This window comes from Thiohalobacter thiocyanaticus (assembly GCF_003932505.1).
GTDB lineage: Bacteria > Pseudomonadota > Gammaproteobacteria > Thiohalobacterales > Thiohalobacteraceae > Thiohalobacter > Thiohalobacter thiocyanaticus.
The window spans coordinates 2,765,344-2,996,029 of record NZ_QZMU01000001.1 but is presented as its reverse complement, the minus strand read 5'-3'; the positions used below and the strand labels follow the sequence as shown (position 1 = coordinate 2,996,029).

Below are 230,686 nucleotides of genomic sequence, written 5' to 3'. Positions count from 1 at the left end.
CGCTGTGCAACCGTAGTCATGTTTTCTGACATCTGAGTAAACAGACAGCTGCTTCGGAACCGGCCCGGCGATCACCCACACCGCATACGGTTTCGCCGCAAGGAAAACTCAGTCTCCGGCGCCATTGACCTTGCTACCATTATCCAGCTTGCGCGAAACCTCTGTCCGCATCACCGCACAGAACAACGGCGAGCGGCCAAAGCGTTTCAGCCGATAGACATCCATGTCCGCATCGCTGAGTTCCGCTTCGCGTACCAGCCGGTCACGGTGGTGCTCCGCCAGCCGCGGCCAGACGCTCCCCGACACGGCTGTCCTGGCCAGACGGGCGGGCTGCGGCGGTACAGGCTGTTCCATCGTCTGCATTCCGTCCTCCATCACGGCCTGGCCCGCCATGACATAGATTTCGAGCCGGGCCAGCACCGCGTCGGAGGCATCCAGCTTGATGCAACCGTCACGGTCACTCGTCAACCACAGATGCTGGCTGGAGGTCAGCTCCCGGACATCACAGCCGTCGATTTCACAGATCTCCAGTACGTCGCTGACGAACTGGCGCGGCTGCTCGACCGCTTCCAGGGCAAGCGCAATGCAGGTGTAACGGCCGGGGACCAGATGCAGGCTGTTGTCTTCCTCCAGTTCCCTGCTGGCGGTATCGACCGTCACCCTGCCCCCGGCCTGCTCCTGTGCCCGCAGCAGCAGCCGCCCGGTGATGCGGCGCAGCTGCAGACTGTCGATCGGCGTGGGCCGGCGGCCCTGACGCAGACTGCGGGCATGGCGCGCGCCGCGCGGGAGCCGTATCACCCCTTCGCGGCGCTCCGGCCCGGCCTCCTCGTCTGCCGCCGGGACGGACTGCGCAGGGCTTGCCCCGGGGGCTGACCGGGCGGTATCGAACTGTGTGCTCAAAGCCTGCACCTGGCTGGACAGTTCCTCCAGCCGGGCGGTGAGTTGATGGATCAGCTCCGGCCCGGGATAGACCTCTGCGGACGGCTCGGCGGCCACCGGTGCCGCCACGGTCTGAGCCGTCTCCGCCCCGGTTTCGGCCAGCCGCTCCAGATAGCCCTGCCAGAAGTGTTCGATCCCGTCGCCCGCGGGTGCCGTGGAGGACAGCAGGCGCTCGGCAAGGGCGGCCAGCCGCCGGGCCGCGGGCGCGTCCGGCGCACTCACCAGGAAGGGGCGCTGCTGGCGGATCGCCTCGCCGACCCGGCTGTCGAAGGGCACCACGCCCTGCAACGGCAGGGAACGCTGCAGATAGACCCGGGCCACCTCGCGGAAACGTTCGAAGGTATGCTCGGCCAGGGCATTGGTACGGGCATTGTTGACGATCACGCTCAACTGGCCTTTGAAGCCGTCGCGGTAGAGCAGCTTGACCATGCCGTAGGCATCGGTCAGCGAGGTGGGCTCGGGGGTGATGACCAGACAGACCTCGGGCGAGGCCAGGATGATGGACATCACGCCGCGGCCGATCCCCGAGGAGGTGTCGAACAGTACCAGGTCGTAGTCCTTGAGTACCTCGAACTGGGACTGCAGCGGCTGCAGCCGGTCCGGCGGCAGATTGGCCATGACGTCCACGCCCGAGCTGCCCGGGACCACGTCCACGCCGAATTCGGTGGACAGCAGGATGTCGCGCAGGGCGCAGCGGCCCTCGATGACATCCACCAGGGTGCGTTCGGGCTGGAGCTTGAGCAGGATATCGACGTTGGCCAGGCCCAGGTCGGCATCGAACAGGCAGACCTTCAGACCGCGGCGGGCGGCCTCGACGGCGAGGTTGACGGCGATGAAGGTCTTGCCCACGCCGCCCTTGCCGCTGCTGATTGTGATGACCCGGGTCATGGGCGAATTTTATTCTTGTTGCTGCCTGGTAAAACCCCGTCCCGACAGGACGGAACACATGCCGGGCATGGTATCAGCCCGCCCCGTCCAGGCCAACTGACAAAAAATCTTACACTTTCAGCAATTCGCTATGCTGTTGAATGAATTCGCGGATGAAGTGCTGCGGCCGCGCACTGCTGAACCGGGCCTGTTCCGCGCCGCGCTCGAACAGGATCAGGGTGGGGAAACCGCGCACCCGGTAGTGTCCGGCCAGTTTCATGTTCTCGCCCTCGTCCACCTCCACCTTGGCCAGCCAGACCGCACCACCGAACCCGGCGATCACCCGCTCCAGTACCGGCGCGATCACCAGGCAGGGGCGAACACCATTCGGCCCACAGATCGACCAGGATGGGACGCTCGTGCGAGGGGCCGAGCACCCGCGCCTCGAAGTCCTCGTAGTCGACATTGAAGATGGGCGTATCCCGCCGCTTGTCATGCATCTGTTCCGGCCCCCTATTTGCCGTCGATGTAGAGCCGGTCGTCAAAGGAACAGACCCAGGCCGGGCGCAGTGCGACCAGCATGGTCATGAGCATGCCGCTCATCAGCGCCTCGGAGAAGAAGATCAGCGGGAAGTAGGCCAGGTACTGATGACCCAGCCAGCCGAAGTCGTGCAGACCCAGCCCCCACAGCAGCAGGGTGCCGCTGAGCGCGGCCAGCACGATGGACAGGCCGCCGGCGAGAAAGCCATTGATATAGACATAGATGAAGAAGTTGTGCGGCAGCCGGCGCCGCGCCAGGTCCAGCAGCAGCTGGGTGAACATGATGGGCAGCAGCCCCATGAGCAGGACGTTCAGCGCCAGGGTCTCGAGGCCGGCATTGCCGTTGAGCGTGGTGCCCAGCGCGACCAGCGACACCCCGATGAAGGCATAGGCCCAGCCGACCATCAGGGTCAGCACGGTCACGCCCAGCAGGTGGAAGTTCAGCGCCGGATGGATACCGGCCTTGATGCTCCACAGCAGAAGCATGGCCACGCAGGCGGCGAAATAGACATGGGTGAACTGGTTGTCGCCCAGCCGCTGACGCGGCAGCACATACAGGGCCAGCGCCAGGGCCGGCAGATAGATCAGTGCGCTCAGCCACAGCAGCCAGTCGGGCAGGAGTTGGGCGGGAAAATCCATGGTCGCGGATCGGCACTCTCGACTTCGTCATTGCTGGGCGCGCAGCGCCGCGGCCATCACCAACCGCAGATGCCGCTTCACGAGATTGCCGCGCTGCGCTCGCAATGACGGCAATGAAATACACATGAAAATTATAGCTCAACCAGCCCCAGCGCCGCACGGGCATTGGCGCTGGTGGCGCGGGCGGCTTCTTCCGGGGCGATGCCGCGCACCCCGGCCAGGGCGGCCAGGCAGTCGGGCAGGTATTCCGGGCTGTTGCGTTCGCCCTGATGGGCGGCGACGGTCAGATCCGGTGCATCCGTCTCCAGCACCAGGGATTCCAGTGGCAGGGCCGCGGCCAGCTCGCGCAGTTTGCGTGAACGCTCGAAGGTGAGCATGCCGCCGAAACCGAAACGGAATCCCAGATCCAGGTACTGCTGCGCCTGCTGCAGACTGCCGTTGAAGGCATGGGCGATGCCGCCCCGCACCCGGATGCGCTTCAATGCCTGCAGCACCTGATCGTGGGCCTTGCGCACATGCAGGATCACCGGCAGGTCGGCGTCGCGGGCGATGACGAGCTGGGCCTCGAACAGCCGCTGCTGGCGCTCGCGGTCCAGGTCGCGCAGGTAAAAATCCAGCCCGATCTCGCCCACGGCCACCGGCCGGGTTTCGGCGAGCAGCTGTTCCAGCCGCTCGAGGTCGGCGTCGCTGTGACGTTCCAGATACACCGGATGCAGGCCCAGACCGTAATGCACGCCAGGGCTGCTCTGCGCCAGTTCGATGAGCCGCGGCCATTCATCGGCATGGATGCCGGGATTGACGATGGTGGTCACGCCGGCCGCCTGCGCGCGCCTGAGCACGGCTTCCCGATCGGGATCGAACTCCGGCACATCGAGGTGGCAGTGGGTGTCGATGAGCTCCATGACCTCAGATGCCTGGAAATTCGGCCCTGTCTTTATCAGGCGGCATCTGCAGATAGAAACCCTGACTGCGCAGGTGCTCACGCACCTGATCGGGATCGGCACGCGCCAGGGTGCGCCCGGGATGCAGCTCCAGGGTCATGACCAGCTCCAGGTTACCGAGCAGCTGCAGCAGCGAATCGGGCACGCGCGAGAAGTCGTCCTCGCATTCGACATAGAGATAGGTATCGGTCTTCCGATCACCCTTGTAGATGGCGCATTGCATGAGACTGCAGTTCCGGCTGTGAGGATGACCGGATTATAACCCGGCGCGGCATCCGGGCCGAAACCCGTCCCACCTGAGAAAACGCACCCGCATTTGGTTGCCGGGCGTGTGCATCTGCATGCTGGCCGCCGTCTCCTGTAGTACCTCCGGGCAGGACGGCATGGCCGCGGTCACCCCATCCCACCACTGCATTGCATGATGCCGAAACAGGGCATAGCCCACACTCATCATTTGCGACGCAAGCTGATACCGAATGGATTTGGGGCACAGAAAAACAGGGCCGCATTGCGCGGCCCTTGAACTGTTGCAGGTGATGTATGGCGTCCCCAAGGGGAGTCGAACCCCTGTCGCCGCCGTGAAAGGGGGAAAATTTTGTTTCTGTCCGTTTCGCGGTGTTTTGTTTTTCCCTTTCCTATTCAGCACCTTATTATCTAACAGTTTCTTGTTGTCTCTCTGCGTCTTGTCAGGTATGTTACCCGGAATTACCCGGAAAATGGCTGTCGCCGCCGTGAAAAATGACTCCGACTAGCTTCCGGGTAATTCGGTAACGGGCTGACACCGCCTTGCAGTGGCGCGAAACGATTCCGGGTAACGGGAGACAGACATGGCACGAACGAAGCGAGCACCATCATTGCAAAGCCGCGACGGTCGGCTACGGCTTCCCCCGAGCGACAACATCAACTGGCAAACCATCCATGAAGGGCTCGCCATCGGCTACCGTGCCGGCCGCCGTGGCGGCACCTGGTGGGCACGCCGACGCCACGGTAACCGGTACGTGAAAGCCCGCCTGGGCGTAGCTGACGACATCCAGGACGCCGACGGCATCACCGTCCTGGACTACAAGCAGGCCCACCGCAAGGCCCTGGAGCTCGCCGACGCCGAAACTGACCACGATGAGAAGCCGACCATTGCGAGCAGCTACACCGCTCGGGCAGGCCATGCAGGATTACCTGACCCACCACAAGGCGCACGGAAAGAGCGCCGACCGCAGTGAGCACACCATCAAAGCCCATATTCTGCCCACCTTTGAAAACCGCCCCGTGGAGGCCCTGTCGGCGCGTGAGATCCAGCGTTGGCAAAACAAGCTGATTACCGCCCCGATCCGCCAGCGCGGCAAGAAAGCCGTGCGCAAGGTGGACCCCGACAACCCCGACGCCATCCGCAAGCGCAAGGCTACCGCAAACCGCGTGCTGACCGTGCTCAAGGCCGGATTGAATCATGCCTACCATAACGGCGTGGTGAAGTCTGCGGACGCTTGGCGCCGTGTGAAGCCGTTTCGCGGCGTGGATGTCCCCAAGGTGCGGTATCTGTCCGAGGACGAATGCCGACGGCTGCTGAATGCCTGTGACGCCGATCTGCGGGCACTGGTGCGCGGCGCGCTGCAAACCGGCTGCCGATTCGGCGAGCTGGCCCGGATGCAGGCCAGTGACTTCAACCCCGACGGCGGGACCGTCACCGTCCGCGAGGCCAAAGGCGGGAAGGCCCGGCATGTACCGCTGACCGACGCGGGTATTCAGGCATTCGAGCTGCTGACCGCCGATCTGAAAGGCGATGATCTGATATTCACCCGCACCGATGGCGAGCCGTGGGGGAAAGACTATTACCAGCGCCCCCTGCGGGAAGCCTGCGGCCGTGCCAGCATTGATCCGCCGGCATCCTTCCACGTACTGCGGCACACCTATGGCAGCGCCCTGGCTTTGCGTGGCGTGCCCCTGCAAGTGATCGCCTATGCCCTGGGGCATTCAGACACCCGAATGACAGAACGCCACTATGCCCACCTGCAACCGTCCTATGCGGCCGAGACTATCCGCGCCCACCTGCCGAGCTATGGCGATGATAAGCCGGCCAAGGTCCGCAAACTGAGGAAGCAGGCATGACCGAACTTGAGGAAATCACACTCCTGTCCGCCATTGACCGGGCCAGCAAGGGGGACAAGGAAGCCGCGCAGCGGGCACTGAGGGCATTTGTGGATTCTGTTCGAGCGGGCGATACCCCGCACCCCGCCCTACTCGAATACCTGGCCGGCGGTTTCGTCAAGGGCCTGGCGAGCGGCGACATGGAACAAGCGCTGAATCTGAAATACAAGCAGGAAGGCAACCCTGGAGATTCCAAAAAAGCACAGCTCACCCTGTACATGGTGCGCGCTGTTGAGGCTGCAAAAGCCAGGCATGGAATCAGCTACGCTCCCTATCGAAACAAGTACGAAGTTGCCGCAGCTATGCTTGGCGAAAAGCCCAGCACCGTTAGATCACGCATGCGCGCGGACCGAATGAAATCAAGTGTCACGCATAGGGAGTCCATCGTTCACGACTACCTTGTCACCAACGTCTACTCATTTCTCAGGGGAGAGCACCCGTTGGACTAGGTGTGCAAAACGATTTAATTATGCACACTCATAACCCCTGAAATAATCGCATATCGTGTCTCCACGCTCACATAGACGTGGAGGCACAACATGCAGCAGCCCGATAAAATCCTACGCACCGCCGAGGTCATGCAGATGACCGGGATGTCCCGCTCAACCTTGTGGCGGGCCTATCGTCACGGCGACTTCCCCACGCCCATCCGGATCACCGATAAGTCCGTCGGATGGCGACTGTCCGACGTCCAGCGTTGGATTGCCGACCGGCCGGAAGCAGAGGCACGGCCCTGCATCAAGCGGGCGAGCTGAATCATGCGGTCCCCTTCCCCGGCACAGGTCCGCCAGGCCCTGAAAAACACCGCGCAGCAGCCGCGCAATAAGGCCTCCGAAGTCGAGCGCGCCCGCCGCAACGAACAGCAGCAGCCGACGCCTACCTACCTGCGAGCACTGGAACGGCTGTATCGAGGTCCGGCATGATCGACCTGTCCAACTACCTGCACCGCCAGCCGGGAACCTATCGGACCGCCTGCCCCGTCTGCGACCGAGGCCCCCGCGACACCGCCGCCGCGGTCACCGTGGAACCGAACGGCGGCGCGGTTTGGTACTGCCATCGGTGCGGCTCCACAGGCAGCACACGCGGCCAGGAGAGGCACCAGGCACCGCCACCGGCCCGGACTATCGAACCGCCCCGCGAGGGCCTGGACGAATGGGCCGCCCGGATCTGGAGCGAGACCCAGCCTATTACCGGGAACAGTACCGCCGGCCGGTATCTGCAAGCCCGCTGCTGCGAACTGCCGCCGCTGGATGCGGATCTGCGCTGGCATCCCGATTTGTGGCACCCGGCGGAGAAGAAAGCCGCCCCGGCGCTGGTGGCCCTGGTCACTGACACCCTGACCTGCAAGCCCCTGTCGATACACCGGACATGGATCAATCCTGCCGGCAGTAAGATATTCGACCCACCCCGCCTGCTGGCCCGGGGTCACAAGACGGCCGGCGGCGTCATTCGCCTGTGGCCGGATGAAGCCGTGACACACGGCCTGGCCCTGGCTGAGGGGATCGAGACCGGCCTCAGCGTGGCGAGTGTTCACCGTCCCATCTGGGCCGCCATCGATGCCGGCCACCTGGCCGCCTTCCCCGTGCTGGAGGGCATCGAAGCCCTGACCCTGTATGCCGACCGGGATCCGCACGGCAAAGGCGAACAGGCCGCCCGAGAGTGCGCGAGGCGCTGGGCGGCTGCAGGGCGGCAGGCAGCCGTGGCTCTGCCTCCCAAAGCAGGCGACTGGAATGACATCGCCAGGGAGGCCGCATGAGTAGCCCCCTGGCCGATGCCATGCAGGCCGGCATGGAGTACATCGAACCTGACGCTCGGGATAGCTCAGACGAAGCCCCGAGCTGGCCGCCCGCCCTTGATCTATCCGAGCTGGCAACGCGAGAGCCGGCGCCGCCGTCAATGATCATCCCGGATTGGCTGCCCTGCGGGTATGCCACCCTTCTGGCCGGGCATGGCGGCGTCAGCAAATCCTCAAACGCCCTTCACCTGGCCGCCTGCAGCGCGCTGGGAGAGCCGTTTTTCGGCTTAGAGGTACAACAGCGGCGAGTTCTATACCTGTCCTGCGAAGACCGCGAGAACGTGCTGCACTGGCGGCTGCGGCGGATCTGCACCTATCACGGCTGGGATATGGCCGGGTTATCCGGACAGCTCGATATCCTGGATCTGGTCGGCCATGACACCCTGCTGATGGCGCCGAATCCCTCCGTCGGGCTTTGCACGACTCACGCCTATTCCGTCTTGCGAGAACGCATCCGCACCACTGGCGCAGAGCTGCTTATCGTGGATGGGGTGGCCGATACCTTCGGGGGCAACGAGAACAGCCGGTCCGAGGTCAAGAAATTCGTGAACGCCCTGTTGGCGCTGATCCCCGAGGATACCGGCGCGGTCCTGCTGATCGCCCATGTGAACAAGCTCACGGCACAGGCCGGTGGCAATTCGGAGGGCTATTCAGGATCGACCGGCTGGCACAACTCAGTGCGAGCACGCTGGTATCTCTACCCCGAGACCGAACAGACCGACGAAGGCACAGCAAGCACAGGACGGCTGCGCCTGGACCTCCAGAAATCCAACCTGGGCCGCTCTGATCAATCCATCATCCTGGGCTGGGATGACACTGCCCAGCTGTTCACCGGCCATATCGAAAGCACCAGCGAATTCAGCCGGCGGCAGCAGGAACAGGAAGAGCAACAGGGCATCCTGTCTGCCATCCGAGAAGTGGCCTCAGCGGGCGATTATGTGCCGGCCGCAGTACAGGGCCCACGGACCGCCCATCACGTTCTATCCGCCACCGAAAGCCTGCCCGAAACCCTGCGCGGGAAGGCCGCGAGGCGTCGATTCTGGCGTCATGTCGAGTCCCTGCGTCGAATTGGCGAGATACGCGAGGGCAGTATTCGACGCGCAAACCGCCACACAGTCGCCACCTTGGAGCTGAAATCCGCAAAACACAACGGCTCAGGCGGTGCGCCGGATGCGTCAATTGAATATGACGCGGCCCCGAATAATCCGACGCAAGGCGCTACTGCGCCGAATGCGTCGTATTCGGCAGGGGGTTATAGGGGGTGCGCGCGCACACACGACCCCGAGGATTACCGGAGTACCCGCGATGGCGAGTGAGGCAGCCGAGACCCGAACCTACCGCCTCTCCCACCGGCTCACTGTCGAGATCACAGCCGGCCCGGGCGGGATGGTATGCGAATGGGATCCAGCCCGACCCGAGCGCCTGACGGGCAAGGAGCTCAAGGCATACCGCCGGGCTCGCCAGGAGGTGTTGCAGCGCCTGGCGGAGCGGACCGGGAGCAATGTCCTGGTGTTGGAGATGGAGGGGATGAACAGGAGGCGAGCAAATGGGTAAGCGTTGCGGCTACTGCCAACACCGCCGCGGCAGTCAATGCACACTGGCGGGCGCCTATGTCAGCCCGCGGACCGATGCGGCGATGTGCCGCGATTACGTTCGCCGGCCGACGATTGGCGAGATCCAAGCCCGACTGCGGCGGGAAGGACTGGCCGTGCATGTACTGCGCCTGGAGGAACAACCAGATGGGGCCCGTGTGGTCCAGCTGGCGGCAGGGCTCGAGGCCGAGGCCAGAACGCGAGTCTATGAGCTGGCCGGCATACGACTGGCTCCGGTGCAACCGGTGGCAGTGTCTGACCATGAGCAGGAACAGTCCCAAGCGGCACCGAAGCAACGGGCGGGAGGACAGGCGGCATGAGCAAAGGCCCTGACGACGAACCCCGCTCCCTGGAGCAGGGCCTGCTGACGTACTGCCGGGCTTGTCCGTGCGACGGTTGCGCCGGCTGGTCCGGATGCGCGTCGACCGGCTACGAGTGCCGGCCTTTTCGAGAGTGGGTCAAGACAGGCCCGAAACGACAGGAGACAACAGAAATGAGTGAGCAACCGGAGTTCCAAGCCGTCGACCTGAGCGGCGAAACGCCACCGGGAGTGTGCAGCGAGTGTGCCGCCGCCGGCATCGAACATCCCGTTGCGGGACTGCAAGCTGTTCACTGCCAGCATGAAAACGCGGCCGCCTGGCGTGTTGGTAATGGTCCGTGGCATACGCGAGAAGGCATGACGGCGGAACAATTGCGCGATGCTGTTGCGCGAGCGGTTATCGCGTCCCCGGCGAAACTTGTCCAGGCCATGACAGCGCAGCGGCATTGAGGGTTGACGTTCACATGGGCCATGGCATTATGAAGTCAGCAGCGGATGATGCCCGCTGCAACGGCAAACCGGGAAGCCCGAGTGCAACCCGACCTGCCGTCACCTGCGAGCCCTTATCGGCCGAGCTTCGATATCTGGCACGCGGCTGCATCGACCGAACCCGAACCGGGTCGGATGCCGCGTGCCTGTCACCATCTCCCGCCGCGGCCTCCGATCCAGACAGATTGGAGGTACAAAGTGAACATTAAATCCCTGATTCAGCAGCGCAACGAAGTTGTGGCCCGCGCAACGGCTATCCTGGATACCGCCGACGCAGACGACCGCGAACTGACTACCGACGAACAGCGCGAATACGATGCTGCGGTCTCGAAAACCCAGGAGATCAACCAGCAGATCGAAGCCGAGCGAGCCAAGCCGCAGTCGCCCCGCTTCGAGGATGGCGCCGTTCCCGTACACCTGGTCCAGCAGGACGGCGACCGGCCGATCTTCCAGCGCACTCAGCCCAGCGCCGAACCGCCGGGGGACGCGGGCACCCCCCGCATCGAGGCAGCCATGCCACGTGTCTCGCTCAAGTCCTTCAGCAACAACCTCCAGGGCCGGAATGCAGCTTATGCCGCTGGCCAGTGGCTCAAGGCCACGCTGCTGCAGGACAGCCAGGCCTATACGTGGTGCCAGTCTCATGGCCTGCACCCGGACATCATGGCGGCATCCGGAACCTCTCCCAATACAGCAGGCGGCGCCCTGGTCCCGACCGAGCTCGATAACGCCATCATCGACCTGCGCGAGCAGTATGGGTTGGCGCGCCGTATCATGCGTGTGCTGCCCATGACCTCGAACGCGGTGGATATTCCTCGCTCGACTGGGAAGCTCGCTGCTCATTTCGTCGGCGAGAACAGCTCTGGCACTGAATCTGACGCCAGCTGGGACAATGTGCAGCTGAATGCCAAGAAGCTGATGGTGCTGACCCGGATGAGTTCCGAGATCAGCGAGGATGCCATCATTACGCTGGCTGACTGGTTCGCGAGTGACATCGCTTATGCCTTCGCCCTGAAGGAGGACGAATGCGCGTTCCTGGGTGACGGCACCAGCACCTACGGCGGCATGACCGGCGCGCTGGTCAAGGCGGTCGACGGCAGCCACGGCAAGGCCAAGGTGCAGGCCGCCTCCGGTCACGACACCCTGGGCGAGATCGACTCGGATGATCTGATCAAGCTGATGGCGGTCGTGCCGAAGTACGCCAAGCCCGGCTCTCGCTGGTACTGCTCCCCGACGGCCGAGGAACTGGTGTTCAACGCCATCAAGGTCGGCGCCGGCGGCAACACCCGCAACACCCTGGGTGATTCCGACATGCCGATGTTCCTGGGCTATCCCATCGAGGTCACCGACCTGATGGCCGACGACGCGGCGGCTACTTACAACGATTCCGTGATGGTCGCCTTCGGCAACCTGGAGCAGGCCGCTACGCTCGGTGATCGTCGCGGGATCCGGGTTCAGTCGACGGCGGACAAATACTGGGAAGAAGACCAGATCGGCGTCAAGGGCACCGAGCGTTTCGACATCAATGTCCACGACCTCGGCTCTGACAGCCGGAAGTCGCCCTTTGCGGTTCTGGTCGGCCAGAGCTGAGCATAACCCTACCCGCTCCGGCGGGCGGGCTTTCCGGGGGTTCCTTCGCCCCTGGCGGACAAGTCGTGAGTGTCCGAAAAAACCGCGACCGCCGGCGGCAGCCTCACACTGCGCGGCCGGCATTTATTCAATTGAATCAAGGGGTAAGGGGGGATCAAATCCCCATGACCTGGCCTCTAGGGACCGTGGGTGGTCTCAGCTTTTTACGGCAACAACTGAAAATCCCCGGATTACAGCAGTATAGGAGGCCGATATGGGCCGCAGAACCGCAACGCAAATCCTCGAGATGCGCGGATCATTCAAGGCGAACCCCCAGCGAGCCAGGCCGAAGGAGCCGAAAGCGTCCAGGCCATTCCGCAAGGCCGCTCCCCGGCATTTGACCGAGGCGCAGCGCCGATGCTGGAAAGAGATTGTGCAGCGATGCCCGGCCGGCGTGCTGACGAATGCCGACGAACACCAGGTTGAGCTGGTGGCCGTCCTGCTGGCTGAGTTCCGCGCCGACTCTGAAGCGATGCCGACGACCCGGCTGACGCTGTTGGGTCGCTACCTGGACAAACTGGGTCTATCTCCCAGCGGCAGGGCGTCTCTCACTGTCGGGCAGCCGAAGGGTAACGACTTTGATGATGTTTGACATTGGTTTTCACTCAAGTAGATTAAATCCTAACAGGGGTTAAACGAATGGCTGATCTGGCAGAACTCGCGCTGGTTGTTCGATCCGATCAGGTCGAGCGCGGCAGCCGCCGTCTGGAACAATTCACCCGTGCCGGCAGCCGTGCCGAGCGCGGCACCCGCCGCATCACTTCCGCCACCGAGCGCCTTGAGCGCAACGTCTCCCGCACCCTGGGTCCCCTTCGTGCCATGACCGGCCTGCTGGCCGGCATCGGCGTGAGCGTGGGGCTGGGTAGCATCATCCGCGAGTTCGCCGCCTTCGAGCAGGGCCTGATCGGCATCGGCAAGACCGCCGATCTGACCGGCCGTGACCTGGAGGAAATGGGCAACCGCGTCCAGGAAATCGCCCGCCGCGTCCCCGTGGCCACCACCGAGCTGCTGTCGATCGGCCAGGCCGCCGGCCAGTTGGGCGTGAAGGGCGTGGACAACATCGCCCGGTTCACCGAGACGGTGGGTAAGCTGGGGCTGGCCTCCGATCTCTCCGGCGAGCAGGCCGCGACCTCACTGGCCCGGATCCTGACCGTCACCGGCACTGCGGTGAGCGATGTCGACCGGCTCGGCTCGACCGTGGTCCAGCTCGGCAATAACTTCGCCGCCACCGAATCCGAGATTGCGTCCGCCGCGACCCGTATCGCGCAGTCCACTGCACAGTTCCAGACCACCGCCTCTGAGGTTGCCGGTATCGGGGCGGCCCTGCGCGCGGTGGGTGTTGAGGCCGAAGCCGGCGGCACTGTCATTGGCAGGGCGTTCCAGTCGATCAATGACGCGGTGCGGCAAGGCGGACAGGAGCTGGACCAGTTCCAGAAGATCACGGGCCTGACCTCTGACCAGTTGCAGGACCTGTTCACCGAATCCCCGACGCAGGCGTTCCAGGCGTTCGTCGAGGGGCTGGGGCGTATCCAGGAGTCCGGCGGCGATGTCACCTCCGCCCTGTCCTCTGTGGGCTTGGAGGGCGTGCGCGTGGTCCAGGTGCTGGGCACCCTGGCGACCCGCTCCGATGTGCTCTTTGAAGCACTGCAGAAAGCGAACGAGGAATGGGAACGAAACACGGCACTCAATGAGGAAGCCGAGAAAGCGGCATCTGCGCTCAATGCCCAGCTGGATCTACTCGGAAACGCTGCCAGCGAGGCGGCTACAGCCTTCGGCACAATGATCGAGCCGGATGTCACTGCTTCAGTGAGAGCTGCCACAGAGGCTCTGAATGCCTTAGCCAGAAACATGGATACCTTGGCGACTGTGGCCGGTGTGGTCGGTATCGCCATTGGCAGCCGACTTACCGCCGCCGTGGCCTCATCCACTGCGGGCTTTGTTCGCAACCAGGCCGCCGCCGTGGCCAATGCTCGCGCCCTCGCAGAGCAGAGCGCCTTCAACCTGCAGGCCGCCCGCTCCCAGCTTGTCATGGCGCGCAACATGGAACTCGGCACTGGCAGCATGGTCAGGCAGCAGGCCGCCGTGCGGAATCTGGCCGTGGCCTGGGCCGCTCACCAGACCAACTTGCAGCGCGCCTCTGTCACCGCCCGCGCCGCCGCCGCCTCCATGACCGTGCTCAATCGGGCCATGGCCTTCCTGGGCGGCCCGCTGGGTGTCGCCATTACCGGCGTTGCCACGGCCATGTTCCTGTTCCGGGACAGTGCCGAAGCGGCAGCGGTCGAGACAGAGAGCCTGGCTGAGCGTGTTGACCGGCTGACCGGCAGCATGCGGGACCTGCGCCGTGAACAGCTGGAGTCGCTGGCGTCTGACATCCAGAGCGAAATGGCCGGCATTGCCGAGACGATCCAGCAGCAGCAGGAGCGCCTGGAGCGGATTTCCAAGACCAACACCCAGCCGGTCATCACGGGCGCGATCAATGAAATCAAGGCGCTGGGCAGTGAGTACGGCGGACTGCTTGAGCAGCTGCAGCGTGTTCAGGCTGAACTGGACAAGCTCGACAAGCAGAACAAGAAGGCCGGCGGATCGACTGACGATCTCGGGGACAGCGCGAAGAAGGCGGCCAACGAACTCCAGAGCCTCATGGACCGCCTGTTCCCGCTCCAGGCCCGAGCCCAGCAGTTTGCCGAGGAGCGCAACCAGCTGCTGGCCGCCGGCTTCGGCGAGAGCAGCGAGGCTGTCCAGCGGCTGGAGGAGGAGTTCGCCAACGCCACGGGCGGCAACCGGACCTTGAGCGATTCGGTCAAGAAGACGGCCGAGGAGACCAAGAATCTGGGCAAGGAAGGCGAGCAGGTCGCGCAGATCTTCGAAGACACCGCCAGCGGCATCCAGCGCGCCTTCGCCAGCACCTTCCGCGACATCTTCGACGAGGGGCTGGACGGCTTCGACGATCTCGGCGACCGCATGCTGGACGTGTTCAAGGACATGCTGGCGCAGATGGCGACGCTGGCCATCGCAGAGCCGATCATCGTGCCGGTGGTCCAGCAGATGGGCCGGGGCATGGGGCTGGGCCAGAATCAGATCAGCCAGGTCACGGGGCAGCTCGGGGGTGGTGGGCTCAACATCCCCGGCGCCGGCTTGCTGGGGGACACCTTCGGCACGGCTGCCGGCAACTTCCTGCCGGCGTTCGGTGTCACCAGTCTAGCCGGAAACGCCCTCGGGCTTGGCGACAGCACAACGACCGGCGCGGCGCTCGGTGCTGGGCTCGGTGCGGCCGTCCCAGGGTTTGGTGCCGGCGCCGGCGGCCTGATGAGCCTGTCCGGTCTACTCGGGCCGGCCGGCATCATCGGCCTTGCGGTAGGCGCACTGGCCGGCAGCATCTTCGACGGCGGCAAGACGAAGCTCGGCTTCGAGACCACCGGCGGCCCGCCGACCAAGGGCGCGCGTTCCTTCGAGACCCCGTTCGGCACCATCAACCCGACCCGTGGCCGCAACCTCAACACCAGCGACATCCTCAGTCAGCTGGCATCCGTGGACGAGCAGCTGGCCTCGCTGCTCTCGCCGGAGCAGATCAGTCGCGTCGGCAGCGGGATTCAGGGCACCAGCCAGTTCATCAGCCGCTCCAGCTTCGAGGGCAAGGATGCGTTCAGCATCTTCGAGACCCGCCTGACGCGCATCATCGACAGCCTGAGCGGCAACCGGCAGGCATCGCGCCTGCTGGATTCCGTGCCGCGCGGCGGCGACAACATCGACGACCTGGTGAGCCGTGCCCAGCAGGTCGTGCAGATGATCACCCAGATCCAGGGCCTGGAGGCCGAGCCGCTGAATGAGGCCGAGCAGGCCATCCAGCAGCTGAACCGCCAGTTCGATGAATTGGCTAATGCGGCCGATCAGCTGGGCTTCGGCATGGCCACGGTCGAGCGCCGCCGGCAGGAGGAGCTGCGCCGGCTGACCACGGACTTCAACCGCAGTATCTCGCAGCAGATCCTGGCCATCACCGACCCGCTGGAGCTGGCCCTGCAGCAGCAGGAGGAGGCCGCACAGCGGCGACTGGAGAATGCCCGGACCCTTGGGGCGGATCTGGCCGAAGTCGAGCGCCTCAGCGCCCTGGAGCGGCAGCAGATCATCGAGCGGTTCGGCGACAACACCGCCAGCAAGCTGCAGCAGGACCTGGAGCGGGCGAACACATCCATCGAGCGTTTCCTGACTGACCTGACGAGCGGCAGCCGGTCTCCGCTGTCGCCCACGGCCCGGCTGTCCAATGCCGAATCCGAGTTCGAGCGGCTGCTACAGCAGGCCCGGGGCGGCGACGTTGAGGCCCGCCAAGACATCACCCGCGCGGCAGACAACCTGCTCCAGGCCAGCCGCGATGTGTTCGGCTCGACCGAGCAGTTCTTCCAGCGGTTCGACTTCATCCAGGCCACGCTCAGCAACCTGGTCGGCCAGGGCGGCGACAGCTCGCAGGCCACGCTGGAGAACATCGGCGTGACGATCAGCCAGGGGAATGCAGAAATGGCCTTTCTCACGAAGGAATTGATCAGTGAGGTCAAAGAGCTGAGGAGTGTCGTGGCTGATCAGCAGGAAACCATCACGAGGCTGGCAGCGGCATGACTTCGATGATCACAAATCTCGCCACTAAGCGACTAGAAGACGAGGGCCGGCGGGTTCAGGCCAAGGTTGAACAAATCTATGCCGAGGCCGAGTGTCTGAAGGAATTCATTGATCGGCATGCGGACACTGAAACGGATGCCACCTTGTCTGTTGTCCGCGCTGGTGTGCAGGACCTTCTGGAGTATGCACGGACGCTGCTGAACGAATACCAGGAAATGCGCGATAACGTCATGAACTTGAACCACAGGGACGACTAGCCTCCGTCCAGTTGTTCATCCGAGGCGCAGGCAGAACGGATAGGAAAACGGAAACAGAAACCCTTGACATCGTAATGAGCCTGGGAGTAGCTTTAGCACTACGGGGCTTAGCAACCCCAAGCATAGGCGGACACCGCACCCGACAGTCTCGCGGTTTTTTTGTGCCCGATAGGGCCATTCCTGCCTGTTATGTCGGGCGCCCAGGGAAATACAAGAGCCGAAAGGTAAATACTCTGGGCGGCACCTATGCGCCGTTGCTAAGCGCCCGGCTTCCTTAATTAGCAAAAGCATAGGAGACACACCATGAACGATCAGCAATCCTTCCAGGGCATCGAGCCCAGCAATTACGCCGAACCCTTCCGCGAACTGATCTACGCAGCGGGTAAGCTCAACGGCTTCAAGAGCGGAGATTCGCAGTTGACCCGTGAATCCTTGGCAAACATCAGAAGCATCAAGCAGCGGACAATCGAGGCCATCGATGGTATATCCTGGCTGCAGCAGCAGGCCGAGGACGGCCACGATGCAGTTGCGTGGTCCAAGGCCCCCATGGAACTGCTGACGGACTTGCTCCGTGACATGGATACGCTTGAGCGCCGTATCGTGGACAGCATGATTGTAGGAGGGAGCGCATCATGAGTACCGAAAGAGAAACCAAGACCGTATCCCGTGACCATGCCCTGCTGGCCTTGTGTGAAGCTGTTTCACGCATGAACGCCGCACTGTATCAGGCCGCGCAGGAGCCTGATGACGGAATAGGCGAACAATTCGAAGTCCGCGACATGGTTGTAGAAGCGGGGAACAATGCGGCTGCTGTGGCGCTAGAGATCTTATCGGACTTAAACATCCCCGGTCTTGACCGTGACCCGGATCTAACGCGTAAGGGCTGTTACAAAGACTGGTTGGCATGGCTGAACGACTCCGGGCCTGCCGTTAAGGTTGAGGATCAGGAGGGCACAGCATGAATGAGCAACTACGCGGGCATTGCGTCAAGGTTGATGAAGCCTCTAGTTTCTTCGATCTCACTAACGCCGTAAGCATGGAGCTGGAGCAGGCCAGACAGACGCTGTTGGTCCTGACCGGAAACGACGACTTCGCTTCGATGAGCAAGCAGGCCGTTTCCGCGCTCCTGTGGTCGATCTCGAACAATATCGAGAGAGCTGATGCGCTTGGGGATAGGCTGGCACGTATCGGCACAGACCTGTCTGAAGGCGATTACGGGAAAGGAGACAGCCCCGCTGATGGGGCACAAGCAACCCAGTAATCCCGATCCCTTTCATCCTGCACCTGCCCCGCCCCTGTGGCGGGGCTATAATTTCCCTCCCTGTCCCGCTATGGTTGAGCAGGGCACCGCCAAGGGCAGTCTCATGGCAACAGATAACCCGATTCGAGAACTCGAACAGGTCATGCAACGTTGGGCCACTTGGGCGGCGGCGCGTGACGATGGCGGCCTGGGCTATGCTGCCCGCACCACCCTGGGCCGGGTCATGGATGAAGGCATTACCGGCGCGGCTATCCGGAATCAGTACCACAGCTACAGCCACGATGCCCCGCTTGAGGAAACTATCGAACGCAGCGTCAGCCAGTGTCCTGAGCACCTGCGCGAAGTGGTGGTAAAGCACTACCTTGACCGAGGCACAGTGACACAGAAGGCAAAGGATCTGCGCGTCTCGCTGGGCAAATACTACAGCCTTCTGAATAACGGCCAGTATTGGCTGCATGGGCAGCTGACGGTGGTCGGGATCCTGCCTCTGAATACCTGACAGTCGGCCCGTATCAGCCCTGGGGCCTTGCTGCGGCCAGCCAGATTACAGCCCAAGAAGGATTGAATGCAGGGTCCTGATCTTTTCGGCTACCTCTTCCACCTCCTGATCTGACATCTCCATTAGGGAGTCCGCCACCAGGTCGCGGGATCCTCTATCACTGGCGGTACACGTCATTCGTGAGTGAACGTGGTCGAAGAGTTCCTGGCAGCCCTCCGGGAGTTCCGTACGGTGCACGAGCATGAGGTGGTAGACGAAGGCGTCATGGAGTCTCAATCTGAGCGGTCCATTGCCATCAGCAAGGATCTTACAGGCAGCAGAAAGCCTGTCTTTGGCAGTCGACATTTTGCGGGTTTCCTTCTTTTCTTCTTGGTTCTTGTGAAGGAAATTTTACCCCGATGGCGCACGCCTATCCACTCGGCTTGCACATCACATTGTCGATGAAACACCTACAGATTGAATCGCTTTTGGTGAATCTTCCCGGGTGTAGTAGCCCACCGGGTAGCCTTCCCAACCCTCTGCCGAGACAGGCTGCAGAAGCGCCTGCAGCTGCTCAGGCTTCGCTCCAGGATCCAGCCATGGCCCCCCATCCCTCTGTCGGCAGGACGGAGGGTTCGGCAACCCGACTCAGTAGGTCATCGACAGCAGCTTCTGGTAGGTCTTGCTGTCCGTGGTCGCCAGGAACCGGCGGCCATCCTTGAGCGAGCAGGAGACAGTGACCTGCTTGCCATTACCGCCGATCAGCAGGCCACCGATGGCCCCGACCGGCCCTAGCAGCACAGCGCCCGCGACACCGCCTCCCAGGGTGCCGACGACGCGCTTCTTGTTCTGCTCGGTCACCAGCTCCAGCGACGCGATCTCCTCCTGGAGATTCAGGCTCTCGCCCTTGAACGGATGATCGGGCGTGCTGGGATTGGACAGGATGCCGAAGTGCAGCGCCCATGCGCCCTGCGGCAGGTCACCGGCGATGATTTTCATTTTTGCCATGGCTGAGTCCTCCTGTGGGTCGTTTCGATTCTATCCCGAGGAACAGGAAGCCGACGAGAGACAGGCGGAGGCGGCGGGCAAGTCTGATTTGTGGGCTGACAAGACAACGCCGCCCGGAGGCGGCGCTGTGGCCCTGGCGGCAGGCGCGCATGAGGGCGGCCGTGCGGGGGGGGGCGATGCTGGCGGTGAACATGTTACCCGGAAATTACCCGGAACCTCGTCAATCCTTTGGCTTCCGTAGTAACTCCCTGATTTATATGGCGTCCCCAAGGGGAGTCGAACCCCTGTCGCCGCCGTGAAAGGGCGGTGTCCTAGGCCTCTAGACGATGGGGACGGAACTTGGTGCTAGTTGCCGTCTGCCGGCCGGTGCAGCTGGGTGATGACGATCCCGCTCAGCAGTCCGGCAAAGCCGAGTGGGACCAGAGTCAGCAACCGTACGGCGTTGCTGTCGGCATCCATGAACAGGGCGGTGAAGCCCCCGATCAGTCCGACCATGACCAGGACGGCGCCCAGCCAGGCCAGGAAGCGGCCGAATCGGTGCATGGTTTGCTGAGACCACTCGTGGTGTTTGGTGGAGCTAGGCGGGATCGAACCGCCGACCTCCTGCATGCCATGCAGGCGCTCTCCCAGCTGAGCTATAGCCCCGAAAACGAAGCGCGAACTTTACGCCAGCGCCGGCGGGGTGTCAATACTGGGGCGGTCCGAATGGCGCTTGAATCAGACACTTCATCCCCTCACCCCAACCCCTCTCCCCGGCGGGGAGAGGGGCTTTCCACGGGATCAGCCGTTGTCGGAACCGGAGGGGAGGCTTGGAACCTCGGGCTCGGGTTCGTCCTTGTGCTGGCCGAAGGCCTGGCGGATGGCGACGAACTCGGCCAGGCGTTCCTGGATGGCGCGGTTCACACTGTCCTCGGTGAACAGCCCGCTGTCGTCGGCCGTGCCGGCGGGCAGGCCCGTGAGCAGTTCCAGGGCGGCATCCACATGCGCGACCGGATAGACAGCGAACTCGCCGCGCTTGGCCGCCGCCACCACTTCCGGCTTGAGCATCAGGTGTGCCACGTTGCTGGCCGGGATGATCACGCCCTGGCGGCCGGTCAGGCCGCGGGCCAGGCACAGGTCAAAGAAGCCCTCGATCTTCTCGTTCACCGCGCCGATGGCCTGAACGTTACCGTACTGGTCCACCGAACCGGTCAGGGCCAGGTCCTGGCGCAGACCGAGCCGGGCCAGCGATGACAGCAGCGCGCACAGTTCAGCCAATGATGCGCTGTCGCCCTCGATGCCGCCATAGGACTGCTCGAAGGCCAGGCTGGCAGTAAGCGACAGGGGCTGCTCGGGCAGGAAACGCATGCCCACATAACTGGACAGGATGAATACACCCTTGGAGTGAATCGGGCCGCTGAGTTCGACCTCGCGCTCGATATTCACCACCTCGCCCTCGCCCAGACGGGTCACGGCGGTGATGCGCACCGGCAGGCTGAAGCGGAAGTTGCCCGGTTCCAGCACGGTCAGGCCGTTGACCTGACCGGTCACGCTGCCGTCGGTGTCGATGTGCACCACGCCCTTGCGGATCTCGTCGAGCATGCGGTCGCGCAGCCGGGCCACCCGCTCGATGCGGGCGGTGATGGCCGTACGCACATCTTCGGCACTGACGGTCGCCGCACTGCGCCGGGTGGTCCGGTAGGCGGCCTCCTGCATCAGGTCGGCGATGCTGCGCATGTGCATGGACAGGCGCGTGTGATCGGCGGACTCGCGCGCGCTGTAGTCGATCACCGCCGCCACGGCCTCGCGCTCGAAGGGGGCCAGCTGGTGCTTGCGCGCCAGGGTGGCGATCAGGCGGGCGAACAGCTCGTGATTCTCCGGGCTGCGTTCGATGTCGTCCTCGAAATCGGCCGCCACCTTGAACAGCTCCCCGAAGTCGGGATCGTATTCATACAGCAGGTAGTACAGCAGCCGATCGCCCAGCAGCACGATCTTGAGGTTCATCGGCACCGGCTCGGGCTCCAGCGAGACGGTGCTGATCAGACTCAGCGACTGGCCCAGGGACTCCAGCTTCAGCTCGTGGGATTCCAGCACCCGTTTCAGGTTTTCCCAGGCGAAGGGCTGGAGCAGCAGCCGGCGGGCGTCGATGATGAGATAGCCGCCGTTGGCCCGGTGCAGGTCCCCGGCGCGGATCAGGGTGAAATCCGTCATCAAGGCGCCCATCTGTGAAACGTGCTCGATGCGCCCGAACAGCTGCGCATAGGTGGGATTGTCGGCATAGATCACCGGCGCGCCCTGCCCGTCCTCGTGCTCGACCAGCAGGTTCACGCCGTAGCGCTTGAGCGGGCCGTGCATGAACTCCTCCGGCGTCATGGGCCCGTCCTCCTGGCGCAGGAACAGGCCGACGTTCTCGATCACGTCCTGCTCGACCGCGTCCAGGTGCGCCCGGATGGCGGGAAACGTTTTGTAATCGTTGCGCAGGGAGTCGATGTAGCCGCCCACCGCCTGGCGGGTGAACTCGTAGTTGAGCTGGCGGATGCGCTCGCGCCGCTCGCGGCGCCATTGCGGAATGCTGCTCTGCAGCAGGTCCTGCAGTTCCAGCTCCAGCCCCCGGATCAGCTCTTCGATGCGCTGCTGTTCGTCCCGGGGCAGTTTGGAGAAACCCTCGGCATCAAGGACCTTGCCCTCATGGATGGGGGCGAAGGTGAACTCGCCCGGACGCTGGATCAGCTTGACCTGCTGCGCCTCGCAGCGTTCTGCGAAGTCGCGCATGGCCTGCTGCTCGCGCTGATCGAACTCGTCCTCGATGCGTTTGAGCGCATGCTGGTATTGCTCGCTCTCGAAGGCCGAGGGCAGGGCCCCGCGCAGCTCTTCCAGCAGATGCAGCATCTCGCGGCGGAAGCGCGCGCCCATGCCGGCCGGCAGCCGGATCAGCCGCGGCTGGTAGCTGTCGGTGAAATTGTTGACATAGCAGATATCCGGCGGCGCGGGCGCGGTGGCCGCCGCTTCGTGCAGGAAATTGCGTACCGCGGTCTGCTTGCCCACGCCGGGCGGGCCCAGCACGAACAGGTTGTAACCGTGGTTGTCGATGCCCACGCCGAAGCGGATCGCCTCCAGCGCCCGCGTCTGGCCGACCATCCCGCTCAGCGGCTCCAGCTCATCCGTGGTGCGGAAGTCGAACTGCTGCGGATCACACAGGGCACGCAACTGTGCGGCCGGCAGGGGTGTCGGGTGGGTCATGGCGGATCCGTGGTATTGAATGAACTGTCTATGCTAGCAAATCCCCCTGCCCGCCGCCGAACCCCGTATCGCGCCGGCTTGAGCTGGATCAGACCCGGCCGCATCACTGACCGTGTCCTGGCACAGGGGCCTATACTTGAAATGATGACTGACACCACCCTGAGCCAGGCCCGTGCCCAGCTGCTGCGCGAGATCGAGCGCGAGTTTGCCTATACCGGCGACATGACCGGCTGCCCGCAGCTGGATGCCCGGGTTAAGGCCGCGCTGGAAGCCGTGCCGCGCGAGCACTTCCTGCCCGGCCATCTGCACCACCAGGCCTATGGCAACCATCCGCTGCCCATCGGCGAGGGCCAGACCATCTCCCAGCCCTACATCGTCGCCCTGATGAACCAGTGCCTGGCGCTTACGCCGGCGTCACGGGTGCTGGAGATCGGTACCGGCTCCGGCTACCAGGCCGCCGTGCTGGCGCACCTGGCGGCCGAGGTCTACAGCGTCGAGACGGTGGCCACACTGGGCGCACTGGCGCGCGAGCGGCTCCAGGCGCTGGGACTGGACAATGTGCATCTCCGCATCGGCAACGGCCGCCTGGGCTGGCCGGAAGCCGCCCCCTTCGATGCCATCATGGTCACGGCGGCCAGCGAACGGGTGCCGGCCGCCCTGCTGGAACAACTGGCCCCTCAGGGCCGCCTGATCGCGCCGGTGGGCGGAAGCTTCAGCCAGGAACTGGTGCTCTATCACAAGGATGCCGCGGGCCGGCTGAATTCCCGGACCCTGCTGCCGGTGATGTTCGTGCCCCTGATCGACACGGCGTCTCCGGACCGGGCCGGGCCCGCCGCCGATGACTGAGACAGCCCTGCCCGGCGCCGGCTGGGAACACTTCCAGCACGGTGCTGACATCGGTATCCGCGGCTTCGGCACCACCCCGGCCGAGGCCTTCGCCCGGGCCGCTACGGCCCTGACCGCCGTGATCACCCGGCCGGAGGCCGTCCGGCCGCTGCGCTGGATCGACATCGACTGCCGGGCGCCGGACCTGGATTTCCTGTTCCTGGACTGGATCAACGCCCTGGTCTATGCCATGGCCACCGAGGGGCTGCTGTTCGCCCGCTTCGAGGTCGCCATCGAGGGGCCGATGCTGCGGGCGCGGCTCGGCGGTGAGCCGGTGGACCGGGCCCGGCATCAGCCTGCCGTGGAGGTCAAGGGCGCGACCCTGACCGCGCTGGAGGTGCGACAGCAGGATGACGGGCACTGGCTGGCGCAGTGCGTGGTGGATGTCTAAGGTTATTTCAATGCGATCCCTGGAGGATGATATGGCCACGGAAGCACACGGAAAGACAGATTTACCCCGTCATCCCGGCGAAGGCCGGGATCCAGTGACCGCGGCGGCTTCTGGATCCCGGCCTTCGCCGGGATGACGAGAAAAGCGGATGGCGACAACCAGAATCGTCGCTTTCATTTCCGTGTACTTCCGTGGCCGTCAATGAAATAGTATGGACCCCGACCGCTTCACCCAGCTCGACGACACCACCTGGCAGATCCCGCAGCAGGGCAACATGCGGGTGCCGGGCATCCTGTATGCCGACCGGCAGCTCGTCAGTGACATGGACGACAAGGTCTGGGAGCAGCTGACCAATGTCGCCGCCCTGCCCGGCATCGTCAATGCGGCCTACGCCATGCCGGACGCGCACTGGGGCTACGGCTTTCCCATCGGCGGGGTGGCCGCCTTCGACCCCGATCAGGGCGGCGTGGTCTCGGCCGGCGGGGTGGGCTTCGACATCTCCTGCGGCGTGCGCACCCTGACCACCGGCCTGAGCGTGGACGCGCTGCAGCCGCATCGCGAGACCCTGGCCGACTTCCTGCTCTACCGCATCCCGGCCGGGGTGGGCAGCACCGGCCGCATCCGGCTCGACGATATCCGGATGACCGCCATGCTCGAAGGCGGCGCAGACTGGGCAGTGCGCCAGGGCTACGGCCGGCGCGAGGATCTGGAACGCATCGAAGAGCACGGCCGCATGGCCGGCGCCGTGCCCGAGGCGGTCTCCGACCGCGCCCGCAGGCGTCAGCGCGACGAGATGGGCACCCTGGGCTCGGGCAATCATTATCTGGAAGTGCAGGCGGTGAGCGAGATCTACGATCCCGAGGCCGCCACCGCCTTCGGCCTGCAGCGTGATGCGGTCGTGGTCAGCATCCATTGCGGCTCGCGCGGACTGGGCCACCAGATCGGCACCGAGTTCCTGCGCGAAATGGCACTGAGCGCCCAGCAATACCATATCACCCTGCCCGACCGCGAACTGGCCTGCGCCCCGCTGACCTCGCCGTTGGGGAAACGCTATCTGGGCGCGATGCGTGCCGGCATCAATTGTGCGCTGGCCAACCGCCAGATCCTGACGCACCTGACCCGCGAGGTCTTCGAACATGTCCTGCCCGAGGCCGACCCTGCAGCTGATCTATGACGTCTCGCACAACACCTGCAAGGAGGAGACCCATGCAGTCGACGGCGAAACCCGCCGCCTGTTCGTGCACCGCAAGGGCGCGACCCGGGCGCTGGGACCCGGCCACCCGGAACTGCCGGATACCTTCCAGCATACCGGCCAGCCGGTGCTGATCGGCGGCTCCATGGGCACGGCCTCCTATATATTGGCCGGGATGACGACCAGCGAAGGCAAATCCTTCGCCTCGGCCTGCCACGGCGCCGGCCGTGCCATGAGCCGTCACCAGGCCACCAAACGCTGGCGCGGCGAGGATCTGATCGATGAACTGGCCGGCCGCGGCATCCTGATCCGCAGTCACTCCTACCGCGGCGTGGCCGAGGAGGCCCCCGGGTGCCTACAAGGATGTCAGCGCCGTGGTCGAGGCCGCAGAACATGCCGGCCTGGCGCGCAAGGTGGCGCGGCTGCGGCCGTTGATCTGTATCAAAGGCTAGAAGATCAAGAGCGCCACGGAATACACGGAAAGCACGGAAAAGACATATTGCAATACAACTGCCATTCACCCGTTACCCGTCATTCCCGCGAAGGCGGGAATCCAGATACCGTCATGGTCACTGGATCCCGGCCTGCGCCGGGATGACGATGAAGATTTCATTCATCCACCTAACACAATATATATTGTCCGTGTTTTCCGTGTATTCCGTGGCGCTCTTTATAAATAGGTGAACCATGCCCTCCGACAACGAACAGATCGCGGAAATCTTCGACGAGATCGCCGACCTGCTGGAGATCGAGGGCGACAACCCCTTCCGCATCCGCGCCTACCGCAACGCGGCGCGCAACCTGCGGGCGCTGAACAAGGACGTGCGCCGGATGCGCGATGCCGGAGAGGACCTCACCGACTTCCCCGGCATCGGCAAGGACCTGGCCGCCAAGATCGAGGAAATCCTGGACACCGGTCGCTGCCGCGCCCTGGAGAAGCTGCGCAGGAAGGTGCCGCCCGATCTGGGCGAACTGCTGCGCCTGCCCGGCATCGGCCCGAAGCGGGTGCATGCCCTGTATCACGATCTGGACATCCAGAATCTGGAACAGCTGCAGCGCGCCGCCCGCGACGGTGAGATCCGCGAATTGTCGGGCTTCGGGCCCAAGACCGAGGCGCGTATCCTGGAGGCGGTCGAAAAACACCGCGACAGCGAGCGCCGCTTCAAGCTGGCCGAGGCGGCCCGTTACGCCGAACCGCTGCAGACCTGGCTGGAGGGTGGCAAGGACATCGAACAGGTGGTCATCGCCGGCAGCTACCGGCGGGCGAAGGAGACGGTGGGCGATCTGGACATTCTGGTCATCGCCCGCGACGGCAGGCAGGCGAATTAAAACACTTCACCGGCTACGAGGACATCGACACGGTCGTCTCCAGCGGCAGCACCCGCGCCACCGTGATCCTGACCAACGGCCTGCAGGTGGACCTGCGGGTGGTGCCGAAGGTCAGCTATGGTGCGGCCCTGTACTACTTCACCGGCAGCAAGGCGCACAACATCGCCGTGCGCCGCATCGCCCAGAAGCGCGGCTGGAAGGTCAACGAATACGGCCTGTACGAGGGCGACAAACGCATCGCCGGCGAGACCGAGGTCAGCCTGTTCAAAAAGCTCGGCCTGGCTTACATCGAACCCGAGCTGCGCGAGAACCGCGGCGAGATCGAGGCCGCGCGCGAGGGTAAATTACCGCAGCTGGTCAAACTCAATGATCTGCGTGGCGACCTGCACTGTCACACCAGAGCCAGCGACGGCCAGGGCTCGCTCCGGGCCATGGCCGAGGCCGCGCGCGAGCAGGGTCTGGAATACCTGGCGATCACGGAGCATTCGAAAAACCTGGCCGTCGCGCATGGCCTGGACAGCGACCGGCTGCTCAAGCAGGTGGATGCCATCGCGAAACTGAACGATGAACTCGATGACATCACCCTGCTCAGCGGGATCGAGGCGGATATTCTCAAGGACGGCGGCCTGGATCTGTCCGATGATGTACTCGAACGGCTGGACCTGGTCATCGGCGCCGTGCACAGCAACTTCAACCTCAGCCGGAAGCAGCAGACCGAGCGTATTCTGCGGGCCATGGACAGCCCCCACTTCACCCTGCTGGCCCATCCCAGCGGCCGGCTGATCGACAGCCGCGAGCCCTACGCCGTGGACATGGAACGCATCATCCGCCAGGCCGCGCAACGCGGCTGTTACCTGGAACTGAACGCCAACCCGGACCGGCTGGACCTGCTGGATAGCCACTGCCGGCTGGCGAAGGAGGAAGGGGTGCTGGTGAGCATCAATTCGGACGCCCACAGCCCCGCGGAGTTCGACAATCTCCGCTTCGGCATCGGTCAGGCCCGGCGCGGCTGGCTGGAAAAGGACGACGTGCTGAATACCCGGTCATTGACCGCGTTGCGCAAGCTGCTGAAACAAACCAGGCGGTAGGACGTAGGTCGGGTTAGCGTAGCGTAACCCGACAATAATCAGTCATTGAAGCTGTTACGGTATTCTCGTCATCCCGGCCTTCGCCGGAATGACGATGAAAATTTCTTTCATCCTCCTGACAGAATATATCGTCCGTGTATTCCGTGGCGCTCCTGATCTTCACCCCGCATCCTCGAAATCGATGCTGATGCGATCCCCCGCCACCGGCCGGAAATGGGTGTCGGCATAGGCCTGGTGGTCGGGATGGACCTTGTAGCTCTCGACTACCGAAGGATGGCAGAAACGCACCAACCAGCAGTGGCGGTACTTCGCCTCCTCCTGCAGTGCATTGCCGGTGAATACCCGCCGCACACCGGGGATCCGGCTCAGGGTATCGCGACCGATGGTCATCAGCTCATCGACCTGCTGGACGTCGGCGCCCTCGGTGTTGTAGACGATGACATGCTCGACCTCCTGCCAGGGCGCGGCCTCGGCCAGTATGGACTCCGCCCGGCCGGCGCCGCCCCACAGCCGGATGCAGCGCTCGACCTCGTCCTGGATGGCGGCCGTGGCGCCCCTGACCAGGCCGGTGTAGCCGCAGCCGCTGTCGGCTTCGGCATTGGCACGGATGCAGCGGGCGGCGGCATCGGACAGCGCGGTATAATAGTTGATCTTGGTGACGCCATTCCCGATCAGGGACGTGAACTGGGCGTCGCTGAGCCCGGTGCCGCCGTGGATCACCAGCGGGATACCCAGCGCCTGGTTGATCCGGCCCAGGCGCTCGATATCCAGCTGCGGCTCGCCGCGCATGCGGCCGTGCACGGTACCGATGGACACGGCCAGGAAATCCACGTCGGTACGTTCGACGTACTCGCTGGCCTCCTCCACCGAGGTGTAGATCACCTCGCCCGGATGACGTTCGGCGTCCTCACCCTCGACCCCGGCGACATAGCCCAGCTCGCCTTCCACCGGGACGCCGCAGGCATGCGCCATGTCGACGATCCTGCGGGTATAGCTGACGTTTTCCTCGAACGGCTGGGTGGAGGCATCCACCATGACGCCGTTGCAGCCCAGACGGATACCCGCCACGGCGCTTTCCAGCGAAGCGCCATGATCCAGATGAATGGCCACGGGCACATTGGCACGCCGTGCGGCGGCCTCGACCGCCGGCATGATGATTTCGAAGTCGAAGTATTCGAAGTGGGATTCGGCCAGGCTGAGGATCACCGGCGCCTCGCAGCGCTCGGCACCGTCGAGGATGCCCTGGAGAAAATCCAGGCTGACCAGGTCGAAGGCACCGACGGCATAGCCGTTGCGGTGGGCATGCTCGAGCATGTCTTTCATGTTCACCAGGGCCATTGAGGCAACCTCCAGTAGCGGCTTGACAGAGAATTCAGTCCGCTATTCTGCCCCAGATGAACGATCAGAATAAATAAATATCCGAGATATAGACCATAAGTCTTTACTTATGGTCAAAGCAGCGTCTGGACCTGCTGTCGCACCTCTTCGGTACTGTGCTGGACCAGATCCTTGTGCAGGGTCTCGGCTACGAGACCGGCCACACCCTGCGGGAGCGCGTCCCGCAGCGCACCAAGAAACTTGGGCGGGGCGACCAGCACCAGCCGGTCATAGGCCTTGTCGTTCAGGCCCTGCTCCAGACGTCCGGCGATCTCGCGCGCGAACCTGTGCATCTCCTCGATATGCGCCGGGGTGTGCTCATCCAGCACATGCGGGCCGCTTCCGGCCTCGCCGCTGTCATGGCCGGGCCGGTCACTGACCAGGTCGCGTTCATGCAGGCGGCCTTCCGGATGCACCATATCCTCGCGTTCGACCAGATCCGCTGCCGCGGTCTCAGCCTCGTAGATCTTCGCCCGGCTGCTCTCGGCTACTATTACCCAGGTTCGGCTCATGATCCTGCCCTCCTCTCTGCGCTTCGGGTCATCCCTGACCTTATTTATAGGCCAGGCAGCGACGGGGCGTCATGATCTGGATCAGCAAACTCAACCGGACTGGCGGTCGATGTATTCCAGCGCCTGGTCGATGCGCGCCAGGGTACGCTCGCGGCCGAGCAGGTAGAGGGTAACGTCGATGGGCGGCGAGACCGGCCCGCCGGAGACGGCCACCCGCAGCGGCTGGGCCACCTTGCCCAGTTTCAGGTCCAGCGCCTCGCCCACCTCGCTCACCGTCCGGTGGATTGCCTCCTGCTCCCAGGGCTCCAGCGCCCCCAGCCGCTCGCGCAGCTTCGCCAGTGGCTCACGGGCCTCGGCCTTGAGGTTCTTCTTCGCCGCCTTCTCGTCGTAGCCCTCGATGTCGCGATAGAAGAAGACGCTGTTCTGTGCCATTTCCACCAGAGTCCTGGCCCGTTCCTGCTGGGCCACCACCACCTGGCTCAGCTCAGGCGCCGGTGCCGGGTCCACGTCCAGTTTACTGAAGTGGTAGCTCAGATGCCGCGCCACGTGCTGCGGGTCGCTGCTCTTGATGTAGTGCTGATTCAGCCATAGCAGCTTCTCGGGATTGAAGCTGGACGCGGCCTTGTTGATGTCAGGGATATCGAACAGCTCGATCATCTCCTCGACCGAGAAGATCTCCTGATCACCATGGGACCAGCCCAGACGCACCAGGTAGTTGATCAGGGCCTCGGGCAGGTAGCCCTCCTCCCGGTACTGCATGACGCTCACCGCACCGTGACGCTTGGACAGACGCTTGCCGTCGTGGCCCAGGATCATGGGCACATGGGCATAGACCGGCGGTTCCACCCCGAGCGCCCGCAGTATGTTGATCTGGCGCGGGGTGTTATTCAGGTGATCATCGCCGCGGACGACGTGGGTGATATCCATGTCGGAATCGTCCACCACCACGGTGAGGTTGTAGGTTGGCGAGCCATCGGTGCGGGCGATGATCAGGTCATCCAGCTCGCTGTTGTTGAACACCACCCGGCCGCGGATCAGGTCATCGACCACTACCTGGCCTTCCTGCGGGTTGCGAAAGCGGATCACGTAGGGCGCATCCGGCGACGGCGGTGAGCTCAGATCCCGGCAGTGACCGTCGTAGCGCGGCTTTTCCTTGCGCGCCATCTGGTCCTCGCGCAGTTGCTCCAATCGTTCCTTGCTGCAGTAACATTTATAGGCGTGACCGGATTCGATCAACTGGTCGACGATGACCTTGTAGCGGTCAAAGCGCTCGGTCTGATAGAAGGGGCCCTCGTCGTATTCCAGCCCCAGCCAGGTCATGCCCTCGAGGATGGCGTTGACCGACTCCTTGGTGGAGCGCTCGAGGTCGGTATCCTCGATGCGCAGCACGAAACTGCCGCCGTGCTTGCGGGCATAGAGCCAGGAGAACAGCGCCGTGCGGGCACCGCCGATGTGCAGGAAGCCGGTCGGGCTGGGGGCAAAGCGGGTACGTACGGTCATGGATATCCCACCCAGTGAGGTAAGCAGGCGCGCATTCTAGCAAACCGGGCGGGGAAAAGGCGACGGCCGCGGCCAGGGCCGGACCGCCCGCCTGCGGGGCAGGACGAAAAAGACAGTGGGTGGGCGCCTGGTAGCCGGCGCCCTGGCCTGACTCAGCGCCGGTGTACGGCACCCACCCCGAGCAGCGGAACCAGACCCGAGAGAAACAGCCAGACGGCTGCCGGCAGCGGCACCTCGGATATGGACTCGTCAAACACCAGGTTATCGATCGCCCAGTAGCGGTTGCCCCCTGCGTCGGCATGGGCGGGGTCGAGGCTGTAATCGGCACCGGCAAGGAACCGCAGCTGGTCGATACCGGACCAGCCGGCATTGAAGACCTGCGGCGTCAGGTCGATGAACAGGCTGTCCTGGTACAGAAGATTGCCATTGTTGTAGCCCTGCACCGTCAGCGTCTGCGATCCGTACACACCAGCGACATGGAACTGCGCCAGGCTGAAGGTATCGGCGAGCAACAGATTGGCCAGAGAGTTGCTGCCCCCGTCCAGCCCTCCGTCCCAGTACAGATCGGCAGCGGCCGCCCCCATCGGATTGATGCCCACCCATTCGCTCGCGGTGGCCTGCGTCAGCGCGTCGGCACCGTCAGCGGGCTGATCGAAGGGATTGGGCTGATACGGATCCAGATTGTCGGACACGAATCTTGCGTCGATCTCGCCGTTTTCGAAGGTCAGGGTTGCACCCATGGAAGCGGTTGAGACCAGCATGCCGCCGAACATGACCACCATGAGCAGATTGCGCATATTGTTCTCGATTCGATTTTTCATAACACCCCCGGTTTCCGGTATTGATTATAGGTTCTTCATGAACGGGAGATCCTTTCCTGTATTAATACACCCTCATGGAAGCCGCTTAATATAGGACACAAACATCCTTACATATAGGACGAACGCCTACATTACATTAATTGTACGGCGGGACTGTAGGAACACCGGAAATAAATTCACTCAATTTCATCACATGCCTTGACAGTGCAGGTGATCGGCCTAGACTCAGACTAAGAATTAGTCTAAATATATGCATTGCGACACCGACGATCATGCGGCTTGACGCCAAAGCACCAACACCCACTCACCAGACAGGCCAGCCGACGGCTGCGGGAGGGATAGAATAAAGCGCTTTCCTGAAATACTAACATCAGATCGAAGATCAACAGCAAACGATAATTCGATGATAGGGGAAAGTTACAATGATCAACGTAATCGTGGCAGATGACCACCCGGTGGTCAGATCGGGCATTGTCCGGGTACTCGACGCAGACGCTGAAATACGGACCATAGGCGAGGCTGAATCCGGCACCCGGGCAATCGAACTGGTGAAAGCCCTGGACTGCGATGTCCTCGTACTTGATATCAGCATGCCGGGACGCGGCATTGTCGAAACCATACAACGCACCAAGGCCTGCAAGGCGCATGTCGGCATACTGATTTTCAGCATGCACCCTCCCGAGCAGTACGCACTACGGCTCCTCAGGACTGGCGCTTCCGGCTATCTGGCCAAGGACTCTCCTGTCGAGTCTCTCACCATCGCGGTACACACCATCTTCAGCGGCAAACGCTACATCCCCGAGGAATTCGCCGAATGCATGGCGGAGAACCTGACCTCCCACGGCTGCACGCCCGTGCACCATTCACTCAACGACCGGGAGTTCGAGATATTCCGTCGACTGTCCCGCGGCAAGGACATCAAGGAAATCAGCGACGAGATGTATCTGAGCAGCAAGACCGTCAGTGCATACCGCCGCCGCATCCTGTCGAAGATGGGGATGTCGGGCAACTCGGATCTGATGCAGTACAGCCTGAGCAACAACCTTATTGAATGATTACCCAGTAGTCAGGATATAAGGCCACATCAAGTCACCGTATTTTTCGTCATCCCGGCGAAGGCCGGGATCCAGGCACCGCGCGATCACTGGATTACCGCCTACGCGGGAATGACGGTACTTCAGGGTGCAACCAAGATCTCCGAACCCTGTATAAAAGACGGTAGCAGCGCCAGGATAGCGGGTCCGGACCGCAATGTAGTCCTATTTCCTGCAATCGAATACGCGTTCATCCTAGGCCGGAAAGCAGCGCAGGACGATGGCGCGGGCGGCACGGGAGGCACACAATAATCAGCACCAAATAAAGCTTTATTATAATTATCATCCAGATGGCTTTAATGGAAACGACGCTCATCAATCTCGCGAATCGCGCACGGCGCATCCTGCCGGCCCTGGCGGGCCTGCTCATGCTCCTGCCAGCCACTGCCCCTGTCGCCCACAACGGCATCGACCATGGTGACGATGCAGCCGCTGCCGAGATCCACCGCATCAGTGAACCCCGCTTTGCGGAACGTACGGAACGCACGGAGGTGGTGGGTATCCTGAGCGGCTCCCGGCTGGAGCTCTTCATTGACGCGCCGGGCAGCAACCGGCCGCTGGATTTCGACCAGGTCACGGTCGAGGCCGATGGCAACAGCTTCAGCGCGACCCGGATCGATGCGGGTCACTACCGGATCCCAGCGAACTGGATCAGACCGGGCACCGAACACAGCCTGCTCCTGACGCTCACAAGCCCCGACCGCCATGATCTGGTGGCGACCAGCATCACCACAGCCGGCACACCGGACATGGGCCAGGCCGCCTGGCAGCCGGAGGACGTCGCCATCTGGGCCAGCATCGGCCTGCTGGCAGTCTTTACATTGTGGCTGATCCGCCTGGGGCTGCCCGGGCACCGCTATTCCCATCTCACCTTCGATGTGGTCGTCGCCACTGCCGTCATTGCCGTGGTGGCAGTTGCCTCCGGCATGGTCCCGCTGCACACCAACGCGGAGGCAACCACATCCAGCACGGATACCGGGCATGAAGATCCACGGCTGGAATTCCGGATCCGCCGCCTCCCCGACGGCAGCCTGTACGTCCCCAAACCCGCGCAGCGCAAGCTGGGCATACAAACCCGGCTGCCGCAGACCGCCCAGGGCCACAACAGCATCAGCCTGGTCGGCAAGGTGCAGGCCAGCCCCAGCGGCAGCGCCGACATCGTCGCCGCCCTGAACGGCAGCCTGGTCCCGCCCGAGGGCGGCTTTCCCAGACCCGGACAGAAGGTCGAGAAGGACCAGTTGCTGGCCACGCTCAAGCCCACACTCGATCCCGAGCAACGCGCCGACAAGGAATCCGAGCTGGCATATCTCGAGCGGGACATCTATCTCATCCGCAAACAGATCGATCGCATAAAATCCCAGAAGGTCGTGCGCCAGGACAACAGCGTCCAGCTGGATATCCGCGAAGCGGAACTCAAGGGCTTTCTCGGCAGGAAACGGGCGCTGGAACGGATGTTTCACGCCGAGATCGAGATCAGGTCCCCCATTGCCGGGGTGGTCACCGAGGTCGGCATCACCGCAGGCGAAAACGTGAAGCAGGGCGACAGCCTGTTCCAGGTCATCGACCCGGAAAGCCTGTGGGTGGAGGTCATCAGCTACGACGACGGCGTCATCGGAACCCTCTCGAAAGCCGCGATACAGTCGCCCGGCAGCCGTCGGGCGCTGGAGTTCATCGGTCAGGGCAGTCAGCTCCGCGCCCTCGGCACACCGCTGTACTTCGATATCGAGAATCCGGCCGGGCTCAATGCCGGCGAGCTGGTGAATGTGGATATCTGGTACGGCGCGGAGATCGCCGGCATCCGGATCGGGGAAGAGGCGGTCTCCGTGGATCCCCGGGGCAGTCGGGTGGTCTGGGCGCACGTGGAGCCGGAACGATTCGCGCCCAGGTCGGTGGCCGAAATCAGCCCGGTCGCGCCGGGCACCGCCTTCATCGCCGGTGACTTCGATCCTTCCGTTCCACTGGTCGACACAGGCGCGGCCCTGCTCAATGCAGCGCCCTGAACCGGGGTGATCCCAGCGCATGCTTGAATCGCTGATAAAATTCTCCCTGCGGCAGCGGATCGTCGTCCTGAGCGCGGCCTGTCTGTTGATGGTGGCCGGCATCTTCAGCGCCAGGGAACTCCCCATCGACGTCCTGCCGGACCTGAACCGGCCCACGGTGACAGTGATGACGGAGGCCCCCGGCATGGCACCCGGCGAGGTGGAGCAGCAGATCAGCTTCCCCATCGAACGGGCCCTGGCCGGGCTGCCCGAGGTCACCCACATCCGTTCCGTCTCCGGCCCGGGCCTGTCCACCGTCTACGCCCGCTTTGACTGGAACGCGGACATCTACCGCAGCCGGCAGTTGGTCAGCGAGCGGCTGGACCGCATCGCGGACAGCCTGCCGGACCGGACCCGGCCCCAGCTCGGCCCGATCAGTTCCATCATGGGCGAGGTCATGCTGGTGGCCCTGCACAGCCCCGGCCGGGAACTGGACCGGATGCAGCTGAGGGAGATCGCCGACTGGGAGCTGCGCCCGCGGCTGCTGGCGATACCGGGCGTGTCCCAGGTCACCGTGATCGGCGGCCTGATCCGTCAGTACCAGGTGCGGCCCGACCTGCCCCGGCTGCAGGATGCCGGTATTCCCCTGACCCGGATCGAGCAGGTCATGGCCGATTTCAGCCGTAACGCGAGCGGCGGCTTTGTCACCGGACACGGCAGCGAGTTCAGCCTCCGGGGCCTGGGCCAGAAGCCGACCCTGACGGACCTGAGAAGCCTGCCGGTCGGAAGCCGAGACGGCAGGGTCCTGCAACTGACACAGGTGGCGGACGTCGATTACGGTGCCCGGATCAGGCGCGGCGACGCCGGCTTCAATGCCGATAACGCCATCATACTGTCGGTCCAGAAGCATCCGGGGACCGACACCCTGCAGCTGACGGACCGCATAGAGGCGGTACTCGGCGACGTCAACAGCAGCAATACCCAGGCCTTCAGGCTCGACGTGGTATTCCGCCAGGCGGATTTCATCAAGACCGCCAACGACAATCTGGCCGACGCCCTGCTGCATGCCAGCATCATCGTGATCCTGGTACTGTACCTGTTCCTGCTGGATGCGCGCGCCACCTTCATCAGCCTGATCGCCATCCCGGTGTCCATACTCAGCACGGCGCTGGTGTTCCGCTACCTGGGCCTGTCCATCAACACCATGACGCTGGGCGGACTGGCCATCGCCATCGGCGAACTGGTGGACGATGCGGTGGTGGGCGTGGAGAACGTGATCCGCCGGGTGCGCGAGGCCCGCAACCGCAACCATGAGGACTCCATCGCCCGTACCATCCTCAACGCCACTCTCGAGGTACGCACGGCGATCTACAACGCGACGGTCATCATCGTCATCGTCTTCATCCCCCTGTTCGCGCTCGGCGGCATCGAGGGCCGGCTGTTCAACTCGCTGGGGCTGGCCTACATCATCTCCATCCTGGCCAGTCTGCTGGTCTCCGTCACCATTACGCCGGTACTTTCGTACTACCTGATCGGCAGACAGAAGCATTACCGTCAGAGCGACAGCCCGCTGCTGGCCGTCCTGAAGCGCTGGGACCGGCGCCTGCTCGAACGCACCCTTCCGCATCCCGCGCCGGTCACCGCCGGCCTCGCGCTGTTCGCCGTCGCCGCCGTACTCAGTTTCAGCCAGCTGCCGGCCGCCTTCCTGCCGTCATTCAACGAGGGCTCGCTGACGGTCAACCTGATCTCCCGGCCCGGGACACCGCTGGAGACCAGCAACCGGATCGGCGTCATGGCCGAGCAGGAACTGCTGCAGATCCCCGAAGTGCGTCAGGTCGGACGCAGAACGGGCCGCGCCGAACTCGACGACCATGCCGAGGGGGTCCATTACAGCGAGATCGACGTCATCCTCCATCCGCAGGCGGAAGGCATCGAAGCGGTGGTCCGCAGAATCCGGGACCGGCTGGCCGCCTTCCCTGCGCATCTCAACATCGGCCAGCCCATCTCCCACCGCATCGACCACCTGCTCGCCACGGTGCGCGCCGACATGGCGGTCAAACTCTACGGGGCCGACCTGTCCACGCTGCACGCCCTGGCCACTGAACTGCTCGACCGGCTCAGGGCCATCCCCGGGCTGGAGGATGTGCAGCTGGAACAGGAGATCAGCGTGCCCGAGATCCATGTCCGGCCGCGGCCGGAGGCCATTCAGCAGTACGGGCTGGTCCCCGCCGAGCTCAACAGCACGGTCTCGACCCTGGTCAACGGCAAACAGGTATCCCAGGTGCTTGACCAGGGGCGCAGGTACGACCTGGTGCTCAGGCTCCCGGAGGCACAGCGCCAGCCGCAGGCCATCGGCCAGCTCCTGATCAACGGCCCCGACGGCCAGATCCCGCTGCATCATGTCGCCCAGGTCAGCACGGCCCTGGGGCCCAACCGGATCACGCACGAAAACGGCCAGCGGCGGGCGCTGATATTCGGCAGCATCGGCGACGCCGACCAGGACCGGGTGCTTCGGCAGGTGCGCGAGGCGGTGAGTGGGCTCGAGCTGCCGCCCGGCTACTACGCCGACCTCGAAGGCCGCTTCGTCTCGCAGGAATCCGGCCGGCAGCGTCTGCTGCTGCTGACCTGCATCTCCTTCCTGCTCATCCTGGCGGTGCTCTACAACCGCTACCGCTCCTTCGCCCTCAGCGCGATGGTGATGGTCAATATCCCCTTCTGTCTCACGGGCGGCATCATCGCCCTGTGGGTAAGCGGCAACTCGCTGTCCCTGGCCAGCCTGGTGGGCTTCATCACGCTGGCCGGCATCAGTACCCGCAACGGCATTCTCAAGATCAGCCATTACATCAATCTGCACTTCATCGAAGGCATGGCGTTCGGCCGCGAACTGGTCATCCGGGGCTCACTGGAACGCCTCGCCCCGGTGCTCATGACGGCACTGGTCTCCGCCCTCGCGCTGATACCGCTGCTCATCAGCGGTGATGCCCCGGGCAAGGAAATCCTGCATCCCGTCGCCGTGGTCATCTGCGGCGGGCTGATCAGCTCCACACTGCTGGATACGGTATTCACCCCGATACTCTTCTACCACTGGGGGGAGGCCCCCCTGAACCGGCTCATGCGCCGGCGGCAGGAAGAAGTCTATTAGGACCTGTTGACACTAATCCACACGAGGATATCCCCATGCTGCTCCGCCGCTTTCTGACCTCCCTGCTGTTGATCCTTGTCAGCGCCGTGCATGCGCATGACAACAGCTACTTCGACAACAACCCGTCCCCCCACGGCGGGCAGGTGCGCATGGCCGGGCCCTTTCACCTGGAACTGACCCTGGACCAGGATGCGCTCACCGTTTATGTCATGAATCACGCGAATAAGCCCGAAACGTCACAGGGCCTGGACGCCAGCGCCGTCATTCTCGACAGTCAGGGCAAGACCCGGCTGCAGCTCGTGCCCGGCGAGGGGAATGTTCTCGAAGGGGATCTGGGGGATGGATTCAGGCTGACGCAGGAAACACTGGTGATGCTGATGGTGAAAACACCCGACGGGAAGCAGCACCAGGCCCGCTTCACCCCGGGCAGCTACACCCCCTGCTGTGACGAGGACTAGATTTTCGTCATCCCGGCGCAGGCCGGGATCCAATGGCCGCGGTGGTATCTGGATCTCGGCATTCGCAGGTATGACGGACGCAATTCATGCATTGAGGGACTAGAAAGCGGTGGCGATACCCGCCGTGATCCGGTAGTCCGTATCGGTGTGCCCCCGGCCCGGATCACTGACCACCGGCACGCCGACCGAGACGTGCGCCGACCAGCCACCGCCCGCGGCATAGCGCAGGCCGGGGGAGAGCAGCAACTGGTAACCGCCGCTGTCCCGGTCGGTGGTGCCGTCCACCTTCTTTTTGTCGCTCCACTCGCCGTTCAGCTCCAGCACCAGATCCCATGCCCGATGGACATGTTCGGTGCTGCCGTGGTCGTGGACTTCGCCGCCGATACGATAGGCCAGACCGAGATTGTGCTGGAAACGGTCGCCGAGATCCGTGTTCTGCGTCCCCTCGGTGGCCAGCACATAGAGCACATTGGCATCCAGCGCCAGCGACCCCGTCCGGGTCCCGATGGACAGGCCCAGGAGCCAGTCCCAGGAACCGGAGCCCGGCTGATGTTCGGCCTCGAGCTTGTCGCCTGCATGCGTGGCATCCGTCTGGCCGGTCGGCATCTCCACCCCGAACAGCAGCGAGGCCAGGCCGTCCGTGCCGTTCATGACCCGGTACTTGCCTAGCGCAAGCGCATCGCCCAGGCCGCTGGAATCGCCCAGGTCCACGGCGGTATTGGTGACGACGCCGCTGCTGTCGTGTGCATGGGCGCCGCTGCGCACACTCTCCCGGTAGACGTGCGGCAAGCGCAGACTCAGGGTGAAGCGTTCGCTGACACCGTAGCTGATGCCCAGCGAACTGGTCAGAGTGCTGTCCACGCTGTGCGCATGGACATGATCCGCGGTCAGGTCCACGATCTCGGTATCGCTGAAGCGGTCGGTATTGATGTATTCGACATCCAGCCCCATGGCCAGCGTTCCGGCGGGCATGGTCTCTGCCGGAATCGTGGTGATCGGGCCTGCGCCCTGGGTTCCGAAGCGGATGGAAGGATGGTCCGCCACGGCGAGTGACGGGATCAGACATGCAGGGTACAGCACGTACCGGATACGTGAACGTAACATGGCACAATTCCTTTATTAGGATTGGTATACTGCCCCGCTTTTACAGCGGGCACCGGACCGGAGCGCCTTCCCTGGCCAGGCGCTGCCCGTACAATCTCCTTCCCCACTCCGGAATTGAGTCACTGTCCCCTTGTATCAACAACAATGAGTCAATCACCCTCCCTCACGCTGGTTTTCCTGTTCTGAAATCATCTCCACGATCCGGTAGAAACCCTTGTTCTTCGCTGCCTTCATGGCAGTAAAGCCCTTGTCGTTCTCCACCGTGTGGTCAGCCCCGTGATCGAGCAGGATCCGCACCGTATCGTCCCTGCCCTCGAAGGCGGCGTGGAGCATGGCCGTTTCGTTGTGCGCGTTGCGCTTGTTGACATCGGCCCCGTGCTCGATGAGCAGCATGACGAATTCATCAAAGCCGTTGAAGGAGGCCCACATGAGCGGGAACCAGCCGGCCCGTTTGTCCTCAAGGTTGGGATCGGCCCCCTTCTCGAGCAGCTTTCTGGCGATCTTGAGATGGTTGTTCTGGGCCGCCAGACTGAGCGGTGTGACCCCGTGCGGACTCCGGACATTGGGATCGACCCCCTCCTCCAACAGAGTCACGACCTCCATCAGCCGGCCGTTCCAGGCCGCCTTGAGCATCTTTTCATCATCCTCCGATATCCGGCTCTCCGGTCGGGCCGAACCCTCGGCGGCAGCCACATCCTGACCATTCGCCCCGTCAGATTTTGCCACATGTGTGGAACAGCCCGACGCATGGATCAATATCATCGAAAGCGCTGCTGCCAGCGCCAGACCTGATTTGCTCGATTCCGTGTTCATCACAGCCCCCTCGTCTCTCGACTATTTCTGTAATGCCAGATTGTTTTCATTCTGACCCAGCACCTTCACCCGGGCCCCGTCGACCAGCTCCTTCACGTGCTCATTGACCTTCTGCATAACGGCCTGGTCGCGCATCTTCTGCTTCCATTTCTCGCTCAACTGCTCATAGGTTGGGAACTCGACTTTTCTCGGCCCCTGTTCCACCTTCACCACATGCCAGCCGAACCGGGTCTGTACCGGCTCGCTGCTGTACTCGCCTTCGCTCAGTTCCTCCACCGCCCGCGACAGCCGCTTGTCCACGAACACATCGGGCCGGAACCAGCCGAGATCGCCTTCGTTCAGGGAGGCACCGGGATCGATGGAGTGCTCCTTAGCGAGCTCGGCGAAGTCCTCGCCCTCCTGTATTCTGGATATCATTTCCTTTGCCTGGTCCTCACTTTCCAGAAGTATCTGCCGTACGCGATACTCCTTGGCGTCATATTCCTCGAGGTATTTTTCGTACTGAGACTTCATCTCGCTCTCATCCACTTCGACGCCCCTGGCGTAATCCCGCAGATAGGCCTGGCTCAATACGGCCAGATCATTCAGTTCGCGCTGCGCGCGCACATCCTCGTCCTCATCCAGGCTCTTCCTGCGCGCCTGCTGCGACAGAACGATCCGGGTTATCATTTCGTCCTTCATTTTGTCGCGAAGGCCATCCTTCACGGGTTTGCCGCGTTCCTGTCTCGCCTGAATCATGAGCTCAATGGATTTCTCGCTCACCGGATCTCCATTAACGGTCATGATTACACCGCTGTTCTCTTCAGCCGTCACACCCGAATTCATCGACAGGGCCATCATGCATACTGCGGCAATTGAAATTCTGCTGTTCATCATCTTGTCCCCTATTCATTGATTCGGATTCGTGAATATTATGTTTGGTTATCCGTTACATCGATCTGCATCCGTCTTAAAAAAGGGCCGCCGGCCCCGCATGGGCAAGGCCGGCGGTCAATGGGGGGGATACAGGATTCATAGATGTGTTACCTACTCAGTTACCTGCATCCAGCTTTCAACAACATTTTCACTTAGTGCCAGGGCTCCTCGATCACGGCACCCTTACGCTCAATGGTGAAGGCGTGCGGGCGTGCCTGACCGGAGACACCCCGGTTCGGCCAGTGGAAACCCTGACGCGCGAGGCCGGCGAAGTTGACACCCACCTCACCCGTGAGTTCGTCACGGAAGGTCGTTATCAAGCGTCATGGCACCCGTGGTCGGGTTGAAGTCGGCCATCAGGATCTTGCGATCACCACCGGAACCGGTGCCCTGCAGACCCATGTGATCCAGAACCACGAAGTAGTTGGACCAGGCCACACGGCAGCCGGCCTTGAGGCCACCACCACTTTCACGGCACTCACTCGGAGTGGAACCCTTGCGGGTACCGGCGCCGATGCGGTCGATCAGGGTGTAGTGCGCACCACCGTGGGTGGCATAGTTCAGCGGGGTGTTGTGCACCACCTCACTCACCTTGATCGGGCAGTCAGCTGCACCGTTGTTGTGGATCAGACCTGCCACCTGGTCCTTGCAGCCCGCTCCGGGGCAGTTCGGATCCGGCAGACCCAGGGTACTGTTGCCGGGACGTGAAGGATCGGCATCAGGGAAGTCGCAGTGGATCGGACCTTCGCCCTTGGCGATCAGGGGCTCGATGTCCAGAACGATCTGGCGACGATTGTGTTGCCCTTCATAGTCACGGTTGTACTCGGGATCACCCGGGCTCTGGATGCCGGCCACCGGGAAGATGGCGTACTTGTCGTCATCCGAGATGGTGAACACCGACACACCCGAGCAGGGACCCACATCCCATACCGCGTTCCATTCGACCTGGCCCTCGTTCTCGACCTTGGACAGGATGTTCGGCGTATAGAAGATGGTACCGCCGCACATACTGGCCACGAAGGCGCCCTTGTTGCCCACTTGGTGAGGCATACCGAAGGGCATCAGTCCTTCCGGCTCCTCGTGGAAGTAGACGTCCTCGTTACGCGGGCCGTCCGGCACCTGAGTGACGTCGATCGGCCCTCTGGACAGGTCGTTGGCATCCCACAGCCGCACCGTGGTACCGAACATGCGGATGCTGGTGTCGTTGGCATCCAGGGGCGCGTTCAGGAAGGTGCTGTTGAACAGGTTCTGGATCGGATCCCCACCACCGATGCTGACCGGCATAGCATAGTCCGAGGTGGCGATATACTCACCAGTCGGATCTATCCACATGCCGTGCGGGTAGGCCTCCAGACCGCTGTCGGTATTGCCGGTGACCGGATTCGGCGTATAGCGCTCGGGACCGCCGATGACCGCGGCGGCATGCTCCTTCATGTACTGCTTGGGATCCGGATTGAGCAACGGGATGTACGGCAGCCCACCTGTGCAAGTCGACTTGCGCAGCGGGTGGAACTCCACCAGATTACCCGGTCCGGCATAGCCGGTGCCACCCATGTAGGTGGCGACCATGTTGATCTCGCCCGTCTTGGGGTTGGGCTTCGGCATGGTGAAGATATCGTCCGTCAGCGAGGACCTCAGCAGCTCGGTACCGCAAAGTGCCATCTCCGCCGTCCCGATTGCGCGCGGGTCGGTGATGTCATAGCGGAACATGTTGCCGCTGATCAGACCGCCGGTGAACAGATACTTCTTGCCGGTGTTCGGATCAATATACTGGGTATAGGTGTTGCCGTGGTGAGGCTCGTTGTGGGTATCGGACGTGTGTCCGAGTGCCGTACCCGGGATGTTGGTCCCGATGTGAGAAGGCAGGCCTCCGGTCCAGATCACCTGACCATAGGTCCGCGACATGGGTTCGACGTCGATCACCGCAACGAAGTCGCCGTGATGCACACCGTCGTCCATGGCGTGGTCACCGGTCCAGACGACGATGACCGATCCGTCCTCGATCACCTCGCCAGTAACCTTGTGCACGGCCTCCGGTGCGCGCTGGCCACTGTCGCCGGTGCCCAGGAGCCCGTTCAGCGTGGTTTCCACAGTACCACCCACGTTCGTGCCCAGGATTCCGGTACTGACCGTCTGGCCACCGACCTCCTCCGTCGTACCTATCGTCTCCTGAGTATTCTCGACAGTATCAAACAGATTTCCGCCTCCTAGGCTCAATGCTGCGGCACCACCTGCATAACCCAATGCAACGGTGACGCCCAGAGCCACAGCGGAGCTTTTAAGAGCAGCTGTGAACTGCTTCTTTTCTGGCTCTTTCATGGTCTTCCCTCCGATCATTTATTAAGTGGTCATACCTAATGAATCGTCGGGCGCGGTTATGTCTCTGCTGGCTCCGCTTGCGCCGGTGCGACGTTACGGCTTCCCCCCCGTATTGCTGACGCTGTGCATCAGCCGCCGCACTCTGACCTGCCCTGCGATTCCGGTTGTCCGTGACTTTTTCCACGGACGCCCCAATCATGATCCCTGTGCCACAGGCGGACCTATCCGCCGCTGACTTGGAATCAGGTAGTCTGTCTGGACGTGACGACGTAGGATGCCTGCCGACCCGGGAACGGGGCATGGACATGACGAAAGAATGGCGTCCGCCCTGGACCCGCTGCTATGCACACAACGGCTCCCGGCCCCTGCCGCAGAGGCCAGAGCGATATTGACCAACCCTTTGTATTTGAATCGATTTTATTGAAACACCGGCAACCGCGCCCCGGCAGACGGACAAAATTGATTCGCAGCCCCCGGTCCGGCTAAAATAGCGGTTTCTCCGGGCGGTTAGCTCAGCGGGAGAGCACTGCCTTCACACGGCAGGGGTCACTGGTTCAATCCCAGTACCGCCCACCATAAAATCAAGGGCTTAGCCGTGACCGGCTGGGTCCTTTTCCATTTCTGCGCCGGCTTGCTGCGCATCCCCCTCCACCCTGCCTGTCGCAGATGCGCCGATGCGGATCTTTTCCCACTCCAACCCGATCCGTGCGTTGCACTTCCGGGCGATTCCATGCTGAACTTGGCCGTACCTCCACCCCGGTTGAGTCTGAAGGGACTGACATGGAAGCGGAAGTCAGGGAAATCCGTGATCACCTTGCCCAGTACCCTCCCTTCGACAATCTGAGCGAGGAGCTGCTCGACGAGGTCGCCGCGGCGGTCGAGATTGCCTACTTCAAGGCCGGCACGGCCATACTGGAACGGGACGAGCCGACCCATACACTGTCCTATATCCGCAGCGGGGCGGTGGAGGTGTATCTGCACAACGGCCAGCTCTACAACCGGCTCGACGAGGGCGATATCTTCGGCCAGTTCGACCTGCTGCGAAACCAGCGCGTACGGTTCCCGGTCAAGGCGATCGAGGACACGCTGCTGTACCTGATCCCTGAAACCGTCTTCCAGCACCTGTGTTCCGAGGACAACAACTTCGCCGACTTCGTTGAGCTGTCCGGTTCGCGTCTCAAGAGCACTGTCGAACAGAGCCTGCGCGACAACGACATGTGAGTGTCACGCGGATACGCCGTCTCATTACCCGCATGCCGGTCATGATCGAGGAATCCGCCACTGTGCAGGAGGCCGCGCGGCTCATGACGGATAATGATGTTTCCTCGGTATTGCTCCTGGCACCGGCGGGAGACGAGGATTCCGACCGTGTGTACACCGATACCGAGGGTAACCAGTGGCGCCTGGCCGGGATGGTGACGGACAAGGATCTGCGCGAACGCATCCTGGCACAGGGCGCATCGGCCCAGACCCCGATTCGCGACATCACTCACGGCCGATTGATCACGATCCAGTCCGACGAGTCGGTCAACGAGGCCATGCTGGTGATGCTGCGCAACAACATCCAGCGCCTGCCTGTGCTGCACACCCCGCCGTCCGGTCGGCGTGGTGCATCTGTCGGACATCGTGCGCTACGAGACCAACAACAGCGCCTATCTGGTCAGCAACATCTTCAACCGGACCTCGGTCAATGCCCTGGCACGCCTCACCCCCGAAATCCGTGCCGCCTTCGTCAGGCTGGTGGAGGAAGGCGCATCCTCGCAGATGATCGGCATTGCCATGTCCAGCGTCGGCCGCAGCCTGATGCGCCGTCTCGTCGAACTGGCCGAAGCGGAAATCGGGCCGGCACCGATCCCCTACTGCTTCATGGTTCACGGCTCACTGGCGCGCAATGACCAGTCCATCACCACCGATCAGGACAACGCCATGGTGCTGCATGACTCCTTCGACCCGAGGAAACATGACGCCTATTTCAAGGAACTCGCGCAACGGGTGAGCGACGGACTTGACGCCTGCGGTTACCCCTATTGCAGGGGCGGCATCATGGCGACCAACGAGCAGTGGCGGCAGCCGCTGTCGCAGTGGAAACGCTACTTCGAGGCCTGGATCGCCAGACCCGACCCACAGCGCCTGCTGCACAGCTCGATATTCTTCGATCTGGATGCCGTTCATGGCGAGGAGCATTTCGTCGAGGAATTGCAGGACCTTGTCGCCACACGTGCCCAGGCAAGTCCCCTGTTCCTCGCCGCACTGGCGCGCAACGCGCTCAGCCGCACGCCGCCGCTCGGCCTGTTCCGCACCTTCGTGCTGGAGCAGGACGGCAAGCACAACAATTCGATCAACATCAAGCGTCGCGGGGTGGCACCCATGAACGACGTGATCCGGGTGCATGCCCTGGGCGTGGGCTCACGCAGCCAGAACTGCTTCGAGCGGCTGAACGACATCGAGCAGGCCGGCGCCCTGCCCGCCGGCCAGACCGAGAAACTGCGCTACGCGCTGGAGTTCCTGTCCAGCGTGCGCCTGCGCCACCAGGCCCACGAGATCAAGAACGACCAGCCCCCCGACAACTCCATCGAGCCGGAACACGTCTCGGATGCCGACCGGCACAATCTCAAGGAGGCCTTTCAGGTTCTGAGCAACGCGCAGAAATTCCTGCGTTTCCGTTATCCCAGCCCGGGGCGCTGACCTCCATGCCTGGAGGTTCGCAACACCAGGGCGCCTCCCCCAGCTGGGGCGAATATTTCGCCCTGCAGGCGCAGGCGTGCAGGGCGCCGGCGCTCAGGCGCTTCTACGCGGCGGGCCTGCCGGCGGAGGACACGCCGGTGGCCGATGTCTCCCTGCTCGCCCTGGATTTCGAAACCACCGGTCTGGATCCTGCCAGGCACGGCATCGTCAGCATCGGCATGGTGCCGTTCGATCTGCGCAGGATTCGTCCGGCCGCCGGACGTTACTGGGTCATCAGGCCGCAGCAGCCATTGCGGGAGGAATCCATCGCCTTCCACCGGATCACCCACTCCGAGGTCGAGCATGCACCTCCATTCGATGCCGTGCTCGACGACGTCCTGGCCGGCCTCGCCGGTCATCTCGTTGTGGTACATTACCGCAACATCGAACGCCCCTTCCTCGATGCCGCGGTTATGGCCGCGCGGAGTGAGCACTGCCTGTTTCCGGTCATTGACACCATGGCGCTCGAAGCCCGCCAGGAACGTCTGGACCACTGGCGACGCCTCAAACGCTTCCTGGGTATACGGCCGGCCTCCATCCGGTTGGCTGACAGCCGCGCCCGCTACGGCCTGCCCGCCTACTCCTCCCATCATGCCAAGGTGGACGCCATGGCCACGGCCGAGCTGTTTCCAGCCCAGATCGCCCGCCACTATTCACCCGACACGCCTGTTCGCGAACTCTGGGTTTAATCTTCGCACAGCCTGCAGACAATAAAACAGGCGGCCGCAGCCGCCTGTTTCAATCAGGGCAGGACCCGGTTACGACTTTGCGGGCCTTGGCTCGCTGAGCAGGCCCATGATGATGGCAAAGCAGCCGACCAGCAGTACCAGGGTGAAGGGCAGCCCGGCGGAGACCGCGGCAGCCTGCAGCGCCTCCAGTCCGCCACCGAGCAGCAGGGCGATAGCGATGGCGCCCTCGATCACGCCCCAGAACACGCGCTGCGGCTTGGGCGCATCGATCTTGCCACCCGCTGTAATGGTGTCGATCACCAGCGACCCGGAGTCGGATGAAGTCACGAAGAACACGATCACCAGCACAATACCGATAAAGGAGGTGATGTCAGCCAACGGCAGTTCGCCCAGCATCATGAACAGTTGCAGCTGCAGCTCCGCATTTACCGCGCCCTCGAAACCGTCCTGGAGCTGTTTGATCGCGGTGCTGCCGAAGGCCGTCATCCAGAATACCGACACGATCGAGGGGATCAGCAGCACGGACACCAGAAACTCGCGCACGCTGCGACCCCGGCTCACGCGGGCGATGAACATGCCCACGAACGGCGACCAGCTGATCCACCAGGCCCAGTAGAAGGTCGTCCAGCCCTGGCTGAAGTTGGCATCCTCCCGACCGAAGGGGTTGGCCAGGAATGGCAGTTCCATCAGGTAACTGCCCAGATTGGCGATGAAGCCGGTGGCAATCAACAGGGTCGGGCCGACGAACACCACGAACATCAGCAGCAGAAAGGCCAGGACCATGTTGATCTCGGACAGTCGCTTCACGCCCTTGTCCACGCCGGCCACGATGGAGATGACCGCGATGGCGGTGATGCCCGTGATCAGCAGCACCAGCATGGTATCACCGCTGCCCAGGCCGAACAGATGATCCAGGCCGGAAGCGGCCTGCTTGGCGCCGATACCGAGCGAGGTGGCCAGACCGAACAGGGTGGCGAACACCGCCAGGATATCGATGAGGTGCCCCGGCCAGCCCCAGATCCGCTCGCCCAGCAGCGGATAGAAGATCGAACGCACGGTGAGCGGCAGTCCCTTGTTATAGGCGAATATCGACAGCGACAGCGCCACGATGGCGTAGATCGCCCAGGGATGCAGGCCCCAGTGGAAAATGGTCGCGGCCATGGCCAGTCGGGTGGAGCCTGCCGGGTCATCGGCCGCCGCGCCCAGAGGGGCCCAGTCGGTCCGCACGCCGTCATCACCGATGCTGGTCCCGCCGAACGCGGTGCCGTAGTGACTCAGCGGCTCGGACACACCATAGAACATCAGGCCGATACCCATGCCCGCGGCGAACAGCATGGCGAACCAGGAAGGCCGTGAGAAATCGGGTGTCGCGTTCGCCCCACCGATGCGGACCCGGCCCAGCGGCGAGAGGATCAGGCCCAGGCAGAGCAGCACGAAGATGTTGCCCGCCAGCAGGAAGAACCAGGTCATGTGGCTGTTGATCCAGTTCTTTACCCCGTCGAAAATCGCGCTCGACTGCTCGGGCAGGGCCGGCGTGAGTACGACAAAGGCGAGGATCACCAGAGAGGACACGGCGAACACCGCGCCGTGGATGTCGATATTCACCCCGAGCGGGCTGGCCTGATAGTTGTCCTGGCCGATCTGGTAATCGGTATCGATCAGATTGGCCGCACCCTCCGGGGCGGGCACGCCAACGGATTCAGTCGGATTCTCCGGTGATTGTTCGGGTGTATTCGCCACGGGACTCTCCTGATTATCGGGTTGTTATTCCGCCGCATCCGGACGCACGAGAAACACGGATGCCCCGGTATGGGCCGCGATCTTACTGCCGTTGGCCGGCATGATGGCATCGAGATGCTTGGGAAGATGCGTGGCCATGACCACAAGGTCCGCATCGGCATCCTCGATCGCCTGCACCAGGATATCGTCCAGATCGGTCACCGGGTCGTGGCTGTTGTATACCCGGGCAGTGGGTTCATGCCCGTTGTCGGGGGCATGCTCGTGGGCGAAGGCCCTGAGCTTTTGCTCATATTCCTCGGGGGTGCGCGCCACGGCGCTGGGCTGGGAGGTGGTCACGCCGACATAGCAGAGCGCCGCCTCGTAATGTCGCGCCAGATCGGCCGCGACGGTCAGTGATTTCTCCAACGCATTCAGATGCGCAAGATCCACCGGCACCATGATCCTGTTGAACATGAACGGGGCTCCTCTAGTGGTCCTTCAAGGTGATATCACAAAAGCATCCGGCCGGGCGGCGGCCCTTTGAAACCTGCCGAAATCGGTTCGTTCCAGCGACTGTTAACTGTTATGAAAGACAGTGTAGCAGGGGGACAGGAAACTTGAATACCCTGCCATCCCGGTCAACTGCCCATGCATGGCCAGGGGCGGCATCCGTCTCCACCGCCATGAAACCGCGCCGGGGCAGAAGGGTACGGCGATCATTGATTCAGTCCGTGTCACCCGGGGTTCGTGCCGCCGGATCCTGACGGTAGTAACGGCAGAATTGGCTGTATACCTCCGGATAATCCTCCCGCAGCACCCTCGGCGTCTCGAAGAAATATTCGCTGGTAACGGCAAAGAACTCTGCCGGATCCTGCGCGGCATAGGGATCGATGCGGGTCTCACGTCCCTGCTCAACCCGCTCGATCAGCTGTTCAAAGGCCGTGCTGAAGGCACTCGACCAGGCCTGCACATCCATGTCCCTGTGCAGCCGCGGCAGACCGTTGGCACTGCCGGTCTGCATATCCAGTTTATGGGCGAATTCATGGATGATCACGTTGGTGCCGGGACCGTGGGGCGCTGCGCCGGGGGCAGCGTCCGCCCAGGACACAATCACCGGACCGGCCTCCCAGGACTCACCCGTCAGCTCGTGTCGGCTGCTGTGCACCACACCGGCCTCATCAGTCTCCTCGCGCGGTGCGACGAAGGTGTCGGGATACAGGATGATGGTAGACCAGTCCCGGTACAGATCCAGATCAAGGTTGAGGATCAGCAGGCACGCCTGGGCCGCAATGCAGAGCGCCATCGTGTCACTGACTTCGAGTTCATTGGCACCATAGAAATCCTTCTGATGCAGGAACAGGGTAGCCAGCTCCCGCAGCCGCGCCCGCTCGTCCCGATTCAGCCCCCGCAGTGCAGGTAATTCCGCCATGGTCTGCTGCCAGAGCGGCTCTGCTATCGCGTGCCGCAGCAGCACACGGCGGCGGCGCCAGTTTTTCCATCTGCTCAACACACTCAGGGACCGTTCATCTCCAGGCTATGCGCATGTGTTTCAGCCCTTGTTCCGATACGAAACGAGAACGGCACAATGCGGTTCAATTGTGTCCATTTCATTATTGAATATCAAATGGATAAACAGGCGGCACGGACCTTGCCTGAGGCCCGGGCAGGCATTGCATCCACACATACTAATGAGAACGTAAGTTAGACGACACTCAGGGCTTCAAGCCGCGTCTGCATCAAGGCGCGGTGCGCCGGGAATGGCCCGGCCCTTGCCAAGCGCCGCAACGCCGAGGCGGACGCGGCTTGAAGCCCCTGACAATCTGATTTTGCAAAGGACAGGCCGTTGTGTGCTCACGTAGGCCTGTGTTATCGAAGCTTGCTGTAGGAGTGCTACAGCGGCGCTTCGCTGCCTTGCCCTACGTGAGCACACAACGGCTGAGTGTCGTCTAACTTACGTTCTCATTAGTAACAACAAGGGCCGGCGCCCGAGCCGCCGGCAGGGGAGGAAACATGGGCTGGAACAATCTGCTGTTCTACCGCTGGATCGCATTCAATCTGGTCGGGGCCGCGCTGCTGCTGGTGTTCAGCGCCCAGGGGCTGGTGGCGCCGGTGTTTCAATCCGACAGTTCGCGTCTCACCTATGTGATCGCAGCCCTGTTCATCTACGGCATGGTGCTGTGCGGCTACCGGGTCCTGAAGACCAGCCGCGAGATCAACGCCGTCAAGGAAGGCGGCAGGGGCAAGCTGCGCGATTTCATCGAACTCAGCGCGCACAGCGACCGGGAAAGCGTGAAGGAGGCCTTCGAGATCAAGCTGCTCGCCCGCATCGCCTTCGTCAAGTATATCGCCACCAGCCTGGTGACCCTGGGCCTGCTGGGCACGGTGATCGGTTTCATCCTGGTGCTCACCCAGGTGCCGGCCAACGCCGTCGGCGACAGCTCCCAGGTGGGCAAGCTGGTGGCGGTGCTCACCAACGGCATGGGCGTGGCGCTGTACACCACCCTGGTCGGCGCGGTGACCAATCTGTGGCTGAACGCCAACTACACCATGCTGCGCACCGGCGTGATCAATCTGATCGCCGCCATCCTGGAATCGGCCGAGCCGGAAGCGGCCGCATGAGCAAGCATTTCTCCTTCGCCGCCGAGGCCGAGGACGACTCCGATGTGGTGTTTCGCGATGTCATCACCCTGGCCCTGCTGGGTTTCATTGCCCTGGTGATCATCCTCCTGCCGCACATCAATCCGCCGGAAAAGAAACGCACCGAGCAGGAGGTAGCCGCTCCCGGCAGCGTCATGATCGAGGCCCGCTGGGACGATGATATCGATGCCGACGTCGATCTCTGGGTGCAGGGCCCGCAGGACCGTCCCGTCGGCTACTCGAACCTGGCCGGTGAAGTCTTCAATCTGCTGCGCGACGATATCGGCTTTCGCAACGACGCCTCGCAGCTGAATTACGAAAACGCCTACTCGCGCGGCATCGTGGAGGGCGAATACACGGTCAACCTGCACATGTACTTCAACCGCGCCGATACCTGGCCGGTTCCGGTCACGGTTCTGGTCTCGACAGTGAAGCCATCCGGCACCACCCGCGTCACACGCCAGATCCTGGTCAGCGACGTGGAGCTGCGCCGGCTGGGTGAAGAGCTGACGGTGTTCAACTTCCGGCTGGATGCGGACGGCGAGCTGGTCGAGGGCAGCGTCGACTCCGCTACGCGCAAACTGGTCACCTCCGCCACCGGCGGATACAACTTCGACGCCTACAAATGATTCACTCACATCTGCTCGCCCTGCTCGTCGCCTACCTGCTGCTGTGTCTGGGATATGCCCTGTTCTCGCTCAAGACCACGCGCAGCCCCCTGTTCCGGGGTGTCAGCCTGATCTATCTGGGCGTCTCGGTCGGACTGGCGCTGTATCTCTACAACCAGCTGCTGTCGCAGCCCAGGCCGATAAGCCAGGAGTTCTTCAACAGCGCCGAGGAGGCGGTGGTACTGGCCACCCACCCGCGCAGCGGCGAGGCCATCTATCTCTGGCTGCAGTTGCCGGGCAATCCGCAGCCGGCCTACTACGTCATGCCCTGGTCCGGCCAGGCCGCCGAGGAACTGGAGATTTCACAGCGCGAGGCGCGCGAGCGCGGCGGCAGGGTGGTGATGAACGGCCCCTTCAACCAGGACCGCCGCCACGGCCTCAAGGCCGAGGAGGAAGAACGCATCTTCTTCCCGGCCGTGCCGCCGCGCCCGCCGCTGAAGGAAGGGGAAGTCAGCGGCGCGCCCACTGCACAGCGCTTCGAGCGGCCGGAGTGAACGGCCGCGGACGGTCCGGCTGCGGTCAGCGCCGTCCGTACGCACTATCAGTTCAAACCACACTGGAGGAAAAACAATGAAGGACAAGATCCTGTATACCCCGGGCGAGGCCATGGAGCTGATGAAAACGGACCAGGTCATGCTGATCGATATCCGGGACAGCGATGATTATGCCGAGAGCCACATCCAGGGTGCGGTCAATCTACCGGACATTTTCTATTATCTGGCCGAGACCACGCCGGAGGGACTGGAGAAGATGCACGAGCACTTCCGCCAACAGCTCTCCCGGATCGGACTGACCCCGGACACCACCGCCATCGTCTACGAGGATGCCTACGACAGCCGCTACGGCGGATCCTGCCGCGGCTACTGGCTGCTGCGTTACCTGGGCCATGCCCGGACCGGTATTCTGGACGGCGGTTTCAGTGCCTGGCTGGAGGAAGGCCTGCCGGCGGATGCCGTGGAGGCGCAGACAGATCCGAGCGAGTTCATGGTACGGCCGCAGCCGGAAATGCTGGCGACTCGCGATGAGGTCCTGCAGAGCCTGGAAGACTCTGAGGTCAAGCTGCTGGACATCCGTGACCGGGTCGAGTGGATCGCAAAGAGCTCCTCGCCCTATGGCGTGGATTTCGCCCCCCGCAAGGGCCGCCTGCCGGGTGCCCGCTGGATGGAGTGGTATCAGTTCCTCGAGCGTGACGGCCAGATCCCGTATTTCAAATCCCCCGACAGGATCCGCGCCCTGTGCGCCGAGTACGGACTCTACCCCGAGGACAACATCATCATCTACTGCTTCAAGGGTGCGCGTGCTTCCAATACCTATGTTGCCCTGAAGGAAGCCGGCTTCCGGAAGGTGCGTAACTACTTCGGTTCCTGGAACGAATGGTCACGTGACCCTGGACTGCCCGCCAACGAAGAGGTGTTCAGCTGACCCGCCGGGTACCCTTCCACAACGTCGACGAAGCGGTGGCCCGTGCGGCCGCCGTTGAACGACGGCTCGCCCCGCACCGGGCCGGATGCGCCACAGTCTGAACACCCATCGCGCCGATTCCGCCGGCCATCCCGGACCGCTTCCTTCAGCCTGCTCCCGCGCCCGCCGCAGTCCCTGGCGGAACCGAATGCCCCGGCACATGCTGCGTGTAAGGTTTAATCCTACGTCGCCGCTATATTTTCTACGGCCGGGAGCTGCTATTTTCATAACTATAACCCGCATCTGAATCCCACTTAATGCCTTGAGAATCCAGATTGAATGACTGTCAGAAACACCATCATGGGATTGCGGAGCCGGTTATTGCTGCTGACACTCCTGGCCGTGCTGCCGGCCTTTGTTCTGATCGGCTACAGCGTGCACGTGCAGCGCCATGAAGTGGAAGCCAGGGTCGAGAAACAGGCGCTGCGCATCGTTCAGGCGGCGATACAGGAAGAACGCCAGTTGATCGGCACGACCCGACAGTTGCTGAAGAGCATGGCGCAGCTGCCGGCCGTGCATCCGGACAGCGATCGCAGGCGGGTATGCGGCGAAATCCTGGCCATGCTGAACCGGCCAAACCCGTCCTATTTCAATCTTGGCGCAGCCACGCCGGATGGCAACATATTCTGCAGCGCCCTTCCCTTCGACGAAGCGGTGAACATTTCCGATCGCGGCTATTTCCAGCTCGCCATACACAACCGCGGGCTGGGTATCGGCGAATACCAGATCGGGCGTATCACCGGTGACCCGGCCATCAATCTCGGTTATCCGGTGCTGGACAACAACGGCGAAATCGCCGCAGTGGTGTTCGCTGCCCTGGGCCTGTCCTGGCTGGAGGATCTCATGTCCAGCCCGGACCTGTCGCCGGGATCAAGCCTGATGGTCATGGACAGCGGGGGTACGATACTGGCACGTTCCGCGGATTCTCCCTTCAATGCGGGCGACTCGATCAGCGAGCAGCCTTTGTTCGAGGCCATCCGGCAGCATACGGGCGGAACAGCGGTCACCCTGAAGGATGCACACGGGAAACCGACGCTGTATGCCTTCGAACCGCTGCACGGCGACGCCAACGGACGCATCTACGTCAGCCTGGGCATCCCCGCGCAGGTGGCCTTCGCCGAGGTCAATCGCTATCTCTATCGCACGGGATCCCTGCTGGTGCTCGTTTCCCTGCTGGTGTTCGCCGCCGCCTGGTTCGGAAGCGACATCCTGGTATTGCGACGGATCAACGCCCTCAAATACACGGCACGGGAGCTGGCCGGGGGCAACCTTTCCGGCCGGACCGGCCTGACGCGCGGCAGCGACGAACTGGGTCAGCTGGCCGGCGCCGTCGATGACATGGCCGACGCGCTGCAGCGCAGCAATCGCGCCCTGCGCACCCTGAGCGCATGCAATCACGCGGTTGTACGCGCCACCAGCGAAGTGGAACTGCTGCGCGGGGTTTGCGACAACATCGTCGCCTTCGGCGGCCATCACGCCGCCTGGGTCGCCCTCAGGAATGAGACCGAACCCGAGCGTCTGCAGCTGCAGTCACTCGCGCTGCACGGAACCGACTCGCCTGCGGGCAGCGAGCCCCTGGGACTGCTGGATATGCAGGGAGACAACCATCCACTGCGGGATGTCCTCGAACTGGGCGAGACCTTCGTCTGCCGGGATACATGTTCGGATCCGGCAATGGCGCCATGGGCCGAGGCGGCCCGACAGCAGGCGATTCGTGCCGTGGTCCTGCTGCCGTTACAGCTGAACCACCGCCTTATCGGCGTTCTGGGTATCTATGCCACCGACACGGACGCCTTCGACAACCACGAAATCGCCCTGCTCGGCGAAGCGGCGGAGGACCTGGTGTACGGCATTCGCGCCCTGCGCATATCGGCATCACATGAACGGGCGCACGCCACCATCGCCCACATGGCCTATTATGACCACCTGACTGAGCTGCCCAATCATGTCAGCTTCGATGAAAGCCTGCATGAACGGCTGCAGGCTGCCGCGCCCACCGCCCTGCTGCTGATCGAAGTCGAGCGCTTCCACCCCATCAACGAAGCGCTCGGTTTTCATCACGGAGACAGCCTGCTGCGGGATATCGGCGCCCGCCTCGGCCAGTGCCTGCCCGACGCCGCTACGCTGGCACGCATGCGCGGCAAGGAATTCGGGATACTGCTGCCGGACAACCGGCCCGAGGCTGCACTGGCATGCGCCCGGGATATCATCGCCACGCTGGAAGCCCCCTTTACCGTCGAGGGGCTGATCCTGTATGTGACCGTCACCATCGGCATCAGCCTGGTCCCCGACCATGGCGAGGAGGCCCCGGCACTGATCCGGCGGGCAGGCTCAGCGGTCCGCCAGGCACGCCGCGCCGGCGAGCATTATGCTCTGTATGTCCCGGAAGACGAGACCCGGGCCCAGCGGCGCCTGTCGCTGGCCGGACAGCTGCGCGACGCCATCGACAAGGATGAACTGGTGCTCCATTACCAGCCCAAGATCGATCTGCGCTCGCAGAGCCTGTGGGGCGTGGAGGCCCTGGTGCGCTGGAACCATCCCCGCGATGGCATGATTCCGCCTGGTGAATTCATTTCGCTGGCCGAGGACACCGGCCTGATCAAGCCCCTGACGGACTGGGTATTGAACGCGGCCATGTGTCAGTCCGCCCGCTGGCGCATCCGGAACCGTCCGGTGCCGATCTCGGTCAACCTCTCCGCCAACAACCTGCATGACGGTAAATTACTGGATAAGATCGAACAGATGCTGCACACCTGCGATACCGATGTCGGTCTGATAAAACTGGAACTGACCGAGAGCGCCCTGATGCTGAGCCCTGATAAATCGCTGGACACCCTCAGGCAGCTGCATGCAAAAGGCTTCTCGCTGCTGATCGATGATTTCGGTACCGGCTATTCATCCCTGAGCTATCTGCAGCGGATGCCCGTCAGCGCACTCAAGATCGACAAGAGCTTCGTCCAGGCGATGCTGGACGGCCCCGAGTCCCTGACCATCGTCAGATCCACCATTGCGCTGGCCCATGACCTGGGCCTGAAGGTGGTGGCCGAGGGGGTGGAGACACAGGCAATACTGCAGCAGCTGGACGCGCTGGACTGCGACGTGGCCCAGGGCTATTTCTTCAGCCGACCGCTGCCTACCGACCAATTCGATGCCTGGCTGGAAAACAGCCCCTATCACTATTACAGCCCCGAACCCGGGAACGTCTGAGTAATTTCACCCGCGGCCGCCGTAGCGCTCCTTCCAGCCCGACCGCTCGGTAGCCCCGCCGCCAATCGGAAGCAGTGGTGATAATGGTTTGCATACCAGTCCAGTCTGAGGACAGCTGCGCGCCCGGCGGCCGATCTGTGTGCTAGGATATCCCTGCCACTCAGCAAGCAAAGGGAGTCCTGGCTTGCCGCATCGTCTCGTCCTGCTGTTGTCTCTGTTTCTGCTCGCACCGGCTGTGTCCGCTGACGCTGAGATCGAGCGTATCCGGCTTGGCGATGGCATCGACATGGATCTGCGCCGATTCAGCGCCGAGGGCGACACCCTGCTGCTGGGCTTTCCCTGCGATCTGGGCATGGGCCGCGCCGAGGCGCAGGCCGGCGAGGTGCTCTCGCAACGCGGCATCGAGGTCTGGATGGCCGACCTGCTGGGCGCGCACTTCCTGCCCATCGCCCCCAGCAGCATGCGCAGCCTGGAAGGCCGCGAGGTGGCCCGTCTGATCCGGCACGCTGTGGAAACCACCGACAAACGCATCATCCTGATCGCCAGCGGCTATGGTGCCGTGCCCGCCTTGCGCGGGGCGCGCATCTGGCAGGCTGAACACCCGGACAGCCGCCGCCTCGACGGGGCCATCCTGTTCTATCCCATGCTGAGCGCACACAATCCCGAACCCGGCCAGCCACTGGAATACCTCGAGGTGGTGCATCACACCCGTCTGCCGATGGTGATCATGCAGCCGACCAACACCCCCACCCGCTTCTGGGTCGACAAGCTGAAGCAGACACTGGAGAACGGCGGCAGCCGGGTGCAGGTGGAACTGCTGCCCGGGGTGCGCGGTCATTTCTACGACCGTGAGGATGCCACCGAGGCGGAACGCGCCATGGCCGGGCGCCTGCCCGAGCTGGTGGAACAGGCACTCAAGCAACTCACGCAGATGGAGGCCTCATGATCCGGCGATTACTTGTTTTGGTGTGTCTGCTGGCGGCCGCGCCACTGCAGGCCGGCGAGTTGATGGAATACCGGGGCCAGGCACTGCCCGGCTTCACGCTCCAGGACCTGCAGGGGGATACCCACAGCCTGAAGGCGTATCGCGGCAAGGTGGTGATGGTGAATTTCTGGGCCACTTACTGCCCACCCTGCATCGAGGAGATGCCGTCGATGCAGCGACTCAGGGACAAGCTCGGTGACCGGAACTTTGCCATCCTGGCCGTGAACATGGCGGAGCCGCGAACCGAGGTCGAGGCCTTTCTGCGCAAGCACGGAATCCAGGTCGATTTCCCGGTGCTGCTCGATCCCGAAGGGGAGGTTGTCTCGCAGTGGATGATCACCGCCGTGCCGACCACCTTCATTCTGGATCCGCAGGGCGAGATCCGCTATGGGCTGTTCGGCGGCATCGAGTGGGACAAGCCGGAGATCGTCGACACCCTCACCGCGCTGATGCGGTGATTTCCCTCCCGACAGGCGACAGGGAATAGCCAACCGCGCTGATTCGTCTAGACTGTGACAAAAAATACTGCGGGAACCCCATCCGCATACCCCGCACTCACCAACAAATCTCATAAAACCACCAGCAAAACAAGGAGTTGAACAATGCGCATGACTCGAACCACCTCCGCTTTCGTGCTCGCTGCCGGTCTGACCCTGGGCAGCGCCCTGCCCCTGACCGCCGCCGCCGGCTCGGTCGACCAGGCCCTGGACCAGGCCGCCGCCGCCATTGCCAAGGCCAAGTCCAATGACTGGATCTGGCGTGATACGGAAAAATTCCTCAACGAGGCCCAGGAAGCCGCCAAGAAGGGCAACAAGGACGAAGCCATGAAGCTGGCCACCAAGGCCCGCGAGCAGGCCGAACTGGCGGTCAAGCAGTACCAGATCGAGCAGGAGACGGATCGCAGCCTCTGATCCCGCACCGCGATCAGACAGCACCAGCACGCCCCGGTTTTCGCCGGGGCGTTTTCGTTCCCGGCCGCCGCTTGCGCGGCACACTGATCAATGCGATGGTTGGGCGGTTGCCACCGGTTGAGGCAGGTCGTCGCGAACATCACCCGTGTCCCCATCCTTCATGACCCTTCGCTGGTTACTCACCGGCCGCGTCCAGGGCGTGGGCTTCCGGCCCTTCGTCTATCGCCTGGCCCGCGAGCATGGGATCCATGGCTGGGTCCGCAACCGCTCCGGCCAGGTCGAGATCCTCGGCCAGGGCCGGACCGACCGGCTGGATCGCTTCGAGCGGGCCCTGACCGACGCCGCACCCCCGACCGCTGCCCCGCACATCGCCGAACGCGAAGTGCTCGCCTGGCAGCAGCTGGAGGATTTCCGTATCGAGACCAGTCAGGCCGGTGACCGGCCCTGGATCCAGGTCCCGCCCGATCATTTCGCCTGTCCCGACTGCCTGGCCGAGGTCCGGGACCCGACCGACCGGCGCTATCGCTATCCCTTCAACAACTGCACCCAGTGCGGGCCACGCTATACCCTGATCCGCGCCCTGCCCTACGACCGGCCCAACACCACCCTGAGCGGTTTTGTCATGTGCCCGGCCTGTGCGACCGAGTACCGCGACCCCGGCGACCGCCGCTTTCACGCCGAGCCCATCGCCTGTCCCGACTGCGGTCCCTGGCTGAGCTACCGTCCGGACACAGCCCCTGCCCCGGCGGCGGAAGGCGAGGCGGCAGTGGAGGCCGCCGCCGCCGCCCTGCGCGCGGGTGAAATCCTGGCGGTGAAGGGCATTGGCGGCTATCACCTGATGTGCGCCGCCGACAACACAGATGCAATCGAACGCCTGCGGGCACGCAAGCCGCGGCCGCACAAGCCGCTGGCCGTCCTGTTTCCCGACGAGGTGTCATTGCTGCGACGTGAAGTCAACTGCAGCGAGGCGGAACTGGCCTGCCTGCGCAGTGCGCAGCGGCCGATCCTGCTGCTGCCGCGCACGCCGGCCCCGTCACTGCCGGAGTCTCTGGCGCCCGGACTGGGCGAACTGGGGGTGATGCTGCCCTGCTCGCCCCTGCACGCCCTGCTGCTGCAGGCGGCCGGCGGTCCGCTGGTGGCCACCTCGGGCAATCTCAGCGGTGAACCCGTGCTCACCGACAATGCCGAGGCGGATGCGCGACTGAGCGATGTCGTCGACGGTTTCCTGCATCACAACCGCCCCATCCAGCGCCCGGCGGATGACAGTGTCCTGCGCCCCATCGCCGGCGCCGTGCGTCCGCTGCGGCTGGGTCGCGGCAGCGCGCCGCTGGAGCTGGAACTGGAGACCGGGGTCCCGGAACCGCTGCTCGCCGTGGGCGCGCACATGAAGAACACCCTGGCCCTGGCCTGGGACCGGCGCCTGATCGTCTCGCCCCACATCGGCGACATGGGCAGCCGCCGCAGCCTGGAGGTGTTCCGGCAGCTGGTCGAGGACTTCCAGGCACTCCATGGCGTGCGCGCCACACGGCTGCTGTGCGACGCCCACCCCGACTACACCACTCACCGCTGGGCCCGTGAGTCGGGCCTGCCGGTCACGCCGGTGTTCCATCATCATGCCCACGCCAGCGCCCTGTGCGGCGAGCACGGCATTGACGAACCCTGCCTGATCTTCACCTGGGACGGCACCGGTTACGGCGCCGACGGCGGCCTGTGGGGCGGCGAGGCCCTGTACGGCCGACCGGGACACTGGCGGCACCTGGCCCGACTGCGGCCCTTCCGCCTGCCCGGCGGTGACCGCGCCGGGCGCGAGCCCTGGCGGGCGGCCGCGGCCCTGTGCTGGGAGAACGGCCTCGACTACACCCCACCGGTGACGGAACCGTCCCTGCTGCGCGCTGCCTGGCAACGCGGTCTGAACAGCCCTGCCACCAGCGCGGCCGGGCGCCTGTTCGACGCCGCCGCCAGCCTGATCGGGCTGCTGCAGACGGCCAGCTACGAGGGCCAGGGTCCGATGCTGCTGGAACAGGCCGCCGCGGGCTGCGCGGGCGAGGCACTGGTCCTGCCGCTGCTGACCGAGGCCCCGCCCTGGCAGCTCGACTGGACACCGCTGCTGGCACACCTGCGCGACGGGCGGCTCCCGGTCGCGCAGCGTGCCGCCGACTTCCATGCCAGCCTGGCCGGCGCCATCCGCGACACCGCGCGGCGCACGGCCGCAGACCATGCCTTCACCCGCGTCGGTCTGACCGGCGGGGTGTTCCAGAACCGCCTGCTCACCGAACTGGCGCAAAGCCGGTTGCAGGCAGCGGGCTTCGAGGTCTTGCTATGCAGGCAGCTGCCCTGCAATGATGCCGGCATCAGTGCCGGGCAGGTGTATGAGCACCTCGGTGGTCAACGCGGAGAAGACTGACAAACTCATGACCGAAGACACCCACATCTCGCTCGCCCACGGCAACGGCGGCCGCTTCATGCGCGAACTGATCGAGTCCGTGTTCCAGCGCCACCTCGGCAACCCGGCCCTGGACGTGCAGGCCGATGCCGTGCACCTGGCATTGAACGGGGCGGACTGCCTGTTCACCACCGACGGTTTCACCGTGCAGCCGTTGGAATTCCCCGGCGGTGACATCGGCTCGCTGGCCGTGCACGGCACCACCAACGACCTGGCCGTGGCCGGGGCCGAACCGAAGTATCTCAGCCTCAACGCCTTCATTGAGGAAGGACTGGAACTGGCGCTGCTGGACCGGCTCATCGCCAGCCTGGCCGCGGCGGCCCGGGCCATCGGGGTGCAGGTGGTGGCCGGAGACACCAAGGTGCTGCGCCGCGGCGAGGGCGGGGGCCTGTATCTCGCCACCACCGGCATCGGCCTGGCCCTGCCCGGCCTGCCGCTGGGCCTGGACCGGATCCGGGCCGGGGATACCGTGCTGGTCAGCGGTCCGGTGGGCGATCACGGCATCGCCGTGATGCTGGCGCGGGAACAGTTCGGCCTGCGCGGCGAGCTGTGCTCGGACGCCGCCAGCGTGCTGCCGCTCACCCGCGCGGCACGCGACCTGGACGGGCTGCGATTCATGCGTGATCCCACCCGCGGCGGCCTGGCCAGCGTCTGTCACGAGATCAGCCGCGCCACCGGCCTGGGCGTGCGCCTGCGCGAAACCGATCTGCCGGTACGCGATCCGGTGCGGTCGGTGTGCGAGATGCTGGGCTACGATCCGCTGTATCTGGCCTGCGAGGGGGTGGTGGTGGCGGTGGTCGCACCGGCGCAGGCGGAAGCCCTGCTGGCGCGCTGGCAGGCCCTGCCCGAGGGCCGCGAGGCCTGCCTGATCGGCACGCTCGAGACCGGCGGCGAACGGGTGCTGCTGGAAACCGGCATCGGCGGTGAACGGCTGCTGGAGGAGCTCGAGGACGATCCGCTGCCCCGGATCTGCTGATCTTTCATTGCGCCGCCAAATCCGGCTGGTACCGGGTATGCTGCGCTTATCCCGAGCCGCAACTCAAGGGACGAGGAGCTCCACAATATCGCAGGCTGGGTCAGCCCCCGGGGCGTAACCCAACATTCAGCCCGTATTCGTTGGGTTAAGGCGCTGTCGTGCCTGACCAACCTACAGAGCTTCGTCTGACTGCATATCCTGCAGTCGTGCCGTCACGGCGTGCGTCAGCGCCGGCCCCTGCTGCGCCAACCAGTCGGCCGGTGTCTGACCGGCCTCCGGATCCACCCCCAGCCCGAGGATGAGCAGCCGCGGCCGCATGCCCAGCGCCGCCGCCAGCTCGACCGCCTCGCGGATACCCAGGCCGTGAGAGGAGAGGCCGCCGGCCGCTTCCAGTGCCTGCGGCGTCACCCAGCGCGGGCCGGCATCCGGGCCTGTCACCGGCATGGCATCGAGCAGGATGACCCGGTCCAGGCCGTCCCAGCGCGGCAGCATGTCCGCCGGCGCGCGGCTGATATACCAACGGATGCAGCCGGCAGCCGGATGGTCGCACAGGGCGGTGTGCAGATAGTCCACTGCCGCCCAGCCCAGGGCGTCGATACCCCCGGCCGAACCGATCCCAAACACGCCCAGCGCCTGGTGTAAATGCGACAAGCTTGACTCCGGTCAATGCGGCAACACCACCGCCACGTAGGATGGATACGAAATCACCCTGCTCGCTCCGGACCGGAACCCGGCCGGCAGGCACCGGAACAGACATGGACAACCCCATTCATTCGCGCCCTCTGACGGGCGCCAGGCCGGATCGCTGTATGGGCACCTCGACATCCACACTGGAGACTATCATATCCGCGCTGCAGTCGGCCGAACGCTTTCCGCATCCGGTCGGTGACTTCCGCGTGATCGAAACCCATATCTCCTGGATCCTGCTCACCGGCGGCATCGCCTACAAGTTCAAGAAACCGGTCAATCTCGGCTTTCTCGATTTCAGTACCCTGGAACAGCGCCGCGAGGACTGCGAGATTGAACTGGAACTCAACCGCCGCCTGGCGCCGGAGCTGTATCTCGATGTGGTTGCGGTAACCGGCACCCCGGAGAACCCGCAGCTCGACGGCGCGGGCGCACCCATCGAATACGCCCTCAAGATGAAGCAGTTCGACGACGCGCGGCGCCTGGACCGGCTGGCAGCAGAGGATGAACTGACCACCGCGCACATCGATCAGCTGGCCCTGACCCTGGCGCAATTCCACACCCGTCTGCCGCCGGCCGCGCCGGACAGCGGCTACGGTACTTTCGAGGGCATCGCCGAACGCATCCGGGAAAACTTCAACCAGATCGACGCCCGTATCGATGACCCGGCCCTGCTGGCTGAGCTCAAGCCGTTGCGGGACTGGTCGGAATCCCAGCTCGAGCAGCACCAGGACGACATCGAGCAGCGCCGCCGCGAAGGCTGGATCCGGGAATGCCACGGTGATCTGCATCTGGCCAACATGGTCGACATCGACGGCCGGGTGGAGATCTTCGACTGCCTGGAGTTCTCGCCCGACCTGCGCTGGATCGACACCCTGAGCGAGATCGCCTTCCTGCTGATGGACCTCGACTACCAGGGCCATCACGATCTGGCCTGGCGCTTTCTGAATGAATACCTGGAATACGCCAACGACTACATGGGACTGTCCCTGCTGGATGACTACCGCGTCTATCGCGCCATGGTGAGGGCCAAGGTCGCGGCCATCGAATACCAGCAGCACCGCGATGACGCGCAGCGCGCCGCAGCGGCCCGGCATCAACTCTCCCGCCATCTGAAACTGGCGCGAGCCTACACCCAGGGACACGGTGCCACCCCCATCGTACTCATGCACGGCCTGTCCGGCTCCGGCAAGAGCCGGCTTGCGCAGCAGCTGGCCGAGACCTGCAACTGCATCCGTATCCGCTCCGATGTCGAGCGCAAGCGCCTGCTGGGACTGTCACCACTGGATTCCCACCCGGATGCAGGACGCAGATGCCTACAGCCCGGAGCTGAGCCGCAGAACCTACCAGCGGCTGCAGGCGCTGGCCTATGGCATCGTGGACGCCGGCCTGCCGGTATTCGTCGATGCCACCTTTCTCAAGCAGGAGCAGCGGCGGAATTTCCAGCGTCTTGCCAGTGTGGCCGGCATCCCGCTGGTGATCCTGGACGTGGCCGCCCCCGAGCCGGTGCTGCGTCAGCGCATCCAGGCCCGTGCCCGCAGCGGCGGCGACCCCTCCGAAGCCGACCTGGCTGTACTGGACCAGCAACTGGCACACCAGGACCCGCTGACCGGGGACGAACGCCGCCTCAGCATCTCCGTGGATACCTCAACGGAGGTGGACATCGAAAAGCTGGTCAGCGAGATCCTGCAACGAGCGCGTGGCTGAGGCCTGGGTGGTTTCCTGCTATGCTGGCTGCCGGATACCAGCAACCACCAAGGGGAAATTCCCATGGGCATCGAAGTCGGCGGCCTGTTCGGCCTGATCCTTCTCATCCTGGTCATCTGGGCCATTGTCAGCACCGTACAGAGCACCGCCTCGACCGGCGCCAAGGTGGCCTGGATCCTGGCGCTGCTGATCCTTCCCCTGGTCGGTTTCATCATCTGGCTGTTTGTGGGGCCCAAGTCGGCCAGGTGACGTCCCCGGCATGCTCGGACGCGCGCCTCGCAATGACGAATCAATCACAGATTTCCTGATCCGGAACGGGTGTAGGAACGGCGCCGACACCGACACTGCCTGGAAGCGAATACCATGGATTAAACATGTGAACCCGGCTGGATTCCGATAGAATTTGTCTGTTATGTTAGGGAAGAACAAAGCAAAATTAACATAGCAATCGCAAGGCAAACATAACAACACATGTCGCGTTTCAGCGAAACGACGAAATATACCCTTTATGGCGCACTCTTCGGTCTGTGTTTCCCGCTCGGCGCCGTGGCCTTCCTTTACCTGATCGGGGAAATCGGCGGCCCCGGACGCTCCGGCTCCCTGCTTGCGCAGGCCCACCACAACCCCCTGCTCTACATCATCGACAGCGCCCCTTTCTTTCTGGGGCTGTTTGCCCGCTTTGCCGGCATCCGCCAGGAGCGGCTGCAACAGCTCTCTGATTCCCTGGAGGCCCAGGTCCAGGCCAAGACCGCCTCTCTGGAACGCGCACTGGAGGAAACCCGGCAGGCCAACCAGACGATCGCCCACATGGCCGAGCACGACGCGCTCACCGGCCTGCTCAACCGGCGCCGCTTCCAGCTGGAACTGGAAAAATGGTCGCAGTTCTCTCTGCGCTACAAGCGCAGCGTCGCACTCGTCTTCATCGACCTGGACGAATTCAAGTTCATCAACGACAGCTACGGACACGATGCAGGTGACCGCTACCTGACCGGTGTTGCCGGCCTGCTCTCCAACGTGCTGCGCAATACCGACATCCTGTCCCGCTGGGGCGGCGACGAATTCGCCGTGCTGCTGCCGGAAACCCCGCGGGAGGCCGCCATGGAGGTTGCCGAGAAACTGCTGCGAAGCCTCAACCAGGGCAGCATCGACATCGGCGCCCGGGAGGTGCAACCGAGCGCCAGCATCGGGATGGCGCTGTTCCCGGAGCATGGCAGCGATCTCAACGAGGTACTGGTCTACGCCGACGCGGCCATGTACGAGGCCAAGGCCGCCGGCCGCAACTGCTGGCGGCTGTATTCTTCCTCCTCCCATGAAATGGAACACGTGCAGGAACAGCTGCAATGGGAAGGACGGATCCGGCGCGCCCTGGAGAATGACCAGTTCAGGCTGTTCTACCAACCACTGCTGCGACTGAGCGACAGCAGCACACCCGGCTACGAGGCACTGCTGCGGCTCGAGGACCGCGACGGCGAAATCATAAACCCGGGGGAATTCCTGGGCTCGGCCGAGCGTTTCGGGCTGTCAGTGCCGATCGATCACATGGTCGTCCGCAAGGTGATCCGCAAGATTGCGAGCCTGTCCGAACACGACATCTGGATATCCCTCAATCTGTCGCGCCGGTCGCTGGAGGACCCGAAGCTGGTCGAACACATTGAAACCGTCGCGCGGGAGAATTCGCTCAGACCCGGTCAACTTTACATAGAAATCACCGAGGCCGCGGCGATGGAATATCTCGACCAGGTCCGCGGCCTGACCGAAAAGCTCAAGGCGATCAACTGCCACGTGGCGCTGGACGATTTCGGACGCGGGCCTGCATACCATTACCTGCAGCAGCTGCCCGTGGATATGGTGAAGATCGACGGCGAGCTGATTCACGGGCTGTTGACACAGGACGAAAACCGGCCCCTGGTCAGCAACATCACCACGGCGGCGCATGAACAAGGCATGGAAGTCGTGGCCAAGTGCGTCGAAGACGCCGACCTGCTGCCCATCCTGCACCGTCTCGGGGTGGACTATGCACAGGGCTTCGCCCTCGGCAAGCCGGTGGAGTCCATTGAAAGAATCGAGCTGTTCCTGTCGGAAAGCAACGACAGCAACCATTCGGTCTGAGCATGGATCGCGGTTCGGGTCCGGCCGTCAGCGTCTGACCTTCCGCGCAGAAAGTGGGTGGCGCAGGAGATGCAGGGGTCGTAGTTGCGAATGATCATCTCGCCCTGACTGCGCAGGGCGTCCTCGTCGCGATCGAGCCCGCCGCGGGTCAGGCCCAGGCGCAGGTCCTCCTCGATGCGGGCCTGATTCTGGCTGGTGGGCGGGACTATGTTCACGCTCAGCACCCGGCCCTGATCGTCAAGCCGATAGCGATGCCAGAGGATGCCGCGCGGGGCCTCGGTCACCCAGGCGGCCCCGCCGGGACCGGGCGTGGCATCCACATACGGCCGATCCGGGCGCTGGTAATCTGAAAGCAGCCGCAGGGCTTCATCAATCGCATACAACAACTCCACCGCGCGGGCGATGATGCTGTGATACATGTTGCGGCTGGGCAGTTCGATGCCGGCCGCGGCCAGCCGCTGGGTGAGATCGCCCGGCAACTGGTCGGCGTTGAGGTTCAGCCGCGCCAGCGGTCCGACCAGATAGGGCCGGCCGTCCAGGTGGGCATGCAGGGCGGTGGAATGCGGCGCCTGAAATTCCTGGAAATGCTGCTCGAAATCCTCCGGATCCAGGTCATGCCGGGCGCTGGAGACGATGCGCCCCGCATTCATCGGATATTCCTGCGGATGGCGCATGGCGACGTTGATGAAGTCCTGCTCGTCCGTGGGCAACCCAAGCGTGAGCAGCCAGTCCAGCAGCGCCCCGGCCTCGACCCGTGCCTCGTTCAGTTTCCCGACCATGGCCGCGACCCGCGCCGGTTCGGGGGCATGGTGGAAACCGCCCACCCGCACCCCGATGGGATGCACGGCGCGGCCGCCGAACAGGGCGATCAGTTCGTTGCCCAGTCCCTGCAGACGCAGGCCGCGACGCACCTCGTCGGGATAATCGCGGGCCATGGCGGTGGCGGACTCGAAACCGAGAAAATCCGGCGCGGCCAGCAGGTGAATGTGCAGGGCATGACTCTGAATCCATTCGCCGCAGTAGAGTACCCGGCGCATGTCACGCGCCCAGGGCGCGACCTCCACGCCCCAGGCCTTTTCATAGGCCTGTACCGCGCTCATCTGGTAGGCCACCGGACAGATCCCGCAGATGCGCGCCACCCGGTCGATCACCGCCTGGGACTCGCAGCCCTCCAGGAATTTCTCGAACAGGCGCGGCGGCTCGTAGATCTCCAGCTTCAGCTCGGTGATGGCACCGTTCTCGATGGCCAGATCCAGCGCGCCCTCGCCCTCCACCCGGGCCAGCACCGGGACCTTCACCGCGATTCGTTTCGACCCGCTCATTTGCGGTACCTGTTGCCGGCCGCGGTGAAGGGCTCGGTCTGACTGGTGATGCCGTGGTACTGCTCGCGCAGCTGCTCGGGCAGCAGCCCCAGCCCCTCGAACCAGTGTGACAGCGAATCGGTATTGGGATTCTCGGCCGGGCCGTAGCAGGCATAGCAGCCGCGCTCGAAGCGGGGGCACAGGGCGCCGCAGCCGGTGCGCGTGACCGGTCCCATACAGGGTGTACCCTTTGCCACCATGACGCACACGGCCTGCTGGCGCTTGCACTCCATGCATACCTTGTCCTGCTCCACCGCCGGGGTGACGCCGCTCAGGAGAGCACGCACCGCGCCCGTCACCTGGCGGGTGTTGACCGGGCAGCCCCACAGTTCCAGATCCACGTGCACGGCGGATTTGATCGGACTGGCGGTGGCCAGGCTGTCGAGATACTCGGGCGTGGCATAGACCGCGCTGTGCCAGGCATCGGCGTCGGTGAAATTGCGCAGCGCCTGCAGCCCGCCGGCCGTGGCGCAGGCGCCGATGGTGACCAGAAAGCGGCTGTTTCTGCGTATCGCCTGGATGCGCTTGAGATCATGGCGGGTGTTGAGACTGCCCTCGACGAAGGCGACATCCACCGTGGCATCCGCGTCCAGCATCCCGGCCTCGGCGAAGTGCACGATATCGACCATCGCCGACAGGGTCAGCAGATCCTCGCCCATATCGAGAAAGGCCAGCTGACAGCCGTCGCAGGAGCTGAACTTGTGCACGGCCACTTTTGGTTTGGCGGTTGTCTCATGCATTGCGGTAGTGCCTTATTTGAGGAGCAAAGAGCGCCACGGAATACACGGAAAGCACGGAAAATATGAATGCGAAACCCGAGTTGTCATTGCCGGGCGCAGAGCGCCACGGCAATGACAATATCAAACATTCCGTGTCTTCCGTGGCGCTCTTGATCCCGGTTTTCAAAACCCCTTCACCCCCAGCCGGTCGCGGATGTCGGGGTAGTTGAACACCGGCCCCTGGCGGCAGAGGAAATCCTTCCCGTACTGGCAGTGACCGCACAGGCCGACGGCGCACTGCATGTTGCGCTCCATACTCAGCCAGACCGACTCGGCTTCGACACCCAGTTCCAGCAGCCGGCGGATGGCGGCGATCATCATGGGCTCGGGGCCGCACAGCATGACCAGGGCCTGATCGAGCGGCATGCCGAGCCGGTCGAACAGATCCGTGACCAGGCCCACGTGCCAGTTCCAGCCGCTGCCGGCCACATCGGCGGCGAGTTGCACCTGGGTGTCCGGCTGGCCGGCCCAGGCCTCGTAGCGCTCCCGCCAGATCAGGTCGTCCATGTGCTTCACGCCCTGGACGATGCCCAGCCGGCCGAAGCGCTCGCGGCGCTGCATGGCATAGTTGATCACCGAGACCACCGGGGCGCAGCCCAGCCCACCGGTGACCAGCAGCAGATCACGGCCGACGGCCGCCTCCAGCGGCCAGCCGCGGCCGAAGGGGCCGCGCAGGCCCAGCTGGTCGCCGGGGTGCAGTGCGGCCAGCCCGTGGGTGACCCGGCCGACGGCGCGCACCGTATGCTGGATCTCGTCGTCGTGCTCGGGATCGGAGACCACCGAGATGGGCACCTCGCCCACCCCGTAAAGATAGAGCATGTTGAACTGCCCCGGGGCGAATCGGTAGGGCGCGGGCGCGGCCGGGTCGTCCAGCCTCAGTCCCAGGGTGAAGACACTGGGCGTTTCCTGCACCCGGCTGACCACCTCCGCCTGCCAGGGGACCTGTATCGAGGCATTCATTTACCCGCCTCCGCCAGCAGGGCGCTGACCTCTTCGGTGATGTCGATGCCCACCGGGCACCAGGTGATGCAGCGCCCGCAGCCCACGCAGCCGCTGCGCCCGTACTGGTCATGCCAGCTGCCCAGCTTGTGGGTCAGCCACTGGCGGTAGCGCGAGCGGGTGTCGGGCCGCAGGGTGATGCCGTGGATGTAGCTGTGATTCTGGGTGAAGCAGGAGTCCCATTCCCGGTAGTGGGTGGCGTTGCCACCGTCCAGTGTCGGCACGTCGACCTGCTGGTGACAGAAACAGGTGGGGCACACCGAGGTGCAGTTGCCGCAGCTCAGGCAACGCTCGGCCACCTGCGCCCAGCGCGGATGCTCCCAGGCGTTGAACAGGTGATCGCGCAGATTCCCGGCGGGCATGGTTCGCTGCTGGGCACTGCGGGCCGCCTCGCGCTCGCGCCCGATCTGCGCCTGCTGCGCCTCGGTCAATGCCTGCAGCGGCAGCTGCTGCACGATAGTCTCGCCTTTGCTGCTGGCGGCGCGTACGGCATAGCCTTCATCCAGTTCGTCCAGCGCCAGGTCGCAGTCATCCCCGGCCTGGGGACCGTCGCCGGTGGACACACAGAAGCAGGTCGCCGCGGGATGGGTGCAGTTGACCGCCACCAGGAACAGGCCCTCGCGGCGGTGGGCATAGTAGGGATCCGCATTGCCCGCGCGGAGGAAGTGCTGGTCCTGCAGCGCCAGCGCGGCCAGGTCGCAGGCCCGCACGCCGATGATCGCCAGCGGCCGAGGCCCGGGTTCGACCGGCCGGAAGGTCAGGCGGCCATCGGCATCGCGTTCGGTTTCCCACAGGGCCTCGCGCGGCGTGAACAGGTGCGGCTTGATGGCCTGCGGTCCAACGGCCCAGGCGAAACAGCGCGGCGTGTCGGTGTGCTGCAGGCGGTAGTGGCCGGGCGCCTGCGCCTCCTCCACCCCCTGCGGCAGATCCGAACCGGCGCTCAGCCCGCGGTACAGTATGGCGCCGTCTTCGACCCGTGGGCCGATGCACTCATAGCCGGCCGCTTCGAGCGCCCGCAACAGCGTATCGAATGCCTCCCGCGGCAGGAAGCCGCGCCAACCTGGAGACGCACCGCCGGTAGCCACCCCGATCTAGCGTCTGAATTGCCGGACCAACAGGCCGACCAGTCCGCCCAGCAGGACGGCTGCACCGACCAGAGGCAGGATGTGATCCGGATGCGTCAGCCAGTGCAGCAGGCTGTCGCCCGGCGTGGTCGTCACGGCATGGCCCTCATGGGCGCGGGCGCCGCTGGTCGCCAGCAGCGAAAGGAATCCAGTCAACCATAGCATCATGGAACGTGTCATTTTTTTACCTCGTTGCGTGCGAACTTGTGTACAGGGATAGCGGGCGATTGGCGTGTTTTCAACCCTGTTGCGGGTACCGTATCCTCCATCGTCATCCCGGCGCAGGCCGGGATCCAGTAGCCGCGGCGGTATCTGGATCCCGGCTTCCGCCGGGATGACGGAACAATCTGTCAGGGATGTTTGCTATGCACCTTTTACCCTGAACCCTGATATCACCGTACCTTCACCTTGACCAGCTCCTCGCCCTCCGGATCGGTAACATGCACCGCGCAGGCGATGCAGGGGTCGAAGCTGTGGATGGTGCGCAGGATCTCGATCGGCTGCTTGGGATCGTGCAGCTTGTGCCCGGCCAGCGCAGCTTCGTAGGGGCCGTCCTTGCCCTCGCTGTCCCGCGGGCCGGCGTTCCAGGTACTGGGCACCACGGCCTGATAGTTGGCGATCTTCTTGTCCTCGATCACGATCCAGTGCGCCAGGGCCCCGCGCGGCGCCTCCATGAAGCCCACGCCCTGCGCCTTCTTCGGCCAGGTGGAAGGGTCCCACTTGGCCTCGTTGAAGGTCTTGACGTCGCCGGCCTTGATGTTGGCGACCAGGTTGTCGTACCAGGTGCCCATGGCATCGGCGATGATCTTGGTCTCCAGAGTCCGGGCCGCGGTGCGCCCGAGGGTGGAGTACAGACCCTCAACCGGCAGATCCAGCTTGTTGAGCGTCATGTGCACCAGGTCCTTGGTCTGCTCGTGGCCGCGGGCATACAGCATCAGTACCCGGGCGAGCGGCCCGACCTCCACCGGCTTGCCGCGCCAGCGCGGCGACTTGAGCCAGGAATATTCCTGCTCCACGTTGAGCTGATCGTAAGGCGGCTTGGGCCCGGTGTAATCGAACTCGGTCTCACCCTGGTAGGGGTGCAGTCCGACATCCTTGCCATCCTGGTACTTGTACCAGGAATGGGAGACGAACGAACTCCTGGATCTGGTCCTCGGCATTGAGGTCGACTTCATAGACGCGCGACAGGTCGCGGTCCAGGATCACCCCCGAGGGGATCAGGTAGCTGGAGGGATCGTCCATGCCCTGCTCGGGGAAGTCGCCGTAGGTCATGAAGTTGCCGATGCCTTCGCCCTGGAAGGCCCAGTCCTTGTAGAAGCCGGCGATGGCCAGGGTATCGGGGACATAGACCTGGTCGACGAAATCGCGCATGCGCTCGATGATGGTCTTGACCTTCTGCAGCCCGACCGTGTTGAGCGCCGTGCCCTCGGCCCCGCCGCGGAAACGGCGCTGGCGTCCGGCGCCGTCGCCGCCGGCGCTGATGCTGATGGCCGCGGGGGTGCCGCCGACCAGAAAGTTGGGATGCGGGTTCTTGCCGCCGAAGATGGCATGCAGACGGGCCACGTCACGCTGCCACTCCAGGGCTTCCAGGTAATGCGCCACCGCCATCAGGTTGGCCTCGGGAGGCAGCTTGTAGGCCGGATGCCCCCAGTAGCCGTTGGCGAAGATGCCGAGCTGGCCGGATTCGACGAAGTTCTTCACCCGTTTCTGGACGTCGCTGAAATACCCCGGCGAGGATTTGGCGTAGTTGCTGATTGACTGTGCCAGCGCCGAGGTCGCTTTCGGATCCGCCTTCAGTGCCGACACAACGTCCACCCAGTCCAGGGCGTGCAGATGGTAGAAGTGCATGACATGGTCATGCACATACTGGGCGGCGATCATCAGATTGCGGATCAGCTGGGCGTTGGGGGGGATGGTGTAGTCCAGCGCATCCTCCACCGCCCGCACCGAGGCGATACCGTGCACCAGGGTGCATACACCGCAGATGCGCTGGGCGAAGGCCCAGGCGTCGCGCGGGTCGCGCCCGCGCAGGATGATCTCGATGCCGCGCACCATGGTTCCGGAGCTGTAGGCCCGGGTGATACTGCCGTCATCGCCGGTCTCGGCCTCGATGCGCAGATGACCCTCGATGCGGGTGATGGGGTCGACGACGACGCGTTCTGCTGTCATGTCAGGGTCCTTTTATTTTGTGAATAATGGCCACGGAATACACGGAAAGCACGGAAAACTGAATACAGATTCATGACAAAAGACGTTATCCGTCATCCCGGCGCATGCCGGGACCCAGAAACCGCTGCGGCCACTGGATTCCGGCATCCGCCGGAATGACGGGAAGTTCGTTAAGGACATGTTCAGGCATCAATTCTTTTTTGTCCGTGCTTTCCGTGTATTCCGTGGCTAATGGTTTTCACGTCCTCTCCGGCAGATACTCCGCCAGCAGCTCGGTCAGGCCGACCACCTCGATGTCCTCCATGTGGTTCTCCTCCAGCCCTTCCTCGAGCATGTTGCGGCAATTGGAGCAGGCCGTGACCAGCTTCTCCACCTGCATCCCGTCGAGCTGCTTCTTCTTGCGGCTGAAGACCTGGGCGCGCAGCGGATTGGCGCGCTCGTTGGCACTCACGCCGCCGCCGCCGCCGCAGCACCAGTTCATCACCCCTGCATCGGGCATCTCGACGAAATCATCTGCCACCATGTTGAGCAGGCTGCGCGGCTGCTGCACCACGCCACCGCGGCGCACCAGCTGGCAGGGGTCATGAAAGGTCACTCTCGCCGACTCCCTGCCGCTGGTCTGCAGCCGGCCCTCGGCGCGCAGCTCATCCAGCACTTCCAGGATGTGCTTGACCTCGAAGGGGTAGCTGCGGCCGATCAGGTTGGGCCCTTCCCAACGCAGGGCAGTGTAGGCATGGCCGCACTCAGGGCTGATGACGGTTCTGACCCCGAGCCGTTCGGCGCCGTCGACGATACGCTGCACCAGCTCCGCGGCCAGGTCGGCCGAGCCGATCTGGATACCGCTGTTGGTGGCCTCGAAGGCGGTCGAGGACAGGGTCCAGGACACGCCGGCACGATCGAATATCTCCGTGACCGCGCCAATGATCTCGTTGAACTGGGCGATCTCGGCCGAGGACAGCAGCATCAGGTACTCGGCGCCCTCGACGTCCAGCGGCACCGTCATACCGGTATCCTTCTCGGTGTGCTTGATCTGCGCCTTGAGGGTATCGATGGTCACGCCCATGGGACTGCCGATCTCGATGGCGCGGGTGGTGGCCATTTTCAGGCCTTCCGGTGCATGGCCGGAGGCGGCCATGGCCTCGCGTGACCTGCGGATCATGTAGGTGATGTCGTTGCCGACCGGACACACGGCGGTGCAGCGCCCGCACAGGGTACAGCCCTCGTAGTAGATCAGGGTCCACTCGGCCAGTTCCTGTCGGTGATCTCTCTTCTCCAGCACCCAGCTTCCGACAGCAGCCCGACCCAGAAGGTGTGACGTTCTGATCCAGGCCCGGCGCAGCGGTTCGGTTCTTGGTAGAGGGGGTGTATTTTCGATCGCCGTTTCGGTGTAGAACGGCAGGCTGGGCGCACATGCCGCAATGCACCACAGTCGTTGACATCAGGAGGCAAATCGAGCCCGTCGATTGGTTGATGACGGCGTTGATGACACCGCTTCAGCGAGGGGCTCATATCCGGGAACTCCCTTTGAGACCCCTGCCCGCCGGCACCGTGTCGTAGCGCGACACCGCGAAGGTGAAGGATGCATCAGCTTGGTGACGGGAAAGACCAACATCAGCATCTCCAACGCTCAGTAGTGCAAGTTGCCAAGCATGGTGGGTAGGGCACCAGTCCAGTGCATTGGACATGTAAGCGGTGACCCCACGCAGGGTGGTCACCGCCCCGACGACAATAATCCTGAGAGGTGGACAGAAAGACGGCGCACCGGGGTCTATCCAGACGGTGTTCCGCAGGGCCACATCGCGGCGGGTGAGGATGGACCAGACATCGATCACCGGGGACGGCAGCCCGGGCCCAGACGAAGCCCAGCACGTCCCTGAAGAACTGGATTTGGGGGATTGAAAAAAAACAGCAGCACCAGGCAGAAATCCGATAGAAACACATAGCCGGCGATCATCACCGGGGCGAGTCTCATCGCCCCTCGCCTCGCGCACTGAACGCCCGTCCAGACGGCGCGCCGCCGGCGGCCGCGAGGCACTGGCCGCGGTCTGGACAGGTCCCGCTTGCGCCGATCCAGCCAAATTTCGATGACAACGCCATGAGATCCGACTCATGCGAAATATCACGGGTTGCATTTACAGGCCGGACCCTTTCCCAGTTGAGCAATTCCCCGTAGGTTCCTGACGCTTGTCGATGCGGTTTGCGGTGCCTAGTTCTTGAGATGTCCACCGTCATCTTCTCCCGGCTGGCGGACCCGCCTTGTGCTTCTGATGCGGGCCGTCGCTTACAGCCGGGCCGGCCGCGCCGGCGACGGCGCGGCGGCGCCGATCGCCCCGCCGGCCAGACCGGAAAGGTCGCGGTAGCCGCGCTCAGCGGTTTGTAGAAGCTTTGCCGTCCCGAAAATCCTGGTTCCGAACAGCCGATGCAGCCGTGGCCGGATCATGGGGAGTGGAAGCTGGTTCCCATGTTCACTTGGCGGTGGCGAGGCGTTGTGGGTGGATCGGGCCTTTGCAGCCCAGTTCATACAGGCACCAGCCCTTGCGCGCGCCCTCGTCGTCGAAGGTCTTGGCGAACTTGCCGGCGTCATAGAAGGGCCGGCGATAGCAGCGGTCGTGAATGGAGTCGCCGAAGTAGGCCTTGGGCCGGCCGAGATTGTCCAGCTCGGGTACGGTGCCGAAGGTCAGGTAGTGCGCCAGCACGCCGGTGATCACCACCGGGATGGGTGGACAGCCGGAGACTATGACAACGGTTTCGCTGTGCGGGGGATTGCTGCGTCTCAATCAGCGCGGCGGCCACACTCTTCGCGCCGTGGGGTTGGGTTCGGCCTTGGGCATGCCGCGAGCCCTCGCAGGTGCAACGCAACCACCGCGGCGCGCCGTCCTGCTAGTCGGGGCCATCATGTCCCTGTTGGTCATGCCGCGATGGCTGGATGGAGTCGAACCCGCCGTAGCGACCGGGATTGGGGCCCTCGACCTAGTACCAGTAGGCCCGCCCTCTCCCTCGCTGCTCGCGCGCAAGCTCCTCGGCCTCGCCGGCGGCGGCCTGCAGAGTGTGATGATAGTCCAGCGAGATCAGGTCGAAGATCAGATTCTCCACCGTCGGCGAATGCGAGCGGGTCAGGGACTCGGTACAGCCGGTGCATTCCTGGAACGACAGCCAGATGACCGACGGCCGGGTACGCCTGCCCAGGCCTCGGCGATGGCCGGTGCCATGGTCGGCGGCAGCGCCATCATGGAGGCGGTGGCCGCACAGAACTTGAGAAAGGCGCGGCGGCTGATGCCCTGCCGGGCCAGCTGCTGGGCAAGCGTCGGTCGTGTCATGCGGATTCTCCTGTGGGCAGTGCCTCGCGCAGGCGCTGCAGCCCTTCGTGGATGTCTTCCTGCTGGGAACGGATGATCTCGGGACAGGCGGTGACCTCGACCTGCTGGGTCATGATCTCCCCATCACGGTTGCGATGCACCACCCACCAGATCCCGGGATAGGCCGTCTCATGAATGGAAGTGGGACCGAGGGAGTCGAGTTCGATGCGGACCTCGCCCACCCCCAGCCATTCGCGGAAGCATCTCGTGCTCGGCGACCGGCATGGAGGCTGCGCAGGTTCACACGGCCGTTTCTCGCCTCGAGCTGGGAAGGTCTCCAGGCTACGGCCAGTTCCATCAGCATGGCCGGACCGCAGGCTGGGTCCGCGCCCGGCAGGGCGTCTCCGTCGTGCCCGAACCGGATATCGCTCAGGCCGCCATTGGCGCCCCGGTAGCTCAGTGTCTGCGATGCGAACAGCCGGTCCCGATGGCCGGCTGGACGGGCTCGGTGGGGGTATCGCCCCCAGTCGACATGTTCGGCTGGATACCCACCAGGGCGCGGCGGCGCGGGCAGCGCGAGTCGGTAAGCGCGCGCGCTGGCCAGCAGATCGAGCAGGTGACCTCGTGTACGCTGCGCTTGCGGTTGTGCTATGCATCGTCCTGCCTTCGTTCTCGTAGGGACCTGGAGTACCGGGCGCGGCATTGAGTTCGGCTTGGCATCACCCGATGAGACGATCGGTGGCTTCGATGGACTGGCCAGGGTGAAACTGGGGTCCGCCGTCCATGCCGGTTACGCTGGCATCCAGGGGTGGCACCTGTTGCCAGGCCACCGTCTTGACATGGACCGATCCCTTCGTCACTGAGCAGGGTGTTCCCCAGCCCCAGTACCAGGCAGTTGTTATTCATTGTTCACATTGCCTTGTGGATGATGCTATGGGTTCTATTATTAACCCTGTGCGCCACAGGTCAACAGCCGCGGGATGATGCATATCAGTGCCGGCACCCGGCCATGCAAAAGCCGAATGTTGAACTATCTGTCTCCTTGCCCGTCACGTGACAGCGCACCGCACCCCCCCACGGTGTTATCGGCCCCCCGCCCTGAAGGTAGTCCCCAACAGGGCCTTGTTGCTGCCCGCCAGCGACAACCTGAAACGGTGCCTGCGCGGGGCGGGCGCGTCCAGTTCGGCCTGGAGCCGCGGCCGCTCCATATCAGGCCAAAGACTGATATGGAACGAGGCCGCTGAGTTCTTGCTCATACCAGCACCCTGCCCGTTTCGGTTCGCCCCCCGTGCGGAAGAAGCAGGCACCCCCCCACCTGCGCCCGCCCGCCACAGGATCAGGCTCAGCAGCGACCGGACTCCGCTACGAAATCGCCGCCGTTCGTTGCACCCGCATGCCTTCTCCCCCGATCAAGGTACGGCCGAGTTATGACATCTGCAGACCGGACGCCGCAAGCCGATGCCTTGCATTGCGCGAATCCATCGTAGGGACCATATACCGAGGCAGCCGGCCCGGCTGCGTCCACGCCCTATTATGGAGGCCCGTCTGTGTTTGGGATTACCATTGCAGGTTAGTCAATGTCGACGGTTTCTCGCCCAGTGCGAGGCCACCCACCGCCGGCATCCAGCGCGATTGTCAGCCGGTTCCTGCTCTGCAGGATGAGGCGCTGACCCGGGCGATTTCGGATGGTGCACGTCGGTTATGATCCAGGAAGATGAGGGCAGCAGGAGCGCGCCGCTCGGCCTGGCGAGCTGTCAGCTGTACGACGAAAATGCTGGGGAACAACTCCCAGATGCATGAGACTCTTCGGTCTGCCAGGGCATGCTTGCGCCAGTTCTCCGGCTAGGCCCCGCCGTCACCCGCGCCTAGAAGGTCTCCGCATCGTGGTACGCATCGGACCACTCGGCGGAGTTGAACCGAACTGTTGCGCCAGGGGCATTCCCCATCGCCAGTGCCGGCACCCTGGCCGGCGGCCCGTCACGATCTGGTACTGAGGCGGACCCCCTTTGGTGTGGAGCTGTTCCGAAGCGGCGCCCGAGCGCGGCCAGCCCCAACCGGCTGCTGTGCGGCCGGTTGCGGTGCCTGGCAGACCCGGGCGGGGTGAGCGGCGACGAAAACTTCCTGCTGGCCAAGCTGGAGTTCCTCATGCTCCGAGACCGAATCCGCTATCTGAACTGGAACGCATAACAGGGAATACAACCATGTGTGACACCTTCGGCTGCAACATCACCCCGGCAAACCGTCACTGCTGGCGATCGACGCGCAAAGATCAACCTTGAACCTCCCCGGGGCCATGAAAGAGTGGATGGTGCTGAAGGCCTTGTTGTCGGGAACGACCGGCCAGCCGCCCACAACCGCGAGACTTCGACGCCACGGCCGTACTGGCGCCGACCTGATGTCCTCCCCGGTCGGGCCAAGCGGCGCTGCTGGCGGCGACCATCGATGCGCTGGCGCATGAATGCGCCTCGGCGTCATCGAGGGCGACCTGGACACCAGACCACGGACGCCGCGCGCATCCCGCGCCCGCGGCGTGCCGGCCCTTTCCAGATCGCCACGGGCCCCGCCTGTCACTGTATGCCCACATGGTGCCTATGACGCCCTGCACCAGCTGGACTTGGACGGCTGGACATTCTGTTCATCGAGAAACGTCGGCAACCTGGTCTGCCGGCCAGCTTCGATCTTGGTGGCATCATCGAAAACGTTCACCTGTGTGGTGAACCGAGGGCGACGACAAGCCGGCCAAGTATCCGGTGATGTTTCCGCGCCGCCGACCTGATGCTGCCCTGACATATCCGCGTTCACCCCCCACGCCTGCTGCAGTGCTGGACGATCCCCCCTTCGATCCCGACCGCGCCATCCGCCTTGTTGCGGCGAACCTGGCAATCCCGCACCCGTGTTCAACCTCTCGGCCCGAGGGCCAGGGTCCTGGGACGCCTGGCTGGGACTGGCTGGCTATCGGAGGTCAACGGCCAGCGTGAGCGCCGCCGCGCACCAGCGAGACATGAGTACGGCGATCCAGCCCGACGGCGCGGCCCCTGCACGCCGGCCAGCGTCACATCCCCTTAGTTCATCCGATATGAGCGACTCCGACGCCCGCACCTGGCCTGCAAACGCATCGCGATCTGGATATACGCGAAGCCGGTGCGCATCAGAACGTCTGCGGTAGGCCACGAAACGCTCCATCACCCAGGCCGGCCTGCGCTGGCGGCCTGCCGGAGAAGATCGAGCTGGATTTCCGGGCCCCGGCTGGCCCGTCCTGACTGGCCCGAAGAGGGACTCAGCACGCCATCAACGGGCCCTGATGAAGACAGCAGCCTGGTCGCCTTCGGCGACATGCTGCGGGTACCGGTCAACGCACCCGAAGAAGGTCACCCCCCCTCGCTGGAACGGAGGGCCCGGGCCGCCGGGGCCGCATCCGCCGCCCCATCGCCTCGCCCGCCGGGCGGTTGCCATCGCCCGGTGCCGAACGCGGAGCGGCCGGGTCTTCTTTGCCGCGGCTTCGAGACAACCAACCGCGCCGGGGCCGCCATGCTGGCCGAGGGCGTGCCGGACAACCTGAGCGTGCTGCTCTCGGGCCGGCTGACCTGGCCGGCAGTGGCCATGCTGCTGGAACTCCCGACAGGCCGGCTTCAACTGCCTGGGTCGCACCCTACATGGCACACCGTTATGGGCCCGAGGAAAGGTAGTTCGTCGTGGTCGAACGCCACGGCATCCCTGCCGCCTTGCCGGTTTCACCCGTAATCGCTGCTGGCCGCCCATGTACATCCCCCTGCGTCAGCCCGCGAGGACGCCCGTCCTGACCAACTGTTCCGGAACTGTGCTCCCGGCGGAACAAAACGGGGGGGCCGCCCGTCGGCTGCGGACAGGTCATTGGGTGTGGCGATGCCAACTGGCGCGGTGTCTGTCGTGATCCCGGACTCGGGCTTTCCCTTGCGCAAGGACCTATGCCGCCAGATCGCGCCGACCTGTATCCCGACCAGCAGGACAACTCGCGCAAGCGTCCGGAACAAGATCCTCACCTGCTGCGCACTCTTCGCCCCCCGGGTGGTGCTCGGAATAATCTATCCCCAATCGAGTGGCAATCCTCGATGGCGGCGTCCTGCATCCCGCTCCACCCAATCGGCCCCTGCATGGTCCTCCGACTATGGCGCCTGCCGCAATCTTGGTTGGCCGGCGGCGTGCGTGAGCGGGCGAAGGACACGTGCCTGATTTTTTGTTTGGCACGAAACCCACGAAAAGATAATGATGGCACCATGGTATGGGGGGGGTGGGGTAGGCGAGATAGCGCCGTAACCCAACGAATAACTGTCAGGGATGTTGGGTTACCTCCCTGACGGGGCTAACTCCCAACCTGTGCGAGGCTGTTTCCTGGAATTCCGGCAATGGCGCCGGAATACGAAAAAGAAGCAAGCGGTTAGAAAAGTTTTTTCACCATAATTATGGTCCGTGTTTTCCGTGGCCATTATAAAATTACGAAGCAAACAGCCAGAAATAGCCGATATTGTAGAAGCAGTGCAGCCAGATCGGCCCCACCAGGCTGTCGTGCCGATCGCGGAAATAGCCGAACACCAGCGACGGGGCCAGCACCGCGGCAGCGGCCAGCGGCGGATGGTTGATGAAATGCAGCGCGGTGAACACCAGGCTGGTGATCAGGTTGGCCGGGGTGATGCCGAAGCGGGATGCCCGCAGCCGCGGCCGCTCCCGCAGCCAGCCCTGCAGCAAACCCCGGAACAGGATCTCCTCGACCACCGGATAGGCAAGCCCGAGCAGGGCGAAGGCCTGCACGGCATGCAGCGGCCACAGCGGGTCGACGTCCGGCCGCAGCCAAACCAGTCCGACCAGCCACAGCAGCACCGCTGCCAGATGCGCCAGCCAGAAATGACTGTCCCGCATGGGGCGCCGCAAGCCGGCCGGCGGACTCATTCAGGCAGCAGCTGGAGGAAATCCGTGTCGGTGGCGGTGTTGCGCAGTCGCACCCGCTGTGCCACGAACTCCCGCTCCGGCACCTTCAGACTGCCATCGATCACAAAGTACAGCTGTTTCTCCTGCTCCTTGAGCAGGCGGGCACGATCCACCGGCGCCCGGGCGTGGAAGGTGACATCCTCGATATAAAAGGTGTTCTCGTCCCGCCGCCAGGCGAATTCCTCGCCGCGTTCATAGTAGGTCATGCAGCCGCGCCAGGAATCGGCCCGGAAGGGCTCCACCCGGGTGATGAAATCCTCGTTGAGCACGACCCTGCGGGGCTGGCATTCCTTGTAGACGCTGGCCTTGGCGGTCGGATCGTCCACGTGCCACTTATCGCGGGGCAGCTTGCCCAGGAAGGCCGGGAAGTCGTCCCAGATCAGGGGCTGGTAGTGGATGCGGAATGCATCCGCCTGCGGCAGCTCGAACATAAAACGCTGCTGATCGGCCTGGTAGTCGAGAAAGACCGGAACGCGCAACTGCGCATCCTGGATCAGCCGGTGGCGGTCACAACCCACGCGCAGTCGCTCCAGCCGCAGCCGGTATTCCTCCTGCGTCTCGTACTCGCCGCGCGGCGGGGTGAATTCCTCCCGCGCCTTGCAGCGCTCGTACTGTTCCAGATAGGACGCGAAGGGCCGCGACTGCTCGCCCGAGCGGATGAGCGGATCCGCCGCCCGGGCCGGTCCGGCCAGTACCAGCGCACCGAGCAGCAGCATTATCAGGTGGGTTCGCATGAGTCGTCCTTTGCCGTCGTCGGGAACAGGGATGCTTCGTCTTCTGCGCCCCGCCCTGTTAAGATTGCCAGAGATTAAACCAAAAGATTGAAAACATTGCGATATGGAGGATGATCGAATGCAGTCAGGCGCGATCCTGGTCACCGGCGGCGCCGGGTACATCGGCAGTCACGTGGTGCGTCAGCTGCTCCAACGGGGGGAGCAGGTGGTGGTGCTGGACAACCTGTCCACCGGCTTTGCCGAGGCGGTGCAGGGGGCCGAGCTGGTGGTGGGTGATACCGGCGATGCCGCCCTGGTCGACCGGTTGCTGACCGAGCACGCCATCGAGTCCGTCCTGCATTTCGCCGCCCATACCGTGGTGCCGGAATCGGTTGAAAATCCGCTCAAGTACTACGGCAACAACACCTGCCATACCCGCAGCCTGCTCAGCTGCTGCCAGCATCACGGGGTAAAACATTTCATCTTCTCCTCCACTGCCGCCGTCTACGGCATTCCGGATTCGCCCTACTGCACCGAGGACACCCCGACCGACCCCATCAATGCCTACGGCGCCTCCAAGCTGATGAGCGAGATGATGCTGCGCGATCTCAGCCGCGCCTGCGACCTGCGCCATGTGGCATTGCGCTATTTCAATGTTGCCGGCACCAGCCCGGACGGCGACATCGGCCAGTCCACCCCGCGCGCCACCCTGCTGATCAAGGTGGCCTGTGAGGTGGCCGCGGGCCGGCGCGAACGAATGTACGTCTTCGGCACCGATTATCCCACGCCCGACGGCACCGGGGTGCGTGACTACATTCACGTGGAGGATCTGGCCGACGCCCACCTCAAGGCGCTGGACTATCTGCGCGGCGGCGGCGAGTCGGTCACCCTCAACTGCGGCTACGGCCACGGCTACAGCGTGCGCGAGGTCATCGACGCCGTGGAACGGGTCGCCGGCCATCCCATCACGGTGGAAGCGACCGACCGGCGCCCCGGTGATCCGCCTACGCTCATCGCCCGCTCCGACCGCGCCCGCGAAGTCCTGGGCTGGACCCCGCGCTACGACGATCTGGATTTCATCGTGAAGACCTCGCTGGAATGGGAGAAGAAGCTGGCCGCGGGCAAGGCCTATGGGGTCTGAATACGGCCACGAAATCCACGAAACCCGCTAAAAACTCTGATTGGTCCAATCATTGTACATATAGCGGTTTTCATACCTGTTATCGTCATCCCGGCGAATGCCGGGATCCAGTGACCGCAGCTGTATCTGGATCCCGGCCTGCGCCGGGATGACGGAAATCAAACAGCACGCGGGCTGTGCCCGCCCTACCTCACTCCTCACTCCTCACGGCCTTCCGCAACAGATGCGGCAGCAACAGATGCGGCGGCATGCGCAGGGCATGGCCGCGCACATACAGCAGCCAGCGCGCCGGGGCGGTGAAGGCGTCCTCGCAGCTGGGATGCGGCGGCCGCAGGGCGCGCGCCATCAGGGCATCCATCAGTCCCCGGGTGACACGCCCGGGCAGGGCCCGGTCCGTCCACTGTCGCATCGCTTCCGGCACCGGCGTGCCCAGGATCTCCCGGCAGTAGCGCAGGGCATAGGCCAGCGGGCGTGACAGCTGCAGCTCGTCAGCACGCGCCGGCAGACGCTCCCAGAACCGGGCCTCCGCCCCGGCCGCCTCCCGGATCAGTCCGTCCAGATCGACCAGGTCGCGCAGACCGTGTTCGAATTCGCCGTCATGGAACAGATGGGTGGCACTGTGCAGGATCCGATCTTCGGTGGACAGCACATGCAGATCGGGGGCGTCGATGCACTCGGCCGCCGCGATCAGTTTTTCGGGATCGGGGTGCAGTCGCGCGGTCTCGGGCAGGATGTTGTGATGCACGTCCAGCACCGTTTTACGGCGCACGTGACGCAACGGCGGCAGCTCATGCATCCACTGGCGATAGTAGCGCTGGTCATAGGCATCATGATGCGTGGTCAGCCACCCGGCCCAGTACAGCGACTCCTCCACGGCATCCAGTCGCGCGCGCGGCACCAGGATGTCCACGTCACTGAACACCCGGCCGACCGCCACCGGCGACCCACTCAGAAGATAGGCCGCGCCCTTGAGCAGGATGACCGGCACCTCCAGTGGCGCCAGGGCGCGGCGGATGCGGTTGACCTCCCAGTGCACCACCCGGGCATGGGCGGCGGCGAAGTTGCGGGCCGAATCCAGGTGGCGCTGCACCGGGGGCGGCAACGCCGCCATATCGCAGACGTCGGCCACCCGGTGCGCCAGCCGGCCCAGCAGGTTGGCATGCCGGGCCTGGCGGATAAGCCGGTCCCAGTCGGGCGCCTCCAGCACCGCGGCCGTTGCGGGCGCACGCAGCACCTGGACCAGCAGCGGCAAGCACGACTCAGCCATCGGCCTCCCCGCTCAGGCGGTCGAACCAGGCGATGGCCTCCTCCAGTTCGGCATAGGCCAGATCATGACAGCGACTGGCCTGCACCACGGCGGTCAGGGCATGGAAGGCACGCTCGCCCAGCAGGCTGTAATTGAAGGTGTTCTGCGCAATGCGCAGCAGGGTGCGTCCCGGGGTCTCGGGCGCGGCCTGCGCCGGAACGGCATCGGACCGGTAACGGGGAAAGACAATGGCCCCGGCCCGGGCCGGTTCGTCCATGCGCTCGATGCTGGCACGCGGCACCCGCAGGTGCGCCACCGTACCCTTGAGGGTGTCCAGCGCCGGCGGGCTGATGACCGCTTCGGAGGCGAAGCGCCGGATCACCTCGATGGAGGCATTCTTCAGGCTCACCGGCCGCACCACCGGGATCAGTTCCAGGCTGTCCAGGTCGATCACCGCCATCTCGTCGGACAGCAGCCGCCAGCCGCGCAGCATGAGCGCGGCGCAGAGCGTACTCTTGCCCGCCCCGGGCTCGCCCGGCAGGATCACCCCCAGGCCGTTCCTCTCCACCACCGCCGAGTGGATCAGCAGGTAGTGATGCATATGGCTGGTGATGCACCAGTTCAGACCCCACTCCAGCAGCGGATAGGCCTGCGACAGGGGCAGCGGCTTGAAGGGGATGCGGCCGTCCATGGCGAACTGCACCTGCGGCCGCCACCAGCGGCGCAGGGGATTGGGGGTGTACAGCCGCACCTGGAAGTCAGTGAAGCCATCGGGATCGGCCAGAGGATAATCGGGATACAGCAGCGCCAGGCCGGCGGCCACGGCGGACAGGCGGGACTGGATACGGGAGACGAAGGGGCCGGTTCGGATGCAGATCCCCGAACCGGCCAGCTGCCCCGGCAGCCGGTCCGGTTCAATGGCATTCAAGATTCGATCAGCTCGATAATGTTCAATCGCTTGAGTTCCCCCAGGATGGTCTCGGCCAGCGCCTGCGGCGGCCGCTCCGGTTCCGGGGATACTAACTCACTCAGGAGGGAAACCAAATCCGCGTCGCTGCGGGGCCCTGACTCCAGAGCCCGGAGCAGTTCGGCGGCCAGGGGATCGAGCAGATGGGTGTCACCGCTGCCGCGGTGATAGATCGCAACCTCCCCGCCCCAGTCCACCCAGGCCAGGCCGGCCCGGCCGCAGACCTGCCAGCGGCGATCGGACATCACTGATAGGCGCAGAGGGTACTCTGGATAAAGGCGACGACCTGCTCGACGGTGAGCATCTTGCCGTTGTTGCCCATGTAGTACCCGCCGGCGGCACCGCCGTTGGCATCCACATTGGCGTAGATGGCCTGGACGTCAGCCGGACTCATGCCGTAGCCCGGGATGGCGTAGGCATTGAGCAGGGCGGCGACGATATGGGCACCGAACTGGTGCGGATCCTGGTTGCCCGAGAGCCACAGCACCTGCATCAGGGTCTTGCCGGCATAGTGCGGGTCGCTGCCGCTGAAGGTGCTGGGCCCGAAGAAGGGCGTACCGTCCCCATTGTAGTTGTTGCACTGGCCCTGGCCCTGGTTCTTGCAGGTACCCGGATCGAAGGGCGTGTGGTTCCAGTTGCCATCGCCGACATAGGGCGTCTTCCACGCCCCGGGCGTGAAGCCGCAGGCGCAGTCGTCATGGCCATGATCCGAGACATTGCCGGACATGAAGCCGGAGATGGTGCATTCGGCCCCCAGGACCGGGCGGCTGGTCAGGCTCAGGAGCACCGGCGTGAGGGCCGCGCCCTTGAGAAGGCGGCGCCGGGACTCGATACCGGCCACAACGCCAGAATCAGATTCAACTATCTGATTTTCTTTGTTTTCAATATCTTTCTCGGTGGCCATTAAGCTGCATCCCCGTACATGATCCGGACCGGGCCGGACGGATTTTCTTCCCTGCAGGCAAGCACATGCCATGCCATGAAAAATTTATCACAGACAAATCAATCAACTGAAGCCTGGCCGTGCCTCCCGGGGCCGGGTCGAACCCGGCACTGACGACACATCTGTAAAATTCCTTGACGACAGACCCTGGTCGGCCGTCCCGCCGTGCAGTTGCCCTTCCGTCACTCCGCAACCCGGGATAAGCCTGCGGTTCAACTCAATTATGCCCAGCTTTCACCCGCTCCAGCAGGCGGGTGGCATGTTCGGCCGGGATGGCATAGCTGATGCCACTGGGATCCGTCAGGGCCGATTCCCGGGTTTCCTTTACGAATACTTTGTTAATTATTCCGACAACTTCGCCGGTCTCCGGCCGGTACAGCGGGCTGCCGCTGTTGCCCGGGTAGGCCGTACCATCGAGCTGGTAGACATCATAGGGGGCGCGCAGGCGACGGATGGTGGCCGGATCGAGCCGGCTGGAATGGTCGGCCGGGATCACGATCGGGGTGATGGCGGCGATCATGGCCCGATGGGTCGCGGGATACAGGCCCAGCACCGCGCCGATGGGGAAGCCGGTGAACAGGTAGATGCCGCCTTCCTGCACCCGCGCCTGCGGGGCCAGTTCCAGGGTCGGGACCGGCGCACCCTCGATGCGCAGCACGGCCAGGTCATGCTTCGGATCGGATGCCTGCAGCTGTGCCAGGCGCAGGTCGGGCTTGCTGCCGCTGCCCACCAGCACGGCCAGGGACTCGCGCTGGCCGGTGTTGAGTTCGTCCGGGATTACATGCAGGTTGGTGAGTATGTGACGTCCGTCCAGGACCCCGAAGCCGGTTCCCAGCAGCCTGATCGGTGGCCGCCGGGTCTTCTGGAAGGTACCGACACCAACGATGGCCGGTTTGGTCCGGGCGATGATGTCGACATAGTCCGACCCGGCAACCACAGAAAGACTACCGCATAACAGGGGCAGTACTGCCAGGAGCCTCAGCCAGGTGAACCGCATGGAACCGTTCCTTGTTGTTATCGAGCCTGAGTGAGTTTAGGCGTTACAATACCCAAACGGCCGACAAATACAACGATACCCGATGCCCGCATGCGCTCCGGAAACGACACACGCCTGTTCCTCATACTCGCACTCAGCTACAGCCTGCTGATCGTCTATGGCAGCCTGTATCCGCTGAGCGGCTGGCGGGTGCCGGCAACGGGCTGGCTGCCCGACCGCCTGTTGCCGGGATTCAGCGGCACCGACATGGTCCTCAACCTGCTGGTCTATATGCCGCTGGGTTTCCTCTGGGCCGGCTACCGGCGTCTGCGCGGCGGCGGCGTCCTGCTGCCGGTGCTGCTGCTTGCCGCCGGCGTCAGCCTGCTCCTGGAAGGCCTGCAGCATTTCCTTCCCGGCCGCACGGCGTCGGGCCTGGACAGCCTGCTCAATATCATGGGCGCGGGACTGGGCGCGGCGCTGCAGACCGGCGCACAGGCCGGCCCGCTGGCCTGGCTCCGGTCCCGGCAGGCCCGCTGGCTGCGCGATGACTCTGACACTCCGCTGGCCGCGGCGGGACTGGCCGTCCTGCTGTGGGTGTTCATCGAACTCAGCCCGCTGTTGCCCGACCTCAGCCCTGGCGGCATCAGGCAGAGCCTGCTGCCCCTGTACAACGGGCTGCGCAATCCGGCCCTGCTGGACCTGCACGCCACCTTCATGCGCCTGGGCCTGGTGCTGGCCTTCGCCCTGGTTCTGCTGCAGCTGCTCAGGCCGGAACAGCCGCGCCTGCGGTTACTGGCGCTGCTGCTGCCGGCCCTGCTGGCGGCCCGGGTACTCGTCAGCGGTCGTCAGCTGACTCTTGATGTCCTGCTGGGCACCCTGCTGGCGCTGGGCGTCGTCCTGCTGCTGCGCCGCCGCGAGTCGGTCTGGCCCTGGTTCGGCGCGGCGGCGGCGCTGGCCGGCTACCTCCTCGCCCAGACCCAGGTGGAAGCCAGCGCTGCACGCCTGCATCCGTTCAACTGGCGCCCCTTCTCCCTCCAGATCAGTCACGGCTTCGGGCTGACCGACGTCGCCGCCCAGCTCTGGCCCTTCCTGGTCCTGGGCCTGTGCCTGCGGCTCACGCCGCTGGCCCGCGCCGGCAGTCTGCTGCTGTGGTCGGGGATGCTGGCGATCGCGGCCCTCAGTCTGGGCCTGGAATGGCAGCAGCGCGGCCTGCCCGGACGCCAGGGCGATATCACCGATGTGATCCTGGCCCTGCTCGGCTGGCTGCTGGCCTGGCTGCTGGCCACCCCCGGCACCCGGCCGCGCCCGGTCCGACAGCCGCTGGCCGCCGGCCAGGCCCTGTATGCCTTCAGTCTGCTGCTGGCGGCGAGCCTGGTCGCCACCCTGCTGATCCAGCCTCAGGCCGGCAACGCCGGGCAGGAACTGAAACCCCGGGAGATCCCGGCGCCGGAAAGCCTGCCCGCGGCCGAACTGCCCGGGTTCCGCATGGAGCACCCACGTCTGCCCTATCCGACGCCGCAGCAACTGGAGATCATCCGCGCCGAAAACCCCAACTACCTGGAACAGCTGCAGCGCCGCGCCAGTGATGCCAACCGCCGCCATCACCGCGTCTTCGATGCCGTCATGGCCGAGGTGCTGGTTCCGGGAAGCCAGGACCTCGATCAACTGCACGCGGAGCTGCTCGAGCTGAAGCTGAGCTGGCGCGGCAACCAGCAGACCAAGCCGCTGGCCATGGCCTATGACTGGCTCTATCACAAATGGAGCGAGCCGCAGCGCGCCAGCCTGCTCGAGAAGACCCTGGACGGCTGCGAATACCAGATCCGTTTCATCCGCCGCAACCAGCTCTCGCCCTATAACGTCTATCTGTACAACAGCCCGTTCCAGGCCCTGATGGCCTGCGCCATCGCCGTGCATGGCGAACACCCGCGCGCCGAACCCGTGATGAATTTCACCCACCATTACTGGAAGGAGACCGTGCTGCCGGCATGGCGGCAGGTGATGGGCGAGAACGGCGGCTGGCACGAGGGGGCAGAATATGTCGCCATCGGCATCGGCGATGCCGTGTTCCAGCTGCCCAACATGTGGCGCGCGGCCACCGGCGAGGACCTGTTCGCCAGCGACCCGGGGTTGCGCGGCTTCGCCGATTTCCTGGTTCACCGCAAGCGGCCCGACGGCGAAGACATCCACATCGGCGACGGCGGTCTGTACGAAAACAATGTGCCCGATGCCGCCGCCCTGGGCGTGGAACTGAAGCACCCGGGCGTCTACAGCCTGGGCGGCTGCCCGAATCCGAAACGTCCCAAACCCCTGAGCTGGCCCTGGGGACCGCTGCCCGACGACCGTTTGTGCCAGCCCGAGGCACGCCGCTCGCTGCCCCTGGATCACTATGCCGACGGCATCGGCCTGCTGCTCGCCCGCAGCGACTGGTCCCCCGATGCCACCTTCGTCAGCTTCAAGGCCGGCGACAACTACTGGTCGCACATGCATCTGGACCAGGGCGCCTTCACCCTCTACAAGGGCGGGGCCCTGGCCATCGACAGCGGCATCTATCCACGGCAATACGGCTCCGACCACCACCTGAACTATGCCTACCAGAGCATCGCCCACAACCTGGTCACGGTCACCGATCCGGCCGACACCGAGCCCCGGCACCAGGGCAACAAGGTGCGTCGCATCTACAACGACGGCGGCCAGCGCCGCATCGGCTCCGGCTGGGGCCTGGCCGCCCCGCTCAGCCCGGAGCACTGGCAGGAACAGTACGACATCTACCATACGGCCGTGACCCTGGCCGTGCACCGGGATGCGGGCGCGGCGGTCAAGCTGGCCGACCTCACCCCGGCCTACACCAACCGCCTGTCGGGCAAGGGCACCTTCGCCCACCGCACCCGGCGGGTGGAGTCCTGGCGCCGCGCCTTCGTCTATGACCGGCACCAGGACGCGGTGATCGTCTTCGACCGGGTGGAGGCCACCCGCGCCGACTTCACCAAGCGCTGGCTGCTGCACAGCCAGACCGAACCACGGCTCGAGGGCAGCGACTTCCTGATCGAACTGCCGGCCGAAGCCGACCGCCCGGGCCATGCCGGCGGCCGTCTGACCGGTCGTATCCTGCTGCCCGAACGGCCGCGCGTCGCCCGCATCGGCGGCGAGGGTAAAGAGTTCTGGCTGGGCGACCGAAACTATGACGACGACGGCGCCGTCTACGAACGCATCGCCAGACGCGACGAGCGCGACCGCACCCTGGAGCCGGGCGCCTGGCGCCTGGAGGTCAGCCCATCCGCGCCGGCACGGGTGGATCATTATCTGGTGGTCATGCTGCCCGCCCTGCTCGACGAGACGCGGGTCACCGCCATCCGTCGCCTGCCCGATCGCGCGGACGCCGTCGGCTGCGAGCTCCGCACCGGCGAGCGCCGCAGCCAGTGGTGGTTCGCCCGTGACGGCTCGCAGGTAGAACTCATACGCTACGACAAGGAAGGCGAGATTGAACGCCGTATCATCCGCTGACGCCGGCGCCGGCCCGCAGGCCCGTCCCCGGCCTCCCCGCCGCGCCCGCTGACCCCGCCGACCATGGCCCTGCAGGACTCACTTCGTTCCGGCACCACCTGGCTGATCACCAAGGGCACGGGCAGCTTTGCCGTGCAATTCGTGTTCGGCGTGATCCTGGCCCGTATCCTGCTGCCGGAAGACTTCGGCATGATGGTCACCATCCAGATCTTCACCGGCCTGGCCACGGTGGTGGCGGTGGGCGGCATGTCCAAGGCGCTGGTGCAGGCCCGCGAGGTGGAGCAACGCCACTACAACACCGCCTTCACCCTGCAGCTGCTGATCGGTGCCGGCCTGTTTCTGCTGTTCTATCTCCTCGCCTGGCCCTTCGCCGCCTGGTACGACGATCCGCTCTACCGGCCGCTGCTGCAGACGGCGGCGGTGGGTTTCCTGCTGCGGCCGCTGATGAACACCCAGGCGGCCTGGATGCATCGCGAGATGCGCTTCAAGGCCTTCGCCCTGGTCTCCTTCGGCGGCATGTTCCTGTCGGGGCTGGCCGGCATCGGCATGGCCTGGCACGGCATGGGCGTGTGGAGCCTGGTGCTGAGTGGTCTGCTCGGCACCTTCATTCAGATTCTGCTGAGCAAGCGGGTGGTACGCCTGCCGCTGACCCTGCAGCTGGACCGCCGGGCGGTGAGCGACCTCGGCCGCTACGGGGTGCGTATCCAGGCCAACAATGTCGCTTTCCACATCAACCGCCAGGTGGAGAACTTTCTCATCAGCCGCACCCTGGGGGAGCATTTCCTCGGCCTGTACAACAAGGCCAGCAGCCTGTTCCAGATCCCGGCCGAGATGATCGGCACGCCGGCCTACGCCACCACCTTCCGGGCCCTGTCCAAGATCCAGGACAACCCGGACCAGTCGCGCTGGCTGTACCGGCGCACCCTCAGCCTGGTCACCCTCTACATGCTGCCGATCTACGTGAGCCTGTTCTGGCTGGCGCCGGCCTTCATCGAACTGGTCTACGGGCCCAACTGGAGCCCGGCCGCGCTGCCGCTGCAGATCCTCTCCCTGATCGGCCTCAGCCAGTGCATCATCCGGCCGTCGCGGGCGGTGACCGCGGCGCGCAACTGGCTGGGCCGGGAACTGGCGCTGCAGGCCGAGTCGGCACTGGTCATCGCCGTGGGTTGCCTGATCGGACTGCGTTGGGGCATGGTGGGCGTGGCCTGGGCCATGGTGCCCTGCCAGGCCTGGATCGCGCTGCGCTTCTTCGCCCTGGCCCGGCGCAGCCTGGACGCGCGCTGGTCGGATCTGCCGGCGGCACTGGCCGCCCCGGTGCTGCTCAACCTGCTGTTGTTCGCCTTTCTGGCCGGACTGGACAGCCTCTGGCAGCAGCAACTGGGAAGTACCATGAGCTGGCCCTATCTGCTCGGGATGGCGGCGGCGGCGGTGCTGTTCTATCTGCTGGTGTTTCTCGGCCTGCCGCTGCCGGGCATCCGCGACGAGGCGCAGCGCTGGCGCCGCTGGCTGCTGCGCCGTGCCTGAATACAAGGAAATGAAGTCCTGATGAATCCGGAAAGGCCCCTGTTCATCGTCGGCGCGCCCCGTTCCGGCACCACCCTGCTGCTGTACATGCTGCGCTCGCACCCGCGGCTGTTTCTGCCCGGGGACGAGTCGCACTTCTTCATCCCCCTCTACCGCCGCTACGGCCCGCAGCCGGCGCTGGACAACGTCGAACGGATCCAGAATCTGCTCCAGGCCATGCAGAAACTGCGGCCGGTGTTCTTCCGCGAGTTCGTCGAGGCGGGCGATCCCCAGCTGGCCGGGCTGGCGCAGACCCTGGCCGCGCAACATCCGGCCGACCTGGCCGGGCTCATCGATGCCCTCTACCGGCACCTGGCCCGGCGTGCCGGCAAGGTGCGCTGGGGTGACAAGACCCCCTATTACGTCCAGCACCTGGACACCATCGACGCCCTGTTCCCGGACTGCCAGGTGGTACATCTGATCCGCGACGGCCGCGACGTGGCCCTGTCCATGCTGGCACGGCGCCATGACTTCGATGTCTATAACATCTATCACGCCGCTCGCTACTGGGAGGAATGCGTCGAGGCGGGCCGGCGCAGCGGCCGCCGGCTGGGGTCGGAACGCTACCTGGAGCTGCGCTACGAGGATCTGCTGGCCGCGCCGCAGCCGCAGCTCGAGCGTCTGTGCGGGTTTCTGCACGAACCCTACAGCGAGGAGATCCTCGAATTCGAACGCCCCGAGCAGATGGACAGCAAGCTGCTCAGGACCACCCCGCTGGTCTCCCGGGGCCTGCAGCAGGCCAATGTGGAGAAATGGCGCGAGCGCATGAAGCCGCGCCAGATCGCCACCTTCGAACGGGCGGTCCCGGCGTTGCTGCGCGAGTATCACTATCCGCTGACGACGGCCGCCCCGCCGCTGCCGCTGCCGCTGCGTGCCGGCTACCGGCTGCACAACCGGGTGCGCAAGTGGCTCAACCGCACCTTTCACCAGCGCCCGGTCGCCCGCCTCTGAATCGATCTTGTAAGCCTTTGGCTATTGCCGGCCACACCGGAGCGGCGCTACGATCAGGGTTTAATCGAAGAAGCGGCCATCACGAGCCGCGGCAGGTAACATGAGCGAACGCAGACAATTCTGGAAACTGCTGGCGGCGGCGGCTGTGGCCGCCGCCCTCGTCACCCTGGTCCTGACAGCCAAGTCACTGCTCGATTTCACCCGCACCGGGCCCGAGATCCGCGGCGAGATCCTGGACTCCTACAGCGGCTATGCCGCGCTGGCCATGCTGCGGCTGGCCGCCTGGACCTGGCTGATCTCCTTCGCCCTGGCCAGCGTGGGCAGCGTGGTCCATCTCGCCCGCTGCCAGACGCGCGGCCACCCGGTGCGTTTCTGGCCGGCGCTGATCTGGGCCGGGCTGGCCTGGGGCATCATCACCGGGGCCGTGCTCCTGCACCTGCTGCTCTACAACCCGTCCGGGATCATCGCCTCCTTTCTCTACGATCCGGCCTGGCTGTACCCGGTCTGGGATCTGCTCAGCCCGACGCGGCTGACCCTGCTCAAGTATCTGATCATCGCCCTGCTGGGGCTGGCCCTGCTGAGCGGCATCATTGCCGGACGCCGTCGTGGTGCCTACGGCACCACCCGCTTTCTGACCGCCTACGCGATCGCCGGTGCAGCCCTGTACCTGGGGCTGAACTATCACCCTGAACCGGTCACCCACGGCCTGCAGGCCGGCACCACGACGCCGCGCATGAACCTGCTGATGATCGGCTCGGACACCCTGCGCGCCGACCGTTTCAGCGCAACCGGCTACGAGCGCGAACTGACCCCCTACATCGACGACCTCGCCCGCGAAGGCACCTTCTTCACCCAGGCCTATGTCCCGGTCGCCCGCACCGCGCCCAGCCTGGCGAGCATGCTCACCGGTGCCTGGCCGCAGCACACCGGCATCCGCAGCAATTACATCGACGACGCGGACGCCCGGTTGCCGGTCACCGGCCTGCCGGAGCTGCTGAACGCAGTCGGTTACCAGACCGCTGCGATCGGCGACTGGGCCGGCGGCGATCTGGCCAAGCTCAACCTCGGCTACCGGGAGACCGACCTGCCGGAGGACCAGTGGAACCTCAAGTTCCTCATCCGCCAGGGTCCGAAGGACATCCGGCTGTTCCTGAGCCTGTTCGCACACAACCCGCTGGGCAAGCACCTGCTGCCGGAGATCTACTACCTGGCGGGCTTTCCCATCTATACCGAGATCACCTACCGGGCGAAACAGCTGCTCAGCGAATACGCCGCGGATAACCGCCCCTTCCACCTGAACGTCTTCATGGGCGCGACCCATGCGCCCTTCGGCTCGGAATACCCCTATTACAGCATGTTCGCGGCGAAGGACTATTACGGCGATTCCAAGTTCGCCCTGTCCGGTCTGACCGATCCCTCCTCCATCGTCAAACGCCAGCAGCAGGGCAAGGAGGCCTTCGACATCCAGCAGGTGATCGATCTCTACGACGGCGCCGTGCGCAGCTTCGACGACCAGGTCCGTTTTATCGTCGAACACCTGGAATCGCTGGGACTGCGGGAGAACACACTGATCGTCATCTACAGCGATCACGGCACCGACCTGTTCGAGCGCCACACCTGGGGCCAGGGCAACAGCGTGGTCGGGGACGACCCCAGCGCCCGCATCCCGCTGCTGATTCTCGATCCGCGTTACCGCGACAGCCGGGTGGTGCGCCGCACCGTGCGCAGCGTGGACCTGATGCCCACCCTGCTGGAGCTGCTGGAACTTCCGGTGCCTGAATCGGTGGACGGCGTCTCACTTGCCGGCTATCTGCAGCAGGCGGATTTCACTACCGAACTGCCGGCCTTCCACGAGACCGGTGTCTGGCTGGGTCAGATTCCCGGGCTGCAGGACAACCACCTGCAGTACCCGCCGCTGCTGGAAATGCTCGAAGTGCCGGACAAGGCCACCGGCACGCTCGCCATCAAGCCGGAGTATCGCAACCGGGTGATCCAGGCCAAGGACCGCATGATCCGCACCGACAAGTGGAAACTGGTCTACCTGCCCATGCGCAACGGCGCCGAGTACTGGCTGTTCGACATCGAGAACGACCCGCTGTGCTATGACAACGTCATCAACGAATATCCGGAAGTCGCGGCCCGGCTCAAACGCGAACTGATCGAGTGGATGTCACTGGAAGCCGGCATGGAATGGGATGGACAACTGCTGCAGCCGAGGACGGCAGCAACAGGCGGCGGGAAGGGATGACAGCGGCCCGGACGGGCCGCCGCGGGTTCGGGATCAGTCGTGCGCGATGGGCTTGTCAGTGAACAGATAGTCGCGCAGTTCTTCGTCGAACTTGGGATCGCGCCGGCGGATCCACTCCATGACCATGGCGGCGTGCTCCTTCTCCTCGTCGCGATTGTGCTTGAGAATGGCGCGCAGCTCGTCGTCCTTGCAGGCGGTGACCCGCTGGTTGTACCAGTCCACCGCTTCCAGTTCCTCCATCAGGGAGGTGATGGCGCGGTGCATATCGCGGGTTTCGTCATCCAGTTCCTCGACAGGTTCATGGTAACCTTCGTTCGCCACGCTGTTTCTCCTTCGCTTGCGCTTGTTGTCGGACAATGGGATCGGTACACCCGACCGTGCGGCCATCCTACCCCATCCGGCGAAAACCGGACAATCGGGCCCGCCTGGCAGCCGTCCGACAGCTTGCGGCGCGGCGGCTGACGGCGTTAATATAATAAAGTTACCGGTTCGGCCCCGCCCGCTCGGGTCGCAAAACCCCAGCCAGCCGGGAAATCCCGTCTCCTGCAGGTCCAAGCCACTGTTTTTCCGACAACCAATCCCCACCAGAAATAATGTTGACTATTTTGGTCAACAATTATTAAAATACCCGACCAATTAGCTAAGGAAATACGTCGGGCCCCGGACCCCACCCGGGAACCCGCCGGGAAGTGGCAAAAATTGTACAATCCCGCTGGGATTCGTTGTCGCTTTGCGGCGACAGGATCGCACCGCGACCGGAACGGGGTTCCCTGAAGCCAGCCGGGGGCCCGGGCCAGCATCTTTAAAAGCAGGCAGCACCGAACACGAATCGGGTCTGCCGGAGAGGAGCTCAATCGATGAGTACCGGAACCGAACAAGTCGACGAACTGATCCGTCAGGAATACGAGCACGGGTTTGTCACCGAAATCGAATCCGAGACCATTCCGCCGGGATTGAGTGAGGACGTCATTCGACTGATCTCCGCCCGCAAGAACGAACCCGAGTGGCTGCTCGAGTGGCGGCTGGAAGCCTATCGCCACTGGCTGACCATGACCAAGCCCGAGTGGGCCTCGGTGCACCATCCGGACATCGATTTCCAGGCCATCTCCTACTTCTCCTCGCCCAAGAAGAAGGAAGGACCGAAGAGCCTGGACGAGGTCGACCCCACGCTGCTGGAAACCTACGAGAAGCTGGGCATCCCGCTGGAGGAACAGAAGGCCCTGGCCGGGGTGGCGGTGGACGCGGTCTTCGACAGCGTCTCGGTCGCCACCACCTTCAAGGAGAAGCTGGCCGAGGCCGGGGTCATATTCTGCTCCATCTCCGAGGCGGTGCAGGAGCATCCCGAGCTGGTCAAGCAGTACCTGGGCTCGGTGGTCCCGGCACGCGACAACTATTTCGCCGCGCTGAACACGGCAGTGTTCACCGACGGCACCTTCGTATATATCCCCAGGGACACCCGCTGCCCGATGGAGCTGTCCACCTATTTCCGCATCAACGCGGCCAATACGGGGCAGTTCGAACGCACCCTGATCATTGCCGATGACCGCAGCACCGTCAGCTACCTGGAAGGCTGCACCGCGCCCATGCGCGACGAGAACCAGCTGCACGCGGCGGTGGTGGAGCTGGTCGCGCTGGAGGATGCCTTTATCAAGTACTCCACGGTACAGAACTGGTATCCGGGCGACGATCAGGGCAAGGGCGGCATTTACAATTTCGTCACCAAGCGCGGCGACTGCCGCGGCGACCGCTCGCACATCTCCTGGACCCAGGTCGAGACCGGTTCGGCCATCACCTGGAAGTACCCCAGCTGCATCCTGCGCGGCGACGACTCGGTCGGCGAATTCTATTCCGTGGCGGTGACCAAGGGCTATCAGCAGGCCGATACCGGCACCAAGATGATCCACATGGGCCGCAACACCCGCAGCACCATCGTCTCCAAGGGCATCTCGGCCAGGCACAGCAGCAATGCCTACCGTGGCCTGGTGCGCATGACGCCCAAGGCCGAGAACGCACGCAACCACACCCAGTGCGACTCGCTGCTGATCGGCGACAAGTGCGCGGCCCATACCTACCCCTACATGGAGGTGCGCAATCCGACCGCCAAGGTCGAGCACGAAGCGACCACCTCCAAGATCGGCGAGGACCAGCTCTTCTACTGCCGCCAGCGCGGCATATCGGAAGAGGACGCCGTATCCATGATCGTCAACGGCTTCTGCAAGGAAGTGTTCCAGGAGCTGCCCATGGAATTTGCCGCCGAGGCCCAGAAGCTGCTGAGTGTCAGCCTCGAAGGCGCTGTCGGCTGAGCCGAACCCGGATTAACGCAGGAGGATTTACAATATGCTTTCCATCAAGGATCTCACGGTCGACGTCGACGGCCAGCCCATCCTCAAGGGCCTGAACCTGGAGGTCAAGGCCGGCGAGGTGCACGCCATCATGGGGCCCAACGGCTCCGGCAAGAGCACCCTGGCCCATGTGCTGTCCGGCCGCGAGGGTTACGAAGTCACCGGCGGCGAGATCAAGTACGAAGGTCAGGACCTGCTCGATCTGGAAGTCGAGGAGCGCGCCCGCAAGGGCCTGTTCCTGGCCATGCAGTACCCGGTCGAGCTGCCGGGCGTGAACAACATGGTATTCCTGCGCGAGGCGCTCAACGCCATCCGCGCCGAGCGCGGCGAGCCAGCACTGGACGCGGTGCATTTCATGAAGCTGATGCAGGAGAAGCTCAAGATCGTGGCTATGAAGCCCGACCTGCTCAAGCGCTCGGTCAACGCCGGCTTCTCCGGCGGCGAGAAGAAGCGCAACGAGATCCTGCAGATGGCCGTGCTGGAACCGAAACTTGCGATTCTGGACGAGACCGACTCGGGCCTGGACATCGACGCCCTGCGCGTCGTTGCCGACGGCGTGAACGCCCTGCGCAGCCCCGAGCGCGGCATGATCCTGGTCACTCACTACCAGCGCCTGCTCGACTACATCGAACCCGATTTCGTCCACGTGCTGGCCAACGGCAGAATCATCCGCAGCGGTGACAAGTCGCTGGCCCTGGAACTGGAAGAGAAGGGCTACAACTGGGTCCTCGAGGAGGCCGCGGCATGAGCGAGGCCCTCAAGCCCGTCGAACATTACCGCGAGCTGATCGATGCCGCACGGTCGTCGCTGCCCGGCGCCGGCCAGCCGTGGCTGGATGCGCGCCGCCAGGCCGCAGCTGCCCGCTTCACCGAGCAGGGTTTCCCCACGCGCAAGGCCGAGGAGTGGCGCTACAGCAACATCGGCCAGGTGCTGGAACAGCCCTTCCGCTACCGCGACGAGGCCTTCGAGGCCCTGACCGATTCCGACATCGAGGATCTGCTGCTGGTCGAGCAGCCGGCCGCACGGCTGGTCTTCGCCAACGGCCGGCTGGTCCCGCATCTGTCGATGACCGCCGACCTGGATCCTTCGGTCAGCCTGATCAGCCTGCGCGATGCCATCGACAGCGACAGCGAATTCGTCAATCAGTGGCTGGGTCAGGCCATCATCGATGCTGACCTGGAAACCTTCGAAGCCCTGAACACGGCCCTGCTCAACGACGGCATGTGCCTGCATATACCGGCCGGCGTCTCCGTGGAACAGCCCATCGAGGTGCTGTATCTGTCGGTGGGCCTGGACGAGCCCAGCGTGATGACGCCGCGCAACCTGATCGTGCTGGACCAGGGCGCGCGTGCACGCCTGGTGGAGCAGTACGCCAGCACCACCGACGCGCCCTACTTCAACAACGGCCTGACCGAGATCATCCTCGGCGAGGACGCGGAGCTGGAACACGACCGGCTGCAGGACGAGGCCGCCCAGGCCTATCACATGAGCGTGATCCACCTGGCCCAGGCCGGGCGCAGCCGCTATCGTGGCATGGTAGCCAGTCTCGGCGGCACCTGGGCGCGGACCGAATACCACACCGCCTTCAGCGGCGAAGAGGCCAACTGCGACCTGGCCGGTTTCTACTTCGCCGGCGACGGTCAGCTCACCGACATCCATCTGGACGTGCGTCACCCCGTGCCCCGCTGCAACAGTGAGCAGAAGTTCAAGGGCATCCTGGCCGGCAAGGGCAAGGCCGTACTCGACGGCCGCATCCGGGGTGGTCAGGGATGCGCAGCAGACCGAGGCGCATCTGTCCAACGACACCCTGCTGCTGTCACGCGGTGCCGAGGTCGATACCAAGCCGCAGCTGGAGATCTTCGCCGACGACGTCAAGTGCAGCCACGGCACCACCGTCGGCCAGCTCGATCCCATGCAGCTGTTCTACCTGCGCACACGCGGCATCAATGCGGATACCGCGCGCAAGATGCTGTGCCTGGGCTTCGCCGACGCGGTGCTGGAGAGCTGCACCATACCCGCCTTCATCGAGCGGGTGGACCAGAAACTGCAGACCCGACTGGCAGATGTCGCCATCGACACCGCCGCGAGTCACTAATCATACGGAAACACGGAGACAAGGCCATGTTTGAACGCATCGCCCGTTTCATCGACAAAGAGGAACTCGACCAGGCCGGCAACGGCGGCCCGGACGGGGACACGCCCCTGGAGGTCGAGGGCGACACCCTGGAAGAGCGCGTCATCGCCGCCTTGCGCACCGTCTATGACCCGGAAATCCCGGTCAATCTCTACGATCTCGGCCTGATCTACAAAATCGTGATCCACGAGGCCAGCGGCAAGGTCGACATCGACATGACCCTGACCGCACCGGCCTGCCCGGTCGCCGGCAGCATGCCGGGGATGGTGGCAAATGCGGTCAGGCGGCTGGAAGAGGTCAACGAGGTCAATGTGGAACTGGTCTGGGATCCGCCCTGGACCATGGACCGCATGAGTGACGAGGCCCGGCTTGAACTGGGCATGCTCTGATCCCAGGTTCAGCACAACAGATCCGACAGGAGGAAACCATGTCCATACAGCTCACCGAAGCGGCCGCACAGCGCGTGCGCACCATGCTGGAAAAGCGCGGCGAAGGCATCGGTCTGCGCCTGGGCACCCGCAAGAGTGGCTGCAGCGGTTTTGCCTATGTGGTCGATTACGCCGACGAGGTAACCGACGACGACCAGGTCTTCGAATGCCACGGCGTCAAGGTGGTCATCGACAGCAACAGCATGCCGATGCTTGACGGCATGGAGCTCGACTATGTCCGCCAGAACGCCCTGAACGAGGGCTTCGAGTTCAACAACCCCAACGTCAAGGACAGCTGCGGCTGCGGCGAATCCTTCAGCGTCTGAAGACCATCCACAGCGAGCCGTAACACGGGGCAGGCATGACCGACCTACAGGAATTCGTCGACACCTTCGAGCTGCTGGGTGACTGGGACCAGCGCTATCAGTACCTGATCGAGCTGGGCGAGCAGCTGCCGCCCATGCCCGCGGAGCTCAAGACCGAGGACAACCGGGTCAAGGGCTGCATGAGCACCGTGCACATCCACGCCTATCCCGACCCCGACCAGCCCGGAAGGATCAATTTCCACGGTGACTGCGACACCGCCGTCATCAAGGGCGTGCTGGCCCTGCTGATCCAGCTCACCAGCGGCCGCAGTGCCGAAGAGATCAACCAGCTCGACATGGACGAGATCTTCGAAAAGCTCCAGCTCGACGAGCAGCTCTCCCCCAATCGCCACATCGGCGTCTATGCCCTGTTTGAAATGATGAAAAGCCAGGCCAGGGCCGCCCGCCAGGACGCCTCCGCCACGGCCTGATCAGACTCAGATCAAGAGCGCCACGGAATACACGGAAAGCACGGAAGAAAGCAATGTAATGTGAAGTTATAACCCTGTAGGTCGGGTTAGCGCAGCGTAACCCGACACGCATGGAGTTACCACCTCAATAAAGGAGGTCGATATGAAACCACTGAAATCCGCAGGCGCGGCCCTGCTGCTCGGACTCGGCATGACGGCCACGGCCGGCGCCGAGGACATGCTCACCCAGAAGAACATCGGCCTGGACCTGGCCCGCGACATCGCCAATACGGCGGTCATGGAATGCCGCGAGAAGGGCTACCAGGTCAGCGCCGTGGTGGTCGACCGCAACGGCAACCTGCGCGCCGCCCTGCGCGACGACCTGGCCCCGCGCTTCACCCTGCAGATCTCCGAGGAGAAGGCCAATGCCGTCATCATGGGCGCGGTGGATACCGGCACCCTGATCGAGAACCGCGGCGACATCGCACGCGAACTCAATCACATCGATGGCCTGATCATGATGCGCGGCGGGGTCGAGATCCGCTCCGGCGGCAGCCTGATCGGCGCAGTGGGTGTGAGCGGCGCCCCGGGCGGCGACATCGACGAGGCGTGTGCGGCCAACGCGGTGAAGGAATACGAGATGCGGTTGGAGTTCGCGGATTGATCTGAACAGGATCAAGATCAAGAGCGCCACGGAATACACGGAAAGCACGGACAGGGTTGATACCAAGTCGGGGGGCAATATTTGAGATTCCCCGTCATTCCGGCGCAAGCCGGAATCCAGAAACTCCTGTGGTCAATGGATTCCGGCCTGCGCCGGAATGACGAGCCTTGAGTCAGGCGGATCCTCTTCAGTTTTTTGCAAACATATTTTCCGTGCTTTCCGTGTTTTCCGTGGCCATTGGTATTCTGCTGCGCGTGTATTCCGTGGCGCTCTTGACCTTCACAACAACGGCCGGGTCTTCTCCGCCACCGCCTCCCAGGCGAACTCGCGCTGCACCCGCTCCAGCGCATTGCGACTCAGGCGCCGGGCCAGCGCCTCGTCACCGAGGATGCGGTAAAGCGCCTCGATGACCTGGTTGAGGTCGGCGCCCTCGATGCGCAGCCCGGTTTCATCGTCCAGCACCGCCGAGCCGGTGCCGCCCGCCTGGCCGGCGATGGCCGGCGTACCGCAGGCCGCGGCCTCGATGAAGACCATGCCGAAGCCCTCGGTGTCGCCGCCGATCTCGCGGTTGGGCATGGCGAACACATCCGCCGCGTTGTACCAGCGCGGCAGGTCCTCCGGGCTCACATGCCCGAGCAGGTGCACCCGCTCGCTCACTCCCTGTTCCGCTGCCAGCCGGCGCAGATAATCCTCGTCCTCACCGATGCCGATCAGGGCATAGTGCACCTCGACACCGCGCTCCAGCAGCGCCGGCAGCGCCTGGATGATCTGGTCGAAACCCTTGCGCCGGGTCAGCCGGCCCACCGACAGGATCAGTTTGGCACCCTCGGCACCGATGTCCCGGCGCAGATCCCCGATCTCCAGCCCGGGACGGAACCGCCGGGTATCCACGCCGGGGTAAATCAACCGGATCCGTTCCTCCGCCACGCCCCGGACCAGCAGCAGGTCCCGGGTGAAACGGCTGTTGGCCACCACGGTATCGGCCTGGCGGTAGACAAAGCGCAGTACGCGCTGCTTGAGCGGCGTGTTCCAGGTGGTGATCTCTTCGCCGTGGGCATAGATCACCACCGGTCTGCCGAACAGGCGACCGATCAGCAGGGCCACCATCCCCTCGGGCAGAACCCGGCCGGCATGCAGTGTCGCCACCGGCCGGCGCAGGGTGATCATGAAGGCGCGCCACAGCAGCCCGGCATACATGGCCAGGGATTCCGGCCGCAGCCACCAGTGTCGGCTCAGATTGACGCGGTGAATACTGTTGGGATGATTCACGTCATGCGATTCACCGCCGGGCACGCGGGCGGTGAGGATATGGATATTCTTCCCGCCCAGTCGCCGGTAGACCTCGTCGAACCAGACCGCGGTGCCGCCCTTGGTCGGCAGGAAAAGTTCGCTGATGACCAACACGGCCTTGTCCCGAGCCTGCTTCATACGTGAATCCTGCGCACTGGAAAGCGCGGTCTACTCCGCCGCATTCCCATCCGGCGCGGCCGGCGGCTCAGTGGCTGCAGGCTCTGATGCAGCCGGCGTCCCCTCCTCCGCCTGTGTGGCCTCGTTACCCTGATCCCGCGATATTTCAGCCAGCCGGCGCTGCAGGATACCGGCGTCCGGGACGATTTCCAGGCCTTGCTGCAACACCTTGCGCGCCGGCTCCGGCTTGCCGCGGTCCAGATAAAAATCGCTGAGCGCGGCATAGGCGGGTACGTAGTCGCGTTTGAGTTCAATGGCCTGACGGAAGGCCTGCAGAGCCTTGTGATCACGGTTGAGACGCAGCAGCACCCGCCCCTTTTTCAGATACAGCTCCGGCATCAGGACGAAGCCGGACGAGGCACGACTTTCCATGTACTCCAGGTTGTTCAGGGCCGCTTCGTACTCGCCTGTCGCCTCTCGCGAATCCAGGGGTTGACGATCACCCCGCAGCAGCAGCAGCATGCCCTGGCAATAGTGGTGCATGTGGAAATAGTCACTGCCGAACACGGAACGCCAGCGCTGGACCTCGGGACGGTCGAGGTCATTGCCCCAGCGCTGGGCCCGCGGACCGCAGTAGGGCGGCAGCAGGCTCAGTTCTGCCGCCGAGGGATTGAAGGATCCGATGGCGCCGGCCCCGGCCGGCAACAGCAGGGTCGTGGCAACGAGGATCCGCAAGCGTTTCAACCAGTGCATGCAAGGCCCTTTAAAGTTTATGCAATTCCCGCCGATCGACTTTAGCACATTGAAATAACAAAAAAACCCATGCGGGCAACGGCTGCGGAAAGTGGACATTTGACAGCGGTTCCGGGATCATACCGCAACCGGCCCACGGCCTGATACAACGCCCGCAGCAACGACAACAATACCTGATAAGGACCTGTTCCGGAATGACCAACCTGTGCGGATGGATCGGCTTCACTGCCGGCCGGGCCCAGCCCACGGAAGCGGCCGAGGCCATGCTCTCGGCCTGCCCGCTGACGCCTGTGAACCGCTGCGTCCGGGAACCGGCCTTCTGCGCCACGGCGGGTCCGTCCGGACAGGTGCTGGAAAGCCGGGGACTACTCATCGCCCTGGCCGGTCAGCCCCGCTGGCAGCGGGATACACTTGAGCTGCGGGTGCTGGCCGAACGGCTGGCAGATGCATTTCTGGAACGCGGCCCGGCCTGCCTGGAGCAGGTACACGGCCACTTTTCACTCGCGATCATCGACCCTGCCCGTGCCACTGTCCTGCTGGCCACCGACCGGTTGGGCGTATACCCCCTGGCCTACCAGATCACCGCCGATGGTGTGGTCTTCGGGAGTTCCCTCAACAGCCTGCGCCGCCACCCGGATTTCATCGCCGACATCAATCCCCAGGCGCTGTTCGACTATCTGTATTTCCACATGGTGCCAAGCCCCGGAACCATCTACCGCCACACCTCCAAGCTCCTGGCCGCCCAGTACGTGCTGATCGAGGCGGACCGTTTCGATGCCGGTTTTTACTGGCGGCCCGAGTACCGGGACCGCCACGATCCGGAGGCCATGCTGGCGGCGGAGCTGAAGACGCATCTGCACAATGCCGTCGAGCGCTGCCTGGATCCGGACCTTGCCCCCACCGGCGCCTTTCTCAGCGGCGGACTGGACAGCAGCACCGTGACCGGCGTCTATGCCGGCCTGACGGACAGCCCGGTCCAGGCCTATTCCATCGGCTTCGAGGCCGAAGGCTATGACGAAACCCCCTTTGCCCGCACCAGTGCCGAACATTTCGGAGCCCAGCTCAATACTTATTACGTCACGCCCGGGGATGTCGCCAGCGCCCTGCCCCTGCTGGCTCGTGCCTACGACGAGCCGTTCGGCAATGCCTCCGCCATCGGCGCCTACTATTGCGCCCGTTTTGCCCGTGACCAGGGGATACGCTGTCTGCTTGCCGGCGACGGCGGGGATGAACTGTTCGCCGGCAATGCCCGTTACGCAAAGCAGAAGGTGTTCGCAGTCTATGACGCCCTGCCCCGCCTCCTGCAACGATCCCTGATCGAGCCGCTGGCGCTGCACCTGCCTCAGGGAATTCCACCGCTGCGCAAGTTACGCAGCTATGTGGAGCAGGCCCGACTGCCTATGCCCGAGCGCATGGAGAGCTACAACTTTCTGCATCGGACACCGCTGCAGGAGATTTTCGCCGCCGACTTTCTGGAGGGCATAGATCCGGACGACCCGATCCGCAACATCCGCGAAGCCTACCAGCGCGCCGACTCGGACTCCATGCTCAAGAGCATGCTGCAGCTGGACTGGAAGATCACCCTGGCCGACAACGACCTGCGCAAGGTCAGCCATACCTGCCAGCTTGCCGGCCTGGAGGTACGCTATCCCATGCTGGACCAGGAACTGATGGAATTCAGTACCGGCATCCCCGACCGGCTGTTGATGCGCGGCCTGGAACTGCGTTCCTTCTACAAACGTTCACTGAAGGATTTCCTCCCGGACGCGACACTGGAAAAGAGCAAACATGGTTTCGGTCTGCCCTTCGGCATCTGGATGTCCGAGGACAAACAGCTGCGCGAGCTGGCCTACGACTCTCTGGCCGGGTTCCGCCAACGCGGCTACCTGAACCCGGCTTACCTGGATCAACTGACCGACGCGCACCGTGATGGCCATTCCGCCTATTACGGCGTGATGATCTGGGTCATCATGATGCTGGAACTCTGGCTGCAGGAACACGCCTGAGCCATGCTCAAGCCTCTGCTCTACTCATTGCGCTCCGAGATGAACACCCGGCGCCTGCTCGCCGGCCTGCGCCGCGAACTCGGCAGCGACAGCCCGCTGCTGCTCGTGCACCAGATGGGCCGGGTCGGATCGATGACCCTGGTCAACACCCTGCGTGCCATGCAACTGCCCTGGCCCATCTATCACACCCACTACCTCAACCCCGCCAACCTCGCCAGCAACATCGAACGCAGACGGAAGGTACAGTGGTTCGTGTGGCAGCGCCACCTGCGGGTGGCGCGCCTGCTGAGTAGGGCCGTCACCCGACGGCGCGATGCCCGCCAGTGGTATATCGTCTCCACCGTGCGCGAACCCATCGGGCGCAACCTGTCCAACTTCATCCTCGATATCGAGCGTTTTCATATAAGGGATTTTTTCCGCCGCTACGAACAGGGCCGGATAAGCATTGAACAGGCACTGGAAATCTTCTTCCGGGAGTTCAACCACGATGCCCACACCGACTGGATCCGAGACGAACTCAATGCCAACTTCGGCCTGGATGTCTACTCCGAACCCTTCAATCCGGCGCAGGGCTATCAGATCCTGCACTGCGACAACATACATGTGCTGATCTTTCAGCTGGAACGCTTCGACGAGGTATTCCGGACCGGACTCGAGGCCTTCTTCGACCGACCGGCACCCGAGCAGCCGGTGCACACACATATCAGCAGCAGGGATGAGCGCGCCGGTACCGCCTACCGCGAGATGCTGTCACGCATCCGGTTGCCGGATGATTACATCGAACGCATGTACGATTCCGACTACATGCGGCATTTTTATACTTCGGAACAGATTGAGAGGTTTCGCCGCAAGTGGCGGCGGCAGGACTGAGTGAACAGCCCCCAGTGGGCGAAGATATCCGCACGCATCATGCAATACCGTGAGGCGCCTCCTCGGCCGTCGAGATAAATTCTGTTATCTACATCTCAGAAATCCATAATCGTTCATCTTACAGTCCCGATTCCGCGATCATGCCGGCCGCATGTCAATGCCATGCGGCAACCGGGCCATGGGCAGAAATTCACAGGTCTGTCAGCATCGAGGTAAGCATGGAACAACCCCCTCATCCCGTTTCATTACTGCGCAGCATGCTCATCGGCGCCTGCCTGGCGCTCACTGCAGGACCGTCGTGTGCAGCCGACAACAACAGCTCCGGCCTGGAAGAGATCCAGGATTTCAATTACGCCTCGCTCAAGGGTCACGCCCGCGAGCTCGCCGCACGGGAATATGTGGATCATGAAGGAGAGCTGCCCGAATCACTGAAGCAGCTTAACTGGGACGAGTATCAGCAACTTGTCTTCGATCACGACCATGCCTTGTGGAACAATGAGGAATCGTTGCTGCGGGCCGAGTTCTTTCATCTGGGGCTGAATTTCAGGCATCCGGTGACTGTCCATGAACTGGTGGACGGCACGGCGGAGGAAATCAGCTACAGCCCCGAACTGTTCAACTATGGAGAATCAGGCATAAAAGGGGCGCAACTGCCCCGCGACCTGGGTTTTGCCGGCCTCCGACTCAAATACCATACCGACTGGAAACGCGATGTAGTGGCCTTTCTGGGTGCCAGCTACTTCCGGGCGGTGGGCGGCGAGATGCAGTACGGCCTGTCCGCCCGTGGGCTGGCGATCGATACCGCGCTTGATCGTCCGGAGGAATTCCCGATATTCACCCATTTCTGGCTGCAGCGGCCTGCGGCCGGCAGCGACATCACCACCGTCTATGCCCTGCTCGATTCGCCCAGCGCGACCGGTGCGTTCCGGTTCGATATCCGGCCGGGCAGCACTACGACAATGGACGTGAGTGCAGCGATATACCCCAGAAAGCCGATCGAGAGACTCGGCATCGCGCCCCTGACCAGCATGTACATGGTCGGTGAGAACAGCCGCCGTGCCAACTGGGACTGGCGACCCGAGATCCATGACTCCGACGGCCTGTCCATGCTGACGGGAAACAACGAGTGGATATGGCGGCCGCTGGTCAATCCGACCGAACTGCGCTTCAATTCACACATGGATAACAATCCGAAAGGTTTTGGACTGATTCAACGTGATCGTGATTTCGATCATTATCAGGACGACGGCGTTTTTTACGACAGGCGTCCCAGCCTGTGGGTCGAACCCACCAATGACTGGGGCGAAGGCGCGGTCCAGCTGGTGGAGATCCCCGCCGAGGACGAGACCTTCGACAACATCGTCGCCTTCTGGAACCCGGCCGAGCCGGTCGAGCCCGGCCAGGAGCTGCTCTACAGCTACCGCCTCCACTGGGGCGCCAGGCCCCCGGCCGCCAGCGAGCTGGCGCAGGTAGTCGATACCTTCACCGGGCTCGGCGGAGTGGTGGGAAAGAAGCGTGAATACTACAGCAAGCGCTTCGTGATCGACTTCAAGGGCGGACGCTTCCCGATGCTGGGTGCGGATCCCGGGATCAAGCCGGTAATCAGCGCCTCCGCCGGGCGGGTGGAAATCACCTCGTTACGCCCGCAGCACCATATCGGCGGGTATCGGGCCAGGTTCGACCTGGTGCCGCCGGATGACAGCCGGACCCCCATCGACCTGCAGGTCCACCTGGAAAAGGACGGCAAACCCCTGACCGAGACCTGGCTGTATCAGTGGACGCCGCCGCCGGTCGAGGAACGGGAACTCCGCAACCCCGGTCACCTGGACTAGGGCCTGTTGACAGGCCCTAAGGCCGGGCGGCGCGGCCGGAAACAGCCGGGGCTGCAGCCCCTGAATCTGCTTCGGCTGCTGCCTGCAGCTGCTGCCGGACCAGGAACCTGAGGATGACGACCATCGCAATCAGGTGATAGTAGAGATCGAAATAGGCCAGCCCCAGGAAGGCGCCGGCACTGGCGTAACCCGCAAGACTGACCTGAATCATCGCCGCCAGATCCCGCGCCCAGAGCAGGTCTTCGCGCTCACGGGTGTTGCGGATGACCCAGGTCGCCGATCGCCAGGCGAAGAAGCCCAGCAACAGATAGATGAACAGCCCGGCGAAGCCGTGCTCGCCCAGCACCTCGAAATAGATGCTGTGCGCATCCTTCACATCATTCGGATCAGGCGCATAGTGGCGGAAATTGCGCCAATGGAAGGCCTCGAAGCCGCCGCCGACCAGCGGCCGGTCCTGGGCCAGATTGACGGCGAAGTGCCAGGCGTTGATGCGGCCCTGGGCGGACTGGTCCTCCTCGTATTCCTGGATGGTGTGCATGCGCTCGAACCAGCTCTCGGGCATGACCGTCAACGCCACCGGCACCATCAGGGCCGCCAGCAGCAGCAGGGTGAAGCGCCGGCGGCTCTTGACGATCAGCACCACCGCCATGACCGCCAGCCCGACCAGGGCGCCGCGCGACTGGGTGCCCAGGATGGCGATTACGGTCAGCGCCATGGCCAGGGTGAACAGATTGCGCTGCCATTTCCGTTCCCGCTGCAGCTGCAGGTAACGCATCAGCGGCAGGATCATGATCAGGGCCAGACCCAGTTCGTTGTTGCCGCCGATGAACGAGCCCAGCGGTCCCATGACGTGATAGCCTCCGCCGGTCATCAGGGTGAAGATGCCACCCTTCACGCCGTAGAAACCCAGCGACAGCACGATCACCCAGACCAGCAGGTTCAGGCGCTCGCGATACAGCATCAGGATCATGGTGATAAAGGTCATGACCTGGATCTTGACCACCTTTTCCAGCTGCAGCAGGGAATACTCCTGTTGCAGTGAAAACACGGTGGTCAGGCACATCCACAGCACGAACAGCAGCAGTACGATCGTTTCCCGGCTCCAGGGAAATCGTATCTTCTCCTTCATGAACAGCATGGCCACCAGGGTAGTGGCGCCGATCAGCATGGCGAAGGGCGCCTCGCGGGCGAAGCCGTAGGCCAGGCGGTGCGGATTCATGTAGCCGATCCAGGACCAGGCCAGGATGCCGATCCAGGGCCGACGCAGGATCAGCGGCAGCAGGGCCAGGACGGCCAGGGTCACGACGATATCGCGAATCGGCATTTACGGATTACCTCCCTGATGCGGATCGACGTGGCTGACCACATAGCGGTACTTGCCACTGCGCTCGGGCAGGATGCTGTCGACCTGCTCCACCCGGATCTCCACTCCCTTACCGAGTCGCTGCCCGAAAGCAGTCCGGATCTGATCAATCGCGGCTGGATCAAAGCCGGCATCGGTGACCAGCAGCACCCGGGTCAGGTCCAGCGATTCCTGCACGATCTTGAAGGCCTGCACCCCGGGCCGGTCGCGTACCTCGTAGATGAGCGCCAGCCCGTGCATCACGGTACCGTCACGGGCGACGATGAAATCGGTGGTACGCCCCTGGATCTCTTCCAGCAGCGGCAGCCCGCGGCCGCAGCTGCAGCCATTGCTGCCGAGCACGGCGACGTCGCCGGTGCGGTAGCGGATGAAGGGAAAGTCCCGCGTGGCCAGATGCGTGACCACAACCTCGCCCGCCGTACCCGGCGGGACCGGCGCGCCGGCTGCATCCACCGTCTCGACGATGATGTCCTCGGCGGTGATATGCATCCCGCCCGCGGGACATTCGTGGGCGATGAAGCCGGCATCGCGGCCACCGTAACCGTTGGCCACCGGGCAGCCGAACACCCGCTCGATCAGACGACGCTGATCCTCATACAGCCGCTCGGAGGTCACGAAGGCGACCCGGATGTCGAGATCATCCAGACGCATGCCCTGCGTCTCGGCCTGGCGGGCGATATGGGCAAAGGCGGAAGGGTAGCCGAACAGCATGCGCGGACGAAAACGCCGGATCGCCTCGATGAAGCCATTCACCTTCTCCGGTGACATCTCGAAGGCCGCCAGCAAGCGGGTACGCATGAGCCCATCGCGCAGCCGCCGGAGGCGGTCCTGCGCCCCCAGTTCGATGGGCGAACCCCACATGACGATCTCCCGATCCCCGATATCCACGTCCCACCAGCGGGTGGCGCGCCACTTGGCGGCCACATCGTGGCTGACCCGTTCGGTACCGATATAAAAGATCAAAGGTTCGCCGCTGGACCCGCCGGTATTGAACCGGTTCAGGCCCTGCGCACCCTTTGCCTTGAGCTCCTCCAGGTTGGCACGGATAGCGGCCTTGGTCAGCAGCGGCAGCGCCTGCAGATCGGCGACATCGGTCACCGCCGCGGGATCGAAGCCGTGTTCGGCGAACAGCCTCCGGTAATAGGGCACCTGGCGGCCGGCATGCTGCAGCAGCGCGCGCAGCCGCTCCAGCCGGTACTCGGCCAATTGTTCAGCCGGCCACCACTGCGAGGCCTCCAACGCCCGGCGCACGGCCACCGTGCTGTGGCCCTTGAACCGCTCCTGCAAGGGAAACAACAGGCCGGAGACCAGTCGGGTATAGGCGCCGCTCATATCCTCCCTCCGGCCGGCAGTAGCGCCTGGAAACGGCCCAGCAGCGCGTCGCATTCCGCCCGCACTGAAGGCTCGATCGCCGGCGGCTGGCGCCGGCCGACCGAACTGGCCACCACCCGGCGGCTGTGCCAGTGCCGGTACGGCAGCCCGAGAAAGGCGAAGATACGGGCGAACTCCGCCTGCGGCGCGGCCACCAGCCGCTCGTAGCTGACCAGCAGCACCGCCTCGTCCCGGTCGAAACCCTGTTCGAAGAACAGCACATTGCGCAGATACCACATCAGGGCGGCACCGCTGGCATCACTGAGTTCCGGACCCGCGAAGCGTTGAAGCAGGGCCTGGGTGGCATCCGACATGCCCTCGCCGCGCCAGTCGACGGCGAGCCTGTCCTGCGCCAGGCGCCGGATCTGGCTGGCGTGGTTACGGAAGGAGACCAGCATGGAATTGACCACGTCGTCGTAGTGACGCACGATCCAGACGATGCGCGCCCCGGGAAAGCGCTGGCGCAGCTGCGGCAGCCGCTGCAGCTCGCACAGCGACTTGATGATGAAATACGGCGCGCGGCAGCGCCGGTGCAGGGCCGCAATGGTGTCGATATCGCGCATGCTGTAGTTGTCGAAGGCGCGGGCATCGCGCTCGTGATAGACATCGGTCAGCAGGCTCTGCTCCAGCACGTCCATCAGCATATTGGTGCCGGAGCGCTGCACGCCGGCGATGAAGGCCACGGCGGCCGGCCCCTGCCGGCGCGGGCCGTACCAGGCGTGCTGTGCCAGCCGTTTCAGCCGCAGCCAGGCCTCCTGCTGCAGGCGTTCACGGTAATGGTGCACTTTTGTATGTTGTCCCATACCTTCCATTGAAGTCCGTTGAAGCACTGCCTTCAGGATGCCTTCCCCAGCACCCGCGCATAGATCCCGAGCAGCGCCGCGACCCGTGTATCCCAGCTGTTGGCGCGGGCGTAATCGATGATGGCCTGGCGGTCCCACGCGCGGGCCAGCGCCGCCGTGAGTGCTGCGCGCAGCGCCTCGCCGTCGCCGAAGGGCACGATGCTGCCCAGCTCCGGCGCGCTGACCACTTCGGCATTGCCGCCCACGTCGGTGGCCACCACCGGCAGGCCGCAGGCCATGGCCTCGAGGATCACGTTGGCCCAGCCCTCGTTGCGGGTGGCCAGCACGAACACATCGGCGGCGCTGAGCACGCCCTTGAGCCGCTCCGGCGGCAGACTGCCGAGGAAATGCACCCGTGCCTCCAGTCCCAGTTCCGCCGCCTGTGACTTGAGCCGGTCCGTCCAGTCACCCTCCGCGCTCGGCCCGCCCACCACCAGATAGTGCAGATCGGGGAAGCGCTCGCACAGTTGCGGGAGCTGTTCGATCACCCGGTGAAAACCCTTGCGCTCGCACAGCCCGCCCACGGTCACCAGCACCTGCGCCTGCGCCGGCAGGCCCAGGTCCCGGCGCGCCCGCGCCCGGTCCACGGGCTGGAATTTTGCCGCATCCACGCCGTTGCCCACTACCGTGATCCGCTCCGGTGCGATCCCCAGCCCTATCGCCACCTGGCGCAGGGACTCCGACACACTGATGATATGGTCCGCACCCCGCAGAGCCCGCAGCAGTCGGGCGCGCAGGCCGGGCGTGCGGCTGTGGCGCGGCTCGGTGCCGCGCAGGGTCAGGGTCACGGGCCGGTTCAACCAACGGCCCAGACGCACGGCGGCATAACCGTCTGGGTAACCGAAGTGGGCGTCGATCAGCCCCACCCGGCCCTGCCGGTCCAGGCGCCGGAGCAGCCGCCGGCTGCCCAGGGCCAGCATCAGGCCGTCGAACCGCCGGCCGATGCCGGGCAGGGCCAGAAAGCGCGGATGATGGACCTCGATGCCCTGCTGGACCTCATGGCAAGGCGCCGGCGGGCGGTAATGCGGCCGGAAGCGCCGGATCAGGCCCTGCAGCGGAAACCAGGGCACGGGCGCGACCACGGTCAGCGGACAATGCGCGGCCACCCGGAACATGCGCTCGCGGATGAACAGCCCGGCGCCGGGCTGGCCGGGATGCGGGAACAGGGTGGTGAACACCAGCAGCCGCGGTGCCGCCGTCATTCAGCCGCTCCCTGCAGCAGGCGTTCATACACGGTCTGATAGCGGGCCACGCTGGCCGCCCAGTTACGTTCCTGCTCGACGAAACGACGTCCGGCGGCACGCCGCTGCGGCCAGTTGCCGCGGTCATCCAGCAGCGCCAGCACGGCCCCGGTCAGGGCCTGCGGATCCCCGGCGCGGAACAGCTGCCCGGTCACGCCGTCCTCGATCAGCTCGCGGTGCCCGCCCACGTCCGAGGCCACCACCAGCTTGCCCTGGGCCATGGCCTCCAGCGGCTTGAGCGGCGTAACCAGCTCGGTCAGGCGCATGGGCAGGCGCGGGTAGACGAAGGCGTCCACCAGGCCATAGTAGTGATGCACCTGGTCGTGCGGCACCCGGCCGACGAAAACCACCTGCTGATCGATACCAAGTTCCGCTGCACGCGCCCGGAGCCGCTCTGCCTGCGGCCCGCCCCCGACCAGCAGCAGGCGGATATCGGAGCGCACCCGGAGCAGCCCGGGCAGCGCCTCCAGCAGCAGCGCCAGGCCTTCATAAGCATAGAAGGAGCCGATGAACCCCAGCACGATTTTGTTTTCCAGGCCGAGTTCGGCGGCCAGTTCCGCGTCCCGCGGCAGGTCGAACTCGAAGCGTTCGATATCCACGGCATTGGGAATGACGGTGATTTTTCCGGCCGCGACGCCGCGGGCAAATAGGTCGTTGCGCAGCCCCTCGCAGATGGTGGTCACGGCGTCGGCCCGGCGCACCACGTGGGTCTCCAGCCGCCGGGTCAGGCGGTAACGCAGATCGCCCTCGCGGCTGGTGCCGTGATCCACCGCGGCATCCTCCCAGAAGGCGCGGATCTCGTAGACCACCGGCAGGCCGAACTCGCGCCCGGCGCGCAGTGCAGCCAGGCCGTTCAGGGCCGGCGAATGGGCGTGCAGGATATCGGGCCGTTCGCTTGGTATCACCTCGCGCAGCCGCGCCAGGGTCGCCTGCACCACCGCCCACTGGTCCAGCGGCGTAATGCGCGCGAGCAGCCCCGTCGGCGTGCGGCTGCGGTAGAAATGCAACCCGTCGCTATCCTCCTCCCCGCCGTCGACCCCGGCCGGCGCGTTGTGCTTGGGGCTGGTCAGATGCGCCGTCTCCCAGCCGCGTCGATGCTGCTGGGTCAGGATGGCCCGGGTGCGGAAGGTATAACCGCTGTGCAGCGGAATGGAATGATCCAGGACGTGCAGTATCTTCATGGCAGCTTCATGCGTTCATAATCTGGCGCTGGAAGGAGGCATACATCAGCAGCGACCAGATCACAGCGCTGTGATCGCGCTGACCCGACTGATGCTGGTCGACCAGCCGGCGGATGAAATCCGGGTTGAACAGGCCGGTGTCCAGCAGGTCCGGGCCGAGCAGGCTGTGCCGGACCTTCTCCCGCAGTGGCCCGCGGAACCAGGCCGCCAGCGGCACGGCGAAGCCCATCTTCTTCCGGTACAGAATATCCTCGGGGAGGTAGCGTTCCATGGCCCGTTTGAAGATCAGTTTGCCCTCGCGCTTGTGCAGCTTCATCTGCGGCGGCAGGCCCGAGACCCACTCCACGAATTTGTGATCCAGCACCGGTACCCGCACCTCCAGGCTGTGGGCCATGCTGGCCCGGTCCACCTTGGTGAGGATGTCGCCGGCGAGGTAGGTTTTCAGGTCGAGGTACTGAACCCGCGAGAGCGGATGGTCCGGGGCGTTTTCCAGATGCCGCCGGAACACCTCGATACCGCGATAGCCGGCCAGTTCCCGGTTCAGGTCGGCGCTGTAGAGCTGGTGGCGCAGGGCATCCGGCAGGATGGAGAAGTTGTGGAAATAGCCTTCCAGGCTGTCGCGCGCAAGCGCCTGGAAGGTGGATTTGGCGCGCAGATAGCGCGGCGCCCAGTCCAGCTTGGGATACAGGCGCCCGGCGGCGCCGAACAGCGGACCGCGCAGCCAGCCCGGCACCAGGCCGCGGAAGCGCTCCTCGTCCATGTGCCAGCGGTAGCGGCGGTAGCCGGCGAAGTTCTCATCGCCGCCATCGCCGGACAACGCCACCGTCACCCGCCGTTTCGCCAGCTCGCACACCCGGTAGGTGGGCATGGCGGAGCTGTCGGCATAGGGTTCGTCATAGAGCGTGGCCAGGCGGTCGATGAGATCGAAGTCGTCCGGGTTGACCTCCCCGACCTGGTGGTTGGTGTGATACTGCTGCGCGACCCGGGCGGCGTATTCGCTTTCATTGAAGGCCGGATCGCCGAAGGAGATGGAACAGGTATTGACCGGATCCTCGGACAGGCCGGCCATGAGCGCGACCACGGCACTGGAATCCACCCCGCCGGAGAGAAAGGCGCCCAGCGGCACTTCCGAGACCAGCCGGATGTTGACCGCCTCGCGCAGGCGCTCGATCAGTTCGCGCCTGACCTGATCCTCGTCACGCAGGCCGTTGTCGGCAAAAGGCACGTCCCAGTAGGCGCGCGGCGCCGGCAGGGGCTCGCCGCGCTTCAGCGTCAGGCAGTGCGCCGGCGGCAGCTTGTGCACATGTCTGAAGATGCTGCGCGGGTCGGGGATATAGCCGAAGGCGAAATAGTCCTCCACTGCACAGGGGTCGATCTCGCGCGGCAGCACCGGATCGCACAGCAGGGATTTGATCTCGGAGGCGAACAGCAGCCGGCCGTCCGGAAGCTGCGCATAATGCAGCGGTTTGATCCCCAGCCGGTCGCGGGCCAGGAACAGGGTCTGGCGATTGCGGTCCCAGATGGCGAAGGCGAACATGCCGCGGAAGCGTTCCACACAGGCTTCGCCCCACTGCTCCCAGGCATGCACGATGACCTCGGTGTCGCAGCGGGTCCTGAACCGGTGTCCGGCCTTTATCAGCTCGTCGGTCAGTTCGTGGAAATTGTAGATTTCGCCGTTGTAGACCACGGCCACGCTGCCGTCCTCGTTGAACAGCGGCTGGTGGCCGCCGGACAGGTCGATGATGGACAGCCGCCGGTGGGCCAGGCCGATGCCGGGCTCGACATGCATCCCGCCCTCGTCAGGGCCGCGATGGAACTGCCGCTCGTTCATGCGCGATAGCAGGCCCTCGTCGATGGACATCGTTCCCCTGGTATCGAAAATACCGACTATGCCGCACATGCTGCTGGTCCTGAAAAAATCGCCACGAAATCCACCAAATCCACGGAAACTCCCAATTCATCTAGCACTAATCCGGTGTCGGGTTACGCCCTTCGGACTGACCCCACCTCCAGGCCGATTTCCGTCATTCCCGCGCAGGCGGGAATCCAGCAGCCGCGCGGCATCTGGATCCCCGCCTGCGCGGGGATGACGATAGCGGTTATGACAACCGCAATTTACTCCATTTACTACCGTATACAGCCTTTGAAGCCATGTAATTCATCATCACGCTGACCGCGAGCGCATCTCCATACACAGCTTGTACAGACTCTGGTAGCGACCCACCATCCGCTCGAGACTGAATTCGGTCTCGGCGCGCCGGCGCGCGGCAGCGCCGTGACTCTCTCGCCTGGCGGCATCCTGCACATAAGGCTTCAACGCCTGCGCCAGCGCCTCGGCATCGCCGCGCGGCACCAGGGCGCCGGTCTCGCCATCGAGCACCAACTCGCCGTTGCCGCCCACATCGGTGGCGATCACCGGCAGGCCGCAGGCCATGGCCTCCATCAGGGTGTTGGAGATGCCCTCGGCCAGGGAGGGCAACACGAACAGGTCCAGCGCCGGCAGCAGTTCCGCCACGTCGTCGCGGGCCCCGGCCAGCCAGGCCTGCGGCATGAGGCCGGCCGCCGTCAGCTCCTGTTCGAGCCGCGTGCGCTCCGAGCCCTCGCCGATCAGCACCAGGCGCAGACGACCGGCGGTTGCGGGTGCCAGCTCGCGCAGGCGGACAAAGGCCCGGACCAGGCTCAGCTGGTCCTTGATTGCGGCCAGCCGCCCGACCGTACCGATGACGATGCTGTCCGCCGCGGCGAACCCCGCCGGCAGCCGGGTGCGGGCCCCGGCAGTGTCCGGACGGAAACGCTCGACGTCCACCCCGTTGATGATACGGCTGAGCCGATGCGGTTGCACGTCGATGCGGTGTCGCAGATAGCCTTCCAGATCACGCGACAGGGCGATGAAGTGATGAATGAAGGGCCTGAGCAGCCGCCGCTGCAGGATGTACTTGCGATTGGTACCGTCGACATCCAGCACGTCACGGCCGTGTTCCCCGTGGATACGGCAGGGCACGCCGGCCAGCCAGGCCGGCAGCTGGGCCTCCATCGCCGCCAGGTTGCGTGTGTGCACGATGTCCGGCCGCAGCCGCCGGAACAGACGGTAGAGCTGCACGTACATGCGCCAGTCATGCCCGGGGCGCTTGTGCAGGGCATGGATTTCGATATCCTCACGCTCGATGCGACGGCTGAAGTCGGTGTAATCGGTCAGGCTGACGATACGATGCCGGAAGCGTTCGCGCGGCAGCCGGTTGATCAGATTGACCAGGCCGTTCTCCAACCCGCCCACACCGAAGTGATAGACAACATGCAGGACATTGAAAGGCGCGGACGGCGGGTCCGCCCGGCTCATCCGCCGCTCTCCCGCGAATGCTGCCAGGTCTGCTCGATGCGCTGCTCCAGCAGCGGCAGCAGTTCGCGCCTCGCCTGCTCCAGGACCGCGTCCGCATCGCCCTCCCCGCTCTCGGCAAACAATACGATGCCCACCGAGGGCCAGCCGTTGCCGCGCAGGCGTTCCCAGGCCTCCAGCAGCTTACCGAAATAGGGATTGGCCGTATGCCGGCCGCCAATCCAGTACCAGTCGTGGATCAACAGCCGCTGGTCGACGGACTTGAGCCGAGTCTGAACCAGATAGCCGGGTTCGCCCTCGACCCGGATCCGGGCCTCGCCGACCTGGTGCCAGACAGGATGCTTCTGGATGATCATGACGTTCTGCGAGTTGATCAGTTCCGCACCCTCCCGGGGCCGGGCATAGTAGGCCAGATACACCCCCACCCGGGCATCGCCGCGGGCATAGAAGGCCAGCGTCTCGGCATCCGCACCCTTGTAATCGGGCCGCCAGTCGGTGAAGGCATCGGCCGCACGCCAGTCTCCGGGCGTTGTCGGCAGCGTCAGGGCGATGGAGTCCCGCTCCGGGTCGATATCCCGCTCCAGCAGCTGCGCGGCCACCGGCCAGGCGGCCAGAAGCAGGATGAGCAGGGCAAACAGGCCATAACGCGGAGACGTCGCTGACGCTTCGTCCCTGAACCCCGCCGGAACCTGCACGGGTTCGGGCTCTTCGCGCCAGTAGCTGCCGATCCAGAACATCAGCAGCATCACGATGCCGAAGAATACCCAGCCATAGATGAAATGATCCACGCCCAGGGCCAGCTGCATGTCACTCAGGTGGGCGATCATCACGATCATGTAGGCGCGCAGCCCGTTGGCGACGATGGGCAAGGCGATGGCGAAAAGGATGAACAGGATCCGCCGTGAAAGACTGTTGTAAGTCAGATAGGCGTACAGCGTACCCATGGTCACGGAGGCGATCAGGTAGCGAATCCCGCTGCAGCCCTCGACCACCGACCAGTTGCCGCTGGGCAGGCTGAAGTAGGTCCCCTCGACGTAGACCGGGATGCCGCTGAGCTTGATCAGGCTGACCGTGAACACCGCGGTGAAATCCATCAGCGGCGGAATCAGCCCCTCGCCCATGGGCACGGCGAAAATCAGGAAGAACAGGGGAAAGGCGATCTGGCGCACCACGGCCGTGCCCAGCAATGCCCAGACGGTCAGCGGGATCATGGCGATGAAGCCGAGCTGCATGAGTACGGCGACATCGGCCACCTCGGCCAGCAGCCACACCAGCCCCGGCCCGGGCAGCAACCACAGGGCGCGCCAGTCGGGACGGACCGGGGTGCGAGCCAGGTGTTCGCGCCGGCGCCAGATCAGGAACAGGACGATGGGGAAGATCAGAAAACCGTGGGCGAAGGTCTCGGACCGCGACCAGATGTCGATCATCCCGGTCAGGGTCTGGTGATAGAAGGCCAGCAGCGACAGCAGCGCAACCACGAACAGCAGCAGGTGCTGCTGCACGCCCGTCTCCTGCGCCTGCACGTTCGCCGACTGATTCATCATATCCCTGCCGCAGCGCCGGGCACCGGCCGGTCCCCGGCGTGCGCAGCCTCCGGGTCCAGCATCGCCTGCAGGCGCGACAGATTGATGTTCCAGTCGTAGCGACGCCTGATCCAGTCCCGCGCCGCCGTTGCCGACCGGCGCTCGCGCAGCAACGCCACCGCCGCGGCCGCGAACTGCTCATCGGTTTCGGCCCGCTGCAGATCCTCGCCCACGGGGTAGTCGATGCCGTCCAGCGCCTGGGGGCTGGCGATCACCGGCCGGGCCATGGCCATGGCCTCGAGCACCTTGTTCTGCACCCCGCGGGCGATGCGCAGCGGCGCGACCGCGGCATGGGCATGTTCGAGATAGGGCCGGATATCCTCCACCGCGCCGGTCACCCGCACGCCGGGCAGGCGCTCCAGTCGTTTCACCGCCTCGGTCGGCCGCGCGCCGACGATGGCGAACAGGGCATCCGGCACCTGCTCGCGCACGGCCGGAAGGATATCGCCGGCGAACCAGCTCACCGCATCGGCGTTGGCCCAGTAATCCATGGCGCCGGTGAACACCAGTACCCGGGCGCCGGGTTCATAGGGGCTGTCGGATTCCGGCCGCGGGGTGAAATAGGCCCAGTCCACACCGTTGTCGTAATAGCCGATGTTGCACGCCGCAGGCACCCGTTCGGCGAACAGGGCCGCCTCCTCGGCGGAGACGAACATGCTGGCGTCGAAGTGCTGCGCGATGCGGCGCTCGTAGCGGTCCAGCCGGCGTCCCTCGCGCCGGTAGACCCAGCTCATGGGCCAGCGCTGGGTACGGCCGTACTGTTCCCACTTGTCCGAGTCCACGTCCACGAAATCGATCACCCGGCGCAGTCCGGCGAACTCATCGGCGTCCAGGTACTGGGCCATGGAGGAGGAGAACACGAAGGCGGTATCGATGCCCTGCTCCGTCACGCAGCGGCGCACCCAGTCGGCCATGCGTGCGTCCCGGTAATAGGGCAGCGTCAGGGGAGCGCCGGTGATCAGTCCCTGCAGACTGCGCAGCCGCGACCGGCGCGGCGACAGCGGCAGCAGCCGGCACTGGCGGCACCAGCGCTGCAGGGTCTCGGCATGGCGCCAGTCGCGCGGGTCATCGACGAAGGCGCCCAGGTAGACCTGGTAGCGCTCGGCCAGGTAGCGCAATACATGATAGGACCGGATCTTGTCCCCCTTGTTCGGGGGATAGGGAATGCGGTGGGCGAGATAGAGAATCCGTTCCATGAGCGTACTATCCCAGGTACTTGGCGAGATAGGGCCCGAGCGAGCGACTCAGCCCCAGCGGCAGCTTCGACCACAGTTCGATGAACAGCTTGTATTTGGGGTTGGTCGGGCTGATGTTGGGCAGGTCCGTGGCCCGGACCAGATGGTATTCATAGTACAGCGGCTCGGGCTCGAAGCCCCAGTTCTTCTTGAAGCTGTAGGAGCCGGTGCCCTGCTTGCTGCGGCCGAAGTCGAACAGACGCACGCCGCGCTCACAGCTCCTGCGCATCAGCTCCCAGTACATGAAGTCGTTGCCCTTGAGCTGGCGGGCGCTGGCCTTGCCGCCACCGTAATAGGGCAGCACCTGGTCGCGGAAATAGAAACTCATCACGGCGGCCACGGTCTCGCCGTCCTTGAGTACGGTCAGTATCTCGCAGTCGTCGCCGAATTCCCGCTTGAGGTGTTCAAAGAAGGCGCGGGGGAAAACCGGCGTACCCAGGTTGCGCACGCTCTCGGAATAGGCGTCGTAGAGCCGCTCCACGCCGGCATCGATCTCGCTGACCAGGCCGGCCTGGATGCCCTTGCGCACCATGGCCCGCTGCTTGCGCGGGATCGCCTGCAGATTCACCTCCGGATCCGGGTCCAGCGGCTTGCGGAAGGTGACGTACAGGTCCTTGGTCGGCCAGTCGGTGCAGGTCGCGCGCGGGTGCCGCAACTCCAGGAAATCGACCCTGAGGTTTTCCGCCCGCTCGACCGCGGCCGTGATCAGGGCCTGACGCACGGCCTCGTCCTCGGCGGCCACCCCACCATAGACGCAGAAGGGGGTACTGACCAGGGAGTTTCCGAACAGCAGGCTCTTCAGCTGGCCCAGCGGCAGCACGCCCTGGATGTCGCCATCGCGCTCGGCATACAGATAGATCATGGGGTGGCCGTAGGTACGCTCGATGACGCGCTTCCAGCCGGCGCGGTGGAAGAAGGTCGCCTCGGGACACTGCTGCACGAAGGCATCCCAGCGCCCGGCGCCGGCCTCGTCAAGCTCGCGTATCTGCACGCTGTCGCTCACGGCGCGTTCCATGCCGGAAACCTCTCTGCCGGGGTGAAGGTCTCGTCCATGCGCTGCCAGGCGAAGTCCCGCAGCAGCCGCTGCAGCCGCGCCTCCATGCGCCGCAGGTTGAGATAATGGCGGAAACGGGTGCGGGCATTGAGGCCCCGGCTGGCGCGGCTGGTCGGGGTCGATCTCCCAGGGATGGAAGTAGAACACGCACGGCTGGCTGTCGCTCTGGTTGACCCGGCGCATGGCCCAGCGCGAGACCCGGTAGGGCAGCAGCCGGAAATAGCCGCCGCCGCCGCAGGGCAGGTTGCGCGTGCCCACACGCAGGGTGGTCACCGGCACCTCGACGAAGTCGCTGCCGTTGACCCGGAAGGCGAAGCGCGGAGCTTCGGGCATGCCGTACAGATCATGATTGATGGGATAGATGCTGGAGCTGTAGCGATAGCCCTCCTCGCGCAGCACCTCCAGTGCCCACAGGTTGTCCCGGCCGATGGAATAGCTGGCGGCACGGTAGCCGGTCACCGGCACGCCGGCGATGTCCTCCAGCAGCGCCCTGGTCCGGCGCACGTCGGCGCGGAACGCCTCCGGGTCCTGGTTGGTCACCCGGGTGTGCTCGAAGCCGTGGCTGGCCACCTCGTGGCCCTCGGCCACCATGCGCCGGATCAGTTGGGGATGGCGTTCGGCCACCCAGCCCAGGGTGAAGAAGGTGGCTCGCACATCGGCCTCGCCGAACAGATCCAGGATGCGCGCGGTGTTGCGCTCGACCCGGCGCGGCAGCCGCTCCCAGTCGCTGCGGCGGATGAAGGGTTCGAAGGCCGAGACCTGGAAATAGTCCTCCACGTCCACGGTCATGGCGTTGGTACAGGCGGGGCGTTCCGTATTCATGAGACAGCCCTGGCGCCCCCGTTGCGCGCGTACCAGTCGAGGATGACCTGCTTGATGCGCTGCGCGGCCTGCCCGTCCCACAGTTCGGGCACCCGGCCGCGCTTGCCACCGCCGGCCAGTGTCTCCTCCACCGCCGCGCGGATGCGCGCGGCGTCGGTGCCGACGATGGTGTTGGTGCCCTGGCTGACGGTGATGGGCCGTTCGGTGTTCTCGCGCAGGGTGATGCAGGGCACGCCCAGGGCGGTGGTCTCCTCCTGCAGGCCACCGGAGTCGGTCAGTACCAGGCGGGCCTTCGCCATGAGGCCGAGCAGTTCCAGGTAGCCCAGCGGTTCCAGGATCAGGATATCGGGGCTGTCGAGCAGCTCCATCAGGCCCATGTCGCGGGCCCGGGCGCGGGTACGCGGATGCATGGGAAAGACGACGGGTGTGCGCGCACTGATTTCGCGCAGCACGCCCAGCAGGCGTTTGAACACCGCCGGGTCGTCGACATTGGACGGCCGGTGCAGGGTCAGCACGGCATAGCCGCGCTCGTCCTGCAGAAAGGCCTCGCGTCCCACGCCGGCCAGGGTCTGCCCGGCCGGCACCGCCCGGGACAGATGCCCCAGCAGGGTATCGATCATGACATTACCGACGAAATGGATACGCTCCTCCGCGATGCCTTCGCGCAGCAGGTTGTCACGGGCGCTGGCTTCGGTCAGGAACAGCAGGTCGGAGAGCTGGTCGGTCAGCACCCGGTTGATCTCCTCCGGCATGCCGCGGTCGTAGCTGCGCAGCCCGGCCTCGACATGGATCACCGCCACGCCCTGCTTGGCCGCGACCAGGGCGCAGGCAATGGTGGAATTCACATCGCCGACCACCAGCACGGCAGCGGGCGCCTCGGCCTCCAGCACCGGTTCGAAACGACGCATGATCTCGGGCAGTCTGCTGGCTGTGACTGCCGGAACCGACTTCCAGATCGATGTCCGGCTCGGGGATACCGAGCTGGTCGAAGAAGGCGCTCTTCATGGCGGCGTCGTAATGCTGGCCGGTGTGCACCAGGGTGGCCTCGATCGGCTGGGGACCGTTACGGAAGGCCGCAATGAGGGGTGCGATCTTCATGAAATTGGGGCGGGCCCCGACGACGCACAGCAGTTTGGGATGGGCGTTGGCGCTCATGGGTGTAAAACCTGTCTGCGGCGGATGGCGGCGAAGGGATTCAGGCCTTGTCGGCCTTCTTCAGCTGTTCCAGGGCCTCGGAGTAATCGATATCGTCGCCTGAGAGCATGGCCATCATGATCAGCTTCTGCATCCGGTCGCGGTCCCGGCGCACCCGTTCCTCCAGTGCCTCCACCTTCTTCTCCAGGGCGATCATGCGGCGCTCGGTATCACTGACCGTGTTGTTGGGGCGCTCGGCCTCCGCCGCGGGGGTGTCGCTGCGGTTGTGCAGCGCCGGCTGGGCGGTACGGGCGATGCGATCGAGATCCGGAGTTTCCTGACGCTGCTCCTCGACCACGAATTCGACCGTATCGGCGTTGAATTCGTGGATCTCCTCCAGGCAGCCATAGAGGAACAGGCGGTCGCAGAGATTGTTGATACGCCGGGGCACGCCGTCGCTGAACTCGTGAATGGCGGCGAAGGCCGGCTCGGTGATCACCGGGTCGTCCTGCCAGCCCACCAGCCGCAGCCGGTGTTTGACGTAATCGATGGTCTCCTCTTCCTCCAGCGGCCCCAGGTGATAGGAGGCGATCACGCGCTGACGGAACTGCTCCATACCCGGGGATTGCAGGGTGTACTGGAACTCGCCCTGCCCCAGCAGGAAGCTCTGCAGCAGGGCCTTCTCGCCGACCTGGAAGTTGGACAGCATGCGCAGTTCCTCCAGCGAGCGCGCCGGCAGGTTCTGGGACTCGTCGACCAACAGCAGCAGCCGCTTGCCCTCGCGGGCGCGGGCGGTCATGAAGGTCTCCAGGTTGCGCAGCACCTGGGCCTTGTCCGCGCCCTGGCTCTGCAGGCCGAAGGCGGTGGCCACCGCGCGGACCAGATCGTCGGATTCGAGCTGGGTGGTGACGATCTGGGCGGCGATGATGTTCTCCTGCTGCAGGCTGTTGAGCAGCGCCCGCGCCAGGGTGGTCTTGCCGGTGCCGATGTCGCCGGTGATGATGATGAAGCCCTCGCCCAGCTGCAGTCCGTAACGCAGGTAGGCCAGGGCCTTGGAGTGGCCCCGGCTCTGAAACAGGAAGCGCGGATCCGGGCTCAGCCGGAAGGGCTTGGATTTCAGATTGTAGAAGCGCTCGTACATTAGAACTCCATCCGCACCCTGGCGGTAATGCGGTTTTCCTCGTACTCGTTGGCGGCGCGGTCCGATTCCTGCTCGGTGCGGCGCAGTTCCAGCGAGCCCCGGGTCCGGGGCGTGAAGTCATGCTCCACCGACCACTGGGCGAACCAGAGCCGGTCGTCCTGGGTGCCGCTGGCGCGCAGGGTGTTGATCAGGCCGCCGCGCAGGATGAAATCGGTGGTGCCGTCATACGCCCAGCGCCAGGTGGCGTCGCCGCCGTTGACCCGCTCGGTGGTCTGGCTGGTGAGGAACAGCCGGCGCTCGCTGAAGATGCGGCCGCTGAAGGTGCTGCGGCCGGTGTCGTAGCTGGCGGTGCCGCTGGCGCGTTTGCGTTCGATGATCTCATCAGTGAGCGAGGGGACAGTACCCAGGGCAATCTCGTAGCGGCCAGGAGTCAACCCTGAGGTATCGAAGCCAGGAAAGAATTCATCGGTATCAATATTACGCAGCCCCGGCTCAACCTCAAGCTCTAGCTGCTGCACCGTGGTGGTGTCCTCGTTATAGGTGGCACCCAGGGTCAGCCCCGGCCCACGGTGGCGGATACGCGCATTCCAGGCCGCGCCCAGGATGGTGCCGACATCGCGATCGTAATAGGTCACCTCGATATCGGTGCGCCGGGTCGGATTGAGCATCAGGGTGGCGGTCTTGTACTCCTCGCCGTACAGGGCCTCCATGCCGTAGAAGCGGGTGGGGCGCCACAGGGCGCCGCCGGCAACATAGCTGCCGTTCTCTACCTTGCGGGAACTGGGGTAGTCGTTGTCCTCGTTGCCGGCACGCGCCAGCAGCCGGAAGGTATCGGTCAGCCGGTAGGCCAGGTCGGCCTGGGTCGACTCGAAGCTGGCGTTGGGGGCGCTGTCGCGGCTGATGCGGTTGCGATAGTGATTGACGGACCAGCTCAGGGTGCGCCAGAAACGGCCGCTGGCGAGATTCAGGTCGACGCCGTCGGCGCTGGAATCGGAGGCGCCGCTTTCGTAGCGGATCTCGTCGTGGGTATAGCGGGCCAGGACTTCCACCTGGCCGCCGAAATCGTGCGCCAGGTAGGGGCTGATGCGCAGGGTGCCGACATCGTCCAGATCGCCGGCGCCGGTGACCGTGTCCAGGGACAGGCGCCCGGACTGGCTGACGTTGCGCTGGGTGTAGGTGGCCAGGGTGTCCAGATAGAACCAGTCCGGCTTGAGCTCGAACTGGCCGGCGCCGAACAGCTTGTGGTTGATGTCGTTGCTGGAACTGGTGTCGGCGAACAGCAGCCCCTGCAGTTGGTAGTCGAGTTCGACCCGAGAACGGCCGCCCTGCTTGCTGACGTTCACCCCGGGACTGACCTCGGTGACCAGGTCGGCATCGCCGTCCGGTTCCAGCTTGATGTTGTCGGTGAAGGTTTCGCTCAGGGTAAGGCGCGGCGTGACCTGCCAGTCACGGCTGAGTTCCTCATCATCAGCCTGGAGCGTCGGACTGAGCAGGAGCGAGAACAGGGCCGGGGCCAGCACGTATCCCTGTGGACGTTTATTCTTATTGGCCGTATCCATAACCATAACCGTAATAGTCCCCTCCGAATGTCCGGTGGCTTTTGTTCAGGACCAGACCGACGATCTCGGAATCATCCAGCATGCCCAGGGCCTCGGTGACGATCCGCTGCGGGGTCTTGGACTCTTCCACCACCACCAGGACCTGGCCCATCAGCCCGGCCAGCACCCGGGCCTCGCTGGTCAGCATCAGGGGCGGTGAGTCGAAGATGATGATCCGGTCCGGGTAGCGCAGTGACAGCTCGTCGGCCAGCCGGCGCATGTTGCTGCTGCCCAGCAGTTCGGTCGAATGGGTGTGGCGCTTGCCCGCCGGCAGCAGGCTCAGGCTGGGCACATTGGTGCGCAGCAGGGCATCCTGCACCCGGCACTCGCCGAGCAGCACATCGGTCAGCCCCTGGCGGGCCGACACCCCCAGGCGCGAGGTCACTTCCGGCTTGCCGATGTCGGCGTCGACCAGCAGCACCGTCTTGTCCATCTCCATGGCGATGCTCATGGCCAGGTTGATGGCGGTGAAGGTCTTGCCCTCGCCGGCCATTGAACTGGTGACCATCACCAGGTTGGGATGCTCGACCTGGGAGGCCGTCTCCCCCATCACATGGGCCAGGACCGGCCGCTTGATGCGGCGGAATTCCTCGGCCATGTAGTTGTCCTTGGGATCGGCGGTCGGATCCAGGATACCGTGGGCATAGAGGGCGTCGATCTGGATACGGGCATCCGGATCACGGGTGTCGTTGAAACCGGGCGCTTCCGCGGCCGGCTGCGCATAGTGCTCGCTCAGGGTCCGGGAATGCGCCTCCCGCTCCCGGTGCGGCGATGGCGCCGGGGCCGGGGTGGTGGCGGCGTCATCCTCGATCAGCTCGGGGGTATCGGCCTTCTCGGCGCCGCCCAACTTTTCCATGGCCTTTTCGATAATGCTCATTCGGCTCTCCCCGTCACGCCCGCAGCAGGTTCAGGTTCAGCATCTCGGCGGTCACCACCAGGCCGTATACACACAACAGGCCCAGTGTCGCAACGGCCAGCCCGGCCAGCGCCAGGCGGCGTTTCTTCAGATACTCGTCGGTGTAGACCATGCACACGCTGCCAAAGACCGGGTGACCGGTCAGCTCCTTGAGCAGGCGGGCATCCTCGAAGGTCGGACGGATCTGGTAGATCAGAAAGCCCAGGGCCCCGCCGATACCAAAGGCCCCTGCCAGCACGATCGACATCAGCATGATGCGCGGCGGACCGGACGGCTCCAGCGGCACCCGCGGCGGATCCACCACCCGGAACTTGACGTCATCGGCCGAGATATCGGCCTGCTTGGACAGCTTGGCCGCCTCGCGCCGTTCCAGCAGTTCCTCGTAGTTGGCCTTGTTGACGTTGTAGTCGCGGTTCAGCCGCGCCAGTTCGGCCTCCACCTTGGGAATGGTGTCGATCATCTCCCGCAGTCGGGCCACGCGCTCCTCGTATTCACTGACCCTGACTTCAAGCCCGGCGATCTGGGACTCGGTCTCGCCGATCATGATCTTGAGCTGCTGATAGACGGGGTTGGCCTGCTGGCCGCTGTCGGCAGCCGCCGGCTTGATCCGGGCGCGCTCCCGTTCCAGCTTGCTGATCAGGGTCCTGATCTCGATGACATCCGGATGCTTGTCGGTGTAGCGCAGCAACAGATCGTCGAGCTGCTGTTCCAGCGACCGGATACGTCCATCCAGCGCCGCAAGTTCGGGCGATTCGCCGGAGCCGTACAGGGTGAAATCGCTGCTCTGCTCCTGGAAGTCCTGCAGCTGGCGCTGCTGCGCGGCCAGGCGGTTCTCCAGCTCGCGCAGCTGCAGGCGGGCCTGTTGCAGTTCGGCCAGGGCGGATTCCAGGCGCTTGTAATAATCCTGTCCTTCGCCCGGCATCATGCCGACATGCTCGCGTTTGAACTCGGCCAGCCGGTCCTCGGCCTGCCGCAGACGCACTTCGTACTGCTTGATCTGTTCGTCAATGAAATCCTGCGCGGCGTCGGTATCGGCCCGGCCCTGGCCCAGGGTGTTCTCCACGAAGATGGTCAGCAGCGACTGCACCACCCGCTTGGCCAGGTTCCGGTCGCTGTCGGTATAGGAGATGGTGTAGAGATTTTCGTTGCGGGTGCTCTCGATAGTGATCTTACTGCGCAGGCCCGAGATCAGATCCTCCATCTGCTGCGGATTCTCGGCGCGCAGGTCCAGATCCGTCATCCGCGCCAGCTGCTCGAGGTTGGGATTGCTGAGCAGGGTGCGGGTCATCAGGCCGACCCGCTCCACCGCCCCGGAATCCACCGCCAGGCCGCGCAGCAGCGGGCGCAGCATGGACTGGGTATCCACATGCACCCGGGCCGAGGCCTGGTACACGTCCGGCATCCGCAGCACGGCGGCCCAGCCGATGATGCAGACCAGCCAGATGACGGCCATCATCATCCAGCGGTAGCGCCACATGCCGCGCGCATAACGGATCAGCTGATCGAGCAGCTCCTGCATGATTGGACCTTCCCCTCGGCTCAGAACCAGGCTTCAGGGATGATCAGGATATCCCCGGGCATCATGTCGACGTTGGCCTGGATATTGCCCCCGTTGATCAGGTCATCGATCCGCACATTGAACTGTCTGGCCTCGCCCTCGACCCGGCGCACCACACTCGCCCGGTTGCCGGCGGCGAAGTCGGTCAGCCCGCCGACGGCAATCACCACGTCGAGCAGCGTCATGCCGTCACGGTAGGGAATGATCTTGGGCTCGGCGGCCTGGCCCACGACCCGGATCTGGTTGTCATAGGTTCCCTGGAAGCTGGTGACCATGACGGTGACCACCGGATTCTTCACATAGGTCCCCAGCTTCTCCTCCATCACCCGGGCCAGTTCGGTCGGCGTGCGGCCGCTGGCCTGGACATCCTCTATCAGGGGCGTGGTGATGCGACCGTCGGGGCGCACGGGCACGTTGCTGGACAGCTCCGGATTGCGCCAGACGAAGATATTGACCGCATCTCCCGGACCGATGACATACTCGGGCGACTGGGCCACAGCGGGCGGTTCGCCGTCGAGCTTTTCATAGGAAGTGGAGCAGCCGGTGGCGCCCAGCAGGGCGGCCGCCACCAGGGCCATGAACTTGAACGCGAGTGATCTGTGTTCCGTTTTCACGAGTGCATCCCCTTAACGCGGTAGGTTGACGTTTATAACATCATGAATTCTGTTTATTTATTAGGCAACCGATAGTCAGCCGTACCACCGCCCCGCAGGTGGTGGTCGGAATGTTCTCGATACCCCGGTCAGTGTAACGACTTGCCCGATTCCGGGCTACCCGGGACAGCCCGCCGGCGCTGCACCGGCGGACTGTAAAGAACATCGGCAGTTCAAGGGGAAAGTATAGGGGAAAAATACGATTCCATTGTCAGCCTAGGCTGACAATGGCGGGATCAACCGACCGCGCTGCGCGAGCCCTGCGCCCGGACGTCGGACTGGTCACCGGTAAGGGAATCGATCAGCGCCCGGAAATCGGGACGCTTGTGCTGGATGGACTCCAGCAGCTGATCGGGCCGGGCGATCATCGGCTGGCGCCGGCCGTGGTAATCGACCATCGGGCCGATGGGAGTGAAATTGATGCCGAAGCGTGTCAGCAGCCGGCTCAGGGACGGCTCCATGACCGCATACCAGTGAGTGATGCCGCGGCGGCGGCTCATCACGAACAGCATGGCGATCAGGCCCAGGGAGATATGGGGGAAGATGCGCCGGGCATCCTCGATCTGCTGCTCGGAGACATATTCGAGGTCCCCGCTCACGCCGGCCACTGTTCCGGACTCACCGGGGCGACGCTTGAAGCCGCGGGCGACGGCGAAGCGCGAGACTTCCGCCAGGTGGGCACGATCGACACCGAAGCGGTCGATGACCCTGCGGTCCAGCACCGGGCCGCACTGCAGTTCGACCGGGAAGGGAGCATCGATGTCATCCGGATCCGGCTGGACCAGCCGCACCACCCCGGCGGGGTAGCCGCTGCTGCGGTGCTGCACCAAGGCCTGCACTGAACGGCTGTCATAGGCATCGCGCTCCAGGCCGTCGGGGAAGGCCCCGGGGTCCTCGAAGCCGCGCTCCATGCAGTAGACCTCGTAGCGTACCCGGTGGGCCCGCTCGCGCAGTGGTTCAGTGGTGGCCTCCAGGCCTTCGAGATAGCGATAAAAACTGGTTAACAGATCCATGCCCGCCCCCTGAAATCAAATAATAAAAAATAAGCAGATATATCAAATGTCTGCCATCAACTCTACATACCCCTGATCATGGTAGATGACCGTTAAATGGTTCACAGTTCCGCCCATTTGATCAAACCGGCCGTGCCCTGGGCACTCCATAACCTAACAGACTTTGTAGTCAAAATCGGCCGCTCCGGGGGATCCATTGAGCCAGAATCGTGAACCGGGTCACAAAGTGGGCAAAAGAGAATACAATGAGGCAGTTCCGCCCCGGGAGCGGCAGCTGAATATCGGATAACAAATGACGCCACCCGCGTTCGACTATCAGGAAGCCTTCTCGCGCAACCTCGGCTGGGTCACCCCGCGCGAGCAGGCCGTATTGCGCGACCGGCGCGTGGCCATCGCCGGCATGGGCGGGGTCGGCGGCAGCCACCTGCTCACCCTGACCCGGTTGGGCGTGGGAGCCTTCTCCATCGCCGATTTCGATGATTTCGAACTGGCCAACTTCAACCGCCAGGCCGGGGCCACGTACTCCACTCTGGGCCGGTCCAAGGTCGGGGTGCTGGCGGACATGGCGGCCGATATCAATCCCGAACTGAGTCTGCGCCGATTCCCGGACGGCGTGGGTGAGGCCGACCTGGAAGCCTTCCTGGCCGACTGTGATCTTTATATTGATGGGCTGGATTTCTTCGCCATGGCCATCCGCCGCGCCATGTTCGCGGCCTGCCGGCGACTGGGCATCCCGGCGGTCACCGCCGCCCCGCTCGGCATGGGCACGGCGGTGCTGTGTTTCCTGCCGGGCGGCATGAGCTTCGAGGACTATTTCCGTCTGGACGGGGCGGATGAAACCGAGCAGCTGCTGCGCTTCCTGGTCGGGCTGGCGCCGGCCGGCCTGCACCGGGCCTACCTGGTGGACCCGCGCAGCATCGATCTGGCCCGGCACCGGGGTCCGTCCACCAGCATGGGCTGCGAGCTGGCCGCCGGGGCCGCAGCCAGTCAGGCACTGAAGCTGCTGCTCAACCGCGGTCCGGTGCTGGCCGCCCCGCGGGGCATCCAGTACGACGCCTACCGTAACCGGGCCCGGCATACCTGGCGCCCCGGCGGCAACCGCCATCCGTTGCAACAGCTGACGCTGGCCCTGGCCCGCCGGCAGATGCAACGCCTGGCGGCCACGGCGCCGGCACCCGGGGCCTCGCCCCGCCCCGAGGGACGGCTGGAGCGGGTGCTGGATCTGGCCCGCTGGGCCCCGAGCGGTGACAACACCCAGCCCTGGAGCTTCGAACGGATCGACGACAACCGGTTCATCATTCAGGGCCACGACACCCGCGCCCATTGCGTCTATGACCTCAACGGCCATGCCAGTCAGCTCGCCGTGGGCACCCTGCTGGCCACCGCACGCATCGCCGCCAGCGGCGAGGGCTGCCGACTGGATACCGAGTTCGAGCCGGATTCCCGCGCCGAGGCCCCGCGGCTGCGGGTCCGGCTGACCCCGGACGAGACAGTCCAACCCGACCCCCTGCGCCATTTCATCACCCATCGGGCGGTCCAGCGCCGGCCGCTGTCGACCCGGCCGCTCACTGCGCGCGAAAAGGCCGCCCTGGAGGCGGCCGTCGGCCCGGACTACCGTCTGGTCTGGCAGGAAGGCTGGCGCGCCCGGCAACGGATGGCGGGGCTGCTGTCGCTCAACGGCAAGCTGCGTCTGACTCTGCCCGAGGCCTACCCCACCCACAGCAGTATCATCGAATGGCACGCCCGCTACAGTGACGACCGCATTCCGGAGCAGGCCGTGGGCGTCGACTATCTCACCGCCCGTCTGATGCAGTGGGTCCTGGGCAGCTGGTCGCGGGTGAGCTTCATGAACCGCTACCTGGCCGGTACCCTGATGCCGCGGCTGCAGCTCGACATCCTGCCGGCCCTGCTGTGCGGCGCCCACTTCCTGCTGGTCGCCCGGCGCCCGCCGGCGGATTACCGGGGCTATATCGGGGGCGGCGAGGCCGTTCAGCGCCTGTGGCTGACCGCCAGCCGGCTGGGGCTGCAGCTGCAGCCCGAGTACACCCCGCTGGTCTTCGATGAATATGTCCGGACCCAGACCCCCTTCACCGACCACGCCCCGTCACAGGCGCGTGCCCGCCAGGTGAGCGAGCGGCTGCGGCAACTGTTCGGGCAGCCGGAGAGCGACGGGGCCGTCTTTCTCGGCCGGATCGGCGCAGGCCAGCCGCCGAGGTCCCGTTCCACGCGCAGGGCGCTGGCGGATCTGATGCCCGGGAACTGACTCCCCGTCAGATTTTTTTACAAATATATCTGTATTATTTTCAGCTAGTTATCAATCAGCAACCCTTGTGTCGCGCAGGACAGCGGCTGACACCGGCAGCACACAGGTCGTCATGTCCAGTTTTTTTACAGCCACAGCCGCTTCCCCCAGAGATAATTTGTATCTCAATGATTAAAAAAAAAATAAAGTTGGCATGCGGCCTGCATTGGAGAAGGCAACCCTGATACGCGCTATCAGCCTTCGAAAACAGGTACAACTGGAGCGACATAATGAAGAAGCAAATCTTAGCAAGCCTTGGGGCAAGCATCCTTGCCGTCAGCGGCGCCGCCAATGCCGCATTCCTGCTCGATAACTGGACCCTGGACGTGACCGGTCTGGATGCTGCAGACGGTGGCCTGCCGGCAGGCAATACCGTTGTTTCCGGCATCAGCCAGTTGACGTTCCTGGCTGAAGGTCTCTCCGTCACCAACGACAGCAATGCCGATGGCATACCCACCATCGGCGAGACCTTTGACGTCTTCGCCAATGGCAGCATCACCGGCTTTCAGGACAACAGCAGCACCAACATCAGCCCGGTGCTGTTCAACAATGCCACCTCCCTGGGCGGCCTGAATGGCTGGGAAATGACCTTCACCTTCGAGGTCAGCGGCACCTATACCGATGTCGATGCCAGCGACGCGAATTTCACCCACCTGGCCGCCGGTATGGGTGGCACCACGGGCGAGCTGAAGTTCTACATCGATGACATCTCCGACGGCACCGGCCAGGCTTCCGTTTCCGATGGCACCGGCATCACCGACGGCGACCACATCGCCACCTTCCTGATCAAGGCCGGCGACGGCGGGGTGTTCAGCTTCCTGACCGGTGACGGTTCCGACGATGCCACCTTCGAGCTGGACTGGGCCCTGCCCGGTGTGTTCCTGGACGCCGGTGGCGACGACCTGACCACCGACGGCAACCTGATCGCCATGTCGGACTCCAACTTCGACTCGCGTGTCGGCGGTGATGCATTCCAGTTCGATATCGGAGCCTTCAACTGCGGCAACACGCCGACCAACTTCTGCTTCCAGGAAGACGGCAGTTTCCGCATCCCCGAGCCGGGCATCCTGGCCCTGCTGGGTGCCGGCATCCTGGGTCTGACCCTGTCGAGCCGTCGCCGCAAGGCCGCCTGATCGCAACAGCTCAGGCAGTCACGAAAAAGCCCGCAATTCAGATTGCGGGCTTTTTTTTGTACACTGCAAAAGGAATTCAACGCAAAGGCGCGGAAGACGCAGAGATTGTTAATCCAGTAGAAATTTATATTATTCTCTGGAAACGCTCTTATTTAGTAAGCCCGGTTATTGCGTATATTCGGTTATCATAACCGCGTCGTCATCCCCGCGCAGGCGGGGATCCAATAACCACAGCGGTATCTGGATTCCCGCCTGCGCGGGAATGACGGAAATCAGTAATACATGATATTTGATAGCTTCTTCATGCAACTGTCAGGTAAAGCTTGCAATCTCTGCGCCTTGGCGCCTTTGCGTTGAGATCTTTTCCAGTACTGAGAGCCACGGATAGAGCCCCGACCATGCCCAGCCTCGCCATTGCCAGAGTCATGCTCCGGGAACTGCTGACCTTCAGCCAGGTCCCGCGCGAACCCGAACCGGACCTGGTCATGGACGACCCGGACAAGGTCGCCGCCTACACCCGCGCCGGCCGCGTGGACGGGGTCATGGCGCCGGTCTACCTGTTCCATGGTGCCAATATACTGGAGATCCTGAAGCCCGGTGACCGGGCCATCGACCTGGCCTGCGGCCCGGCCACCCAGCTGGGACTGGTGGCCGAACTGGCCCCCGAGGTGAGCTTCACCGGGATCGATCTGTCGGACGAGATGCTGGGGATCGCCGAGCGCTATATCCGCGACCGGGGCTATGACAATGTCTCCCTGACCACGGGGGATATCAGCAGGCTGGAATTTCTGGAAGACCACAGCGTCGATGCCGTCTTCTCCACCATGGCCCTGCACCATCTGCCCGACCCGGCCCACCTGGACGCGACCTTCCGGGAAATCCACCGGGTGCTCAAACCGGGCGGTGGGATCTACCTGGCCGACTTTGCCCGGCTCAGATCACCGGACTCCATCCGCTACTTCGCCTACCAGTACGCGGACCGGCAACCGGAGCTGTTCACCCTGGATTACCTCTATTCGCTCAAGGCGGCCTTCAGCGTGGCCGATTTCCGGACCGCAGCGGCGCACCTGGCCGGACAGGCCCGGTTGCATGCCCCGCGGATCATGCCCTTCATGCTGGCGGTCAAGAGTCCGCCACGCACGAACGAACATGCGCGGCTGCGGCCACCTCTGGCCGCCATCGCCGCCGCCCTGCCGGACAACCACAAAACCGACCTGAAGGATCTCAGAACCATCTTCGGGCTGGCCGGCATGAAGTGCGGGCTGCTTTGATGAGAGAATGAATGCCCGGCCGGTCTTGGCTGCAGCCGGGTTACTTTACTCCACCGGCGCCTTGCCATTGAGCTCCAGCAGCCGGTTGTAGGTGTCCTTGATGGCCGGATTGTCACGCTGCATGAAATAGGCCTTCTCGGCGTGGCGCAGGGCCTCGGCGGGGTGCTCCTCGGCGATCAGCATGGCATAGTTGTTCAGGGCGGCGACATGGTCCGGCGAACGGTCGAGGATGCGCCGGTACAGCGCGCGGGCCCGGTCATGCTGCTCGGTCTGGATATACAGCCGGCCCAGCGCCGCCATGACTTCCAGGTCCTCGCCTTCCTGTTCCAGCCAGTCGCGCAGTATCGTTTCGGCCCGCTCGTTTGCTCCGGTCTTGAGGTATTTGTCGGACAACAGTATCGCCAGTCGCGGCATCCGCAGCTGCTGGTACAGCTGCTCGAAGTATTCGATCGAGCCCTGTTCGTCGCCCTTGACGGATTCGAGCACGGCCGCGAACATCCTGGCCTCGCCGCTCTCCGGATAAAACCGCTCCAGCCGGCTGACCATGGACGCCGCTGTATCGATCCGGCCCTGCAGCAGGGCGGTCTGGGACAGGATCATCAGCGCAGTGAAATTCTTCTCGTCCCGCTCCAGTGCCCGGGCCGCAGCTTCCGCCGCCTGTTCCTGATCGCCCAATGCCAGTGAGGTCCGGGCACGCAGCTGCAGATATTCCATCCGGTCCCGGAAGGCATCGGGCAGTCTGTCAAGCATATAGTCGGCCGAGGGATAGTTGCCCTGCTCGAGATAGGCTCGCGCCAGGGCCAGGCCCGCCTGGCCGGAAAGCTCGCCCGCCTGCTGGTTGCGCAACAGTGTCACCGTCCTGTGATAACGGCCGAGCTGGTTATAGATATTGGCGGCACTGACACGGGTACGCGGATCCCCGTCCTGCAGCGCGGCCTCGATGTGGCGCTCGGCCGTATCGGTCTCGCCTCGCTGTGCCATGATCCTGGCCAGGCCGAGATTGGCCCTCGGCTCAACCGGGTCGAGCGCCAGGATCCTGCGATAATATTTTTCCGCATCCTGCGTGTTCCCCTGGCGCAGGTAAAACACGGCGAGATTGCTCAGGGCGCCGATATCCTCGGGGCCGGCCTCAACCGCGGCAAGGAAGGCCGCCTCCGCCTGGTCCGTCTCACCCCGGGCAGCATGTACCATACCGCGCAGTTCCCTGAACTCGGCATTGTCCGGGGACTCGGCCAGCACCGAATCGATCAGTTTCGCAGCCTTGTCCACCTCGCCTCTGTCGATCAGCTTCAGGGCGACCAGCTTGCGGATCTGCAGCGGTTCGGCGGCGGTCTCGACCACCCGGTCGATCTCGGCCAGACCGGCCTCGCTCTGACCTGAATCCAGCAGCAGCATGCCCAGATTCATTCGGAAGGCCATATTGTCCGGGTCCTGCTCCAGCAGGGCATCGACCACGTCCCGGACGCTGTCGATATCGCCCGTACGCAGATAGCTTTCACCGAGCAGGGAAAGCACGGAAGCATCGTCCGGCTTGAGTTGCCTGAGCCGTTCCAGCAGCTGAATGGCCTGCTCGTAGTTACCGAGCCGGAACCAGACATGGGCACGAATCTTGTCCAGCGGATAATAGCTGTGCATCGCGCTGACGAAACGTTCAAGATAATCGCTGGCCTGCTGGTCATTGTTCAGGGCATAGTGGGTCAGCCCCAGATACATGTAGGCCGGGATGAACTCCTCATAGGTACTGACGACACGTTCGAAGTGCCCCTGCGCCTGCGCATATTCCCCATCAGTGAACAACAACAGGCCCTCGATGTAATCCACGGCGGGATGCCTGGGTGCTATAGCCCTGAGCTGCTTGAGATGCGATTCCACCGCCTCACGGTTCGATGCGGCCAGCTCGATCAACGCCAGATCGATATGGACGTTGTAATACCTGGCACCGGCATCGAGCGCAGCGCTGAGATGCGACCTGGCCTGATCCATGTCCCTGAGCTGCAGGTATATGCGCCCGACCTGGCTATGGATATAGGGCTCGGTGATCGAGAGCGACTCCAGCCGGGCCCGGGCCGCGTCCCGTTGCCCCTGACCGAACATCAGCATGACGCGCGCAAACTGCACGTCACCGGCATCGGGGGCGAGTGATTCGGCCCTGCCCAGCAGCGCCTCCGCCCGTTCGTCATCGCGGTTCATGAGGGCCAGCGCCTGATAGGCCAGCACCGCCGCCCCGGCCTCGTTACCCACGTCTTGAGGGTCGAGTTCAAGCAGACGGCGGTGGCTGGGCGCCGAGTAATAGGCCCTGGCCAGCTTCGGATAGACTGCATCCGGCGCCATGCCCAGCTCCAGGGCCTTCTCCAGTTCCTTGTAGGCGGCATCCAGTTTCCACTGCCGCATATAGGCATCGGCGAGCAGCCACCTGGCCTCGATATCCCCGGGATCCTCGCGCAGCAGATTCTTAAGATGGATCTCCGCAGCCCTGTAGTCGTGATCATTGATCCGGGATTTCGCCTCCAGCCGGAGTTCCTCCGGGGTCTTCGTGTCGAACCCGCATGCAGCCATTCCCAGGGCGAGCAGCCATGGCAACAGCAGCAGAAGCGAACGCCGGATCATTGCGCCGGTATTAGTCATATAGTCAATCCGTGGGTTTCAGTTCTTGCCGTTGAGTTTCCGGTACAGAGAATGCGCCTGCGCGGCATCGGACAGGGCATCGAAGCTGTCTTCGATATCCCTGAGCTCGAGCAGGGCCGCACTGTCCTTGCCGTTGCGATGGTAGGCCACGGCCAGGTGATAACGTATATCCGGGATGTGGGGTGCCAGCACCGCCGCCTCCTTCAGCAGCCGCTCCGCCTCCTGCAGGCGGTCGTTCCTGAGCAGCAGCCAGCCGTAGGTGTCGATGATCTCGGGGCGGGAGGAAGCCAGCTCATAGGCCCGCCGGGCATATTCCAGCCCGAGCCCGGGATTCGTGTCCGCAGCGATGACTGCGGCATTGTTCAGGGCCGGCAGGTTATCCGGCTGCGATTCGATGACAGTCTGGTACTGTTGCAGCGCAGCCCCGGTCTCTCCCACCCGGGACAACTCGGAGGCATAGACCAGCCGGATGCCGGTATCCTCCGGATTGTCCTGCAGCCAGTTCTCCAGTATGGCGCGCGCCGCCCCGGGCTGATCCAGCGTCTTGTGCACGCGGTACAGCTTGGTCATCAGTGGCCGTGTCGCGCTGATCGCGTAGGCCTGGCGGTAGGCTTCGAGTGCCTTCTCACGGGCCTCCCTGCGCATGTGGAAATCGCCTTCCAGCTCGAAGCCCAGCCCGATGGCCGGATAGTCCTGCTTGGTCTGCTCGATCAGCTGCAGCGCCTGTTCATCCTGGCCCTGAGCCGCATAGGATTCGACCAGCAGAACCTGGGGCTGGATATCGTCCACCCCCAGCTCGAGCGCACGCTCCAGGGCGGGAATGGCCTGGTCGACCTGGTCACGCGCCAGATGGAAGCGACCGAGCAGGAAATGCGCATGGCCGTTTTCCGGCGTCTTTTCAAGCAGCGATTTGATACTGGCCTCGGCGTTGGCAAGATCGCCGCTGTCGAGCTGCACCATCCCCAGCCTGGCGAGCACCCGGGGATCCCCGGGATGCCTGCGGTTGAGACCGGACAGCACCGCCGTAGCCTTGTCTGGATCGCCACTGCGAGCCAGGTAATCCGCATAGGCCAGTCCGGGTGGCAGTTCGCCCTCGTGGCCTTCATGTGCCTGCCGGTACAAGCTGCCGGCGCCGGCCTGGTCTCCCGTTGCCTCGGCGAGTCTGGCACGCGCCAGGAGGATCTGCGCCGACTTTGCCCCATGCGCCTGGGCGCGTTCCAGAATGGCGGCAGCTTCGGCGTGATTGCCATCCTGGAATTCGATATTGGCCAGATTGATATAGGCGGCGGTGAAACTCTCATCCTGCGCGATCGCCGCCTTCAGGGTCTTTCGCGCTGCATCGCGCTCTTCCATTGCCAGCTGAATAACGCCGTGCAGGTTGATCGTCTCGACACTGTCCGGATATTTTTCCCGCATCGTCTCGACGGCATTCAATGCACTGGGATAATCCTCCAGAGCCAGGTAGGACATCACCAGCAGGCGGTCGTATTCCATGCCGCCCTGAGCGTCAGTCAGCGCCTGCAGGCCCTCCAGGCCCGCCTTGCTGTCACCCTGCAGGATCTGCCCCATGGCGAGTTGGGCCTGCAACGGCAGTGCTTCGGGGGCAATCTCCCTGGCCCGCTGCAGGTATTGCATTGCCTGTTCGACCTCACCGACCTGCATGTGGGCAGCGCCGAGCAGCGCCAGGTAGCCGGCATTGTCTTTGGCGGCGTCCGCCCCCGGCTGCATGGTCCCGATCGCCTCCCCGGCCTTGCCCTGACGCAGGTGAATGCTGCCCAGCATCTGCCGCGCCGGTATGTTGCCAGGGACGTATTCCAGGTAATCCCGCAGATAGAACAGGGCCTGATCGAGATTGTCCCGCTGGTAATGGATGGTCCCGAGAAACAGCATGGCCGGCGCATGCTTGGGTTCGGCGGCAAGGACATCATTGAACGCGACCCGTGCCGGCTCGAGATTTCCGGCATTGAAGTCGATCAGACCGGCAAGGTACTTGACCTGTGGACTGTCAGGCAACGTCGCCCGCAATCGTTCCACTTCCGGTTTCGCCTGCGCGAACTCGCCCTGGGTGATGAGAAATTTCGCCTTGCCCAGGCGGGCGCTGATGTCATCGGGCCGCGCCTCCAGCGCCTTGTCGTACCAGACCGCGGCTGTCTCGAGTTTCTGCGCCGCGAGTATCTGGGCCTTGATGAAACGGGCACTGTAGGCACCCGGATCGGTATCCAGCGCCGTATCCACGAATTCGGTCGCACGCTCGTAATCACCGGCATTGAAGGCCAGTTGGGCCAGCCCCAGATGGGCGTCGGCGTGCCTGTCGTCATGTTCCAGCGCCTGTTTGAAATGCTGCTCGGCCCGCTCCGCTTCGGTCTTCGCTATCAGCGCCTGGCCGCGCAGGACCAGGATATCGGCCTGCAATGCCGGCGCATCGGAGGATTCCACCTCGATCTCGTTCAGTGCTGCGTCGAACCGGGTCTGCAGCAGCATCGACTGGGCCAGGCCACGCACCCATTCTTCGCGCGGCGCCCCCAGCCGCCGGGCCTGTCTGAATTCCTTTTCCGCGGCGGCCGCATCCCCGGTCTCGAGATGGATCTTCGCCAGCAGCAGACGCGCGGCCCGATCGTCGGGGGACTCCTGCAGGGCATTCTTGAGCTGTATCACAGCCGCGCGGTATTCCTTCCTGTCATAGTAATCACGGGCATCCTGGAGATAATCTCCGGCTACAGCCGTCATGGAGAACATCGAGCCCAGTATCAGGCTGCAGACAAGTTTCGTGCTGGCATGCATGGTCGGCATCCTTCTCATCAGTAATTATACTATTTTCGCCTGGATGTTCAGGTTGTATTTCTTCACCAGTGAGTAGAAGGTCGGGCGGGTTATACCCAGCAGCTCGGCCGCCTGGGATACATTGCCCGAGGCGTACTGATAGGCACGCAGCAGGGCCTTGCTCTCCGCCTCCTCCCGGATCTGACGCAGGTTGAAGGGCAGGGCCTCATCCTGGCCGTCGGCCTCCAGTTCCAGGTCGGCGGCAGTGATATGTTTGCCCTCGGCCATGATGATCGCGCGCTTGACCCGGTTTTCCAGTTCCCTGACATTGCCGGGCCAACTGTAGCGCTCGATCGCCGCCAGGGCATCAGGCGAGAAACGCACGGAATTCTTCCGGAACTGGTCTGCATACTGGTTGAGAAAATAATTCGCCAGCACCACCGTCTCGCCCTGGCGCTCGTGCAGGGCGGGAATGGTGATGCTGATTTCGCTGATCCGGTAATACAGGTCCTCACGGAAGGCGCCCTGCTGGATCCGTTCCTGCAGATTCCGGTGGGTGGCGCAGATCACACGCACGTCCACGGGAATCTCCTTCCTGCCCCCGACCCGGACGATCACCCTTTCCTGCAGGAATCTGAGCAGTTTCGCCTGCAGCGGCTGCGGCAGATCGCCGACCTCATCGAGAAACAGGGTGCCGCCGTTGGCGCATTCGACATTGCCGGGCGTGGTCTTGTTGGCGCCGGTGAAGGCCCCCTTCTCGTAACCGAACAGTTCGCTTTCCAGCAGGTTTTCAGGAATGGCCGCGCAGTTGATCGCGATCCAGGGCTGCTCGGCGCGCGGACTCAGTTCGTGCAGGCTGCGGGCCAGGAGTTCCTTGCCGGTGCCGGAGTCGCCCAGCAGCAGAGCCGTGGCATCGGTGGGGGCGACCTTTTCGATCTTGCGGCAGACCTCCAGCATTTCGGGACTGGTCGCGATAATGCCGGACAGGGGCGAGTTGGCTGCCGGGTTGAGACTCTGTTGCTGCTCTTCCAGTTCATGCAGGTGCCAGGCACGATCCACGATGAATCCCAGCAGTTCCGGATCGGCCGGTTTCTGGCAGAACAGCCAGGCACCCTCGGCAATGGCCCGGATGGCGTTTTCGCTGTCGTTGTTCCCGGTGACGACGATCACCTTGGTCCTGGGCGCCATGGACAGTATCTGGCCCAGCGTTGCCAGTCCCTCGCTGGCCCCGCCCGGGTCCGGCGGCAGACCCAGGTCCAGGGTGACCACGGCCGGTTCGTACCGGCGCAGCTGGGCGATGGCACTCTCGCGGTCGCTGGCGGTAACCACCTCGAACTCATCGAATGACCACTTGAGCGCACTCTGCAGCCCGGGGTCATCCTCGACAATCAGGAGTGTTTTCTTCCTCGCGTTCACCGCTGCTCTCACTTCTCCCGCGCCGTATCGGTCGCGCCCGGTTCAGGCGACATACTCATGCTCCATCTCGGGGCTGGGGAGCAGGATCCGGAAGATCGAGCCTGTGCCCGGGCGGCTTTCCACCAGGATATCGCCGCCCAGCGAGCGGATGTATTCACGACTTTCATACGCGCCTATGCCCATGCCCACGTCCCCCTTGGTGGTGTCGAAGGGCCGGAACAGACGTTCCTGAACGAACTCGGGTTCCATCCCGACCCCATCGTCCCGGACACTGATCCGGATATGACCCTCGGCGCGATCCACATTGATCAGGACACTGCCTTCGCGGGTGGTTGCCTGCTGGGCGTTCTGGACGATGTTGCGCAGCGCGGTGCGCAGGCGATCGGGATCGACCGTCAGCTCCACCTCCGCGGCATGATTGTCCAGCTGCGGCCGGGGTTCATAGACGGACAGTTCCTCCAGCACCGATTCCAGCAGCCGATCCAGCCTGACCGGACGGGGACGGTTTTCGGTCAGTCCGGATTTCAGCAGATTCATCAGGCGGTTCATCTTGGTCACCGAGTGTTCCATCACGGCAACCACGTCATCGACAAACGCCGGATTGTGCTTATGCTTGGCGGCATTCTTGGTAATTATTGATTGCTGAGCAATTATATTCTTCAAATCATGAAGAATATAGGCCGACAAGCGGTGAAAGCCCTCGAACTGCCGGGCCTCGGTCAGCGCCATGTTGGCCTCGAGCTGCCCCAGATAGGCAGCGGCCTGACAGGTCGCCGTCTTCAGCAGATCCATCACTTCCCAGTTGAGCCGCACAGTAGCCAGGGGTTTTGCCAGGAAAATCAGCCCGATAAGATCTCTACCATCGAGCAGCGGGACGATCAGCCAGGCCTGGGGGATCTCCGGCAGCCAGCCGGGCAGACGCATGTCCGCATAACGCCCGGGCTGTTCACGCCATTCCTGCAGATCGACGACCCAACCGTTGGCCTCGACGAAACGTACCAGGCCCGAGTCCGCGTCCAGCATCCAGGACGACTCGAAGGGCTGATTCCAGTGCGCGACCGGGGTAAAGGCGCCGGCCGAACGGTACAGCCACAGAATCCCCGCCGGACTGTCGACGATGCTGGCCACAGCCCGGATCACGCATACCCTGGGGTCCGCTTCCTGCTTGCAGGCGGACAGTGTCCGGGTGAAACGCAGCCATTGTTCACGGTAATCGTACTGGTAATTGAAGAAATGCTTGCTGAAGAAGACCCGCAACTGCGCCCGGGCATGGCCCGAGAACAGGAGCGCGGCCAGGCCCAGCAAGGCGGCCGAAACGAACACGATCTGCAGGACATCGCCCCACTCGCCGCCCACGGCGCGGATATAGTAGCCGGCCGCGGCCATCACCAGCAGATAGATGCCTGCGCCGATCAGGGTGGCGGTATGAAATACCATCCGTCTCGAGACGAAGATATCCAGCGACCAGTCCGGATTGCGCGCGGCCGAGACGGCAATGAGCGGCACGGCCAGCGCGTTGATCGCCCCGCGCGCCTGCCAGATCGCGGGATCGAGCTGATTGAACATCACCGCATTGGAATAGAGAAAGAAATCGTAGATGTAGATTCCGGCGATGCCGAAACACAGATACTTGATGCCCCAACGCTGGTCTGATTTGGTGTTGCGGAACAGGTTTTCGATCAGCCACAGCACCCCCACGACCAAGCCGAGATACAGCGCATAAACGAGTTTGAAGGGGATCGCGTCGAACACGGAGACCGGAACCAGCGGCAGCAGTGCCAGCATGCCAGACAACCCGTAGGCGGCCAGCGGCCAGGGGGAAAAGGCGCCGAAAAACGAAGCCGACCCGCGCTGGGTACGCAGGATCCCGAACAGGAAGATGAACCAGCCGATGAAACGCAGCGCTTCGGCCGTGGGGATCAGACCCTCTGCCAGCGTGTAGCCCGCCGCGACCAGCATGCCGTGCAGCGCCCAGAGCACCGAGATGCCGACCCCGACCAGCAGCACCCCGCCCTGCAGGCGACCGCGCCAGCCGCTGGCAAGTACCAGGGCCAGGATCAGGTAGGCCAGGGCGGCCAGTCCGTAGCTGTATACTCCGATGCTCACTGTCCCCCCAGACGGTTTGAGCGACCCCGGGCGGGGACTGCGGCCTCAGACTGATCACCCGGCGGGGTCCGGTGGATCAGCCGCCGGCACGGCAGTGTCCCCGCCCGGATATCTGCATTATGGAATTGCCGTGCCCGGCAGGCAATGACGGGAGGATGCGGCAGCACAGCCTGCGCGGGCGCCGCGTCAGTGGGCACCCTTGCCCATGAGAACCACCTCGACGGTCTGCACCAGTATCATCAGATCCAGCAGCAGGCTGTAGTTCTTCACGTAGTACAGGTCGTACTGCAGCTTCTCGAAGGCGTCCTCTTCCGAGGCGCCGTACTGGTAGCAGATCTGCGCCCAGCCGGTCAGGCCCGGTTTGACCCGGTGGCGCTCGTTGTAATACGGGATCTTCTCCGCCAGCTGCTCCACGAACTCCGGGCGTTCGGGACGCGGTCCGACGAAACTCATGTTGCCCCCGAGTACATTGAAGATCTGCGGCAGCTCGTCCAGGCGGACCTTTCTGATAACGGCGCCCACGCGGGTCACCCGGGTATCGTTGCGGGTAGCCCACTGGGCGCCGTCCTTTTCGGCATCCGTCTTCATGCTGCGGAACTTGACGATCCGGAACGGCCGGCCGTTCTCGCCGACCCGGACCTGGCGATACAGAATGGGGCCGCGCAACCCGCCCTCGATGAAAACGGCAACGGCCACCACCAGCATCAGGGGCAGCAGCAGGGGCAGCAGCAGGACGGCCAGGACGATATCGAACAGGCGCTTGAGATAGGCGCGGACGGCCCCGCCGCGGAAGCCGTCGGAGAGGAACATCCAGCTAGGGTCCAGCACATCGAGCTTGATCTTACCCATCTCGCGCTCGAAGAAGCTCAGCAGGTCGACCACATGCACGCCGCTCATCTTGCAGTCCAGGATCTCGTGCACGGGCAGGCCGCGCCGGCGATCGTCCACCGCCACCACGATCTCGTCAATATCATGATCAATGGCGTATTCCGCCAGCGGGCTGTCGATATCCAGGATGCGTTCGGGTTCGATGTGTTCCTCGGCATCGCCCATGCGGGCGAAACCAACCAGATGCAGTTCCCGCATGTCGCTGCTGCGACGGTAGCGGGTGATCAGGGCGGCCTTTCTACCGGTGCCCAGGACCAGCACCCGGCGCTTGAGCATGGACTGGTCGCCCAGGCGCAGGAACAGGCCGCGGGTCAGCACCAGTCCGAGCAGGCTGATGGAATAGGCGATGGCAAGCGCGCCGCGGCCCAGGAACAGCTCCGGCGCCAGGTAGAAGATAACGGCCAGGGGCACCAGGCCCAGGGCGAAGCTGGCCATTGCGCGCAGCAGCAGGCCTTCGAAGCCGTCGCGGGTACGCCGCTCGTACAGGCCCATCCCGGCCATGCTGAGCACCAGCACCAGCGAGAAGACGATCGCCTTGGGCCAGACCGGCTGCACGCTGGCCAGGGTGGCGGGATCCGATTCCCAGAACCGGATGGCCACGGCCCATTCGAAGGCGAGGAAGAAGAACACGCCTTCAAGCACCGCCAGGTAGAGAAAGGCCGTTGGGATGTAGTGGCGGAATATCCTGATCGTAGCCATTATGCCGTTCCATGGCGGAATGCGGGGCATCCCGCCGGGATTGTCACCTCATTGAAAGCCGCATCACGGATACGACTTTATTATAGTTCGGACTCTATGGGGGTATCGGCGACCCTGTAGGATATTTAACCACAATCACAACAGCCGATCGATGGAATGCACCTTCAGGCCCCCAGGCCAGCAGCGACCAGACCTTGTCGTTGGTCAGTCGCAGCCGGGCCACCAGCATCTCGATGATTTCACGCAGCACCATATAGCCTGTATCGGGGTGGGCCTCGAAAAACCGCAGCAGTTCCGCCCCGTCGATCACGGCCAGTTCCACCGGCGTGAGGGTGGTTACGCTGGCTGAACGCGGGCCGGCATCGAACAGCGCCAGTTCACCGAACACGGCACCCGATTCCAGATCGCATACGCCGGGACGAATATGCCGCTCGTCGTCCAGGCTGACATTACCGGTGACGCGAACCGCACCGCTGAGCAGTACAAAGATGTCGCCGCCGGGCTCACCGGCCCGGAACAGGCAGTGGTTCGCCGGATATTCGGCCCGGCGCCACTGCACGCCTTCCACGAAGGCGGGATGTTGCAGCAGTGTCTGGAGGGATTGCACCACCTCTGCGCCCTCCCCGGCATTCAGCTGCGGTAGAAGTCGCGATACCAGTCCACAAAGCGCGCCACCCCATCCTCGACCGTGGTCGCGGGTTTGTAGCCGACATCATTGACCAGGTCCTGGACATCGGCATAGGTATCCGGCACGTCACCGGGCTGCAGCGGCAGCATGTTCATCTCCGCCTTGCGGCCCAGGCAGTCCTCCAGGACCTTGATGTAATGCAACAACTCTACCGGCTGATTGTTACCGATATTGTACAGCCGGTAGGGGGCGGTGGAGGAAGCCGAATCGGGCGCATCCCCGCTCCAGTCAGGGTTGGGTTCGGGCACCCGGTCCAGGGTACGAATCACGCCTTCGACGATATCGTCTATGAAGGTGAAATCACGCCGGTGCCTGCCGTAGTTGAAGACATCGATGGGTTCGCCGGCGAGGATGCTGCGGGTGAACTTGAACAGGGCCATGTCGGGCCGTCCCCAGGGACCGTAGACGGTGAAAAAGCGCAGTCCCGTGGTCGGGACCCGGTACAGGTGGCTGTAGGTATGCGCCATCAACTCGTTGGCCTTCTTGGAGGCGGCGTACAGACTGACCGGGTGATCCACGTTGTCATGCACCGAAAATGGCATTTTGGTATTGGCGCCATACACGGAACTGCTGGAGGCATAGACCAGATGCTCGACGCCGTTGTGGCGGCAGCCCTCCAGGATATTGGCGAAGCCGACCAGGTTGGTGTCGACATAGGCGAGCGGGTTCTCGATCGAGTAGCGCACGCCGGCCTGGGCGGCGAGATTGACCACCCGCTGCGGCCGGTGCTGCTCGAATACGCGGGCGATACCCTCCCGGTCTTCCAGGTCGATGCGCACATCGGTGTAACCGGAATGGCCCAGGGTGCGGTCGAGACGCGCCTGCTTGAGACTGACATCGTAATAGTCATTGAGATTGTCGATACCGACCACCTCGTCGCCGCGCTCGAGCAGCCGCAGCGACAATGCCGAACCGATGAATCCCGCCGAACCCGTAATCAGAACCTTCATTATTCTCTCCCTTGCGAAACCCCTGCCTGGGGTTCCATAAACATTCAAACCTCAACGCAGAGGCGCAAAGGCGCAGAGCAAGCAAGGCATTTCTAATAATGACCTTTGCGTTCTTTTCGCCTTTGCGTTGAAAAAACTAGAGCCGCCCATCTACCGTGTCGGGTGGCAGCACGTATTTGACATCGAACAGTACCGCGTCCGGCTTGCCCAGCGCGCGGATGCGATCGGCCCCCATCTCCACGAACTGGCTGTGCGCCACGGCCAGAATGATGGCGTCGTAGCTGCCGGGTTCGGGCGCATCAATGACCTCGATGCCGTATTCCTCGAGCGCCTCGTTGGGGTCGACCCAGGGATCGTAGACATCCACGCGCGGATGGTAGCCCTGGAACTCAGCGACCACGTCCACCACCCGGGTGTTGCGCAGGTCCGGGCAGTTCTCCTTGAAGGCCAGCCCCATGATCAGGATGTTGGCGTCGGCCACGTGAATGCGTTTCCTGGTCATCAGCTTGATGACCTGTCCGGCCACGAAGGCCCCCATGCCGTCGTTCACACGCCGGCCGGCCAGGATCATGCTGGGGTGATAGCCGATCTGCTGCGCCTTGTGGGTCAGATAATAGGGATCAACACCGATGCAGTGGCCGCCGACCAGACCGGGCCGGAAGGGCAGGAAATTCCACTTGGTGCCGGCCGCCTTCAGCACTTCCTCGGTATCGATGCCGAGGCGGTTGAAGATCAGCGCCAACTCGTTGACCAGGGCGATGTTGACGTCGCGCTGGGTGTTCTCGATCACCTTGGCGGCCTCGGCCACCCGGATGCTGCTGGCCTTGTGGGTGCCGGCCGTGATCACGGAGCGGTACAGGGCATCGACGAACTCGGCGGCCTCCGGGGTCGAGCCCGAGGTGACCTTGAGGATATTGGTCACCCGGTGTTCCTTGTCCCCCGGATTGATGCGCTCGGGGCTGTAACCGACAAAGAAGTCCTGGTTGAACTTCAGGCCTGACTCGGCCTCCATGATCGGCACGCAGACCTCCTCGGTCGCCCCCGGATAGACCGTGGACTCGAAGATGGCCACATCGCCCGGCTTCAGCGCGCGGCCGATGGTGCGGCTGGCCCCTTCCAGCGGCCGCAGGTCCGGGCGTTTGGCGTCGTCGATGGGAGTGGGCACAGTGGCGATGTAGACATTGGCCCTGGCGAGGTCGGCGCTATCATCCGTGTAGCTCAGTCGCGGGGCCTGGCGCAGCTCCTCGTCACTGACCTCGAGGGTGCTGTCATGGCCCTGACGCAGTTCGGCGATGCGCCCCGCATTGATGTCAAAGCCGAGGGTGTCGTAGCGTTTGCCGAGTTCGACCGCCAGCGGCAGACCGACATAACCCAGCCCAACCACCGCGATCCGGGCCTGTTCCAGTTTCAACATCCTGTTTACCTCTTTTGTCTGATCTTATTCTGCAAAGGCGGATATCGGCCCGCCTGCACCTTTTCTGTAACCGCCAGGGGAATCAGCCACCGGGGGTGGCTTCCAGCTCCAGCCAGGCACAGCTGCCGGCAGCGGCGATGGATTCCAGGTAACGCCGGTGGGCCTCCGCCTCGTCCGGAGTGGCCCGCACCACCGGCAGCGGCGGCCGGTCCGGATCCAGCCGGCGGATGGCCTGCGCCCCGCCCTGCCCGGCCTGGGCCGCCTCCTGGCCCTCCAGCGTCAGGCTGGTCTGGCCGCCGGTCATGCCCAGATAGACGTCAGCCAGGATCTCGGCGTCGAGCAACGCGCCGTGCAGCTCGCGGTTGGAGTTGTCCACCTCGTAACGCCGGCACAAGGCATCCAGGTTGTTCTTCTGGCCCGGGTGCAGGCGCCGCGCCAGCTCCAGGGTGTCCAGGACGGTGCAGTGATCCTCCAGCCGACCGTGCTCCGCGCCCAGCCGCGACAGCTCGTGGTTGATGAAACCCACGTCGAAGGGGGCATTGTGGATGATCAGCTCCGCGCCTTTGATGAAGGCCAGAAAGTCCTCCACCACGTCGGCGAAGCGCGGCTTGTCGGCCAGGAATTCGTTGGTGATGCCGTGGACCTCGATCGCTCCCTCATCGATCTCGCGGTCCGGCTGCAGGTACTGGTGGAAGCTGCGGCGGGTGTGACGCCGGTTGACCAGCTCCACGCAGCCGATCTCGATGATCCGGTGCCCCTGACTGGGTTCCAGGCCGGTGGTTTCCGTGTCCAGCACGATCTGGCGCATGTTTGGTTATCCTTCAGTGCATCAAATCAGCCACGGAAGCACACGGACTAACACGGAAAATATCCATGGTTAGCCCGTAGGTCGGGTTAGCCCGAAGGGCGTAACCCGACGCTTCGCGGTACATGTCGGGTTACGCTGCGCTAACCCGACCTACATTTACCGGCAATAATGCAGAGGCGCAAAGCCAGTAAAGCTTTCATAAACCTTCGCGCCTCTGCGTCCTCTGCGTTGCTGCCACCATCGTCACATCAGTCCGCCAACTCGTCGATGCCGCGGTTGGCCAGCTGGTCGGCGCGCTCGTTCTCCGGGTGACCGGTGTGGCCGCGCACCCAGTGCCAGTCTACCTGATGTCGGGCCGCCAGTTCATCCAGCTCGCGCCACAGATCGGCGTTCTTGACCGGCTTGCCGGCGGCCGTTTTCCATTGTTTGCGCTTCCAGTTCGGCAGCCACTCGGTAATGCCCTTGCGCACGTACTGCGAATCGGTGGTCAGTTGCACCTGGCAGGGGCGCTTGAGGGCTTCCAGCGCCCGGATGGCGGCCAGCAGTTCCATCCGGTTGTTGGTGGTGTGGGCCTCGCCGCCGTAGAGCTCGCGTTCGTGGCCGCCGTAGCGCAGCACCGCGCCCCAGCCGCCGGGTCCCGGGTTACCGCGGCAGGCACCGTCGGTGAAGATCTCGACTGAATTGTTGTCCTTGTTCATGGGTGTCAGCTCCGGCGCGTGGGTTCGATCATGCCGGGAGAGAGGAAACTGCGTCGCGGCCGCCAGCGCGGACGGATGGGCGTCATACCCACCACCCGCTTGCGGGCCAGCAGCAGAAAGCCTGCATTGCCGGGCACATGACCGGCCCCTTCCAGGTGATCGAGAAGGGCGGTCCGCGCCAGCAGACCCGCATGGTTGATCGGCAGACGGTAACACAGCGGCTGCACCGCCAGGGTGTCGAAGCCAAGCAGCGCCAGCCAGTCGCGCAGCCGGGACACGCCCAGGAAGCGTCCACACCAGGGCAGCCGGCCGCGCCAGCGGGTGAACAGGCTGCGTCCGCCCCAGATGCCCCAGGGATTGAAGCCGAGAATGACCAGATGTCCCTCCGGGATCAGGCAGCGTTCGGCCTCGCGCAGAATCTGGTGCGGGTCAGCCGCGAATTCCAGCACATGCGGCAACAGGATGACATCCAGACTGTCGCCGGCCACCGGCCAGGCGTCACTGGCACTGACCAGGCTGCTCCCGTCCGCTATCCTCTCCGGCGTCTGCACGATGCAGTGCCTGACCCGGCTGCTGTCCAGCGGATTGCCCTGCCAGGGCGGCGCCACCGTCAGCAGGTGATAGCCGAACAGGTTGGTCAGGCAATCCCGCACCGCGGCCAGTTCCGACGCTTCCAGGGCCTGCCCCAGGGCGGTCCGGTACCATTCTTGCAACCCGGAAAAGACCGGTTGCGGACATTTGACGCTGTGGGATCGTTTTTTCAACCGCTGCATGGGCTTGCATGATACAGCCCGGCACAGTGCCAAAGCCAGATACCGCGCCGGTGTCAGTTTTTTGGAACCGGGGCACGGAACGGCCAGGGCGGGTGTTGTATCCCTGAGACCGGCCGCTTGATTTCAACCCGACCCGCTGTCAGGATGCGCGCGCATGACACCAATACGAAACCTCGCCCTGTGCAGTCTTCTGTTCTCGCTGGCTGCCTGTCAGACCTCGCTGGTTCGGACACCCCAGACCGCAGACCCGGTCTCACCGGTCGCCGGAGCCGATTCCGGACCCGCCCCCGCCAGTGTGCGCCGAAACCATCGCCGAACCTGTCGCCGAACTGTCCCCGACGGCGCCGGCCGCCGCGGCACCGGCCACGTCGGACCTCTGGGAGCGCCTGCGCGCGGGCTTCGCCCTGCCGACCCGGCTCGACGACCGCCGGGTCCAGCTGCACCTGCAATGGTTCAAACGCCACCCCGACTACCTCAACCGGGTGGTGGCCCGCGCCGAACCCTACCTGCCCTGGATCCTCGACCGGATCGAGCAGGCCGGGGTGCCGAGCGAAATCGCCCTGCTGCCCATCGTGGAAAGCGGCTTCAACCCCTTCGCCTATTCCCACGGCCGCGCTGCCGGTCTGTGGCAGTTCATCCCGGCCACGGGTCGGCGCTTCGGCCTGGAACAGAACTGGTGGTACGACGGACGCCGCGACTGGGTCGCCGCCACCGACGCCGCCCTGGCCTACCTGCAGGCCAACCGTGAACGCTTTGACGGCGACTGGCTGCTGGCCCTGGCCGCCTACAACGCCGGCGAGGGCAATGTACTCAAGGCCCAGCGGCGCAACCAGGCCCGCTCCCGGGCCACGGATTTCTGGAGCCTGGACCTGCCGCGGGAAACGGAAAAATACGTGCCCAAGCTGCTGGCCCTGCGCGAAGTCTTCACCCATCCCGGGGATTACGGGCTGGAACTGCCGCCGCTGGACCCGGACCAGCGCCTGGAGCTGGTCGAGACCGGCAGCCAGCTGGATCTGGCGCTGGCCGCCGAGCTGGCCGGGCTGCCGCTGGAGACGATCTACCGGCTCAATCCCGGCTTCAACCGCTGGGCCACCCCGCCCGAGGGACCGCACCGGCTGGTGCTGCCGCACGGGGCGGCCACCGGCTTTCGCCAGGCGCTGGCAGGGCTGCCCGAGGAGCAGCAGGTGCAGTGGCAACGCCACCGGGTCGGCGCCGGCGACACCCTGATCGGCCTGGCGAAGCAGTATCACACCACCGTCGCCCTGCTGCAGGAGGTCAACCAGCTGAGGGACCATCGCATCCGCCGCGGCGATCACCTGCTCATTCCCACCGCGCGGGAAGCGCTGGACAGCTACAGCCTCTCGGCCGGACAACGCAGGCTGGCACTGCAGAACCGCAAGCGCGCCGGCCACAAGCAGGTGCACGTGGTACGACCGGGCGACAGCTTCTGGGACCTGGCCCGGCACTACAAGGTCGGGGTACGCGAGCTGGCCGGCTGGAACTCCATGGCCCCGACCGACACCCTGCGGGTCGGACAGAAGCTGGCGGTCTGGACCCGGGCGCCCACCGCGGCCAACCCCAACATCGCCCTGCAGCGGGTGCGCTACCGGGTCCGCCAGGGGGATTCGCTGGCGCGCATTTCACAGCGTTTCCGGGTCAGCATCTCGCAGCTCGAGCAGTGGAACGACCTGGACCGCCGCCGCTACCTGCAGCCGGGTCAGGTGCTGACCCTGTACGTTGACGTCACCCGCCAGGCCGGCAGCGGCTGAGCCCCGGCCCCTGCATTGCTCCAACCCTGTAATCCCCGACCCGCAATAGGATAAAATCCCGGGTCCGGGGGGCATCCCCGGTTTTCTTCCCTCAGCCGGACCGACAGCCGCCGCCATGCCCGACACCGCCATCCTGACCGACGCCTTCAACACGGAGGAACAGACCCGGTTCCAGCGCGACGGTTATGTCATCGTTCCGCGGCTGGCCCCGCCCGCGTTGCATCAGCGCCTGCTGGAAGTCGCCGAGGCCCAACTGGCCGCGCAGATACCGCCGGTGGAATACGAGGCCGATCTGCACTACCCGGGCGCCCCGGCCTCGCGCGAACAGGCCGGGGGGCGCACCGTCCGCCGCCTGCTGCGCGCCCAGTCGCGCGACTGGGCCTTCACCGAGTGGCTCACCCATTTCCCGCTGCTCAACCGTGTGCGCCAGCTGCTCGGCCCGGAGCTGGTCGTGCCGCTGGCGCACCACAACTGCATCATGACCAAGCAACCGCAGTTCAGCTCCGACACCGGCTGGCATCAGGACACCCGCTACTGGAATTTCGCCCGGCCCGATCTGGTCAATGTCTGGCTGGCCCTGGGCCCGGAACGCGAGGACAACGGCTGCATGCGCCTGATCCCCGGCAGCCATCGGCTGGAGCTGGCGCGTGAACGCTATGACGAACAGGAATTCTTCCGCGAGGACCTGGAGGCCAACCGGGAGCTGATTGCGCAGCAGCCACCCGCCCTGCTGGAGCCGGGCGACGTGCTGTTCTTCCACGCACGCACCCTGCACGCCGCCACCCGCAACTTCAGCGACCGCACCAAATACTCGGTGGTGTTCACCTTCCGCGCCGCCGACAATCCCCCGCGGCCGGGCACCCGCTCAGCCGGGGTGCCGGAGCTGCTGCTGCCCTGACCGGAAATGCACCGGTCATTTCCTCTCACCGTTTCACTTGCGGCATAATACGCCCTGGCGACACCGAACGGATCGGTCTGTCCGGCCTTGACGATACGCATAACAATGCCATATCCACATCCCTGTCTGCAGCCGCACAGGCCCGGCAGAGACCCCGCGTAGCCGATGCACTGGCGATCGGTCATACGGCTCATCGGTATCCTGCTGATGATATACAGCCTGGGCTTCATTCCCTCGCTGGGTCTCGCGCTGGGCTACGCGGATGGCCAATGGACCGTGTTTCTCGGCTCCACCCTGGTGTCTCTGGTGCTGGGTCTGGCGCTCTGGCTGCCCAATCTCCGGTATCGCCACGAGCTGTCGGTGCGGGACGGCTTTCTGGTCGTTACCCTGTTCTGGTTCGTGCTGGGCGTGATCGGCGCCCTGCCCTTCATCCTCGGACTGCACCTGAACCTGACAGACGCCGTATTCGAATCCATCTCCGGCTTCACCACCACCGGCGCCACCGTCATCGTCGGGCTGGATCAACTGCCGCCTCCGATCCTGTATCACCGCCAGCAGATCCAGTGGCTGGGCGGGATGGGCATCATCGTCCTGGCTGTTGCCATACTTCCCCTGCTCGGGGTTGGCGGCATGCAGCTGTACCGTGCCGAGGCCTCCGGGGTAGAGCAAATATGAGAAGCTGACGCCCAGAATCGCCCAGACCGCCCGCGCCCTGTGGATCATCTACCTGTCACTGACCATCGCCTGTGCGCTTGCCTACTGGCTGGCCGGAATGTCGCCCTTCGACGCCGTAAGCCATGCCTACACCACAGTCGCCACCGGCGGTTTCTCGCCCCATGATCTGAGCATCGGCTATTTCAACAGTCCGCTGATCGAGGCCATCGCGATCGTCTTCATGCTCGCCGGCGGCATCAATTTCGCCATTCACTTCGTGGTCTGGCGGCGGCTTTCGCCCATGCCGTACATGAGCGACCCCGAGGTCCGTGCCTACGGGTTGATTTTCATCCTTGCCTCCCTGTTCATCGCTGCCAGCCTGTACTGGACCCAGGTCTACAATGGGGTCGAATCGATCCGTCATGCCAGTTTCCAGGTCGCCTCGATCCTCACCAGCACCGGATTCGGCACCGCCACCTTTGCCGAATGGCCGCTGCACATTCCCCTGATCCTGGTGATGCTGTCCTTCACGGGTGGCTGTGCGGGCTCAACCGCGGGCGGTATCAAGGTGTTGCGCATTCTGCTGCTGGCCAAACTCGGGCTGAGACAGCTGTTCCAACTGGCCCACCCGAGGGCCATCTCCGTGATCAAGCTGGGGGCAAGACCGGTCACCGAAGACGTACTGTTTTCGGTCTGGGGCTTCTATGTTCTGTATATCGTCACCTCCCTGCTGCTGACGGTGGCCATGATGGCCGCCGGGCTCGACCTGGAATCCGCCCTGGGCGCCGTGGTGGCCACCATCAACCTGCTGGGCCCCGGACTCGGCGATGTGGCCGCCAATTTCACCAATGTCAGCGACACGGTCAAATGGCTCGGAATATTCGGCATGCTGGTGGGACGACTGGAGGTATTCACCCTGCTCATCCTGTTCCTGCCGGCCTACTGGCGGCAGTGAGTCAACGCAGGAGATCCGGACGCAATCCATGGATTCAGTATCGGAAACAGTAACTGGATACCACGCCCCATGCATCTGACAGATGAGGAATGGAAATGCCTGGAATGGATTGCAACGCAGGAATCCACCAGCGATCCGTCATGCCGGGATACAGTACTGGGCAGACTGATTGAATTCGGCCTTGTTGAGCAGTGTCAGGTCACGGGTTTACCGCTGGAGCACCGGGGCATGACATACCGGATAACCCGGGCAGGGGAAAATCTGCTGATGCTTTACCGATCATGAACCAGTCCGAAAACAACCTGTCTACGCGCACAATCCAGGATAAATAGTGACATAGTTCGTGTTGGCCTGAAAAGCGCAACCCGACAGATAACAACCCGGCTTATGTCGGGCTGACCCGACCTGCATCGGGTCAAAGATCCTCGCGGCGGTCGATGTCGCGCAGCACTCCCGGGTCGTCCGTCGGCACCAGATGGAGGCGATCACGGTGCTCCTGTACGATTCCACGCGCGCCCCGATCACCAACGAGTTGTGCCAGCGCCTCATAATAACCTGCACCAAAGCCCACTGGATGGCCACGCCTGCCCACATACGCAGGCGCCGCGATGACCTGTTTATCCGTAAGCGCAGCTGCCACCCTGACGATGGTCTCCGGTTCGATGAAGGGCATGTCCGCCAGCGCAATCACCCAGCCCGCCACCGGGTCACAGGCACGCACGCCGCAGGCGATGCTGGTGCCCATCCCGTCCTCTGCCCCGGCATTGACCACCACCGGTATACCGGCATTGCGCATCAGCCCGGCCACGGCGGAGTCGGCCTGCGCCACCACTGCGACGGTTTCAGGCAGCGCCAGGCACAGGTTTTTGGCCGCGGCCAGGGCCAGCGGTGTGCCGTCCGGCAATGGGTGCAGCAGCTTGTCGGTTCCGAACCGGCGGCTTTGACCGGCCGCCAGCAGGATACCCACGGGCCGGCTCATGCGGCGGTGATGCTGCGCGCGCCTGCCGAGGGCGCCGCGGCGTTACGCAGGGCGGTGATCTCGGCCAGGATGGAGACGGCGATCTCGGGCGGAGTGTGGCTGCCGATGGGCAGGCCGACCGGGGCGTACAGGCGCTGCAGCTGCGACTCCGGCAGCCCCATGTCACGCAGGCGTCGGCGCCGCAGCTCGCAGTTGCGGCGCGAGCCGATGGCGCCGACATAAAAGGCGTCGGACACCAGCGCATCCAGCAGCGCCAGGTCATCCAGCTTGGGGTCGTGGGTCAGGGCCAGCACAATGCTGCGCGGATGGCCCGTGTAGGCCGCGACGGCATCGTCGGGCATCAGGGTAACCAGACGGGTTCCTGGCACCTGCCAGTCGCGCGCGTACTCTTCCCGGGGATCGCAGACGATGACGTCGAAATCCAGCATCAGCGCCAGGCGGGAGACATACTGGGACAGATGCCCCGCCCCGATCAGCAACATACGCCAGGCCGGTCCGAACACCCGGGTGACGCCCGACTCGCCGCAGGCGAACGTCGGCTCCGGACCGGCCGGCCGCAGCCGCACCCTGCCGCTCGCCGGATCGACCTCGCGGGCCAGCAGCCGGTGCGCGTCCATGGCCGCGAGCAATTCATCCAGCTGGGCGGCATCGGTCAGCGCCTCGACCAGCAGTTCCAGCCGTCCGCCGCAGGGCAGGCCGAAGCGCGTCGCTTCCTCGCGGTTGACGCCATAGTCGACGCGGGTGGGCAATTCCCCCAGCTCGCCGGACCGGTAGCGTTCCAGCAGATCCGCCTCCACGCAGCCGCCGGAGACCGAACCGGCATGACCGGCGTCGCGGCACATGACCAGCAGCGAACCGGGCGGGCGCGGCGATGAGCCCCAGGTTTTCAGCACCGTGACCAGCGCGGGCTCGCGGCCGGCGGCCAGCCAGTCGCGTGCCGAGGTGAGAATCCCGTAATCGTCACTGCAGATGCGAGGCTCAGTCATAACATCAATCAGACCGCAAGGCGCAGCGGAAGACGATCGAAGTCCTGGCCGGTGAGTACGCTCAGTGCATTGGCCACGGCCGGCGCGATCACCGGCGTGGCCGGCTCGCCCACGCCGGTGGGCGGCTCGGTCGAGGGCACGATGTACACCTCGACCTCGGGCATGCGGTCGATGGCCAGCACCTCGTAGCCATCGAAGTTCGACTGCACCACCAGACCGTCCTCCAGGGTAATCTCGCTCATCAGGGCCGCGGCCAGGCCGAAGGCCATGCCGCCTTCCATCTGGGCGCGGATATTGTCGGGATTGACCGCCACCCCGCAGTCCACGGCGATCACCACCCGCTCCACATTGATGCGCCCGTTGTCGCCGACACTGACCTCGGCCACCTCGGCCACATAGGAGTTGAAGGACTCGTGCACCGCCACGCCGCGCGCCCTGCCCTCGGGCAGCGGCCGACCCCAGCCGGCCTTCTCCGCGGCCAGTTCCAGTACGCCAAGGTGGCGCGGATGGTCCTTGAGCAGCCCACGGCGGTAATCGACCGGATCGCGGCCGGCGGCGCGGGCCAGTCTGTCGATGAAGGTCTCGACCGCGAAGGCGGTGTGGGTCGAGCCCACCGAACGCCACCACTGCACCGTGACCGGCAGCTCGGTGGTGACCAGATCCACCTCCAGATTGGGAATGGCATAGGGCAGGTTGGCCGCGCCCTCGACCGAGGTGGCGTCCACCCCGTCCTTGACCATGCCGCCCTCCATGACGGTACCGGCCATGATGGACTGGCCGACGATGCGGTGACGCCAGGCCAGCGGCATGCCCTCGCCGTCCAGGCCGGCCTCGAGCTCATGGTAATAAAACGGCCGGTAGTAACCGCCGAGCATGTCGTCCTCGCGGGTCCAGACCAGCTTCACCGGTCCCCGCTCCTGTGCGGCCCTGACGATATGCGCCGTCTCCACCAGGTAGTCCGAATGCGGATTGGCGCGCCGGCCGAAGGAACCGCCGGCATAGAGCATGTTGATCTTCACCTGCTCCGGCTTCAGGCCCAGCACCTTTGCCACGTTCTGCTGATCCACGGTCTGGAACTGCTCGCCGTTCCACACCTCGCAGCCATCGTCGGTGAGCTGCATGACGCAGTTGAGCGGCTCCATCGCGGCATGCGCCAGATAGGGCATATGCATGGCCGCCGTCAGACGGGTGGAGGCATTCTCCAGCACGCCGGCGGCATCGCCCTCGCTGCGCGCGACCGCGGCCTCTCCTCTGGCCTTGTCCCGGTAGTCGGCCAGGATCTCCTCGCTGCTCATGCGGAAGGCGCCGGATTCATCCCATTGCACCTGCAGCGCTTCGCGGCCCTTGATCGCGCTCCAGGTGTCGGCGGCCAGCACGGCCACGCCGGTGGGGATCTCGAGCACCTCGGTGACCCCTTTGACCTGCTTCGCCGCGGCAGCGTCGAAGCCCTTGACCTTCGCCCCGAAGCGCGGCGGATGCGCCACCACCGCCACGCGCATGTCGGACAGCTGGATGTCCTGGGTATAGGCGGCGCTGCCATCGAGCTTGGCCGCATTGTCCAGCCGCGGCAGGAAGGTGCCGATCAGGCTGAACTCCTCCGGCTCCTTGAGCAGCACCTCGTCCGGCACCGGCTGGTCGGCCGCCGCCGCGGCCAGTTCGCCGAACCGCGCCGTACGGCCGCTGTCCGCATGACTCAGCATCCCCTTACTGACCTGGATCTCCGCGGCCGGCACGCCCCATTCGGCGGCGGCGGCCTGTACCAGCATATGGCGCGCCGTGGCGCCGGCCTGGCGCATCTGGGTGTAGGCATTGGCGATGGCGGTGCTGCCGCCGGTGCCCTGCAGCTTGCCCCACTGCAGATTGTTGTAGCGTTCGGGATCGGCCGGTGCCGGCACCGGTACGATCTGCGACCAGTCGGCGTCGAGTTCCTCGGCCACCAGGGTGGCCAGCCCGGTGAAGGTCCCCTGCCCCATCTCCAGGTGCTTCATCACCACCTCGACGCGGTCGTCGGGCAGGATGCGCACGAAGGCGTTGGGCTCGAACTCGGCCGCGGGGGCGACCCGCTCCCCGGCCTGACCGGGACCGGCGGCGCCGGATTCGGCCTCGCGGCCGCAGCCGGGCAGGTACAGGGCCAGGGTCAGCCCGGCGCCGGTGGACAGACTGCGGATCAGGAACTGGCGACGGGTAAGCCTGAAGGGCGCGTTCATGCCTCACCTCCCTGCGCACGGAGTGAGGCGGCAGCCTGCCTGATCGCCTGGCGGATGCGGGCGTAGGTGTTGCAGCGGCACAGGTTACCCTGCATGGCATCGTTGATGTCCGCGTCGTCCGGATCGGGATTGCGTCCCAGCAGATCGATGGCGCTCATGATCTGGCCGGACTGGCAGTAGCCGCACTGGACCACGTTCAGCTCGGCCCAGGCCGTGCGCACCGCATGCGCCGTGTCGGAATCCACGCCCTCGATGGTGGTGATGGCCTTGCCCTCGGCCGCGCTCACCGGGGTGACGCAGGACGGCAGGCTGTGGCCGTCCATGTGCACATAACAGGCGCCGCAGCGGGCGATGCCGCAGCCGTACTTGGTGCCGGTCAGGCCCAGCACGTCGCGCAGCGCCCACAGCAGCGGCATGTCGGGATCGACATCCAGTGAATGCGACTCTCCGTTGACAGTGAGTTTGATCATGAACGACTCCCCATATTCATGTGCATCTGGTGCAGGAGTATAGAAGGCGGAACGGTCCCCGTCTGCCCGTCACACGCTACAGACCGGCGACATGCTGCGCAATCCGCCGGCGCATGGCCGCATCCGGCAGCGCGCCGCAGGCCGCGCCCAGGTTCTCCCGCAGGTGGTCGACCCGCCGGGTGGCCGGGATGGCGCAGGTCACGGCCGGATGCGAAATGATGAATTTCAGCAGCACCTGGGCCCAGTTGTCGCAGTCGATCTCGGCCGCCCAACCCGGCAGCGGCGCGCGGCCGATGTGCTCGAACAAGGCGCCGCGGCGGAAGGGCCGGTTGACGATCACCGCCATGCCGCGGTCGCGGGCCAGGGGCAGCAGGGTGTCCTCCGCCTCCCGGTCGAGCGCATTGTAGGTGAACTGGACGAAATCCAGCGGCTCTCGCTGCATGATGCGGATCAGTTCCTGGTGCCGGCGGCCATGAGAGGTGGTCACGCCCACGTAGCGGATCTCGCCCCGATCCTTCATGGCGAACAGGTTGGGCAGGTGGGTCTTCCAGTCCAGCAGGTTGTGCACCTGCATCAGGTCGAGTCGCGGCAGGCCCCACAGGGCCTTCGAATGTTCCATCTGGACATAGCCCTGGCGGGCGGTGGTGGTCCAGACCTTGGTGGCGGCGAACAGGCCGCGGTGACGACCGATGCGCTCCAGGCAGCGGCCGACGACCTGTTCGGAGGTCCCGTACATGGGCGAGGAATCGACCATCCCGCCGCCCTGTTCCAGCAGGGTACGCAGCACGGCTGTGCGCTGCGTCAGCGCGCTTTCGTTGTCGGGGTCGATGCCGAAGGTCAGCCAAGTGCCCATGCCGATGACCGGAATGGCCTCGCTGCTGCCCGGAATGGAACGGGTATGCCGTGCCTTGCAACCGGCGCGGGCCGGGCCCAGGGCGAGTGCCGCACCCAGACCGGCCAGCCCCTGCAGGAAGCGGCGGCGGTCAGAACGCATGGTTCAACTCCCCTCTGACACCCCGCCGGGCCTCACTCCAGGTGATTCTCCAGCACATGCCGGTATTCGCGGATGCGCTGCACATAACGGACGGGTTCGGTACCGCGGGCATAGCCGTATTTCAGATCCTTGTAGTATTCCTTCTTCGCCAGCAGCGGCAGCACCTGTTTGATGTCGCGCCAGTGATGAGGGCTCAGGTCCAGCCGCCGCGCCAGGGTCTGGGCATCGTGCAGTGGGGCCCGACCGACATTGTAGGCCGCCAGCGCCAGCCAGATACGGTCTTCGCCTGTCACCTCTTCGGAGAAGCGATCCATCATCCGGGCCAGGTACCTGGCCCCGCCGAAGATGCTCTGCTTCGGATCGAGGCGGTTGTCGACCCCCATCGCCCGGGCCGTGTTCAGGGTCAGCATCATGATGCCGCGCACCCCGGTCGGGGACCGGGCCCGGGCGTTCCAGTGCGACTCCTGATAGCCCTGCGCGGCCAGCACCGTGTAGGGCAGATCGTATCGCTCCGCCGCCTGCCGGAACAGTTCACGGTATTCGGGAAAACGGGCGTCGATGCGGCGGATGTAGGTCCGGATATCCACATAGTCGAACACTTCGAAGAAACCATAGTAGCGTTCCTGCAGGCCGGCAAGGCGGCCCTGGGCTGGATGCTGGCGGCGAACTCCCGGAACCAGTCATCCACGGCCCGCTGCAGCGAACGGTTGCCGCGCGCCAGCATCCAGCCCAGGGACTGGGCCCTGGAGAGGTTCATGGGCGTGATCAGTTCCGGGTAGTAGCGGCGGTTGATATCGACGATGGTGGAATCGGCCACGGTGCAGTCCAGCTCGCGCTCCCAGACCGCGCGCCACAGCTCTTCGGTGGTGTGTGCTCCGTGGTCTCCTGCCATTCCAGCTGCGGATGATCCTTCCCGAGCTGTTGCAGCCGCCGGCTGTAGCTGCTGTCGACCAGCACCTCGAGTTTCAGACCCGCCAGTTCCGCCACCGTCTCCGGCTGCACATTGTCGCGCCGGCACACCACCTGCTGGGTGACATCCTGATAGGCGGGGCCGAAGGCGAACCGGTCACGCCGGCTGTCGAGGATGATGTCAGGCCCGGCGCTGCCAGATCGCCTTCACCCGCTTCCAGCGCATCCAGGATCCCGGGCACGCCCTCCTTGACCCGGAATTCCACCGCGACGCCCAGATGGGCGGCGAAGGCCTCGGCCAGGTCGTGCTCGGGGCCGGTGGGCGCGTCGTCGCGGCCGATGTACCAGGTGGTGGGGGCGTTGCGGGTGAGGACGACCAGTTTGCCGGATTCACGGATCGCGTCCAGGTCACGGTAGGACGCCTCGGAATCCGGTTCCCGGCCACAGCCTGCGGCCAGCAGCAGCATGACGAGCGGCAGGAGCAGAATGCTTCTGAAGTACATGGTTCCTCCTCACTCGCGACAACAAACCGGAAAGGCTTTTTTCTAATCTTGGCAAGGGCTAGGCCATTCCCGGCGCACCGCGCCTTGATGCAGACGCGGCTTGAAGCCCTGAGTGGCGTCTAACTTACGTTCTCATTAGTAAACCAAGGAACCCCTGATCAGTTCAAACAATCCTGTCATTGCGAGCGCGCCCGAACGAAGTGACAAAGTGCCCTTGGGGTGTAGCGAAGCAATCTCGCACAGCAGCATCAGTCGGTTGGGGATTATTCGCTACGCTCACCCCTTCGTACCCATAGGGCATAAAGGACCGCCCTGCGTACCCATGGGGCATAAAGGCGTTCTGCGCTCGCAAGCTCGCTTGTGCCGCGGCGCTACGCGCCTCGCAATGACGGCTCGCTAACCGAAGCGGGTATGCAGGTACTGATTGATGGCATCGGATTCGTACACGCCAGGACACGCGACCGTCATCTTCCTCGATGCGCAGGCAGGGACCTGGACCTTGCCGCCGCCGGCTTCGAGCACCTGTCGGTGTTCGAGGTCGTGCTGGGCATCGCGCAGTTCGATGTTGAGTGACAGTACCCGCAGGTGGTCGTACCTTGCTGCAGAAGGGGGACAGTGTCCGTACTGTTACCGTGCCAACCTGCGGTGGCGGCGTCCACCCCGGCTGCGCCTCTGTGCCGCTCGATGGCTGGGATCGGTCGCGTTTCTCTCCCGCCAGCGGGGCCGCTCCGGCGCGCACGTCCGCGGAAGAAGCGTCGGCTCAGTACCCTGTCTCATTAAGGCGAGTGTTCCAGTTGCCTGCCTTGGTGTCGTCCCTTCAGCACTTTTGCGTGGCGCGGATCCCCGCCGGCGGCACCGGCGCGGCGCCGCCGCGCTTTATTCAGGAGTTCATTTCTTTCGTTCTTCCCGGCGCCGGCCGGGCTCCCGGGGGGGGGGGGGGGGGGGCGTCTCCCTGGATGCGGCTTCGCCGGCCTGGCGGATTCATCCGAGTTTTCTTAAAAAAAACTTTGCTCATCTCGTCCCGTCAGCGTCACGAACCATCCTCACAGTCGTTTGCCGGCCAGGTCGGGGGCCTTGTCGGTGCGGGTCTCGAGCTTGAGATAGCTCACCAGCCGGATGGTGCCCTCGTCATGCAGCACCTGGTGGACTTCTTCCACCGCCGCCAGGATGGCGCTGAGCTCGCCCTGGATGTTGGTGCCCGAGGCATGCGTCTCAATGACGAAATCCCGCCCCTGCAGCAGTTCCACCACCCGCATGATCCGGGGCCGGACCGAGACCCCGTCGCCGATGGGCACCACCTGGAATTCCGCTGTCGCCTGCATACCCGCCTCCCGTGGATCAGGCACTCTGCTGCTTCACGTATTTCTGCTTGTCCGGTATCACGCCGCGCACGCCGCCGCGCGGGTTCTCCATGTCCCCCCAGTAGCGGGGCATGACGTGGATGTGCACATGCATGACCGACTGACCGGCGGCGGGGCCGCAGTTCACACCTACGTTGTAGCCGTCGGGCTGGCGTTCCCGGTCGTTGATCGCCTTGACCTCGTCGATCAGTTCCATGACGGCGACCTTCTCCTCCCGGGTCATGTCGAAGTAGTCCGCCACATGGCGCTTGGGCATGACCAGCATGTGGCCGGGTGAGACCGGATAGGTATCGTAGCTGGCCCAGGCCAGGTCGTTTTCCAGCACCTTGTCGTGCTGGCGGCAGAACAGACAGGGTTTTTCCGATTCAGACATGGAATACTCACCGCTTGCTAGGGTCTGTAAACACTAATCCAATCGCCTCTGCTGGGGCTGATTTTTCGTCCAGCAAGGCAGAATGAGCGAAGTGTAGTTATTCTACATGAGCGAATGATAACGCCGCTGGGCGGAAAATCAGCCCCAGCCCTGCGGGTTGCGCCTGAAACAGCGCCACTCGTCGTTGCTCGTCGCTTATTTGGAATCACCAAACTGCGCTCCTCGCGCCTCGATTGGCGCTGTTTCAGGCCCAACAGAGACGATTGGATTAGTGTTTACAGGCCCTGGAAATCCAGCGCGGCATTATACCCCATGCGTCGCCGGAAAAGGCAGGTTGCGGGCGGGGTCTTTACAGCGCCTCGGGCGGGACGGCTTCCAGCTTCCAGATGTCCCGGTTGTATTCCTGCATGGTCCGGTCGGTGGAAAAACGTCCACTGCGGGCGGTGTTGAGGATGCTCATCCGGGTCCAGCGCGCCGGGTCCCGGTAGGCGGCCGCGGCGCGGGCCTGGGCATCGACATAGGCGCGGAAATCGGCCAGGGTGAGCCAGGGATCCCCGGGGCTGGTCAGGGCCTGGATCAGGGGGTCGAACAGCCCGGGCTCGTAGGGATTGAAGCGCCCGCCCTGCAGCAGCTCCATCACCGCCTGCAGATCGGGATCCGCCTCGATGAACGCCTGCGGCCGGTAATCGGCCCGGGTGGCAGCCACCGCCTCGGCGTCCAGGCCGAAGCGGAAGAAGTTCTCCTCCCCGAGCTCCTCCAGGATTTCGATATTGGCGCCGTCGTAAGTGCCCAGGGTGATGGCGCCGTTCATCATGAACTTCATGTTGCCGGTGCCGGAGGCCTCCTTGCCGGCGGTGGAGATCTGCTCGGACAGATCCGCGCCGGGACAGATCAGCTCCATGCTGGAGACACGGTAATTGGGCAGGAACACCAGTTTCAGCCGGTCGCCCACATCCGGGTCGGCATTGACCAGCCGGGCCACGCTCGTGATCAGCCGGATGATCAGCTTGGCCATGGCATAACCCGGGGCGGCCTTGCCGCCGATCAACACGCAGCGCGGCGTCCAGTCCGCGGTATCGCCGCGCTTGATGCGGGCGTAGAGATGAATCACGTGCAGGCAGTTGAGCAGCTGGCGCTTGTATTCGTGGATGCGCTTGACCTGGATGTCGAACAGGGCATCCGGGCTGAACACCGCCCCGGCCTCGTCCCTGACCAGCGCGGCCAGGCGCTGTTTGTTGGCCTGTTTGACCTCGCGCCAGCGGCGCTGGAAATCGGCATCATCGGCCAGCGTCTCGAGCTGTCGGAGCTGAGCGAGATCGGTCACCCAGCCGTCACCGATGTGCTCCGAGATCAGGCGGCTCAGGCGCGGATTGCACATGGCCAGCCAGCGGCGCTGGGTCACGCCGTTGGTCTTGTTGTTGAACTTCTCCGGCCACAGCTCGAAGAAGTCGCGGAACAGGCCTTGCGTGAGCAGCCGCGAGTGCAGGCCGGCCACGCCGTTGACCGAGAAGCTGCCGACGATGGCCAGCCAGGCCATGCGCACCATGGGGGTCTCGCCCTCCTCGATCAGCGACATGCGCCGCAGCCGGTCGGTGTCGCCGGGCCAGCGCCGTTCCACCTCGCCCAGGAAACGGGCATTGATTTCGTAGATGATCTCCAGCAGGCGCGGCAACAGCCGCTCGAACAGATAGACCGGCCACTTCTCCAGCGCCTCCGGCAGCAGGGTGTGGTTGGTATAGGCCATGGAGCGGGTGACGATGCCCCAGGCCCGGTCCCAGTCCAGCCGCTGCTCGTCGACCAGCAGCCGCATCAGCTCGGCCACGGCGATGCTGGGATGGGTGTCATTGAGCTGGAAGCAATTGCGCCCGGCCAGCTGTTCATAGTCGTTGCCGTTGAGCCGCAGGTGGCGGCGCAGCACGTCCTTGAGACTGGCCGAGGCCAGGAAATACTGCTGACGCAGCCGCAGTTCCTTGCCGTTCTCGCTGGCATCGTTCGGGTAGAGCACCATGGTGATGTGTTCGGCGTCGTACTTGGACTCCACCGCCAGGTCATAGTCGCCGGCATTGAAGTCATCCAGGTCGAACTCGTCGGTGGATGTGGCCGACCACAGGCGCAGACTGTTGACGCTATCGTTGCCATAGCCCGGCACCGGCACGTCGTAGGGCACGGCCAGTACGTCGTGGGTGCCGACCCAGCGCACGCGCTGCCGGCCCTTCTCATCGCGGTAGAACTCGGTGCGACCGCCGAAGTGGACGCGCTGGGTGTACTCCGGCCGTTCCAGTTCCCACACATGGCCGTCGCGCAGCCAGTGATCGGGTTCCTCGACCTGGCGGCCGTCGACGATCTCCTGGCGGAACATGCCGTACTCGTAACGCAGTCCGTATCCCAGCACCGGCAGCTGCAGGGTGGCACAGCTGTCGAGGAAGCAGGCCGCCAGCCGGCCCAGACCGCCGTTGCCCAGACCGGCGTCGTGCTCGGCCTCGGCCAGTTCCTCCAGGGCGAGACCGTAACGCTGCAGCACCTGGCGTACCGGCTCGGTGATGTCCAGGTTGAGCATGGCGTTGCCGAGTGCCCGGCCCATGAGAAATTCCAGCGACAGGTAGCAGGTGCGCCGGGCGTTGCGCTTTTCGTAAGCCGCGCGGGTGGCCTTCCAGCGCTCCATCAGGCGGTCGCGCACGGCATAGGCCAGGGCCTCGTAGAGGTAATGATCGGTGCAGTGCTGCTTGTCCCGGCCCAGGGTGCGGTTGAAATAACGCAGGAAGTCCGCATCGATGGCGGACTCGTCCATCGCCAGCGGCGGCAGATCGGTCAGCTCGGGATGGACGGTGAGGGTATTGGCGCGATTGCGGGTCATGGACGCGATCAGAACGACCACTCCCGTCGGTTGTCCGGCGGCTGCATCCGGTTGAGCCGGGCCACGGCCTCGTCGCGGCGCGCCAGCAGGGTGCTGTCCCCGAAGCGACTGAAGATCTCTTCCTCGTAGGCGTCGTGATCCAGCATCATCCGGTACAGGGGTGCGAGCGAGGCCTCGAAGTGCTCGGATTCACGGTGCTTCAGGACATAGGCAAGGTCGTGCAGCATGCGGACAATGTCGTCATGGTCCTCGACCAGGCTGTCGATATCCTCGCGGGCATCGGCCACGGTCTCGCGAAACATGGGATAGAGCACCTCGTCCTCGATGCGCATGTGCAGCTTGAAATCCTCCACGAACTCCCGGAACAGGCGCTCGGCCTCCTCCCACCGACCGGCGCCCGCGGCCAGCTCCACCTCGCGCAGGGCTGCCTCGTACTTGCGATGATCATGGACCAGCCAGTTGTCGGTCGTGTTCATGGGAACCTCCTGCTGCGTTGTCCCACAGCCCTGACTATAACAAATGCCGGCGGTATTGCACGGCCGGCGGCCGGACAGCCGGGCATCCGGTCGGGTTATGGCCGGCTAGCGCGCAAAGGCGCCGGCCAGCAGGGCCTTCATCTTCTCCCAGGAATCCCTGTCGGCGTGGGCGTCGTAGACCAGCGGCAGATCGAATTTCTCGCCCATCTCATCGGCACCCGGGTTGGTGAAACTGTGCTTGACACCGGGATAGCTGACATAGGTATAGGCCGCGCCGGCCTGTTCCATCTCGGCGACAAAGGCCTGGATCTGCTCCAGCTTGACGAAGGGGTCGGCGCCGCCGTTGGCCACCAGGATCTCGGCCTGGATCTCACCCGGCCCGGCCGGGTTATCGCTGCCCAGTGAGCCGTGGAAGCTGGCCACGGCGTCCAGCGGCAGACCGCGGCGGGCCATCTCCAGCACCATGCCGCCGCCGAAGCAGTAGCCGATAGCGGCGATATCATCCTCGCGCACCAGCGGATGTTCCTGCAGCCGCTGCATGGCGGCACGGAAGCGCGCCTCGGCCGCGGCCATGTTGGCCTTCACTTCCCCGGCGAACTTGCCGGCGTCCTCGGGATGATCGGCGCGCCTGCCCTGGCCGTACATGTCCACCGCCAGGGCGACGTAGCCGAGCCCGGCCAGCTGGCGGGCCCGGTCGCGGGCATAGTCGTTGTGGCCCCACCACTCGTGCACCACCAGTACACCGGGCCGTTTGCCCCTGACCGCCTCGTCATGGGCGATGAAACCGTGCAGTTCGGTGTCGCCGCTGGTATAGACCACTTCCTCGCCGACCACCGCGGCACCGGCCAGGGGGGCGACAAGCAGTGTTGCCAGCAGAATCAGAACAGGTCTCATGGCTCTCTCCGCATGTTGTTGGTATTGCCCTGGATTGTAGCCGGGAATGCAGCGAACCGCACAACGGAATCAGTCCGCTTCCAGGATGCGGCGGCGGATACTCTGTTCTTCCGCGTCGCTCAACAGGCCCTCGTCATGCAGCTCCTGAATCACCCGCAGCTGACGCAGGCGGCGCTGGGCAGGAGACTCTGCCGCCGCCTCCGGGGGGGGCGCGGCAGACGGGCGTGCAGGTGCCGGCCGGGTGGCGGGCGGTTCCGGGGCCGGCACGGCGGGTGCAACGGCTGCCGCAGACGCCCCGCAGTCCAGGCGCGCCAGAATGCCCTGCTCGATATCGCTGCGGGTCACCCGCCGGCGGTAGTCGGTACAGCCGTCCCGGCGCAGGATGATCACGCCATAGAGATCGACATCCTCCGGTGGATAGCTGTTGGGGTAGATGTCGCGCTCGGACAGGGTCAGGGGCGTGGTGCCGACCCGGCCGCCTATGGTGAATACCCGGGCGCCGGCCGGCTCGGAATCGATGCGGAAGCGCTCCACCGCGGACACGACCGGCACCTGGCCGCCGAGGGCCAGCGCCACCAGTCCGACAGCCACGCGGCGCGACAGATCAGAAGGCCGCATCGAATCCGAACAGGAAGTAATGCTCCCGGCTGAGATGGCCGGTCCAGTACTGACCGGTCTGGTCATCCTTGTCCAGCAGGTCCACGTTCAGCTCGGCGATGCCCTTGACGTTGCGCATGAAATAGTAGGACGAGGTCAGGGTCAGGCTGTTGATGTCGATGCCTTCGTAGATGGTGTCGGTATTGTCCAGGTCGTCGGCATCGGCGTAGTTGTACAGCAGGGACCAGGCCCAGCGCTCATTGGGAATATAGTCGATGCCGGCAAAACCGCCGGACCATTCATAGTCCCGGTCCGGTCCGCCGTCGATGAAGCGGTCCCAGCGATTGTGCAGGAACTGGGCGTACCAGTGAAGCTTCTGGCCGAAGGCGCCCGAGGCGTCCAGCCCCCAGACCTCCTTGTCGCGGTTATGCAGCCCCTCGTCCAGGCCGGCCGGGCCGGTGATGCTGCGCTGCTTGCCGCTGAGGCCGAACAGGCCGACATTGACCGGCCCGATATCGGTGCCCAGGCGGCCGAAGGCGGTCTTGCTGTTGTCATTGTCGAACATGTTGTCCGGCCGGTTCAGGCCGGGGCTGTTGAGGTCGAAGTTGCTGCTCACCCCGTTGCCGTTGACCAGGCCGAGCGAGGCCTCGACCGGGCCGAGGTCGCGACCGAACAGCACGCCGCGATCATAGGTGATGCCGGCCAGGCGGTAGACCATGTAATCCTGGAACGGGAGGCGCACCTCGCGCGGGAACATCAGGTCCGAGATCTGGAACTGGCCCAGCATCAGGCTGGTACCCGAGCCGAGGACATCGTCGTGCTGGAACCAGGCATCCTCCACGATCACCTCGCCGTTGCCGCCCTTCTCGGCGAAGATGGCGTAGAAGTAATAGGTGATGTGATCGCTGAGTGGGGCGCTGGAGAGCAACTTGATGAGATAGGGCGACTGGAAGTCGGTGGTGGCCGAGCGGCTGCTGCCATCCAGAGGATTGATGTTGTCGGCCTGGCGCGCCTGCATGTAAGCCTGGGCACGCACCGCCAGCGGCAGTTCCTTCGGCAGGGCCAGGCGTTCGTCGCCGCCCGACAGGGTGCCGTCCTTCCAGTTGGGCAGGCGCATGTTGTTGGCCGCGAAGTGCTCGCCGAACTGGTTCAGCTTGGGGAAGGCCGAATGGCAGGCGGCGCAGCTCATCTCGTACTTGCGGGCGAAGGCGGGCATGGCGCTCGCGTCGCTGAAGACCGCGCCGAGCAGCAGCACGCCCGTGCCGGCGATGAAACGATGGATGCGCGTGATCATTGTCCCTCCAGTCCTTTTGATTATGTGCGGCAGCACCCGGAACTAAAGCCCATGCCGTCCGCCCGGTCAATACCCGGTCGGGCGGAGAGTGAAGCCTGGCTGACTTGGATCAACCGTGGGTCTGGATCCGGTCCTGTACCTCATGCACACCCAGCACATACCAGGCATCCAGCCGGGCCAGGCGCTTTTCCTCCCGACTGGCCACGGAGCCCTGCAGGGTCACCCTGCCGTCGCGGGCCCTGACCTGCAGCTGATCGGCATGCACCAGCGGATCCTTTTCCAGCACGATGCGCACGGCATCGGCCAGTTCGCCGTCGTTGTCCTTCTCCGCCGGCACCACCCTCAGGTCGTTCTGCACATCCTCGCAGCCGCCGGACCACCAGGCCAGGACATCCGCCAGCCGGCGATGAGTCAGGCTCCCGACCTGGCCGCTCAGCCTGACCACCCCGCCGACGGCCTCGATCTCGATCCAGCCGCGCTCACCGTTATGACCCTCGCGTATCCGTTCGGTCACGCCGTTGCGGGTCTCGCACAGCAGGTAATCGTTGAAGGCCGATTCCTGGCTCAGGCTCCGCACCACCTCGTCGCGCAACGCGCCGTCTTCCTCCGGCTCTGCCGGCACCACCCGGAGGTGGTCCAGCACGGGCACCTGATGGGCGATACGGCGGACCACCGCCGCGGCGCAGCGTTTGGCGGCGATGTTCTCCACCTCCCCCTCCAGGATCAGGCCGGAATCGCGGTAATGGACCCGGATCGGGTAGTGATGCATGTCGATCTCGGGGTGATTGGCCAGGGCGGACGTGACCAGTCTCACCATAGGGTTGGAAGATGTGTTTGCCATGATGCCTCCCGCTGCCGCCTTCTGCCCCAAGTATAGGCCAGCATGCAAGGAAATCCGGCGCGCCCTGCGCGGCCGGACTACCGGATTGATTTCAATTGTTTTACATTGGCCGGGCCTGTGGTCAAGCCGGGAGACAGCGCCATGAACAGTCCTGCCAGAGCCTACTGGAAAGCCAACCTCCGGCTGGTCAGCCTGCTGCTGATCGTCTGGTTCATTGTTTCCTACGTTTTCGGGATCCTCCTGGTCGAACCGCTCAACAGCATCCGTCTCGGGGGTGTCAAGCTGGGCTTCTGGTTCGCCCAGCAGGGCTCCATCTATACCTTTCTGATCCTGATCTTCGTCTATGCGGTGGGGATGAACGCCCTGGATCGCCGTTTCGGCGTACACGAGGACTGAGACGACCATGGAGCTGCAGACCCTGATCTATCTGGTGGTGGGCGCGAGCTTCGCGCTCTATATCGGCATCGCCATCTGGGCGCGGGCGGCCAGCACCGGCGAGTTCTATGTCGCCGGCAAGGGCGTGCATCCGGTCGCCAACGGCATGGCCACGGCCGCGGACTGGATGTCGGCAGCCTCCTTCATCTCCATGGCCGGGCTGATCGCCTTCACTGGCTATGACGCCTCGGTGTATCTGATGGGCTGGACCGGCGGCTATGTGCTGCTGGCCATGCTCCTCGCGCCCTACCTGCGCAAGTTCGGCAAGTTCACCGTGCCCGAGTTCATCGGCGAGCGCTACTACTCCCAGACCGCGCGTCTGGTGGCCGTGGTGTGCCTGATCGCGGCCTCCATCACCTACGTCATCGGCCAGATGAAGGGCGTGGGTGTGGCCTTCGGCCGCTTCCTGGAGGTGGAGTTCGAGACCGGGGTGCTGGTCGGCATGGGCATCGTGTTCATCTATGCCGTCATGGGCGGCATGAAGGGCATCACCTACACCCAGATCGCCCAGTACTGTGTGCTGATCTTCGCCTACACGGTGCCGGCCGTGTTCATCTCGCTGCAGCTCACCGGCACCCCCATCCCGCAGCTGGGCCTGGGCAGCGAGCTGGCCGGCAACGGCACCTATATGCTGGACAAGCTGGATCGGATCATCACCGAGCTGGGCTTTGCCGCCTACACCGAACAGAAGGGCTCGACGCTGAATCTCTCGCTGCTGACACTGTCGTTGATGATCGGCACCGCCGGGCTGCCGCACGTGATCATCCGCTTCTTCACCGTGCCGAAGGTGCGCGATGCGCGCTACTCGGCCGGCTGGGCGCTGCTGTTCATCGCCATTCTCTATACCACCGCGCCGGCGGTCGGCTCCATGGCCCGGCTCAATCTCACCGAGATGGTTCAGACCGGCCCGGTCGGCACACCCGAGGCCAATCTGCGGTACGCGGAGCGACCGCAGTGGTTCCGCACCTGGGAGACCACCGGGCTGCTGGAATTCCAGGACAAGAACGGCGACGGCCGCATCCAGTACTACAACGACGCCAATCCGGACTTCGCCGAACGGGCACGCCAGTGGGGCTGGGAAGGCAACGAACTGGTCACGGTCGACCGCGACATCATGGTGCTGGCCAACCCGGAGATCGCCGGCCTGCCGGACTGGGTCATCGCCCTGGTCGCTGCCGGCGGCCTGGCCGCGGCCCTGTCCACCGCCGCCGGGCTGCTGCTGGCGATCTCCTCGGCCATCTCCCATGACCTGCTCAAGGGCGTGCTCATGCCCGACATCCCGGAGAAGCGCGAGCTGCTGGCCGGGCGCCTGTCCATGTTCGGCGCCATCGTCCTGGCCGGCTATCTCGGCATGAACCCGCCCGGCTTCGCCGCCGAGGTGGTGGCACTGGCCTTCGGTCTGGCGGCTTCCTCCATCTTCCCGGCCCTCATGCTGGGCATCTTCCACAAGCGCATGAACCGCGCCGGTGCGGTGGCCGGCATGCTGGCCGGACTGGGTTCGACCCTGGTCTACATCTTCGTCTACAAGGGTTGGCTGTTCCTCCCCGGCACCAACAACCTGCCCAACACGGCCGAGTACTGGCTGCTGGGCATCCAGCCCGAATCCTTCGGCGCGGTCGGCGCCCTGATCAATTTCACCGTCGCCCTGGCCGTGGCGCGCATCACTGCCGCGCCGCCCGAGCATATCCAGCACCTGGTCGAGGACATCCGGGTTCCCCGCGCGGCGCAGCCGGGCGGAACCGGCTGAGGCGGGGGCTGGCGACATGGAGGTCGAACTGCTCGAGATCCGGGACTTTCTCGCTGACCACGCACCCTTCGATGTCCTCAGCCCGGACCTGCTGGAGGTGCTGCCGCATCAGCTGGTGGTGCGCTACCTGCGCCGCGGCACGGCCTTTCCACCGGCCGATGCCACAGCACCCGCCCTGTACATCCTGCGCAGCGGCGCCGTCGAGCTCCGCAACAGCGACGGAACCCTGTCCGACAAGCTGGGCGAAGGCGACCTGTATGCCGGCTTGTGCGAAGCGGACAGCTCAGTCTCCGGGGTCACGGTCGAGGACAGCCTGCTGTATCTGCTCGACTGCCGGGCCCTGGCCAGCCTGCGTGAGGCTTCGGCAGCCTTCGACCGTCAGTTCGCCGCCGACCGCGCCGAGCGTCTGCGTCGGGCGGCCGCCCCGCGGCCCGGCGCGGGAATCGACGTACTGAGCCTGAAGGCGGCTGACCTGCGGCACCGCGAACCCGTGACCCTTGACGCCGACATGACCATCCGCCAGGCCGCGCAGCTGATGTCGGCCCAGCGGGTCTCCTCGGTGCTGGTCACGGAAGGTGAGCGCCTGGCCGGACTGATCACCGACAGCGACCTGCGGCACCGCTGTCTGGCCCGCGGCCTGTCACCGGACAGTCCTGCACGCAGCATCATGACGCCCGATCCGGTCACCATCGACGGCGATGAACTGCTGGCCGAGGCCCTGCTGTGCATGACCCGGATGCAGGTCCATCATCTGCCGGTGCTGATACAGGGCCGGCTGGCCGGCATGCTCACCCTGTCCGACCTGGCCCGTCACCAGGGCAGCAGCCCGGTACTGCTTGCCACCGACATCCAGCGCGCCGACGGCATCGAGGCACTGGCGCAGATCTGTCGCCGGCTACCGGAACTTCAATTACAGTTGGGACTGGCGAACACCCGACCCTCGTACATCGGTGCGGCCATCGCCTCGATCACCGACGCCCTCACCCGCCGGCTGCTGGAACTGGCCGAATCGCGGCTGGGACCGGCACCGGTGCCTTATGTCTGGGCGGCGGGCGGCTCCCAGGGCCGACAGGAGCAGACGGTGCATTCGGATCAGGATCATGCCCTGATCATCTCCGACGACCTGCGCGACACGGACAGGGAATATTTCGCCGAACTCGCCCGCTTCGTCAGCGACGGGCTGAACGCCTGCGGTTTCCCCTACTGTCCCGGCAACGCCATGGCCAGCAACCCGCAGTGGTGTCAGCCGTTGCAGGTGTGGCACGGCTACTTCAATGACTGGATCGAGCGGCCGCAGCCGAAGGCACTGATGCATGCCAGCATCTTCTTTGACCTGCGCGCCATCCACGGCGAGCCCGTACTGCTGCAATCCCTGCAGGAACAGGTGCTGGCCCGGACCCGCGCCAACCGGATCTTCATTGCCCATCTGACCGCCGCCGCCCTGCAGCACCGGCCGCCGCTGGGCTTTTTCCGCAACTTCGTGTTCATCCATGACGGCGAGCACGACGCCACCCTGGACCTCAAGCGTCGCGGACTGCTCCCGATCGTGGACCTGGCCCGGATCTACGCCCTGTCCGAAGGCATCGACGCGGTCAACACCCGCGAGCGTCTGGAGGCGGCGATAGCCACCGGCGCGCTCGGCATCGACCTGGGCAGCAGCCTGCTGGACGCGCTGGAATTCATCGCCGGCCTGCGCATCCGTCACCAGGCCCGGTGTCTGCGCGAAGGCCACTCACCCGACAATTACCTGCCGCCGGATACACTCTCCGGCCTGGAGCGCAATCACCTCAAGGACGCCTTTCGACTGATCCAGAGCCTGCAGGCAACCCTGGAGAACCGCTACCAGGCGGGGCGCTTCAGCTGATGTGGACACGGCTGCCGGGCGCGGACCTGCGCCGCCGCTGGCTGCGGCGGCGGCTTCCGCCCAATCCCCTGCAGGCCTATCTGGCCGCGCCCCTGCCCGCGCGCCGGGCCCGGTGCCGGGAACTGGAATTTCTGGCCCTGGACATCGAGACCAGCGGACTGGATCCGGCCCGCGACCGCATCCTGAGCCTGGGCACGGTCGTGGTCCGCGACCTCGCCGTGCCGCTCGACAGCGCCTGGTACCGGCTGGTGCGGCCCGGACGACCGTTGTCCGGGGACAATGTACGCATCCATCACATAACCGATGATCAAGCCGCCGCCGGTCTGCCGCTGTCCACGGTGCTGCCGGAGCTGCTCGAACAGCTGGCCGGGCGGGTGCTGCTGGCCCATCATGCCGCCCTGGAACTGGGGTTTCTGAACCGGCTGTGCCGGGACTGGTACGACGCCCCCCTGCTCACCCGGGCGGTCGACACCCAGTTGCTGGCGCGACGCCGTCTGCAGCGCCGCGGTCAGGCCTTCCGCGGGCGCGACCTGCGCCTGTACAACCTGCGCGCCGAGCTGGGCCTGCCGCGCTACCGCGCCCATCATGCGTTGAGTGACGCCCTGGCCACGGCGGAACTGTTCCTGGCGCTGCTGCCGGACGCCGATTGCCGGTTGCGCGAGGTGCTGTGCTGAAGATCGGCGTGGGAGACAGAAACGCAGTGGACGCAAAGGCGCTCAGGCGCACAGGATGCAAATCGGGTTGGGTGCGTAGCAGCACAACCCGACATCCTGCAGGCTGTCGGGTTACGCTGCGCCAACCCGACCTACGTGCTGCCAGAAACTTCCCATGATTCGAGGCCTGGATTTCATTTTTGCGTCCTTGCGTCTCTGCGTGCTCTGCGTTATCCCTCGCCTCGCGTAACAGGTGAGCCTCAGGCCAGGGCATCCGCGTCGGGTGCCTCTGCCCGCTGCGCCCGCAGCAGCTCGGTGATTGCTTCCGCCGGCAGCGGCCGACTCAGCAGATAGCCCTGCACCAGATCGCAACCGTGCTGGCGCAGGAAATCGAGCTGGGCCTGCGTCTCCACGCCCTCGGCGATGACAGTGCGGTTGAGGTTGTGGCCGAGGGCAATCGTCGCGGCAACAATGGCGGCATCGTCCGAGTCGCGGGTCAGATCCATGACGAAGGAGCGGTCGATCTTGAGCCGGTCGATGGGGAAGCGCTTGAGATAGGCCAGGGAGGAATAGCCGGTACCGAAATCATCAATGGCCAGATGCACGCCCATGGTCTTGAGCGCACGCAGCATGGTCACGGTGTCTTCGCCGTTGTCCATCAGCACCGTCTCGGTCAGCTCCAGTTCCAGCCGGCCTGCCTCGAAGCCGGTCTCGCGCAGGGTGCGCGAGATCACCTCGGTCATGTCCTGACGCTGGAACTGGCGCGAGGAGATGTTCACCGCGATGCGCTGCGGCAGCAGGCCCTGTTCCAGCCAGGCCATGCCCTGTTCGCAGGCCGCCTGCAGCACCCGGTTGCCGATGGGCACGATCAGGCCGCTGTGCTCGGCCGTGGCCATGAAACGGTCGGGGCCGACCAGGCCCTGGGTGGGGTGTTCCCAGCGCAGCAGGGCCTCCAGGCCGACCACCGTGCTGCCGTCCAGATCCCACTGCGGCTGGAAGTACAGCCGGAACTCGTCCCGTTCCAGCGCCTTGCGCAGCTCGTTTTCCAGCTGCAGACGGTCGTGCGCCTCGGCATTCATCTCCGGGGTGAAGAACTGTACGCTGTGTCCGCCCTGGCGCTTGCTGCGGTACATGGCGATATCGGCGTTCTTGAGCAGGGTGGCGGCGTCCTCGGCATCGTCCGGGAACAGGCTGATGCCGATACTGGCGGAAACCGCGGTATCCTGACCGGCCAGGCGGTAAGGCAGGGCCAGAACCTCCAGCAGGCGTTCGGCAAGCTCGCCCACCCGCTGGAAATCGTCGGCGTCACTGAGCAGCACCGTGAACTCGTCGCCGCCCAGCCGGGCCAGCTGGTCGTCGCTGCGCACGTTCTCGCGCAGCCGCTGCGCCACATCCTGCAGTAGCCGATCGCCGACGTCGTGCCCTAACGTATCATTGATGAGCTTGAAGTCATCCAGGTCCAGAAAGAAGATGGCCACCCGGGCCTGGTGACGACGGGCATGCTGCAGGGCGTGATTGAGCGCGGAGCTGAAGGCCGAGCGGTTGGGCAGGCCGGTCAGCTTGTCGAAGTTGGCCAGATCATACAGGCGCTCCTCGACCTGCTTGCGCTCGATAGCGATGCCGGCCAGGTGGGCGGCACCGGACAACAGCTCCAGATCATCAGGATGGGGCGAGGCCACTTCCCGCTGATAGATGCCGAAGGCCCCCAGCACCTCGCCGGCGGCGGACTTGACGGGCTCGGACCAGCAGGCGCGCAAGCCCGCGCCGGCCGCCAGCTCGCGCAGGCCTTCCCAGTAGGGGTGGGTCATGATGTCCTCGACGATGACCCGCTCACCGGTGTAGCAGGCCGCACCGCAGGAGCCCACCCGGGGGCCGATCTCCAGGCCATCGACCGCCTCGCAGTAATGCTGCGGCAGGCTGGGGGCCGCCCCGTGGCGCAGGTGCCGGCCGTCGGTATCGAGCAGCAGGATGGAACAGATGATGTCGGGCCGCGCCGCCTCGGTCTCTTCCATCAGGGTATGGAGTATGTCCGGCAGGGGCATGCCGGTGGCGAGCATCTCCAGCACCCGGCCGCGGCCGCGGCTGATGCGCTCGGCGCGGGTCCGCTCGCCGATCTCCCGCTCCAGGGTACTGTTGGCCTGACGCAGCTCCCGGGTACCGGCCTGGATCCGCGCCTCCAGCCCGTCCAGCGTCTGCTGCAGCGAACGTCTGGCGCGTTCACGCTCATCGACCACTGCACCCAGCAGCAGGCCGGTCAGGGCCACCACCAGGATATAACCCTGCAGCAGCCAGACCGACTCCAGTCCCGTTTCCCGCACGAAGGGACCCGCGCCCTGGACGGTATTCCAGAGCGCGATCAGCGTCAGCAGGGCGATCAGAACGGTGGTGCCACACCGGCCGGTGCGAAAGGCCGCCCAGACCAGGAACGGCAGGGCGAGGAAACCCAGCGGCAGTCCGCTGGCCGGGGTGTTCAGCCAGCCGCCGAAGGCGGTGTGCGTAACCCCCAGGGCGAGCAGGATGATCAGGGCTGATTCCAGCAGACGGTGCCGGTTCCAGCTGCGCGCACCCGCGTCGTACCCACTCAATAGCAACGGCGTCAGCACCAGGGCACCGGCCGTATTGCCCAGGCTCCAGATCCACCACATCAGACCGGCGTTCTGCCAGGCGATCACCCCGCTCAGAGCCAGGGCGCCCACACCCAGGGTGGCGCTCAGGCCGGCCACGGCGATGAATACGGCCAGGGCGAACAGCAGCACGCTGCGGGAACCGGACAGGGGGTCGGTCGTGCCGCTCAGCCGCCGGAACAGCGCGGCCGCGACCAGGGCCTCCAGCACGTTGGCGGTATCCAGTGCCAGCGCCAGCGCCAGCGGCAGTTCCAGGATGAAGTAATCGTGGACCAGAGCGCCGATCAGGATACCCGGCCAGACCCGTGCGCCCAGTCGCAGGACCGCGGCAACGGCCAGCCCGGTGGGCAGCCACAGGGGCGACCACAGGCCGATATCCTGGCTGCTGGACAGGACGAACTGGCCGTTCACGAGCGCGGTCAGAAAATAGCCGGCGGCGAGCAGCAGCCAGACACCGGCCAGCCCTACGGGCGAGGCCGGGGCAAATGTGACGCGTGCAGTCAAACCTTCCCCACAGGACAACCACCCCGGAAGGCAGCCGCCGACAACTCAATAAACGGGATAATCCCCTGAAAAAATGCAGTTTCTGACGCCGTCCCTGGGTCGCAAGACTGGCTCAGACAATACCGCTTCCCAGGCATGCGGGCAAATGGGTCCGCGCTGCACCCGGCCCCGGGTCACGACTGCACCCCGGCCACGGCCGGCAGGCTGCCGGGCAGCCGCTGACTGCTGATGACGGTGGCCTTACCGCACCTACCTCCCCTGATACAGCAGTGACAGGGCCATGTTGGCCTGCTGCCCGAAATGCTTGAAGCTGGAAAAATCGTCTTCCCTGAGCGGCCGCCGGCTGGGCAGGCGGTCGGCATAGAACAGCCCGATGGCCCGGTTCTGGATCAGGATCGGCATGGCCATGAAGGGGGCCTCGCCGGTGACGCTGCGCACCTCCTCGGTCACCAGCCCGAGCAGGCGCGAATCACTCTCGCGCGAAATCCAGCAGGGCTCCCGGCTGTCCAGCACATGCAGAAAGATGTTGGCCTTGACCGGCGAGACCTCATAGGCGAAGCGCTGGCGCAGCGCCTGCTGGTCCCAGCCCAGCACATAGCGGGCCTTGAGCTGGCTGCGGTCCCGGGACATCAGGGCGAACAGGGTGCGGTCCATACCCACGCCGCGGTAGATACCCTCCAGCACCATCTCCAGCATCAGGTTGAAATCGAACCGGCCCTCGATCAGCGAGGTCACCTCGCGCAGGATCTTCAGCTGCAGCATGGGGTCGGGTTCGGGGAAGCGATTGATCTGCCCCGGCTCCTCCTCGGCCTCGCGCCGCACCCGCGCCCGCGGTTTTTCCGGCAGAGGAATCAGCTCCGAGGCAGTGCCGGCACCGAAGCAGGCTGCCGTCTTCTGCGCCTGGCCGGCGTTCCTGACCACCATCTGCTCCACATCGCTGACCGGCAGATACAGATTCTCCGCCACGCGCGCCAGCAGCTGTTTCATCTCCGGCGTCTCCCAGCCCTGCTCGGCGGTCAGCGCCAGCTCACGCGCCAGTTCCACATTACTGACCCGGGGATCGGCCTCGCTCTTGCCCTCCAGGGCATGCTCCACCAGGGTGCCCAGGCGCCACTCACGGGCCAGCTGCAGCGACAATGCCTCGAATTCGAATCCCAGCAGCTCCCGCTCCAGCGCCGCCGGGTCGGCACCGGGCTGTTCCAGTTCGGTGTTGAGGCGGTCGGCCACTTCGCTGGCATGGCCCCAGAAGGCCAGCCGCCCCAGGCTGTACAGCAGGGTGGCGATGAAGACCTCCTCGGGCGAGCGGTCGCGGCGCTGCTGGGCGAAGGCGCGCGCCTGCACCGCGGCATGAAAGGCCCGGGCCATGTCAGCGGCCAGCCGTGCCTTGTTGGCGCCCTTGGCGGCCGACTCCACCACGGCGATGGACAGCGCCAGGCTGCGCACCGTGTCGAAACCCAGCAGCACCACGGCGCGGGAGACGGTGCTGATGCTCTTGCCCTGGGTGTTGTAATAGGGGCTGTTGGCGATGCGCAGCAGTTTGGCGGTCATGGCCGCGTCCTGCAGGATCACGTTGGCCAGCTCCGAGGCCGAACTCTGGCGGTCGGCGGCCATGCCCGAGACCGAGCGCAGGGTATGGGCGAAAATGGGCATGCCCTGCTGACTCAGCACATCGACCCATTCGGTCAGGTTGCGTGGGTTCCTGGCGTCGGGCGCCGGCTTGGCGTCGTCGGAACCGGCGTTCAGGACTGCATCGTCTGCCATAATTGACCCTGGGAGGGTAGGGTTAACCGGAAGCATTCTTTATCATAATGTGTCGGTCAGCTGTCCGGGAGCTTGAACCCGGGCTCCGAAACGGCCGAATAAACTGATTGAATAACAGGAGATTGTTATGCACGTCACCCTGGTTCAGGTTCATGTCCGGCCCGAGCATGTGGAGGATTTCATCACCGCGACCGAGGTCAATCACCGGGCCTCGATCCAGGAGCCCGGCAACCTGCGCTTCGACGTGCTGCAGTCCCCCGAAGACGCCACCCGGTTCGTGCTCTACGAGGCCTATACCGATGCCGCGGCGGCACGGGCGCACAAGGACACCCCGCACTACCAGGCCTGGCGCGATGCCGTCGCCGACTGGATGGCCGCGCCGCGCCAGGGCATCCCGTACCAGGGGCTGTTGCCCCGCGCCGGGGAGGAGGCATGATCGCGCCCTTCTCGCTTGCCCGCCTGCCGCGTATCGAGTTCGGCAGCGGCCGACTGCAGCGGGTGCCCGAACTGGCTGCACGCTACGGCACCCGCGCCCTGCTTGTCACCGGTGCGCGCTCCTTCACCGATTCACCCCATGCCGCCGGTCTCTACTCCGGCCTGAAAGAGGCAGGCGTGGGCTGGAAGCAGTTCCAGGTCAGCCATGAGCCCTCACCCGAGCTGGTCGATGACGCCGTGGCGAAATACCGTGACGGGGACTTCGCCGTGGTCATCGGCATCGGCGGCGGCAGCGTGCTGGATGCGGCCAAGGCCATCGCCGGGCTGCTGCGGCCCGGCAATTCGGTGATGGACCACCTGGAGGGTGTGGGCCCCGAACTCCCCTATGCGGGGCCGGCCGTGCCCTTCGTCGCGGTGCCGACCACCGCCGGCACCGGCAGCGAGGCGACCAGGAACGCCGTGCTCAGCCGCCAGGGCGAGGACGGCTTCAAGAAATCCTTCCGCGACGAACAGCTGGTGCCCGAATACGCCGTGGTCGATCCGGACCTGCTCAGCGGCTGCCCGCCGCAACTCATCGCCGCCAACGGCATGGACGCACTCACCCAGCTGATCGAATCCTACGTATCCCTGCGAGCCAGCACCATCACCGACGCCCTGGCCATCTCCGGGCTGCGGGCGGCGCGTGACGGCCTGCTGGACTGGTACCAGCACGGCAGCAGTGCCATCGAGGCGCGTGCGCGTATGGCCTATGCCGCACTGATCTCGGGCGTCACCCTGGCCCAGACCGGGCTGGGCTCGGTGCACGGGCTGGCTTCGCCGCTGGGGGCTTTCTTTCCCATCGCCCACGGCGTGGCCTGCGGCACCCTGGTGGCCGAGGCGACCCGGATCAACATCGAGGTGATGTGCGAGCGCGAGCCCGACAACCCGGCCCTGGCCAGGTACGCCCGGCTGGCGGAGATACTGTGCCAGCAGCGCATTCGCGAGCCCGAGACCGCCTGGCGGAAACTGGTGGACCGGCTGAACGAGTGGACCGATCAGCTCGACCTGCCGGAACTGGGCGAGCTGGGTGTGGAGGAAACCGACCTGCCGCGCATCGTGGCCAACAGCCGCGGCAGCAGCATGAAGACCAACCCGGTGGTCCTGACCGACGCCGAAATCACCCATCTGCTGGAGCAACGACTGTAGATCGGGGGATTACATGGTTACGTAGGTCGGGCCACCCGCAGGGCGTGACCCGACACAATCCACCGCGCCTGTCGGGTTACGCTACGCTAACCCGACCTACGAAACCAACTTTGATTAAAGAGTACAGACCATGAGTGCAAAACCCTTCGCCGAATCCAGCGAACAGAACAAGCAACCCATCCTGGCCGTGCTCCAGCATGAGTTCGCCGGTATCGAGAGCGTACTGGAGATCGGCAGCGGCACCGGCCAGCACGCCGTCTTCTTCAGTGCCGAGCTGCCGCACCTGCGCTGGCACACCAGTGACGTGCACGAGAACCACCCCGGCATCCTGCAGTGGCTGGAGGAGGCTGACCTGGACAACGTCGTCCCGCCCATCAGGCTGGACGTTGCCACCGACGCCTGGCCCGAGCACAGCTTCGACGGTGTGTTCAGCGCCAACACCGCCCACATCATGCACTGGAACGAGGTCGAGGCCATGTTCCGCGGCGTCGGCCGGATACTCAAGCCGGGCGGACGCTTCTGCCTGTACGGTCCGTTCAATTATCACGGCCAGTACACCAGCCCGAGCAACGAGCGCTTCGACCAGTGGCTGAAGGAACGCGACCCTGAAAGCGGCATCCGCGATGTGGACGATCTCAATGCCCTGGCACAACAGACCGGTCTGAAGCCGGCCGAGGACTACGCGATGCCGGAGAACAACCGGATCCTGGTGTGGGAGAAGCGATGAGGGAGAGGGAGAGCCTGGTACTCCTTCAACATGACATTGAAGGAGACTAGCTCAGGCCAGGGTAAAGCGCTTGACCTCGTGCTCGTGCGTCTGGCCGTTCTCACCCTGGCGCTCGATCACCTCGCGCACCGAGGGGCGGGAGAGGAATTCCTCCAGGTTGATCTGGGCCAGGTAGTCGTGGATCTGGCGGGACAGGTTGTTCCACAGTTCGTGGGTCAGGCAGCGCTCGCCGCCCTGACAGTTCTCCCGGCCCTCGCACAGGGTGGTATCGACCTTCTCGTCGACCGCCAGGATGATATCGGCCACCGATATCTCGCCCGCGGGCTTGGCCAGCCGGTAGCCGCCGCCGGGGCCGCGCACGCCCTTGACCAGACCCTGGCGGCGCAGCTTGGCGAACAGTTGTTCCAGGTAGGACAGGGAGATCCCCTGACAGCGCGAGATGTCCGCCAGCGTGACGGGCCCGGTGTCCTGATGGACGGCCAGATCCATCATCGCGGTGACCGCGTATCGGCCCTTGGTTGAAAGTCGCATGATGTCGTACCCGCAAATCCTTACATGATTAGTAAGGCTTTATACTAATCCTGAGCAAATCAGTCAACTATAAGCTGCGCAGGGTTTTTTCCGGGGGGCAGGCCGGTGCCGGGGCAAGGACCCGAAAACAGGGGGAAAACCGGGGAGTTGCGCGGTAGACAGGGAAATCGCGCGGGCTAGCGAACCATCCCGCTGAGAAGTCCCTCCCAGTCCGGGAGCGGGGCGTCGGTCTGTCCGGGGGGTGTGAAGCGGTGCCCCTGGCGCAGGCAGTAGCCGAGCCATTTCTGCAGGAAGCGGTTCATGTACCACTTACGGTCCAGGCTGTAGCGGTTGCGCATCCGGTCATAGACGGCATCCCGCCGCCCGCGCCGGCGCCCGCAGGCAATGACCTCGGCCAGCCTGGCATCGTGATACAGCCGCACCCGGATATCCGGTGCCGGGAACTCACCCTGTTCGTCCGCGAACAGGTAGGTCAGCGTCAGGGTGGTGGTATAACGGCTGCGCTCGTGAATGTACAGATGCAGATCGAGTGCCCTCGGGACCTGCGAGACATAGGTGACATCCAGGTCATAGGCACCCGCCTCCCGCAGCAACTGCCGCAGGCGGATATAGTTGCATTCATAGATCGCCATCAGATCACTGAGATCATTCTGGTGATCGCGCAACCGGGTTTTGGTATCTGTGACCAGCATAGTCGAATCATACCACAGTCATTTGCCGTTCAGGCGACGCTATACCTGTAACGGCCGGCATGCAATATCTTTCAATGCCACTTCAAAGCGGTGCCGGCAGGCTCCATAATATAATGATTCCATCCCTACCCTCAGCAGCAGCAGAGAGCTTCGATGTCAAGTCTTGAAATCCCGACCCGACCCTTCCCCGACCAGCGTCCCGGCACCTCGGGTCTGCGCAAGAAGGTCAGGGTCTTTCAACAGCCGCATTACCTGGAGAACTTCGTCCAGTCCATCTTCGACAGCCTGGAGGGGATCCGGGGCCAGACCCTGGTGGTGGGCGGCGACGGGCGCTACTATAACCGCACCGCCATCCAGACCATCCTGAAGATGGCCGCAGCCAATGGCATCGGCCGTATCCTGGTCGGGCGCGACGGCATCCTTTCCACCCCGGCCGCCTCCTGTGTGATCCGTAAATATCACTGCTTCGGCGGCCTCATCCTCTCGGCCAGCCACAACCCGGCCGGTCCGGAAGAGGATTTCGGCATCAAGTACAACACGGCCAACGGCGGCCCCGCCCCGGAGCGCATTACCGAGGCCATCCATGCACACAGCCGGCGCATCGAGCGCTACCGCATCGTGGAAGCCGGGGATATCGATCTCGCCCGCCCCGGCACAAGCCGGCTGGGCGACATGGACATCGAGGTCATCGACCCGGTGGCGGACTATGCCGACCTGATGGAGCAACTGTTCGATTTCGACCGCATCCGGCAACTGCTCGGTTCGGGGGATTTCGATCTGCGCTTCGACGCCATGCACGCCGTGACCGGGCCCTACGCCGAGGAGATCCTGGTCCGGCGCCTGGGCGCGCCGACCCGCAGCCTGATGCACACGGTGCCGCAGGAGGACTTCGCCGGCGGCCACCCCGACCCTAATCTCACCTATGCCCGGGAGCTGGTGGATATCCTCTATGCCAACGATGCCCCGGATTTCGGGGCAGCCTCCGACGGCGACGGCGATCGCAACATGATATTGGGCCGCCGTTTCTTCGTCACTCCCAGCGACAGCCTCGCCATCCTCACGGCCAATGCCCGCCGGGTACCGGGCTATGCCGACGGAATTGCCGGCGTGGCCCGCTCCATGCCGACCAGCCAGGCCGCCGACCGGGTCGCCGCCGCGCTCGGCATCAAATGCTACGAGACACCCACCGGCTGGAAGTTCTTCGGCAACCTGCTGGACGCCGGCGAGGTCACGCTGTGCGGGGAGGAAAGCTTCGGCACCGGCTCGAATCATGTGCGCGAGAAGGACGGGCTGTGGGCGGTGCTGTTCTGGCTGAACCTGCTGGCGGTCACCGGCAGGTCCGTCGAGCAGCTGGTTAATGACCACTGGGCGACTTACGGCCGCAACTATTATTCCCGTCATGACTACGAGGGCGTCGACAGCGAGGGCGCGAATGCCCTGATGCAGTCCCTGGGACAGCGCCTGCCCGATCTGCAGGGCGGACGTCTGGGCAACTACGAGGTCGCCTATGCCGACGACTTCCGCTACGAGGACCCCATCGACCACAGCGTGAGCGAAGGCCAGGGTATCCGTATCGGTTTCACCGACGGCTCACGCATGGTGTTCCGCCTGTCCGGCACCGGCACCCAGGGCGCGACCCTGCGCGTCTACCTGGAACGCTACGAGGCCGATCCCGACAAACAGCACCAGGATGCCCAGGCCGCACTGGCCGAACTGATCCGCCTGGCCGACGAGGTGGCGGGCATCCGGAAGCATACCGGGCGGGAGGCGCCGTCGGTGATTACGTGAGGGGCAGAGAGGAGTGAGAGGGTTATGAGATTGACGACCGTGAACCCTTTCCGTCACCCCGGCGAAGGCCGGGGTCTATAACCCGCTGCGGTCACTGGATCCCGGCTTTCGCCGGGATGACGCATGGGGATACAGGCACTCTCCTCACTCCTCACTCCTCACTATCCTGACCACACTCGCCGCCAGCTCCTCGATCGACATGCGCGAGCTGTCCAGCACGGGAATATCCAGCCCGCTCAGCAGGGACTCGAACTGCCGGACCTCGTAGCGGCACTGCACCTGTGAGGCGTAGCGGCTGTCCGGGCGGCGCTGCTCACGCACCCGGTGCAGGCGCTCGGGGTCGATGCGCAGGGCGACGAGCTTGTGGCGAAAGGCCTGCAGGCGCTCCGGCAGGCGGGGGCTGTCCAGATCCTCTTCTGTCAACGGATCGTTGGCTGCGCGCAGACCGTACTGCAGGGCCAGGTACAGGGAGGTCGGAGTCTTACCGCTGCGCGACAGACCGATCAGAATCACGTCTGCGTTCTGGTAGCGCTTGACCGCCACGCCGTCATCGGTGGCCAGGGCGAATTCCAGCGCCCCGATACGATCCAGGTAACCGTTGTCCGTCCGGCCGTGGGTCTGACCGCGACGCGGCGTGGCCTGGGTATGCAGGGCCTCGGCCACCGGCTGCAGCAGCAGGGCGTAGATATCGAACACCTGCCCCCGGCAGCCGCGCAGTTGCTCGCGCAGCGCCGGGTCGATCAGGGTGGCGAAGACCAGCGGCGGCTCACCCCGCACCCCGGCGCTGGCATCGATGCGCTCGACCGCCGCCCGCACCGCCTCCGGGCTGTCGACAAAAGACAAGCTATGGATCTCGAACTGCAGTCCGGAGAACTGGGACAGCAGGCTGCGGGCCAGCTTGTCCACCGTGATGCCGGTGTGATCGGACAGCAGAAAGACCGGATAGGCGGACGTTTCGTTCATGTTTTATCCCGTTCAGTGCCGTGGTAGTCTCGATGAAACCCTATACTTCGGAGAAGTTCCGGGCAATTCAATTTTTCGTCATTGCGAGCCAAGCGCGGCAATCTCGTAATCCAGCATCAGCTGGTTGGAGATTGCCGCGGCGCTTCGCGCCTCGCAATGACGATCAGTCAGCACACCCCTCTGTAAACAGGAAATAGAATGAACAGTCTGGTTGTCTGGTTCGAGGATCTGAGCATCGATGACGTGCCCCGCGTGGGCGGCAAGAACGCCTCGCTCGGTGAGATGGTACGTGAACTGACCGCGGCCGGCGTGCAGGTGCCAGGCGGCTTCGCCACCACCGCCGACGCCTATCGCACCTTCCTTGCCCATGAGAGCCTGGATCAGCGCATCTATGCCGCCCTGCGCGAACTCGACATCGAGGACGTTCAGGCCCTGAGCCGTAGCGGCGGTGAAATCCGCCAATGGATCATGGACACGCCCTTCCCCGCCGAACTGGAATCGGCCATCCGCGAGGCCTATTCCGGGATGGAGCGCCGCCATGGTGAAGGCGTTTCGGTGGCGGTCCGCTCTTCGGCCACGGCCGAGGACCTGCCCAGTGCCTCCTTCGCCGGTCAGCAGGAGACCTTCCTCAACGTCGCCGGCATCGACGCGGTGCTGCATGCCGTCAAGGGCGTATTCGCTTCCCTGTTCAACGACCGCGCCATCACCTACCGCGAGCATCACGGCTTCGACCACGACCAGGTCGCGCTGTCGGCCGGCATCCAGCGCATGGTGCGCAGTGACATCGGCGCCTCGGGCGTGATGTTCACCCTGGATACCGAATCCGGTTTTCGTGACGCCGTCTTCATCACCGCCGCCTTCGGACTGGGCGAGACCGTGGTCCAGGGCGCGGTCAATCCGGATGAGTTCTATCTCCACAAGCCGCTGCTGCGCGAGGGCCGGCCCGCCATCATCCGCCGCACCCGCGGCGATAAGGCGATAAGAATGATCTACCGCGAGGCCGCGCCGGGCGAGACACCGGTGGAGACCGTGGATGTCCCCGAGGCCGAACGGCTGCAGTTCGCCCTCAACGACGCGGAGCTGATCGAGCTCGGCCGCCAGGCCATCGCCATCGAGGACCACTATGGCCGTCCCATGGACATCGAGTGGGCGAAGGATGGCGAGGACGGCGGGTTGTTCATCGTCCAGGCCCGGCCCGAGACGGTCAAGAGCCGCAGCAACGCCCTGCAGCTGGAAGAATACAGGCTGCACGAGCGCGGCGAGGCCCTGGCCGAGGGCCGTGCCATCGGCGGACGCATCGGCGACGGCCGCGCCCGTATCGTCGACAGTATCGAGGACATGCACCGGGTCGAGGCCGGCGACGTGCTGGTCACCGACATGACCGACCCGGACTGGGAACCGGTGATGAAACGCGCCGCCGCCATCGTCACCAACCGCGGCGGCCGCACCTGCCACGCCGCCATCATCGCCCGCGAGCTGGGTATCCCGGCGGTAGTCGGCTGCGGCGATGCCACCGAAGCGGTCCCCGACGGCGAGCCGGTGACCGTCTCGTGCGCCGAGGGTGATACCGGTTATGTCTACCGCGGCAAGCTGGATTACGAACGCAGCACTCATGATCTGGACAATCTGCCGGAACTGCCGGTGAAGATCATGATGAACGTCGCCAACCCCGACCAGGCCTTCAACTTCCAGGCCCTGCCCAATCACGGTGTCGGGCTGGCCCGGCTGGAATTCATCATCAACAAGTCCATCGCCGTGCATCCGCGCGCGGTGCTGGAATACGCCGACCAGTCCGACGATATCAAACAACAGATCGACCGGCTGACAGCCGGTTATACCGACCCGGTCAGCTTCTATGTCGACAAGCTGGCCGAGGGCATCAGCACCATCGCCGCCGCCTTCTGGCCGAAGAAGGTGATCGTGCGCCTGTCGGACTTCAAGTCCAACGAATACGCCCACCTGCTCGGCGGGGCACAGTACGAGCCCGAGGAGGAAAACCCGATGCTGGGTTTCCGCGGCGCGGCGCGCTACATCAGCGAGGCCTTCCGCCCCTGCTTCGAGCTGGAGTGCCGGGCGCTGAACAAGGTGCGAAAGGAAATCGGCCTGACCAATGTCGATGTCATGATTCCCTTCGTGCGCACCCTGCAGGAGGCGGAACAGGTGGTCTCACTGCTCGCCGACAACGACCTCAGGCGCGGCGAGGACGACCTGCGCGTCATCATGATGTGCGAGCTGCCCTCCAACCCGCTGCTGGCCGGAGATTTCCTTGAGCACTTCGACGGCTTTTCCATCGGTTCCAACGACCTTACCCAGCTCACCCTCGGGCTGGACCGCGACTCCGGTCTGGTGTCGGAGGGCTTCGATGAACGCAATCCGGCGGTAAAGGCGCTGATCGCGATGGCGATCGAGAAATGCAGGAAGCAGGGGAAATACATCGGCATCTGCGGCCAGGGGCCCTCGGATCACCCCGATCTCGCCGCCTGGCTGATCGAACAGGGCATCGAGACCATCTCCCTCAACCCCGACAGCGTGCTCAAGACCTGGCTCCACCTGGCGAAGCGGACTCAGGACTAACCGCGGTAGTATTCAGGCCACGGATAAACACGGATATCAAATACGCTAAACCGCCAAGGCGAAGAAGGCGCGCGAAGGAATGCTGTGTGGTCTTTGGTGTGAAGTAACAGGCACAGGCCGGAATAAGGGTCGTATAGCCCGTTTCCGGCATTGTGGACAACGGATGCCGGGAACGCTTCGCTTATCCCGGCCTACGGACCAGCTCCTTCCCGTCATCCCCGCGCAGGCGGGGATCCAGTTGCCACGGCGGCTTATGGATTCCCGCCTGCGCGGGAATGACGGTGTCCGTGGAGTTATTCAGGGGTCGAGAAAACTTTGCGCGCCTTCGTCGCCTTGGCGGTTTAAAGCTTTTTACATCCGTGTTCATCCGTGGCTGAAATACCACAAAACCCCAAACTCACAACCGGATGAAATGCTCACGATAGAAGCGCAGCTCCTCGATGGACTCGCGGATGTCGTCCAGCGCCTGATGGGTGGCCTTCTTGGTGAAGCGGGACAGCAGGTCCGGCGCCCAGCGGGCGGCCAGTTCCTTGAGGGTGCTCACGTCCAGGTTGCGGTAATGGAACCAGGCCTCGAGTTCGGGCATGCAGCGGGCGAGAAAACGCCGGTCCTGACAGATGCTGTTGCCGCACATGGGAGACTTACCCTGAGGCACGTGCTGGCGCAGGAACTCCAGGGTCTGTTGCTCGGCGGCGCGTTCATCGAGCCTGCTGTTCTTGACCCGCTCGATCAGGCCGGACTCGCCGTGGGTCTTGCGGTTCCAGTCGTCCATGGCCTTCATCAACGCCTCGTCCTGGTGCACCGCCAGTACCGGGCCCTCGGCGACCAGGTTGAGATTGGCGTCGGTGACGATGGTGGCGATCTCGATGATCCGGTCGTTCTGGGTATCCAGACCGGTCATTTCCAGATCGATCCAGATAAGGTTGTTCGGGTCCTGGGCCATGGTATTCAGTGAGATTTCCTGTGGTTGAGGATCCCGGCCATGCTACCGAATGGCCCCGGCAAAGGCCAGCGCCGTCCGCCATCAGCGAAACACCGGAGATTGCGCGGGTTTGCCTGCGTGGACGCTGGCCGGGCCTGGTCGCCGGTGAGTATAATCCGGGACAATCCTCAGCCACACGCCGGCATGCCATGAATCTCTATACCACCATCTTTCTCGTCATGTTGGTCGCCACCGCCGCCACCCAGTGGTGGCTGGCATCGCGCCACATGCATTTCATCCGTCGGCACCGCGATCAGGTGCCCGCGGCCTTTCGCGACCATATCCCGCTGGATGCCCATCGCAAGGCCGCCGACTACACCCTGGCCAGGACCCGACTGGGACTGATCGAGGGCGTATACGGCTATCTGATCCTGCTGGCCTGGACCCTGGGCGGCGGGCTGGCGCTGCTGAACGGCGCCTGGTCGATGCTGGAGTGGAGCCCGCTGTGGAGCGGGGTGGCGGTCATCCTGAGCCTGTTCGTCGTCTCCAGCCTGCTGGACCTGCCGTTTTCGCTCTATCACACCTTCGGACTGGAGGCGCGGTTCGGCTTCAACCGCACCGACATGAAAACCTTCATCGGCGACATGCTGAAAAACGCCCTGCTTCTGCTACTGCTCGGCACGCCGCTGATCGCCCTGGTGCTGTGGCTGATGCAGGCCTCGGGCAGCCTCTGGTGGCTGTATGTCTGGATCGTCTGGATGGGCTTCACCCTGCTGATGCTGTGGGCCTACCCCGCCTTCATCGCGCCCCTGTTCAACAAGTTCAGCCCGCTGGAGGACAGCGAGCTCAGACAGCGCATCGAATCGCTGCTCAAGCGCTGCGGTTTCACCAGCAACGGCATCTTCGTCATGGACGGCTCCAAACGCTCCGGTCACGGCAATGCCTATTTCACCGGCCTGGGCGAGAACAAGCGCATCGTCTTCTTCGACACCCTGCTCAAGTCGCTGGACCCGGACGAGGTCGAGGCCGTGCTGGCCCACGAACTTGGACATTTCAAGCACAAACACGTGCACAAGCGGCTGGCCTCCATGGCCCTGTTGAGCCTGGCCGGACTGGCGGCACTGGGCTGGCTGATCCAGCAGCCGGCCTTCTTCCATGGCCTGGGCGTGAACGAGCCTTCGCTGCACATGGGCCTGATCCTGTTCCTGCTGGTCAGCCCGCTGTTCGGCTTCTTCCTGTCGCCGCTGATGAACGCCCTCTCGCGCAAGCACGAGTTCGAGGCCGATGCCTACGCCGCCAGCCAGACCCGCGCCGGCGACCTGGTCCAGGCCCTGGTCAAGCTGTACCGGGAGAACGCCAGTACCCTGACCCCGGACCCGCTGTATTCCACCTTCTATGATTCGCACCCACCCGCGCCGGTGCGGGTGGCACAGCTGAACGCCAACAGCAGGCAGCCTGCCTGAAGGAGCGTACACAATGGCTATTCGTCTGACACCCCTCGCCCTGAGCCTCGGTTTACTGGCGTCTGCCCCGGTGGCAGCGGCCGACATCCAGGCCGGAAAGAATCTGCACGACCAGCACTGCATGCAGTGTCATGACAGCGGCGTCTATACCCGTGAGGACCGCCGGGTCAATTCACTGGCAGGCCTGACCAAACAGGTACGGCGTTGCGAGCAGAGCCTGGGCTTGAAATGGTTCGACGAGGACATCGAGAATGTGGTGCAGTACCTGAATCAGAACCACTACCATTTCGAGTGATCGTGTTGAAGGAGCACCCGCCATGTTCACACCGCTCAAGGAACAGCACTGCAAACCGCTGCCCAAGGGCAGCCCGGCGCTGGTCCTGGACCAGGCCCAGGACAAGCTGAGCCAGCTGCATGACGACTGGGCGCTGGACCGGGACACACCCGCCCTGGTGCGCAGCTTCAAGTTCAGGGATTTCTACCACACCGTCGCCTTCGTCAACGCCGTGGCCTGGATCGCCAACCAGGAGGATCATCACCCCGACCTGGAGGTCAGCTACAATCGCTGCGTGGTGCATTTCACCACCCATTCGGTGGGCGGGCTGTCGGACAACGACTTCATCTGCGCAGCCCGGGTGGATGCCCTGGAAGCCGACGACGCCTGAGCCACGCCGGGACACAATATGCCGCGCCGTTCCCCGCTGAAACCCCGTGCCGAGTCTTCAGCGGACGGCGACCGCCATCCCGGTCTGATCATCCGGCATCACGGCCGCGGCGCCTTGGTGGAGACCCCGGCCGGAAACCGGCTGGAGTGCACCGCCCGCAAGCGGATCCGGGATCTGGCCTGCGGCGACCGGATCGAATGGTCCCCCGCCGGCGACGGCCAGGGCGTGATCGAACAGGTACTGCCCCGCCGTAGCGTGCTCACCCGCCCTGATCACCGGGGCCGGCCGCGGGCGCTGGCGGCCAACATCGATCAGCTGCTGATCGTCCTCGCCCCGGAACCGGAACCCACTGCGGCACTCATCGACCGCTACCTCATCGCCGCCGAACTGATGCCGGCCCGGGCGGCCCTGGTCCTGAACAAGTCCGACCGGCTGACCCCGGCCAACCGCACCGACATCGACCGTATGCTGGATGAATTCAGCGCCCTGGAAATCCCGGTTGTGCGCGTCAACACCCGCGAGGCCAACGCACTCACGCCCCTGACCGGGCTGCTGTCGACCCATACCAGCATCCTGGTCGGCCAGTCCGGCGTGGGCAAATCCTCACTGGTCAATGCCCTGCTCCCGGAGCACGAACTGCGGGTGGGCGAGCTGTCCGAGGCCAGCGGCCAGGGCCGCCACACCACCTCCGATACCACCCTCTATCATCTGCCCGGCGGAGGGGACCTGATCGACTCGCCCGGCGTGCGCGACTTCCATCTCTGGCACCTGGACAAGACCGAACTGGCGCAGGGGTTCCGGGAATTCGCCGACTATGCGCAGCAATGCCGCTTCCACAACTGCCGCCACCTGAACGAGCCCGGCTGCGCCGTGCAGGCGGCGGTGGACGCCGGCGACATCAGCGCGCGGCGGCTGGAGAGCTACCGCAAACTGTATGCGCAGCTGGAAGCGGCCGAGGGGCGGCTGGGTGATTATTAAGATCATAGACCGGAATTAATTCCGGCTTAATTTTATGTCTCTGCGTCTTCGCGCCTTTGCGCTGACGTCACGAGGGCCCGGACCACCTCACCCCGGCGGCCACTGCATGGGCCGGCCGCCGAGCACGTGCAGATGCAGGTGAAACACCGACTGGCCGGCCTCCTCCAGGCAATTCATGACGGTGCGGTAGCCGCGGCTGTCCAGACCGTCGATGCGCGCGACCTCCTGGGCGGCCAGGTACATCCTGCCGACCAGTTCGGCGTGCGCCGGCTGCAGGTCATTGAGGGTGGCGATGTGCTGCCTGGGAATCACCAGCACATGGGTCGGGGCCTGGGGATTGATGTCGCGGAAGGCGATGACATCGTCGTTTTCCAGTACCGTGTCGGGCTTGATCTCGCCGGCGGCCATCTTGCAGAACAGACAGTCGGTCATCGGGCTCGCTCCTTGTGGTCGTTACCTGTTTCCAGGGATTATAGCCACGGATGAACACGGATAATAAGAAACGATTTGTGTGAGTCGCGAATGAACGCGGATAAACGCAAATAATTCAAAACACCTTTATCAACCCGTAGGCCGGGATAAGCACAGTGTTCCCGGCATCCATCCGTTGACCACAATGCCGGATACGGGCCATACGACCCCTGTTCAGGCCCACGATCTGACGCGCTTCACAATGACGAGTAGTTTTATTATTCGCGTTTATTCGCGTTCATTCGCGGCTTATACGAATTATTTCAGGTTGCATCCGTGTTCATCCGTAGCTCGAATACCGCCCCGGCATGAAGCACCCACAGGCTCAAATGAAATAATCGACCGCGGTGCCGCGGTTGGCGTCGGGCTGGATGAGGTCGCGGGTGTGGGCAAGATAGGCACCGACGGCCTGGCGGCCGGCGGAATTGGCGGCCGCACTGCTGCCGTTTCCGGCATCGTCTCCGGCCTCGAACAGGCGCGAGCGCAGGAAATCACTGGTGGGGCTGTAGTGGCGCTCGCCGCGGCCGCGCTGGAGCAGCTCGCCCTGGATGACCTGCTCGACGGCGTCCCCCGGACGGCGGGTGGCGGCGGCCTCGAGCAACGGCTCCACTCCCCGGTTGCGCGGGGTGTGGGAACCGGCCGGCGTGGGCAGGCCCGGGCCGTGAGCGATGACGGGTAAGCGAGAGACGTCCATTCCGTGACCGTACCTTCCCTTGTGACCGGGTGCGGCTTACTGACGAGAACGCAGGTTAAAGATCCCGGCGGCCGCTGAAGGCGTGCGACAGGGTACCGCCGTCCACATATTCTAGTTCACCCCCGAGCGGGATGCCATGCGCCAGCCGTGTGGCCCGGATGCCGTGGCTGCGGGCCAGATCGGCGATGTACTGGGCCGTGGCCTCGCCCTCCACGGTCGGATTGGTGGCCAGGATGATCTCGGCCACCTCGCCCCGGGCCAGACGTTCGGCCAGCCGGTCCAGGCCGATGTCGGCCGGGCCGATGCCGTCCAGCGGCGAGAGATGGCCCATGAGGACGAAATACAGGCCGCGGAAATCGGTGGCCTGTTCCACGGCCACGATGTCGGCCGGGGTCTCGACCACACACAGCTGGCCGCGGTCGCGGCTGTCACTGCGGCAGATGCCGCAGACCGGCTCCTCGGTCAGGGTGCGGCACTGCTCGCAGTGGCCCACCTTGTCGATGGCCTCCTCCAGGGCGGCGGCCAGACGCCGCCCGCCCTCGCGGTCGCGCTCCAGCAGCTGGAAGGCCATGCGCTGGGCCGACTTGGGCCCCACGCCGGGCAGGCAGCGCAGCGCCTCGACCAGGCGCTGGATCGCCGGGGACAGGGTCATGATTGCAGTTAAAAGGGCATCTTGAAGCCGGGCGGCAGACCCATGCCGGCGGTCAGCCCGGACATCTTCTCCTGGGTGGTCGCCTCGGCCTTGTGCACGGCATCGTTCATGGCGGCGGCGATCAGGTCCTCGAGCATCTCCTTGTCGTCGCCGATCAGACTGTCGTCGATGTTGACCCGGCGCACCTCGTTGCGGCAGGTCATGACCACCGAGACCATGCCGCCGCCGGCCTGGCCGGTGACCTCGACATTGGCCAGTTCCTGCTGGGCCTTCTCCATGTTGGCCTGCATCTGCTGGGCCTGCTTCATGATGTTGCCTAGTCCGCCTTTCATTGCCTTTCCTCTCAATAGTTTCCGGATAAACCCAGATCAACGATCTGAAGGTTTACACAGCAGTCTGAAATCCCGGCTGACACGCCGAATACACCGTCATTCCCGCGAAGGCGGGGATGACGCCGTGTAACTGTAGCCTTGCATCCTTACTCCTTAGTGAGCATTCATGCATCGTCCAGGGGCCGGATGCTGTCGGGCTGGACCCTGGCATTGAAGGTGTCCTGCAGCGCGCGGACGGTCTCGTCCCCGGCAATGGCGCTCTCGGCGGCCTGCTGGCGCTCCTGCGCCATCCGGGCCTGCTGCCGGGCCGGGGTCTCGGCGGCCGGCTGCGCGTCACTGCCGCTGTCGATCTCCAGCCGCACCTCGCGCCCCAGGCAGCGATTCAGGGCCTCCCCCAGCTTGCCCTGCAGCGCCGGGGTGAGCAGGTGCTGATGGGCCGGGTCCAGGTGCAGCTGCACGCGGTTTTCCTCGCAACTGAGCAGGGTGCAGTTCTCCGCCAGCTGTCCGGCCAGCCCACGCAGCCCCATGGCGGCGATCAGGCCCGGCCAGTCATCGCCAGCGGGCGGGGCGGCACCGGGCGCCGTGGACGCAGGGGATTCCCCGGCAGGGGCGGAGGCGCGGGCAGCCGCAGACGCGCCGGCAGCGGCGCTGCCCGCCCGGGCCGGTCGCGCCGTGCCGGCGGCCGGGGCCGGGCTGTCGCTGCCGGCCGCCGCCGGGCGGAAACTGAGCATGCGCAGCAGGATCATCTCCAGCCCGCCACGCGGGTCCGGCGCCAGCGGCAGGTCGCGCCGCCCGATCAGGCCGATCTGGTAGAACAGCTGCACATCCTCGGGACTCAGGGCCGCGGCCAGTTCGGCGATCACCTCGGGGGCATCGGCATACTCGTCCACCCCGCCGTCGGGCAGGGCCTGGTGGACCGCGATGCGCTGCAGCACCGACAGCAGCTCGGCCAGCAGGGCGGCGAAATCGGTGCTGCGCTCGGCGGCATCAGCGACCCGCGCCAGCAGCGCCCTGCCGTCTCCGGCGGCCAGCGCCCGTACCAGATCGTAGACGAACTCGCGCTCGATGGTACCCAGCATGGTGCGGACCTCGGCCTCTCCGACCTCGCCGCCACCGTAGGCGATGGCCTGGTCCAGCAGACTCAGCCCGTCACGCATGCTGCCGTCGGCAACGCGGGCCAGCTCGCGCAGGGCACCCGGCTCGGCCTTGATGCCCTCACGCTCCAGGATCTGTTCCAGGTAGTCGCGGATCTGCTCCGGCGGCAGGCGCTTGAGGTTGAACTGCAGGCAGCGCGACAGGATGGTCACGGGCAGCTTCTGCGGATCGGTGGTCGCCAGCAGGAACTTCACATGCGGCGGCGGCTCCTCCAGGGTCTTGAGCAGGGCGTTGAAACTGTGGTTGGAGAACATGTGCACCTCGTCGATGAGATACACCTTGTAGCGTCCGCGGGTGGGCGCGTACTGGACGTTCTCCAGCAGCTCGCGGGTCTCGTCGACCTTGGTGCGGGAGGCGGCGTCGACCTCGATCAGATCCACGAAGCGGCCCTCGTCGATCTCGCGGCAGGCCGAGCATTCGCCGCAGGGCTGTGAACCCACGCCGGTCTCGCAGTTCAGCGACTTGGCCAGAATGCGCGCCAGCGTGGTCTTGCCCACGCCGCGGGTGCCGGTGAACAGGTAGGCATGATGCAGACGGTCGTTGTCCAGCGCGTTGACCAGCGCGCGCAGGACATGGGCCTGGCCCACCAGCTCGGTGAAGCTGCGCGGCCGCCATTTGCGGGCAAGAACCTGATAGGACATTTACATACTTGAATACGCTAAAGGCCGCACGCGGCCGTAGGAGGCATATATAGAGTAATAGGAGGCGGCCTGTACCCGCCACACTCCGGCACCCGAGTCCACTGCTGCCGCTGCTCCCTTCCGGGCCTGACGGGGTTCACAGCTTATCGTTGCGGAGGGACCGGCACAAGCCACCATTGAACGGTACTGCAAGGAGGGCGCAGGGTATAACAGTTTCCCACTTTCATCAATCGCTTACTAAGACAATTATAAACAACGCCTCATTCAGAGCCACCCCCAGGGTGCAGATCAAGGCGCAGTGCGTAAGGCAATGGCCCGGCCCTTGTCAAGCGCTGCAACGCCGAGCTGCGCCCTGGGGGTGGCTCCCTGCGGGCGGGCCTCTGGGCGGCCATCCGCGGCGTTGCGCCTTGCGGCCTGACCGCTCAGAGACCCGCTGAATGAGGCTTTGTTTATGATTGTCTTAGTGGCGCCGGGTTTCAGCGCAGGGGAAACACCTCGGCGCCGTCGGAGCCGGCCTCCTCCTGCCGGGGCCGACTGCAGTCATAAACTGCGTAGGTGCGCTCGCCATCGACGATCTCCGTCTCGGCGACCACCCGGTCGCCGTCCATGCGCGCGGCGCTGTTGCGCGCCAGGGTGTCCAGTTCCTGCTCCAGCTTGCGGTAGCTGCGCGGAACCCCCGCCAGACGGTCCAGCACCGAGACCCGGGTGGTGCCGACCCTGTGGCAGTCGGCCACCGCATCGGTCTGCACCACTTCCACCTGCGCGCCCTCATCCGTCGGCTCGACCCAGGTACAGCCCGTCATCAGCAACACGGCACCCGCGGCGAGTCCGCCACCCGTCCAGTGACCGGCGCACCACAGTTTGTCTAACATGAATCTGTCAATCCTTTATGTATGTATGATCACTCATCTCACCGCGGGCCGTCCCGCGGCAGCGCCATCCGACATCAGCCTGCCACGCCGGGACACACCGGGCAACATCGCCGGCATAGCCCAGGCGGAACGGTTTTCCCGCCTAATTCCCGATTATATCCCGGGAATATCCAAGACACTTGTAATAATTGGAAAAAACCCGGGTTTCACGCCCCCGTCCAACCGGGGACACACAATTAAACCGGAATCGGGGGTGAAAATTAACTCGGAAATCTGTAAGATATGCGGACTAATACATCACGGGTCAGCGTTACCGTCCCTCCATGACACGGCGAACGCGACTGTCTCTGCCCTGAAGCGGGCAACGGTGTAACACTTCCGTCATCGTGTATTTATCCGGCGGGCCACAGGGTCCGCGACCTTGAATCAGTATCAGGACGAGATGTCCTGTTCGCGATAAACGACAACTGGTGCCAAACCATCCCGGCGGAAGGTGAATACCAGAAGTTAAGCGTAACCACCCGCTTTGCACGAGATCGCCCGTAGGACCGTTTGGCACCGCAACGGGAGGAAATACTGTGCAAAAAACTGCCCAGCAGAATTATGGCGACGACCCCCTCAAGGTCCGCGACACCGACCAGTACAAGGATGAATATGTCCACGGCTTCGTCGACAAGTGGGACGAACTGATCGACTGGGACGGCCGCGCCAACAGCGAAGGCGATTTCTTCATCCAGGCCCTCAAGGAACGCGGCGCCAAGAAGATCCTCGACGTGGCCTCCGGCACGGGCTTTCACTCCGTACAGCTGATGAAGGCCGGCTTCGAAGTAACCAGCGCGGACGGCAGTCCGGAAATGCTGGCCAAGGCCTTCGAGAATGCCCGCAAGCGCGGCCACATCCTGCGCACCGTCCATGCCGACTGGCGCTGGCTGAACCGTGACGTTCACGATCTCTATGATGCGGTTATCTGCCTGGGTAACTCCTTTACCCACCTGCATAACGAAAACGACCGCCGCAAGGCCCTGGCCGAGTTCTACGCCACCCTGCGTCACGACGGCATCCTGATCCTGGATCAGCGCAACTACGACGCCATCCTGGATCACAAGATCCAGCCGACGCATAACTATTACTACTGCGGCGACAACGTCAGCGCCTCGCCGGAATATGTCGACGACTCGCTGGCCCGGTTCCGTTACGAGTTCCCCGACAAGTCCGTCTATCACCTGAACATGTTCCCGCTGCGCAAGGACTACACGCGGCGCCTGATGAAGGAAGTGGGCTTCCAGAAGGTCACCACCTACGGCGACTTCCAGGAGACCTACCGCGAGGCAGAGCCGGACTTCTACATCCATATCGCTGAGAAGAACTATCATCAGCAGGAGGATAATGAATGAGTACCACCCCATCCTATTCCGAGGTCGTGGAAACGGCACGCAGTTACTACAACAGCGACGACGCCGACAACTTCTACTACCACGTCTGGGGCGGTGAAGACATCCATATCGGCCTGTACCGGGACGACCAGGAACCCATTGCCGATGCCAGCCGCCGCACCGTGGAGCGCATCGCATCCAAGCTCGACAATCTGGGGCCGGACAGCTACGTCCTGGACGTGGGCGCCGGCTATGGCGGCGCCGCCCGCTACCTGGCGAAGACCTACGGCTGCAGGGTCGTTGCGCTCAACCTGAGCGAGAAGGAGAACGAACGCGACCGGCAGATGAACAAGGAGCAGGGCCTGGACCACCTGATCGAGGTGGTCGACGGCAACTTCGAGAACCTGCCCTACGACAGCGGGACCTTCGACGTGGTCTGGTCGCAGGACTCCTTCCTGCACAGCGGCCATCGCGACAAGGTGATCTCGGAGGCCGCGCGCGTGCTCAAGCCCGGCGGCGAGCTGATCTTCACCGACCCCATGCAGGCCGACGACTGCCCCGAGGACGTGCTGCAGCCGGTCTATGACCGCATCCACCTCAGCAGCCTGGGCTCGATCGGCTTCTACCGCGAGCAGGCCGCCCGCAACGGCCTGAAGGAGATCGAGGTCGAGGATCTGACCGAGCGCCTGCCCGTCCATTACGGCCGCGTGCGCGAGGAACTGACCCGCAACCGCGAGGATCTGGTGAACAGGGTCTCCGAGGAGTACATTGACCGCATGATCACCGGTCTGGGCCACTGGGTCGACGCCGGCAACAAGGGCTACCTGAGCTGGGGCATCCTGCATTTCCGCAAGACCGCGGACTGAGGCCGTCACCGGCCACTGACCGAATCCGTCCCGAGCCGCCACGGCGGCGGCGGGACCGACTTTTTTCATTAACTCGACCGCACGAGGCGGTTGTCCAAAAACCCATCAGGAGGTTTACATGGCACGCGAATATATCGTGTCTTCCGAATCGGTAGGCGAAGGTCACCCGGACAAGGTGGCCGACAACGTATCTGACGCCATTCTCGACGCACTGCTCGCGCAGGACCCGCTGTCCCGCGTGGCCTGCGAGACCATGGTCAACACCGGCATGGCCATCATCGCCGGCGAAATCACCACCAAGGCCGTGGTCGACTACACCGACGTGGTGCGCGAGACCATCCTGGATATCGGCTACAACGACGGCGCCATGGGCTTCGACGGCAAGAACTGCGCCGTGCTGATCTCGCTGGACAAGCAGTCTCCCGACATCGCCCAGGGCGTGGACGAAGGCGCCGGTCTGGACCTGGATCAGGGCGCGGGCGACCAGGGTCTCATGTACGGCTATGCCACCAACGAGACCGACGAGCTGATGCCCATGCCGATCCAGTATGCGCACAAGCTGACCCAGCAGCAGACCAAGGTCCGCAAGGACGGCACGCTGCCGTGGCTGCGTCCGGACGCCAAGTCCCAGGTCTCGGTCCGCTACGAGGGCAATGTGCCCAAGTCGATCGACGCCGTGGTTCTGTCCACCCAGCACGCCGAGGACATCAGCTACGAACAGCTCAAGGAAGCGGTGATGGAGGAGATCATCAAGCCGATCATCCCGTCCAGCATGATCACCGACAAGACCGAGTACTTCATCAACCCCACCGGGCGTTTCGTCATCGGCGGTCCGGTCGGTGACTGCGGCCTGACCGGGCGCAAGATCATCGTCGACACCTACGGCGGCGTGGGCCGTCACGGCGGCGGCGCCTTCTCCGGCAAGGATCCGACAAAGGTCGACCGTTCGGCCGCCTATGCCGCACGCTACGTGGCCAAGAACGTGGTCGCCGCGGGCCTGGCCGACAAGTGCGAGGTCCAGGTCGCCTACGCCATCGGCGTGGCCAAGCCGGTCTCCATCCACGTCGAGACCTTCGGCACCGCCAAGATCGACGAGACCAAGATCGAGGCCCTGATCCGTGCCCACTTCGACCTGCGTCCCAAGGGCATCGTGCAGATGCTGGACCTGCTGCGCCCGATCTACCGCGGCACCGCCTCCAACGGCCACTTCGGCCGCGAGGAGCCGGAGTTCACCTGGGAGAAGACCGACCGCGCCGAGGCCATGGCGGGCGACGCCAACCTCAAGACGGCCTGATCCGTCCCGGGACAACCCGGCAGCAACACCGAAAGGCCCCTTTTCAGGGGCCTTTTTTATTAATCTTTCACCGCTCCGGCTTCACTCGCCACGAACTTCCGCGCGCTGTTGCACCAATCTGCCGTCGCGGTAATCGCGCATGGCCTGATGGATCTCTTCCTGCGTGTTCATGACGAAGGGGCCGTACTGGGCGATGGGCTCGCCGATGGGCCGGCCGGCCACCAGAATGAAACGCGCCCCGTCGCTGCCGGCCTCCAGGGTCAGGGTTTCACCCTTGCCGGGTACCGCCAGGGTGTGGCGAGGCAGATGCGTTCCCGCCTGTTCTGCCGTGCCTTCGAACACATAGACAAAGGCGTTCAACGTCCCGGTCAGTTCATGCTCGAACCGCCGCCCCGCCGCCAGAGTCACATCCAGATATTGCACCTGCGTATGCGGATCCTCCACCGGTCCGCGCAGCCCGGCATATTCGCCACTCAACACCTTCACCTGCATCCCCGCTTCACGGTACACGGGAAAGGCTTCGGCGCTGAATTCCTGGTAGGCCGGCGCACTCAGCTTCTCGCCGGCCGGCAGGTTGATCCAGAGCTGGAAGCCGCGCATCAGGCCCGCGGTCTGCTGCGGCATCTCGGAATGGATCACCCCACCGGCGGCCTTCATCCACTGGGCACCACCAGCCTGCAGATCACCCTGGTTACCCATGCTGTCGCGGTGCAGCATGTGCCCGTCCAGCATGTAGGTGAAGGTGACGAAGCCGCGGTGCGGATGATCGGGAAAGCCGGCGATATAGTCATCCGGATTGTCGCTGCTGAAGTGATCCAGCAGCAGAAAGGGATCGAGATTGCGCAGCGCCGGCGTGCCCAGGGTACGGTGCACGGTCACGCCCGCGCCTTCGGTGATCTCCTGTGCGGGAACGAGTTGTCTGACTTCACGATGGGGCATCTCTGTTCTCCTGGTTCTTCAACTGCAGGTTGGGCTGAGCGCAGCGCTGACCCAACCTGCGCCGTATCAGGCGGCGTTCCGCATGGTCTCGACCGCGGCAGCAATCCCCTGCTCCGCCGCCACCACCGCCTCGTCCTGCTGCTGCATGATGCGGTCAGCGGCGATCACGGTGACGTCCTCGATACCGAGAAAACCCAACACATGACGCAGGTAACCGCTGGCGAAATCGATCTCGCTGCCGACCGGGGTACCGCCGCTGGCGATCAGGATCAGCGCCTGTTTGCCGCGCAGCAGGCCCTGCGGGCCGTTTTCGGTATAGCGGAAGGTCACGCCGGCCCGCGCCACCAGGTCGATCCAGGCCTTGAGAGCGGCCGGGATGGAGAAATTGTAGATCGGTGTGCCGATCACCAGCAGGTCGGCGGCCTGAAGCTCCCGCACCAGCGTATCCGACAGCGCCAGCGTCCGCTGCTGCCCGGCACCGCGCTGCGCCGGCGGGGTGAAGTTGGCCTCGATCCAGTCCGCGCCCAGCAACGGCAGACCGGCGGCGAGGTCACGCGTCTGGACACGCAGACCGGGATGACGCTCGCGCAGGGCCGCCAGTGTCTGCGCGACCAGCCTGCGGCTGATCGAACCGCTCTGACGGGCACTGGCCGTAATGGTCAGAACGTTCAGGGAAGTTGCGGAATCCTGGCTCATGGTTGTCTGCTCCTGTGTCGTGTGCCGGTATCCGGGATCTCCGAACCGGGATGAGACAACCCTAGCTGTTGATTTATCCAGAATAAATACTACTATTGTGAATAAATTATTCCTGAATAAGGAACAATGATATGGACCGCTTCGAGGCTCTGGAAAACTTCGTCCGCGTGGTCGAGGCCGGCAGCATCAGCGGCGCGGCCGAACGCCGGCAGGTGGCCAAATCCGCGGTCAGCCGCCGTCTGACCGAGCTGGAACAGCACCTGGGGGTGCAGCTGTTCCGTCGCACCACCCGGCGCATGGACCTCACCGACACCGGCCGCAGCCTGTACGAACGCGCCGTGCGGCTGCTGGCCGACCTGCAGGAGACGGAACTGGCCGTGTCCAGCGAGCACGGCGCCCTGTCCGGCAGCCTGCGGGTGGCCGCACCGCTGAGCTTCGGCCTGCTGCACCTGACCTCCGCGGTCAACGACTTCATCCGGCTGCACCCGGAGATCCGCTTCGATCTGGATTTCAACGACCGCCAGGTGGACATCCTGCAGGAGAGTTTCGATGTGGCCGTGCGTATCGCCGACCTGCCCGACTCCAGCCTCATCGCCCGTCCCATCGCCCCCATCCGCAATGTGCTGGCGGCCAGTCCGGCCTATCTCCAGGCCCACGGCACGCCGGCCGGGCCGCAGGAACTGGCCCTGCATCGCTGCCTGCTCTACACCAACCTGCCCGATCCCGGCCTGTGGCGCTATCAGGACCCGCAGGGCCGCCCGGGCGAGGTCCGGGTCAGCGCGGCCCTGCAGGCCAACAACGGCGACTTCCTGCACCGGGCCGCCGTCGACGGTCAGGGGATCGTGCTGCAGCCGCTGTTCATCTGCTACCGCGCCATCGAGACCGGCGAGCTGGTCCCCCTGCTGACCGACCATCACTGGCAGGGCGTGCATGCCTATGCCGTCTATCCGCAGACCCGGCACCTGTCACAGCGGGTGCGCGCCTTCGTCGATTTCCTGGTCGAGCGCTTCGCCGGCGAGCCCTACTGGGAGCGCTGCCTGGCGTTGGACTAGGTGGCTTCACGCTGGAAACGCAAAGGACACAGAGGCGCGGAGGCGCAAAGACCACTAAAGCTGTTCGCGAATCCGGCTCCGCTCCACTTATGGCGTCATTCCGGCGCAGGCCGGAATCCAGAAGCCGCGGCGGTCAATGGATTCCGGCCTGCGCCGGAATAACGGGAAACAGTCAATATATCCACAAGCGCCAATCATTCTTTGCATAACCTTGCGCCTCCGCCTCTCTGCGTCCTTTGCGTTCACACCGCGCAACAGCTATAACCCGCGCATAGCCTGCAGTTATACCGAAGCATGGTTTAATGGCAGTCGGTTTTCCGCGACAATGAATCTTTCACTGCAACCAAGGAGTCGCCGTGAGCTGGACCAAATGGCTGCCCCTGCGCTTCATCCTGCGTCGCGCCGCGCGCAGCCAGGGCTTTCTGGATCCCATCGAGCTGATGGCGCGGCTGCGCAGCTTCGCCCAACCCTCCGAGGTGAGCGAGCCGGTGGAACTGCTGCGCGCAGGCGTGGTGTTTCATGCCCGCGGCCTGATCAACAGCAAGGTCATCCAGCACAACCTGGACTGGGTCTGGCCCTACTGGATCGAGCGTCAGTACGATCCGCATGACGAGGCCTTCATCCCGCGCGCCTTTTCCCTTTCGCACATCAACCTGACGCACCGCAACTGGACCGCCATCGGCTATCCCGACGGCGAGGCACTACCGCTGGTCGACCCGCGCGGCCTGCTCACGCCCGACTACGACGGCCCCTCGCTGGATGCCTGGGTGTTGCTGCCGGCCGACGGCCGCGCCCTGCTGCCCTCGCGCGCCGCGGCCTGCGAGCAATCCCAGAGCATGGATCCCGATCTGGCCATCCATACCCGCACCCATCAGGACGGGCTGAGCCTGCACAGCACCGCCCGGGTGGTACTGGACAGTGAGGGCAAACCCGTCTGCGAACTGGATCTGGAAGCCGCCAGCGGCGTACCCGCCTGGCTGGTGGTCTCGCTGCGGCCCTACAACCCGGAAGGCATCAGCTTCGTACACGAACTGAAGCTGTCCGAGGACCGCCGCCACTGGACCGTCGATGGCGGCCGCCGGATCGAGTTCAGCGCCCCGGCCGAGCGTCATCACGTTTCCGACTACCGCGCAGGGGATGTCTATATCCATCTGCGCGACCAGGAGGATCAGCCCGACGGGCGCTGCGATCTGGGCATGCTCACCGCCGCCGCCCTGTTCCCGATCGGCCAGGCCGAACCGACCCGGCTGCAGGTACGTATTCCGCTGGAGCAGACACGCCCCCTGGCACCCCGGGCCTGGCCGGAAATCCGCAGTCAGGCCTGCAGGCTGGAGTGCCCCGAGCCACGCTACCAGTTCCTCTATGACGCCGCCGTCACCTCGCTGATCCTGCACTCGCCCGATGATGTCTACCCCGGCCCCTATACCTACAAACGCTTCTGGTTCCGCGATGCGGCCTTCATCATCCACGCCCTGCTGTGCCTGGGCCTGGATGCGCGCGCCGAACGCGCCCTGGAACGTTTTCCGCCGCGCCAGACCGCGCGCGGCTATTTCCGCTCCCAGGAAGGCGAGTGGGACGCCAACGGCGAGGTACTGTGGATCCTCCAGCGCTACGAGCAGCTGACCGGCAAGCGCCTGGGCGCACACTGGCACAATCCCATCGCCCGCGGCGCGCGCTGGATCACCCGCAAGCGTCTGCCGGCCACGCCCGCCTCGCCTCACGCCGGGCTGCTGCCGGCCGGTTTCAGCGCCGAGCACCTGGGCCCGAACGACTATTATTACTGGGACGACTTCTGGGGCGTGGCCGGGCTGAATGCCGCCGGTGAACTGCTGGCCGAGGCCGATCCCGAAGCGGCCCGCCCAAGCACTGAAGGCGCACGGGATTTCAGCGCCGCCATCGACCGCAGCCTGGCCGGCTGCGCCGAGCGTCTGGGCCGGCCGGCCATGCCCGCCTCGCCCTACCGGCGGCTGGATGCCGGGGCCATCGGCTCGCTGGCGGTCGGCTACCCGCTGCAGCAGTGTGCACCGGATGATCCGCGGCTGCTGGACTCGGTCGAGTTCCTGCTGGCCAATTGTTTTGTGAACGGCGCCTTCTTCCAGGACATGATCCACTCCGGGCTCAACGCCTATCTCACCCTGCACGTGGCCCAGATCCTGCTGCGTGCCGGCGATCCGCGCTACCTGGAGCTGATGGATACCGTGGCGGAACTGGCCAGTCCCACCGGCCAGTGGCCCGAGGCCATCCACCCGCGCACCGGCGGCGGCTGCATGGGCGACGGCCATCATGTCTGGGCCGCCGCCGAATGGGTGCTGATGCTGCGCAACGCCTTCGTGCGCGAGGAGGGCGAGACGCTGATCCTGGCCGGCGGCGTACCCGGGCGCTGGCTGGAACAGGACCGGCCGATCCGCTTCGGCCCGGCGCCCACGCGCTTCGGCCGGGTCTCGGTGCAGATCACGCCGCAGGGTCAGGCACAGGTGCAGCTCGAGTGGCAGGCCGAGTGGCACACAGAGCCGCCACCGATCGAGGTGCGGCTGCCGGGCTTCGAGCCGGTACAGGTCCAGGGCGATCAGCACAGCCTGACCCTGGTCAGACAGGAACAGGATGCATGAACATCGTCATCTTCACCAACACCTTCACCCCGCACGTCGGCGGCGTGGCCCGCTCGGTGCAGGCCTTCACCCGCCACTATCGCAACCGCGGCCACCGGGTGCTCACCGTCGCGCCCGAGTTCAAGCACATGCCCGAGGACGAGACCGACGTCATCCGGATACCGGCGATCCAGAACTTCAATGCCAGCGACTTCTCCGTCGCCCTGCCCGTCCCCGCCGGGCTGACCGAAGCGCTGGAGGACTTCGACCCCGACATCATCCATTCCCAGCACCCCTTCCTGCTGGGCATGACCGCGGTGCGCATGGCGCGCTACCTGCAGCGGCCGCTGGTGTTCACCCACCACACCCTGTACGAGCAGTACACTCACTATGTGCCCGGCGACTCGCCCCTGTTCAAACGCTTCATCATCGAGCTGGCGACCCATTACGCCAACCTGGCCGATCAGGTGTTCGCGCCCAGCGAGAGCATCCGCGACCTGTTGCTGGAGCGCGGTGTGACGGTGCCGGTGCGGGTGGTACCCACCGGGGTGGAGGTGGAAAATTTCTCTAACGGGGATTGCACCGCCTTTCGCAGACAGCGCGGCATTCCCGATGACGCCTTCGTGGTCGGCCACCTGGGCCGGCTGGCACCGGAAAAGAACCTTGAATTCCTGGCCGAGGCCGTGGCCGGCTTCGTCCGCGAGCATGCGCAGGCGCATTTCATCGTGGTCGGGACCGGTCCGTCCGAGCCCGCCATCCGCGAGGCCTTCGCCCGCGCCGGCTGTGCCGACCGGCTGCAGATCCTCGGCACCCTGGAAAAACAGGAGCTGGCCGATGCGCTCAACGGCATGGATGTGTTCGCCTTCGCCTCCCACAGCGAGACCCAGGGCATGGTGCTGACCGAGGCCATGGCCGCCGGTCTGCCGGTGGTGGCCCTGGATGCCACCGGTGCGCGCGAGGTGGTCCGGGACCAGGTCAACGGCCGACTGCTGCAACAGGAGGATACCGTCGCCTTCGCCGCCGCGCTGGAATGGATCCACGACCGCCCGGCACAGGAACACGAACGCCTGGTCAACGCCGCCCGCGCCACCGCCGAGGAATTCTCCATGGCCCGCTCGGCCGACAACGCGCTGGAATGTTTCGAGGCCCTGAGTCGGCAGGCGCCCGAGCACAGTCGCGAGGAGGAATCCGCGTGGGAGCAGGTCCGCGCCCGCATCAAGGCCGAGTGGGACATCCTCAGGAGCCTGACCCGGGCGGGTGACGGCGCGCTCAGCGATTACTGGTCCGACGACAAACATCCCGAATGAGCCCGCCCGCATTTGCCCCGCTGCGCGCCTACGCGTGCTTCGTCGGCAGCCATTGGCGCCTGCTCGGTTTCGGCCTGCTCTGCGCTACCCTGTCCGGCTTCGGCCAGACCTTCTATGTCGGCCTGTTCAATGCCCCGCTGCGAGCCGACTTCGGGCTCGGCCACGGCGGCCTGGGGCTGGTCTACGGCGCGGCGACACTCGCCAGCGCCGGCCTGCTGGCGTGGCTGGGGCGGCTGTACGACCGGCTCGACCTGCGGCTGTATCTGACCGGCGCAGCCATTATCCTGGCCGCCGGCTGTCTGCTGCTGGCCGGGGCCGGAAGCCTGCCCGGCCTGGTGCTTGCCCTGTTCGCCCTGCGCCTGGGCGGCCAGGGCCTGATGGGCCACATCGCCATGACCACCATGGCCCAGCGCTTTCACGGCGGGCGCGGCAAGGCGGTCAGCCTGGCGGCCATGGGCTTTCCCCTGGCCGAGGCCGTGTTTCCCGCCACCGCCGTGGCCGCATTGACACTGCTGGACTGGCGCGGGCTGTGGCTGATCAGTGCCGCGCTGGTGCTGGTCCTGTTCCTGCCCCTGCTGCTGTGGCTGCTGCGCGGCGCCGTCGGCGGCGAGGCACCGGCGGCGGGCGGACAGGAGCATGCCCCCGACCGTACCCTGCACGAGACCCTGCGCGACTGGCGTTTCCTGCTGCTCATGCCGGCTGCGGTCGCCCCACCCTTCGTGGTCACGGTGGCCTTCTTTCACCAGGTCCCGCTGGCCGCGGCCAAGGGCTGGTCCACCGAGTTGCTGGCCACCGGCCTGGCCCTGTTCGCCGCCGGCCATGTGACCGGCCTGCTCGGCGCCGGCCCGCTGGTCGACCGCTTCACCGCCGCCCGGCTGTTCGCCGCCGCCCTGCTGCCGCTGGCAGCGGCCATGGGCGTGCTGGCGGGCTTTGCCGCGAACTGGGCGGCCCTGGTGTGGCCGGCGCTGCTGGGACTCGGGCTGGGGCTGGCCTCGACCACGCTCACCCCGCTGCTGGCCGAACGCTGTGGCGTCATGCACCTGGGCGCCATCCGGGCCCTGGTCCAGGCGCTGATGATCCTGTCCACGGCCATCGGTCCGCCGCTGGTGGGCGGGCTGCTGGATCTGGGCATCGGCACCACCGCCCTGGCCACGGGCATCGGCCTGGGTGTCCTCGTCGCCGTCCTGCTGGCCCGGCTGGCGCTGGGCCGGCAACCCATCGCCGCCTGATCGTCGGTCGGGTCAGCGCAGCGTAACCCGACCTGCACAGGCGTGCGGCCCGGACCCCGGTCAGGATTTCACGCAACCAGGGGCTATACTCGGACTGACACCCTGATACAGCCAACAGAAGGAAAACCGGCATGTTGTATGCTTTCATCCCCCGCCACCTGCGTCGCGCCGTGACCTTGATGTGCCTGCTTCCGGCCACGCTTCTGCTCAGTGCCTGCGGTTCCGGTCTGTCGGGCAAGTATGGCGATGAAATGGGCATCATGGAGTATGAATTCGACTCCGATGGCACCGTCTACATGAATGCCATGGGCACCCGGGCCGCCGGCGAATACGAGATCGACGACACCAACGTGATCGTCCGGGGCCCGCACGGCAACATGGTGTTCGAACTGAAGGACGAGCAGCTGGTCGGCCCCATGGGCCTGATTCTGAGCCGCCGGGACTGAACCTCCGGCAACCGCCGGCGCGGCTCAATCCGCCGTGCGCACGAAGCGGCGGTGGAAACGCTCGGTCACCTCCCACAGTTCGTCGGTAAGATATCCGCGCACCTGCGCGCGCAGCGTCGCCGGCAGCGGGCCATGGAAGGCCTCGGCGATACCGCCGGCGATACAGGCCTGGGTGTCGCTGTCACCGCCCAGCGAGACAGCGTTGCGTACCGCCGACTCCCAATCGCCGGACTCCAGAAAGCAGATGATTGCCTCCGGTACCGAGCCCTGGCAGAAGACGTCGAAGCGGTAGCCGGGACGGATCGCGGTCAGGCTGCGCCGCAGATCGTAGCCGAAAGTCTGCTCCAGCTCGTCGCGGAGCATCGCCTTACTCACGCCCTGCCGTGCCAGGAAAATGGCCAGCGCCACCGCCTGCGCGCCCTTGATGCCTTCCGGATGATCGTGGGTGCAGCGGGCCGAGCGTTCGGCCTCGGCCAGCACCGCCTCGCGGCTGTCGAAGGCGAAACCCACCGGGCTGACGCGCATGGCCGAGCCGTTGCCGAAGCTGTGATAGGGATGCGGGTCGGGCGCCATCAACCAGTGATGGAAGTTGCCGCCGTAGCCGGCGTCGGGATAGTGCCGGCCATAATGGCGCATCGCCTCCTCGTACAGCCGGTTGTCGAGGATGGCCGCGGCGACGGCCACGCTCATCACGCTGTCGTCGGTGAAGCGGCTGGCCGGTCCGAACAGGGGAAAGTCCGTGGTCTTGATGGGCGCAGCCTCGTAGACCGAGCCGATGATATCGCCCGCGATGGCGCCGATCATTGCCGCCTCCCTCAGCCGCTACGAGCACAGAACCCCGGACAGGATAGCCGATGACGAGAGCGGCTGTCAGGACGGCCTGCCGGGCCTCAATCGGCCGCGGCCCAACGCCCCTGAGAGGTGCGCCGGTAGATCCCGCCGCCGGGATCGATCCGGAACAGATGCAGCCAGCCGTTATCGACCAAGTCGGTAACACTGGCATGGTCGCGCAGCACCTGATCCATCGCCGCCTGCGGCGCCTCGATGAAGACACTCAGGCGCAGCGGCTCATGGACCCAGTCGCGCCCGTCATGCAGTGACTGCCAGGCCAGCCCGATGCGCAGATCGCCGCCATTGCCTTCCAGCACCCCGATGCGCCCGCCCACCACATTGTGCAGCACCTTGTTGCCTGCCCCCAGGTGCTCAGGATCAACCACGGAGCCGTAATACTGCAGGTTGATCCAGTTCGCGACCACCATGGGCGCGGTCATGATGAGTTTCAGCACCTCAAAGCCTTCATCCTGCCTCCAGTCGTATTCATGCAGGAAGGTCCGTCCCTCCAGGGACAGATGCGCGGTACGCGAACGCGGAGCGGCCACAAAGGCGGCGTTGCCGGCCAGGCCCCATTCTGGGCGCACCTGCGACCAGTCGCGGCTGCGCTGTTCGACGGCCTGCCGCCGTTGTGCATCGCCGGCCGGCTGCTGCGGGCTCAGCCGGGTCAGACGCTCGGCCCGGGTCAGCGCACCGGCGCGGTCCAGTGCCCGCTCCAGCCGCGCCAGGTCCTCGGCCAGTCCCGCCGGCACCAGGGCCTTATCCAACAGTGTCACCGCATCCGTGGTGGTGTCATGCAGGGCGGGGGAGGAACCAGGTATCCCCGGGGATCCGGGTACCCTGCGCGGCCAGTGCCGCGCGTACCCGGGCATCATTGAGCAGGCCGGCGGCCATGCGCACACTGGCCGCGCCGGTCTGGCCGGCGCAGGCGCCGCAATCCAGTCCGGCCCGCTGGGGATTGTTGACCGTGCTGCTGCCGTGTCCGGCCAGCAGGACCAGCCGCGGGAAAGGCGCCTTCAGCCCCATGGCCCTGAGGATGAAGGCGGCCGTCTCCGGACGTGCCTCGACTGGAATGCCGCCTGCCCCGTCGCAGTGCGCGTCCGGATCGGGACCGAGCCGTGCCGCCTGGGCCGGCGACAGGCCGGCCGTCTCGGGATGCGCCACGGGGGCACTCAGCCCCAGGCTGTCGCCGATCAGCCTGGGCACATACACCAGCAGACCGGCGGTCTCGACGAAGGAGAAACAGGAACCGGCGGAGAGCTTGAACTGCTTCCAGGCCTTGGCAAGCCCCAGCTTCAACCGCCGCTGCAGCCGCAGCGCGGCGGTGGCCGGCCCATCGCCGTCGCCGGCCGTCTCGCAGACCTCGTAGCTTGCCGGCAGAAGCACCGGCAGATGCGAGCGAGCGCGCTGCGCGCCCAGGGGCCGGAAGCGGGCCATGACGCCGAAGAAGCCGGCAAAGCCCTGGGTCCGGATGGCCGGATCGGCCGTCTCCAGCGCCCGGCGGAACACCTCGGACCGCACATCGATGCAGAAGGCGGCCAAGGCCAGCGGACGGGACGGTTCCGGCGCCGCCGCGGCCACCGGGGCCCGGCGCAGGCCGGCGACCAGGCGGCGCTGATACTCGATCTCCAATGCCCGCTGCCAGAGCAGATCGATTTCCAGCGCCCGCGCCTGTGCCTCGCCCAGGCGCTCCGGCCAGCAGCACAGCGACTGGCGCCACAGCTCGACCCGTTCGGGCCGGTCGTCATTGGCGAGCAGGATCAGTTCCCAGGTCAGGCGGATAGCCAGCAGGCCGACAATATCGTCATCCGCTCCGCCCGCCAGTTCCGCCTCCCAGCGGCGGGCGCGCAGATAGCTGGCCCAGCCGCCGATACTGGCCAGCGTCAGGGTAAGAAAATCCTCGTGTCTGTCCGCCGGCACCCCGAGCTGCTCCAGCGCTACCGGAATGGCCGCGCGCGCCTCCTCGGGCAGTGCCGCCAGTGGCGTCTCTATATCCGAGATCTCCATCCAGCGCGGGCTGCGATCGATACGCAGATAGGCACGCCAGGCGGCATACAGGGTGTCAGCGAATCGCGGCATGCGCCACAGGGCCTGGCCCTGATCGTACCAGGCCGCGCAGAACTGGCTGACCTGCTGGATCACATACCGCGACTGGGCCGGACGGTAACGCTCATCCAGCAGGCCGGAATACAGCAGGGGGGCGCAGGCCGGCGGTTCAGGCTCCCGCAGGGCGGCGACAAGTTCGACGGGCGTCAGTCCGGACCTGCCCTGCTCCAGCGCGCACTGCAGATCCGCCTCGGTAATGCGTCCGGCCTCGAACTGGCGACGGTACCAGGCCCGCGGCGCGGTCATGCGCCGCCCGAGGATACGCAGCTGATATTCCGCCGCCTGCTCGAAGGGCTGCTCGACGTAGCCCAGGTACGGATTGGTGGCGACCATCGCATCCAGCGGCCAGAAGGGCGGGATGCGGGCGCACGCCGCATCGATGACGGCATTCGGATCAGCCATCGCGGGCATGTCCGCGGCAGCTGAAATTCCCGGGTTCAGGTTGGTCATGAGGTGCCCCCTGCCAGCGTTTCGGCTCCATCCCTTTTCAATATCCGGCCGCGCCGGCGCCGCGCTGGCGTGAACCGCGGAAGCGTGCCGGCCAGATACGGTACACCAGGCGTTCGACCGGCAGGTCGATGTAGAGTCCGTTGTAGATATGCACATACAGCCGCCGCAGCCAGGCGGCGTCGCAGCGCGGTATGAGCACCGACTGCATCAGGGACAGTCCGAGAAACACGACCGCCACCAGGCCGATCAGTGCATACTCGAAGACAGAGGCGGAAGCAGGAATGGGGCTCAGCACCGCGCTGTAGACAAACGCGAACAGGGTGTGCAGACCGAAATACAGTGTCGCCACCAACGCCGACAGGCCACCCAGGCGCAGCAGCAGAGAAGGCCCGATGGCGAGTGTCTGGCCGGATATCAGCAACTGCGCCAGAGCCACGCTGAGAATGGTCCCCAGCGCGATCAACGCCGGCTCGGTCGCCAGCGTGATGCCCCACAGGGAGGCAATGCCGAAGCTTATCAGGGCACTGACCGCCAGGGCCATAAGCCATTGCGCCGGGGTGACACTCTGGCGTGCCGCCGGCGCCGGAGCTCGCAGCTGATCGACAATGCTGCCGGAGGACAGGAAGGCATGCGCCTTGTACAGGGAATGCGCCAGCAGATGCAGCAACGCCAGCACGAACAGGCCCAGGCCCAGTCACCACAGCATAAAACCCAGCTGTCCGGCTGTGGACCAGGCCAGGGAACTCTTGATCGCCGTCTGGGTGAGCATCACCAGCGCGGCCAGGGTAACCGTCATCAGCCCCACCACCAGAACCAGTACCAGTGCCGCACCCTCGGCCAGCAGTAATTCGTGCGTACGCAGTATCAGCAGCGGACCGCTGTAGACGATACCTGCGTGCAGCAGCGCCGAGACCGGCGTGGGGGCTTCCATCACCTGAAGCAGCCAGCCGTGGAAGGGAAACTGCCCGGTCTTGAGTACGGCATAGCCTGCGATGAGCCAGGCGGCCAGATGCAGCTGCCAGTTGATCGCCGCTTCCCCGGTGCCAACCGCGGCCGCAATGCCTTCGAAGGAAAGGGTACCGACACCGAAACCGATCAGCAGTGTCGCCGCCAGCAAACAGGCATCGGCACCGCGGCTGAACAGCAGCTTCTTGTGGGCGACCATCTGCGCCGGCAGACGCTGGCGGAAGTAGGTCAGCAGCCGGTTCAGCCCGGTCCCGGTGAGGATGATGGCCAGCGCAAAGCTGAGCAGATCGCCGGCGACAACCACCAGCATGAAGGCACCGGCCGTGAACGCCAGCCAGCGGAAAAAGCTGCCCTGACGCGCATCGCCCAGCAGGTAATTGGTACTGAAGCGCGCCACCAGCGCCACCAGCAGCGAGACCAATGCCAGCACGGTCAGACTCAGACTGTCCGCCGTGACCGAGAAGGCGCTGGCCAGTGCGCCGGCCTGGGATTCAGTGAACAGGCCATAGGTTACTGCGGCCGGCGACTGCCGGGCCAGCAGAACCAGGACCAGGCACACAACGCCGATGCCCGCCAGCGCCGCGACTTGCACCAGACGGCCCATGACAACCGGCCGGGCATTGGCGACACGGTCGGGTATCAGCCAGACAAGCCCCAGCAACAGCGGGGAAAGCAGAAGCGGTATCCCCGGAGAAAGAAAGGTATCCCATGCCATTTCGCCTCCCGGGCCGTCGGCCCTGGCGGTTGCATTACAGTGCCATGGCTGAAGCTAATCAGACTCCGGCGGGGAAATATAATTGTATTTGGCAATACATGGCACGGGATAAGACTGATGGATGAATGCCAACCTGAATCAAGCTGATTCTATTACCCGGCAACCCGCTATATCGTGTTCAACCGCCGACTGGGTACCGTTCAGCTCCGGCGGGCAAACCAGATGACATGCCTTGCCCCCCTGCTCCCGTGGGCGCGCACCCGCACCTCCTCGACCTCGAAGCCCGTCTTGTGCAGGCGCTGGGCAAAGTCCGGGGCCGGGCCGGCCGACCAGACCGCCAGGATCCCCCCGGGGCGCAGCGCCGCCCAGGCCGCGTTCAGGCCGTCCATGCCGTAGAGCCAGTCGTTTTCCCGGCGGGTGAGACCCTCGGGGCCGTTGTCCACATCCAGCAGGATGGCATCCCAGTCCGGCTGCCCGCGCCGCAGCAGGCGGACGACATCGCCCTCGTGCACGTCCACCCGCGGGTCGGCCAGCGGATGCCCGGCCAGTGCACCGAGCGGCTCCCGGTTCCAGGTGACCACGGCCGGGATCAGTTCAGCCACCGTCACCCGGGCCGGCCCGCCCAGGCAGCGCAAGGCGGCGGCCAGGGTGAAGCCCATGCCCAGGCCACCGATGAGCAGCCGCGGCTGCGGCGCGTGGCCGAGGCGGGCACAGGTCTGCTCGGCCAGCGCGGTCTCGGAGCCGTGGACCCGGCTGTTCATCAGCTCACCCCGGCCCATGAGCTTGATGGAGAATTCCTCACCACGCTGATAGAGGCGCAGTTCCCCGCCCCCGCCGGGCACGGCGGCGTTGTCGAGCAGCACCCAGGGGGTCATGCGCGGCCCCGCCTCACGCCCTCATCCCCGCTCAGGTGCCGGTCCGGCCCATCGACCCGGGTCCCTGACTGCGCAGGTAGTCGTCATAGCTGCCGTTGAAGTTGACCACCCCGTCCGGGGTCAGCTCAATGATGCGGCTCGCCAGCGAGGCGACGAACTCGCGGTCGTGACTGACGAAGATCAGGGTGCCCGGATAGTTGTCCAGGGCGGTGTTGAGCGACTCGATGGATTCCATGTCCAGATGATTGGTCGGCTCGTCCATGACCAGGATGTTCGGCCGCTGCAGCATGAGCCGGCCGAACAGCATGCGTCCCTGCTCGCCACCGGAGAGCACCCTGACCGACTTGCCGGTCTCGTCGGAGGAAAACAGCAGGCGCCCGAGGGTACCGCGGATCACCTGCTCATCGTCGCCGGGCCGGCCCCACTGACCCATCCACTCGAACAGCGACATGTCGGCGGCAAAATCGGCGGCGTGATCCTGGGCGAAATAGCCGACACTGGCGTTCTCCGACCACTTGACGCTGCCGGCGTCGGGCGGGATCTCACCCACCAGGGTGCGCAGCAGCGTGCTCTTGCCGATGCCGTTGGGTCCGATGACGGCAATGCGCTCGCCGACCTCGACCCGCAGGTCCAGCCCTTCGAACAGCGGGGTCTGATCATAGCCCCTGGCCAGCCCCTCGACCTCCAGCGCCAGGCGATAGAGCTTCTTGTCCTGTTCGAAGCGGATGAAGGGATTCACCCGGCTGGACGGCTTGATCTCGTCGAGCTTGATCTTCTCGATCTGGCGGGCGCGCGAGGTCGCCTGCCGGGCCTTGGAGGCGTTGGCCGAGAAGCGGCTGACGAAGGCCTGCAGATCGGCGATCTGCGCCTTCTTCTTCGCATTGTCGGCGTACAGGCGCTCGCGCGCCTGGGTGGCGGCGGTCATGTACTCATCGTAGTTGCCGGGATAGATGCGCAGCTCGCCGTAGTCCAGGTCGGCCATGTGGGTGCACACACTGTTCAGGAAGTGGCGGTCGTGCGAGATGATCACCATGGTGCAGTTGCGCGCGTTGAGCACGTCCTCCAGCCAGCGGATGGTGTTGATGTCCAGGTTGTTGGTGGGCTCGTCGAGCAGCATGATGTCCGGGTCGGCGAACAGCGCCTGCGCCAGCAGCACGCGCAGCTTCCAGCCCGGGGCGACCGCGCTCATCGGGCCGGTGTGCTGCGCCAGCGGTATCTCCAGACCCTGCAGCAGCTCGCCGGCGCGCGCCTCGGCGGTATAGCCGTCCAGCTCGGCGAAGCGCACCTCCAGATCGGCCACCCGCATGCCGTCCGCTTCGGTCATCTCCGCCAGGGCATAGATGCGTTCACGCTCCTGCCTGACCTGCCAGAGTTCGGCGTGGCCCATGATGACGGTATCCAGCACCGTGTATTCCTCGAAGGCGAACTGGTCCTGGCGCAGCTTGCCGAGGCTGGCATCGGCATCGACGCTGACATTGCCGGCGGTCGGCTCCAGGTCGCCGCCCAGGATCTTCATCAGGGTGGACTTGCCGCAGCCGTTGGCCCCGATCAGGCCGTAGCGGTTACCGTTGCCGAACTTGACCGAAATGTTCTCGAACAGGGGCTGGGGACCGAACTGCATGGTGATATTGGCGGTAGTGATCAAAGGATTTCTTCCACAATCAGTGTGTTGACAAAAAGACGGCCGGGGCCTGCTGGCCGGAGACCGGGGATTCAGGCAGGAACCGAAAACGGGAAACGTTGGGGCGCAGGCGTCGGGTCGTGCAAGCTTGGTATTTTCGCATATTTGCCGCCGGGCGGCGACCGCCGTTGTCCGGGCTGATCCCGGCGGGACTGAACCTCCGGCAGCCGCCGGCGCGCCTCAATCCGCCGTGCGCAGGAAGCGGCGGTGGAAACGCTCGGCCACCTCCCACAGCTCGTCGGTGAGATATCCGCGCACCTGCGCGCGCAGCGCCGCCGGCAGCGGGCCATGGAAGGCCTCGGCGATACCGCCGGCGATACAGGCCTGGGTGTCGCTGTCGCCCCCCAGTGAAACGGCATTGCGCACGGCGGATTCCCAGTCCGTGGATTCGAGGAAACAGATAACCGCTTCCGGCACCGAGCCCTGGCAGGAGACGTCGAAGCGGTAGCCGGGGCCGGTCCGAACAGGGGAAAGTCCGTGGTCTTGATGGGCGCGGCCTCGTAGACCGAGCCGATGATGTCGCCGGCAATGGCACCAATCATGTTAGGCGTCCCCTCCTATCAGCACACCCCACCCTGCCTTCGACTGCACATATCCCTGTCATGTGTGCGACGGCGGCTTCCTTGCCCTGGATCATGGTTTCCTGTGCCGATTGATACTAGATTGCCTGAAATATCAGATATCAACCCCGATCCGAAAGGAGCAGCAAATGATCGTTTTCCAGTCCGTCGCCGGCACCCGGCGCAAACCGCTCGTCGCCGCTGTCGTCCTCGCCGCCCTGCTCGGCACCGGCAGCGTCGCCGCCTATGACTGGAAACCCCTGCCCGGGGAGCCGCCGTCACCGGCACACAATCCGACCACCCCGGCCAAGGTCGAGCTGGGCCGCAAGCTGTTCTTCGATCCCCGCTATTCGGCCACCGGCACCGTCTCCTGCAACACCTGCCACAATGTCATGGAGGGCGGCGACGACGGCCGCCCCACCTCCATGGGCGTGCACGGCAAGACCGGGCCGCGCAACTCACCGACGGTGTGGAACTCGGCGTTCGCCTCCGTCCAGTTCTGGGACGGTCGTGCGAAGAACCTGGAAGAGCAGGCCAAGGGCCCGGTGCTCGCCGACGTGGAGATGGGCGTGAAGGAACTGGACATCGCACTCGGTATCGTCGCCTCCATCCCGGGCTACCGGGAACTGTTCAAGCAGGCCTTCCCCGAGGACGAGAATCCGGTGACCGTCGACAACGCCGCCCGCGCCGTGGCCGCCTTTGAGCGCACCCTGATCACGCCGAACAGCCCCTACGACCGCCACGTCAAGGGCGAGGAAGACGCCATGAGCGAGCAGCAGATTCGCGGCATGCGCACCTTCAACGAGGTCGGCTGCACTTCCTGCCACGGCGGCCCGGCCTTCAACGGCCCCCAGCCGGAGCTGCCCGAGGGCAGCGGTTTCTACCAGAAATTTCCGCTCTTCACCGACAATGATTATGTCGAGAAGTATCAACTGGCGGATGACACCGGCCGGCACCAGGCCACCGGCAGAGACGCGGACAAACACATGTACAAGGTGCCCACCCTGCGCAACATCACCCTCACCGCACCCTATTTCCACAACGGCACGGTCAACAGCCTGCGCGAGGCGGTGGTGATCATGGGCGAGACCCAGCTCAACAAGCAGCTGAGCGAACAGCAGATTGACGGCATCCTCGCCTTCCTCGAGGCCCTGACCGGCGAGTTCCCGGCCATGGAACTGCCGCGCCTGCCTTCGCGCAGCGGCGAGTCGGTCATTCGCGACAACGTCCCACCGGTCACGGGCGGCGCGCACTGAGCCGCCCTTACCCCCGGGCGATGTGCGCCCCTACTCCAAGCGCCGGTAGCGCCAGTACGGGTCGTAGAAGGGATCCCAGTAGTAGGGCGCGGGATAGGGCACATACTGGACCTCCCGGCGTCTGGGCCAGAGGTGGACCTGGTCGGCGCGCAGTCGCGGCAGCTGGAATTCGGCTTCACCGATGCGCTGGGCGACAGAACCGTCGATGCGCCCGGTGAAGGTGGCATGCCGACCGTTGCTGTAGATGGCCGGATCAAAGAAGCCCTCGATACAGGCCTGGAAGCGGCCGCTGGAATTGTCGCTCTCGAACGGCTCGCCGCGCTGGTCCAGGGGTAGACCCACCATGTCGAAGCAGGTCATCCCGTCCTGTGGCACGGCCTGAACCACAGCGCCGCCCCAGCGCACCCGTTCGCCGTCGAACTCCCCGGCGCGGGCCTCGGCGGGCGTGATGTCGCGGTAGGGGCCACCGGCCGCCAGCTCCGGCGGCATGCCCACACAGCCGCCAAGCAACCAGGCGGCACCCAGCACCAGGGGAAGAATAAAACGCTGCATGGCGGACTCCCTCAGCCGGACCGGCAGAATCGCCGGCGTGATACCGCAAGTGTAAGGCATCCCCACGGGCTGGCAACACGCCGCGGACTCGCCTCGAGGCACCCGGACTGGTATTCTTCCGCCCCACCCTTGATACAGATCCCGTCACCCTTCCCCGAGTATGCAGACAGATGTGGTCATCATCGGCGCCAGCGCCGCCGGGCTGATGTGTGCCGCCGAAGCGGGCAAACGCGGCCGCCGGGTCCTGGTGCTGGATCACGCCAGCAAACCCGGCAAGAAGATCCTCATGTCCGGCGGCGGGCGCTGCAACTTCACCAACCTGGATGTGAGCGCCGACAACTATATCTCCCATAATCCGCATTTCTGCAAATCGGCGCTCAGTCGTTACACCCAGTGGGATTTCATCGCCCGTGTCGATGCCCACCGCATCCTCTGGCACGAGCGCGATCACGGGCAGCTGTTCTGCAACGACAGTGCCAGGGACATCCTGGATATGCTGCTGAGCGAGTGCCGCCAGGCCGGCGTCGATATCCGGCTGAACTGCACCATCACCCGCATCGACAGGCAGGAAGACGGTTTCGCCATCGACAGCTCACGCGGCCGCATCACCGCCCAGGCCTGCGTCATCGCCACCGGCGGCCTGTCCATCCCGCGGATGTGCGCCAGCCCCTTCGGCTACCAGGTGGCCGAACAGTTCGGCCACCGCATCGTTCCGACCCGCGCCGGCCTGGTGCCCTTCACCCTGCAGCCGCGCGACAAGGCACGGTTTGCCGAACTCGCCGGCATCGCCGTGGACAGCCGGGTCAGCAACGACCGTATCGCCTTCCGGGAAAACATCCTGTTCACTCACCGCGGTCTGAGCGGGCCGGCGATCCTGCAGATCTCCTCCTACTGGCAGCCGGGCGAGGCCGTCACAATCAACCTGCTGCCCGACCAGGATGTGGCGCAGTGGCTGAAGCAACGCCAGGCAGACCAGCCCAACAGCCGCCTGAAGACCGTGCTCGGCGAGCGGCTCCCGAAGCGCCTGATCCCCGCCCTGCTCGGAGCGGAACTGGCCGACCAGCCGCTGCAGTCCCTCTCGCATCGCCGCTTCGAGGCCATCGCCGAATCCCTGCAGCACTGGCAGCTCAGACCCAACGGCACCGAGGGCTATCGCACGGCCGAGGTCACCCTGGGCGGGGTGGACTGTGATGAACTGTCATCGAAAACGTTGGAATCGAAACGGGTGCCGGGGCTGTACTTCATCGGCGAGGTGGTGGACGTCACCGGTTGGCTGGGCGGCTACAACTTCCAGTGGGCCTGGTCCTCGGGCTGGGCAGCAGGACAGGTCATCTGATGTCAGCGAAAGACTGACAATCCATCGCAAGGGTGACAGGGCGGTTACCAGTCCCATCCACATCAAGCGGGAATCTCCACCCTGTACCATCACGCCCCCTTGCAATCCTGGCGCAACACTCAGCGCATGCGCCCTGGCGTCGATCTCAGTTTCATCATCCATGACAGAGGCCAATCTTGAATATTAATGAAAGACAGCAGCCTGCCGATAGATACCACACGGTACATTATCAAAGCCGCGGAAGCCGCTGAGTGCAACCGGGATCAGGCAGCCTCCTTCGAACAACCCGGCGCGTTTCATACTGGAACGGTCACACGACTACGCTTCCGAACTCACGTCCAACTCGCGTAGGATAACCAGGACAAATAACCGGGTATTTCCTGCAGAAAACCTGGCAGATTTATCGGATAGGCGTAAAATTTTGACTCATATATTGCGCGCTAGCGGAGACAGGAAATGAGCACTGTAAGCAGCATTGCCAGTTCTGGGGGGAAAGCTCGCGGTTATAGAAAACCGCGACTGGTCCACCGCCTGCATGACAGCAGCTCACAGACCGGTGAGAGATCACAACACGTCCTCATCCTGGACGACCAGTCCATCGGCAGACGGATTCTCGAAGGTATCGTTCACACCCTCGACGACAAGATCGAGATCACCAGCTTCTCCGATCCGAACGAAGCGCTGCAGCAGATTCATAATGTCGCGCCCGATCTGATCCTCACTGATTACCGTATGCCGCAGATGAACGGCATTGAGTTCATCAGGCGGGTCAGGAACATCAGCAGCTGCTGTAATGTCCCGATTGTCATGATTACGGTAGTCGGCGACCGCAGCATCCGTTACGAAGCCCTCAACGCCGGCGCGACGGATTTCCTGACCCGGCCACTGGATCAACATGAATGCCGCAGCCGCTGTCGCAATCTGCTGACCATCAGCAGACAGCAGACCGTTATCCAGGACCGGGCGGACTGGCTGCAGACACAGGTTGAACTTGCCACCCGTCGGGTACTCGAACGGGAACGTGAAACCCTGCTGCGACTGGCCAAGGCAGGCGAATACCGGGACGAAGATACCGGCAACCACATTTTGCGCATCGCCAGGTATAGCCGCGCCATCGCCGAGCATCTCGGCCTGTCCAAGGCGGACTGCGAAGAAATCGAGTACGCCTCGCCGATGCATGACATCGGCAAGATCGGAATCCCCGATCACATCCTCCTCAAATCGGGGAAACTCACCCCGAAGGAGTGGGAATGGATGAAACAGCATACAGTGATCGGCCACGGCATACTGGCAGACAGCGATTCCCGCTTCATCCAGGCAGGCGCGGTCATCGCGCTCAATCATCATGAAAAATTTGACGGAACCGGCTATCCTCATGGTCTGAGCGGCGAGGATATTCCGCTGGCAGCCCGGATCGTTGCTGTTGCTGACGTATACGACGCGCTTCGATCGACCCGCCCATACAAACTGGCATGGAAGCGGCAGAAAGCGGTCGATTTCATAAACGAGCAGTCCGGGAAGCATTTCGATCCGGTCTGTGTCGAGGCTTTCAACAACCAGCTGGAGCTTATCGACGAGATCGAAATGCAGCTGAACGACCCCACGGATTAATGACCCTGAACAAGCGGATGTCTGAATGCAGAAGAATCAATACACAATAAAAACTGCATGGGACAGAGCCAGGAAAACGCTTGCGGCCAGGGAAGACAGCGAACACGAACAGGCCCTCATCCGCCTCGCCATCGGCGGCATCATCTTCCTCTACTTCATCTCGCCGATGCCATTGCTCTGGGACGAGCATGAATCGGACCTTCTCTTCCCCAGACTGATCAGCAGCAGCTTCCTCCTGGTATCGCTGAGCATCATTGCCGCCATCCTGATAAGTCCGGCGAAATCAACCGTCAGACGCCTGCTGGGCATGGTCGTCGATCTCGCCACCCTCTCCCTGGTCATGGCCCTGACGGGAGGCTACGGAACACCGCTGTTCGCCATCTATCTGTGGGTGATCGTCGGCAACGGCTTCCGTTACGGCGAGCGCTATGTAGACATATCGATGGCACTGAGCCTTGTCGGCTTCTCCACGGTTCTGCTGTTGAGCGACTATTGGCAGCAGCATCTGGATATCGGCGTCAGCCTGCTGTTGCTGCTCATCATGCTGCCACTCTACATCAAGGTACTGCTGCGCAAACTCTATGAGGCGATCCAGAAGGCCAACCAGGCCAACCAGGCGAAATCGCGCTTCCTTGCCAATATGAGCCACGAACTCCGCACCCCGCTCAACGGTGTAATCGGCATGAGCGAATTGCTGCAGGAAACGCGACTGGATGACGAACAGCGCGACCTGATCAAGACGGTCCACCTCTCAGCAAGGACACTGCTCGGTCTGATCAACAATGTACTCGACCTCTCCAGGATCGAGGCAGGGAAGACCAGCATAGAGAAAAAACGCTTCGACCTGCACTCGCTGGTAAACAGCACGGTGCGACTGCTCGAAGTACAGGGCAAACGCAAGGAACTGCTTGTCTCCGGCCATATCGACCCACAGATTCCATTCATGCTCGAGGGTGATGAACTTCACCTCAGGCAGGTTTTGATAAACCTGCTCGGCAACGCCATCAAATTCACCGATCACGGCTCCGTCACCCTCCGCGTCCTGCCTGCAGGCGGAACCAGCTTCAAACCCCGCATACGCTTCGAGGTCGAAGATACCGGTATCGGCATTGCGAAGGACAAACTCGAGCATATCTTCGAGAATTTCAGTCAGGCCGACCACTCCGTTACACGACAGTATGGCGGCTCGGGGCTGGGGACAACGATCGCCAAGCAGTTGGTGGAGCTCATGGGAGGCACAATCGGAATCCGGAGCACCCCGGGAGAGGGCTCCACCTTCTGGTTCGAAGTACCGATGACACTCCTGCGCGATGAGACAGACAGCGACACCGGCAAGCTGGAATCAATGCGTATCCTGCTACTCGCCAGCGAGAAACTGGCTGCGGCAATCCGCCCTGCCCTGCGCGGCTGGGGGGTCGATTTCGATTGGACAACCACCCCTGCGCATGCACTTTCGTTGATGCTGGAGGCAGGCGAGAACGAGCTACCCTACGACGTGGCGCTCCTCGACCAGACCGCACTCAGTATGGAACCGGACCTGTTCGCCAGAGTCATTCACAGTGACGATTCCATTATGGGGATCGCGCTGATCCTCCTTTCCGACAGAGAACCTGATCGCGACAGCATGCACAGGCTCGAATGCGACTACTCCTCAGTTCTGTCGCAGCCGCTGGAGAAACCCCTTTTGTTCAACGCAATCCATGCAGCACGCAGTGAAGCACATCTGGATGACAACGTCGTCACACTATCCGAATACTATCGCCAGAACAGCAGCGCCTCTGAACTCAATATCCTCGTTGCCGAAGACAACGACATCAACCAGAAGGTTATCAACGGCATCCTCAAGCGTGCGGGACACCATGTCCATATCGTGGACGATGGCGAGAAGGCGCTGGATGCCCTAACCGACGGTCGAAGGCACTACGATCTTGCAATTCTCGACATGAACATGCCCCATAGCAGCGGCATCGAAGTGCTGAAGGCATTCCGATTCTTCGACACTTCGGGCTCGATACCGGTGATCATGGTCACTGCCGACGCCACGCTGGAGACAATGAACAACTGTCTCGATGCCGGCGCAAACGCCTATATCACCAAGCCGATCGACGCACACAGCCTTCTGGAGACAATTGCCGGGCTAATCGGGAGTCGTGAGGCAACCGCAGGATGCACGGTTAACACTGAGCGAGCAGGCAACGCCAGCAGCCTGGCAAAAAATATCGTTCTCGACCAGGAAGCACTGAACCGTCTTGCCAACCTCGGTTCCGGCATCGATTTCGTCGCCGAACTTATCGACGGCTTCTGCCACGACAGCCGCGCATTGCTACGCCGGGCGGAGCAGGCGATCGAGGAACAGGACTACCTCGATTTTCGTGAGGCAGTACATGCACTCAAGGGCAGTGCAGTCGAACTGGGTGCCATAGAGTTTGTTCATCTCTGCGAAAAGACCGAAAAGCTAAAGCCCTATGAAATGCCGAGCACGGCCCCTGAAAATAACATGAGGCAATTACGTCTTGCGCATGAAAACCTGCTTGAGGCCATGCAGGGATACCTGACACAACAACGCGAAATGCGTTGAAGCCACTCCATTCAACAGAATGGAGTGGCTTCAAGCCTGCCGAAACGCACGTCCACTACCTGGCGTTCTGACGACTGACCAGGCGCTCCATCATACGCAGATCACGCTTTCCCAGACGCAGTGCCGCCTCAACCCAGACCTTCGTAATATCGAGAAGCTCCCTGTAGTCCAGGGTATTGCAGGCATCCCTGACCTCACGCATGGCGCGATATCCGTTGGCAGCCCTCTCTGCGCGCTTGATGTATTCGAGCACAGCCAGTTCCCCCTCCCCCTTCTCGGCGAGGATGTCCACCACACCCATTTCATGCAACTCCTCGGCAGTGTAGAGCTGCCCGCCCAGGATCATCTGCTCAGCCCGCGCGGCACCGATTCTTCGTGACAACAGGCTGTAGGCACCCATCCCAGGAAACAGATTGAACAGGATCTCAGGCAGTCCCATCCTGGTGCCGCGCTCCGCAATGAGCACGTTGCTCGACAGGGCCGCCTCGAATCCGCCGCCCAGCGCATCGCCCTGCACCAGCGAGATCGTGGTCAGGTCACGCTCGAGATGGACTATGTTCTGGTAGAGAACATTGATACATGCCTTGGCATAATCAAGCAAACCATCATAGTCGCCGGCGGCGATCAGGGAACGGAATAGATCGAGATCACCACCAAGATTGAAAACACCATCGACATCGGAAGCGAGCACGAGATAGCGGTAATCCCGCCCTACCTCGCTGTCCTGCTCCTGGCGGACGCAGGCGAACCACTGGTCGATGTCCTGCAGCAGCTCCGGATTGAAGCATGGACGGGGCGATGCATGCATAAAATACCACCCGATCCCGTACTTCTCCTCGTAGTGAGTTGTGAGGTGGCGGTAAGGGGTGTTCTCGGAAACCTGAAATGCTGAAACACGATCACTGGCCAGACTGTACATTGGTCTCTCCTGGGTTAAGGTTGATAGCCTGCACAAATGCAACATTGCCCTGCGTATATATCAATGCCGGGGGAAATCCACAAATCCATCTGATCGGAGACCGCAATCCTGCTGTAATAACCAGCACGGCATTCATTGATAAATATGACATACATCAACAAATTACCCAATCGCCCCATTTTGACCAACACGATAAACCTTACATGCTCTATTCTTAGAAACGTTCCACCTCACTGAGCAGGCTAAAAGTGGACAGACTCCTGGAAAGCCGCGACTATGCGGAACTTCGCACCATCATCAATTACCTGGGCATCGCCGCCTTCGTAATCGATGTCGAGAACAACGACCACTTTCGCCTGGCCGCCATCAATCAACGTCACGAGCAGCTGACCGGCATGCACCATGCCGAGTGCGCCGGCCGTCTTGTTGACGAGGTTCTGCCGCCTGATCTGGCCGAGCAGGTCAGGAAAAACTACCGGCGCTGCGTCCGCCTGCGCAGTGCCATCGACTACGACGAGACCCTGGAGCTTCCCGCCGGCACCACCTTCTGGCGCACCACCCTGGTTCCCTATCTCGATCCAGACGGCCGGGTGTTCCGCCTGCTTGGCACCGCATTCGAAATCACCCGCACGGTACACCTGGAACAGAGCACCCGCTACCAGTCCGCAATTCTGAGCGCCTATCTGGAAGAGTCCCCCGACGGAATACTGGTAGTGGACGCCGACAACCACATGCGCACCTGGAACCAGCGTTTTCTCGAGATCTGGAACCTCCCGCTCGAGGTCATGGAATCGGGCGACGGCCGACGGGCACTGGAAATCGTCCGCAATCAGCTGGAGACGCCGGATGAATTCACCGAACGCATTCTGGATCTGTATCAGCATCTGGACCAGGAAGAGAGAGGCTACCGCTTCGCCATGCGCGACGGCCGCATGCTCGAACGCTACTCCCGAGGGCTGAAGGATACGCAGGGCACCTACTGGGGGCGCATCTGGTTCTACCGCGATGTTACCGATCACGAGATACTGACCAACAGATTGCTGCAGCTGGCCAGTACCGACTCCCTCACCGGCATCACCAATCGACGTATCTTCATGGAGACCATGGCAGAGGAATACCGCCGGGCCCGTCGCTACAATCACAGCTTCACTGTGCTGATGATCGACCTGGACCGGTTCAAGCAGGTCAACGACCGTTACGGACATGAAGGCGGCGACGCAGCATTGAAGAGCTTCACGGCCACCATTGCCCCGATGCTGCGCGAAACCGACCTCTTCGCCCGCATGGGGGGTGAGGAATTCACTATTCTACTGCCCGAAACGGACATCGAGGAGGCCACGCAGCTCGCCCGGCGCCTCGGCCAGGCCGTCGCCGGCATCACCGTGAACAGCCACCGCGGCGCCTTCGCCATCACCGTCAGCATCGGCGTCAGCCAGCTGCAGCCGGATGACGCCGACGCCGAGGAGACCCTGAGCCGGGCGGACAGGGCGCTCTATACCGCCAAGGAGGAAGGCAGAAACCGGGTGGCCTGCGCCTGAGACAGCGCTCATTCGAGCGCATAGCGCTCGATGGCGGCCTGCAGGATAAGCCGCAACAGCTCAGTATAGGAATAACCCGCCCAGCCCGCCATCATCGACATACGGCTGTCGGCATACCAGGTCGGATTGGGATTGGCATCGAGAAGCCGCGGCTGACCGTCGGTGCCGCAACGAAAATCAAACCTGGCATAGTCGCGGATACCCAGACGCCGATACAGACAGCTGCAGTATTCGATCAACCGGGCATGGGTGACTTCCTCCAGCTCAGCCCGTCGATGCCGGAGTTGATTCCAGTAAGGCGAGGCCGCATCGAACTTGGCATCATAGGTAAACACCGGCGGCAACCCCGGCTCCAGATCGCTGTAGTCGATCTCCGCCGGCGGCAGGGGAACAAGGCCCGTGGCGGGATTGCCGACAATGCCAACGGTATATTCCGGCCCGGTCAGAAAGTCCTGGATTACCGCCTCTGGCGGCTCAAGCATGCCGGCCAGTTTCGTCATGTAGGCAACGGCCTGGCTGGCATCATGGACCACGCAGTCCCTGCTCATGCCGAAACTGCCCGCGCCCTGGTTGGGCTTGATCAGGGCGGGATAGATTTCCGGCAGCGGCAAAGGGTCGGTTCGCAGGTCGACATATACTTCATTGGGGACGGGAATATTGAGGGTCACGGCCAGCGCACGTACCAGTGACTTGTCCGCGGTCACATTCAAGGTCATGCCATTGGATCCTGTATACGGAATATCCAGCATCTCCAGCAGGGACGGAATATGCGTGACCAGGTTCCAGTCATTGCGATAGCCCGTATCGCAGAAATTCAATGCCAGATCCAGATTCGCCCCACGAAGATCGTCGATGAGCCGCTCGTGGTCGTTGAAATAGCGAAACCGGTATCCGGTCAGCTGAGCCAGGGCGGCCTCCAACTGCTGAAAGGCCCGTATCTCCTCCTGCCCCAGGCGCCCCTCAGGGGAAAAGGAATAAGGCAGCTGCTGATCGCCCAGCAGAACCCCAACTGTCAGTTTCGAACCGGCCATGAAACCTGCCTGTCAAAGCCCGTATTACCGTGCTCAGACTTCGTCACGGGGAATGGTGTAATTCCAATCATGCGCCGAAAAGCGCTGATCGTCTTCATAGGCATCCAGGGTGGCATGGATGTAGAAGTTCTGCACATCGGAGGTGAGCACGGTGCGTGCCTCGGTGCGAATGGACCAGCCCCTGCGCTGCAGTCGCCACGTACCGACAACCTCGCCGCGAAAGGAGGCATATTCACCGCGCCAGTATTGATACCGCTCGGTAATCGCGCTGCCGGCTTCCATCCCGTGCTCCTCGAAACGGGTCAGGCCGTCGTTTATAACCACTTCCAGTGTGGAGACGTCGTTGGCCAGGTCCCGGATCACCGTCCAGCGGTGATCGACCGGCTCAAGCATGGTGGTGGGTGCGCCACGCGCGGCCTCGGGCTCGCCGAACTCGCGCAGAGTCTTGTCGGATTCGCGCGGCGGACGCTCCGGCAGGATCAACCGGCTGTCGTGTGTATGGATGGTCAGACAGACCCCGGAGGGGGGTGGCCAGGCGAGCGGGAAGTAGGAGGTGGAAATAGACAGGCGGATACGGTGGCCTTTCTCGAAACGTTGTGCCACATCGTTCAGCTGCAGGCGAATGGGGTAGCACTTATTGGGTTCCAGCGCCCGGGGATGCTCGTGACTGTCGCGGTGAGTCAGATTGAGCAGGCCGTAGGTGACGCGGGTGGCTTCGCCGTCAGGGGCCACGTCAGACAGGCGTGCGGCGACCATGGCCACGGGTTTGTTGGCGGATAGCGCCAGCTCGGCCACAGCCGCCCCGAGCATCTCCAGGGCCACCTCCAGGGGCTCGGTTTCGAAGATCAGCGCCCCACCGTCCTCTTCGCGCTGATCGTGGGGCAGGTCCGGCGGCGCGGCATAGGAACACCACTTGCCGGCAAACATCCCCACACTCAGCGGCGATTCGATGGACAGTGTCTCCTCCTTCCGCTCAGGCTGTGCATCACACTCAAGTGCGTGACGCCGCAGGTGAAAGACGCAGGGCCTGATGTAGTCGGAGGGCCATTGGCGCTCGGCCACCCAGCGCCCGGGACGGTGCTCGTAAGTGGGATGCGGCGGCACGCTGTGCTGCATCCATACCCGCAACTGCGGGTCCTCATCGACGCCATTGCTCCTGCCCTTGATCCAGTGGTCCAGCCAGCGTATGACCTCCTGAAGAAAGCCGATGGCCGGCCCCGGAGTGCCATATTGGGGATAGATATGACTCCAGGGTCCGATCAGCGCCTGA

General features: G+C 64.4%; 195 protein-coding genes, 3 tRNA genes, 1 other RNA gene and 10 pseudogenes (1 of these 209 cut by a window edge). 91 read left to right on the top strand and 118 right to left on the bottom strand.

Annotated features, from left to right (window positions below; translation table 11 throughout):
• Nucleotides 1-108: 108 nt before the first annotated feature.
• The 5 genes from D6C00_RS13945 to D6C00_RS13925 form a co-directional block, all read right to left on the bottom strand.
• Entirely contained in the window at nt 109-1,827 is a 1,719-nt protein-coding gene (locus D6C00_RS13945; RefSeq protein WP_125182261.1) for a MinD/ParA family protein, read from the bottom strand.
• Between the two features lie 109 nt (nt 1,828-1,936).
• A complete protein-coding gene (locus D6C00_RS16630; protein ID WP_317623015.1) occupies nt 1,937-2,173 on the bottom strand; it encodes a thioredoxin family protein in 237 nt (78 codons plus the stop codon).
• A gap of 146 nt (nt 2,174-2,319) precedes the next feature.
• Nucleotides 2,320-2,985, bottom strand: a complete 666-nt coding sequence (locus tag D6C00_RS13935) for an energy-coupling factor ABC transporter permease (RefSeq protein WP_125182260.1) — start codon at nt 2,983-2,985, stop codon at nt 2,320-2,322.
• 131 nt (nt 2,986-3,116) lie between these two features.
• Complete coding sequence (locus D6C00_RS13930; RefSeq protein ID WP_125182259.1) at nt 3,117-3,887, bottom strand: TatD family hydrolase; 771 nt, start codon at nt 3,885-3,887, stop codon at nt 3,117-3,119.
• 4 nt (nt 3,888-3,891) lie between these two features.
• The gene (locus tag D6C00_RS13925) at nt 3,892-4,149 is read right to left on the bottom strand and encodes a YcgL domain-containing protein (protein WP_125182258.1); all 258 of its coding nucleotides are present in this window, start codon (nt 4,147-4,149) and stop codon (nt 3,892-3,894) included.
• 604 nt (nt 4,150-4,753) lie between these two features.
• Here D6C00_RS13925 and D6C00_RS15540 point away from each other — a divergent pair.
• The 16 genes from D6C00_RS15540 (at nt 4,754) to D6C00_RS13855 (ending at nt 18,511) form a co-directional block, all read left to right on the top strand.
• Entirely contained in the window at nt 4,754-5,143 is a 390-nt protein-coding gene (locus tag D6C00_RS15540) for a hypothetical protein (RefSeq protein WP_158675442.1), read from the top strand.
• On the top strand, nt 5,088-6,026 hold the full coding sequence (locus D6C00_RS13920; protein ID WP_158675441.1) for a tyrosine-type recombinase/integrase: 939 nt from the start codon (nt 5,088-5,090) through the stop codon (nt 6,024-6,026). Before D6C00_RS15540 ends, D6C00_RS13920 begins: the two co-directional genes overlap by 56 nt.
• The gene (locus D6C00_RS13915) at nt 6,023-6,514 is read left to right on the top strand and encodes a hypothetical protein (protein WP_125182256.1); all 492 of its coding nucleotides are present in this window, start codon (nt 6,023-6,025) and stop codon (nt 6,512-6,514) included. Before D6C00_RS13920 ends, D6C00_RS13915 begins: the two co-directional genes overlap by 4 nt.
• 90 nt (nt 6,515-6,604) lie before the next feature.
• Nucleotides 6,605-6,820: a helix-turn-helix transcriptional regulator gene (locus tag D6C00_RS13910; protein ID WP_125182255.1), complete on the top strand. Its 216-nt coding sequence runs from the start codon at nt 6,605-6,607 to the stop codon at nt 6,818-6,820.
• Nucleotides 6,821-6,823: 3 nt separating this feature from the next.
• The gene (locus D6C00_RS15535) at nt 6,824-6,988 is read left to right on the top strand and encodes a hypothetical protein (protein WP_158675440.1); all 165 of its coding nucleotides are present in this window, start codon (nt 6,824-6,826) and stop codon (nt 6,986-6,988) included.
• Nucleotides 6,985-7,821: a DUF7146 domain-containing protein gene (locus D6C00_RS13905; RefSeq protein ID WP_125182254.1), complete on the top strand. Its 837-nt coding sequence runs from the start codon at nt 6,985-6,987 to the stop codon at nt 7,819-7,821. Before D6C00_RS15535 ends, D6C00_RS13905 begins: the two co-directional genes overlap by 4 nt.
• A complete protein-coding gene (locus tag D6C00_RS13900) occupies nt 7,818-9,176 on the top strand; it encodes an AAA family ATPase (RefSeq protein ID WP_125182253.1) in 1,359 nt (452 codons plus the stop codon). Before D6C00_RS13905 ends, D6C00_RS13900 begins: the two co-directional genes overlap by 4 nt.
• Nucleotides 9,177-9,945: 769 nt before the next feature.
• Nucleotides 9,946-10,221, top strand: coding sequence for a hypothetical protein (locus D6C00_RS13895; protein ID WP_125182252.1), 276 nt, complete (start codon nt 9,946-9,948; stop codon nt 10,219-10,221).
• Between the two features lie 237 nt (nt 10,222-10,458).
• Nucleotides 10,459-11,847: a phage major capsid protein gene (locus tag D6C00_RS13890; protein WP_158675439.1), complete on the top strand. Its 1,389-nt coding sequence runs from the start codon at nt 10,459-10,461 to the stop codon at nt 11,845-11,847.
• Between the two features lie 253 nt (nt 11,848-12,100).
• Nucleotides 12,101-12,478 carry a terminase gene (locus tag D6C00_RS13885; RefSeq protein WP_125182250.1) on the top strand — a complete coding sequence of 126 codons (378 nt, stop codon included), beginning with the start codon at nt 12,101-12,103 and terminating at the stop codon, nt 12,476-12,478.
• A gap of 47 nt (nt 12,479-12,525) precedes the next feature.
• Nucleotides 12,526-16,494 (top strand): phage tail tape measure protein, encoded by a 3,969-nt coding sequence (locus D6C00_RS13880; protein WP_125182249.1) that lies wholly within the window; start codon nt 12,526-12,528, stop codon nt 16,492-16,494.
• 5 nt (nt 16,495-16,499) lie between these two features.
• On the top strand, nt 16,500-16,751 hold the full coding sequence (locus D6C00_RS13875; RefSeq protein WP_125182248.1) for a hypothetical protein: 252 nt from the start codon (nt 16,500-16,502) through the stop codon (nt 16,749-16,751).
• Between the two features lie 303 nt (nt 16,752-17,054).
• Entirely contained in the window at nt 17,055-17,387 is a 333-nt protein-coding gene (locus tag D6C00_RS13870) for a hypothetical protein (protein ID WP_125182247.1), read from the top strand.
• On the top strand, nt 17,384-17,713 hold the full coding sequence (locus tag D6C00_RS13865; RefSeq protein ID WP_125182246.1) for a hypothetical protein: 330 nt from the start codon (nt 17,384-17,386) through the stop codon (nt 17,711-17,713). The genes D6C00_RS13870 and D6C00_RS13865 overlap by 4 nt, the downstream gene beginning before the upstream one ends.
• Nucleotides 17,710-18,012: a hypothetical protein gene (locus tag D6C00_RS13860; protein ID WP_125182245.1), complete on the top strand. Its 303-nt coding sequence runs from the start codon at nt 17,710-17,712 to the stop codon at nt 18,010-18,012. The genes D6C00_RS13865 and D6C00_RS13860 overlap by 4 nt, the downstream gene beginning before the upstream one ends.
• Before the next feature lie 103 nt (nt 18,013-18,115).
• On the top strand, nt 18,116-18,511 hold the full coding sequence (locus tag D6C00_RS13855; RefSeq protein ID WP_148098516.1) for a hypothetical protein: 396 nt from the start codon (nt 18,116-18,118) through the stop codon (nt 18,509-18,511).
• 45 nt (nt 18,512-18,556) lie between these two features.
• On the opposite strand, the gene D6C00_RS13850 is transcribed toward D6C00_RS13855, so the two are convergent.
• The 6 genes from D6C00_RS13850 to D6C00_RS13825 form a co-directional block, all read right to left on the bottom strand.
• On the bottom strand, nt 18,557-18,856 hold the full coding sequence (locus D6C00_RS13850) for a hypothetical protein (RefSeq protein WP_125182243.1): 300 nt from the start codon (nt 18,854-18,856) through the stop codon (nt 18,557-18,559).
• Nucleotides 18,857-19,138: 282 nt separating this feature from the next.
• Nucleotides 19,139-19,498 carry a hypothetical protein gene (locus tag D6C00_RS15615; protein ID WP_170165454.1) on the bottom strand — a complete coding sequence of 120 codons (360 nt, stop codon included), beginning with the start codon at nt 19,496-19,498 and terminating at the stop codon, nt 19,139-19,141.
• Nucleotides 19,499-19,756: 258 nt separating this feature from the next.
• Nucleotides 19,757-19,832: transfer RNA gene (locus D6C00_RS13840), tRNA-Glu, on the bottom strand.
• Nucleotides 19,833-19,843: 11 nt separating this feature from the next.
• Nucleotides 19,844-20,041 (bottom strand): hypothetical protein, encoded by a 198-nt coding sequence (locus tag D6C00_RS13835; RefSeq protein WP_125182241.1) that lies wholly within the window; start codon nt 20,039-20,041, stop codon nt 19,844-19,846.
• A gap of 26 nt (nt 20,042-20,067) precedes the next feature.
• Nucleotides 20,068-20,143 (bottom strand) — tRNA-Ala (locus D6C00_RS13830).
• Between the two features lie 135 nt (nt 20,144-20,278).
• Nucleotides 20,279-22,717 carry a Lon protease family protein gene (locus tag D6C00_RS13825; RefSeq protein WP_125182240.1) on the bottom strand — a complete coding sequence of 813 codons (2,439 nt, stop codon included), beginning with the start codon at nt 22,715-22,717 and terminating at the stop codon, nt 20,279-20,281.
• Nucleotides 22,718-22,858: 141 nt separating this feature from the next.
• Here D6C00_RS13825 and D6C00_RS13820 point away from each other — a divergent pair, with 141 nt between their 5' ends.
• From D6C00_RS13820 to polX, 4 genes and pseudogenes are all read left to right on the top strand, one after another.
• Nucleotides 22,859-23,563 carry a protein-L-isoaspartate(D-aspartate) O-methyltransferase gene (locus D6C00_RS13820; RefSeq protein WP_125182239.1) on the top strand — a complete coding sequence of 235 codons (705 nt, stop codon included), beginning with the start codon at nt 22,859-22,861 and terminating at the stop codon, nt 23,561-23,563.
• Entirely contained in the window at nt 23,556-23,993 is a 438-nt protein-coding gene (locus D6C00_RS13815; protein WP_125182238.1) for an archease, read from the top strand. The genes D6C00_RS13820 and D6C00_RS13815 overlap by 8 nt, the downstream gene beginning before the upstream one ends.
• A 211-nt stretch (nt 23,994-24,204) precedes the next feature.
• Nucleotides 24,205-25,637 (top strand): annotated as a pseudogene (locus D6C00_RS13810) (RtcB family protein).
• Nucleotides 25,638-25,872: 235 nt separating this feature from the next.
• Nucleotides 25,873-27,602: pseudogene (gene polX / locus D6C00_RS16625) on the top strand (DNA polymerase/3'-5' exonuclease PolX).
• Nucleotides 27,603-27,761: 159 nt separating this feature from the next.
• On the opposite strand, the gene D6C00_RS13800 reads toward polX, so the two are convergent.
• From D6C00_RS13800 to D6C00_RS13785, 4 genes are all read right to left on the bottom strand, one after another.
• A complete protein-coding gene (locus D6C00_RS13800) occupies nt 27,762-28,940 on the bottom strand; it encodes a ketose-bisphosphate aldolase (protein WP_125182237.1) in 1,179 nt (392 codons plus the stop codon).
• A 113-nt stretch (nt 28,941-29,053) separates the two neighbouring features.
• Nucleotides 29,054-29,491, bottom strand: a complete 438-nt coding sequence (locus tag D6C00_RS13795; protein WP_125182236.1) for a host attachment protein — start codon at nt 29,489-29,491, stop codon at nt 29,054-29,056.
• Between the two features lie 90 nt (nt 29,492-29,581).
• Nucleotides 29,582-30,991: a glutamate--tRNA ligase gene (gltX, locus tag D6C00_RS13790; protein ID WP_125182235.1), complete on the bottom strand. Its 1,410-nt coding sequence runs from the start codon at nt 30,989-30,991 to the stop codon at nt 29,582-29,584.
• 152 nt (nt 30,992-31,143) lie between these two features.
• A complete protein-coding gene (locus D6C00_RS13785) occupies nt 31,144-31,812 on the bottom strand; it encodes a hypothetical protein (protein ID WP_125182234.1) in 669 nt (222 codons plus the stop codon).
• Between the two features lie 422 nt (nt 31,813-32,234).
• Between D6C00_RS13785 and D6C00_RS13780 the strand changes: the two genes are divergently transcribed.
• The 4 genes from D6C00_RS13780 to D6C00_RS13765 all read left to right on the top strand — a co-directional run bounded on the left by D6C00_RS13780 (nt 32,235) and on the right by D6C00_RS13765 (nt 38,485).
• Nucleotides 32,235-32,867 (top strand): response regulator, encoded by a 633-nt coding sequence (locus tag D6C00_RS13780; RefSeq protein WP_125182233.1) that lies wholly within the window; start codon nt 32,235-32,237, stop codon nt 32,865-32,867.
• 338 nt (nt 32,868-33,205) lie between these two features.
• Nucleotides 33,206-34,906 (top strand): efflux RND transporter periplasmic adaptor subunit, encoded by a 1,701-nt coding sequence (locus tag D6C00_RS13775; RefSeq protein ID WP_158675437.1) that lies wholly within the window; start codon nt 33,206-33,208, stop codon nt 34,904-34,906.
• Nucleotides 34,907-34,925: 19 nt separating this feature from the next.
• On the top strand, nt 34,926-38,027 hold the full coding sequence (locus D6C00_RS13770; RefSeq protein WP_125182231.1) for an efflux RND transporter permease subunit: 3,102 nt from the start codon (nt 34,926-34,928) through the stop codon (nt 38,025-38,027).
• A gap of 35 nt (nt 38,028-38,062) precedes the next feature.
• Nucleotides 38,063-38,485, top strand: coding sequence for a hypothetical protein (locus D6C00_RS13765; RefSeq protein WP_125182230.1), 423 nt, complete (start codon nt 38,063-38,065; stop codon nt 38,483-38,485).
• A gap of 99 nt (nt 38,486-38,584) precedes the next feature.
• On the opposite strand, the gene D6C00_RS13760 is transcribed toward D6C00_RS13765, so the two are convergent.
• The 5 genes from D6C00_RS13760 to D6C00_RS13745 all read right to left on the bottom strand — a co-directional run bounded on the left by D6C00_RS13760 (nt 38,585) and on the right by D6C00_RS13745 (nt 43,408).
• Entirely contained in the window at nt 38,585-39,589 is a 1,005-nt protein-coding gene (locus tag D6C00_RS13760) for a transporter (protein ID WP_125182229.1), read from the bottom strand.
• Nucleotides 39,590-39,742: 153 nt separating this feature from the next.
• On the bottom strand, nt 39,743-40,315 hold the full coding sequence (locus D6C00_RS13755; RefSeq protein ID WP_158675436.1) for an ankyrin repeat domain-containing protein: 573 nt from the start codon (nt 40,313-40,315) through the stop codon (nt 39,743-39,745).
• Nucleotides 40,316-40,423: 108 nt separating this feature from the next.
• Nucleotides 40,424-41,278: a peptidylprolyl isomerase gene (locus D6C00_RS13750; RefSeq protein WP_125182227.1), complete on the bottom strand. Its 855-nt coding sequence runs from the start codon at nt 41,276-41,278 to the stop codon at nt 40,424-40,426.
• Between the two features lie 191 nt (nt 41,279-41,469).
• Nucleotides 41,470-41,637 carry a hypothetical protein gene (locus D6C00_RS15525; protein ID WP_158675435.1) on the bottom strand — a complete coding sequence of 56 codons (168 nt, stop codon included), beginning with the start codon at nt 41,635-41,637 and terminating at the stop codon, nt 41,470-41,472.
• The gene (locus D6C00_RS13745; RefSeq protein ID WP_125182226.1) at nt 41,618-43,408 is read right to left on the bottom strand and encodes a hypothetical protein; all 1,791 of its coding nucleotides are present in this window, start codon (nt 43,406-43,408) and stop codon (nt 41,618-41,620) included. Before D6C00_RS13745 ends, D6C00_RS15525 begins: the two co-directional genes overlap by 20 nt.
• A gap of 729 nt (nt 43,409-44,137) precedes the next feature.
• Here D6C00_RS13745 and D6C00_RS13740 point away from each other — a divergent pair.
• The 3 genes and pseudogenes from D6C00_RS13740 (at nt 44,138) to D6C00_RS13730 (ending at nt 47,049) form a co-directional block, all read left to right on the top strand.
• Nucleotides 44,138-44,212 (top strand) — tRNA-Val (locus D6C00_RS13740).
• A 204-nt stretch (nt 44,213-44,416) separates the two neighbouring features.
• A pseudogene (locus tag D6C00_RS13735) lies at nt 44,417-46,321 on the top strand (DUF294 nucleotidyltransferase-like domain-containing protein).
• A 5-nt stretch (nt 46,322-46,326) separates the two neighbouring features.
• Entirely contained in the window at nt 46,327-47,049 is a 723-nt protein-coding gene (locus D6C00_RS13730) for a 3'-5' exonuclease (protein WP_125182225.1), read from the top strand.
• Nucleotides 47,050-47,118: 69 nt separating this feature from the next.
• On the opposite strand, the gene D6C00_RS13725 is transcribed toward D6C00_RS13730, so the two are convergent.
• The 3 genes from D6C00_RS13725 to D6C00_RS13715 all read right to left on the bottom strand — a co-directional run bounded on the left by D6C00_RS13725 (nt 47,119) and on the right by D6C00_RS13715 (nt 50,278).
• Complete coding sequence (locus tag D6C00_RS13725) at nt 47,119-48,789, bottom strand: BCCT family transporter (RefSeq protein ID WP_125182224.1); 1,671 nt, start codon at nt 48,787-48,789, stop codon at nt 47,119-47,121.
• Between the two features lie 24 nt (nt 48,790-48,813).
• On the bottom strand, nt 48,814-49,242 hold the full coding sequence (locus D6C00_RS13720; RefSeq protein ID WP_125182223.1) for a universal stress protein: 429 nt from the start codon (nt 49,240-49,242) through the stop codon (nt 48,814-48,816).
• 250 nt (nt 49,243-49,492) lie between these two features.
• Nucleotides 49,493-50,278, bottom strand: a complete 786-nt coding sequence (locus tag D6C00_RS13715; protein ID WP_125182222.1) for a M90 family metallopeptidase — start codon at nt 50,276-50,278, stop codon at nt 49,493-49,495.
• A 500-nt stretch (nt 50,279-50,778) separates the two neighbouring features.
• Here D6C00_RS13715 and D6C00_RS13710 point away from each other — a divergent pair, with 500 nt between their 5' ends.
• From D6C00_RS13710 to hypE, 10 genes are all read left to right on the top strand, one after another.
• Nucleotides 50,779-51,387, top strand: a complete 609-nt coding sequence (locus D6C00_RS13710; protein WP_125182221.1) for a MotA/TolQ/ExbB proton channel family protein — start codon at nt 50,779-50,781, stop codon at nt 51,385-51,387.
• On the top strand, nt 51,384-52,034 hold the full coding sequence (locus tag D6C00_RS13705) for a hypothetical protein (RefSeq protein WP_125182220.1): 651 nt from the start codon (nt 51,384-51,386) through the stop codon (nt 52,032-52,034). The genes D6C00_RS13710 and D6C00_RS13705 overlap by 4 nt, the downstream gene beginning before the upstream one ends.
• A complete protein-coding gene (locus D6C00_RS13700) occupies nt 52,031-52,567 on the top strand; it encodes a hypothetical protein (RefSeq protein ID WP_125182219.1) in 537 nt (178 codons plus the stop codon). The genes D6C00_RS13705 and D6C00_RS13700 overlap by 4 nt, the downstream gene beginning before the upstream one ends.
• A 76-nt stretch (nt 52,568-52,643) precedes the next feature.
• Nucleotides 52,644-53,495, top strand: coding sequence for a sulfurtransferase (locus tag D6C00_RS13695; protein WP_125182218.1), 852 nt, complete (start codon nt 52,644-52,646; stop codon nt 53,493-53,495).
• Nucleotides 53,496-53,855: 360 nt separating this feature from the next.
• A complete protein-coding gene (locus D6C00_RS13690; protein WP_158675434.1) occupies nt 53,856-56,741 on the top strand; it encodes a bifunctional diguanylate cyclase/phosphodiesterase in 2,886 nt (961 codons plus the stop codon).
• A gap of 184 nt (nt 56,742-56,925) precedes the next feature.
• Nucleotides 56,926-57,687 carry an alpha/beta fold hydrolase gene (locus D6C00_RS13685; RefSeq protein ID WP_125182216.1) on the top strand — a complete coding sequence of 254 codons (762 nt, stop codon included), beginning with the start codon at nt 56,926-56,928 and terminating at the stop codon, nt 57,685-57,687.
• Nucleotides 57,684-58,184, top strand: a complete 501-nt coding sequence (locus tag D6C00_RS13680) for a TlpA disulfide reductase family protein (RefSeq protein WP_125182215.1) — start codon at nt 57,684-57,686, stop codon at nt 58,182-58,184. The genes D6C00_RS13685 and D6C00_RS13680 overlap by 4 nt, the downstream gene beginning before the upstream one ends.
• A 144-nt stretch (nt 58,185-58,328) precedes the next feature.
• Nucleotides 58,329-58,637 (top strand): hypothetical protein, encoded by a 309-nt coding sequence (locus D6C00_RS13675; RefSeq protein WP_125182214.1) that lies wholly within the window; start codon nt 58,329-58,331, stop codon nt 58,635-58,637.
• 160 nt (nt 58,638-58,797) lie between these two features.
• A complete protein-coding gene (hypF, locus tag D6C00_RS13670) occupies nt 58,798-61,041 on the top strand; it encodes a carbamoyltransferase HypF (RefSeq protein ID WP_125182213.1) in 2,244 nt (747 codons plus the stop codon).
• 7 nt (nt 61,042-61,048) lie between these two features.
• On the top strand, nt 61,049-62,056 hold the full coding sequence (hypE, locus tag D6C00_RS13665; RefSeq protein WP_125182212.1) for a hydrogenase expression/formation protein HypE: 1,008 nt from the start codon (nt 61,049-61,051) through the stop codon (nt 62,054-62,056).
• 171 nt (nt 62,057-62,227) lie between these two features.
• Here hypE and D6C00_RS13660 read toward each other — a convergent pair whose 3' ends face one another.
• Both D6C00_RS13660 and D6C00_RS16195 read right to left on the bottom strand, forming a co-directional pair.
• The gene (locus D6C00_RS13660; RefSeq protein WP_125182211.1) at nt 62,228-62,707 is read right to left on the bottom strand and encodes a hypothetical protein; all 480 of its coding nucleotides are present in this window, start codon (nt 62,705-62,707) and stop codon (nt 62,228-62,230) included.
• Between the two features lie 53 nt (nt 62,708-62,760).
• Nucleotides 62,761-63,915: a hypothetical protein gene (locus D6C00_RS16195; protein WP_241546937.1), complete on the bottom strand. Its 1,155-nt coding sequence runs from the start codon at nt 63,913-63,915 to the stop codon at nt 62,761-62,763.
• On the opposite strand from D6C00_RS16195, the pseudogene D6C00_RS16820 reads away from it, so the two are divergent.
• The 4 genes and pseudogenes from D6C00_RS16820 to D6C00_RS13640 form a co-directional block, all read left to right on the top strand.
• Nucleotides 63,910-63,966 (top strand): annotated as a pseudogene (locus tag D6C00_RS16820) (hypothetical protein); the annotation flags it as partial. The gene D6C00_RS16195 and the pseudogene D6C00_RS16820 sit on opposite strands and share 6 nt — an antisense overlap.
• Before the next feature lie 76 nt (nt 63,967-64,042).
• A complete protein-coding gene (locus D6C00_RS13650; RefSeq protein ID WP_158675433.1) occupies nt 64,043-64,450 on the top strand; it encodes an AAA family ATPase in 408 nt (135 codons plus the stop codon).
• A 63-nt stretch (nt 64,451-64,513) separates the two neighbouring features.
• On the top strand, nt 64,514-64,699 hold the full coding sequence (locus D6C00_RS13645; RefSeq protein ID WP_125182209.1) for a PLDc N-terminal domain-containing protein: 186 nt from the start codon (nt 64,514-64,516) through the stop codon (nt 64,697-64,699).
• A gap of 222 nt (nt 64,700-64,921) precedes the next feature.
• A complete protein-coding gene (locus D6C00_RS13640; protein ID WP_125182208.1) occupies nt 64,922-66,559 on the top strand; it encodes a putative bifunctional diguanylate cyclase/phosphodiesterase in 1,638 nt (545 codons plus the stop codon).
• Here D6C00_RS13640 and D6C00_RS13635 read toward each other — a convergent pair.
• The 14 genes and pseudogenes from D6C00_RS13635 to D6C00_RS13580 all read right to left on the bottom strand — a co-directional run bounded on the left by D6C00_RS13635 (nt 66,463) and on the right by D6C00_RS13580 (nt 81,983).
• The gene (locus tag D6C00_RS13635) at nt 66,463-67,881 is read right to left on the bottom strand and encodes a Ni/Fe hydrogenase subunit alpha (protein ID WP_125182207.1); all 1,419 of its coding nucleotides are present in this window, start codon (nt 67,879-67,881) and stop codon (nt 66,463-66,465) included. The genes D6C00_RS13640 and D6C00_RS13635 overlap by 97 nt on opposite strands.
• Complete coding sequence (locus tag D6C00_RS13630) at nt 67,878-68,660, bottom strand: NADH-quinone oxidoreductase subunit B family protein (protein WP_125182206.1); 783 nt, start codon at nt 68,658-68,660, stop codon at nt 67,878-67,880. The genes D6C00_RS13635 and D6C00_RS13630 overlap by 4 nt, the downstream gene beginning before the upstream one ends.
• A gap of 162 nt (nt 68,661-68,822) precedes the next feature.
• Nucleotides 68,823-69,659, bottom strand: a complete 837-nt coding sequence (locus D6C00_RS13625) for an FAD/NAD(P)-binding protein (protein WP_125182205.1) — start codon at nt 69,657-69,659, stop codon at nt 68,823-68,825.
• On the bottom strand, nt 69,656-70,783 hold the full coding sequence (locus D6C00_RS13620) for a 4Fe-4S dicluster domain-containing protein (RefSeq protein ID WP_125182204.1): 1,128 nt from the start codon (nt 70,781-70,783) through the stop codon (nt 69,656-69,658). The genes D6C00_RS13625 and D6C00_RS13620 overlap by 4 nt, the downstream gene beginning before the upstream one ends.
• Nucleotides 70,784-70,789: 6 nt before the next feature.
• Nucleotides 70,790-71,002: a hypothetical protein gene (locus tag D6C00_RS13615; RefSeq protein ID WP_125182203.1), complete on the bottom strand. Its 213-nt coding sequence runs from the start codon at nt 71,000-71,002 to the stop codon at nt 70,790-70,792.
• Between the two features lie 212 nt (nt 71,003-71,214).
• A pseudogene (locus D6C00_RS13610) lies at nt 71,215-72,991 on the bottom strand (nickel-dependent hydrogenase large subunit).
• 238 nt (nt 72,992-73,229) lie between these two features.
• Nucleotides 73,230-74,270: a heterodisulfide reductase-related iron-sulfur binding cluster gene (locus D6C00_RS13605; protein ID WP_241546882.1), complete on the bottom strand. Its 1,041-nt coding sequence runs from the start codon at nt 74,268-74,270 to the stop codon at nt 73,230-73,232.
• A gap of 1,186 nt (nt 74,271-75,456) precedes the next feature.
• Nucleotides 75,457-75,768 carry a hypothetical protein gene (locus tag D6C00_RS16815; protein ID WP_241546881.1) on the bottom strand — a complete coding sequence of 104 codons (312 nt, stop codon included), beginning with the start codon at nt 75,766-75,768 and terminating at the stop codon, nt 75,457-75,459.
• Between the two features lie 193 nt (nt 75,769-75,961).
• Nucleotides 75,962-76,084: a hypothetical protein gene (locus D6C00_RS16810; protein ID WP_241546880.1), complete on the bottom strand. Its 123-nt coding sequence runs from the start codon at nt 76,082-76,084 to the stop codon at nt 75,962-75,964.
• A 20-nt stretch (nt 76,085-76,104) separates the two neighbouring features.
• Entirely contained in the window at nt 76,105-76,308 is a 204-nt protein-coding gene (locus D6C00_RS16805; RefSeq protein WP_241546878.1) for a twin-arginine translocation signal domain-containing protein, read from the bottom strand.
• Entirely contained in the window at nt 76,305-76,943 is a 639-nt protein-coding gene (locus tag D6C00_RS16405; RefSeq protein ID WP_125182202.1) for a hydrogenase expression/formation C-terminal domain-containing protein, read from the bottom strand. Before D6C00_RS16405 ends, D6C00_RS16805 begins: the two co-directional genes overlap by 4 nt.
• Nucleotides 76,944-77,006: 63 nt before the next feature.
• Nucleotides 77,007-77,147 carry a hypothetical protein gene (locus tag D6C00_RS15515; RefSeq protein WP_158675431.1) on the bottom strand — a complete coding sequence of 47 codons (141 nt, stop codon included), beginning with the start codon at nt 77,145-77,147 and terminating at the stop codon, nt 77,007-77,009.
• Nucleotides 77,148-80,757: 3,610 nt separating this feature from the next.
• A complete protein-coding gene (gene mrtJ / locus D6C00_RS13585) occupies nt 80,758-81,210 on the bottom strand; it encodes a JDVT-CTERM system glutamic-type intramembrane protease MrtJ (protein ID WP_125182201.1) in 453 nt (150 codons plus the stop codon).
• Nucleotides 81,207-81,983, bottom strand: a complete 777-nt coding sequence (locus tag D6C00_RS13580) for a hypothetical protein (protein ID WP_125182200.1) — start codon at nt 81,981-81,983, stop codon at nt 81,207-81,209. The genes mrtJ and D6C00_RS13580 overlap by 4 nt, the downstream gene beginning before the upstream one ends.
• Nucleotides 81,984-82,101: 118 nt before the next feature.
• Here D6C00_RS13580 and galE point away from each other — a divergent pair, with 118 nt between their 5' ends.
• Complete coding sequence (gene galE / locus D6C00_RS13575) at nt 82,102-83,103, top strand: UDP-glucose 4-epimerase GalE (RefSeq protein WP_125182199.1); 1,002 nt, start codon at nt 82,102-82,104, stop codon at nt 83,101-83,103.
• A 190-nt stretch (nt 83,104-83,293) separates the two neighbouring features.
• On the opposite strand, the gene D6C00_RS13570 is transcribed toward galE, so the two are convergent.
• The 5 genes from D6C00_RS13570 to D6C00_RS13550 all read right to left on the bottom strand — a co-directional run bounded on the left by D6C00_RS13570 (nt 83,294) and on the right by D6C00_RS13550 (nt 87,256).
• Nucleotides 83,294-84,370, bottom strand: coding sequence for a nucleotidyltransferase domain-containing protein (locus D6C00_RS13570; protein ID WP_125182198.1), 1,077 nt, complete (start codon nt 84,368-84,370; stop codon nt 83,294-83,296).
• On the bottom strand, nt 84,363-85,277 hold the full coding sequence (locus tag D6C00_RS13565) for an HprK-related kinase A (protein WP_125182197.1): 915 nt from the start codon (nt 85,275-85,277) through the stop codon (nt 84,363-84,365). Before D6C00_RS13565 ends, D6C00_RS13570 begins: the two co-directional genes overlap by 8 nt.
• Entirely contained in the window at nt 85,274-85,561 is a 288-nt protein-coding gene (locus D6C00_RS13560) for an HPr-rel-A system PqqD family peptide chaperone (RefSeq protein WP_125182196.1), read from the bottom strand. Before D6C00_RS13560 ends, D6C00_RS13565 begins: the two co-directional genes overlap by 4 nt.
• Nucleotides 85,561-86,157 (bottom strand): hypothetical protein, encoded by a 597-nt coding sequence (locus D6C00_RS13555; protein ID WP_125182195.1) that lies wholly within the window; start codon nt 86,155-86,157, stop codon nt 85,561-85,563. The genes D6C00_RS13560 and D6C00_RS13555 overlap by 1 nt, the downstream gene beginning before the upstream one ends.
• Nucleotides 86,158-86,476: 319 nt before the next feature.
• On the bottom strand, nt 86,477-87,256 hold the full coding sequence (locus D6C00_RS13550) for a S1 family peptidase (protein WP_125182194.1): 780 nt from the start codon (nt 87,254-87,256) through the stop codon (nt 86,477-86,479).
• 90 nt (nt 87,257-87,346) lie between these two features.
• Here D6C00_RS13550 and D6C00_RS13545 point away from each other — a divergent pair, with 90 nt between their 5' ends.
• The 4 genes from D6C00_RS13545 (at nt 87,347) to D6C00_RS13530 (ending at nt 95,498) form a co-directional block, all read left to right on the top strand.
• A complete protein-coding gene (locus D6C00_RS13545; protein ID WP_125182193.1) occupies nt 87,347-90,736 on the top strand; it encodes a VanZ family protein in 3,390 nt (1,129 codons plus the stop codon).
• 63 nt (nt 90,737-90,799) lie between these two features.
• A complete protein-coding gene (locus tag D6C00_RS13540; protein WP_125182192.1) occupies nt 90,800-92,260 on the top strand; it encodes a lipopolysaccharide biosynthesis protein in 1,461 nt (486 codons plus the stop codon).
• A gap of 21 nt (nt 92,261-92,281) precedes the next feature.
• The gene (locus D6C00_RS13535; protein WP_125182191.1) at nt 92,282-93,250 is read left to right on the top strand and encodes a sulfotransferase family protein; all 969 of its coding nucleotides are present in this window, start codon (nt 92,282-92,284) and stop codon (nt 93,248-93,250) included.
• A gap of 100 nt (nt 93,251-93,350) precedes the next feature.
• The gene (locus tag D6C00_RS13530) at nt 93,351-95,498 is read left to right on the top strand and encodes a sulfatase family protein (protein ID WP_125182190.1); all 2,148 of its coding nucleotides are present in this window, start codon (nt 93,351-93,353) and stop codon (nt 95,496-95,498) included.
• Nucleotides 95,499-95,531: 33 nt separating this feature from the next.
• Here D6C00_RS13530 and D6C00_RS13525 read toward each other — a convergent pair whose 3' ends face one another.
• Nucleotides 95,532-95,819 carry an encapsulin-associated ferritin-like protein gene (locus tag D6C00_RS13525; protein ID WP_125182189.1) on the bottom strand — a complete coding sequence of 96 codons (288 nt, stop codon included), beginning with the start codon at nt 95,817-95,819 and terminating at the stop codon, nt 95,532-95,534.
• Nucleotides 95,820-96,355: 536 nt separating this feature from the next.
• On the opposite strand from D6C00_RS13525, the gene sufB reads away from it, so the two are divergent.
• From sufB to D6C00_RS13495, 8 genes and pseudogenes are all read left to right on the top strand, one after another.
• A complete protein-coding gene (gene sufB / locus D6C00_RS13520) occupies nt 96,356-97,801 on the top strand; it encodes a Fe-S cluster assembly protein SufB (RefSeq protein ID WP_125182188.1) in 1,446 nt (481 codons plus the stop codon).
• Between the two features lie 34 nt (nt 97,802-97,835).
• Entirely contained in the window at nt 97,836-98,588 is a 753-nt protein-coding gene (sufC, locus tag D6C00_RS13515) for a Fe-S cluster assembly ATPase SufC (RefSeq protein ID WP_125182187.1), read from the top strand.
• Nucleotides 98,585-99,604, top strand: a pseudogene (locus tag D6C00_RS16800) (SufB/SufD family protein); the annotation flags it as partial. The gene sufC and the pseudogene D6C00_RS16800, both read left to right, overlap by 4 nt.
• Nucleotides 99,534-99,935 carry a SufD family Fe-S cluster assembly protein gene (locus D6C00_RS16795; protein ID WP_399361274.1) on the top strand — a complete coding sequence of 134 codons (402 nt, stop codon included), beginning with the start codon at nt 99,534-99,536 and terminating at the stop codon, nt 99,933-99,935. The pseudogene D6C00_RS16800 and the gene D6C00_RS16795, both read left to right, overlap by 71 nt.
• 26 nt (nt 99,936-99,961) lie before the next feature.
• Complete coding sequence (locus tag D6C00_RS16790) at nt 99,962-100,363, top strand: SUF system Fe-S cluster assembly protein (RefSeq protein ID WP_399361271.1); 402 nt, start codon at nt 99,962-99,964, stop codon at nt 100,361-100,363.
• 38 nt (nt 100,364-100,401) lie between these two features.
• Nucleotides 100,402-100,728, top strand: coding sequence for an iron-sulfur cluster assembly protein IscA (gene iscA, locus D6C00_RS13505; protein ID WP_125182185.1), 327 nt, complete (start codon nt 100,402-100,404; stop codon nt 100,726-100,728).
• 35 nt (nt 100,729-100,763) lie between these two features.
• On the top strand, nt 100,764-101,198 hold the full coding sequence (locus tag D6C00_RS13500) for a SufE family protein (protein WP_125182184.1): 435 nt from the start codon (nt 100,764-100,766) through the stop codon (nt 101,196-101,198).
• A gap of 142 nt (nt 101,199-101,340) precedes the next feature.
• Nucleotides 101,341-101,841 (top strand): GlcG/HbpS family heme-binding protein, encoded by a 501-nt coding sequence (locus tag D6C00_RS13495; protein WP_125182183.1) that lies wholly within the window; start codon nt 101,341-101,343, stop codon nt 101,839-101,841.
• Between the two features lie 279 nt (nt 101,842-102,120).
• On the opposite strand, the gene D6C00_RS13490 is transcribed toward D6C00_RS13495, so the two are convergent.
• Nucleotides 102,121-103,269 (bottom strand): glycosyltransferase family 4 protein, encoded by a 1,149-nt coding sequence (locus D6C00_RS13490; protein ID WP_125182182.1) that lies wholly within the window; start codon nt 103,267-103,269, stop codon nt 102,121-102,123.
• 30 nt (nt 103,270-103,299) lie between these two features.
• Nucleotides 103,300-104,001 (bottom strand): tetratricopeptide repeat protein, encoded by a 702-nt coding sequence (locus D6C00_RS13485; RefSeq protein ID WP_158675430.1) that lies wholly within the window; start codon nt 103,999-104,001, stop codon nt 103,300-103,302.
• Nucleotides 104,002-104,195: 194 nt separating this feature from the next.
• Here D6C00_RS13485 and D6C00_RS13480 point away from each other — a divergent pair, with 194 nt between their 5' ends.
• The 3 genes from D6C00_RS13480 (at nt 104,196) to D6C00_RS13470 (ending at nt 108,709) form a co-directional block, all read left to right on the top strand.
• Entirely contained in the window at nt 104,196-106,007 is a 1,812-nt protein-coding gene (locus D6C00_RS13480; RefSeq protein WP_125182180.1) for an asparagine synthetase B family protein, read from the top strand.
• 3 nt (nt 106,008-106,010) lie between these two features.
• Complete coding sequence (locus D6C00_RS13475) at nt 106,011-106,877, top strand: putative capsular polysaccharide synthesis family protein (protein ID WP_125182179.1); 867 nt, start codon at nt 106,011-106,013, stop codon at nt 106,875-106,877.
• A 218-nt stretch (nt 106,878-107,095) separates the two neighbouring features.
• The gene (locus tag D6C00_RS13470) at nt 107,096-108,709 is read left to right on the top strand and encodes a glucan biosynthesis protein (RefSeq protein ID WP_125182178.1); all 1,614 of its coding nucleotides are present in this window, start codon (nt 107,096-107,098) and stop codon (nt 108,707-108,709) included.
• A 16-nt stretch (nt 108,710-108,725) separates the two neighbouring features.
• On the opposite strand, the gene D6C00_RS13465 is transcribed toward D6C00_RS13470, so the two are convergent.
• The 18 genes and pseudogenes from D6C00_RS13465 to D6C00_RS13375 all read right to left on the bottom strand — a co-directional run bounded on the left by D6C00_RS13465 (nt 108,726) and on the right by D6C00_RS13375 (nt 130,748).
• A complete protein-coding gene (locus D6C00_RS13465; RefSeq protein ID WP_125182177.1) occupies nt 108,726-110,033 on the bottom strand; it encodes a putative O-glycosylation ligase, exosortase A system-associated in 1,308 nt (435 codons plus the stop codon).
• Nucleotides 110,034-111,404, bottom strand: coding sequence for a phenylacetate--CoA ligase family protein (locus tag D6C00_RS13460; RefSeq protein ID WP_125182176.1), 1,371 nt, complete (start codon nt 111,402-111,404; stop codon nt 110,034-110,036).
• Entirely contained in the window at nt 111,401-112,228 is an 828-nt protein-coding gene (locus D6C00_RS13455; RefSeq protein WP_241546877.1) for a sulfotransferase family protein, read from the bottom strand. The genes D6C00_RS13460 and D6C00_RS13455 overlap by 4 nt, the downstream gene beginning before the upstream one ends.
• 50 nt (nt 112,229-112,278) lie before the next feature.
• A complete protein-coding gene (locus tag D6C00_RS13450; RefSeq protein WP_125182174.1) occupies nt 112,279-113,487 on the bottom strand; it encodes a glycosyltransferase in 1,209 nt (402 codons plus the stop codon).
• Nucleotides 113,484-114,707, bottom strand: coding sequence for a TIGR04063 family PEP-CTERM/XrtA system glycosyltransferase (locus D6C00_RS13445; protein WP_125182173.1), 1,224 nt, complete (start codon nt 114,705-114,707; stop codon nt 113,484-113,486). Before D6C00_RS13445 ends, D6C00_RS13450 begins: the two co-directional genes overlap by 4 nt.
• 7 nt (nt 114,708-114,714) lie before the next feature.
• Nucleotides 114,715-116,607, bottom strand: a complete 1,893-nt coding sequence (locus D6C00_RS13440) for an XrtA/PEP-CTERM system amidotransferase (RefSeq protein ID WP_125182172.1) — start codon at nt 116,605-116,607, stop codon at nt 114,715-114,717.
• Nucleotides 116,608-116,871: 264 nt separating this feature from the next.
• The gene (locus D6C00_RS13430) at nt 116,872-118,044 is read right to left on the bottom strand and encodes a TIGR03088 family PEP-CTERM/XrtA system glycosyltransferase (protein WP_125182170.1); all 1,173 of its coding nucleotides are present in this window, start codon (nt 118,042-118,044) and stop codon (nt 116,872-116,874) included.
• Complete coding sequence (gene xrtA, locus D6C00_RS13425; RefSeq protein ID WP_158675429.1) at nt 118,041-119,582, bottom strand: exosortase A; 1,542 nt, start codon at nt 119,580-119,582, stop codon at nt 118,041-118,043. The genes D6C00_RS13430 and xrtA overlap by 4 nt, the downstream gene beginning before the upstream one ends.
• A complete protein-coding gene (locus D6C00_RS13420; protein ID WP_125182168.1) occupies nt 119,582-120,820 on the bottom strand; it encodes a TIGR03087 family PEP-CTERM/XrtA system glycosyltransferase in 1,239 nt (412 codons plus the stop codon). Before D6C00_RS13420 ends, xrtA begins: the two co-directional genes overlap by 1 nt.
• Before the next feature lie 7 nt (nt 120,821-120,827).
• Nucleotides 120,828-121,874, bottom strand: coding sequence for a FemAB family XrtA/PEP-CTERM system-associated protein (locus tag D6C00_RS13415; protein WP_125182167.1), 1,047 nt, complete (start codon nt 121,872-121,874; stop codon nt 120,828-120,830).
• Nucleotides 121,859-122,735 (bottom strand): annotated as a pseudogene (locus tag D6C00_RS13410) (XrtA system polysaccharide deacetylase). The gene D6C00_RS13415 and the pseudogene D6C00_RS13410 overlap by 16 nt, the downstream one beginning before the upstream one ends.
• A pseudogene (gene wecB, locus D6C00_RS13405) lies at nt 122,732-123,890 on the bottom strand (non-hydrolyzing UDP-N-acetylglucosamine 2-epimerase). The pseudogenes D6C00_RS13410 and wecB overlap by 4 nt, the downstream one beginning before the upstream one ends.
• 40 nt (nt 123,891-123,930) lie before the next feature.
• Nucleotides 123,931-125,010, bottom strand: coding sequence for an XrtA/PEP-CTERM system-associated ATPase (locus D6C00_RS13400; protein WP_125182166.1), 1,080 nt, complete (start codon nt 125,008-125,010; stop codon nt 123,931-123,933).
• Complete coding sequence (locus D6C00_RS13395; protein WP_158675428.1) at nt 125,010-126,569, bottom strand: TIGR03016 family PEP-CTERM system-associated outer membrane protein; 1,560 nt, start codon at nt 126,567-126,569, stop codon at nt 125,010-125,012. Before D6C00_RS13395 ends, D6C00_RS13400 begins: the two co-directional genes overlap by 1 nt.
• Nucleotides 126,553-127,485 carry an XrtA-associated tyrosine autokinase gene (locus D6C00_RS13390; RefSeq protein WP_125182164.1) on the bottom strand — a complete coding sequence of 311 codons (933 nt, stop codon included), beginning with the start codon at nt 127,483-127,485 and terminating at the stop codon, nt 126,553-126,555. Before D6C00_RS13390 ends, D6C00_RS13395 begins: the two co-directional genes overlap by 17 nt.
• Nucleotides 127,486-127,498: 13 nt before the next feature.
• Nucleotides 127,499-129,043 (bottom strand): XrtA system polysaccharide chain length determinant, encoded by a 1,545-nt coding sequence (locus D6C00_RS13385; protein WP_125182163.1) that lies wholly within the window; start codon nt 129,041-129,043, stop codon nt 127,499-127,501.
• A gap of 20 nt (nt 129,044-129,063) precedes the next feature.
• Nucleotides 129,064-129,660, bottom strand: a complete 597-nt coding sequence (locus D6C00_RS13380) for an XrtA/PEP-CTERM system exopolysaccharide export protein (protein ID WP_125182470.1) — start codon at nt 129,658-129,660, stop codon at nt 129,064-129,066.
• A 311-nt stretch (nt 129,661-129,971) separates the two neighbouring features.
• Nucleotides 129,972-130,748 carry a PEP-CTERM/exosortase system-associated acyltransferase gene (locus D6C00_RS13375; protein ID WP_125182162.1) on the bottom strand — a complete coding sequence of 259 codons (777 nt, stop codon included), beginning with the start codon at nt 130,746-130,748 and terminating at the stop codon, nt 129,972-129,974.
• A gap of 292 nt (nt 130,749-131,040) precedes the next feature.
• Between D6C00_RS13375 and D6C00_RS13370 the strand changes: the two genes are divergently transcribed.
• The 3 genes from D6C00_RS13370 (at nt 131,041) to D6C00_RS13360 (ending at nt 135,454) form a co-directional block, all read left to right on the top strand.
• Complete coding sequence (locus D6C00_RS13370) at nt 131,041-133,011, top strand: ThiF family adenylyltransferase (protein ID WP_125182161.1); 1,971 nt, start codon at nt 131,041-131,043, stop codon at nt 133,009-133,011.
• 269 nt (nt 133,012-133,280) lie between these two features.
• Nucleotides 133,281-134,183 carry a flocculation-associated PEP-CTERM protein PepA gene (gene pepA / locus D6C00_RS13365; protein ID WP_125182160.1) on the top strand — a complete coding sequence of 301 codons (903 nt, stop codon included), beginning with the start codon at nt 133,281-133,283 and terminating at the stop codon, nt 134,181-134,183.
• A gap of 398 nt (nt 134,184-134,581) precedes the next feature.
• Nucleotides 134,582-135,454, top strand: coding sequence for a class I SAM-dependent methyltransferase (locus D6C00_RS13360; protein ID WP_125182159.1), 873 nt, complete (start codon nt 134,582-134,584; stop codon nt 135,452-135,454).
• Between the two features lie 45 nt (nt 135,455-135,499).
• Here D6C00_RS13360 and prsT (D6C00_RS13355) read toward each other — a convergent pair whose 3' ends face one another.
• The 11 genes from prsT (D6C00_RS13355) to D6C00_RS13305 form a co-directional block, all read right to left on the bottom strand.
• Entirely contained in the window at nt 135,500-138,079 is a 2,580-nt protein-coding gene (gene prsT, locus D6C00_RS13355; protein WP_125182158.1) for an XrtA/PEP-CTERM system TPR-repeat protein PrsT, read from the bottom strand.
• Nucleotides 138,080-138,097: 18 nt separating this feature from the next.
• Nucleotides 138,098-140,860: an XrtA/PEP-CTERM system TPR-repeat protein PrsT gene (gene prsT / locus D6C00_RS13350; RefSeq protein ID WP_158675427.1), complete on the bottom strand. Its 2,763-nt coding sequence runs from the start codon at nt 140,858-140,860 to the stop codon at nt 138,098-138,100.
• A 24-nt stretch (nt 140,861-140,884) separates the two neighbouring features.
• Complete coding sequence (gene prsR, locus D6C00_RS13345; protein WP_125182156.1) at nt 140,885-142,255, bottom strand: PEP-CTERM-box response regulator transcription factor; 1,371 nt, start codon at nt 142,253-142,255, stop codon at nt 140,885-140,887.
• A gap of 42 nt (nt 142,256-142,297) precedes the next feature.
• Complete coding sequence (gene prsK / locus D6C00_RS13340) at nt 142,298-144,361, bottom strand: XrtA/PEP-CTERM system histidine kinase PrsK (RefSeq protein ID WP_125182155.1); 2,064 nt, start codon at nt 144,359-144,361, stop codon at nt 142,298-142,300.
• Nucleotides 144,362-144,547: 186 nt separating this feature from the next.
• Complete coding sequence (locus tag D6C00_RS13335) at nt 144,548-145,948, bottom strand: TIGR03013 family XrtA/PEP-CTERM system glycosyltransferase (RefSeq protein WP_125182154.1); 1,401 nt, start codon at nt 145,946-145,948, stop codon at nt 144,548-144,550.
• Nucleotides 145,949-146,042: 94 nt separating this feature from the next.
• Nucleotides 146,043-146,558 carry a Crp/Fnr family transcriptional regulator gene (locus D6C00_RS13330; RefSeq protein WP_158675426.1) on the bottom strand — a complete coding sequence of 172 codons (516 nt, stop codon included), beginning with the start codon at nt 146,556-146,558 and terminating at the stop codon, nt 146,043-146,045.
• A 20-nt stretch (nt 146,559-146,578) separates the two neighbouring features.
• Nucleotides 146,579-147,586: an NAD-dependent epimerase gene (locus tag D6C00_RS13325; protein ID WP_125182152.1), complete on the bottom strand. Its 1,008-nt coding sequence runs from the start codon at nt 147,584-147,586 to the stop codon at nt 146,579-146,581.
• A 136-nt stretch (nt 147,587-147,722) separates the two neighbouring features.
• On the bottom strand, nt 147,723-149,000 hold the full coding sequence (tviB, locus tag D6C00_RS13320) for a Vi polysaccharide biosynthesis UDP-N-acetylglucosamine C-6 dehydrogenase TviB (protein ID WP_125182151.1): 1,278 nt from the start codon (nt 148,998-149,000) through the stop codon (nt 147,723-147,725).
• 82 nt (nt 149,001-149,082) lie between these two features.
• On the bottom strand, nt 149,083-149,808 hold the full coding sequence (gene dnaQ / locus D6C00_RS13315; RefSeq protein WP_125182150.1) for a DNA polymerase III subunit epsilon: 726 nt from the start codon (nt 149,806-149,808) through the stop codon (nt 149,083-149,085).
• 248 nt (nt 149,809-150,056) lie between these two features.
• Nucleotides 150,057-150,506 carry a ribonuclease HI gene (gene rnhA / locus D6C00_RS13310; RefSeq protein WP_125182149.1) on the bottom strand — a complete coding sequence of 150 codons (450 nt, stop codon included), beginning with the start codon at nt 150,504-150,506 and terminating at the stop codon, nt 150,057-150,059.
• Nucleotides 150,507-150,511: 5 nt separating this feature from the next.
• Entirely contained in the window at nt 150,512-151,219 is a 708-nt protein-coding gene (locus D6C00_RS13305; protein WP_158675425.1) for a methyltransferase domain-containing protein, read from the bottom strand.
• Between the two features lie 353 nt (nt 151,220-151,572).
• On the opposite strand from D6C00_RS13305, the gene D6C00_RS13300 reads away from it, so the two are divergent.
• The 4 genes and pseudogenes from D6C00_RS13300 to D6C00_RS13285 all read left to right on the top strand — a co-directional run bounded on the left by D6C00_RS13300 (nt 151,573) and on the right by D6C00_RS13285 (nt 155,840).
• Nucleotides 151,573-153,048, top strand: a complete 1,476-nt coding sequence (locus tag D6C00_RS13300) for a LysM peptidoglycan-binding domain-containing protein (protein WP_125182147.1) — start codon at nt 151,573-151,575, stop codon at nt 153,046-153,048.
• A 115-nt stretch (nt 153,049-153,163) separates the two neighbouring features.
• Nucleotides 153,164-153,946, top strand: a complete 783-nt coding sequence (locus D6C00_RS13295) for a phytanoyl-CoA dioxygenase family protein (protein WP_125182146.1) — start codon at nt 153,164-153,166, stop codon at nt 153,944-153,946.
• A gap of 165 nt (nt 153,947-154,111) precedes the next feature.
• A pseudogene (locus tag D6C00_RS13290) lies at nt 154,112-155,555 on the top strand (TrkH family potassium uptake protein).
• 69 nt (nt 155,556-155,624) lie between these two features.
• Nucleotides 155,625-155,840, top strand: coding sequence for a hypothetical protein (locus D6C00_RS13285; protein WP_125182145.1), 216 nt, complete (start codon nt 155,625-155,627; stop codon nt 155,838-155,840).
• A 130-nt stretch (nt 155,841-155,970) separates the two neighbouring features.
• On the opposite strand, the gene D6C00_RS13280 is transcribed toward D6C00_RS13285, so the two are convergent.
• From D6C00_RS13280 to D6C00_RS15840, 7 genes are all read right to left on the bottom strand, one after another.
• A complete protein-coding gene (locus D6C00_RS13280) occupies nt 155,971-156,534 on the bottom strand; it encodes a nucleotidyltransferase family protein (RefSeq protein WP_125182144.1) in 564 nt (187 codons plus the stop codon).
• Entirely contained in the window at nt 156,531-157,520 is a 990-nt protein-coding gene (locus tag D6C00_RS13275) for an XdhC family protein (RefSeq protein WP_125182143.1), read from the bottom strand. Before D6C00_RS13275 ends, D6C00_RS13280 begins: the two co-directional genes overlap by 4 nt.
• A gap of 8 nt (nt 157,521-157,528) precedes the next feature.
• Nucleotides 157,529-159,727 carry a xanthine dehydrogenase family protein molybdopterin-binding subunit gene (locus D6C00_RS13270; RefSeq protein WP_125182142.1) on the bottom strand — a complete coding sequence of 733 codons (2,199 nt, stop codon included), beginning with the start codon at nt 159,725-159,727 and terminating at the stop codon, nt 157,529-157,531.
• Nucleotides 159,724-160,197: a (2Fe-2S)-binding protein gene (locus D6C00_RS13265; protein ID WP_125182141.1), complete on the bottom strand. Its 474-nt coding sequence runs from the start codon at nt 160,195-160,197 to the stop codon at nt 159,724-159,726. Before D6C00_RS13265 ends, D6C00_RS13270 begins: the two co-directional genes overlap by 4 nt.
• A gap of 76 nt (nt 160,198-160,273) precedes the next feature.
• Nucleotides 160,274-161,191, bottom strand: coding sequence for an aldo/keto reductase (locus tag D6C00_RS13260; protein ID WP_125182140.1), 918 nt, complete (start codon nt 161,189-161,191; stop codon nt 160,274-160,276).
• 32 nt (nt 161,192-161,223) lie between these two features.
• A complete protein-coding gene (locus D6C00_RS15845) occupies nt 161,224-161,790 on the bottom strand; it encodes a transglycosylase SLT domain-containing protein (protein ID WP_206609574.1) in 567 nt (188 codons plus the stop codon).
• Between the two features lie 366 nt (nt 161,791-162,156).
• Nucleotides 162,157-162,603 (bottom strand): transporter substrate-binding domain-containing protein, encoded by a 447-nt coding sequence (locus D6C00_RS15840; protein ID WP_206609573.1) that lies wholly within the window; start codon nt 162,601-162,603, stop codon nt 162,157-162,159.
• Nucleotides 162,604-163,014: 411 nt separating this feature from the next.
• Between D6C00_RS15840 and D6C00_RS16610 the strand changes: the two genes are divergently transcribed.
• The gene (locus tag D6C00_RS16610; protein WP_158675424.1) at nt 163,015-163,176 is read left to right on the top strand and encodes a hypothetical protein; all 162 of its coding nucleotides are present in this window, start codon (nt 163,015-163,017) and stop codon (nt 163,174-163,176) included.
• A 470-nt stretch (nt 163,177-163,646) separates the two neighbouring features.
• On the opposite strand, the gene D6C00_RS13245 is transcribed toward D6C00_RS16610, so the two are convergent.
• From D6C00_RS13245 to D6C00_RS13210, 8 genes are all read right to left on the bottom strand, one after another.
• A complete protein-coding gene (locus D6C00_RS13245) occupies nt 163,647-163,925 on the bottom strand; it encodes an MTH1187 family thiamine-binding protein (protein ID WP_125182139.1) in 279 nt (92 codons plus the stop codon).
• A 16-nt stretch (nt 163,926-163,941) separates the two neighbouring features.
• Complete coding sequence (locus D6C00_RS13240; RefSeq protein ID WP_125182138.1) at nt 163,942-164,337, bottom strand: HIT family protein; 396 nt, start codon at nt 164,335-164,337, stop codon at nt 163,942-163,944.
• A gap of 349 nt (nt 164,338-164,686) precedes the next feature.
• The gene (locus D6C00_RS13235; protein WP_125182137.1) at nt 164,687-167,191 is read right to left on the bottom strand and encodes a glycogen/starch/alpha-glucan phosphorylase; all 2,505 of its coding nucleotides are present in this window, start codon (nt 167,189-167,191) and stop codon (nt 164,687-164,689) included.
• Between the two features lie 8 nt (nt 167,192-167,199).
• Nucleotides 167,200-167,667 carry a hemerythrin domain-containing protein gene (locus D6C00_RS13230; protein ID WP_125182136.1) on the bottom strand — a complete coding sequence of 156 codons (468 nt, stop codon included), beginning with the start codon at nt 167,665-167,667 and terminating at the stop codon, nt 167,200-167,202.
• 105 nt (nt 167,668-167,772) lie between these two features.
• Nucleotides 167,773-168,561, bottom strand: coding sequence for a dienelactone hydrolase family protein (locus D6C00_RS13225; protein WP_125182135.1), 789 nt, complete (start codon nt 168,559-168,561; stop codon nt 167,773-167,775).
• 69 nt (nt 168,562-168,630) lie between these two features.
• Nucleotides 168,631-169,152: a peptidase associated/transthyretin-like domain-containing protein gene (locus D6C00_RS13220; protein ID WP_206609572.1), complete on the bottom strand. Its 522-nt coding sequence runs from the start codon at nt 169,150-169,152 to the stop codon at nt 168,631-168,633.
• A gap of 13 nt (nt 169,153-169,165) precedes the next feature.
• Nucleotides 169,166-170,452, bottom strand: a complete 1,287-nt coding sequence (locus tag D6C00_RS15835) for a hypothetical protein (RefSeq protein WP_206609571.1) — start codon at nt 170,450-170,452, stop codon at nt 169,166-169,168.
• A gap of 109 nt (nt 170,453-170,561) precedes the next feature.
• Nucleotides 170,562-171,293: a BON domain-containing protein gene (locus tag D6C00_RS13210; protein ID WP_125182134.1), complete on the bottom strand. Its 732-nt coding sequence runs from the start codon at nt 171,291-171,293 to the stop codon at nt 170,562-170,564.
• 141 nt (nt 171,294-171,434) lie between these two features.
• Between D6C00_RS13210 and D6C00_RS13205 the strand changes: the two genes are divergently transcribed.
• From D6C00_RS13205 to D6C00_RS13190, 4 genes are read left to right on the top strand one after another with little or no spacing between them, the layout of a single operon-like run.
• The gene (locus D6C00_RS13205) at nt 171,435-171,689 is read left to right on the top strand and encodes a DUF4212 domain-containing protein (RefSeq protein WP_125182133.1); all 255 of its coding nucleotides are present in this window, start codon (nt 171,435-171,437) and stop codon (nt 171,687-171,689) included.
• Nucleotides 171,690-171,696: 7 nt separating this feature from the next.
• Nucleotides 171,697-173,475: a sodium:solute symporter family protein gene (locus D6C00_RS13200; protein WP_125182132.1), complete on the top strand. Its 1,779-nt coding sequence runs from the start codon at nt 171,697-171,699 to the stop codon at nt 173,473-173,475.
• 16 nt (nt 173,476-173,491) lie between these two features.
• Nucleotides 173,492-175,339, top strand: a complete 1,848-nt coding sequence (locus D6C00_RS13195; RefSeq protein WP_125182131.1) for a putative nucleotidyltransferase substrate binding domain-containing protein — start codon at nt 173,492-173,494, stop codon at nt 175,337-175,339.
• Complete coding sequence (locus D6C00_RS13190) at nt 175,339-176,013, top strand: 3'-5' exonuclease (RefSeq protein ID WP_125182130.1); 675 nt, start codon at nt 175,339-175,341, stop codon at nt 176,011-176,013. The genes D6C00_RS13195 and D6C00_RS13190 overlap by 1 nt, the downstream gene beginning before the upstream one ends.
• A 239-nt stretch (nt 176,014-176,252) precedes the next feature.
• Here D6C00_RS13190 and D6C00_RS13185 read toward each other — a convergent pair whose 3' ends face one another.
• Complete coding sequence (locus D6C00_RS13185) at nt 176,253-179,120, bottom strand: bifunctional diguanylate cyclase/phosphodiesterase (protein ID WP_158675423.1); 2,868 nt, start codon at nt 179,118-179,120, stop codon at nt 176,253-176,255.
• Between the two features lie 249 nt (nt 179,121-179,369).
• Nucleotides 179,370-180,881 carry an HDOD domain-containing protein gene (locus tag D6C00_RS13180; RefSeq protein ID WP_158675422.1) on the bottom strand — a complete coding sequence of 504 codons (1,512 nt, stop codon included), beginning with the start codon at nt 180,879-180,881 and terminating at the stop codon, nt 179,370-179,372.
• A gap of 127 nt (nt 180,882-181,008) precedes the next feature.
• Between D6C00_RS13180 and D6C00_RS13175 the strand changes: the two genes are divergently transcribed.
• The 3 genes from D6C00_RS13175 to D6C00_RS13165 all read left to right on the top strand — a co-directional run bounded on the left by D6C00_RS13175 (nt 181,009) and on the right by D6C00_RS13165 (nt 183,228).
• A complete protein-coding gene (locus D6C00_RS13175; protein WP_125182127.1) occupies nt 181,009-181,317 on the top strand; it encodes an antibiotic biosynthesis monooxygenase in 309 nt (102 codons plus the stop codon).
• Nucleotides 181,314-182,501, top strand: coding sequence for an iron-containing alcohol dehydrogenase (locus D6C00_RS13170; protein WP_125182126.1), 1,188 nt, complete (start codon nt 181,314-181,316; stop codon nt 182,499-182,501). Before D6C00_RS13175 ends, D6C00_RS13170 begins: the two co-directional genes overlap by 4 nt.
• 130 nt (nt 182,502-182,631) lie before the next feature.
• Entirely contained in the window at nt 182,632-183,228 is a 597-nt protein-coding gene (locus tag D6C00_RS13165; RefSeq protein WP_125182125.1) for a DUF938 domain-containing protein, read from the top strand.
• A 51-nt stretch (nt 183,229-183,279) separates the two neighbouring features.
• Here the strand turns inward: D6C00_RS13165 and D6C00_RS13160 are convergent, their stop codons facing one another.
• Nucleotides 183,280-183,759, bottom strand: coding sequence for a Fe-S cluster assembly transcription factor (locus D6C00_RS13160; RefSeq protein ID WP_125182124.1), 480 nt, complete (start codon nt 183,757-183,759; stop codon nt 183,280-183,282).
• 176 nt (nt 183,760-183,935) lie between these two features.
• Entirely contained in the window at nt 183,936-184,451 is a 516-nt protein-coding gene (locus tag D6C00_RS13155) for a DUF1249 domain-containing protein (RefSeq protein ID WP_125182123.1), read from the bottom strand.
• A 153-nt stretch (nt 184,452-184,604) separates the two neighbouring features.
• Between D6C00_RS13155 and D6C00_RS13150 the strand changes: the two genes are divergently transcribed.
• Entirely contained in the window at nt 184,605-186,239 is a 1,635-nt protein-coding gene (locus D6C00_RS13150) for an alpha-D-glucose phosphate-specific phosphoglucomutase (protein WP_125182122.1), read from the top strand.
• A 144-nt stretch (nt 186,240-186,383) separates the two neighbouring features.
• On the opposite strand, the gene D6C00_RS13145 is transcribed toward D6C00_RS13150, so the two are convergent.
• Nucleotides 186,384-187,202: a pyruvate, water dikinase regulatory protein gene (locus tag D6C00_RS13145; RefSeq protein ID WP_125182121.1), complete on the bottom strand. Its 819-nt coding sequence runs from the start codon at nt 187,200-187,202 to the stop codon at nt 186,384-186,386.
• Between the two features lie 198 nt (nt 187,203-187,400).
• Here D6C00_RS13145 and ppsA point away from each other — a divergent pair, with 198 nt between their 5' ends.
• On the top strand, nt 187,401-189,776 hold the full coding sequence (gene ppsA, locus D6C00_RS13140; RefSeq protein ID WP_125182120.1) for a phosphoenolpyruvate synthase: 2,376 nt from the start codon (nt 187,401-187,403) through the stop codon (nt 189,774-189,776).
• Nucleotides 189,777-190,173: 397 nt separating this feature from the next.
• On the opposite strand, the gene orn is transcribed toward ppsA, so the two are convergent.
• On the bottom strand, nt 190,174-190,719 hold the full coding sequence (gene orn / locus D6C00_RS13135; protein ID WP_125182119.1) for an oligoribonuclease: 546 nt from the start codon (nt 190,717-190,719) through the stop codon (nt 190,174-190,176).
• Nucleotides 190,720-190,907: 188 nt separating this feature from the next.
• Here orn and D6C00_RS13130 point away from each other — a divergent pair, with 188 nt between their 5' ends.
• The 4 genes from D6C00_RS13130 to rsgA are packed head-to-tail and all read left to right on the top strand — an operon-like array spanning nt 190,908 to nt 193,804.
• The gene (locus tag D6C00_RS13130; protein ID WP_125182118.1) at nt 190,908-192,161 is read left to right on the top strand and encodes a M48 family metallopeptidase; all 1,254 of its coding nucleotides are present in this window, start codon (nt 190,908-190,910) and stop codon (nt 192,159-192,161) included.
• Nucleotides 192,162-192,174: 13 nt separating this feature from the next.
• Nucleotides 192,175-192,456, top strand: a complete 282-nt coding sequence (locus tag D6C00_RS13125) for a cytochrome c family protein (RefSeq protein ID WP_125182117.1) — start codon at nt 192,175-192,177, stop codon at nt 192,454-192,456.
• A gap of 22 nt (nt 192,457-192,478) precedes the next feature.
• Nucleotides 192,479-192,826: a 4a-hydroxytetrahydrobiopterin dehydratase gene (locus tag D6C00_RS13120; RefSeq protein WP_125182116.1), complete on the top strand. Its 348-nt coding sequence runs from the start codon at nt 192,479-192,481 to the stop codon at nt 192,824-192,826.
• Nucleotides 192,827-192,844: 18 nt separating this feature from the next.
• Nucleotides 192,845-193,804 carry a ribosome small subunit-dependent GTPase A gene (rsgA, locus tag D6C00_RS13115; RefSeq protein ID WP_125182115.1) on the top strand — a complete coding sequence of 320 codons (960 nt, stop codon included), beginning with the start codon at nt 192,845-192,847 and terminating at the stop codon, nt 193,802-193,804.
• Nucleotides 193,805-193,891: 87 nt separating this feature from the next.
• Here rsgA and D6C00_RS13110 read toward each other — a convergent pair whose 3' ends face one another.
• The 7 genes from D6C00_RS13110 to D6C00_RS13080 all read right to left on the bottom strand — a co-directional run bounded on the left by D6C00_RS13110 (nt 193,892) and on the right by D6C00_RS13080 (nt 198,621).
• The gene (locus D6C00_RS13110; RefSeq protein WP_125182114.1) at nt 193,892-194,236 is read right to left on the bottom strand and encodes a histidine triad nucleotide-binding protein; all 345 of its coding nucleotides are present in this window, start codon (nt 194,234-194,236) and stop codon (nt 193,892-193,894) included.
• Nucleotides 194,237-194,600: 364 nt separating this feature from the next.
• A complete protein-coding gene (locus tag D6C00_RS13105) occupies nt 194,601-194,969 on the bottom strand; it encodes a hypothetical protein (RefSeq protein ID WP_125182113.1) in 369 nt (122 codons plus the stop codon).
• 55 nt (nt 194,970-195,024) lie between these two features.
• A complete protein-coding gene (gene recR, locus D6C00_RS13100) occupies nt 195,025-195,621 on the bottom strand; it encodes a recombination mediator RecR (RefSeq protein WP_125182112.1) in 597 nt (198 codons plus the stop codon).
• An 8-nt stretch (nt 195,622-195,629) separates the two neighbouring features.
• Nucleotides 195,630-195,953, bottom strand: coding sequence for a YbaB/EbfC family nucleoid-associated protein (locus tag D6C00_RS13095; RefSeq protein ID WP_125182111.1), 324 nt, complete (start codon nt 195,951-195,953; stop codon nt 195,630-195,632).
• A gap of 164 nt (nt 195,954-196,117) precedes the next feature.
• Nucleotides 196,118-197,749, bottom strand: a complete 1,632-nt coding sequence (gene dnaX, locus D6C00_RS13090) for a DNA polymerase III subunit gamma/tau (RefSeq protein WP_125182110.1) — start codon at nt 197,747-197,749, stop codon at nt 196,118-196,120.
• Nucleotides 197,750-197,818: 69 nt separating this feature from the next.
• Nucleotides 197,819-197,915, bottom strand: an RNA gene (gene ffs, locus D6C00_RS13085) — signal recognition particle sRNA small type.
• Nucleotides 197,916-198,225: 310 nt separating this feature from the next.
• Nucleotides 198,226-198,621, bottom strand: coding sequence for a DUF4156 domain-containing protein (locus D6C00_RS13080; RefSeq protein ID WP_125182109.1), 396 nt, complete (start codon nt 198,619-198,621; stop codon nt 198,226-198,228).
• A 578-nt stretch (nt 198,622-199,199) separates the two neighbouring features.
• On the opposite strand from D6C00_RS13080, the gene D6C00_RS13075 reads away from it, so the two are divergent.
• The 3 genes from D6C00_RS13075 (at nt 199,200) to metK (ending at nt 202,154) form a co-directional block, all read left to right on the top strand.
• Nucleotides 199,200-200,015: a glycine/sarcosine N-methyltransferase gene (locus D6C00_RS13075; protein ID WP_125182108.1), complete on the top strand. Its 816-nt coding sequence runs from the start codon at nt 199,200-199,202 to the stop codon at nt 200,013-200,015.
• A complete protein-coding gene (locus D6C00_RS13070) occupies nt 200,012-200,860 on the top strand; it encodes a methyltransferase domain-containing protein (RefSeq protein WP_125182107.1) in 849 nt (282 codons plus the stop codon). The genes D6C00_RS13075 and D6C00_RS13070 overlap by 4 nt, the downstream gene beginning before the upstream one ends.
• Before the next feature lie 118 nt (nt 200,861-200,978).
• Complete coding sequence (gene metK, locus D6C00_RS13065; protein WP_125182106.1) at nt 200,979-202,154, top strand: methionine adenosyltransferase; 1,176 nt, start codon at nt 200,979-200,981, stop codon at nt 202,152-202,154.
• Between the two features lie 81 nt (nt 202,155-202,235).
• Here metK and D6C00_RS13060 read toward each other — a convergent pair whose 3' ends face one another.
• Both D6C00_RS13060 and D6C00_RS13055 read right to left on the bottom strand, forming a co-directional pair.
• Nucleotides 202,236-203,093 (bottom strand): pirin family protein, encoded by an 858-nt coding sequence (locus D6C00_RS13060; protein WP_125182105.1) that lies wholly within the window; start codon nt 203,091-203,093, stop codon nt 202,236-202,238.
• 66 nt (nt 203,094-203,159) lie between these two features.
• Nucleotides 203,160-203,789: an FMN-dependent NADH-azoreductase gene (locus tag D6C00_RS13055; RefSeq protein ID WP_125182104.1), complete on the bottom strand. Its 630-nt coding sequence runs from the start codon at nt 203,787-203,789 to the stop codon at nt 203,160-203,162.
• A gap of 131 nt (nt 203,790-203,920) precedes the next feature.
• Here D6C00_RS13055 and D6C00_RS13050 point away from each other — a divergent pair, with 131 nt between their 5' ends.
• The 5 genes from D6C00_RS13050 to D6C00_RS13030 all read left to right on the top strand — a co-directional run bounded on the left by D6C00_RS13050 (nt 203,921) and on the right by D6C00_RS13030 (nt 210,411).
• Nucleotides 203,921-204,841 carry a LysR family transcriptional regulator gene (locus tag D6C00_RS13050; RefSeq protein WP_125182103.1) on the top strand — a complete coding sequence of 307 codons (921 nt, stop codon included), beginning with the start codon at nt 203,921-203,923 and terminating at the stop codon, nt 204,839-204,841.
• Nucleotides 204,842-205,197: 356 nt separating this feature from the next.
• A complete protein-coding gene (locus D6C00_RS13045; RefSeq protein ID WP_125182102.1) occupies nt 205,198-207,450 on the top strand; it encodes a hypothetical protein in 2,253 nt (750 codons plus the stop codon).
• Complete coding sequence (locus D6C00_RS13040; RefSeq protein WP_125182101.1) at nt 207,447-208,736, top strand: glycosyltransferase; 1,290 nt, start codon at nt 207,447-207,449, stop codon at nt 208,734-208,736. Before D6C00_RS13045 ends, D6C00_RS13040 begins: the two co-directional genes overlap by 4 nt.
• Entirely contained in the window at nt 208,733-209,965 is a 1,233-nt protein-coding gene (locus D6C00_RS13035) for an MFS transporter (RefSeq protein WP_125182100.1), read from the top strand. The genes D6C00_RS13040 and D6C00_RS13035 overlap by 4 nt, the downstream gene beginning before the upstream one ends.
• 131 nt (nt 209,966-210,096) lie before the next feature.
• Entirely contained in the window at nt 210,097-210,411 is a 315-nt protein-coding gene (locus D6C00_RS13030; protein WP_125182099.1) for a hypothetical protein, read from the top strand.
• Nucleotides 210,412-210,435: 24 nt separating this feature from the next.
• On the opposite strand, the gene D6C00_RS13025 is transcribed toward D6C00_RS13030, so the two are convergent.
• The 8 genes and pseudogenes from D6C00_RS13025 to D6C00_RS12995 form a co-directional block, all read right to left on the bottom strand.
• Nucleotides 210,436-211,215 (bottom strand): ADP-ribosylglycohydrolase family protein, encoded by a 780-nt coding sequence (locus D6C00_RS13025; protein ID WP_125182098.1) that lies wholly within the window; start codon nt 211,213-211,215, stop codon nt 210,436-210,438.
• Between the two features lie 86 nt (nt 211,216-211,301).
• Nucleotides 211,302-212,009 (bottom strand): putative inorganic carbon transporter subunit DabA, encoded by a 708-nt coding sequence (locus D6C00_RS16400; protein WP_206609570.1) that lies wholly within the window; start codon nt 212,007-212,009, stop codon nt 211,302-211,304.
• Between the two features lie 25 nt (nt 212,010-212,034).
• Nucleotides 212,035-213,750 carry a putative inorganic carbon transporter subunit DabA gene (locus D6C00_RS13020; RefSeq protein WP_206609569.1) on the bottom strand — a complete coding sequence of 572 codons (1,716 nt, stop codon included), beginning with the start codon at nt 213,748-213,750 and terminating at the stop codon, nt 212,035-212,037.
• Between the two features lie 85 nt (nt 213,751-213,835).
• Nucleotides 213,836-214,474, bottom strand: coding sequence for a hypothetical protein (locus tag D6C00_RS13015; RefSeq protein WP_125182097.1), 639 nt, complete (start codon nt 214,472-214,474; stop codon nt 213,836-213,838).
• An 18-nt stretch (nt 214,475-214,492) separates the two neighbouring features.
• The gene (locus D6C00_RS13010) at nt 214,493-215,479 is read right to left on the bottom strand and encodes a proton-conducting transporter transmembrane domain-containing protein (RefSeq protein WP_125182096.1); all 987 of its coding nucleotides are present in this window, start codon (nt 215,477-215,479) and stop codon (nt 214,493-214,495) included.
• 200 nt (nt 215,480-215,679) lie between these two features.
• Nucleotides 215,680-216,354: a spermidine synthase gene (locus D6C00_RS13005; protein ID WP_125182095.1), complete on the bottom strand. Its 675-nt coding sequence runs from the start codon at nt 216,352-216,354 to the stop codon at nt 215,680-215,682.
• A 31-nt stretch (nt 216,355-216,385) separates the two neighbouring features.
• Nucleotides 216,386-217,999, bottom strand: coding sequence for an ABC-F family ATPase (locus tag D6C00_RS13000; RefSeq protein ID WP_125182094.1), 1,614 nt, complete (start codon nt 217,997-217,999; stop codon nt 216,386-216,388).
• Nucleotides 218,000-218,215: 216 nt separating this feature from the next.
• Nucleotides 218,216-218,488 (bottom strand): annotated as a pseudogene (locus D6C00_RS12995) (ADP-ribosylglycohydrolase family protein); the annotation flags it as partial.
• Nucleotides 218,489-218,744: 256 nt separating this feature from the next.
• Between D6C00_RS12995 and D6C00_RS12990 the strand changes: the two are divergent.
• Nucleotides 218,745-219,851: a cytochrome-c peroxidase gene (locus D6C00_RS12990; RefSeq protein ID WP_125182092.1), complete on the top strand. Its 1,107-nt coding sequence runs from the start codon at nt 218,745-218,747 to the stop codon at nt 219,849-219,851.
• A 30-nt stretch (nt 219,852-219,881) separates the two neighbouring features.
• Here D6C00_RS12990 and D6C00_RS12985 read toward each other — a convergent pair whose 3' ends face one another.
• Entirely contained in the window at nt 219,882-220,403 is a 522-nt protein-coding gene (locus D6C00_RS12985; protein WP_158675421.1) for a Slp family lipoprotein, read from the bottom strand.
• A 160-nt stretch (nt 220,404-220,563) separates the two neighbouring features.
• Here D6C00_RS12985 and D6C00_RS12980 point away from each other — a divergent pair, with 160 nt between their 5' ends.
• The 3 genes from D6C00_RS12980 (at nt 220,564) to D6C00_RS12970 (ending at nt 225,928) form a co-directional block, all read left to right on the top strand.
• Nucleotides 220,564-221,739, top strand: coding sequence for a BaiN/RdsA family NAD(P)/FAD-dependent oxidoreductase (locus D6C00_RS12980; protein ID WP_125182090.1), 1,176 nt, complete (start codon nt 220,564-220,566; stop codon nt 221,737-221,739).
• Nucleotides 221,740-222,195: 456 nt separating this feature from the next.
• Nucleotides 222,196-223,350 (top strand): HD domain-containing phosphohydrolase, encoded by a 1,155-nt coding sequence (locus D6C00_RS12975; RefSeq protein WP_125182089.1) that lies wholly within the window; start codon nt 222,196-222,198, stop codon nt 223,348-223,350.
• Nucleotides 223,351-223,375: 25 nt separating this feature from the next.
• On the top strand, nt 223,376-225,928 hold the full coding sequence (locus tag D6C00_RS12970) for a hybrid sensor histidine kinase/response regulator (protein WP_125182088.1): 2,553 nt from the start codon (nt 223,376-223,378) through the stop codon (nt 225,926-225,928).
• Nucleotides 225,929-225,983: 55 nt separating this feature from the next.
• Here D6C00_RS12970 and D6C00_RS12965 read toward each other — a convergent pair whose 3' ends face one another.
• The gene (locus D6C00_RS12965) at nt 225,984-226,847 is read right to left on the bottom strand and encodes a crotonase/enoyl-CoA hydratase family protein (protein ID WP_125182087.1); all 864 of its coding nucleotides are present in this window, start codon (nt 226,845-226,847) and stop codon (nt 225,984-225,986) included.
• Nucleotides 226,848-227,095: 248 nt separating this feature from the next.
• Between D6C00_RS12965 and D6C00_RS12960 the strand changes: the two genes are divergently transcribed.
• Nucleotides 227,096-228,385 (top strand): sensor domain-containing diguanylate cyclase, encoded by a 1,290-nt coding sequence (locus D6C00_RS12960; protein ID WP_125182086.1) that lies wholly within the window; start codon nt 227,096-227,098, stop codon nt 228,383-228,385.
• A gap of 8 nt (nt 228,386-228,393) precedes the next feature.
• On the opposite strand, the gene D6C00_RS12955 is transcribed toward D6C00_RS12960, so the two are convergent.
• A complete protein-coding gene (locus D6C00_RS12955; RefSeq protein ID WP_125182085.1) occupies nt 228,394-229,416 on the bottom strand; it encodes a D-alanine--D-alanine ligase family protein in 1,023 nt (340 codons plus the stop codon).
• A gap of 33 nt (nt 229,417-229,449) precedes the next feature.
• Nucleotides 229,450-230,686: the 3' portion of a CocE/NonD family hydrolase gene (locus tag D6C00_RS12950; RefSeq protein ID WP_125182084.1), read on the bottom strand. It continues 788 nt past the right edge of the window; only the last 1,237 of its 2,025 coding nucleotides appear in the window; its start codon lies off the right edge, out of view; it ends in the stop codon at nt 229,450-229,452.

Excerpts from the sequence above, each read along its gene's own strand:
- D6C00_RS13945 (WP_125182261.1), bottom strand. The coding sequence starts at position 1,827 with ATGACCCGGGTCATCACAATCAGCAGCGGCAAGGGCGGCGTGGGCAAG.
- D6C00_RS13935 (WP_125182260.1), bottom strand. The coding sequence starts at position 2,985 with ATGGATTTTCCCGCCCAACTCCTGCCCGACTGGCTGCTGTGGCTGAGC.
- D6C00_RS13930 (WP_125182259.1), bottom strand. The coding sequence starts at position 3,887 with ATGGAGCTCATCGACACCCACTGCCACCTCGATGTGCCGGAGTTCGAT.
- D6C00_RS13925 (WP_125182258.1), bottom strand. The coding sequence starts at position 4,149 with ATGCAATGCGCCATCTACAAGGGTGATCGGAAGACCGATACCTATCTC.
- D6C00_RS15540 (WP_158675442.1), top strand. The coding sequence starts at position 4,754 with ATGGCACGAACGAAGCGAGCACCATCATTGCAAAGCCGCGACGGTCGG.
- D6C00_RS13920 (WP_158675441.1), top strand. The coding sequence starts at position 5,088 with ATGCAGGATTACCTGACCCACCACAAGGCGCACGGAAAGAGCGCCGAC.
- D6C00_RS13915 (WP_125182256.1), top strand. The coding sequence starts at position 6,023 with ATGACCGAACTTGAGGAAATCACACTCCTGTCCGCCATTGACCGGGCC.
- D6C00_RS13910 (WP_125182255.1), top strand. The coding sequence starts at position 6,605 with ATGCAGCAGCCCGATAAAATCCTACGCACCGCCGAGGTCATGCAGATG.
- D6C00_RS15535 (WP_158675440.1), top strand. The coding sequence starts at position 6,824 with ATGCGGTCCCCTTCCCCGGCACAGGTCCGCCAGGCCCTGAAAAACACC.
- D6C00_RS13905 (WP_125182254.1), top strand. The coding sequence starts at position 6,985 with ATGATCGACCTGTCCAACTACCTGCACCGCCAGCCGGGAACCTATCGG.
- D6C00_RS13900 (WP_125182253.1), top strand. The coding sequence starts at position 7,818 with ATGAGTAGCCCCCTGGCCGATGCCATGCAGGCCGGCATGGAGTACATC.
- D6C00_RS13895 (WP_125182252.1), top strand. The coding sequence starts at position 9,946 with ATGAGTGAGCAACCGGAGTTCCAAGCCGTCGACCTGAGCGGCGAAACG.
- D6C00_RS13885 (WP_125182250.1), top strand. The coding sequence starts at position 12,101 with ATGGGCCGCAGAACCGCAACGCAAATCCTCGAGATGCGCGGATCATTC.
- D6C00_RS13880 (WP_125182249.1), top strand. The coding sequence starts at position 12,526 with ATGGCTGATCTGGCAGAACTCGCGCTGGTTGTTCGATCCGATCAGGTC.
- D6C00_RS13875 (WP_125182248.1), top strand. The coding sequence starts at position 16,500 with ATGATCACAAATCTCGCCACTAAGCGACTAGAAGACGAGGGCCGGCGG.
- D6C00_RS13870 (WP_125182247.1), top strand. The coding sequence starts at position 17,055 with ATGAACGATCAGCAATCCTTCCAGGGCATCGAGCCCAGCAATTACGCC.
- D6C00_RS13865 (WP_125182246.1), top strand. The coding sequence starts at position 17,384 with ATGAGTACCGAAAGAGAAACCAAGACCGTATCCCGTGACCATGCCCTG.
- D6C00_RS13860 (WP_125182245.1), top strand. The coding sequence starts at position 17,710 with ATGAATGAGCAACTACGCGGGCATTGCGTCAAGGTTGATGAAGCCTCT.
- D6C00_RS13855 (WP_148098516.1), top strand. The coding sequence starts at position 18,116 with ATGGCAACAGATAACCCGATTCGAGAACTCGAACAGGTCATGCAACGT.
- D6C00_RS13850 (WP_125182243.1), bottom strand. The coding sequence starts at position 18,856 with ATGTCGACTGCCAAAGACAGGCTTTCTGCTGCCTGTAAGATCCTTGCT.
- D6C00_RS15615 (WP_170165454.1), bottom strand. The coding sequence starts at position 19,498 with ATGGCAAAAATGAAAATCATCGCCGGTGACCTGCCGCAGGGCGCATGG.
- D6C00_RS13835 (WP_125182241.1), bottom strand. The coding sequence starts at position 20,041 with ATGCACCGATTCGGCCGCTTCCTGGCCTGGCTGGGCGCCGTCCTGGTC.
- D6C00_RS13825 (WP_125182240.1), bottom strand. The coding sequence starts at position 22,717 with ATGACCCACCCGACACCCCTGCCGGCCGCACAGTTGCGTGCCCTGTGT.
- D6C00_RS13820 (WP_125182239.1), top strand. The coding sequence starts at position 22,859 with ATGATGACTGACACCACCCTGAGCCAGGCCCGTGCCCAGCTGCTGCGC.
- D6C00_RS13815 (WP_125182238.1), top strand. The coding sequence starts at position 23,556 with ATGACTGAGACAGCCCTGCCCGGCGCCGGCTGGGAACACTTCCAGCAC.
- D6C00_RS13800 (WP_125182237.1), bottom strand. The coding sequence starts at position 28,940 with ATGGCCCTGGTGAACATGAAAGACATGCTCGAGCATGCCCACCGCAAC.
- D6C00_RS13795 (WP_125182236.1), bottom strand. The coding sequence starts at position 29,491 with ATGAGCCGAACCTGGGTAATAGTAGCCGAGAGCAGCCGGGCGAAGATC.
- gltX (WP_125182235.1), bottom strand. The coding sequence starts at position 30,991 with ATGACCGTACGTACCCGCTTTGCCCCCAGCCCGACCGGCTTCCTGCAC.
- D6C00_RS13785 (WP_125182234.1), bottom strand. The coding sequence starts at position 31,812 with ATGAAAAATCGAATCGAGAACAATATGCGCAATCTGCTCATGGTGGTC.
- D6C00_RS13780 (WP_125182233.1), top strand. The coding sequence starts at position 32,235 with ATGATCAACGTAATCGTGGCAGATGACCACCCGGTGGTCAGATCGGGC.
- D6C00_RS13775 (WP_158675437.1), top strand. The coding sequence starts at position 33,206 with ATGGAAACGACGCTCATCAATCTCGCGAATCGCGCACGGCGCATCCTG.
- D6C00_RS13770 (WP_125182231.1), top strand. The coding sequence starts at position 34,926 with ATGCTTGAATCGCTGATAAAATTCTCCCTGCGGCAGCGGATCGTCGTC.
- D6C00_RS13765 (WP_125182230.1), top strand. The coding sequence starts at position 38,063 with ATGCTGCTCCGCCGCTTTCTGACCTCCCTGCTGTTGATCCTTGTCAGC.
- D6C00_RS13760 (WP_125182229.1), bottom strand. The coding sequence starts at position 39,589 with ATGTTACGTTCACGTATCCGGTACGTGCTGTACCCTGCATGTCTGATC.
- D6C00_RS13750 (WP_125182227.1), bottom strand. The coding sequence starts at position 41,278 with ATGATGAACAGCAGAATTTCAATTGCCGCAGTATGCATGATGGCCCTG.
- D6C00_RS13730 (WP_125182225.1), top strand. The coding sequence starts at position 46,327 with ATGCCTGGAGGTTCGCAACACCAGGGCGCCTCCCCCAGCTGGGGCGAA.
- D6C00_RS13720 (WP_125182223.1), bottom strand. The coding sequence starts at position 49,242 with ATGTTCAACAGGATCATGGTGCCGGTGGATCTTGCGCATCTGAATGCG.
- D6C00_RS13710 (WP_125182221.1), top strand. The coding sequence starts at position 50,779 with ATGGGCTGGAACAATCTGCTGTTCTACCGCTGGATCGCATTCAATCTG.
- D6C00_RS13705 (WP_125182220.1), top strand. The coding sequence starts at position 51,384 with ATGAGCAAGCATTTCTCCTTCGCCGCCGAGGCCGAGGACGACTCCGAT.
- D6C00_RS13700 (WP_125182219.1), top strand. The coding sequence starts at position 52,031 with ATGATTCACTCACATCTGCTCGCCCTGCTCGTCGCCTACCTGCTGCTG.
- D6C00_RS13695 (WP_125182218.1), top strand. The coding sequence starts at position 52,644 with ATGAAGGACAAGATCCTGTATACCCCGGGCGAGGCCATGGAGCTGATG.
- D6C00_RS13680 (WP_125182215.1), top strand. The coding sequence starts at position 57,684 with ATGATCCGGCGATTACTTGTTTTGGTGTGTCTGCTGGCGGCCGCGCCA.
- D6C00_RS13675 (WP_125182214.1), top strand. The coding sequence starts at position 58,329 with ATGCGCATGACTCGAACCACCTCCGCTTTCGTGCTCGCTGCCGGTCTG.
- hypF (WP_125182213.1), top strand. The coding sequence starts at position 58,798 with ATGACCCTTCGCTGGTTACTCACCGGCCGCGTCCAGGGCGTGGGCTTC.
- hypE (WP_125182212.1), top strand. The coding sequence starts at position 61,049 with ATGACCGAAGACACCCACATCTCGCTCGCCCACGGCAACGGCGGCCGC.
- D6C00_RS13650 (WP_158675433.1), top strand. The coding sequence starts at position 64,043 with ATGCAGGACGCAGATGCCTACAGCCCGGAGCTGAGCCGCAGAACCTAC.
- D6C00_RS13645 (WP_125182209.1), top strand. The coding sequence starts at position 64,514 with ATGGGCATCGAAGTCGGCGGCCTGTTCGGCCTGATCCTTCTCATCCTG.
- D6C00_RS13640 (WP_125182208.1), top strand. The coding sequence starts at position 64,922 with ATGTCGCGTTTCAGCGAAACGACGAAATATACCCTTTATGGCGCACTC.
- D6C00_RS13635 (WP_125182207.1), bottom strand. The coding sequence starts at position 67,881 with ATGAGCGGGTCGAAACGAATCGCGGTGAAGGTCCCGGTGCTGGCCCGG.
- D6C00_RS13630 (WP_125182206.1), bottom strand. The coding sequence starts at position 68,660 with ATGCATGAGACAACCGCCAAACCAAAAGTGGCCGTGCACAAGTTCAGC.
- D6C00_RS13625 (WP_125182205.1), bottom strand. The coding sequence starts at position 69,659 with ATGAATGCCTCGATACAGGTCCCCTGGCAGGCGGAGGTGGTCAGCCGG.
- D6C00_RS13615 (WP_125182203.1), bottom strand. The coding sequence starts at position 71,002 with ATGACACGTTCCATGATGCTATGGTTGACTGGATTCCTTTCGCTGCTG.
- D6C00_RS16805 (WP_241546878.1), bottom strand. The coding sequence starts at position 76,308 with ATGACACGACCGACGCTTGCCCAGCAGCTGGCCCGGCAGGGCATCAGC.
- D6C00_RS16405 (WP_125182202.1), bottom strand. The coding sequence starts at position 76,943 with ATGCATAGCACAACCGCAAGCGCAGCGTACACGAGGTCACCTGCTCGA.
- mrtJ (WP_125182201.1), bottom strand. The coding sequence starts at position 81,210 with ATGAGTCCGCCGGCCGGCTTGCGGCGCCCCATGCGGGACAGTCATTTC.
- D6C00_RS13580 (WP_125182200.1), bottom strand. The coding sequence starts at position 81,983 with ATGCGAACCCACCTGATAATGCTGCTGCTCGGTGCGCTGGTACTGGCC.
- galE (WP_125182199.1), top strand. The coding sequence starts at position 82,102 with ATGCAGTCAGGCGCGATCCTGGTCACCGGCGGCGCCGGGTACATCGGC.
- D6C00_RS13570 (WP_125182198.1), bottom strand. The coding sequence starts at position 84,370 with ATGGCTGAGTCGTGCTTGCCGCTGCTGGTCCAGGTGCTGCGTGCGCCC.
- D6C00_RS13560 (WP_125182196.1), bottom strand. The coding sequence starts at position 85,561 with ATGTCCGATCGCCGCTGGCAGGTCTGCGGCCGGGCCGGCCTGGCCTGG.
- D6C00_RS13550 (WP_125182194.1), bottom strand. The coding sequence starts at position 87,256 with ATGCGGTTCACCTGGCTGAGGCTCCTGGCAGTACTGCCCCTGTTATGC.
- D6C00_RS13545 (WP_125182193.1), top strand. The coding sequence starts at position 87,347 with ATGCGCTCCGGAAACGACACACGCCTGTTCCTCATACTCGCACTCAGC.
- D6C00_RS13540 (WP_125182192.1), top strand. The coding sequence starts at position 90,800 with ATGGCCCTGCAGGACTCACTTCGTTCCGGCACCACCTGGCTGATCACC.
- D6C00_RS13535 (WP_125182191.1), top strand. The coding sequence starts at position 92,282 with ATGAATCCGGAAAGGCCCCTGTTCATCGTCGGCGCGCCCCGTTCCGGC.
- D6C00_RS13530 (WP_125182190.1), top strand. The coding sequence starts at position 93,351 with ATGAGCGAACGCAGACAATTCTGGAAACTGCTGGCGGCGGCGGCTGTG.
- sufB (WP_125182188.1), top strand. The coding sequence starts at position 96,356 with ATGAGTACCGGAACCGAACAAGTCGACGAACTGATCCGTCAGGAATAC.
- sufC (WP_125182187.1), top strand. The coding sequence starts at position 97,836 with ATGCTTTCCATCAAGGATCTCACGGTCGACGTCGACGGCCAGCCCATC.
- D6C00_RS16790 (WP_399361271.1), top strand. The coding sequence starts at position 99,962 with ATGTTTGAACGCATCGCCCGTTTCATCGACAAAGAGGAACTCGACCAG.
- iscA (WP_125182185.1), top strand. The coding sequence starts at position 100,402 with ATGTCCATACAGCTCACCGAAGCGGCCGCACAGCGCGTGCGCACCATG.
- D6C00_RS13500 (WP_125182184.1), top strand. The coding sequence starts at position 100,764 with ATGACCGACCTACAGGAATTCGTCGACACCTTCGAGCTGCTGGGTGAC.
- D6C00_RS13495 (WP_125182183.1), top strand. The coding sequence starts at position 101,341 with ATGAAACCACTGAAATCCGCAGGCGCGGCCCTGCTGCTCGGACTCGGC.
- D6C00_RS13490 (WP_125182182.1), bottom strand. The coding sequence starts at position 103,269 with ATGAAGCAGGCTCGGGACAAGGCCGTGTTGGTCATCAGCGAACTTTTC.
- D6C00_RS13485 (WP_158675430.1), bottom strand. The coding sequence starts at position 104,001 with ATGCACTGGTTGAAACGCTTGCGGATCCTCGTTGCCACGACCCTGCTG.
- D6C00_RS13480 (WP_125182180.1), top strand. The coding sequence starts at position 104,196 with ATGACCAACCTGTGCGGATGGATCGGCTTCACTGCCGGCCGGGCCCAG.
- D6C00_RS13475 (WP_125182179.1), top strand. The coding sequence starts at position 106,011 with ATGCTCAAGCCTCTGCTCTACTCATTGCGCTCCGAGATGAACACCCGG.
- D6C00_RS13470 (WP_125182178.1), top strand. The coding sequence starts at position 107,096 with ATGGAACAACCCCCTCATCCCGTTTCATTACTGCGCAGCATGCTCATC.
- D6C00_RS13465 (WP_125182177.1), bottom strand. The coding sequence starts at position 110,033 with ATGCCGATTCGCGATATCGTCGTGACCCTGGCCGTCCTGGCCCTGCTG.
- D6C00_RS13460 (WP_125182176.1), bottom strand. The coding sequence starts at position 111,404 with ATGAGCGGCGCCTATACCCGACTGGTCTCCGGCCTGTTGTTTCCCTTG.
- D6C00_RS13450 (WP_125182174.1), bottom strand. The coding sequence starts at position 113,487 with ATGACGGCGGCACCGCGGCTGCTGGTGTTCACCACCCTGTTCCCGCAT.
- D6C00_RS13445 (WP_125182173.1), bottom strand. The coding sequence starts at position 114,707 with ATGAAGATACTGCACGTCCTGGATCATTCCATTCCGCTGCACAGCGGT.
- D6C00_RS13440 (WP_125182172.1), bottom strand. The coding sequence starts at position 116,607 with ATGTGCGGCATAGTCGGTATTTTCGATACCAGGGGAACGATGTCCATC.
- D6C00_RS13430 (WP_125182170.1), bottom strand. The coding sequence starts at position 118,044 with ATGAGCCGGGCGGACCCGCCGTCCGCGCCTTTCAATGTCCTGCATGTT.
- xrtA (WP_158675429.1), bottom strand. The coding sequence starts at position 119,582 with ATGAATCAGTCGGCGAACGTGCAGGCGCAGGAGACGGGCGTGCAGCAG.
- D6C00_RS13420 (WP_125182168.1), bottom strand. The coding sequence starts at position 120,820 with ATGGAACGGATTCTCTATCTCGCCCACCGCATTCCCTATCCCCCGAAC.
- D6C00_RS13415 (WP_125182167.1), bottom strand. The coding sequence starts at position 121,874 with ATGGAACGCGCCGTGAGCGACAGCGTGCAGATACGCGAGCTTGACGAG.
- D6C00_RS13400 (WP_125182166.1), bottom strand. The coding sequence starts at position 125,010 with ATGTACGAGCGCTTCTACAATCTGAAATCCAAGCCCTTCCGGCTGAGC.
- D6C00_RS13395 (WP_158675428.1), bottom strand. The coding sequence starts at position 126,569 with ATGGATACGGCCAATAAGAATAAACGTCCACAGGGATACGTGCTGGCC.
- D6C00_RS13390 (WP_125182164.1), bottom strand. The coding sequence starts at position 127,485 with ATGAGCATTATCGAAAAGGCCATGGAAAAGTTGGGCGGCGCCGAGAAG.
- D6C00_RS13385 (WP_125182163.1), bottom strand. The coding sequence starts at position 129,043 with ATGCAGGAGCTGCTCGATCAGCTGATCCGTTATGCGCGCGGCATGTGG.
- D6C00_RS13380 (WP_125182470.1), bottom strand. The coding sequence starts at position 129,660 with ATGGCCCTGGTGGCGGCCGCCCTGCTGGGCGCCACCGGCTGCTCCACT.
- D6C00_RS13375 (WP_125182162.1), bottom strand. The coding sequence starts at position 130,748 with ATGGATCTGTTAACCAGTTTTTATCGCTATCTCGAAGGCCTGGAGGCC.
- D6C00_RS13370 (WP_125182161.1), top strand. The coding sequence starts at position 131,041 with ATGACGCCACCCGCGTTCGACTATCAGGAAGCCTTCTCGCGCAACCTC.
- pepA (WP_125182160.1), top strand. The coding sequence starts at position 133,281 with ATGAAGAAGCAAATCTTAGCAAGCCTTGGGGCAAGCATCCTTGCCGTC.
- D6C00_RS13360 (WP_125182159.1), top strand. The coding sequence starts at position 134,582 with ATGCCCAGCCTCGCCATTGCCAGAGTCATGCTCCGGGAACTGCTGACC.
- prsT (WP_125182158.1), bottom strand. The coding sequence starts at position 138,079 with ATGACTAATACCGGCGCAATGATCCGGCGTTCGCTTCTGCTGCTGTTG.
- prsT (WP_158675427.1), bottom strand. The coding sequence starts at position 140,860 with ATGCATGCCAGCACGAAACTTGTCTGCAGCCTGATACTGGGCTCGATG.
- D6C00_RS13335 (WP_125182154.1), bottom strand. The coding sequence starts at position 145,948 with ATGGCTACGATCAGGATATTCCGCCACTACATCCCAACGGCCTTTCTC.
- D6C00_RS13325 (WP_125182152.1), bottom strand. The coding sequence starts at position 147,586 with ATGAAGGTTCTGATTACGGGTTCGGCGGGATTCATCGGTTCGGCATTG.
- tviB (WP_125182151.1), bottom strand. The coding sequence starts at position 149,000 with ATGTTGAAACTGGAACAGGCCCGGATCGCGGTGGTTGGGCTGGGTTAT.
- dnaQ (WP_125182150.1), bottom strand. The coding sequence starts at position 149,808 with ATGCGCCAGATCGTGCTGGACACGGAAACCACCGGCCTGGAACCCAGT.
- rnhA (WP_125182149.1), bottom strand. The coding sequence starts at position 150,506 with ATGAACAAGGACAACAATTCAGTCGAGATCTTCACCGACGGTGCCTGC.
- D6C00_RS13295 (WP_125182146.1), top strand. The coding sequence starts at position 153,164 with ATGCCCGACACCGCCATCCTGACCGACGCCTTCAACACGGAGGAACAG.
- D6C00_RS13285 (WP_125182145.1), top strand. The coding sequence starts at position 155,625 with ATGCATCTGACAGATGAGGAATGGAAATGCCTGGAATGGATTGCAACG.
- D6C00_RS13280 (WP_125182144.1), bottom strand. The coding sequence starts at position 156,534 with ATGAGCCGGCCCGTGGGTATCCTGCTGGCGGCCGGTCAAAGCCGCCGG.
- D6C00_RS13275 (WP_125182143.1), bottom strand. The coding sequence starts at position 157,520 with ATGACTGAGCCTCGCATCTGCAGTGACGATTACGGGATTCTCACCTCG.
- D6C00_RS13270 (WP_125182142.1), bottom strand. The coding sequence starts at position 159,727 with ATGAACGCGCCCTTCAGGCTTACCCGTCGCCAGTTCCTGATCCGCAGT.
- D6C00_RS13265 (WP_125182141.1), bottom strand. The coding sequence starts at position 160,197 with ATGATCAAACTCACTGTCAACGGAGAGTCGCATTCACTGGATGTCGAT.
- D6C00_RS13260 (WP_125182140.1), bottom strand. The coding sequence starts at position 161,191 with ATGCGTTCTGACCGCCGCCGCTTCCTGCAGGGGCTGGCCGGTCTGGGT.
- D6C00_RS15840 (WP_206609573.1), bottom strand. The coding sequence starts at position 162,603 with ATGTACTTCAGAAGCATTCTGCTCCTGCCGCTCGTCATGCTGCTGCTG.
- D6C00_RS16610 (WP_158675424.1), top strand. The coding sequence starts at position 163,015 with ATGCAGGTACTGATTGATGGCATCGGATTCGTACACGCCAGGACACGC.
- D6C00_RS13245 (WP_125182139.1), bottom strand. The coding sequence starts at position 163,925 with ATGCAGGCGACAGCGGAATTCCAGGTGGTGCCCATCGGCGACGGGGTC.
- D6C00_RS13240 (WP_125182138.1), bottom strand. The coding sequence starts at position 164,337 with ATGTCTGAATCGGAAAAACCCTGTCTGTTCTGCCGCCAGCACGACAAG.
- D6C00_RS13235 (WP_125182137.1), bottom strand. The coding sequence starts at position 167,191 with ATGACCCGCAATCGCGCCAATACCCTCACCGTCCATCCCGAGCTGACC.
- D6C00_RS13230 (WP_125182136.1), bottom strand. The coding sequence starts at position 167,667 with ATGAACACGACCGACAACTGGCTGGTCCATGATCATCGCAAGTACGAG.
- D6C00_RS13225 (WP_125182135.1), bottom strand. The coding sequence starts at position 168,561 with ATGAGACCTGTTCTGATTCTGCTGGCAACACTGCTTGTCGCCCCCCTG.
- D6C00_RS15835 (WP_206609571.1), bottom strand. The coding sequence starts at position 170,452 with ATGATCACGCGCATCCATCGTTTCATCGCCGGCACGGGCGTGCTGCTG.
- D6C00_RS13210 (WP_125182134.1), bottom strand. The coding sequence starts at position 171,293 with ATGGCAAACACATCTTCCAACCCTATGGTGAGACTGGTCACGTCCGCC.
- D6C00_RS13205 (WP_125182133.1), top strand. The coding sequence starts at position 171,435 with ATGAACAGTCCTGCCAGAGCCTACTGGAAAGCCAACCTCCGGCTGGTC.
- D6C00_RS13200 (WP_125182132.1), top strand. The coding sequence starts at position 171,697 with ATGGAGCTGCAGACCCTGATCTATCTGGTGGTGGGCGCGAGCTTCGCG.
- D6C00_RS13195 (WP_125182131.1), top strand. The coding sequence starts at position 173,492 with ATGGAGGTCGAACTGCTCGAGATCCGGGACTTTCTCGCTGACCACGCA.
- D6C00_RS13190 (WP_125182130.1), top strand. The coding sequence starts at position 175,339 with ATGTGGACACGGCTGCCGGGCGCGGACCTGCGCCGCCGCTGGCTGCGG.
- D6C00_RS13180 (WP_158675422.1), bottom strand. The coding sequence starts at position 180,881 with ATGGCAGACGATGCAGTCCTGAACGCCGGTTCCGACGACGCCAAGCCG.
- D6C00_RS13175 (WP_125182127.1), top strand. The coding sequence starts at position 181,009 with ATGCACGTCACCCTGGTTCAGGTTCATGTCCGGCCCGAGCATGTGGAG.
- D6C00_RS13170 (WP_125182126.1), top strand. The coding sequence starts at position 181,314 with ATGATCGCGCCCTTCTCGCTTGCCCGCCTGCCGCGTATCGAGTTCGGC.
- D6C00_RS13165 (WP_125182125.1), top strand. The coding sequence starts at position 182,632 with ATGAGTGCAAAACCCTTCGCCGAATCCAGCGAACAGAACAAGCAACCC.
- D6C00_RS13160 (WP_125182124.1), bottom strand. The coding sequence starts at position 183,759 with ATGCGACTTTCAACCAAGGGCCGATACGCGGTCACCGCGATGATGGAT.
- D6C00_RS13155 (WP_125182123.1), bottom strand. The coding sequence starts at position 184,451 with ATGCTGGTCACAGATACCAAAACCCGGTTGCGCGATCACCAGAATGAT.
- D6C00_RS13150 (WP_125182122.1), top strand. The coding sequence starts at position 184,605 with ATGTCAAGTCTTGAAATCCCGACCCGACCCTTCCCCGACCAGCGTCCC.
- D6C00_RS13145 (WP_125182121.1), bottom strand. The coding sequence starts at position 187,202 with ATGAACGAAACGTCCGCCTATCCGGTCTTTCTGCTGTCCGATCACACC.
- ppsA (WP_125182120.1), top strand. The coding sequence starts at position 187,401 with ATGAACAGTCTGGTTGTCTGGTTCGAGGATCTGAGCATCGATGACGTG.
- orn (WP_125182119.1), bottom strand. The coding sequence starts at position 190,719 with ATGGCCCAGGACCCGAACAACCTTATCTGGATCGATCTGGAAATGACC.
- D6C00_RS13130 (WP_125182118.1), top strand. The coding sequence starts at position 190,908 with ATGAATCTCTATACCACCATCTTTCTCGTCATGTTGGTCGCCACCGCC.
- D6C00_RS13125 (WP_125182117.1), top strand. The coding sequence starts at position 192,175 with ATGGCTATTCGTCTGACACCCCTCGCCCTGAGCCTCGGTTTACTGGCG.
- D6C00_RS13120 (WP_125182116.1), top strand. The coding sequence starts at position 192,479 with ATGTTCACACCGCTCAAGGAACAGCACTGCAAACCGCTGCCCAAGGGC.
- rsgA (WP_125182115.1), top strand. The coding sequence starts at position 192,845 with ATGCCGCGCCGTTCCCCGCTGAAACCCCGTGCCGAGTCTTCAGCGGAC.
- D6C00_RS13110 (WP_125182114.1), bottom strand. The coding sequence starts at position 194,236 with ATGACCGACTGTCTGTTCTGCAAGATGGCCGCCGGCGAGATCAAGCCC.
- D6C00_RS13105 (WP_125182113.1), bottom strand. The coding sequence starts at position 194,969 with ATGGACGTCTCTCGCTTACCCGTCATCGCTCACGGCCCGGGCCTGCCC.
- recR (WP_125182112.1), bottom strand. The coding sequence starts at position 195,621 with ATGACCCTGTCCCCGGCGATCCAGCGCCTGGTCGAGGCGCTGCGCTGC.
- D6C00_RS13095 (WP_125182111.1), bottom strand. The coding sequence starts at position 195,953 with ATGAAAGGCGGACTAGGCAACATCATGAAGCAGGCCCAGCAGATGCAG.
- dnaX (WP_125182110.1), bottom strand. The coding sequence starts at position 197,749 with ATGTCCTATCAGGTTCTTGCCCGCAAATGGCGGCCGCGCAGCTTCACC.
- D6C00_RS13080 (WP_125182109.1), bottom strand. The coding sequence starts at position 198,621 with ATGTTAGACAAACTGTGGTGCGCCGGTCACTGGACGGGTGGCGGACTC.
- D6C00_RS13070 (WP_125182107.1), top strand. The coding sequence starts at position 200,012 with ATGAGTACCACCCCATCCTATTCCGAGGTCGTGGAAACGGCACGCAGT.
- metK (WP_125182106.1), top strand. The coding sequence starts at position 200,979 with ATGGCACGCGAATATATCGTGTCTTCCGAATCGGTAGGCGAAGGTCAC.
- D6C00_RS13060 (WP_125182105.1), bottom strand. The coding sequence starts at position 203,093 with ATGCCCCATCGTGAAGTCAGACAACTCGTTCCCGCACAGGAGATCACC.
- D6C00_RS13055 (WP_125182104.1), bottom strand. The coding sequence starts at position 203,789 with ATGAGCCAGGATTCCGCAACTTCCCTGAACGTTCTGACCATTACGGCC.
- D6C00_RS13050 (WP_125182103.1), top strand. The coding sequence starts at position 203,921 with ATGGACCGCTTCGAGGCTCTGGAAAACTTCGTCCGCGTGGTCGAGGCC.
- D6C00_RS13040 (WP_125182101.1), top strand. The coding sequence starts at position 207,447 with ATGAACATCGTCATCTTCACCAACACCTTCACCCCGCACGTCGGCGGC.
- D6C00_RS13035 (WP_125182100.1), top strand. The coding sequence starts at position 208,733 with ATGAGCCCGCCCGCATTTGCCCCGCTGCGCGCCTACGCGTGCTTCGTC.
- D6C00_RS13030 (WP_125182099.1), top strand. The coding sequence starts at position 210,097 with ATGTTGTATGCTTTCATCCCCCGCCACCTGCGTCGCGCCGTGACCTTG.
- D6C00_RS13025 (WP_125182098.1), bottom strand. The coding sequence starts at position 211,215 with ATGATCGGCGCCATCGCGGGCGATATCATCGGCTCGGTCTACGAGGCT.
- D6C00_RS13020 (WP_206609569.1), bottom strand. The coding sequence starts at position 213,750 with ATGGCTGATCCGAATGCCGTCATCGATGCGGCGTGCGCCCGCATCCCG.
- D6C00_RS13010 (WP_125182096.1), bottom strand. The coding sequence starts at position 215,479 with ATGGCATGGGATACCTTTCTTTCTCCGGGGATACCGCTTCTGCTTTCC.
- D6C00_RS13005 (WP_125182095.1), bottom strand. The coding sequence starts at position 216,354 with ATGACCCCCTGGGTGCTGCTCGACAACGCCGCCGTGCCCGGCGGGGGC.
- D6C00_RS12990 (WP_125182092.1), top strand. The coding sequence starts at position 218,745 with ATGATCGTTTTCCAGTCCGTCGCCGGCACCCGGCGCAAACCGCTCGTC.
- D6C00_RS12985 (WP_158675421.1), bottom strand. The coding sequence starts at position 220,403 with ATGCAGCGTTTTATTCTTCCCCTGGTGCTGGGTGCCGCCTGGTTGCTT.
- D6C00_RS12980 (WP_125182090.1), top strand. The coding sequence starts at position 220,564 with ATGCAGACAGATGTGGTCATCATCGGCGCCAGCGCCGCCGGGCTGATG.
- D6C00_RS12975 (WP_125182089.1), top strand. The coding sequence starts at position 222,196 with ATGAGCACTGTAAGCAGCATTGCCAGTTCTGGGGGGAAAGCTCGCGGT.
- D6C00_RS12970 (WP_125182088.1), top strand. The coding sequence starts at position 223,376 with ATGCAGAAGAATCAATACACAATAAAAACTGCATGGGACAGAGCCAGG.
- D6C00_RS12965 (WP_125182087.1), bottom strand. The coding sequence starts at position 226,847 with ATGTACAGTCTGGCCAGTGATCGTGTTTCAGCATTTCAGGTTTCCGAG.
- D6C00_RS12955 (WP_125182085.1), bottom strand. The coding sequence starts at position 229,416 with ATGGCCGGTTCGAAACTGACAGTTGGGGTTCTGCTGGGCGATCAGCAG.